This window comes from Methanocalculus natronophilus, assembly GCF_038751955.1.
Classification (GTDB): Archaea; Halobacteriota; Methanomicrobia; order Methanomicrobiales; family Methanocorpusculaceae; genus Methanocalculus; species Methanocalculus natronophilus.
In genome coordinates this window covers 1-226,582 of the sequence record NZ_JBCEXH010000002.1, presented here as the reverse complement: position 1 = coordinate 226,582, position 226,582 = coordinate 1, and the positions used below count along the sequence as shown (strand labels likewise).

At 52.9% G+C, this 226,582-nt stretch carries 232 protein-coding genes, 2 tRNA genes and 2 pseudogenes (1 of these 236 cut by a window edge); 117 read left to right on the top strand and 119 right to left on the bottom strand.

Features of this window, described 5'->3' with window-relative positions; genetic code table 11:
- The 5 genes from ABCO64_RS03310 to ABCO64_RS03290 all read left to right on the top strand — a co-directional run.
- Positions 1–136: the 3' portion of a deoxyhypusine synthase gene (locus ABCO64_RS03310; protein ID WP_253456553.1), read on the top strand. Its footprint begins 800 nt before the window's first position; only the last 136 of its 936 coding nucleotides appear in the window; its start codon lies off the left edge, out of view; its stop codon occupies positions 134–136.
- On the top strand, positions 133–768 hold the full coding sequence (gene pyrF / locus ABCO64_RS03305; protein WP_253456149.1) for an orotidine-5'-phosphate decarboxylase: 636 nt from the start codon (positions 133–135) through the stop codon (positions 766–768). Before ABCO64_RS03310 ends, pyrF begins: the two co-directional genes overlap by 4 nt.
- 152 nt (positions 769–920) lie before the next feature.
- Positions 921–1,172, top strand: coding sequence for a hypothetical protein (locus tag ABCO64_RS03300; protein ID WP_253456146.1), 252 nt, complete (start codon positions 921–923; stop codon positions 1,170–1,172).
- Between the two features lie 53 nt (positions 1,173–1,225).
- The gene (gene nrdD, locus ABCO64_RS03295) at positions 1,226–1,588 is read left to right on the top strand and encodes an anaerobic ribonucleoside-triphosphate reductase (protein WP_253456143.1); all 363 of its coding nucleotides are present in this window, start codon (positions 1,226–1,228) and stop codon (positions 1,586–1,588) included.
- 17 nt (positions 1,589–1,605) lie between these two features.
- Positions 1,606–2,460 carry an adenosylcobinamide amidohydrolase gene (locus ABCO64_RS03290; RefSeq protein WP_343089204.1) on the top strand — a complete coding sequence of 285 codons (855 nt, stop codon included), beginning with the start codon at positions 1,606–1,608 and terminating at the stop codon, positions 2,458–2,460.
- 7 nt (positions 2,461–2,467) lie between these two features.
- Here the strand turns inward: ABCO64_RS03290 and ABCO64_RS03285 are convergent, their stop codons facing one another.
- A complete protein-coding gene (locus tag ABCO64_RS03285; RefSeq protein ID WP_253456137.1) occupies positions 2,468–2,662 on the bottom strand; it encodes a DUF1858 domain-containing protein in 195 nt (64 codons plus the stop codon).
- A gap of 110 nt (positions 2,663–2,772) precedes the next feature.
- On the opposite strand from ABCO64_RS03285, the gene ABCO64_RS03280 reads away from it, so the two are divergent.
- Both ABCO64_RS03280 and ABCO64_RS03275 read left to right on the top strand, forming a co-directional pair.
- Positions 2,773–4,584, top strand: a complete 1,812-nt coding sequence (locus ABCO64_RS03280; protein ID WP_253456135.1) for a hypothetical protein — start codon at positions 2,773–2,775, stop codon at positions 4,582–4,584.
- Positions 4,581–5,156 carry an RPA family protein gene (locus tag ABCO64_RS03275; protein ID WP_253456132.1) on the top strand — a complete coding sequence of 192 codons (576 nt, stop codon included), beginning with the start codon at positions 4,581–4,583 and terminating at the stop codon, positions 5,154–5,156. Before ABCO64_RS03280 ends, ABCO64_RS03275 begins: the two co-directional genes overlap by 4 nt.
- On the opposite strand, the gene ribB is transcribed toward ABCO64_RS03275, so the two are convergent.
- From ribB to ABCO64_RS03230, 9 genes are read right to left on the bottom strand one after another with little or no spacing between them, the layout of a single operon-like run.
- On the bottom strand, positions 5,146–5,835 hold the full coding sequence (gene ribB, locus ABCO64_RS03270; RefSeq protein ID WP_253456129.1) for a 3,4-dihydroxy-2-butanone-4-phosphate synthase: 690 nt from the start codon (positions 5,833–5,835) through the stop codon (positions 5,146–5,148). The genes ABCO64_RS03275 and ribB overlap by 11 nt on opposite strands.
- A complete protein-coding gene (locus ABCO64_RS03265) occupies positions 5,832–6,497 on the bottom strand; it encodes a DUF120 domain-containing protein (protein ID WP_253456551.1) in 666 nt (221 codons plus the stop codon). Before ABCO64_RS03265 ends, ribB begins: the two co-directional genes overlap by 4 nt.
- 29 nt (positions 6,498–6,526) lie before the next feature.
- The gene (locus ABCO64_RS03260; protein ID WP_253456126.1) at positions 6,527–7,579 is read right to left on the bottom strand and encodes a GNAT family N-acetyltransferase; all 1,053 of its coding nucleotides are present in this window, start codon (positions 7,577–7,579) and stop codon (positions 6,527–6,529) included.
- 22 nt (positions 7,580–7,601) lie between these two features.
- The gene (locus tag ABCO64_RS03255) at positions 7,602–9,005 is read right to left on the bottom strand and encodes a PAS domain-containing protein (protein WP_253456121.1); all 1,404 of its coding nucleotides are present in this window, start codon (positions 9,003–9,005) and stop codon (positions 7,602–7,604) included.
- Positions 9,006–9,008: 3 nt separating this feature from the next.
- Entirely contained in the window at positions 9,009–10,253 is a 1,245-nt protein-coding gene (locus ABCO64_RS03250; protein ID WP_253456118.1) for a response regulator, read from the bottom strand.
- Positions 10,254–10,273: 20 nt separating this feature from the next.
- Positions 10,274–11,560: an ATP-binding response regulator gene (locus tag ABCO64_RS03245; protein WP_253456114.1), complete on the bottom strand. Its 1,287-nt coding sequence runs from the start codon at positions 11,558–11,560 to the stop codon at positions 10,274–10,276.
- Positions 11,550–13,754, bottom strand: coding sequence for a hybrid sensor histidine kinase/response regulator (locus ABCO64_RS03240; RefSeq protein ID WP_253456111.1), 2,205 nt, complete (start codon positions 13,752–13,754; stop codon positions 11,550–11,552). The genes ABCO64_RS03245 and ABCO64_RS03240 overlap by 11 nt, the downstream gene beginning before the upstream one ends.
- A 1-nt stretch (position 13,755) precedes the next feature.
- A complete protein-coding gene (locus ABCO64_RS03235; RefSeq protein ID WP_253456108.1) occupies positions 13,756–16,137 on the bottom strand; it encodes a methyl-accepting chemotaxis protein in 2,382 nt (793 codons plus the stop codon).
- The gene (locus tag ABCO64_RS03230) at positions 16,131–17,120 is read right to left on the bottom strand and encodes a chemotaxis protein CheW (protein ID WP_253456105.1); all 990 of its coding nucleotides are present in this window, start codon (positions 17,118–17,120) and stop codon (positions 16,131–16,133) included. Before ABCO64_RS03230 ends, ABCO64_RS03235 begins: the two co-directional genes overlap by 7 nt.
- Positions 17,121–17,326: 206 nt before the next feature.
- On the opposite strand from ABCO64_RS03230, the gene ABCO64_RS03225 reads away from it, so the two are divergent.
- From ABCO64_RS03225 to ABCO64_RS03210, 4 genes are read left to right on the top strand one after another with little or no spacing between them, the layout of a single operon-like run.
- Entirely contained in the window at positions 17,327–18,037 is a 711-nt protein-coding gene (locus ABCO64_RS03225) for a helix-turn-helix domain-containing protein (protein ID WP_253456101.1), read from the top strand.
- Complete coding sequence (locus ABCO64_RS03220) at positions 18,031–19,080, top strand: hydroxymethylglutaryl-CoA synthase (RefSeq protein WP_253456098.1); 1,050 nt, start codon at positions 18,031–18,033, stop codon at positions 19,078–19,080. Before ABCO64_RS03225 ends, ABCO64_RS03220 begins: the two co-directional genes overlap by 7 nt.
- Positions 19,077–20,240, top strand: coding sequence for an acetyl-CoA acetyltransferase (locus ABCO64_RS03215; RefSeq protein ID WP_253456095.1), 1,164 nt, complete (start codon positions 19,077–19,079; stop codon positions 20,238–20,240). Before ABCO64_RS03220 ends, ABCO64_RS03215 begins: the two co-directional genes overlap by 4 nt.
- 3 nt (positions 20,241–20,243) lie before the next feature.
- Positions 20,244–20,633 (top strand): Zn-ribbon domain-containing OB-fold protein, encoded by a 390-nt coding sequence (locus ABCO64_RS03210; protein ID WP_253456092.1) that lies wholly within the window; start codon positions 20,244–20,246, stop codon positions 20,631–20,633.
- On the opposite strand, the gene ABCO64_RS03205 is transcribed toward ABCO64_RS03210, so the two are convergent.
- Complete coding sequence (locus ABCO64_RS03205) at positions 20,630–21,541, bottom strand: class I SAM-dependent methyltransferase (RefSeq protein ID WP_253456089.1); 912 nt, start codon at positions 21,539–21,541, stop codon at positions 20,630–20,632. The two genes, ABCO64_RS03210 and ABCO64_RS03205, sit on opposite strands and share 4 nt — an antisense overlap.
- A 54-nt stretch (positions 21,542–21,595) precedes the next feature.
- On the opposite strand from ABCO64_RS03205, the gene cofH reads away from it, so the two are divergent.
- Genes cofH through hmgA form a run of 3 tightly spaced genes read left to right on the top strand, consistent with a single transcriptional unit; the run spans position 21,596 to position 24,265 of the window.
- Positions 21,596–22,687, top strand: coding sequence for a 5-amino-6-(D-ribitylamino)uracil--L-tyrosine 4-hydroxyphenyl transferase CofH (cofH, locus tag ABCO64_RS03200; RefSeq protein ID WP_253456086.1), 1,092 nt, complete (start codon positions 21,596–21,598; stop codon positions 22,685–22,687).
- A gap of 36 nt (positions 22,688–22,723) precedes the next feature.
- Positions 22,724–23,002 carry a hypothetical protein gene (locus tag ABCO64_RS03195; RefSeq protein ID WP_253456083.1) on the top strand — a complete coding sequence of 93 codons (279 nt, stop codon included), beginning with the start codon at positions 22,724–22,726 and terminating at the stop codon, positions 23,000–23,002.
- Between the two features lie 54 nt (positions 23,003–23,056).
- Positions 23,057–24,265, top strand: a complete 1,209-nt coding sequence (gene hmgA / locus ABCO64_RS03190; protein ID WP_253456080.1) for a hydroxymethylglutaryl-CoA reductase (NADPH) — start codon at positions 23,057–23,059, stop codon at positions 24,263–24,265.
- Positions 24,266–24,271: 6 nt separating this feature from the next.
- On the opposite strand, the gene ABCO64_RS03185 is transcribed toward hmgA, so the two are convergent.
- Together ABCO64_RS03185 and ABCO64_RS03180 are read right to left on the bottom strand one after the other, a co-directional pair.
- Entirely contained in the window at positions 24,272–24,844 is a 573-nt protein-coding gene (locus tag ABCO64_RS03185; RefSeq protein ID WP_253456077.1) for a hypothetical protein, read from the bottom strand.
- A 2-nt stretch (positions 24,845–24,846) separates the two neighbouring features.
- A complete protein-coding gene (locus ABCO64_RS03180; protein WP_253456074.1) occupies positions 24,847–26,010 on the bottom strand; it encodes an AAA family ATPase in 1,164 nt (387 codons plus the stop codon).
- Between the two features lie 203 nt (positions 26,011–26,213).
- Here ABCO64_RS03180 and ABCO64_RS03175 point away from each other — a divergent pair, with 203 nt between their 5' ends.
- From ABCO64_RS03175 to ABCO64_RS03160, 4 genes are all read left to right on the top strand, one after another.
- Positions 26,214–26,351: a zinc ribbon-containing protein gene (locus ABCO64_RS03175; RefSeq protein ID WP_253456072.1), complete on the top strand. Its 138-nt coding sequence runs from the start codon at positions 26,214–26,216 to the stop codon at positions 26,349–26,351.
- Between the two features lie 128 nt (positions 26,352–26,479).
- A complete protein-coding gene (locus ABCO64_RS03170) occupies positions 26,480–27,121 on the top strand; it encodes a cobalamin B12-binding domain-containing protein (RefSeq protein WP_253456069.1) in 642 nt (213 codons plus the stop codon).
- Positions 27,118–28,158 carry a uroporphyrinogen decarboxylase family protein gene (locus ABCO64_RS03165; protein ID WP_253456066.1) on the top strand — a complete coding sequence of 347 codons (1,041 nt, stop codon included), beginning with the start codon at positions 27,118–27,120 and terminating at the stop codon, positions 28,156–28,158. The genes ABCO64_RS03170 and ABCO64_RS03165 overlap by 4 nt, the downstream gene beginning before the upstream one ends.
- A complete protein-coding gene (locus ABCO64_RS03160) occupies positions 28,155–29,819 on the top strand; it encodes a sensor histidine kinase (RefSeq protein ID WP_253456063.1) in 1,665 nt (554 codons plus the stop codon). The genes ABCO64_RS03165 and ABCO64_RS03160 overlap by 4 nt, the downstream gene beginning before the upstream one ends.
- 1 nt (position 29,820) lies before the next feature.
- On the opposite strand, the gene ABCO64_RS03155 is transcribed toward ABCO64_RS03160, so the two are convergent.
- Positions 29,821–30,087, bottom strand: a complete 267-nt coding sequence (locus tag ABCO64_RS03155; protein ID WP_343089203.1) for a hypothetical protein — start codon at positions 30,085–30,087, stop codon at positions 29,821–29,823.
- 7 nt (positions 30,088–30,094) lie between these two features.
- Complete coding sequence (locus ABCO64_RS03150; RefSeq protein ID WP_253456057.1) at positions 30,095–30,493, bottom strand: ElaB/YgaM/YqjD family protein; 399 nt, start codon at positions 30,491–30,493, stop codon at positions 30,095–30,097.
- 163 nt (positions 30,494–30,656) lie between these two features.
- Here ABCO64_RS03150 and ABCO64_RS03145 point away from each other — a divergent pair, with 163 nt between their 5' ends.
- Positions 30,657–31,103: a hypothetical protein gene (locus ABCO64_RS03145; RefSeq protein ID WP_253456054.1), complete on the top strand. Its 447-nt coding sequence runs from the start codon at positions 30,657–30,659 to the stop codon at positions 31,101–31,103.
- A 53-nt stretch (positions 31,104–31,156) separates the two neighbouring features.
- On the opposite strand, the gene ABCO64_RS03140 is transcribed toward ABCO64_RS03145, so the two are convergent.
- On the bottom strand, positions 31,157–32,407 hold the full coding sequence (locus ABCO64_RS03140) for a coiled-coil domain-containing protein (RefSeq protein WP_253456051.1): 1,251 nt from the start codon (positions 32,405–32,407) through the stop codon (positions 31,157–31,159).
- 233 nt (positions 32,408–32,640) lie between these two features.
- Between ABCO64_RS03140 and ABCO64_RS03135 the strand changes: the two genes are divergently transcribed.
- Positions 32,641–33,258 carry a type IV pilin domain-containing protein gene (locus tag ABCO64_RS03135; RefSeq protein WP_253456048.1) on the top strand — a complete coding sequence of 206 codons (618 nt, stop codon included), beginning with the start codon at positions 32,641–32,643 and terminating at the stop codon, positions 33,256–33,258.
- 75 nt (positions 33,259–33,333) lie between these two features.
- Here ABCO64_RS03135 and ABCO64_RS03130 read toward each other — a convergent pair whose 3' ends face one another.
- Together ABCO64_RS03130 and thsA (ABCO64_RS03125) are read right to left on the bottom strand one after the other, a co-directional pair.
- Positions 33,334–33,891 carry a redoxin domain-containing protein gene (locus tag ABCO64_RS03130; RefSeq protein ID WP_253456045.1) on the bottom strand — a complete coding sequence of 186 codons (558 nt, stop codon included), beginning with the start codon at positions 33,889–33,891 and terminating at the stop codon, positions 33,334–33,336.
- 69 nt (positions 33,892–33,960) lie between these two features.
- Positions 33,961–35,619 carry a thermosome subunit alpha gene (gene thsA / locus ABCO64_RS03125; RefSeq protein WP_253456042.1) on the bottom strand — a complete coding sequence of 553 codons (1,659 nt, stop codon included), beginning with the start codon at positions 35,617–35,619 and terminating at the stop codon, positions 33,961–33,963.
- A gap of 282 nt (positions 35,620–35,901) precedes the next feature.
- On the opposite strand from thsA (ABCO64_RS03125), the gene ABCO64_RS03120 reads away from it, so the two are divergent.
- Positions 35,902–39,468, top strand: a complete 3,567-nt coding sequence (locus ABCO64_RS03120) for a PAS domain S-box protein (RefSeq protein WP_253456039.1) — start codon at positions 35,902–35,904, stop codon at positions 39,466–39,468.
- A gap of 46 nt (positions 39,469–39,514) precedes the next feature.
- Here the strand turns inward: ABCO64_RS03120 and ABCO64_RS03115 are convergent, their stop codons facing one another.
- Positions 39,515–40,720 carry a coenzyme F420-0:L-glutamate ligase gene (locus ABCO64_RS03115; RefSeq protein WP_253456036.1) on the bottom strand — a complete coding sequence of 402 codons (1,206 nt, stop codon included), beginning with the start codon at positions 40,718–40,720 and terminating at the stop codon, positions 39,515–39,517.
- A 314-nt stretch (positions 40,721–41,034) separates the two neighbouring features.
- Between ABCO64_RS03115 and ABCO64_RS03110 the strand changes: the two genes are divergently transcribed.
- The gene (locus tag ABCO64_RS03110; RefSeq protein ID WP_253456033.1) at positions 41,035–41,637 is read left to right on the top strand and encodes a flavodoxin family protein; all 603 of its coding nucleotides are present in this window, start codon (positions 41,035–41,037) and stop codon (positions 41,635–41,637) included.
- A gap of 685 nt (positions 41,638–42,322) precedes the next feature.
- Here ABCO64_RS03110 and ABCO64_RS03105 read toward each other — a convergent pair.
- The 3 genes from ABCO64_RS03105 to ABCO64_RS03095 all read right to left on the bottom strand — a co-directional run bounded on the left by ABCO64_RS03105 (position 42,323) and on the right by ABCO64_RS03095 (position 45,302).
- Entirely contained in the window at positions 42,323–43,048 is a 726-nt protein-coding gene (locus tag ABCO64_RS03105; protein ID WP_253456030.1) for an ABC transporter permease, read from the bottom strand.
- A complete protein-coding gene (locus ABCO64_RS03100) occupies positions 43,045–44,001 on the bottom strand; it encodes an ABC transporter ATP-binding protein (RefSeq protein ID WP_253456027.1) in 957 nt (318 codons plus the stop codon). Before ABCO64_RS03100 ends, ABCO64_RS03105 begins: the two co-directional genes overlap by 4 nt.
- An 80-nt stretch (positions 44,002–44,081) precedes the next feature.
- Positions 44,082–45,302 carry an ABC transporter substrate-binding protein gene (locus tag ABCO64_RS03095; protein WP_253456024.1) on the bottom strand — a complete coding sequence of 407 codons (1,221 nt, stop codon included), beginning with the start codon at positions 45,300–45,302 and terminating at the stop codon, positions 44,082–44,084.
- A 269-nt stretch (positions 45,303–45,571) separates the two neighbouring features.
- On the opposite strand from ABCO64_RS03095, the gene ABCO64_RS03090 reads away from it, so the two are divergent.
- The 5 genes from ABCO64_RS03090 to ABCO64_RS03070 all read left to right on the top strand — a co-directional run bounded on the left by ABCO64_RS03090 (position 45,572) and on the right by ABCO64_RS03070 (position 51,029).
- Entirely contained in the window at positions 45,572–46,651 is a 1,080-nt protein-coding gene (locus ABCO64_RS03090) for a FecCD family ABC transporter permease (protein ID WP_253456021.1), read from the top strand.
- A gap of 6 nt (positions 46,652–46,657) precedes the next feature.
- On the top strand, positions 46,658–47,515 hold the full coding sequence (locus ABCO64_RS03085) for an ABC transporter ATP-binding protein (RefSeq protein ID WP_253456017.1): 858 nt from the start codon (positions 46,658–46,660) through the stop codon (positions 47,513–47,515).
- A 23-nt stretch (positions 47,516–47,538) separates the two neighbouring features.
- Positions 47,539–48,384 carry a class I SAM-dependent methyltransferase gene (locus ABCO64_RS03080; RefSeq protein ID WP_253456014.1) on the top strand — a complete coding sequence of 282 codons (846 nt, stop codon included), beginning with the start codon at positions 47,539–47,541 and terminating at the stop codon, positions 48,382–48,384.
- Between the two features lie 61 nt (positions 48,385–48,445).
- Positions 48,446–49,681 (top strand): ABC transporter substrate-binding protein, encoded by a 1,236-nt coding sequence (locus tag ABCO64_RS03075; protein WP_253456012.1) that lies wholly within the window; start codon positions 48,446–48,448, stop codon positions 49,679–49,681.
- A 127-nt stretch (positions 49,682–49,808) separates the two neighbouring features.
- A complete protein-coding gene (locus tag ABCO64_RS03070) occupies positions 49,809–51,029 on the top strand; it encodes a cytochrome c biogenesis protein (RefSeq protein ID WP_253456009.1) in 1,221 nt (406 codons plus the stop codon).
- A gap of 24 nt (positions 51,030–51,053) precedes the next feature.
- On the opposite strand, the gene ABCO64_RS03065 is transcribed toward ABCO64_RS03070, so the two are convergent.
- On the bottom strand, positions 51,054–51,308 hold the full coding sequence (locus ABCO64_RS03065; RefSeq protein ID WP_253456006.1) for a pro-sigmaK processing inhibitor BofA family protein: 255 nt from the start codon (positions 51,306–51,308) through the stop codon (positions 51,054–51,056).
- 168 nt (positions 51,309–51,476) lie between these two features.
- On the opposite strand from ABCO64_RS03065, the gene ABCO64_RS03060 reads away from it, so the two are divergent.
- Positions 51,477–53,441, top strand: coding sequence for a thiamine pyrophosphate-dependent enzyme (locus ABCO64_RS03060; RefSeq protein WP_253456003.1), 1,965 nt, complete (start codon positions 51,477–51,479; stop codon positions 53,439–53,441).
- A gap of 41 nt (positions 53,442–53,482) precedes the next feature.
- Here ABCO64_RS03060 and ABCO64_RS03055 read toward each other — a convergent pair whose 3' ends face one another.
- The gene (locus tag ABCO64_RS03055; RefSeq protein WP_253456000.1) at positions 53,483–53,665 is read right to left on the bottom strand and encodes an ATP-binding protein; all 183 of its coding nucleotides are present in this window, start codon (positions 53,663–53,665) and stop codon (positions 53,483–53,485) included.
- Positions 53,666–53,952: 287 nt separating this feature from the next.
- Between ABCO64_RS03055 and ABCO64_RS03050 the strand changes: the two genes are divergently transcribed.
- Genes ABCO64_RS03050 through ABCO64_RS03040 form a run of 3 tightly spaced genes read left to right on the top strand, consistent with a single transcriptional unit; the run spans position 53,953 to position 57,257 of the window.
- A complete protein-coding gene (locus ABCO64_RS03050; RefSeq protein ID WP_253455996.1) occupies positions 53,953–54,903 on the top strand; it encodes a FecCD family ABC transporter permease in 951 nt (316 codons plus the stop codon).
- The gene (locus tag ABCO64_RS03045; RefSeq protein WP_253455993.1) at positions 54,900–56,126 is read left to right on the top strand and encodes an ABC transporter ATP-binding protein; all 1,227 of its coding nucleotides are present in this window, start codon (positions 54,900–54,902) and stop codon (positions 56,124–56,126) included. The genes ABCO64_RS03050 and ABCO64_RS03045 overlap by 4 nt, the downstream gene beginning before the upstream one ends.
- Before the next feature lie 54 nt (positions 56,127–56,180).
- Entirely contained in the window at positions 56,181–57,257 is a 1,077-nt protein-coding gene (locus ABCO64_RS03040; protein ID WP_253455990.1) for an ABC transporter substrate-binding protein, read from the top strand.
- A gap of 24 nt (positions 57,258–57,281) precedes the next feature.
- Here ABCO64_RS03040 and ABCO64_RS03035 read toward each other — a convergent pair whose 3' ends face one another.
- Positions 57,282–58,106: a cache domain-containing protein gene (locus tag ABCO64_RS03035; protein ID WP_253455987.1), complete on the bottom strand. Its 825-nt coding sequence runs from the start codon at positions 58,104–58,106 to the stop codon at positions 57,282–57,284.
- 117 nt (positions 58,107–58,223) lie between these two features.
- On the opposite strand from ABCO64_RS03035, the gene ABCO64_RS03030 reads away from it, so the two are divergent.
- On the top strand, positions 58,224–58,865 hold the full coding sequence (locus ABCO64_RS03030) for a hypothetical protein (protein WP_253455984.1): 642 nt from the start codon (positions 58,224–58,226) through the stop codon (positions 58,863–58,865).
- Between the two features lie 5 nt (positions 58,866–58,870).
- Here ABCO64_RS03030 and ABCO64_RS03025 read toward each other — a convergent pair whose 3' ends face one another.
- Both ABCO64_RS03025 and ABCO64_RS03020 read right to left on the bottom strand, forming a co-directional pair.
- Complete coding sequence (locus ABCO64_RS03025; protein WP_253455980.1) at positions 58,871–59,155, bottom strand: chorismate mutase; 285 nt, start codon at positions 59,153–59,155, stop codon at positions 58,871–58,873.
- Positions 59,156–59,197: 42 nt separating this feature from the next.
- The gene (locus ABCO64_RS03020; RefSeq protein WP_253455978.1) at positions 59,198–60,181 is read right to left on the bottom strand and encodes a glucokinase; all 984 of its coding nucleotides are present in this window, start codon (positions 60,179–60,181) and stop codon (positions 59,198–59,200) included.
- A gap of 141 nt (positions 60,182–60,322) precedes the next feature.
- Between ABCO64_RS03020 and ABCO64_RS03015 the strand changes: the two genes are divergently transcribed.
- From ABCO64_RS03015 to ABCO64_RS02975, 9 genes are read left to right on the top strand one after another with little or no spacing between them, the layout of a single operon-like run.
- On the top strand, positions 60,323–60,664 hold the full coding sequence (locus ABCO64_RS03015) for a hypothetical protein (RefSeq protein ID WP_253455975.1): 342 nt from the start codon (positions 60,323–60,325) through the stop codon (positions 60,662–60,664).
- The gene (locus tag ABCO64_RS03010; RefSeq protein ID WP_343089202.1) at positions 60,639–62,621 is read left to right on the top strand and encodes a V-type ATP synthase subunit I; all 1,983 of its coding nucleotides are present in this window, start codon (positions 60,639–60,641) and stop codon (positions 62,619–62,621) included. Before ABCO64_RS03015 ends, ABCO64_RS03010 begins: the two co-directional genes overlap by 26 nt.
- Positions 62,618–64,072 carry a V-type ATP synthase subunit K gene (locus tag ABCO64_RS03005; protein WP_253455970.1) on the top strand — a complete coding sequence of 485 codons (1,455 nt, stop codon included), beginning with the start codon at positions 62,618–62,620 and terminating at the stop codon, positions 64,070–64,072. Before ABCO64_RS03010 ends, ABCO64_RS03005 begins: the two co-directional genes overlap by 4 nt.
- Complete coding sequence (locus ABCO64_RS03000) at positions 64,069–64,683, top strand: V-type ATP synthase subunit E (protein WP_253455967.1); 615 nt, start codon at positions 64,069–64,071, stop codon at positions 64,681–64,683. The genes ABCO64_RS03005 and ABCO64_RS03000 overlap by 4 nt, the downstream gene beginning before the upstream one ends.
- Positions 64,673–65,854: a V-type ATPase subunit gene (locus ABCO64_RS02995; protein WP_253455964.1), complete on the top strand. Its 1,182-nt coding sequence runs from the start codon at positions 64,673–64,675 to the stop codon at positions 65,852–65,854. The genes ABCO64_RS03000 and ABCO64_RS02995 overlap by 11 nt, the downstream gene beginning before the upstream one ends.
- Positions 65,851–66,168 (top strand): V-type ATP synthase subunit F, encoded by a 318-nt coding sequence (locus tag ABCO64_RS02990; RefSeq protein WP_253455961.1) that lies wholly within the window; start codon positions 65,851–65,853, stop codon positions 66,166–66,168. The genes ABCO64_RS02995 and ABCO64_RS02990 overlap by 4 nt, the downstream gene beginning before the upstream one ends.
- 4 nt (positions 66,169–66,172) lie before the next feature.
- Positions 66,173–67,924 (top strand): V-type ATP synthase subunit A, encoded by a 1,752-nt coding sequence (locus ABCO64_RS02985; protein ID WP_292615841.1) that lies wholly within the window; start codon positions 66,173–66,175, stop codon positions 67,922–67,924.
- A gap of 8 nt (positions 67,925–67,932) precedes the next feature.
- Positions 67,933–69,309: a V-type ATP synthase subunit B gene (locus ABCO64_RS02980; protein ID WP_253456549.1), complete on the top strand. Its 1,377-nt coding sequence runs from the start codon at positions 67,933–67,935 to the stop codon at positions 69,307–69,309.
- Positions 69,306–69,950: a V-type ATP synthase subunit D gene (locus ABCO64_RS02975; protein WP_253455953.1), complete on the top strand. Its 645-nt coding sequence runs from the start codon at positions 69,306–69,308 to the stop codon at positions 69,948–69,950. The genes ABCO64_RS02980 and ABCO64_RS02975 overlap by 4 nt, the downstream gene beginning before the upstream one ends.
- A 168-nt stretch (positions 69,951–70,118) precedes the next feature.
- On the opposite strand, the gene ABCO64_RS02970 is transcribed toward ABCO64_RS02975, so the two are convergent.
- Together ABCO64_RS02970 and ABCO64_RS02965 are read right to left on the bottom strand one after the other, a co-directional pair.
- Positions 70,119–71,054: a DNA adenine methylase gene (locus ABCO64_RS02970; protein ID WP_253455950.1), complete on the bottom strand. Its 936-nt coding sequence runs from the start codon at positions 71,052–71,054 to the stop codon at positions 70,119–70,121.
- A gap of 116 nt (positions 71,055–71,170) precedes the next feature.
- Positions 71,171–71,704, bottom strand: a complete 534-nt coding sequence (locus ABCO64_RS02965) for a hypothetical protein (RefSeq protein WP_253455947.1) — start codon at positions 71,702–71,704, stop codon at positions 71,171–71,173.
- A 125-nt stretch (positions 71,705–71,829) separates the two neighbouring features.
- Between ABCO64_RS02965 and ABCO64_RS02960 the strand changes: the two genes are divergently transcribed.
- Entirely contained in the window at positions 71,830–72,513 is a 684-nt protein-coding gene (locus ABCO64_RS02960) for a zinc metalloprotease (RefSeq protein ID WP_343089201.1), read from the top strand.
- An 88-nt stretch (positions 72,514–72,601) separates the two neighbouring features.
- Here the strand turns inward: ABCO64_RS02960 and ABCO64_RS02955 are convergent, their stop codons facing one another.
- Positions 72,602–72,928 carry a HepT-like ribonuclease domain-containing protein gene (locus ABCO64_RS02955; protein WP_253455944.1) on the bottom strand — a complete coding sequence of 109 codons (327 nt, stop codon included), beginning with the start codon at positions 72,926–72,928 and terminating at the stop codon, positions 72,602–72,604.
- Complete coding sequence (locus tag ABCO64_RS02950) at positions 72,925–73,179, bottom strand: nucleotidyltransferase family protein (RefSeq protein ID WP_253455941.1); 255 nt, start codon at positions 73,177–73,179, stop codon at positions 72,925–72,927. The genes ABCO64_RS02955 and ABCO64_RS02950 overlap by 4 nt, the downstream gene beginning before the upstream one ends.
- A gap of 332 nt (positions 73,180–73,511) precedes the next feature.
- Here ABCO64_RS02950 and ABCO64_RS02945 point away from each other — a divergent pair, with 332 nt between their 5' ends.
- Complete coding sequence (locus ABCO64_RS02945; protein WP_253455938.1) at positions 73,512–73,697, top strand: hypothetical protein; 186 nt, start codon at positions 73,512–73,514, stop codon at positions 73,695–73,697.
- Between the two features lie 205 nt (positions 73,698–73,902).
- Complete coding sequence (locus ABCO64_RS10940) at positions 73,903–74,169, top strand: PIN domain-containing protein (RefSeq protein WP_367227094.1); 267 nt, start codon at positions 73,903–73,905, stop codon at positions 74,167–74,169.
- Here the strand turns inward: ABCO64_RS10940 and ABCO64_RS02940 are convergent.
- Both ABCO64_RS02940 and ABCO64_RS02935 read right to left on the bottom strand, forming a co-directional pair.
- Positions 74,100–74,690 carry a flavodoxin family protein gene (locus ABCO64_RS02940; protein ID WP_253455935.1) on the bottom strand — a complete coding sequence of 197 codons (591 nt, stop codon included), beginning with the start codon at positions 74,688–74,690 and terminating at the stop codon, positions 74,100–74,102. The genes ABCO64_RS10940 and ABCO64_RS02940 overlap by 70 nt on opposite strands.
- A gap of 31 nt (positions 74,691–74,721) precedes the next feature.
- On the bottom strand, positions 74,722–75,342 hold the full coding sequence (locus tag ABCO64_RS02935; RefSeq protein ID WP_253455933.1) for a flavodoxin family protein: 621 nt from the start codon (positions 75,340–75,342) through the stop codon (positions 74,722–74,724).
- 106 nt (positions 75,343–75,448) lie between these two features.
- Between ABCO64_RS02935 and ABCO64_RS02930 the strand changes: the two genes are divergently transcribed.
- The gene (locus tag ABCO64_RS02930) at positions 75,449–76,369 is read left to right on the top strand and encodes an AEC family transporter (RefSeq protein ID WP_292616549.1); all 921 of its coding nucleotides are present in this window, start codon (positions 75,449–75,451) and stop codon (positions 76,367–76,369) included.
- On the opposite strand, the gene comE is transcribed toward ABCO64_RS02930, so the two are convergent.
- The 13 genes from comE to ABCO64_RS02865 form a co-directional block, all read right to left on the bottom strand.
- Positions 76,362–77,489: a sulfopyruvate decarboxylase subunit beta gene (gene comE / locus ABCO64_RS02925; RefSeq protein ID WP_253455929.1), complete on the bottom strand. Its 1,128-nt coding sequence runs from the start codon at positions 77,487–77,489 to the stop codon at positions 76,362–76,364. The genes ABCO64_RS02930 and comE overlap by 8 nt on opposite strands.
- On the bottom strand, positions 77,482–78,723 hold the full coding sequence (locus ABCO64_RS02920; RefSeq protein WP_253455927.1) for a cysteate synthase: 1,242 nt from the start codon (positions 78,721–78,723) through the stop codon (positions 77,482–77,484). The genes comE and ABCO64_RS02920 overlap by 8 nt, the downstream gene beginning before the upstream one ends.
- Positions 78,720–79,955, bottom strand: coding sequence for a methanogenesis marker 16 metalloprotein (locus ABCO64_RS02915; protein WP_253455925.1), 1,236 nt, complete (start codon positions 79,953–79,955; stop codon positions 78,720–78,722). The genes ABCO64_RS02920 and ABCO64_RS02915 overlap by 4 nt, the downstream gene beginning before the upstream one ends.
- Positions 79,952–80,566 (bottom strand): (Fe-S)-binding protein, encoded by a 615-nt coding sequence (locus tag ABCO64_RS02910; RefSeq protein WP_253455923.1) that lies wholly within the window; start codon positions 80,564–80,566, stop codon positions 79,952–79,954. The genes ABCO64_RS02915 and ABCO64_RS02910 overlap by 4 nt, the downstream gene beginning before the upstream one ends.
- Positions 80,567–81,271, bottom strand: coding sequence for a GTP-binding protein (locus tag ABCO64_RS02905; RefSeq protein ID WP_253455922.1), 705 nt, complete (start codon positions 81,269–81,271; stop codon positions 80,567–80,569). It abuts the gene before it with no gap.
- Positions 81,268–82,035: an ATP-binding cassette domain-containing protein gene (locus tag ABCO64_RS02900; protein ID WP_253455920.1), complete on the bottom strand. Its 768-nt coding sequence runs from the start codon at positions 82,033–82,035 to the stop codon at positions 81,268–81,270. Before ABCO64_RS02900 ends, ABCO64_RS02905 begins: the two co-directional genes overlap by 4 nt.
- Positions 82,036–82,301: 266 nt before the next feature.
- The gene (gene ruvB, locus ABCO64_RS02895; RefSeq protein WP_253455918.1) at positions 82,302–83,303 is read right to left on the bottom strand and encodes a Holliday junction branch migration DNA helicase RuvB; all 1,002 of its coding nucleotides are present in this window, start codon (positions 83,301–83,303) and stop codon (positions 82,302–82,304) included.
- Positions 83,300–83,893: a Holliday junction branch migration protein RuvA gene (ruvA, locus tag ABCO64_RS02890; RefSeq protein WP_253455915.1), complete on the bottom strand. Its 594-nt coding sequence runs from the start codon at positions 83,891–83,893 to the stop codon at positions 83,300–83,302. The genes ruvB and ruvA overlap by 4 nt, the downstream gene beginning before the upstream one ends.
- 7 nt (positions 83,894–83,900) lie before the next feature.
- Entirely contained in the window at positions 83,901–84,374 is a 474-nt protein-coding gene (gene ruvC / locus ABCO64_RS02885) for a crossover junction endodeoxyribonuclease RuvC (protein ID WP_253455912.1), read from the bottom strand.
- 171 nt (positions 84,375–84,545) lie between these two features.
- Positions 84,546–85,571: a hypothetical protein gene (locus tag ABCO64_RS02880; RefSeq protein ID WP_253455909.1), complete on the bottom strand. Its 1,026-nt coding sequence runs from the start codon at positions 85,569–85,571 to the stop codon at positions 84,546–84,548.
- 1 nt (position 85,572) lies between these two features.
- A complete protein-coding gene (locus ABCO64_RS02875; protein ID WP_253455907.1) occupies positions 85,573–87,546 on the bottom strand; it encodes a hypothetical protein in 1,974 nt (657 codons plus the stop codon).
- Between the two features lie 370 nt (positions 87,547–87,916).
- Positions 87,917–88,129, bottom strand: a complete 213-nt coding sequence (locus tag ABCO64_RS02870; RefSeq protein WP_253455905.1) for a YwbE family protein — start codon at positions 88,127–88,129, stop codon at positions 87,917–87,919.
- A gap of 105 nt (positions 88,130–88,234) precedes the next feature.
- The gene (locus ABCO64_RS02865) at positions 88,235–88,540 is read right to left on the bottom strand and encodes a DUF1894 domain-containing protein (RefSeq protein ID WP_253455903.1); all 306 of its coding nucleotides are present in this window, start codon (positions 88,538–88,540) and stop codon (positions 88,235–88,237) included.
- A 116-nt stretch (positions 88,541–88,656) separates the two neighbouring features.
- Between ABCO64_RS02865 and ABCO64_RS02860 the strand changes: the two genes are divergently transcribed.
- On the top strand, positions 88,657–89,361 hold the full coding sequence (locus ABCO64_RS02860; protein ID WP_253455901.1) for a flavodoxin family protein: 705 nt from the start codon (positions 88,657–88,659) through the stop codon (positions 89,359–89,361).
- Positions 89,362–89,399: 38 nt separating this feature from the next.
- Here the strand turns inward: ABCO64_RS02860 and ABCO64_RS02855 are convergent, their stop codons facing one another.
- Genes ABCO64_RS02855 through ABCO64_RS02830 form a run of 6 tightly spaced genes read right to left on the bottom strand, consistent with a single transcriptional unit; the run spans position 89,400 to position 95,543 of the window.
- Complete coding sequence (locus ABCO64_RS02855; protein WP_253455899.1) at positions 89,400–91,028, bottom strand: Na/Pi cotransporter family protein; 1,629 nt, start codon at positions 91,026–91,028, stop codon at positions 89,400–89,402.
- A gap of 39 nt (positions 91,029–91,067) precedes the next feature.
- The gene (argB, locus tag ABCO64_RS02850; protein WP_253455895.1) at positions 91,068–91,937 is read right to left on the bottom strand and encodes an acetylglutamate kinase; all 870 of its coding nucleotides are present in this window, start codon (positions 91,935–91,937) and stop codon (positions 91,068–91,070) included.
- Positions 91,934–93,079, bottom strand: a complete 1,146-nt coding sequence (gene argJ / locus ABCO64_RS02845) for a bifunctional ornithine acetyltransferase/N-acetylglutamate synthase (RefSeq protein WP_253455892.1) — start codon at positions 93,077–93,079, stop codon at positions 91,934–91,936. The genes argB and argJ overlap by 4 nt, the downstream gene beginning before the upstream one ends.
- Positions 93,076–93,561: a CBS domain-containing protein gene (locus ABCO64_RS02840; protein ID WP_253455890.1), complete on the bottom strand. Its 486-nt coding sequence runs from the start codon at positions 93,559–93,561 to the stop codon at positions 93,076–93,078. The genes argJ and ABCO64_RS02840 overlap by 4 nt, the downstream gene beginning before the upstream one ends.
- A gap of 10 nt (positions 93,562–93,571) precedes the next feature.
- The gene (argC, locus tag ABCO64_RS02835; RefSeq protein ID WP_253455888.1) at positions 93,572–94,564 is read right to left on the bottom strand and encodes an N-acetyl-gamma-glutamyl-phosphate reductase; all 993 of its coding nucleotides are present in this window, start codon (positions 94,562–94,564) and stop codon (positions 93,572–93,574) included.
- Between the two features lie 55 nt (positions 94,565–94,619).
- On the bottom strand, positions 94,620–95,543 hold the full coding sequence (locus ABCO64_RS02830; protein ID WP_253455886.1) for an ADP-ribosylglycohydrolase family protein: 924 nt from the start codon (positions 95,541–95,543) through the stop codon (positions 94,620–94,622).
- Positions 95,544–95,634: 91 nt separating this feature from the next.
- Between ABCO64_RS02830 and ABCO64_RS02825 the strand changes: the two genes are divergently transcribed.
- Positions 95,635–97,194 carry a glutamine synthetase family protein gene (locus tag ABCO64_RS02825; protein ID WP_253455884.1) on the top strand — a complete coding sequence of 520 codons (1,560 nt, stop codon included), beginning with the start codon at positions 95,635–95,637 and terminating at the stop codon, positions 97,192–97,194.
- Positions 97,195–97,210: 16 nt separating this feature from the next.
- Here ABCO64_RS02825 and ABCO64_RS02820 read toward each other — a convergent pair whose 3' ends face one another.
- From ABCO64_RS02820 to ABCO64_RS02800, 5 genes are all read right to left on the bottom strand, one after another.
- Complete coding sequence (locus ABCO64_RS02820) at positions 97,211–97,792, bottom strand: SOS response-associated peptidase (protein ID WP_253455882.1); 582 nt, start codon at positions 97,790–97,792, stop codon at positions 97,211–97,213.
- 56 nt (positions 97,793–97,848) lie between these two features.
- The gene (locus tag ABCO64_RS02815) at positions 97,849–98,526 is read right to left on the bottom strand and encodes a peroxiredoxin (protein WP_253455880.1); all 678 of its coding nucleotides are present in this window, start codon (positions 98,524–98,526) and stop codon (positions 97,849–97,851) included.
- Positions 98,527–98,534: 8 nt separating this feature from the next.
- Entirely contained in the window at positions 98,535–98,888 is a 354-nt protein-coding gene (locus tag ABCO64_RS02810) for a carboxymuconolactone decarboxylase family protein (protein ID WP_253455878.1), read from the bottom strand.
- Between the two features lie 6 nt (positions 98,889–98,894).
- Complete coding sequence (locus tag ABCO64_RS02805; protein ID WP_253455875.1) at positions 98,895–99,020, bottom strand: desulfoferrodoxin FeS4 iron-binding domain-containing protein; 126 nt, start codon at positions 99,018–99,020, stop codon at positions 98,895–98,897.
- A 66-nt stretch (positions 99,021–99,086) separates the two neighbouring features.
- Positions 99,087–99,329: a zinc ribbon-containing protein gene (locus ABCO64_RS02800; RefSeq protein WP_253455872.1), complete on the bottom strand. Its 243-nt coding sequence runs from the start codon at positions 99,327–99,329 to the stop codon at positions 99,087–99,089.
- Positions 99,330–99,447: 118 nt separating this feature from the next.
- Here ABCO64_RS02800 and ABCO64_RS02795 point away from each other — a divergent pair, with 118 nt between their 5' ends.
- Entirely contained in the window at positions 99,448–100,071 is a 624-nt protein-coding gene (locus tag ABCO64_RS02795; protein ID WP_253455870.1) for a flavodoxin family protein, read from the top strand.
- Here the strand turns inward: ABCO64_RS02795 and radC are convergent.
- Positions 100,045–100,725, bottom strand: coding sequence for a RadC family protein (gene radC, locus ABCO64_RS02790; RefSeq protein ID WP_253455867.1), 681 nt, complete (start codon positions 100,723–100,725; stop codon positions 100,045–100,047). The genes ABCO64_RS02795 and radC overlap by 27 nt on opposite strands.
- Positions 100,726–100,815: 90 nt before the next feature.
- On the opposite strand from radC, the gene ABCO64_RS02785 reads away from it, so the two are divergent.
- The 7 genes and pseudogenes from ABCO64_RS02785 (at position 100,816) to ABCO64_RS02755 (ending at position 109,709) form a co-directional block, all read left to right on the top strand.
- On the top strand, positions 100,816–101,316 hold the full coding sequence (locus ABCO64_RS02785) for a rubrerythrin family protein (RefSeq protein ID WP_253455865.1): 501 nt from the start codon (positions 100,816–100,818) through the stop codon (positions 101,314–101,316).
- An 86-nt stretch (positions 101,317–101,402) separates the two neighbouring features.
- A complete protein-coding gene (locus ABCO64_RS02780; RefSeq protein WP_253455863.1) occupies positions 101,403–102,422 on the top strand; it encodes an AI-2E family transporter in 1,020 nt (339 codons plus the stop codon).
- 49 nt (positions 102,423–102,471) lie between these two features.
- Positions 102,472–103,647, top strand: a complete 1,176-nt coding sequence (locus ABCO64_RS02775) for an FAD-dependent oxidoreductase (RefSeq protein WP_253455861.1) — start codon at positions 102,472–102,474, stop codon at positions 103,645–103,647.
- A gap of 303 nt (positions 103,648–103,950) precedes the next feature.
- Positions 103,951–104,250 (top strand): hypothetical protein, encoded by a 300-nt coding sequence (locus tag ABCO64_RS02770; RefSeq protein WP_253455859.1) that lies wholly within the window; start codon positions 103,951–103,953, stop codon positions 104,248–104,250.
- A 48-nt stretch (positions 104,251–104,298) separates the two neighbouring features.
- Positions 104,299–104,646, top strand: a pseudogene (locus ABCO64_RS02765) (PAS domain-containing protein); the annotation flags it as partial.
- Entirely contained in the window at positions 104,632–105,642 is a 1,011-nt protein-coding gene (locus ABCO64_RS02760) for a PAS domain-containing protein (protein ID WP_256472457.1), read from the top strand. The pseudogene ABCO64_RS02765 and the gene ABCO64_RS02760, both read left to right, overlap by 15 nt.
- Before the next feature lie 257 nt (positions 105,643–105,899).
- Positions 105,900–109,709 (top strand): PAS domain S-box protein, encoded by a 3,810-nt coding sequence (locus ABCO64_RS02755; protein WP_343089200.1) that lies wholly within the window; start codon positions 105,900–105,902, stop codon positions 109,707–109,709.
- 29 nt (positions 109,710–109,738) lie between these two features.
- On the opposite strand, the gene ABCO64_RS02750 is transcribed toward ABCO64_RS02755, so the two are convergent.
- The 6 genes from ABCO64_RS02750 to ABCO64_RS02725 are packed head-to-tail and all read right to left on the bottom strand — an operon-like array spanning position 109,739 to position 113,483.
- On the bottom strand, positions 109,739–110,302 hold the full coding sequence (locus ABCO64_RS02750; RefSeq protein WP_253455854.1) for a DUF7504 family protein: 564 nt from the start codon (positions 110,300–110,302) through the stop codon (positions 109,739–109,741).
- A 47-nt stretch (positions 110,303–110,349) separates the two neighbouring features.
- A complete protein-coding gene (locus ABCO64_RS02745) occupies positions 110,350–110,799 on the bottom strand; it encodes a hypothetical protein (protein WP_253455852.1) in 450 nt (149 codons plus the stop codon).
- A gap of 43 nt (positions 110,800–110,842) precedes the next feature.
- On the bottom strand, positions 110,843–111,844 hold the full coding sequence (locus tag ABCO64_RS02740; RefSeq protein ID WP_253455850.1) for an ATP-binding protein: 1,002 nt from the start codon (positions 111,842–111,844) through the stop codon (positions 110,843–110,845).
- On the bottom strand, positions 111,841–112,236 hold the full coding sequence (locus ABCO64_RS02735) for an anti-sigma regulatory factor (RefSeq protein ID WP_253455848.1): 396 nt from the start codon (positions 112,234–112,236) through the stop codon (positions 111,841–111,843). Before ABCO64_RS02735 ends, ABCO64_RS02740 begins: the two co-directional genes overlap by 4 nt.
- Positions 112,237–112,238: 2 nt before the next feature.
- Positions 112,239–112,628 (bottom strand): STAS domain-containing protein, encoded by a 390-nt coding sequence (locus ABCO64_RS02730; RefSeq protein WP_253455846.1) that lies wholly within the window; start codon positions 112,626–112,628, stop codon positions 112,239–112,241.
- 15 nt (positions 112,629–112,643) lie between these two features.
- Positions 112,644–113,483 (bottom strand): STAS domain-containing protein, encoded by an 840-nt coding sequence (locus ABCO64_RS02725; RefSeq protein ID WP_253455844.1) that lies wholly within the window; start codon positions 113,481–113,483, stop codon positions 112,644–112,646.
- 126 nt (positions 113,484–113,609) lie between these two features.
- Between ABCO64_RS02725 and ABCO64_RS02720 the strand changes: the two genes are divergently transcribed.
- On the top strand, positions 113,610–115,043 hold the full coding sequence (locus ABCO64_RS02720) for an ATP-binding protein (RefSeq protein ID WP_343089199.1): 1,434 nt from the start codon (positions 113,610–113,612) through the stop codon (positions 115,041–115,043).
- 425 nt (positions 115,044–115,468) lie between these two features.
- On the opposite strand, the gene tfrB is transcribed toward ABCO64_RS02720, so the two are convergent.
- Both tfrB and tfrA read right to left on the bottom strand, forming a co-directional pair.
- The gene (gene tfrB / locus ABCO64_RS02715) at positions 115,469–116,929 is read right to left on the bottom strand and encodes a fumarate reductase (CoM/CoB) subunit TfrB (RefSeq protein ID WP_292616913.1); all 1,461 of its coding nucleotides are present in this window, start codon (positions 116,927–116,929) and stop codon (positions 115,469–115,471) included.
- Positions 116,926–118,554, bottom strand: coding sequence for a fumarate reductase (CoM/CoB) subunit TfrA (gene tfrA / locus ABCO64_RS02710; RefSeq protein WP_253455838.1), 1,629 nt, complete (start codon positions 118,552–118,554; stop codon positions 116,926–116,928). Before tfrA ends, tfrB begins: the two co-directional genes overlap by 4 nt.
- Positions 118,555–118,616: 62 nt before the next feature.
- On the opposite strand from tfrA, the gene ABCO64_RS02705 reads away from it, so the two are divergent.
- Together ABCO64_RS02705 and purM are read left to right on the top strand one after the other, a co-directional pair.
- Positions 118,617–120,020, top strand: a complete 1,404-nt coding sequence (locus ABCO64_RS02705) for an aspartate kinase (RefSeq protein WP_253455835.1) — start codon at positions 118,617–118,619, stop codon at positions 120,018–120,020.
- Positions 120,013–121,005, top strand: coding sequence for a phosphoribosylformylglycinamidine cyclo-ligase (gene purM / locus ABCO64_RS02700; RefSeq protein ID WP_253456541.1), 993 nt, complete (start codon positions 120,013–120,015; stop codon positions 121,003–121,005). The genes ABCO64_RS02705 and purM overlap by 8 nt, the downstream gene beginning before the upstream one ends.
- Positions 121,006–121,036: 31 nt before the next feature.
- Here the strand turns inward: purM and ABCO64_RS02695 are convergent, their stop codons facing one another.
- The 5 genes from ABCO64_RS02695 to ABCO64_RS02675 form a co-directional block, all read right to left on the bottom strand.
- Positions 121,037–122,620, bottom strand: coding sequence for a small ribosomal subunit Rsm22 family protein (locus ABCO64_RS02695; RefSeq protein WP_343089198.1), 1,584 nt, complete (start codon positions 122,618–122,620; stop codon positions 121,037–121,039).
- A 119-nt stretch (positions 122,621–122,739) separates the two neighbouring features.
- Entirely contained in the window at positions 122,740–123,954 is a 1,215-nt protein-coding gene (locus ABCO64_RS02690; RefSeq protein ID WP_253455829.1) for a GntP family permease, read from the bottom strand.
- Between the two features lie 7 nt (positions 123,955–123,961).
- Positions 123,962–124,486 carry a ZPR1 zinc finger domain-containing protein gene (locus ABCO64_RS02685; RefSeq protein WP_253455827.1) on the bottom strand — a complete coding sequence of 175 codons (525 nt, stop codon included), beginning with the start codon at positions 124,484–124,486 and terminating at the stop codon, positions 123,962–123,964.
- On the bottom strand, positions 124,487–124,864 hold the full coding sequence (locus ABCO64_RS02680; RefSeq protein ID WP_253455824.1) for a cell division protein SepF: 378 nt from the start codon (positions 124,862–124,864) through the stop codon (positions 124,487–124,489).
- A 37-nt stretch (positions 124,865–124,901) separates the two neighbouring features.
- Positions 124,902–125,399, bottom strand: coding sequence for an RNA-binding protein (locus ABCO64_RS02675; protein ID WP_253455821.1), 498 nt, complete (start codon positions 125,397–125,399; stop codon positions 124,902–124,904).
- 112 nt (positions 125,400–125,511) lie between these two features.
- On the opposite strand from ABCO64_RS02675, the gene ABCO64_RS02670 reads away from it, so the two are divergent.
- From ABCO64_RS02670 to purF, 3 genes are read left to right on the top strand one after another with little or no spacing between them, the layout of a single operon-like run.
- On the top strand, positions 125,512–125,739 hold the full coding sequence (locus ABCO64_RS02670; protein ID WP_253455818.1) for an LSM domain-containing protein: 228 nt from the start codon (positions 125,512–125,514) through the stop codon (positions 125,737–125,739).
- 15 nt (positions 125,740–125,754) lie between these two features.
- A complete protein-coding gene (locus ABCO64_RS02665; protein WP_253455816.1) occupies positions 125,755–125,937 on the top strand; it encodes a 50S ribosomal protein L37e in 183 nt (60 codons plus the stop codon).
- A 27-nt stretch (positions 125,938–125,964) separates the two neighbouring features.
- On the top strand, positions 125,965–127,377 hold the full coding sequence (gene purF / locus ABCO64_RS02660) for an amidophosphoribosyltransferase (RefSeq protein ID WP_343089197.1): 1,413 nt from the start codon (positions 125,965–125,967) through the stop codon (positions 127,375–127,377).
- A 51-nt stretch (positions 127,378–127,428) separates the two neighbouring features.
- Here purF and ABCO64_RS02655 read toward each other — a convergent pair.
- A tRNA-Met gene (locus ABCO64_RS02655) sits at positions 127,429–127,503 on the bottom strand.
- Positions 127,504–127,690: 187 nt separating this feature from the next.
- On the opposite strand from ABCO64_RS02655, the gene trxA reads away from it, so the two are divergent.
- The 4 genes from trxA to ABCO64_RS02635 all read left to right on the top strand — a co-directional run bounded on the left by trxA (position 127,691) and on the right by ABCO64_RS02635 (position 131,315).
- Complete coding sequence (trxA, locus tag ABCO64_RS02650; protein WP_253455810.1) at positions 127,691–128,095, top strand: thioredoxin; 405 nt, start codon at positions 127,691–127,693, stop codon at positions 128,093–128,095.
- A gap of 258 nt (positions 128,096–128,353) precedes the next feature.
- Positions 128,354–128,614: a DUF7557 family protein gene (locus ABCO64_RS02645; RefSeq protein ID WP_253455807.1), complete on the top strand. Its 261-nt coding sequence runs from the start codon at positions 128,354–128,356 to the stop codon at positions 128,612–128,614.
- Positions 128,614–128,880, top strand: coding sequence for a type II toxin-antitoxin system RelE family toxin (locus ABCO64_RS02640; RefSeq protein ID WP_253455804.1), 267 nt, complete (start codon positions 128,614–128,616; stop codon positions 128,878–128,880). Before ABCO64_RS02645 ends, ABCO64_RS02640 begins: the two co-directional genes overlap by 1 nt.
- A 308-nt stretch (positions 128,881–129,188) precedes the next feature.
- Positions 129,189–131,315 carry a DEAD/DEAH box helicase gene (locus tag ABCO64_RS02635; RefSeq protein ID WP_253455801.1) on the top strand — a complete coding sequence of 709 codons (2,127 nt, stop codon included), beginning with the start codon at positions 129,189–129,191 and terminating at the stop codon, positions 131,313–131,315.
- On the opposite strand, the gene ABCO64_RS02630 is transcribed toward ABCO64_RS02635, so the two are convergent.
- Positions 131,230–133,722, bottom strand: coding sequence for a PAS domain S-box protein (locus ABCO64_RS02630; protein ID WP_253455799.1), 2,493 nt, complete (start codon positions 133,720–133,722; stop codon positions 131,230–131,232). The genes ABCO64_RS02635 and ABCO64_RS02630 overlap by 86 nt on opposite strands.
- A gap of 231 nt (positions 133,723–133,953) precedes the next feature.
- Here ABCO64_RS02630 and ABCO64_RS02625 point away from each other — a divergent pair, with 231 nt between their 5' ends.
- Together ABCO64_RS02625 and ABCO64_RS02620 are read left to right on the top strand one after the other, a co-directional pair.
- Positions 133,954–135,099, top strand: coding sequence for a sensor histidine kinase (locus tag ABCO64_RS02625; RefSeq protein WP_253455796.1), 1,146 nt, complete (start codon positions 133,954–133,956; stop codon positions 135,097–135,099).
- Positions 135,081–135,506 (top strand): response regulator, encoded by a 426-nt coding sequence (locus tag ABCO64_RS02620; RefSeq protein ID WP_343089216.1) that lies wholly within the window; start codon positions 135,081–135,083, stop codon positions 135,504–135,506. Before ABCO64_RS02625 ends, ABCO64_RS02620 begins: the two co-directional genes overlap by 19 nt.
- Positions 135,507–135,542: 36 nt before the next feature.
- Here ABCO64_RS02620 and ABCO64_RS02615 read toward each other — a convergent pair whose 3' ends face one another.
- The 4 genes from ABCO64_RS02615 to ABCO64_RS02600 are packed head-to-tail and all read right to left on the bottom strand — an operon-like array spanning position 135,543 to position 140,515.
- A complete protein-coding gene (locus tag ABCO64_RS02615) occupies positions 135,543–136,442 on the bottom strand; it encodes a DNA-methyltransferase (protein WP_253455793.1) in 900 nt (299 codons plus the stop codon).
- Positions 136,439–136,900, bottom strand: coding sequence for an FKBP-type peptidyl-prolyl cis-trans isomerase (locus tag ABCO64_RS02610; RefSeq protein ID WP_253455790.1), 462 nt, complete (start codon positions 136,898–136,900; stop codon positions 136,439–136,441). Before ABCO64_RS02610 ends, ABCO64_RS02615 begins: the two co-directional genes overlap by 4 nt.
- A gap of 51 nt (positions 136,901–136,951) precedes the next feature.
- Positions 136,952–139,183 carry an efflux RND transporter permease subunit gene (locus ABCO64_RS02605; protein ID WP_253455788.1) on the bottom strand — a complete coding sequence of 744 codons (2,232 nt, stop codon included), beginning with the start codon at positions 139,181–139,183 and terminating at the stop codon, positions 136,952–136,954.
- Between the two features lie 30 nt (positions 139,184–139,213).
- Complete coding sequence (locus ABCO64_RS02600; RefSeq protein ID WP_253455786.1) at positions 139,214–140,515, bottom strand: COG1361 S-layer family protein; 1,302 nt, start codon at positions 140,513–140,515, stop codon at positions 139,214–139,216.
- Positions 140,516–140,664: 149 nt separating this feature from the next.
- On the opposite strand from ABCO64_RS02600, the gene ABCO64_RS02595 reads away from it, so the two are divergent.
- Both ABCO64_RS02595 and ABCO64_RS02590 read left to right on the top strand, forming a co-directional pair.
- Positions 140,665–142,440, top strand: a complete 1,776-nt coding sequence (locus tag ABCO64_RS02595) for a PAS domain S-box protein (RefSeq protein ID WP_253455783.1) — start codon at positions 140,665–140,667, stop codon at positions 142,438–142,440.
- A 120-nt stretch (positions 142,441–142,560) separates the two neighbouring features.
- Entirely contained in the window at positions 142,561–142,749 is a 189-nt protein-coding gene (locus ABCO64_RS02590; protein WP_253455781.1) for a hypothetical protein, read from the top strand.
- A gap of 377 nt (positions 142,750–143,126) precedes the next feature.
- Here ABCO64_RS02590 and ABCO64_RS02585 read toward each other — a convergent pair whose 3' ends face one another.
- Positions 143,127–143,285 carry a hypothetical protein gene (locus tag ABCO64_RS02585; RefSeq protein ID WP_253455779.1) on the bottom strand — a complete coding sequence of 53 codons (159 nt, stop codon included), beginning with the start codon at positions 143,283–143,285 and terminating at the stop codon, positions 143,127–143,129.
- Between the two features lie 153 nt (positions 143,286–143,438).
- On the opposite strand from ABCO64_RS02585, the gene ABCO64_RS02580 reads away from it, so the two are divergent.
- On the top strand, positions 143,439–143,930 hold the full coding sequence (locus ABCO64_RS02580; protein ID WP_253455777.1) for an META domain-containing protein: 492 nt from the start codon (positions 143,439–143,441) through the stop codon (positions 143,928–143,930).
- Positions 143,931–143,991: 61 nt separating this feature from the next.
- On the opposite strand, the gene ABCO64_RS02575 is transcribed toward ABCO64_RS02580, so the two are convergent.
- Positions 143,992–144,501 (bottom strand): metallophosphoesterase, encoded by a 510-nt coding sequence (locus tag ABCO64_RS02575; protein WP_253455774.1) that lies wholly within the window; start codon positions 144,499–144,501, stop codon positions 143,992–143,994.
- Positions 144,502–144,611: 110 nt separating this feature from the next.
- Entirely contained in the window at positions 144,612–145,031 is a 420-nt protein-coding gene (locus tag ABCO64_RS02570) for a Fic family protein (protein WP_253455771.1), read from the bottom strand.
- A gap of 225 nt (positions 145,032–145,256) precedes the next feature.
- On the opposite strand from ABCO64_RS02570, the gene ABCO64_RS02565 reads away from it, so the two are divergent.
- From ABCO64_RS02565 to ABCO64_RS02540, 6 genes are all read left to right on the top strand, one after another.
- A complete protein-coding gene (locus ABCO64_RS02565; RefSeq protein ID WP_343089196.1) occupies positions 145,257–146,939 on the top strand; it encodes an RNA-binding domain-containing protein in 1,683 nt (560 codons plus the stop codon).
- An 819-nt stretch (positions 146,940–147,758) separates the two neighbouring features.
- Entirely contained in the window at positions 147,759–148,100 is a 342-nt protein-coding gene (locus tag ABCO64_RS02560) for a transcriptional regulator (protein WP_253455769.1), read from the top strand.
- Complete coding sequence (locus ABCO64_RS02555) at positions 148,090–148,620, top strand: hypothetical protein (protein WP_253455766.1); 531 nt, start codon at positions 148,090–148,092, stop codon at positions 148,618–148,620. The genes ABCO64_RS02560 and ABCO64_RS02555 overlap by 11 nt, the downstream gene beginning before the upstream one ends.
- Position 148,621: 1 nt before the next feature.
- Positions 148,622–148,957, top strand: a complete 336-nt coding sequence (locus ABCO64_RS02550) for a type II toxin-antitoxin system PemK/MazF family toxin (protein ID WP_253455763.1) — start codon at positions 148,622–148,624, stop codon at positions 148,955–148,957.
- Between the two features lie 17 nt (positions 148,958–148,974).
- Positions 148,975–149,109 carry a hypothetical protein gene (locus ABCO64_RS02545; protein ID WP_256472442.1) on the top strand — a complete coding sequence of 45 codons (135 nt, stop codon included), beginning with the start codon at positions 148,975–148,977 and terminating at the stop codon, positions 149,107–149,109.
- 124 nt (positions 149,110–149,233) lie between these two features.
- A complete protein-coding gene (locus ABCO64_RS02540) occupies positions 149,234–149,518 on the top strand; it encodes a hypothetical protein (protein ID WP_253455759.1) in 285 nt (94 codons plus the stop codon).
- Positions 149,519–150,021: 503 nt separating this feature from the next.
- Here the strand turns inward: ABCO64_RS02540 and ABCO64_RS02535 are convergent.
- The 15 genes and pseudogenes from ABCO64_RS02535 to ABCO64_RS10935 all read right to left on the bottom strand — a co-directional run bounded on the left by ABCO64_RS02535 (position 150,022) and on the right by ABCO64_RS10935 (position 170,937).
- Positions 150,022–150,633 carry an MBL fold metallo-hydrolase gene (locus ABCO64_RS02535; protein ID WP_253455756.1) on the bottom strand — a complete coding sequence of 204 codons (612 nt, stop codon included), beginning with the start codon at positions 150,631–150,633 and terminating at the stop codon, positions 150,022–150,024.
- 129 nt (positions 150,634–150,762) lie between these two features.
- Entirely contained in the window at positions 150,763–151,461 is a 699-nt protein-coding gene (locus ABCO64_RS02530; RefSeq protein ID WP_253455754.1) for a CheR family methyltransferase, read from the bottom strand.
- A 26-nt stretch (positions 151,462–151,487) separates the two neighbouring features.
- Positions 151,488–152,108, bottom strand: coding sequence for an MBL fold metallo-hydrolase (locus ABCO64_RS02525; RefSeq protein ID WP_253455752.1), 621 nt, complete (start codon positions 152,106–152,108; stop codon positions 151,488–151,490).
- A gap of 102 nt (positions 152,109–152,210) precedes the next feature.
- Positions 152,211–152,828: a CheR family methyltransferase gene (locus ABCO64_RS02520; RefSeq protein ID WP_253455750.1), complete on the bottom strand. Its 618-nt coding sequence runs from the start codon at positions 152,826–152,828 to the stop codon at positions 152,211–152,213.
- Positions 152,829–152,913: 85 nt separating this feature from the next.
- Positions 152,914–153,396, bottom strand: a complete 483-nt coding sequence (locus tag ABCO64_RS02515) for a hypothetical protein (RefSeq protein ID WP_253455749.1) — start codon at positions 153,394–153,396, stop codon at positions 152,914–152,916.
- Positions 153,397–153,509: 113 nt separating this feature from the next.
- Positions 153,510–154,691 (bottom strand): sensor histidine kinase, encoded by a 1,182-nt coding sequence (locus ABCO64_RS02510; protein WP_253455746.1) that lies wholly within the window; start codon positions 154,689–154,691, stop codon positions 153,510–153,512.
- Positions 154,688–155,335, bottom strand: a complete 648-nt coding sequence (locus ABCO64_RS02505; protein ID WP_253455744.1) for a cobalamin B12-binding domain-containing protein — start codon at positions 155,333–155,335, stop codon at positions 154,688–154,690. Before ABCO64_RS02505 ends, ABCO64_RS02510 begins: the two co-directional genes overlap by 4 nt.
- 35 nt (positions 155,336–155,370) lie before the next feature.
- Positions 155,371–160,326 carry a PAS domain S-box protein gene (locus ABCO64_RS02500; RefSeq protein WP_343089195.1) on the bottom strand — a complete coding sequence of 1,652 codons (4,956 nt, stop codon included), beginning with the start codon at positions 160,324–160,326 and terminating at the stop codon, positions 155,371–155,373.
- 68 nt (positions 160,327–160,394) lie between these two features.
- On the bottom strand, positions 160,395–161,558 hold the full coding sequence (locus tag ABCO64_RS02495; RefSeq protein ID WP_253455740.1) for a sensor histidine kinase: 1,164 nt from the start codon (positions 161,556–161,558) through the stop codon (positions 160,395–160,397).
- Between the two features lie 146 nt (positions 161,559–161,704).
- Positions 161,705–162,208 (bottom strand): chemotaxis protein CheW, encoded by a 504-nt coding sequence (locus ABCO64_RS02490; protein WP_253455738.1) that lies wholly within the window; start codon positions 162,206–162,208, stop codon positions 161,705–161,707.
- Between the two features lie 11 nt (positions 162,209–162,219).
- A complete protein-coding gene (locus tag ABCO64_RS02485; protein WP_253455736.1) occupies positions 162,220–165,396 on the bottom strand; it encodes a Cache 3/Cache 2 fusion domain-containing protein in 3,177 nt (1,058 codons plus the stop codon).
- Between the two features lie 236 nt (positions 165,397–165,632).
- Positions 165,633–166,766 carry a sensor histidine kinase gene (locus ABCO64_RS02480; protein ID WP_343089194.1) on the bottom strand — a complete coding sequence of 378 codons (1,134 nt, stop codon included), beginning with the start codon at positions 166,764–166,766 and terminating at the stop codon, positions 165,633–165,635.
- 12 nt (positions 166,767–166,778) lie between these two features.
- Complete coding sequence (locus tag ABCO64_RS02475; protein WP_253455731.1) at positions 166,779–167,273, bottom strand: response regulator; 495 nt, start codon at positions 167,271–167,273, stop codon at positions 166,779–166,781.
- Positions 167,270–167,782 (bottom strand): chemotaxis protein CheW, encoded by a 513-nt coding sequence (locus ABCO64_RS02470; protein WP_253455728.1) that lies wholly within the window; start codon positions 167,780–167,782, stop codon positions 167,270–167,272. Before ABCO64_RS02470 ends, ABCO64_RS02475 begins: the two co-directional genes overlap by 4 nt.
- An 11-nt stretch (positions 167,783–167,793) precedes the next feature.
- A pseudogene (locus ABCO64_RS10935) lies at positions 167,794–170,937 on the bottom strand (Cache 3/Cache 2 fusion domain-containing protein).
- Between the two features lie 459 nt (positions 170,938–171,396).
- Between ABCO64_RS10935 and ABCO64_RS02455 the strand changes: the two are divergent.
- The 4 genes from ABCO64_RS02455 to ABCO64_RS02440 all read left to right on the top strand — a co-directional run bounded on the left by ABCO64_RS02455 (position 171,397) and on the right by ABCO64_RS02440 (position 175,012).
- Positions 171,397–171,774 carry a response regulator transcription factor gene (locus ABCO64_RS02455; protein WP_253455722.1) on the top strand — a complete coding sequence of 126 codons (378 nt, stop codon included), beginning with the start codon at positions 171,397–171,399 and terminating at the stop codon, positions 171,772–171,774.
- Positions 171,775–171,780: 6 nt separating this feature from the next.
- Positions 171,781–172,395, top strand: a complete 615-nt coding sequence (locus ABCO64_RS02450; RefSeq protein ID WP_253455720.1) for a chemotaxis protein CheC — start codon at positions 171,781–171,783, stop codon at positions 172,393–172,395.
- A gap of 28 nt (positions 172,396–172,423) precedes the next feature.
- Entirely contained in the window at positions 172,424–173,524 is a 1,101-nt protein-coding gene (locus ABCO64_RS02445) for a PAS domain-containing sensor histidine kinase (RefSeq protein ID WP_253455717.1), read from the top strand.
- Between the two features lie 66 nt (positions 173,525–173,590).
- Positions 173,591–175,012: an ATP-binding protein gene (locus ABCO64_RS02440; RefSeq protein ID WP_253455714.1), complete on the top strand. Its 1,422-nt coding sequence runs from the start codon at positions 173,591–173,593 to the stop codon at positions 175,010–175,012.
- Between the two features lie 101 nt (positions 175,013–175,113).
- Here ABCO64_RS02440 and ABCO64_RS02435 read toward each other — a convergent pair whose 3' ends face one another.
- Positions 175,114–175,731, bottom strand: coding sequence for a chemotaxis protein CheC (locus ABCO64_RS02435; protein ID WP_253455711.1), 618 nt, complete (start codon positions 175,729–175,731; stop codon positions 175,114–175,116).
- Between the two features lie 134 nt (positions 175,732–175,865).
- Positions 175,866–175,949 (bottom strand) — tRNA-Ser (locus tag ABCO64_RS02430).
- A 151-nt stretch (positions 175,950–176,100) separates the two neighbouring features.
- On the opposite strand from ABCO64_RS02430, the gene ABCO64_RS02425 reads away from it, so the two are divergent.
- Entirely contained in the window at positions 176,101–176,766 is a 666-nt protein-coding gene (locus tag ABCO64_RS02425) for an HAD family hydrolase (RefSeq protein ID WP_253455709.1), read from the top strand.
- A 102-nt stretch (positions 176,767–176,868) separates the two neighbouring features.
- Here ABCO64_RS02425 and thsA (ABCO64_RS02420) read toward each other — a convergent pair whose 3' ends face one another.
- From thsA (ABCO64_RS02420) to ABCO64_RS02400, 5 genes are all read right to left on the bottom strand, one after another.
- Positions 176,869–178,464 carry a thermosome subunit alpha gene (gene thsA, locus ABCO64_RS02420; RefSeq protein WP_253455705.1) on the bottom strand — a complete coding sequence of 532 codons (1,596 nt, stop codon included), beginning with the start codon at positions 178,462–178,464 and terminating at the stop codon, positions 176,869–176,871.
- Between the two features lie 69 nt (positions 178,465–178,533).
- On the bottom strand, positions 178,534–179,136 hold the full coding sequence (locus tag ABCO64_RS02415; RefSeq protein ID WP_253455701.1) for an orotate phosphoribosyltransferase-like protein: 603 nt from the start codon (positions 179,134–179,136) through the stop codon (positions 178,534–178,536).
- 22 nt (positions 179,137–179,158) lie between these two features.
- Positions 179,159–179,614: an NOB1 family endonuclease gene (locus ABCO64_RS02410; protein ID WP_253455698.1), complete on the bottom strand. Its 456-nt coding sequence runs from the start codon at positions 179,612–179,614 to the stop codon at positions 179,159–179,161.
- The gene (gene rtcA, locus ABCO64_RS02405; RefSeq protein WP_253455695.1) at positions 179,611–180,570 is read right to left on the bottom strand and encodes an RNA 3'-terminal phosphate cyclase; all 960 of its coding nucleotides are present in this window, start codon (positions 180,568–180,570) and stop codon (positions 179,611–179,613) included. Before rtcA ends, ABCO64_RS02410 begins: the two co-directional genes overlap by 4 nt.
- Positions 180,567–181,412 (bottom strand): ribose-phosphate diphosphokinase, encoded by an 846-nt coding sequence (locus tag ABCO64_RS02400; protein WP_253455692.1) that lies wholly within the window; start codon positions 181,410–181,412, stop codon positions 180,567–180,569. The genes rtcA and ABCO64_RS02400 overlap by 4 nt, the downstream gene beginning before the upstream one ends.
- 87 nt (positions 181,413–181,499) lie before the next feature.
- Here ABCO64_RS02400 and lonB point away from each other — a divergent pair, with 87 nt between their 5' ends.
- The 5 genes from lonB to ABCO64_RS02375 are packed head-to-tail and all read left to right on the top strand — an operon-like array spanning position 181,500 to position 187,135.
- A complete protein-coding gene (lonB, locus tag ABCO64_RS02395) occupies positions 181,500–183,434 on the top strand; it encodes an ATP-dependent protease LonB (RefSeq protein ID WP_371922845.1) in 1,935 nt (644 codons plus the stop codon).
- A gap of 1 nt (position 183,435) precedes the next feature.
- Positions 183,436–184,773, top strand: a complete 1,338-nt coding sequence (locus tag ABCO64_RS02390) for a TldD/PmbA family protein (RefSeq protein WP_253455689.1) — start codon at positions 183,436–183,438, stop codon at positions 184,771–184,773.
- Positions 184,766–186,058 carry a TldD/PmbA family protein gene (locus tag ABCO64_RS02385; RefSeq protein WP_253455686.1) on the top strand — a complete coding sequence of 431 codons (1,293 nt, stop codon included), beginning with the start codon at positions 184,766–184,768 and terminating at the stop codon, positions 186,056–186,058. The genes ABCO64_RS02390 and ABCO64_RS02385 overlap by 8 nt, the downstream gene beginning before the upstream one ends.
- Before the next feature lie 10 nt (positions 186,059–186,068).
- Positions 186,069–186,332: a pro-sigmaK processing inhibitor BofA family protein gene (locus ABCO64_RS02380; RefSeq protein ID WP_253455683.1), complete on the top strand. Its 264-nt coding sequence runs from the start codon at positions 186,069–186,071 to the stop codon at positions 186,330–186,332.
- Between the two features lie 2 nt (positions 186,333–186,334).
- On the top strand, positions 186,335–187,135 hold the full coding sequence (locus tag ABCO64_RS02375) for an epoxyqueuosine reductase (RefSeq protein ID WP_253455680.1): 801 nt from the start codon (positions 186,335–186,337) through the stop codon (positions 187,133–187,135).
- On the opposite strand, the gene ABCO64_RS02370 is transcribed toward ABCO64_RS02375, so the two are convergent.
- Both ABCO64_RS02370 and ABCO64_RS02365 read right to left on the bottom strand, forming a co-directional pair.
- Positions 187,132–188,109: a KaiC domain-containing protein gene (locus ABCO64_RS02370; protein WP_343089193.1), complete on the bottom strand. Its 978-nt coding sequence runs from the start codon at positions 188,107–188,109 to the stop codon at positions 187,132–187,134. The two genes, ABCO64_RS02375 and ABCO64_RS02370, sit on opposite strands and share 4 nt — an antisense overlap.
- Complete coding sequence (locus tag ABCO64_RS02365; protein ID WP_253455677.1) at positions 188,110–188,937, bottom strand: RAD55 family ATPase; 828 nt, start codon at positions 188,935–188,937, stop codon at positions 188,110–188,112.
- 805 nt (positions 188,938–189,742) lie between these two features.
- On the opposite strand from ABCO64_RS02365, the gene ABCO64_RS02360 reads away from it, so the two are divergent.
- The 13 genes from ABCO64_RS02360 (at position 189,743) to ABCO64_RS02300 (ending at position 202,229) form a co-directional block, all read left to right on the top strand.
- Positions 189,743–191,284, top strand: coding sequence for a type II/IV secretion system ATPase subunit (locus ABCO64_RS02360; protein WP_343089214.1), 1,542 nt, complete (start codon positions 189,743–189,745; stop codon positions 191,282–191,284).
- Between the two features lie 5 nt (positions 191,285–191,289).
- A complete protein-coding gene (locus ABCO64_RS02355) occupies positions 191,290–193,218 on the top strand; it encodes a type II secretion system F family protein (RefSeq protein ID WP_253455675.1) in 1,929 nt (642 codons plus the stop codon).
- A 97-nt stretch (positions 193,219–193,315) separates the two neighbouring features.
- Positions 193,316–193,441 (top strand): hypothetical protein, encoded by a 126-nt coding sequence (locus ABCO64_RS02350; RefSeq protein WP_292616651.1) that lies wholly within the window; start codon positions 193,316–193,318, stop codon positions 193,439–193,441.
- A complete protein-coding gene (locus tag ABCO64_RS02345) occupies positions 193,438–193,917 on the top strand; it encodes an alpha/beta hydrolase (protein WP_253455669.1) in 480 nt (159 codons plus the stop codon). The genes ABCO64_RS02350 and ABCO64_RS02345 overlap by 4 nt, the downstream gene beginning before the upstream one ends.
- Positions 193,918–193,963: 46 nt before the next feature.
- Complete coding sequence (locus ABCO64_RS02340; protein WP_253455666.1) at positions 193,964–194,293, top strand: ATPase; 330 nt, start codon at positions 193,964–193,966, stop codon at positions 194,291–194,293.
- Positions 194,280–196,256, top strand: coding sequence for a V-type ATP synthase subunit I (locus tag ABCO64_RS02335; protein ID WP_253455664.1), 1,977 nt, complete (start codon positions 194,280–194,282; stop codon positions 196,254–196,256). Before ABCO64_RS02340 ends, ABCO64_RS02335 begins: the two co-directional genes overlap by 14 nt.
- Position 196,257: 1 nt before the next feature.
- Positions 196,258–196,515, top strand: a complete 258-nt coding sequence (locus ABCO64_RS02330; protein WP_253455661.1) for an ATPase — start codon at positions 196,258–196,260, stop codon at positions 196,513–196,515.
- A 14-nt stretch (positions 196,516–196,529) separates the two neighbouring features.
- Entirely contained in the window at positions 196,530–197,108 is a 579-nt protein-coding gene (locus ABCO64_RS02325; RefSeq protein ID WP_253455658.1) for a V-type ATP synthase subunit E family protein, read from the top strand.
- A 12-nt stretch (positions 197,109–197,120) separates the two neighbouring features.
- Complete coding sequence (locus tag ABCO64_RS02320) at positions 197,121–198,179, top strand: V-type ATP synthase subunit C (protein ID WP_253455655.1); 1,059 nt, start codon at positions 197,121–197,123, stop codon at positions 198,177–198,179.
- Positions 198,179–198,481, top strand: coding sequence for a V-type ATP synthase subunit F (locus ABCO64_RS02315; protein WP_253456523.1), 303 nt, complete (start codon positions 198,179–198,181; stop codon positions 198,479–198,481). The genes ABCO64_RS02320 and ABCO64_RS02315 overlap by 1 nt, the downstream gene beginning before the upstream one ends.
- The gene (locus tag ABCO64_RS02310; RefSeq protein WP_253455653.1) at positions 198,472–200,220 is read left to right on the top strand and encodes an ATP synthase subunit A; all 1,749 of its coding nucleotides are present in this window, start codon (positions 198,472–198,474) and stop codon (positions 200,218–200,220) included. Before ABCO64_RS02315 ends, ABCO64_RS02310 begins: the two co-directional genes overlap by 10 nt.
- Positions 200,217–201,593, top strand: a complete 1,377-nt coding sequence (locus tag ABCO64_RS02305) for a V-type ATP synthase subunit B (protein ID WP_253455650.1) — start codon at positions 200,217–200,219, stop codon at positions 201,591–201,593. Before ABCO64_RS02310 ends, ABCO64_RS02305 begins: the two co-directional genes overlap by 4 nt.
- Before the next feature lie 6 nt (positions 201,594–201,599).
- A complete protein-coding gene (locus tag ABCO64_RS02300) occupies positions 201,600–202,229 on the top strand; it encodes a V-type ATP synthase subunit D (RefSeq protein ID WP_253455647.1) in 630 nt (209 codons plus the stop codon).
- Here ABCO64_RS02300 and ABCO64_RS02295 read toward each other — a convergent pair whose 3' ends face one another.
- Positions 202,230–202,946 (bottom strand): methyltransferase domain-containing protein, encoded by a 717-nt coding sequence (locus ABCO64_RS02295; RefSeq protein WP_253455644.1) that lies wholly within the window; start codon positions 202,944–202,946, stop codon positions 202,230–202,232.
- Between the two features lie 81 nt (positions 202,947–203,027).
- On the opposite strand from ABCO64_RS02295, the gene ABCO64_RS02290 reads away from it, so the two are divergent.
- The gene (locus ABCO64_RS02290; RefSeq protein ID WP_253455641.1) at positions 203,028–204,251 is read left to right on the top strand and encodes a phosphoglycerate kinase; all 1,224 of its coding nucleotides are present in this window, start codon (positions 203,028–203,030) and stop codon (positions 204,249–204,251) included.
- Positions 204,252–204,279: 28 nt separating this feature from the next.
- On the opposite strand, the gene ABCO64_RS02285 is transcribed toward ABCO64_RS02290, so the two are convergent.
- Both ABCO64_RS02285 and ABCO64_RS02280 read right to left on the bottom strand, forming a co-directional pair.
- Positions 204,280–204,822, bottom strand: a complete 543-nt coding sequence (locus tag ABCO64_RS02285; protein ID WP_253455638.1) for a DUF7504 family protein — start codon at positions 204,820–204,822, stop codon at positions 204,280–204,282.
- A gap of 6 nt (positions 204,823–204,828) precedes the next feature.
- Positions 204,829–205,833, bottom strand: a complete 1,005-nt coding sequence (locus tag ABCO64_RS02280; protein WP_253455635.1) for a PAS domain-containing protein — start codon at positions 205,831–205,833, stop codon at positions 204,829–204,831.
- Between the two features lie 207 nt (positions 205,834–206,040).
- Here ABCO64_RS02280 and ABCO64_RS02275 point away from each other — a divergent pair, with 207 nt between their 5' ends.
- From ABCO64_RS02275 to ABCO64_RS02255, 5 genes are all read left to right on the top strand, one after another.
- Entirely contained in the window at positions 206,041–206,319 is a 279-nt protein-coding gene (locus tag ABCO64_RS02275; protein WP_253455633.1) for a glutaredoxin family protein, read from the top strand.
- Entirely contained in the window at positions 206,316–206,813 is a 498-nt protein-coding gene (locus tag ABCO64_RS02270) for a ferredoxin-thioredoxin reductase catalytic domain-containing protein (RefSeq protein ID WP_253455630.1), read from the top strand. Before ABCO64_RS02275 ends, ABCO64_RS02270 begins: the two co-directional genes overlap by 4 nt.
- Before the next feature lie 10 nt (positions 206,814–206,823).
- Positions 206,824–207,309: a peptide-methionine (S)-S-oxide reductase MsrA gene (gene msrA, locus ABCO64_RS02265; protein WP_253455627.1), complete on the top strand. Its 486-nt coding sequence runs from the start codon at positions 206,824–206,826 to the stop codon at positions 207,307–207,309.
- Between the two features lie 263 nt (positions 207,310–207,572).
- Complete coding sequence (locus ABCO64_RS02260) at positions 207,573–207,854, top strand: hypothetical protein (protein WP_253455624.1); 282 nt, start codon at positions 207,573–207,575, stop codon at positions 207,852–207,854.
- A gap of 50 nt (positions 207,855–207,904) precedes the next feature.
- Complete coding sequence (locus tag ABCO64_RS02255; RefSeq protein ID WP_253455622.1) at positions 207,905–208,093, top strand: hypothetical protein; 189 nt, start codon at positions 207,905–207,907, stop codon at positions 208,091–208,093.
- Between the two features lie 101 nt (positions 208,094–208,194).
- Here ABCO64_RS02255 and ABCO64_RS02250 read toward each other — a convergent pair whose 3' ends face one another.
- On the bottom strand, positions 208,195–208,599 hold the full coding sequence (locus tag ABCO64_RS02250) for a molybdenum cofactor biosynthesis protein MoaE (protein ID WP_253455619.1): 405 nt from the start codon (positions 208,597–208,599) through the stop codon (positions 208,195–208,197).
- 5 nt (positions 208,600–208,604) lie between these two features.
- On the bottom strand, positions 208,605–208,883 hold the full coding sequence (locus ABCO64_RS02245; RefSeq protein ID WP_253455616.1) for a ubiquitin-like small modifier protein 1: 279 nt from the start codon (positions 208,881–208,883) through the stop codon (positions 208,605–208,607).
- Between the two features lie 188 nt (positions 208,884–209,071).
- Between ABCO64_RS02245 and larE the strand changes: the two genes are divergently transcribed.
- The 3 genes from larE (at position 209,072) to ABCO64_RS02230 (ending at position 211,709) form a co-directional block, all read left to right on the top strand.
- The gene (gene larE, locus ABCO64_RS02240) at positions 209,072–209,854 is read left to right on the top strand and encodes an ATP-dependent sacrificial sulfur transferase LarE (protein WP_253455614.1); all 783 of its coding nucleotides are present in this window, start codon (positions 209,072–209,074) and stop codon (positions 209,852–209,854) included.
- Between the two features lie 102 nt (positions 209,855–209,956).
- Entirely contained in the window at positions 209,957–210,790 is an 834-nt protein-coding gene (locus ABCO64_RS02235; RefSeq protein WP_253455611.1) for an ATP-binding protein, read from the top strand.
- An 82-nt stretch (positions 210,791–210,872) separates the two neighbouring features.
- On the top strand, positions 210,873–211,709 hold the full coding sequence (locus tag ABCO64_RS02230) for a hypothetical protein (protein ID WP_253455608.1): 837 nt from the start codon (positions 210,873–210,875) through the stop codon (positions 211,707–211,709).
- A gap of 204 nt (positions 211,710–211,913) precedes the next feature.
- On the opposite strand, the gene ABCO64_RS02225 is transcribed toward ABCO64_RS02230, so the two are convergent.
- On the bottom strand, positions 211,914–212,447 hold the full coding sequence (locus ABCO64_RS02225; RefSeq protein WP_253455605.1) for a PIN domain-containing protein: 534 nt from the start codon (positions 212,445–212,447) through the stop codon (positions 211,914–211,916).
- A 10-nt stretch (positions 212,448–212,457) separates the two neighbouring features.
- Positions 212,458–213,648, bottom strand: a complete 1,191-nt coding sequence (locus tag ABCO64_RS02220; RefSeq protein WP_253455582.1) for a helix-turn-helix domain-containing protein — start codon at positions 213,646–213,648, stop codon at positions 212,458–212,460.
- A 348-nt stretch (positions 213,649–213,996) separates the two neighbouring features.
- On the opposite strand from ABCO64_RS02220, the gene ABCO64_RS11040 reads away from it, so the two are divergent.
- Entirely contained in the window at positions 213,997–214,140 is a 144-nt protein-coding gene (locus tag ABCO64_RS11040; protein ID WP_367227093.1) for a DUF4177 domain-containing protein, read from the top strand.
- A gap of 125 nt (positions 214,141–214,265) precedes the next feature.
- Here the strand turns inward: ABCO64_RS11040 and ABCO64_RS02215 are convergent, their stop codons facing one another.
- Positions 214,266–214,601: a hypothetical protein gene (locus tag ABCO64_RS02215; RefSeq protein ID WP_253455580.1), complete on the bottom strand. Its 336-nt coding sequence runs from the start codon at positions 214,599–214,601 to the stop codon at positions 214,266–214,268.
- A 571-nt stretch (positions 214,602–215,172) separates the two neighbouring features.
- On the opposite strand from ABCO64_RS02215, the gene ABCO64_RS02210 reads away from it, so the two are divergent.
- Entirely contained in the window at positions 215,173–215,793 is a 621-nt protein-coding gene (locus ABCO64_RS02210; protein ID WP_253455577.1) for a DUF5591 domain-containing protein, read from the top strand.
- Positions 215,794–215,814: 21 nt separating this feature from the next.
- Here the strand turns inward: ABCO64_RS02210 and ABCO64_RS02205 are convergent, their stop codons facing one another.
- From ABCO64_RS02205 to ABCO64_RS02190, 4 genes are all read right to left on the bottom strand, one after another.
- Positions 215,815–216,675 carry a methanogenesis marker 8 protein gene (locus ABCO64_RS02205; protein WP_253455574.1) on the bottom strand — a complete coding sequence of 287 codons (861 nt, stop codon included), beginning with the start codon at positions 216,673–216,675 and terminating at the stop codon, positions 215,815–215,817.
- Positions 216,676–216,808: 133 nt separating this feature from the next.
- Positions 216,809–217,534: a HesA/MoeB/ThiF family protein gene (locus ABCO64_RS02200; RefSeq protein WP_253455571.1), complete on the bottom strand. Its 726-nt coding sequence runs from the start codon at positions 217,532–217,534 to the stop codon at positions 216,809–216,811.
- Positions 217,535–217,640: 106 nt separating this feature from the next.
- Complete coding sequence (locus tag ABCO64_RS02195; protein ID WP_253455568.1) at positions 217,641–218,585, bottom strand: TIGR00269 family protein; 945 nt, start codon at positions 218,583–218,585, stop codon at positions 217,641–217,643.
- 57 nt (positions 218,586–218,642) lie between these two features.
- Positions 218,643–218,831: a ubiquitin family protein gene (locus tag ABCO64_RS02190; RefSeq protein ID WP_253455566.1), complete on the bottom strand. Its 189-nt coding sequence runs from the start codon at positions 218,829–218,831 to the stop codon at positions 218,643–218,645.
- A gap of 151 nt (positions 218,832–218,982) precedes the next feature.
- Between ABCO64_RS02190 and ABCO64_RS02185 the strand changes: the two genes are divergently transcribed.
- Complete coding sequence (locus ABCO64_RS02185; RefSeq protein WP_253455563.1) at positions 218,983–219,516, top strand: DUF1890 domain-containing protein; 534 nt, start codon at positions 218,983–218,985, stop codon at positions 219,514–219,516.
- A 122-nt stretch (positions 219,517–219,638) separates the two neighbouring features.
- Entirely contained in the window at positions 219,639–219,926 is a 288-nt protein-coding gene (locus ABCO64_RS02180; protein WP_253455560.1) for a DUF1894 domain-containing protein, read from the top strand.
- A gap of 157 nt (positions 219,927–220,083) precedes the next feature.
- Here the strand turns inward: ABCO64_RS02180 and ABCO64_RS02175 are convergent, their stop codons facing one another.
- Entirely contained in the window at positions 220,084–220,596 is a 513-nt protein-coding gene (locus ABCO64_RS02175) for a HEAT repeat domain-containing protein (RefSeq protein WP_253455557.1), read from the bottom strand.
- A gap of 436 nt (positions 220,597–221,032) precedes the next feature.
- Here ABCO64_RS02175 and ABCO64_RS02170 point away from each other — a divergent pair, with 436 nt between their 5' ends.
- The 4 genes from ABCO64_RS02170 (at position 221,033) to ABCO64_RS02155 (ending at position 223,357) form a co-directional block, all read left to right on the top strand.
- A complete protein-coding gene (locus ABCO64_RS02170) occupies positions 221,033–221,167 on the top strand; it encodes a hypothetical protein (protein WP_343089192.1) in 135 nt (44 codons plus the stop codon).
- Positions 221,168–221,434: 267 nt separating this feature from the next.
- Positions 221,435–221,911, top strand: a complete 477-nt coding sequence (locus ABCO64_RS02165; RefSeq protein ID WP_253455554.1) for a PIN domain-containing protein — start codon at positions 221,435–221,437, stop codon at positions 221,909–221,911.
- Entirely contained in the window at positions 221,889–222,095 is a 207-nt protein-coding gene (locus ABCO64_RS02160) for a hypothetical protein (protein ID WP_253455551.1), read from the top strand. The genes ABCO64_RS02165 and ABCO64_RS02160 overlap by 23 nt, the downstream gene beginning before the upstream one ends.
- 80 nt (positions 222,096–222,175) lie before the next feature.
- Complete coding sequence (locus tag ABCO64_RS02155; RefSeq protein WP_343089191.1) at positions 222,176–223,357, top strand: deoxyguanosinetriphosphate triphosphohydrolase family protein; 1,182 nt, start codon at positions 222,176–222,178, stop codon at positions 223,355–223,357.
- 28 nt (positions 223,358–223,385) lie between these two features.
- On the opposite strand, the gene ABCO64_RS02150 is transcribed toward ABCO64_RS02155, so the two are convergent.
- Together ABCO64_RS02150 and ABCO64_RS02145 are read right to left on the bottom strand one after the other, a co-directional pair.
- Positions 223,386–224,711, bottom strand: a complete 1,326-nt coding sequence (locus ABCO64_RS02150; RefSeq protein ID WP_253455545.1) for an FAD-dependent oxidoreductase — start codon at positions 224,709–224,711, stop codon at positions 223,386–223,388.
- 11 nt (positions 224,712–224,722) lie between these two features.
- Complete coding sequence (locus ABCO64_RS02145) at positions 224,723–225,658, bottom strand: hypothetical protein (RefSeq protein ID WP_253455541.1); 936 nt, start codon at positions 225,656–225,658, stop codon at positions 224,723–224,725.
- A gap of 91 nt (positions 225,659–225,749) precedes the next feature.
- Here ABCO64_RS02145 and ABCO64_RS02140 point away from each other — a divergent pair, with 91 nt between their 5' ends.
- A complete protein-coding gene (locus ABCO64_RS02140) occupies positions 225,750–226,496 on the top strand; it encodes a DUF128 domain-containing protein (RefSeq protein ID WP_256472439.1) in 747 nt (248 codons plus the stop codon).
- Positions 226,497–226,582 lie beyond the last annotated feature (86 nt).

Genomic DNA, 226,582 nt, shown 5'->3' with positions numbered 1-226,582 from the left:
CTCCGGCGCAACCCTTGATGAGGCCCGCTCCTGGGGGAAGGTTGACGCAGATGCACGTGCGGTTACCGTGTATGGGGATGCGACCATCACGCTCCCGCTCATTGTTGCCGCAACCCTTGAGAGGCTGATGAAATGACTGATCTGATACTTGCCCTTGATGCCACCTCCCGTGACGAGGCACTGGCAATTGCTGAATCGACTGCACGACATCTTGATGCGGTTAAGATCGGCTACCCCCTTGTTCTGGCCGCCGGTCTCTCGATTGCCAGTGAAATCGCGGCACTCGGCGTCCCCGTCATCGCGGATTTCAAGGTGGCGGATATCCCAAATACCAACACCCTCATCTGTGACCAGGTATTTGCGGCAGGCTGCTCTGCTGTTATCTGCCATGCGTTTCCGGGGCGGGACTCGCTAGAGGCATCAGTTGCCTCAGCCCATGCACATGGCGGAGAATGTTTTGTCGTCTGTGAGATGAGCCATCCGGGAGGGGCAGCATGGTTCTCAGGCGGGGTGGCAGAGGCCTTCTGCAGTATGGCGGTTGCTGCGGGGGCTGATGGGATCATCGCACCGGCAACCCGCCCCGATCGCGTGGCAGCACTCCGGGAGCTCGTAGGAAGAAAGAAGATCTATTCTCCGGGTGTGGGTGCCCAGGGTGCATCCCCGGAAGATGTGCGGGATCTCGTGGACGGCGTGATTGTTGGCCGTGCCATCTATGGCGCAGCCGATCCGGGATCTGCTGCAGCAGCGTATGCACGCCGCTGCCGATGATGAGAGATTCGTGCTGACACCGGAATTGCCGGTGGGTGATGAGCCCTATGAGTCACTCTGAGGCAGAACCCGGATCATGGTGATATATCACCCCTCCGTCTCTTTTGTCCCGGGAAAATATTGATAGCCTCTCCGGGTGCAACATGGCATGTATGCGGCGGTGCCCACAATGCGGAAGCAGTGATCTCTTTCAGAGCGTCGGAGGCTATCTTGGTTCGGAGTGGCGGTGCAAGCGGTGCGGATACCAGGGAGCGTTTGTGGTCGAGTCAGAGGAGGAGATGCCGCACCCTGAAACGGACCGGGATCCCAATTCCGCTAAGTTGTCGGGTGTGCCGTTCTGGTTTCGGATTCTGGCGCTTCTGATTCTCATTCTCTTCATCTGGATGCTTCTTCCCAGGTGGTGATCTGAACTGCATGAACCTACACTCTTTTATTCCCTATCTGCCTATATCTCCGCATGCACCTGACTGACGAACAGAAGAAGGCGATGAAGCGTTTTTCCAGCCTCGATGATATACCCGCAGACGAGCGGAGGTATAAGTGCCATACCTGTCACCATATTGTTGATGAGGCACCCTGCCCGGCATGCGGCGAGATAACCCTCCAGCAGATGTGCCCTGTTGATCACTGCCACTGCCCCCATGATATTGTTGAGTCGCTTGCCTATTGTCCCCTCTGCGGAGCCCCCGCCTGCCCGGAATGTGCATCGCATGATGTCTCCCAGATCTCACGGATAACGGGATACCTCTCTGATGTCGCTGGCTGGAATGCTGCAAAACAGCAGGAACTTAAAGATCGCGCCCATTACGATATTGGATGAGATATTATATCCGAGATTTGACCCTGATCATCCGGGGGAACTTCCAGGCACTCAGTTCCGGAGTGGGTGGTGGTTATGGAGAGGTGACGACGCTCCTGAACCACACGGTTCCCTATGGATATGATGCTCCTGAACCGGAGCGTACGCTTCACCAGGTGGCCTCATCGCTTGGTTTTGGGGATTCGTATTTCGGGCTAATGACCGCTGTCCCGATGCAGCACCTGGTAGTCCTGCGCTATGATTTCCTGACCTTCTTTATCACCGCCGGAACCACCCACCCGACACCGGATGGTCCAGGCACAATTAATATCATCATTACCAGTTCTGAAGGATTCTCTCCCGCAGCCCTTGCCGGAGCTTTCATCACGGCAACCGAGGCGAAGGTGCAGGCGCTCCGGGACAGGGATCGCTCCTATACCGGAACAACAACAGATGCGATCATCGTTGCGTCATCAGGGGAGGTGAAACACCGGTATGCCGGGCCGGTCTCTGAAGCAGGAGCCAGGATCATGAGTGCTGTCCGGCACGGGGTGGCAGTGGCACTTGACCGCTATGAAGGGAGGGTCCCATCAGATACGCCTGCATTCATCATCTACAGCCGGTTTAATGGCGGAGCCTGGGTTGCGTGGTCGCCTGTGGACTGCCCGTATTACCCCTGCCATTTTGAAGGGCAGCGGTGTGATCTCTGTTACTGCCCCCTGTACCCGTGCGGTGATGAGACGCTTGGAGAATGGGTTGCAAGTTCATCGGGCGGCAGGGTCTGGGCCTGCACAAACTGCACACTCAATCATCAGGCAGCGGTTGTCCGGCACCTGAAGCGAAATCCCGAGGCTTCGCTCAATGAACTGAAGGCTGTCTCGAAAAAAAACTAAACCCGGATTACTCTACAGCAATACCGAGTGCGCCTGCGAGTTCTTCGAGTGGTATCCCATGAACCACTGCGGCCTCGCGGATTGTCTCATTATGTGCGATGGCGCATCCAAGGCACCCCATTCCAAAGCTCTGAAGGATATCGGCTGCTTCCGGCTTTTCCCGGATGACATCCATTATTGTTGAATCGACGGTAATCGACATACAGAAAATGGTTGATCTATCACCTATTTAGCATCTCTCTCCAGGGCACTTTCACCCCCCGCCCCCAGATCTTATATCCTCATGGTACAGATGAACTTCTGGAGATCATTATGGAATCCAATGAACTGAAAACAAGAATCTCCCAAAAACTGAAATCCCAGGGTGTTGAGCCCGATTCAGACCGTATTGAAGCAATGATCAACCGGCTTGTCAACGAGTTCGGAGTTCCCCCTACAGAAGCCGAACGGACGATTCTGCAGGATATCCTAAAAGAGCACGGCAAGCAGATGCCAAAGCCTGCCCCCCCCTCTTCCGGGGATTCGGCACCGATAGCCGATCTCGTGCCTGGTGAGTGGGTGGCGATTGAGGGAAAGGTTGTATCTGTTGCAGATCCGCCATCCCCTGCGGTTGCCCAGACCGGGGTGATCGCCGACTCTTCCGGTGCGGTCAGGTTTGTTATCTTTGCAAAAAATGCGCCTGCCCTCCTCAGGAAGGGCGCGTGGTATCGTCTTGAGTCCGCAGTTGTCGACGAGTTCCGCGGCCAGGTGAACCTGAAAGTCCATTCAGGTACAACTATCACTCCAATTGATGAGGATCGGACCCTCGAGCCCGTGATAACCAGGATAGCGGATCTCTCACCCGGTATCGCCTCAGTCCAGGCGAAGGTCGTCCAGAACTGGGATGTACGCCATGAACGGATGCAGCAGACCGGTCTTCTCGGAGACGAGAGCGGGGTGGTGAAGTTCATTGTCTGGAAAGGCGAGAGCGACACACTGCTTGAGCAGGATCAGGTCTATACCATCCGGTATGGTGCAGTTGATGAGTATAACGGCCGCCTCACCATAACGGTCGATCCCGCGTCATGCACACGCCAGGATGAAGCAGATATCGAGGTTGTGTCCAGGCAGGGAGCAGAGGAGGAGGTCTGTGATCGTTTTGAAGGAAAGATCATCTCCCTTGAGCCGTCTCTCTCTGATGCAATTACTGAATCCGGTGTTGTCGCGACACCTGAGGGTGCGTATGCGTTTACCGTATGGGCAAATGCAGGTATTCCTCCGCTTGAACAGGGTGGATGGTATGCGTTTGAAGGGGTAACGAAGGGTATCTTCCGTGGAGCGCAACGGATCTCACTTGGTGAGGGAGCAGTTGTTTCACCGGTTGAGGATCGACCCCTTCCGCCTCCTGGAATTACTCCTGTTGCAGAACTTGCACCCGGCATCGCCTCGATCCGGGTGAAGCTCGTCCAGGAATGGGAGAGCAGAAGTGACCGGATGCTCCAGACGGGACTTGTCGGTGACGAGAGCGGGATTGTGAAATTTGTTATCTGGAACGGTGAGGGTAGTGAGAAGCTGGCTGAGAATACTGTCTATACGTTCTTCTACTCGGTTATTGAGGAATACAATGGGCGTCTTTCGGTGAACCTGACACAGGCAACCGCACTTCCTGAAGAGGAGGCGGAGATGGAAGTCAGCCGTGGCGGGTCTGTCATCTCCGGAGCACTTGTCCATATCGCATCGGGATCAGGCATTGTGAAACGCTGTCCTGAGGAAGGTTGCAACCGCGTCCTCTCACGGCAGAACTTCTGCCCGATTCACGAGTTCAAACCCGACTTCCGGTATGATCTCAGGATCAGGGGGACACTTGATGATGGGCAATCGGCCCGCAATATACTGCTTCCACGGGAGGTTGTCGAGTCCCTCTTCTCGATGACCCTCGCAGAAGCGCAGGATATCGCCGAGAACCAGCCGCTTGGTGCGGATGAAGTGATCCGGCAGCTCGCTGATCGTGCGCTCGGGCGGTACCTCTCGGTTACCGGCCGCAGTTTTGAGGATCTCTATATTGCAAACGAGGCAGCATGGATCACCGTTGATCACGCAAAGCAGACTGATCTTCTCAACCGTGCCGGGGGTGAATCCGCATGAACAATCCCGGCCGGTACGCAGGCTATGTCCGTGAACCTGCAAAACGTGTCTTTGCAGCCGAACTCCGGGATGCCCGGTATTCGTTTCGTGAAGGAGAGGATGAGAAGAGCCCGACCTATATCCTCCTCCCCACCGGTGAGCGGGCGAACCGGATTTTTGTGATCGGATCTCTCACCCAGAAGGAGAAGAAGGGTGAACAGCACAGCATGTATCTCGCACGGATTGCTGATCCAACCGGTACCTTCTTTGTCTCGGCAGGGTCGTACCAGCCTGAAGCAATGCAGCAGGTTGCAAAAGTAGAACCTCCTGCCTTTGTTGCGGTTGTCGGAAAACCCAATGCCTACGAGACACCGGATGGAAAGGTGCTCATATCTGTCCGGGCTGAGACGGTAACGGTTGTGGACCGGGATGTCCGTGACATCTGGGTGCTTGACGCTGCTGAGGCAACGCTTGGGAGGATCGATTCGTTTGAGACTGCACCGGATGCTGAAATGGCCCGGAGGGAGTACAACCCAAACCTTGAATCCTATAAAAAAATGGTCTATGATGCCCTTGTGGCTATCAGATCGTAATCTCTTTTTTCCAGCTCTTCCAGGCCTCGATGATCTCATCCCCAGTGACAAAGGGGAAGTTATGTGCATCTCCATAGGCCTGTGCCTTCTCTTTTGAAAGTGCGTTGCCGGTCTCGTCATCGAGCATCTCGCAGACGGTAACAGCAGGGGTGACACCGGCCATCAGGGCAAGTGCAACCGAGAGTTCAGTCTGGCCCTGCCGCTGGTCAAGGAGACTGTCTGCTGCACGGAGAATGGCTGAATGCCCCGGTGTCCTGAACTCTGCTCCAAACGGGGCCATCCCTCCTCCATTGAGTGCGGCATGCACATGGGTTGCGATCTTGTTGATGGTGAGGGTCCTGTCATGGTCGGTGATACCGGTGAATGTATCCCGGTGGTTGACCCAGAGGGAGAAGGAAGAGTGATTTTTCCTGTCATAGGGGACATCTCCTTCCTTCTCACGCAGCTCGCCACACCGGGTGACGAGATCGGTTGCGAACGGAAGCCCGATCTTTTTTGCTGCATCCGGATGAACTGCAGTACATATCAGCCCGCCCCCGTCCTTTCGCATCCTCAGGATATCCTCCGGCTTCACTGCATCGGATCGGATGGCAAAGTCGGTTTCACGCTCGCGGTTGTCAAAGTCATAGATAAGGACAAATCTCCCTTCTCTCAGTGCGGTAATTGCTTTGTTAATCATAATCCGATCTCCACGTTGATAGTATCGTTATCCTCAAAGCCGAGCTCTTCCCTGAGGGGAACACCAGCGATAACCTCGATGATATCCTCCGGGTAATGGGTTCTCCCGGGGACAATCAGTGCACAGGGAACACCCTGGATCCGGCACGGCAGGCATCGTGCCTCGCCAAATGTCCTGTGATCATCAGAAAAGCCAGGTATGATTGTCCACTCAAGAGCCTCCAGCTTCTTTCGGATTGCAACGCTCTGCTGGTTCAGCCTGAGGTTCAGTGTGCCGGGAAACGGTTCAAACCCAAAGTGTGTCCGTATCTGGTCCCGGTAGTGGTCAAGAGACATGTAGTAGCGGCCTTCCCCAAGCCCGGAGATGATGGTCCCCTGGAGGATGTAATGGCTGCCTGTACGGGAAAAGATCCGGCAGTAATCCGCATGCTCTCTTCTCAGGAGCTCTTCCCCGGCTTTTGTGATCGTCACCGACTGGCCTGCAGGATCCGCGGTACGGGTGATGAGATGTGCCGATTCGAGCGCCTTTAAGCGGCGGGAAATGGTCTGGGGACTCGTACCGATGGTAGTACCAAGACTCTGCGTGGAGAGACGAACCGGACCCCGGCACCCACCAAGGAGGGCGACTGCCTTCAATACCTGAAGGTCACCCGCATCTGGCATCTGCATGGTTACCAATTATGGGAGGCTTATTATTTATGGCTGTCGTCCCGCCTGAGCAGTGCCGGTCTGGCGGGAGCCCGCCTCATCGGGAGAACACCGGCGCCTTCAAGGTTTCCTGTTGCCCAGAGGTACCGTTTCCGGACAGAAGCCGGGAGTTCCTTCTCCGGGATCGGTACAAACCCATACTCAGCATAGAATTTTTCGAGATGCGTGACCGCATACATCGTCAGCTCCTCATTATAGCAGGCCTCGACAAGTGCCGTCATCACCTGCCGGGAGAGGCCGCGGCCCCGGTGTTGTTCCGGGGTGAAGACCGCATCCACCTCGAAGCCGTCTGGATGGCGCCTGCACCGGGCAAGCGAGACGATCTCTTCCCCTTCAGATGCAGCAAAAATACGGTCTGTACGGGGATTGCCGGTCGTCTCATGGTAGTCGACCCAGACGGAATTGGCGTCCTGAAAATCTTCAGCCCGGAGTTCACGGATCGCAGTCTGCCCACTCCTCCTATACGGGAGAAAGACCGGAACGCCGCACTCAAGGATAGTCATGGGATCAATCCCAAAACTCCGCGAGGGGAGCATGACGAGGGTTGGCTTTGTCCCGGATAGTACTCCAAACACTGCCTCATGTGCGCTCTCTCTCCCTTCCCCGTATGAGTGTATCGTGTGTGGGATATGGAGCGGGATATCTGTTCCCATGTCTCCTTCGGTGACCAGGATCAGTTCAGTTGCATCGACGCGATCAAGAAACATGGTGATCTCTGCATGGGATGCCTGATCCTGCCCGACGAGGATGAGGATCTGATCGGTAAGCGTTCTCTTGTCATCCCGCACAGTATCTGGTACAAGCAGGAGATCGAGCGGAAGCCCTGGATCGCGCTCTGCAATGACGAGTGTTGCCCGTTGGAGCGTTTTGGACGCATCGGTTTTGGTCTCATCAAGCCGGGTGATCCGGATACCCGGGAGATCAGGGATGCTGTCTCCTGATACCAGTACCTCCCGTGCACCGGGAATATGCCTGATAAGGCTCCCGATATATGGATTGCCGGGGTCAGTTTTCAGGAGTATTCGTCGTGGATCCACTTTTCTCTCTCCCCCCTTTTTTTCAGGTAATGGTATAGCCTTCAGGCGGTACATGCAGCACAAACCGTGCTCCAAGGCCAGATATTCCCTCTTCATGGATAGTGATCCCTGTTATTGCCAGGATCTCCCGCGCCAGGAAGAGGCCATGTCCTGGACGTTCTATACCCTCGGAAAAGAGCTTCTCTTTCTCTTCACCAGGTATTCCAGGTCCGTTATCCTCGAAGATGATCTCGCATCCGTCATCCCGTACACGGTAGGTGACGAGGAGGGCTGCTGCCCCGGCAGCATGGGCATTTTCAATAAGATGTGAAACTGCAGTTGAAAAATGCGGATCAGCAAAGACAACGAGACGTTCGGTCCAGGAACAGACGTTCATCCCCCCCGTATCGAGGCGGTCTGCCGCACCGGTGATTCTATCCTGAACCGGCAGCCAGAGCGGCGGTTTTGATCCAATCTCCCGGAAGTCCCTTGAGATTGCGAGTTGCCGCCGGATGCTGTCTGCTGCTGTTTCGATCTTCTCAACGAAGGCAAGGACAGCGGGATCATCGAACTGCATGCTCCCGATGGTGAGATGGTGGTAGAGTTCATCAAGCCGTTCTGCAAGGCCGTGGCGGATGATACCACTCAGTGCATTCAGCTGCCGGTTTGAGTTCTCAAGAGCTGATCGTGTAATCACCTCGGCTGTGATGTCCCTGATAGATTCCACAGCCCCGATGATCTCTTTTCCGGAATCAAAGAGCGGTGTTGCGGCAATCTTCAGGTGAGCTCCCTTCCCCCCTCTCAGGCAGGGTGCAATGACCTCGGCCTCAATCACCGTGCCGGTTCTTGTAATGGAGTGGTAGCGTTCATCGAGTTCGTCAGTCTCCTGCAGGATAAAGTCGGTCAGGATCGGTACAGCCTCACCATACAGGGGCACGGCATATGAGTACTCGGCTCTCCCAATCATCTTCTTCTTTGGAATTCCTGTCAGTTCCTCGATTGCACGGTTCCAGGCGATGACAGTTCCATCCCGGTCAATTGCAAAGGTTGCGTCCGGCAAAAACTCGATGAGATCGTGGAGCTGCCTCTCAGATCGTCTGAGCCGGACTGCTAAAAGTGAGACGATTACCCCGATAATGACAAGAACTGTTCCCCGAACAATGATCGAGGCTGTCATCATGAGATCCTGGGGTATGATCAGCAGGGCAGAGCTACAGTAGACAGCGGCGATGAAGAGGGCACATGCCGGGCCACGGCGTGGATACCAGTATCCTGCGATGAGGATTGGGAAATAGAGGAGATGGGGGAGTACTGTGGTGATCCCATACCATAACCCCGTGATATTGATCCCAAGAGCCAGCAGTGTTGAGGCAAGGACGATGCTGATCCTGCGCTGCTGGACTGGATCTGCGAGGAGCGGGTGGCTGGGTGCTGGCATCCCTGACATGGATCACCTGGTGCTCCTCCGAATCACCTCATCAGGACACTGTATCTCAAACCGCGCTCCCTGGCGTGGATCACCGGTTTCGTTCAGCCCAATTCCGGTAATTGCGAGTGCCTCTCGGGCGAGGAAGAGTGAAAATCCACGTGCAGGACTCTGTTCATAGGAGAAGAGCGCCTCTTTTGAAGGTTTGGGAATCCCGATCCCATCATCCTCAATGATAATGGTCGCTCCACCTTTCATCTCAACAAACCTGACTGTCACCTCTTCTGCGTTCCTGCGGACAGCATCGGCAAAGACTGCCCTGATCGCATCCCTGCCCGAGGGATCGAGATAGATCCTGACATCACCTGGTACATCCACCTCTCTTTGGAGCGGGTAGTCGCCTGCTCCCGGAACGCACCCAGCCAGGTTTTCCCATACGGGTGCGCTCTCGCCGATCTTCTGGTACTCCTGGGTGAAACGGGTCGTCTGGATTGCCCGTTTAAGGCTCGTTCGTGAGGTATGCAGGATCTCACGGGCGTTTTTGGCATCGTCCCTGAGCACCCTTTCAGCATACTCAAGTGACTCATCTATCGACTCAAGCTGGTTGAGCAGTCCATGCCTGGTGATGCTGGTCACAAGCGAGAGTTTTTTATGAGCTTCTGAGAGCGCCCTCTCAACCCTCTCACGCTCATGAATCTCGGTTTTGAGATCGTCATTCTTCTGCTGGAGCTGTTCATTTAAGGCAAAGAGTTCGTCCCGGGCCTCCTGAAGGTCTGTATTCTTCCGGACGGCAAGCGCATAGGTTGAGAGGAGGATTTGGAGGATCGTCTCGCGATCAGCATCAATTTTGTATCTCCTCTCTGAGATTGTAATCGAGAGGTCGCCTGTCTCCTCTGGCGTGCCTGCAGTCTGAAAAAATTCCCGGATACGATCGAGGATAAAGTCCGGATCAAAAGGTTTGATAATGAAGTTATCTGCACCCGATGCAACACCGTGAACGACGTCCTCGGGATCATAGAGCTGGGTGACGAGGAAGACAGGGATATCAAATGTAGCTTTTATCTTCTCACAGAGTTCAAATCCGCTCATTCCCGGCATCACAATGTCGCTCAGTACCAGATCCGGCGTCTCCAGACTGATGCGGGCAAGTGCGGAATCTCCATCAGAAACGGTATCCACCCGGTACCCTTCACCCTCCAGAATCCTGCGGAGATATTCTGCCTGGGTGGTGCTGTCTTCAACGACAAGGATAAGCTTCGACGTCTTCATGAATCCCTCACTCTTCTGCCTTACAGAAACCTGAAATGCCCTTCAGGTACCTGTATCTCAAAAAGTGCTCCCTGACCTGGCATCCCGCACTCGTGAATGGAGAAGCCCGATGTGGCAAGTATTTCTGATGCCAGAAAGAGTCCGAGCCCGGTATTTTTCCCATACCCCTGCTCAAATACCTGTCCTTTCACCTGTTGTGGTATTCCTATTCCATCATCTGCTATGGATATGACGAGGTTTGTTCCATCCGGCCTGGCTGAGACCATAATTTTTGTGATTGTCTCCCCGTGCAGAACAGCATTGTCAAAAACCACTCCAAATACCCGTTCGAGGAGGGGATCTGATCTGATCTCAATCTCGGGGAGATCGATCTCAATGTCAACCCCTTTTCTGTCAAGCAGCATCCGGGCAGCATCAACAACAGATCGCAGTTCCTGCCATGAGGGATCAACCGATCCGATATTCTGGAAGTCACGGGTGAACTCAATGATTCGCCCGATTCGCCTCCCGGACTCACGAATTTTCCCCATTGCCTCATCAATTGTTACCGTACCGGATTCCGGTGTCGCCAGCTGGAGATATCCCTCGATAACAGAGAGCTGGTTTCTGATATCGTTTCTTGTAATATCTGTCATCAGGTGGAGTTTTCTGTGCGCATCACCGACTGCCTTCTCCATCCGCCTCCGCTCAAGCATCTCGCTCTGGAGTTCGTCATTTGTCTGGCGGAGCTCCTCGACATACTCCTGGAGCTGCTCATTGACGGCATAGAGTTCGTCCTGTGTCTCCTGGAGCTCGATATTTTTGTTGACGGCAGTTGCATAGGTTGAGAGGAGTATTGAGAGGATCGTCTCTTTTTCTGCGGCAATCGTATAGGAGTAGCCCCCGACATGTGCGATGAGCCGGTCTCCCTCCTGTATGACCCGCTTCTCCTCAAACCAGTCAAGCATATCACAGACGGTATCAATGAGCGAGAGCGGATCAAAGGGCTTGATGATGAAACCGTCTGCCCCGCTTGCCAGGCCGCGGAGGATATCCTCGGGATCATAGAGCTGTGTCACAAGAATGACAGGAATTGTGCTCTTCTCCCTGATCATCCTGCAGAGTTCATACCCGTCCAGTCCGGGCATGATGATATCGCTGATCACGAGATCGAAGTGCTGTTCTGTCATCTGCCTGAGAGCCGCTCTCCCTTCAGATGCAACAGAGACAGAAAAACCTTCGTTACTCAGGATTCTCCTGATATATTCTGCCTGTGTCGGGCTGTCCTCGACAACAAGAAGGTGGGGCGGCGTTTCATCAGGTGCCAACCTCTCCCACCTCCCGGATAACCCTGAGGAACGCATCCCTGTCAAATGAACTCTTGATAATATATGCAGCAGCACCGAGGTGGATGCCGTACTCCTGGTCGCCCGGGGCATCAAGCGAGGTCAAGAGCACCACCGGGAGGTGCCTGAGCATATCGTCTTTTTTAATTGCTTCTGTGAGTGCGAAGCCATTGATTCGTGGCATATCAACATCGGATATGACAATATCAATCTCCTTCTGTTTAAGCTTTTGGAGAGCTTCAGCACCATCAATTGCAGTTGTGACGGTATAGCCCTCCTCTTCAAGTAAGCCTCTGAGATACTGGCGGGTTGTGACTGAGTCTTCAACAACAAGAATACTGCCCGACATCGGAAGAGATCTGATCTCATCAGAGATGACCTGGTGGCGGGAGGAAGAGATCAGATCAAGCGGATCGATGACGAGGGCAACAGTTCCGTCATCAAGGATCCCGGCACCGGCGATCCGCCTGACATACCTGAGCTGGCTTCCAAGGGGCCGGACAACAATCTCCTGGACAGAGATGATCTCGTCGACAATAACCCCAAGCCTTCCTGCACCTGATGCCAGAATGACAACCGGAACAAGCCTCTTATCATCAGGTACATGAGCTGAACCCCCGCTTCCAAGCGCATGGTCAAGCGGGATAAGCCTGATCATCTCCTCGCCAGCCATAATCTCGTCTGCCCCTGCCTCTGTCCTGATGACGGATCTGACCTGCTGCATCGGGATCGCATAGGTCTGTCTTCCCGACCGGACGACAACACCCCGGAAGTTTGAGAGACGGACCGGAACAGACATCCGGACACAGGTCTTCTCTCCCGAAATCGAGGTGACGGAGACTGTCCCTCCAAGGCTGGTTGCTGCATCCTCAACAATCGCAAGTCCAAGACCCCGCCCTGAAAGCTTTGTTACACTTCCTGTGGTCGAGAGTCCGGATCTGAGGCTGAGTTGTACAAGTTCGTTCTCTGAGAGTTTCCGAGCCTCCTCCGGGGAAATAAACTCTTTTGAGACTGCCACATCCCGTATTGCATCCGGATTAATTCCGTTCCCGTCATCTGTCACGTCAATGCCAAGCCTGCTTCCGGCAAGCGGCACCACCCTGACATGGATCCTGCCCCGTGGATTCTTTCCCCGGCGTAGCCGGACCGCCGGAAGTTCAATCCCATGATCGATTGCGTTTCGGATCATATGCAGGAGTGGATCTTTTACGACCTCCAGAACCCTCCTGTCTATCTCAATCTCGCCTCCCTCAACGACAAACTCCACCTGTTTGCCTGAGGATCCGGAGACGTCACGGATGAACATCTGGAATGGGGCGAGAATATGGGAGAAGGGGATGAGGACGGCGTCATGAATGGTGTCGGTGAGTGCTTTTGTGCTTGAATCAAGGACTGTCCGATCACGGGCATTCGACTGCATCTGGTTTGCGAGTTCGAAGCGGAACGTCTCGACGAATTCCCTGTTTTTCTTTAAAAAATTCAGGATGCTGTCCAGTGCAAACAGGTCACGATCGGTCATATCCCGCTCGGATGCCAGAAGGTCCTCGAGCTGGCGCTGGTCAGTTGTGATCTGTACAAGTGCCCATTGCCATTTCGAAAACCGGATGGTCATCATATCCAGCTCCCGCATCCGGTGGGCAAGTGAGAGGCGTGCAGTCAGGAGTTCGTCTGATCCTCCGATGAGCCGCTCAAGGCTTTTTGTGGCGATCCTGATGGTGTCGCTCTCCCGAACCCGTGGAACGCCGTTTCGCTGCTGGTATGTATCATCCGGCTTTTTGGCGCTCTCGGCTCTCCCGCGCCCAATTGATCGAAGTTCACGGATGATACCTGATAGTGATGCCTTCTCCCCCGAGACGAGGGTTCTGATGATATCGACTGCCGTGTGAAAGATCTTATATGTCTCCTGATCCGGGATCACGGTTCTGTTCCTGACACCGGCAAGTGCGGTCTCGAGATGCTGGCAGATCGATTCGATCTCACGGAGCGAGATCGCCCTTGCCGCACCTTTCAGGCTGTGTGTCCTCCGGTAGATGGACTCAGAAATATCCGGATCAATATCCCCGCCTCCTGCTTCAAGGGCATGCAGGTCCCCTGATATCGCAGCAAGGAGCTCTTCTGCCTCATCCTGAAAGGTGGCGAGGAGAGGATCCTGTATATCTTCCTCTTTTCCCGGCATATCAGACGTGATACTGTTCGGTGATCTTCTTCAGGCGTATACCAAGCTCATGCAGCGCTTCTGCAGTCTTCTCTGCCTTCTGGGTGTTCTCCAGGTTCTTTCTGGCAGCTTCCTGGATCTTCTCCATCGCATGGGAGATCCGGTCCATCCCGGATGCCTGTTCAGAGATTGAGTCTGCAATCTCGTATGCTTCTTTTGATGAATCTGCAATTGCTGTTGCCAGGACCTCAATTGCCTCCTGTGCCTGTGCCGTGAGCCCGACAGTGGATTCGACCGACGCCGATCCCCGGTCTACTGATATGACTGTTCCTGAGACGTCCCGCTGGATGTCTGTCAGAATAGTCCTGATATGTGCGGTCGCCTGTTTCGACTGCTCGGCGAGGTCATGGATTTCATGGGCGACAACAGCAAACCCTTTCCCAAACTCTCCGGCTTTTGCAGCTTCAATCGAGGCATTGACGGCAAGGAGGTTTGACTGCTCGGAGATGTCGGTAACTGTTGCGATGATCTCACCGACTGCATTGCTCTGCTCAGAGAGCTTGACGACGTTTGTCCCGATAACATCCATCTGGCGCCGTATCTGGTTCATGGCATCCAGGATGTCCTGGATCGATCGCTGCCCGTCCTTGCTGACGAAACTTGCTTTCATCGCCTTCTCAGTGACTGCCCGTGTCTTCTGGTTCGCACGTTCTGTCTGGATACGCACCCCTTCGACAGAATCGGTTGTCTCATCGACGATCCTGACTGTCTGTGAACTTTCAGATGAGAGGTAGGAGGTGACGGCGATGATCTCGCTTGATGCGGATGAGAGAACCGAGATTCCTTCATACAGTTCCTCGGTGATCAGCTTCATCAGCCTTGAGAGTTCGATACCGATGGTGTTGAGTGCGTCACGGTATGCGATGAACTCGCCTGCAACAGGAATATCCGGATCAAAGCGGGCAGTGAAGTCTCCTGCAGCATAGTACCCGGCAAGGCGCATCGCCTCGTTCACCGGTTCGGTGATCCGCTCCAGTGTCTTATTGAATCCGGCAATAATTCTCCGGTAACTTCCCCTGAATGCCTTCTCATCGCCACGAATCTTCAGATCACCTGCCCATGCGGCATCAGTCATTTTCAGGGTCTCTTTGTGGAGGTGATCAAGCGACTCCATCATCATCTGGATTGCAGGCCGGATCTCGTCTCTCTCATCCTGGATGGTGAGCTCCTCGACATACTCTCCATTTGCGATACGCTTGATGTTGCCGACGATATTTGTCTGGAGATCCTCGGCAAATTCGTCCATGGTCTGTGCCATCACCCCGATCTCGTCTTTCCGCCTGATATTCAGCCTGACAGAGAGGTGGCCGTTTCTGAGTTCGCGGATCATCTGCACGACCTGCTGGAGCGGATCGGCAATTGATCTCCCAAAGAGGATGGACACGGTTGCACCGACCAGAATTGCAGCTAAGATGACGACGACGATCGTATCTCTGATGGTGTTGATTGGCCCGGTGAAGTCGGCAAGATGGGCTCTTGATATGATGTACCAGTCAAGAGGCTCAAAGTAGGTATAGACATCAACAAGGTCGATACCATCTTCCCGGTGATAGAGAACCCCCTGCCGCTCTTCTTTCACAACTGAGAAGATCTCATCATCGGCAATATTGCCCCCTTCGAGTGTCGGGTGGACGATATACTCGCCTGTACTGTCGACCACAAACATGAATCCATTATCGCCGATGACAGTCTGCCTGATACTGTTCTTGACAACATCCAGTGTCTGTGCCTCTTCAGTTCCAACAAAGAGGATCCCTATCACGTCTCCCGCCTGGTTTTTGATAGGCTCATATGCAGTCACATACTGGATGCCGAAGAGATCCCGGGATCCATAATAGGTTCTGCCTCCGACAACCGAGTATTCATAGACATCCTGCGTCAGCCGTGTTCCAACTGCCCGTTCTCCATCCTCGCTGATGACATTTGTCGCAATGCGTATGGCATGGTCGTCATAGACCTGGAAGATCGTTGCAGCACCCCCGACAAGCTCCTGCACCTGATCGACGATCTCAAAGTTGTCATTGACGACGTACCGCTCGCCATCAGGCCCGACCAGGGTCATCTGCCCCCCGATGATCTCGGGGCTTCCATGCTGGTAAAACTGCTGCCTGAGGACGTTTAAGTCGCTGTCCACTTTTGTTCGGGTCAGGGTATAGACATCGTTTGTCCACCCCTTCATGTCAGTCCCCTGGGTCTGGAGGAGTGTCTCGATCTGCTGGGTGATGACTCCTGTTGAACTTGAATAGGAGACGTAACCGACAAGTGATGTCGGTATGATTGCAAGGAGAAGGCATATGACGAGAATCTTTGTTCCTACCTTCATGTCTGAGAAGTTCTTTACCATGGTGTGCCTCCCGGAGGATACTCCTCCGGCTTACTATCCTGTTTCATGTCTGCTCTCTGCTCCTGCTCGTTTACCAGCATCGCCTCATCGGTGAGGAGGGCTTTTCCATTCAGGACGATGAGATCTCCTTTGATGCCAACGAGATACTTTTCAGGGATGCTGGTTGATCTTTTTGCTTCCCCTGGTTCTTTTTTGAGATCGGTTGTTCCAAGGATTCGATCAGCCAGCAGGCCGAAGGTCATCTTCTGGTCAGAGAGGATGATGACCCGGTTCAGATCAGTCAGCCCGACCTCGGGCAGCTGGAAGAATCTTCTCAGATCAACCAGTGAGACGATTCTTCCCCTCACAACAGATATCCCGACGATAAATTCCGGAATGCCGGGAACAGGTGTGATCTCCCCGGTCAGGATCACCTCCCGGACATACTGCATCTCAACTGCATACTCCTCATACCCAAGTGAAAACCTGAGGATTCCTGGATAGATGCCGGGATCCCTTGGTTCTTCGGGTGATGCGATCTCCTCTGCCCTCCGGAAAAGAACGGATACAGTCTCTTCATCTGCTGGTTGTGGATTCTCCCATGAAAGGGGGAGTGTAGAGGGATCATCAATGATGATCCGTCCATCTTCTGACAGGCTGTTTCCGTTCAGGAAAGGAGGCATCGTCCCGGTATCTTCAATGACACCCTCGATCTGCTCGACACGCAGGGCGAGTGCATCATCGCCTCCCGGGGTGATGATGAGGTAATCTGTTGTCTTGACCGGGGATGTCCTGCCCTGATCATCGGTGATCGAGGCTACAGGGATCGTCTCTCCGTGGAAAATAACTGTTCCTCTGCCCGTATCACCGTTTCCTGGCTCTTTTGTAACTGAAACCATTCTGATAGTGGATCTGATCAGGTGCAGGGGGATGGCATACTTCTTCCCATGGGCAGAGAAGCGGAGGAGTTCTGTCATAAGCAGATTATGTGAGGTATCGGGCATGTGATAAGATAACTGTTTTGGGTTTTGTCTCCTGCCACGGCTGTTTGCAACCATCGTTTGCCAGTAATAGAGGGCCGGGGGTTGTTTATAATATGAATTCAACAAATAAATGAAGGTTGACTGGCTGTTGTGGTGCTGTGCAGACTTCGTGAAATGTCGAAGGTTGTTTCGTTAGTTATATCAGTCACGGAACCATAGCAGTACAGGTGAAACCTGGACATCGTCAGCAGCTTGCCGAAAAGATTGCCGGAGAGATCACCCTCTCTGATATGCCCGGCAAGGCGCTGAAGAAGTGGCGGACGAGTTTTAAGATCTCACCGGGCACGTTAGCCGACCATTTGGGCTTTTCACCGTCTGTGATCAGCGACTACGAGAGCGGGAGGCGTAAGAGCCCTGGAACGGCAGTTGTCGGGAAGATTGTGGACAGCCTGTTTTCGATTGACGAAGCAAACGGAGGAGTGTTCATTGACAAGTATGCAAAGATGCTCTTCACCAATCTTGACGATGACGTCATTTATGATCTTCATGACTTTTCTGATGCTGTACCGGTCAGTGACCTGGCAGACCAGCTGAACTGCCATCTCATCTGCGGCAACGGGGATCACAGTGTTGTCGGGTATACGATTGTAAACAGTGTCAACGCTATCCTGACACTCTCTCCAAACGAGTTTAACCGGATTTATGGGTGGAGTACTGAGCGGGTACTGATCTTTACGGATGTCTCAAGCGGGAAGTCCCCGATGGTTGCGATCCGTGTCACGCCGTTCAAGCCACCCTGCGTCATCCTCCAGGGAATTAACCATGAGCTGGTTCATCCCCTGGTGAAAAAGCTCGCCGAACGTGATCGGATCAGCGTCTTCTCAACAGAAGAGCCTGTTCAGGACATAATAGAAACACTGAGGAAACAGGAATGGTAGGAATAATCACCTACGGGGCATACATTCCCCGGTTCCGGGTCAAAGTCGAGGAGATTGCCCGGGTCTGGGGTGCCAACCCGGCTGAGATCTCAGGCGGCCTTGGCGTTTTTGAGAAGTCAGTGCCGGATCTTGATGAGAATACCGCAACTATTGCAGTCGAGGCTGCGCGGTATGCACTGGCACGGAGGAAGATCAATCCCGATGATATCGGTGCTGTCTATGTCGGCTCCGAGTCGCATCCCTATGCGGTGAAGCCGACTGCAGTCACCGTCGGCGAGGCGATAGGGGCAACCCCGGTTATGACGGCGGCAGACTACGAGTTTGCCTGCAAGGCAGGTACCGCCGCCATCCAGACCTGCATGGGTCTTGTTGGGTCGAAGATGGTCACCTACGCCCTGGCTATCGGGGCAGATATTGCCCAGGGAGCGCCTGGAGACGCACTTGAGTATACTGCTGCTGCAGGGGGTGCAGCGTTTCTGATCGGAGACGATGATCCGATTGCCGAGATCACCGCCACGCACTCATTCTCAAGTGATACACCGGATTTCTGGCGGCGTGAGGGCCAGGATTATCCAAGGCATGGCGGGCGGTTCTCTGGTGATCCGGGATATTTCAAGCATGTCCTCGGCGCAAGCCGTCTCTTCTTTGAAAAAGAGGGGACAAAAGCCTCGGACTATGCATACGCGATATTCCACCAGCCGAATGCAAAGTTTCCAAGACGTGCCGCACAGGTGCTCGGCTTTACCAGTGAACAGATTAAGCCAGGCCTTGTGGTGCCTGAGATTGGCAATACTTACTCGGGATCCTCACCAGTCGGCCTTGCGGCAACGCTTGATATCGCAGAACCGGGTGACCGGATTTTTGTCTGCAGTTATGGCTCAGGATCGGGATCCGATGCATTTGAGATCAGGGTGACTGATGCTATCAGAACGGCAATGGATCGCTCGAAGGCACCGTCTGTCCAGGACCTGATGCAGAATCCCCGGTACCTGGATTATGCACTGTATGCCAGACACAAAAACAAGATCGTGGTGCAACAATGAGAGATGTGGCAGTAATCGGAGTTGGATGTACACAGTTTGGAGAGCGCTGGGACACGTCGTTTCGCCATCTCTTCGTCGAAGCAGGAACACTCGCACTTGAGGATGCAGGTGTTGCAGGCGAATCAATTGATGCATTGTATGTTGGTAATATGAGTGCTGGCAGGTTTGTCGAGCAGGAGCATATCGGCGCACTGATTGCAGATTATGCCGGTCTCACCCATGCAGGCAATATCCCGGCAACAAGGGTGGAGGCTGCCTGTGCGTCCGGCGGCCTCGCCTTCAGGCAGGCGGTTCTGGCTGTTGCATCCGGTATGGAGGATATCGTTGTTGCAGCAGGGGTTGAGAAGATGACTGATGCAGGCGACTCAACCGATGTCCTGGCAGCAGCTGCCGATCGGGAGTGGGAAGGGTTTGCAGGTGCAACCTTCCCCGGCCTCTACGCGATGATTGCAACAGATTACATGCACCGCTATAAGCTCACCCGGGAGCAGCTTGCGATGGTGTCTGTGAAGAACCATCACCATGGGTCCATGAATCCTATTGCGCAGTTCCAGAACGAGATAACAGTGGATACGGTTCTCCGGTCGACTTCCGTTGCAGATCCACTCCGTCTCTTTGACTGTTCTCCGGTATCAGATGGGAGTGCGGCGGTGGTTGTCGCCCCGCTTGAGCGTGCACGTGAGTTTACTGATACTCCGATCCGGGTGCTGGCAAGCTCGCAGGCAAGCGATACGATTGCGCTTCATGATCGCCGGGATATCTCAACCCTTGATGCAAGTGTTGCGGCAGGAAACAGGGCATTCGAACGTGCCGGAATTGCACGGAAGGATGTTGATCTCCTTGAGGTGCATGACTGTTTCACCATTGCCGAGATCTGTGCGATTGAGGATCTCGGGTTTGTGGAGAAGGGTTCTGCAGGCCGACTCTATGAGGAGGGACAGACCACCATCGGGGGCGATCTGCCTGTGAATACCTCCGGCGGTCTCAAAGCCTGCGGCCATCCGGTTGGTGCAACCGGTATCAAACAGGTCTGGGAAGCGGTTACCCAGCTCCGTGGGGATGCCGGGAAGCGGCAGGTTGACGGTGCGGAGATTGCGATGACACAGAATGTCGGCGGATCCGGTGCGACCGTGGTCTGCCATCTCTTTGGGAGGGTCTGAAGGATGACTGTAGCGCGATTCTGGAGGAAGATTCCCCAGCGGTATAACCTGATCGGGACTAAATGCGACACCTGCAGCCGGGTCTTCTTCCCGCCCCGTTCCCTCTGCCCGGACTGCCGCAGGGACGGCAGGATTCGTGATCACCACTGCTGCGGCAGGGGGAAGGTGCTCACCTTCTCCATTATCCGGAGTGCAAGCGATCAGTTCTCGAATATGACACCGTATGTGCTTGCCATCATCGAGCTGGAGGAGGGGTGCCACCTCACCTCACAGGTGATCTGTGATCCCGATGAGGTCTATGTCGGGATGCCGGTCAGATCGGTCTTCCGGGTGATTGCGGAAGACGGGCCATCCGGTATTATTCATTACGGGACGAAGTTCGTCCCGCTCTAACCTTTTCTGATATCATAGACCGCATGCCACCTGGTGGCCGAGTATGATCTGAGGAACCGCTCGGTTATGCGGCATCCTGGTATTGTTGCTTGAATTCTCTCCTGGTAGTCGCCTTCACATTCCTGGAGTGCGTAGAGGTGGATTGTGCCGCGGGGTTTTGATATCATATCGGCAACGGTCAGAAATTCTACCGCGGTGAAGGGGAGGTTCATCAGCACCCGGTCAAATGCTGCCGGGAAGAGTGTTCCGAGACGGGCTGCATCACCAAGCATCGGGAGAACGTTTCGAATCCCGTTGACTGAGAGGTTCTCCCTGAGGAGGTGTATTGCACCCGGGTTTTTGTCGCATGCAAGAATCCATCCTGCCCGGTCTGCAAGGGTGACTGGAAACGGCCCGACACCGCAGAACATATCGCAGATTATCTCTCCTGCAGAGAGTGCTGATCGTATCTGCTGCCGTTCAGTGGCAAGCCTGGCAGAGAAGTAGGCATTCCTGAGATCGATTCTGAACCTGCGGCCATGTTCGGAGATGGTCGTCTTTGTGGTTGGCGTGCCTGCAAGTGTCGTGAAGGTTTTTGTCCGGAACTCCCCTTCTACTGCTCCATCTGAAAAGAGGACGGTATGGGTTTTCGGACGGGAGGCGAGGATCGCGTCTGCACCGGCTGGATCCTGCTCATGCATGATGGCAATACCGCCAACCTGTTCGTGCCGTGGGAGCGGTGAATGCGCCTGCACCTCGTGGAAGAGCGCGCGCTCGGTTCCGGGAGGCGAGGTGGTGACCGGGATGAGGAGGTCGTCTCCATCGATGCTCGGGCGGAGCCTGCGATCAAGGGTTCCATCTGCACTACACTCCTGCCGTACAGCTTCTCCATCCTGTTTTCTGACCCTGACAGCCCACGCCACAATCATGCCTGTACTCTGGTGGTGCGGATACTTCTTATTGCTGTTCGTCTACACCTGTGTATGGGAAAAGATGCAGCCGTGATCCTCCGTGACGTAACTGAAGGTGGACGGATGACCGGGCAGGATGCGGTGACTCTCCTTTCTGCAACAGGACGGGATGTGCTCAGGATCGCAGAGGCGGCAGATGAGGTGCGTGAACGTGCTGTCGGGGATACCGTCACCTTTGTCAGGAACCAGAATCTCAATGTAACCAATATCTGTGTGAATGCATGCGGGTTCTGTGGGTTTTCGAAGAGGCCGGATGATCCCCTGGCATTTGAGCTTTCGCTTGCCATGGTTGAGCAGAAGGCTCATGAGGCAAAGGAGATGCACCAGATAACCGAGATCTGTTCGGTCTCCGGTCTCCATCCCGGGTATGATGCCAACAGGTATGCCGGGATCATCGAGGCGATCAGGCGTGGGGCTCCGGGTGTCCATATTCATGCCGGAAACCCGATGGAGGTTGCCTATGCCGCAGAGAAGAGCGGCATCAGTACAAAAGAGGTGCTTGTACGCCTGAGAGAAGCGGGTCTTGCCACGCTCTGCGGGACTGCTGCTGAGGTACTGGTCGACAGTGTGCGGGATCAGATCTGCCCTGGCAAGATTCCAACTGAAGAATGGGTGCGAATCGTCTCCGAATGCCATAGGATGGGTATTCCTACAACAGCAACGATCATGTATGGCCATATCGAATCTGACGCGGATCGGGCCTGCCATCTCAGCATCATCCGGGATATCCAGGATGATACCGGGGGATTTTCCGAGTTTGTGCCACTCTCGTTTATTCACCAGCAGACGCCACTATACCGGAGGGGGGTTGCGAGGGCTGGGGCAACCGGCAGGGAGGATATCCTGATGCATGCGGTCTCCCGGCTCTTCCTGGACAATATCAAAAATATCCAGGTTTCCTGGGTGAAGCTTGGCCAGAAGATGGCCCAGCTCCTTCTCCTCTCGGGTGCAAACGATCTCGGCGGAACAGTCTATGAGGAGTCGATCTCAAAGAGTGCGGGAGCAGTTGAAACCGACTTTCTTGATCCACGTGTGATGCAGCGGATAGCAGAGGATATCGGAAGGCCGCTTGCCGAGCGGAGCACACTCTATCACCTGCTCTGAGAAAGCTTTTCTCTCCTGGGGATCAGAGATACGATTATGGCATATGCAACATGCGCCTATTGCGGGAGGACAGTTGTCGCAGCTGGTGCAGATCCACAAGGCTCATCCATGGCAGGTTCCCAGAGAGGGAGAAAACTGCCTGTCTGTTATGACTGCAAGCGGAGCAAGAAGGATCGGTCGCTGAATATGTGGCTCCGCATGTTAAAGAGAAAAGATCGGATGCGCTGGGAGAGGATCTATAAGTACCATAGCCGGAAAACCGGAGGGGAGATTACGCTTGAGGTCAAGCGTGTTGCCAATGAACGGATGTCGTGACACGAGCTCTCTCTTTGCCAAAGATACATTGCCCCCCGGGGACAAGGTCTGATCATGGATAGTTACCGATCAGATCTCAGGGAAGGGAAGCTGAAGCTGTATGCACTTGAGAAGGTGCTGCCTCCTGCAGAAGCCGTGAAACTACGGCGGGAGTATATCGAGGAGGTGGCGGGAACAGATCTCTCGGTGCTTGGTGCATTTACTATTCCTATCGATTCGGTGGTCGTACGGAACTGCGAGAATATGATCGGCTGTCTCCAGGTGCCGGTCGGGGTTGCAGGCCCGGTTGCGGTGAAGGGAGAGTCTGCCCAGGGCTCGTTCTGGATTCCGCTTGCCACAACCGAAGGTGCGCTGGTTGCATCGGTGAACCGGGGCTGCTCTGCGGTTACAAAGGCAGGGGGTGCGGAGGTTCGGATCCTCCGTGACGGGATGACCAGGGCACCTGTCTTTGCGGCAGATTCGGTTGCGCATGCCCATGATATCGCCCGGTTTGCAGAGGATAACCTGCTTGTAATCCAGGAGATTGCGGAATCAACGACCTCGCATGGCGAGCTGATCGGCCTTGTCCCCTATATCGTCGGAACAAGTGTCTTCCTCAGGTTTGAGTTCGATACAAAAGATGCGATGGGGATGAACATGGTGACGATCGCCTCGCAGAAGGCGGCGGAGTTCATCGCAGAGAAGACAGGTGCCAGGCTTGTTGCCTTATCCGGGAACATGTGTGCAGACAAGAAGCCTGCTGCAATCAACCTGGTGGAGGGGCGGGGCAAGACGGTTACTGCTGGTGTGTTTCTTGCAGATGATCTCTGCCGCGATGTCTTCAAATGTGATTCTGCATCTCTTGCCGAGGTGAACTGCCGGAAGAACCTGGTTGGATCTGCCCGTGCCGGAGCGCTTGGGTTCAATGCCCATGCGGCAAATATCATCGCTGCTCTCTATATTGCCTGCGGCCAGGATCCGGCCCATGTGGTGGAAGGGTCATCCTGCATAACAACAGCTGATCCCGTCGATGGCGGGGTGTATGTGGCGGTGACGCTCCCGGCGGTGCAGGTTGGCACTGTCGGTGGCGGGACGGGGATTGCGACCCAGAATGCCTGCCTTTCGCTGCTTGGAGTCGCCGGTGGAGGGGATCCACCGGGGAGCCATGCAAAGGCGTTTGCCGAGATCGTGGCAGCCGGGGTGCTTGCCGGGGAACTCTCGCTGCTTGGAGCTCTTGCAGCACAGCATCTTGCCCGGGCGCATAAGGAGCTTGGGAGAGGGTGAGAAGGGCTACCTGGAGAGGAGGGACTCAAGTTCAAGGAGCCACGGACTCTCCTCTCTCCGGCATTGGTCGATGAATTCGGTTATGTGGCGTCTTCCATCGTCTCCTTTCAGATCTGGATTTTTTCCGGTAATCTGCTTTATCTGCTTTTCCAGTGAGCCGGGGATAAAAAATATCTGATGCCGATTCGCATCCTTGGTCAGAAATGAGCATGCCGATTGCTTCAGGAGAATATCTTTTCGAAACCTTGCCTTTGTTGCATCTTTGAGTCGTGTTCGTGTCTTCTGATCGTCATCAAGGCAGAGAAACAACCTGTACCTCGGATTCATGTCTTCATAGAGGATAACAAAGTTATCAATGCAGTTCTGCCAGCCATCCTCGTCTTTGATGAGAGCCTGTATGCCTCTCCCCCGTCTGCCGAGGAAATCACGGACTTTATTGGATTCCGGGGTTCGCTCTCGCGATTCTCTGAGCTCTTTATGATAAACCGTATCATATTGAATCCCGTTCTGTTCACAGAGGATGGAGAAGAAGATCAGGTCATGTACTCCTTCGCAGAGGATCACGGTCTTTCCCTGCATAATCAGATGCCCCGAAGATCAAGTTTCAGTTCTTCGGTTACTCTGCGCCCCTCGTCGACAGTATAATCATATTTTTCAATATTTTCGCCGTCGCTTGTCATCTTGGAGATAAGGAGAAGTTCTTTTTCAGCATCATCCTCAGGGTAATCCAGTGCTGTCCGGATGAGGTCATAACTGTGGGTTGTCATGAAGACCTGAACTTTGAGTCCGGGGGCATAGGTAAAGAGCGTTTCAACAAGAATAGCGAGATACTCAGGGTGGAGATGGTTCTCCGGCTCTTCGATTAAGAGGATTCCATCCTGTGATTTGCGCATATAATGGAGTATTGAGAGGAGCGAGATAAATCCGTCACCGTGGGCAGATATTGGTATTGTCTCAATTTCTTCCGCTCTTCTGTACAGGACATTATTCTGGGTAAGCCGCTCAAGGTTTCTGATGAGGTTGTGTTCTTTGATGAACTGCTCAAGGAGATGAATCTCTTCATCCTCCATTTTTTCAAGAGATAACTTCTCCCTGTGGGATATTTTGATTATCGGGGGTTGAGTCTCCGTTTCTGATGAATGATTTGTTTTGTATAATGTTGGCTGTGAAAAAATTCTGGAGAGTCTGAATGTAAATCTTCGATTCTGGTCCTTAGAAACTGTTGTTTGTCCTATAATGCGTTGAAATTGTTCGAGTATTGTTCTCCTGTCGCCAAGAGTGTATGGCAAAATCTGGTAACTCATATTTGATATGATGATAGTATAGTCAAGAGATTCAAAAATCATCTCTATATATGCTTCCCGGAGGTCATCATTCTCTTCGCTCTCGTTTACATATTCTTCAATTTGATTGCTATGAAATTCTATGATGAAATCTTTGATGCGATCATATACTTTTTGGTTTTCTCTCTTACACACGTCAAGTGACTGGTAGATTGTGACATCATTTAAATTTGAGAAAAGTATTGATTTTTCCTCTTTAACGTTTATGAGATTCTGTTTATTATCATTGAGGAAAAACCGCTCTGTCCTGTATTCTCCTGTTCCATTGAGAAATATTGCATCCAGCAGGGCAGACTTTCCTGTATTGTTCTTTCCGCAGATGATGTTCAGCTGCCTGGGATTGTAATCGAGGTTTCCGATAGCCCTGAAATTCTCGATATGGAGTCTCGTGATTCTGCCCATGAATTATCACTGTTTTGATCGTAACTATATATATTTAGGTGACAGGTCTGTCCAGCAGCTATTTACTTCATCTGCGTTTCTTTCACGTGACAGATATACCCGGGTCCTGCTATGATCTGCATCCCACGTTTGCGAAAGTGTCTGAAGGTTATGGCCCTTCCTATTAGAAACCTATATATTCGTATAGTTCCGAACAGGATTCTATGACAGTAAAGTGTGGTGACATTCCCGGTGCAGGACGATATGTCTGCAAGAAGTGCAGGAAAGCAATTGAACTGGCAGATGGTGAGGCGGTCTATCCGTGCCCGAAATGCAAATTCTGTGAGTACCGAGAGGGTTAATTCACCCTCTCTCTTCATTTCATCTTTTGTTTCCGGGTCGGGGGCAACGAGCTATCCGGCAGGGATTCGTCCGGAAGAGACTGTCTGACTCCAAACCTTTATCTTAACATAACGAAATTAGAAGGGCTATGAAGAACGGAGGCGACGGTTCTCCGGTAGAGGCGCTTGAATCAGCCCTTCTCAGGTCTGATCGCGCACGTGCCAGGGAGATCCTGAGGGGAAGCTGCAATCCCGATGATCCGTATTCTTGCATATCCACCCTGATTGAGCCTGCTCTCAGGTCTATTGGAGAACAATGGGCAGAGGGTGATGCCGCTCTTTCTCAGATCTACGTGAGCGGGAAGATATGCGAGGAGTACATCAGGAGCCTTCATGTTCAGGCATCCGGGATACGGCAGGGACAGCCAAGGATTGGTATTGCAGTAATTGAGGATTTCCACACCCTTGGAAAAGAGACGGTGCTTGCCGCACTGCGAAGCTCCGGGTACCACGTGGAGGACTATGGTGCCGGTCTGACTGCAACTGAAATTCTCGAACTGATCAGGCGGGATAACATCGAAGTGCTCTTTCTATCGGCACTGATGCTCCGGGCGGCTCTCGAGGTGCGGCACCTGGCAGATGCACTCCATGAGGAGGGAATACCGGTCAGGTTGATCGTCGGAGGAGCGCCTTTCCTCTTTGATGAGCAGCTCTGGCAGGAGGTTGGGGCAGATGCCTTTGCCCATGATGCGGCAGAAGCTGTGGATCTTGTGGGAGGAGGGGAAGAATGAGCAGCGAAGAGATGACATCACTTGAACGGACGCTTGCTGCCCTCTCCCACAAAGAGCCGGATCGGGTTCCGCTCTTCCTGAATCTTACGATGCACGGTGCTCGTGAGCTTGGCATATCGATCCGGGAATATTTTGGGAATGTTGACCATGTGGTTAGGGGCCAGGAGCTCCTGATGAAGAAGTACGGCAACGACTGCCTCACCGGTTTCTGTTATGGGGCGGCTGAAGTGGAGGCATTCGGGGGGAGTGTCAGGTTCTATGAGAACGGTCCTCCGAATGCCGGAGCTCCGATTATCCGGGATCCTGAAGCGATCTCTTCTCTTGAGGTGCCGGATCCGGCAGACTGCCCCCCGCTACAACGGGTGCTGAAGGCGACACGGGTCCTGGCAGACCGGTATGGTGACTCTGTTCCGGTTGCTGGTGTTGCAATCTCTCCATTCTCTCTTCCTGTGATGCAGCTTGGCTTCTCACGCTATCTTGATCTCCTCCTTGCGGATGATCCGCTCTTTTGGGATCTGATGGAGGTGAATGGTGAGTTCTGTACCACGTGGGCGAATCTCCAGGTAGAAGCCGGGGCAACCGCTGTTGTTTACTTTGATCCAATCACATCCCCGACGATCATCCCTCCCGGAGTTGCCAGGCGAACCGGTTGCATTATCGCCCGCGAGATCATTCCGACAATCAGGAGCGGGGTGGCATACCACCTTGCCTCAGGCCGCTGCCTTGCAATTGCAGACGAACTAAAAGCCTCCGGGGCGGTTGCCCTCGGTGTCTCGGCACTTGAGGACCTCAGTCTCCTGAAAAAGACGTTTGGCGGGGATATGGCACTCATCGGAAATCTGGATGGTATTTCAATGAGGAGATGGTCGCACCAGGAGGCAGAAGCCATGGTCAGCGAGGCAGTATCACAGGCGGCGCCTGGAGGTGGTTTTATCCTCTCAGATAATCATGGCGAGATCCCCTGGCAGGTCGGTGATTCTGTACTCAGGGCGATCGCAGATGCTGCCAGAACCTATGGGAGATACCCGATCGCATGAAGAAGAGAGACCTGGTTGGCATCCTTGCATGCAGCAATCTTGAGGAAGAGGTACAGCTTGCCCTTCGGAATTCAGGGTACGCGAATGTCAGGACCGTCTTCTTTGATCCCCATTGCAGTATGCCGCTTCCTGAGTGGAAGATGGCATTTAAAGAGGCATATGAGGCGCTGTCGGCAGTTGTTGATTCGGTCTGTCTCCTCAGCTGCGGCTGCTCATCCCCGGTTCCTGAGATCGGCTATTCTGCCCATCTCCGCTCTCCAGACGTCTTCCTGACACGGAGTGAGCTCCGCTCTCTCTCCGTACCGGGAGCCTACATGATCTCCTCCGGCTATGCAGGGAGGCATTGTTCATCAATTCCCTTCCAGATATCCCCGCAGCAGGAGGAGGCGACGCGTCCTGATACCGGGATCAGGCGGCTCATTCATCTCAGGACCCGTGATGATGGGAATGCTGATGCCGGTGCCAGCGAGCTCGCGGCCCACCTCTCTGTACCACTTGAAACATTGCCTGTTGACGCTGACCTTTTCCAGGCCCGCCTCAGGGAAACCCTTGGATCCCTTGAGACGGATGCACTCAGGAAAAAGGGGATAGAGCAGCTGAGGAACTGCGAAGAGCAGGTTGCAGATTATACAATGGCATTTGATCTCCTGAAGGAGATTGCGGCGGCAGCCACGGAAAAGGAGGTGGTCAGGCAAATTGACAGTCTCTTCAGGCTTCTCTTCTCACCAGATACCCTTGATCATATGGAGACTCCATTTGAAGAAGGGACTTCCGGGCTTATTTTACCGGTTGCGTATGGTCATGAGGTGCTTCTCTGGTACAGGCTCGATCACTTCGCACATCCCGAATTCCTTGACAGGTACAGGAATACTGCTGAAGTCCTCCTCCCGGTTCTTGGGCTTGCGATCAGGAATGCCCGTGTTTACCAGCGGCTTCTGGATGCGAATGTAGAGAAGGATAAAGAGATTGCTGCAAGAAAGGAGGCTCAGGAAGCTCTTTCTCTTGCGAATAAGAAGCTGAACATCCTGACTGCGATCACACGCCACGATATACTCAACGATGTCATGGTGGCAGCCGGATATCTCTACCTCGCCTCGGATATCCCGGTACCTGAAGAGGTAAAGAGTTATTTCCAAAAGATGGAAGAGCAGATAACTGCGATCCAGAGGAAGGTTGAGTTCACCCGTGACTACCAGGATATGGGTGCACAGCGCCCGAACTGGCAGGATATTGGTGCATATGTCGATTCAATAGCCCCGAATATCCTGAAGGGTTCGACTCTTTCTCTTCAGAACGAGCTTGAAGGACTGGAGATTTATGCTGATCCGATGCTTGGCAAGGTGGTTCATAATCTCTGCCAGAATGCTGTCTTCCATGCTGCGTCTGCAACCTATCTCCGGTTTTTTGCTGAGGTGGATGGCGATGACTGCGTGATCATTGTTTCTGATAATGGTCCCGGTGTTGTGGATGCAAAGAAGAAATCAATCTTCAAACCGGCATTTGGGAGAAGCCATGGCTTTGGTCTCTATCTTGTATCCGAGATTCTTTCAATAACCAAAATCACCATTACAGAAAATGGAACCGCCGGAGCGGGAGCTGCATTCCATATCAGGGTGCCTCCGGGTGCCTGGAGGAGGGTAGGGAGTTCTCCTGACAGCTGACTCACCCGGTGAGTATTCGGAGGATGCGCCTGAGCAGGTACGGGGTGAGAAGTGTCAGCAGCAGGGATACTCCTCCGCCACCTTTTTTTCTCTCCTCTTCTGCCCTCTCTTCTCTGATATGGCAGATTGTTTCTGCTATAAGAGCGCCGATCCCAACTCCGAAGAGGAATGTAGCGAAGAGAGCAGGAACCGGGTGCCTCCTGATGCAGGAGATCGGATCCAACGTTATGCCTGTCTTCTTCTCTCTCTTCCTGCCGTTCTCTCTCATATCCGGATTACCTGAGCTTTGCTGCGATCAGGCCGACGAGAAACCCGGTTCCAGCAGCAATTGCAATGGATGCGACCGGGTGATCGGAGACGAAACTCTCGACCGTCTGAACCCGCTCCTTCATGACTTTGGCCTCTTTTTCGGCGACGGTTTGTATGGTCTGCTCTGCATCCTGCACGACTTTTCTCGCAGTCTGCTCAAGCTCCGACCGGGTCGGGATTGCCTCTGGTGCAAGGCTCCTGAGTTTGTCTTCAAGATCAAGCACGAGGGCTTCAAGTTCCTCGCCATCAAGCTTTGACCGGGTGTTCTTCAGCTTCTTTGCAGCCTCTTCAAATGCCGCTGCCGCATCGGCTTTCAGCTCTTTGATATCAGGTACTCCTGCCTCAGTCTCTTTCTCAGTTGTCATGGTAGCATCCCTTCTCTTTCGTCTTAAACAGATGTCAGTTGCGTCCTGATGTATTTATAGTTCACTGCGTCTGGGGATTGTGATTTGTGGTCTTACCTGATCCGGGAAGACGTGTCGGGACAGTTCGTGCCCGCTCTCTTCATGAGCAGGCTTACTATCCTGCATGTGTCTTACTGGTCGTGTGGAGTATAGCAGTTCCAGCGCCCAAAGCCCCGGTTACCACGAAACCCAGTACTTCCGGCACCCCCTGATCATAGCCTTCATTGCCGGAGTTGCTGCTGTAACCTGGTATACAGCCCTCTTTGCCGGGCCGTCTGTCGGTCTGATCCAGGCTGTCCTTATTCTTGCATTCGGGGTGCTGCTCCCCCTCTTCTTCGTGGTGCTCCGCCTTGAAACAAGTGTGAGTGAAGCAGGTATCACCTACCGTATGCCGCCGATTGTCAGAAGAAAGCGTATAATGGGCTGGAACGACCTGAGATCAGCAGATCTCATAACGATCCGGCCGATCCGCGACTGCGGGGGATGGGGGATACGGTTCTGCCTGGGTGAGGGGATTGCCTATATTGTCAGCGGCAACCAGGCTGTCAGGTGTACCAAAGGAACGGGGTAGAAGGTTCTCCTCGGAACAGGACGGCCCCAGGAGATGATGGACGCAATCAGCTATTACCTCAGGTGACATGCAATACCTGCATAGTCACGAAGGAGTGCCTGGAGCTCCTCTCCACGCCGGGCTGACTCTTCCAGGCGCCGTTTCTTCTCTTCCAGTGCGGCTGCACCATCTGCGACTGCACGATCATGCTCTTTCTTCTGGTTCGCAAGATGGTCTTGTAACTCCCTCTCTCTCTGGTAGGTTGGATCGGCTTCGGCCACGGCTTTTGCCTGCTGAAGCCCGGCTTCTGCACTTGTGTATACTGAGGTTGCCTTCTCCAGTGCAGCAGCAAGGTTTCCGTCACCAAAGAGCTGCTGCTCTTCGCGGTTCTTTAACTGAAGCTCTCCTGACCGGATAAGGGATTGTATACTCTCAAGTGCCGGTTCAATCTCTTCTGCCAGATCCGGCCGGGGGATCGGGCTTTCAGCGAGATCATGAAGCGGCTTGAGAGGCTCTGTCGGGGCCTTGTGCCGTTTCAGCAGCTTCTCAGCGCGGCGACCGACAGCAGCCACAGGAGCCCTGACCTGTGCATATCCCTGAAGAGCAGATTCCACCTCTTTTTCGGCACGTGCGATCGTCTCTTTCAGATGATCTGTCGGGAGGGTTCCAAGCTCCTCCTCTGCAGACAGTATCTCTTCCAGAAGGGTTGCAGCCCGTGTTTCACTGGTGCGGATACGCTCTTCTGCCGCAGAGACTGAATCAGTCAGCCGGTTGAGGGTGTCATGGAGTTCCCTGATCGATCTGATCGTCTCCCTCTCTTTTTTTGCTTCATCAAGGGCCTTTGCCATATCGTTTACTGCATGGCCGATATCCTTGATGATCTGGCGAAGCCGGGGCATCTCCTCTTTGTAGACGAGGTGAAGGTACTTCCCCGGTCCTTTTGCGGTTGTGATCACGCTCTTCAGAAGCTCTGCAGAGGCTGTATAGAACGCCTCCGGATCACCTGAAGGCCGCTTTTCAAGGGCCTGGTTGAGCGATCGGATCGTCTGTGGCTTTGCAGTCTTCAGGACGGATTTTACCTTGGGATGAAGAAGAATTCCATCATCCATATGAACCGGATCTTTCTCCAGGTCTTCAATAAGAACCTCAAGCTGATCGAGCGCATTCCCGATATCGGCTTCTGGTGCAGTGAAGGCAAGAGAGAGTCCGGATTGGATTGCTTCCTCACGATCATCAAGCCAGGCTTTCAGATCCTCAAATGCTATAGCCTCGGGTTCTTTTGGTTCCTCTGGACCGCGGAAGAGGGCACGCAGTTTGGAGAACATGGTATAATGGATCAGGTGTTATGGGATGAAAGCGTTTCCCATTGCAGGGTACTCTTCAATTGGTACCTGCTCTCTTCCGACTCCCAGGCTGGTATCCAATTCAGGGGGCTGTACCTGGAATGAAGACGGTATGCACATGTGCAGACCAGCAGTACCCGGAGAATGCATACCCTTATTTGAGATTGAAGCAAGCAATACCTGACAGAACTGGTGTTTGCCGGGGGGATTGCTCAATGAACGGGAACAGAGAGAATGATGCGGTATCGCCTGTTGTCGGTACAATAGTGCTTGTTGCAGTTGCCATACTCGTTGCAGTCATTGTCTCTCACGTTGCGTTCTCGACCACCGGAGTGCTTGAATCGCCAAAAATTGCCGCGGTGACTGTTGAGTTCACGGATGATTCCTACCTGTATTTCCGGGGCGGGGGGGATCTCCGGAGCCTTTCGTCGGTTACACTGACGGGCGACGGGAGAGCCGGGGCTTATGTCTTTGCGGATGCAGATGATCCCGATCTCAAAGCCAGGTATCCTGAGAGGGAGACTGTAACTGTGACAGATCCGGACAATGTTATCCAGGAGATCGTCGATGCAGTCCGGGATGAATATGACAAAGGCAATCCCGTGGTGGTTGTGGATCTCCAGGAAAATGGTGAAAGCCTCTATGCAATTGCCTTTCCCCAGGATGGGGTGCTGCCGGGGCCGTTTGCTCCCGGCTATACAATCCCGATCTTTCCCGGGATCGATATGCTTGAAGACCCACGCCGCCAGAACCGGATCGTCGTCACCGGCACCTGGCCGGACGGAGTCAGTGTCGTTCTCTTCTCAAAGATGTATGTTGATCCCGAATCATAATCTCCGGTTTATGGAGCATGGAGATGAAGCAATCCAAATAGTGGATGCCCCCCTCTTTCCTGCTGAAATTGTGTGTCACAGGCTCTTCAGATGCTTCAGAATCTCCTGGATGTCCGGGACGCTGTGGATTGGATAGACCTTGCTGAAGGAGACGGTCTGGTCCTGCTCCACAATAACGTTTGCACGTTCGCAGAACCCGTTTGATTCGCGGAAGAGGCCATAGAGCCGGGCGGCAAAACCCTGCGGGAAAAAGTCGCAGAGGAGCGGGGTATGTGTGATGCCGAGGCTCTGTGCCCATGCCCGTTTGCACGGTACTGAATCGACACTGATACCGACTGCGACCGTATTCAGGTCCTCAAATGCTCTCCTGTTCTCTTCAAGTGAGAGCATCTGGGCAGCACACTTGTCTGTCCAGGCAAGCGGATGGAACGAGAGGAGCACCCGTTTCTGATGATGCTCAAGGAGACTCCATGTCGCGTCATGCTGATCTTTGAGCTGGAACGAACGGGCAGAAACGCCTGGACGAACCATTGGTGGCTGTGCGGCAAAGTCCATATGATTCTTCTCCTGCTCTTCCGGGTAATAAGCATAGCGCCAGGATGCCTGGTAGTTCCGGATACGCAGACGGTACAAGAGAGAAGGAGAAGAGATGATTGTTTGGGAAAAAAGAGAGATTTTTGTTTATCAGATGCGGTTTTGGGGCTACATCATCGGCATGCCGCCCATCTGTCCCATCTGTGCCAGCTGCGCCATCTCATCGTCGCCCGGCATCTGGTTTTTGGATGCGGCAATAATCTCGTCTACCCTGAGAATCATACCAGCCGCCTCGGCTGCTGAGGAGATCGCCTGGCTCTTGACACGAAGCGGCTCACACACGCCTGCCTCCTGCATATTCATGGGTGTTCCAGTCTCCAGATCAAGGCCGTGCATGCTGCCTCCCTGTTGATGGGCTGTCCGGAGATCCATGACCATATCAATTGGATCCAGACCTGCATTCTCAGCCAGTGTCCGGGGAATGGTGAGCAGCGCATCTGCAAATGCCTCAATGGCAAGCTGACTCCGTCCGCCGACTGTGAGCCCAAACTCACGGAGCTGGTGGGAGAGTTCAATTTCAGCCGCACCTCCGCCAGGAACGGCCGTCTTCTCAAGAAGAGCCGAACAGACGACACGCACGCCGTCATCAACAGCCCGGATCAGTTCATCAACGACATGATCTGATCCTCCGCTGACAAGAATTGAGACCGCACCGGGGTTTTTGCATTTTGAGACGATAACCATCGACTGACCGGCGATCTTCTGCTCCTGAACCAACCCGGCAAACCCGAGATCGTCTGCTGAGAGCGCTTCCGGGGATGAGACGATCGTTGCACCGGTTGCTTCCCTGAGACGCTCAATATCAGATTTTTTTACCCGGCGAAGGGCAAAGATGCCTGCTTTTGCGAGTTGCTTCTCTGAAAATTCATCAATTCCTTTCTGACAGAAGACCACGTCTGCTCCGGTTGCGATGATACGATCGACCTGTATTCTCTCCATCTCCTCTTCTTTCCTGAGGAATTCCTGCATCTGGCTGGGATCTGTGATCTCTATCCCGGCATCAGTCTCGGTCTGCCTCAACTCAAGAGCAGCATTCAGCAGGAGGATCTTTGCATCAGATACGGATTCGGGCATCGAGGGGTTCAGGCGCTCCTTATCAAGGAGATATCCATCAATAAGCGTGGAGTCTTCTGCAGATCCTCCGATCCGCTTCTCAATTTTGATATCCGCTGGATCACAGGTTCCATTTTGCTTCTCCTGTGTTCTGACCGCCTCGACAATGATTTCGGAGAGTTCATCCCTCACCGTTTCAGCACCCTTGCCGGTCATTGCCGTCTTTGCAATCGCCGTCAGAAGATGGGTGTCATCCGGGCGAACCTCAAACGAGATCCCCGGAAGGAGCTCTTCTGCCTTCTCCTGGGCCATCCGGTAGCCTTCAGCAATAACTGTCGGATGGACATCTTTCTCGATTAAGTCCTCGGCCATTTTGAGCAGTTCACCGCCCATGACAACAGCAGTCGTTGTGCCGTCACCCGCCTCGCTGTCCTGGACTTTTGCGATCTCAACCATCATCCTGGCTGCCGGGTGTTCGATCTCCATCTCCTGGAGGATCGTGATGCCGTCATTTGTTATGACGACGTCTCCTATTGAGTCGACCAGCATCTTATCCATCCCATGCGGACCAAGCGTTGTCCTGATGGCGGCTGCAACTGCTTTTGCTGCACTGATATTCCGGCCCAAAGCATCGTTTCCTTTGGTTTGTTCTGTTCCTTCACGATAGATACTGCCATCTGCCTGGAAACCAGGCTGCCCTTGTCCATACTGCATGATACTCACCAGTTCTGGTTTTGCGTGGTTTACGAGTCTACATAAATTTTATTGATAGAACCACAACAACCAGGGAAAAACCTTCACACCTGGCAAAACACGATAAAGCCCCGGATCACCTGGCTATTGCGGTTTTGTAAGCGCCCCTTGGATATGCATGCCTTTCATATCGTACCCTGGTTCTCTGATGGCGCATACCGGGTTCGGTTTTTGTTGATCAGCAGATGTTGCTTTTTCCACAAGCTAGATACTCCATGAGAGCAGAATTACTTTGTACCGACAATGACTGGCTCACCCCCCTCTCCCCTCATCTATATCGACGATGAGCAGGCCCTCCTCGATCTTGGAAAGATCTTTCTTGAGCGATCCGGGCATTTCTCGGTAGATACCGAGGTTGATCCGGAAAAAGGGCTGAAACGCATTCTCTCCGGGGAATACGATGCAGTCATATCAGACTTTCAGATGCCGGTGCTGGATGGCATCTCCCTTTTAAAAGAGATCCGGAGCAGGGGATCGAAGATCCCCTTCATCATCTTCACCGGGAAGGGCCGGGAGGATGTGGTGATCGAGGCCTTAAACAGTGGTGCGGATTTCTACCTGCAGAAAGGGGGAGATCCGGGATCCCAGTTTGCCGAACTCGCCAAGAAGGTGGAGCATGCCATTGCACGGCGGCGTGCAGAAGAGGAACTCCTGAGAAAGAACGAGGAGCTTGCAGCAGCAGAAGAAGAGCTGAGAGTACAGCTTGACGATCTGATCGCCACACAGAACGATCTCCGCCAGTCCCGTGATCTCTTCCGTACCTTCATCGATCATTCGTATGACGCTATCTTTATCCACGATCAAACCGGGCGTGTCCTTGACGTGAACGAGACGATGCTGACAATGTACCGGATCACCCGGGAGGAGGCGCTTCGGTTTACCATCGAAGATTACTCAGGCTCCTCTTATGATACCGATGAAATTCAGGTTTTATGGAACTCGGTGCTTGCGGGGGAAGATCAGCTCTTTCCCTGGGTTGCCAGGCGGCCTCTTGACGATACGCTCTTTGATGTCGAGGTTTTCCTGACCAGGGCCGAGATGAATGGAGAGTTCTATATCCTGGCTTTTATCAGGGATATGGGTGATCGGAAGACGGCGGAGAGGGAAGCAGCAGATACCCGGGAATGGCTTACCCGGATCATCGATACCCTGCCGGATCCGACGTTTGTCGTCGATGCAGGCGGGGTGGTGACTGCATGGAACCAGGCGATCGAGGAGATGACCGGTGTGTCTGCAGACGAGATGATCGGGAAAGGCGATTATGCCTATGCGATCCCCTTCTATGGGAAGAGGAGACCGGTTCTGATCGATATTGCCCGTGGAGAGGACGGGGATACAAGCACCTACTCGATCATCCGCCAGGAGAAGGGTGTCATTGAGGCTGAGACCGAGACGGCACTTCCACGCGGAGGAAGAACGGTCCTCTGGGCACGGGCAGTGCCTCTCCTTGATGGACACGGGAAATGTGCCGGTGCGATAGAGACGATCCGGGATATCACCGTTATTCATGAAGAACGGGCAAAACTCCGTGAAAACAGGGAGAAGTACCAGAACCTGGTCGAGAACCTGACCGAGATCGTCTACACACTGGATACTGAGGGACGGATCACCTATGTCTCACCGAATGTCAAAAACCGTACCGGCCTGAGAGGCACTGAGCTGATTGGGAGATCCATCTTTGATTTTGTTGCTTTGGATGACCGGGAGAGGCAGCATGAACAATTCCAGAGGGTGCTTGCCGGCGAGGAGATCGTGGCTGAATTCCCTGCTACCGGAATGGATGCCGGGACACGGTGGATGAGGACAACTGCACGGCCGGAAATTGAGGATGGGGCGGTAACCCGTGTTCATGGCATCCTTATTGATATCACAGATCTGAAACAGGTTGAAGAAGCTCTCCGCGAGAGCGAAGAGATGTACCGAAGCCTGATCGAGAATCTCTCCGAGATCGTCTACACACTGGATACTGATGGGCGGATCACCTATATCTCACCGAATGTCGAGGCGCTTGGAGGATATCCGCCTGAAGCGCTCCTTGGCAGACAATTTACTGATTTTGTCCACCCTGATGACGTCAGCGAGAGAATGCCTCAGTTTGGGAAGGTGCTCTCCGGTTCCGGGGAGACGACTGAGTACCGGCTCATCGGCGTGGACGGGCGGGTTGCCTGGATGAGGACAGCGGCGCAGCCACTGATCAGGGATGGGGAGGTGGTCGGGGTGGCCGGTCTCCTGGCAGATATTACAGATCGCAGGAATGCGGAGGACGAGATCCGGCTTCACCTTGGCCGGACCGAGGTGCTTCTCGGCCTCTACCAGAAGAGCGATGCAACCATCAGGGAGCTTACGGCGTATGCTCTTGATGGTGCACGGAGAATGACTGAATCGGAGTATTCATTTGTGGCGTTGCTGAGCCCTGATGCATCCCTGCTCTCTATCCATGCATGGTCAGAGGAGGTGCTTGCTGACTGCCGGATTGCAGCATCGCCTGTAGAATTTTCTGTTCATGAATCCGGACTTCTGGGTGAGGCGGTCAGGACAGGAAAGCCTGTCCTCGTCAATGACTATAGCAGTGGCCACCCCGCAAGCCACGGGTATCCCAAAGGGCATGTCCCGATTTCACGGTTTCTCTCAGTTCCGATCTCTGATGGAGCGCGTATACGGGCGCTGCTTGCGGTTGCAAATAAAGAGGGGGCATATACTGATGATGATCTCAATGCACTGATGACGCTTGGGAATATGCTCTCCGGGATTATTGAGCGGAAAAAGACTGAACATGCACTGCAGGAGAGCGAGGAGCGGTTCCGGCGGCTTTCAGAGAATGCCGGGGATATCATCTACAGAATTGATCTCCTGCCAGCACCCTGCTTTACGTATGTCAACCCCATGATCCAGGTGATCACCGGGTATGGTCCTGAGGAGTTTTATGCCGACCCCGGACTTCTCCAGGCAATCATCCACCCTGAGGACAATTTCTCACGCAATGAGCTTTTGAACAGACTCGGTGAGCTTATTGTCACCCGTCTTGTCAGGCGGGACGGCGAGGTGATCTGGGTTGAGCAGAAGAATGTGCCGGTATATGATGCAGACGGAAATCTCGTTGCGATTGAAGGGATTGCCCGCGATATTACCGCTGCAAAAAAGAATGAGGAGAAACTGGCGTGGAATGCAGCCGCCATTGCAGATGCCAACCGGAAGCTGAACCTGATGACCGGGATCACCCGGCACGATATCGCAAACCAGCTCACGGTCTTAAACGGGTACCTGACGCTTGCCGGGGATACTTTGAAGGATACTGAAACACTGTCCCTCTACCTGGCAAAGATGGAAGAGGCAACAGAGCGTATCCGCCGTCAGATCGAGTTTACCCGCGAGTACCAGGATCTCGGGGTGGCTGCACCGGACTGGCAGCGTCTCTCCGGGGTGATTGGCGAGCATGGAACTGCCAGAATCCCGGTGGTTGATGAGACTGATGCCATCTCAATCTTTGCAGATCCCCTGCTGCCAAAGGTCTTTGCAAACCTGATGGAGAATACCGAACGGTACGCAGCGGGGGCAACACGCGTCCGGGTCTGGTGCAGGAGGGATAATGGTGACCTGCTGGTTCTCTGGGAAGATGATGGCCCTGGTATTCCGGCTGAAGAGAAGGAGCAGATCTTTCTGCGTGGGTATGGGAAGAACACCGGGCTTGGGCTCTTCTTTATCCGCGAGATCCTTGGGATCACAGGCATCACCATCACCGAAGACGGTGTGCCGGGCGATGGTGCACGGTTTGTGATCCGGGTCCCGGAGGGCGGGTGGCGCCGGGGGTAGAGTTCCCCACACCTGTGGGGATGAACCGTAAAATCTCTTCACCCGGCTACTCTGCTTCACCCGGCACTGTCGGAGGGCGGTATACGCCTTTGATCAGGACAAGCGGGGTTCCCGCATCGGCGGAGCCCGTGATGAGATCCGAGAGGCTGGCCAGGATATCCTCCATACGCCGGGGAGTGGTTCCCTCAGATTCAATGCAGTTGATCCCGCGTTTCTTTGCACTCTCCTGATCGATCAGTTCGATGATCTCAAGGCTGGTCTTTCCCTCTTCATGGTACTTGTCGATCAGGTACTTCATCTTGACACCTTCACGCAGCACCTCCTTGATACCGGGTGTTGCGCCAAAGGCTGCTTTTGGATCGGCAAGTTCATAGATGCCGCTTGTCGGATCCTTGTAGGCGCCGTCGCCAAAGACCAGGATCTCGATCTCTTTGCCTGTCAGTTTCTGGATCTGTTCCTGGAGTAGGCAGACAAATGGTTCAGCCTCAAATGGTGCAAGCTTGAGGCGGCAGCTGGAGGACATGTTGCTCCCAAGCAGCCCCCATTCTGAAGTGGGCGGGCAGGTGCCGCTGCTGCAGATCTCCTGGAGGGTGCAGCAGTTGCTCACGATACCTTCGAGTGTCTTCCTCGTCTTCTCGCGGGGATGGATATTGGCAACGATCACGCCGTCAGGATTGAACCCGGCTATCTGCCGTGGATCATTGCAAAGGATGATTTTTGGCTCTGCCCCTTCGCGTTCGATGATCTCCTTGTATAATGTCAGGTAATTGACGCCGGTGAGCGGGTGCGTATAGTCGCCTCCGATCTCATCAAGCGTGAAGAGGCTCCCGTGCCGCTTTTCGAGCTCTTCTGCTATCTCCGGGGGGAGAACCTGGTTGCCGACCTCGTCGTCAGGGTAGGAGAACTGCACGATCACGGTACCGTTTGGCACTGCCTTTGCAATCGATTCAAGGATAAGGGAGAACCGGTTCCTGCTGGCGATCGGGAAGAGGACGCCGACTGTACTGTCCGGCCGAAGACCAAGTGTTTTTCTGATCTCAAGCGCTGTCTCTTCTGTTGTGATAAGATTGTTCTGTGCCCGTGCAAGGATTGATTCAGTGATGGAGAGGACATCACCATTGTCAAGCAGCCCATCCGCATCAAGCCTCGCAGCCTCATCGATGAGCATCCTGTGAAGGTCAGTTCCAGGAACGATAACTCCCATCTTTATTCCAAATGCACACGGTCCGATATAGTCTGGTAATTGTATCACAAGAACGCACCTTCTCCTGTCAGATCCCCCGTATCCGGGTGATCCGTTTCATAACCGTCTCTTCGAAAAGGCTAATAGCAGTTTCGAAATATTGATGGTTGTTGCCGACCGCATACTGCTTCCATCATGGGGTGGAAGCTGCCTTCTATCGGGCTTTTTTGGCAAGTCCAGGGCATCCCTCATCCATTGGACTCGAAAAGCCCGCTACCCGACTGCCTCTCATACCTGATCCTCTCCGCGCACCGGCAGCAGTGCTGCTCTCTTTTTTGTCTTTCCGATACCCTTATTGAGGAACAGTCCCGTATCTCTTCGGTATGAACGATACCGGCATTCTGGGTGTCTCCGGAAGCCCGCGAAGAGGCGGCAATTCTGATATTCTCCTTGCGACTATCCTGAAGGGTGCAGGCGAGGCGGGAGCCGTGACTGAGGCGGTTCATCTCAGGGATTACCGGTTCTCCTCATGCACCGGGTGTGAAGCATGCAGAACAGACGGTATCTGCACGGGGCTGTATGATGGCATGACCCTGCTCTACCCAAAGATCTCCTCATCACAGGCCCTTGTTCTGGTCTCCCCAACCCATACCTACAACATCACCGCGGAGATGAAGGCATTCATCGACCGGTGCTACTGCTACTATGATTTTGAGGATACCCGGCCACGGGCGTGGTCAAGCAGGCTTGCCGGACAGGGGAGGAAGGCCATCATCGCCTCGATATGCGAACAGGAGCATAAAGAGGATATGGGGGTTGCAATGGAGGCTCTCCGGCTTCCTGTTCAGGCGATGGGATATGAGATTGTTGCAGAGATGACTGTCTTCTCACTCTTTGACCGGGGTGCGGTGCGGAACTGCCCCGATGTACTTGAAGAGGCGAAGCTTGCGGGGAGGAAGCTTGGCAAATCCCTTGCCTCTCCCTGATGCCAGATAGCCTCTCTTGAATCTCATAGAGTCAGACTCAAGACACGCTCCTTATTTTTTTCAGACGGTTGCCCGCCTGAAGACCATGATGCTCAAGGGCTTTATGAGCAGGGAGCTTGGTTGATTGGGCTCTGGCAGCAGGTATCCTGGTGATCTATCTGATTGTGGGGTGGTGTCGGCGGAAGAGGTGAGCAGGTACGGCTGGGTGCTGAAATTATTGTGTCCTGGTGGCAAGGGCGCCTGGTCTGCTTGTGACGATCCCATGGAATGCTGGTCTCTGACAGGCGGCCGCAGGGGTCACACCGCGCAATAAGTTTTATATAATTGATGATTATATTTTGCTGTTGTGAAGCGTGATGTCTATGCGGGACGATTCTGATGCTGATATCTATATGGAGGGGTATATTCGTATTTTATTGTTTATTTTGCTTGTGATAATCTGTATGTTAGCTTTATTAGTTCATTTGTATGATGTGTTGTTTTGATGACCTTGTTGTCAATTCTCTTTTTTGTATACCATTATGAAAGTGAAAAGAATAACCATTACATTGTGAATAAAACAAGTATTTTTGCTGTCTCCGGAAGCCCGCGGAGAGGCGGCCTGGCACATCCCTTTCTTTATTTTGATTCCAGATAGCCTCTCTTGAATCTCATAGAGTCAGGCTCAAGACATGCCCCTAATTTTTCAGACGGTTGCCCGCCTGAAGACCATGATGCTCACCGAGAGGACGAGCACAGCCCCGATCAAAAGCCCTCCAATTGTGGTTGCAGGGAAGATCCCCTCCTGCAATGCCCGGATTGCATCAATTGCATAACTGACCGGGTTCAGGCGTGCAAGTACTTCAAGCCACCCCGGCATCTGCTCGTACGGCATCAGTGCGCTGCTTGTGAAGAAGAGCGGCATGGCAACCATGGAGTTGAATGCCGAGTACGAATCATGATCTTCCAGGCTGAGTGCAACCGTTGTCATGAAAGATGAGAGGAGGATACCGAAGATGAAGAGGACAAGATAGGTCTGTGCCAGGAGGAGCGGGTCAAGGAACTGTGCACCAAGCAGGATGGCCATCACCAGGATGATCGTCGTCTGGATCATACCCCTGATGGTGATGAAGAGGATCTTACCAAAGAGGATACTCTCTCGTGGTGCGGGCATCGCAAGGAACTTCTGGAGAAACCCGAGGATCTTGTCAAACATCAGGAGTGCTCCCCCCTGCAGCGAGGCACCAAGCATCGTCAGGACGAGGATTCCGGGGGTGATGAAGTCGAGGTAGTTGTCGGTGAAGCGGATTGGAAGCGCAAGGCCGACGAAGATGAGCCAGGCAGCCGGCAGGATGAGTGCTGAGATGACATTGATCTTTCCACGGCTCCACCTGCGGAAGTCCCGCTCCATGTAATAGAATGTCTCTCTCATCTTCGCCTCCGAAGCATCGTCCTGAACCGCTGGAAATCAAATGCAGTCGATTCGTCCTGTTCCCCGACGAGGGCGAGGAAGACATCATCAAGGGTCGGCTGCCGGATCGATACGGATCGAACCTGCATGCCATTCTCTGCAAGCAGGCGGGAGAGGACGATACCGGCTTCCTCACCGCTTTGTGCCTCGAACTTCAGCTCGTCGCCAGACTGGCCGAGGTACGTGATATCGTCGGGAACAGTCCCGGTAAATCTGCCATCTGCCCGGATTGCAACGATGTCCCGGCAGATCTCCGCCTTCAGGTGTGCCGGTGTATCGGATGCGACCACTGTTCCGCTATCGATGATCCCGACACGGTCGCAGGCATGGTCTGCCTCATCCATGTAGTGGGTGGTGACAAAGATAGTCATCCCCTTCTCTTTCAGGGTGATGATATGGTCCCAGATCCGCCGTCTCCCGGCGACATCAAGCCCGATTGTTGGCTCGTCCAGGAAGAGCACCTCGGGATCATGGACGAGTGCCTGGGCAAGCTCAAGCCGCCTGCGCATCCCGCCGGAGTATGTCCGGGTGAGATCGTCTGCCCGCTCTCCAAGTTCCAGTAAAGAGAGAGCCTCGTCTGTGGTCTCCCGGGGCCGGGGGATGCCATAGAGCTTCGCATAGAAGAGGACATTCTCCCGCCCGGTCAGCTTCGGATCGACTGCCATATCCTGGGGGACATAGCTGATCTGCTCACGCACCCGGTTTGGATCGGTGAGGATCGAATGGCCGCAGATCCATGCATCGCCTGCTGTCGGGGTGAGGAGTGTGGTGAGCATCTTGACGGTCGTCGTCTTGCCTGACCCGTTTGGCCCGAGGAGGCCGAAGATCTCCCGGTCAATTGAGAGGTTCATCTCATTGACTGCAACAAGGGTGCCGAACCGTTTTGTTACGTCTCTGATCTCTACTGCAGGCACGTGCTACGAACTCCTTTACTTCGTAATAATATATTGACACCGGTGTGACGTAAAGGGTTCTGTTCGGAAATAAAAAAAGGTTAGAAGTTCTCTTTGGCCATCCAGTCGAGCCACTGGACTGACCTGAGTTCCCGTGCTGTTGCCTCATCCACACGATAAACCTCCTGGTAGAACTCCAGTGTCCATTCCCCGACATTGATGTCAGAAAAGCGATCCGGATATGCTGCTTTTGCGATGACCATCGCCTCAATTGGATATTCCAGGCGCTTTGCCCAGTTGAAGGGCGTCCAGGGGAGGGCATAGACGCGCTCGTTCTTGACAGCAGTCAGTTCCTGCAGGTTCTGGTAATACGGAGCAGTATACAACTCGCTTGCCGGGTGGTATCCCTGTGCCGTCGGGAGCACGATCACGTCAGGATCAAGAGCCAGGATCTGTTCGGTTGAGACAACGACGAATGCGCCTGTACCTTCGTAGACATTCTTTGCATTTGCAATCTCCTCAATGAAATAGGACTCTATTGTATCCTTGCCCCACACCATACCGGCACCGCCACCCTGCCGTGCACGGGGGGAGAGACCAAGCTGGATCATCCGAACCTTTTCATCCTCGGGAATACCTTGTGTCCGTTTCCGTATCTCACTGATCTGGGCGTCAAGATAGTCTGCAAGTGCATCAGCATCATCCTGCTTTGAGAAGACTTCACCTATGATCCGGATCTCATCTCCTATCTGATCGATTGTTGGTTCATCCTGGTATGGCGGCCCCACCAGGATGACGAGTGGGTATCCAAGGGATTCTATTGTATGAATGGTCTTCTGGAGGTTCTCCTCGTCTCCAGCCCTGAATGCCCATGCACCCATCCTGAGGAATATCACATCCGGTTCAAGCGAGGCAAGGGTTTCGTAGTTCATCCCTGTACCCGCTCCAACGAGGACGGGAAGATCGGCAAGTTCTGGTATGAGATAACTGACAGGATTCATACCGTTTGTATATTCATATGACTCTCCGCCGACTGTGTCAAATGAATAGGTATAATCCCTGGTCCATTCGCCACCGACTCCGACGACCTTCTCATGCTCGCCGAACCGGTACATGATACCTTCGACAAACCCGTCGTCTATGCAGACAACCCGCTCAATAGTCGAGGGGATCTCAACAGTCCGGCCACGCATATCGGTGATTATGCGGGTATCTGCGGATTCATGGTCTTCTCCACCTGTTCCATGATCAGTGCATCCTGAGATCAGCACTGCACCAATAAGAAGGAAGGCGGCTATAAGGAGGTAATGAAAATTCTTCATATACTGTTCATCAGCTTTGTACTATTAATATGTTATTTTTTGTTATTTCATAACTAAGATTTGATTGAATATTATTTTAAAATGCGAAAGTTTACGGCTATTTTCTCTTATTAATAATCGCTATTTTTGAAAATATTTTATTTGAAATGATATTCTCTCTACATTTTTTTAATTAGTGCTTTTCAAGATGAAAAATTTTGGATCAAATGCTATGAATTTATATTATTATCATACCAAGATGAGTATACATCCGGGGGATTTGTTTTCTTATGGCAGAATCAAAGAACTTACGACAGTTTCTCATCAGCCTCGGGTATGATCCTGTTGATGGATTCAATGAAGGGAAGAAGATCGGCATCCTGCTTGCACTTGCTGCCCTGCTCTTTCTCAGCGCCTGTATCGCAGTCACGATGGGGGCATATGATATTGCGGTTTCTGCCGTTTACAGGACAATCCTGACCCATCTTACCTTTGGTGATGTCTCCGCCCTCCCACGACTGCATAACACAATCGTCTGGGATATTCGTGTACCAAGAATCATCCTTGCAATCTCGGTCGGGGGTGCTCTTGCAATTGCGGGAGCAGTCTTCCAGGGTGTCTTCAGAAACCCGCTTGTTGAGCCCTATATCCTCGGTGTCTCGTCAGGAGCAGCTTTTGGCGCAGCGCTTGGGATAGTATTTCCCCATATCTTCTTCTCGATCCAGATCTCAGCCTTCATCTTTGGTGCGCTCGCGGTTACTTTTGCGTATCTGCTTGCCCGGGTACGGGGTGAAACCCCGATTGTCACCCTCATCCTTGCCGGTGTCATTATCGGTTCGATCTTCTCGGCCCTTGTCTCGCTCCTGCAGTACATCTCAACCGATACGGCTCTACGAGAGATCGTCTTCTGGCTGATGGGCGGGTTCTACTATGCCACCTGGGGCGATGTCCGGCTGCTGACACCGTTTGTCCTCCTCTGCTTCATCATTCTCTGGGGGCTTGGGTGGAAACTGAATATCCTCTCTATGGGTGATGAGGAGGCACGGACGCTGGGGGTGAATCCTGAGCGGTACAAGTTCATTGTTGTCGCACTCGCAACAGCCGTCACCGCATTTGCCGTCTCGCTTGTTGGCATCATCGCCTGGGTCGGCCTGATGATGCCCCATGCGGCGAGGATGATGCTTGGGCCGGATAACCGGTACGTGATACCGGCTGCACTGATGATGGGTGCAACGTACCTGATCATCTGTGATACGCTTGCGAGAACACTGACAACAGCAGAGATTCCAGTCGGCATCATCGCCTCAATCCTTGGTGCTCCGTATCTCTGTTACCTGCTCCGGCACAAGGGCCGGGTCATCTTTGGGTGATAAACCATGTTAGATGTGCACAATATCCATTTCAGTTATGATGAGGTTCCGAATGTATTGTCAGGGGTCTCATTCTCTGTACAGGAAGGAGAACTATGTGGCCTTTTTGGGCCAAACGGGTCAGGCAAGACGACACTCTTCAAATGCTGTCTCCGTTTTCTGAAGGCAGGAGAGGGGCTGGTGCGAATGTGCGGCGAGGATGCATATACCTGCTCAATCGAGGAGATGGCCCGGATGGTTGCCTACGTGCCACAGGAACACAAGCCCCCGTTCCCCTATCTTGTCCGTGAAGTTGTCCTGATGGGCAGGACCCCACATCTTGGAGGTTTCTTCGGGGTGAAGCGGCGTGACAAGGAGATCGCAATGGATGCTCTTGCAGAACTTGAGATTGACGATCTGGCTGATCGTCCCTATAACCAGCTCTCCGGCGGTCAGCGGCAGATGGTGCTGATGGCCCGTGCCCTTGCACAGGCGACACCGGTACTCTTCCTTGATGAGCCGACAAGTGCGCTTGATTTCCAGAACCAGATGCGTATCTGGAAGATTATGGGGGATATCGCAGAGGATGGGAAGACAATCCTCGCCTGCAGCCATGACCCAAACCATGTCGCCTGGTTCTGTGATCAGGTGGTTGTGATGGGAGATGGGGATATTGTGGCTGATGGACCTCCCTCCGAGGTCATATCAGAGGAGGTGCTCTCCTTGATCTACCGTGACACCTGCTGTGTCCGGTCAGTCAACGGAGTGCAGATGGTAATGCCCCGGAGCGTTGCAGATCGGTGCTGCTGTGATGGTCACCACCACGGCCATGCAGATGGCCTGTTATCGTACCATGAATCTCAGAAAATAAAAACAGAATCCTAGATAGATTGTACAAGGAGTGTAGAATGGAGTATACCGAGTTAGACTGGAACCTGATCTGGCAGAAACTGTATAATAACAACCTGGAATGCCGTGGAACAAATGACTGCGCCTCGATCTGGGCCTCAAAAGAGAAGGCAAGATCATTTATGAAGCAGTCAAGGGAGAACCCGGAGCGGATAAGGCACGTGATCGAAGGTCTCCCGATCCACTCCGGTTCCCGTGTGCTTGATATTGGCGCCGGGCCCGGAACAATGGCAATCCCGATCGCAAAAAAAGCAGCCCATGTCACCGCTGTTGAGCCTTCTCCCGGAATGACCGGGGTTCTGAAGGAGTATGCCTTGGAAGAAGGGCTCACGAATATCCGGGTTGTTGAGAAACGCTGGGAGGATATTGAACTTTCAACGGATCTGGAACAGCAGTATGATGTCGTTGTTGCCTCGTACTCGCTTGGGATGCCGGATATCAGGGAAGCAATTTCTGCAATGTGCCAGGTCTCGTCTGACTGGGTCTACCTCTTCTGGTTTGCAGATACAACAAGCTGGGAGCAGGCGATGATCGACCTCTGGCCAAAACTCCATGGAAGAGAATACCAGCGTGGACCAAAAGCGGATGTCCTCTTTAATCTCCTCTATTCGATGGGCTTTTACCCAAATGTCGAGACTGCCGATATGGATCATGTCAGGAGATTCCCAAACCCTGAGGCTGCCCTTGAAGAATACAAAGGCCAGTATGGGATACAGACCCCGGAGCAGGAGGCGATCCTGCTTGACTACCTGAGAGGGGTACTTGTTCAAAATGGTGATGAATTCATCCATTCAGGGATGACGAAGCGGGTGAAGATCTGGTGGAGGGTGAATGGATGCCGGTGAGCTATCCTGTTGATCATGATGTATCGGGTATTGGGCAACGAACAAATTCCTGGTGTTATCCATGAAAACCAAAGTATTCCTATCTGTGGCGATCATCCTGATCGCCCTTCTGCTCTCTGCAGGGTGTGTCGGATCAACTGATACCGTTGATACTGAACCATCTGCTGAAGGGAGCTACCGCACAGTTGTTGATTCCCGTGGCGTTGCGGTGCAGGTTCCGGTACATATTGAGCGTGTTGTCACGGTCTCAGACGGCATGATCGAGGGGACAATGACCTATCTTGGTGTCGAGGAGACGATTGTCGGTGTTGGGTCTTCATGTATCCAGCGTATCTTCCACTACGAGTTTCCAACGATTCATGGCGAATCATACTGGTACCGTGACGGCATGAATCCGGTGACATACCTGAACCCCTGGATCATTGACATTCCGCGTGTTGCGGAGTCGGGGGCAGCACTGAATTACGAATCACTTGTAACCCTTGACCCCGATGTTGTGATCCTTCGTGTCGGCTCATGCACGGTGCGCCATATTAGTGACGAATCAGTTACAAAAACTATACACACCATCGAGTCTCTTGGCATCCCGCTTATTGTCATCTATGGCCCGCCTGCATATACAGATCCGGATCTGACCAAGATGACTGATGAGATCCTGATCATAGGTGAGGTCTTTGGAAAGAAGGACGAGGCCTCCACACTCGCTGCGTACCTTGAAGATCAGGTCAGTTTCATCTATGAGAGGACAAAAGATATCCCAATGGAGGAGCGGCCACGTGTTCTTGTTCTCGGCTTATCCCCCAGAGCACGGGATGCCGGGGGTGCAGGACAGGTCTTTGGCCTTGATACCATCGAGTCGTACTTCATCGAAGAGATTGCCCATGCGAAAAATGCATACCGGCAGGATGGATATTTCAAGACGGTCTCGGCTGAGCATATTCTGAGTATTGATCCGGATGTCATTGTTCTCTGCACGGCAAGTGGGTATCACCCGCCTTCGGAGTTGTATACTGCTCCGTATTATCAGAACCTGCAGGAGCTGACTGCAGTGAAGAACCAGCGTGTCGTCGCCTGGCCCTGGACTCCTTGCAACTGTGCAAAACGGATCGAGTATCCGATTGATGTGATGATTATCGCAAAAGCGGCATATCCTGATCTGTTTGCAGATATCGAACTCTCAGAATGGCTGCTTGACTTCTACAAGAATGTTTATGATGTGGATCATCAAACAGCAATCGGGCTTCGTTCGGCCCAGTGGATGGACTGGGCAGTTGATGATTGCCCAAGCTGCGGGTGAGAAAAAAGAAAACAGCATTGGAACCGGACGAGAGGGGTTGGGTGAAGGGAGATAGGTATCATTCCTTCCCCATCATATTCTGGCAACCTCTCCTCTGCCATCGTTGAAGGGGGATTTTTTCATTGCTATGAGGCTGGTCTTCTCGATTCTGTGTACTATCTTCATTCTTCTCTTCACTGGAACAGCTGTTGCATCTGCCTTTGTCTATCATGGAGAAGAGCCTGACCTTAATCCGGAAATTGGCGAAGAGAGGGTAGATGCATACTATTTTTATAGCCTGACCTGTGCAAACTGCAATCGTGTGAGGCCGCTTGTCGAAGAGCTTGCACGGGTCTACCCCCATATTGAAACTGAATACCTTGAGATCACCCATAGCAGGGAGAACCGGGAGCATTTCTTTTCAATTGCTGATAACTACCATATAGAGACGCCGCTTGTCCCTCTCTTTCTGATCGGAGATGCGGTGATGGTTGGTGAAGAGCAGATAAGCTCCCGTATCCCGATACTTCTCAAAGCAGCTGAGACCGAAGCGTTGCAGGATGGAGATATGGATAGAGTGGAGTTGCTGCTTTGGGCTCTCAGAACCTTTGATGATGCTGAGGGTAGTGACAGGGATGGCAAACTGCCAACTCCTGCCCCGGAGAAGATACCGCCGGGACCTGATCCTTCCCCCGGCAGGCAGGTGACACTGGCAGCAGTTCTCATCGGCGCAGCAGTCGACAGCATCAACCCCTGTGCGTTTGCAGTCCTCTTCGTCCTTCTTGCGTACCTCTCGACACTAGATGACAGGAGACGGATGCTCCAGGTTGGCCTGGTCTATATCGGGACGGTGTTTGTCGTTTACCTTCTGGCAGGACTTGCCCTGCTTGGTTTTGTACACTCCCTTGAGATAACCAGTCCTTTCTTCTCGCTTGCAGCAGTCATCGTGATACTTGCAGGTCTATTCCAGATTGGTGATGTGGTCAGGAAGAAGCATGCCTTCTCCTTCTCTATCCCGGATCGGTTCAGTGAGCGTATCGGGAACTATATCCGGCGGGCAACGATCCCGTCTGCCCTTCTCCTTGGTGCGTTTGTCAGTATCGTTGAACTGCCCTGCACCGGCGGGATATACCTTGCCATACTCGCTCTTCTTGCTGATCGGATGACCTTTATGGAAGGCCTGCCCTATCTCATCCTGTATAACCTCATCTTTGTACTGCCGCTTCTGCTTGTCCTTCTCATTGTATACCGGGGTCTGGCACCAGGACACCTGGATGAGTGGCGAGGAAGATATAATCGCTTGATCAGGTTCTGTATGGGTGTATTTCTGGTGGCAATCGGCCTGATGATGCTTACTGGCATTGTGTAGAGCCTGTCGGGGACGTCGCCGCCATCAGAGCGGCACGCCGAGGAAGTGCAGCAGGATGATGATGACTACTCCAAGAATCCCGCCGATTGCACTGATCAGGATCGTTACCAGGTTGATTGGGATACCCGGATCCCCAAATAAACCGGTGGCATTCAGGATGAAGAGAATGACTATACCGATGATCGCATTGTAGAGCAGGTACACTCCTTTCTTCAGGAGATAGTAGATGGCAACTGCAATCGCAAGAGCGATGAGGATGCCAAAGACCGATCCGAACATACTGAATTCTCGTCTGTTTCTCTATATAATACGTATGCCCGGCAAACGGGATTCGGTGTCTTCCTCCAACCCGTCTTCTGATCCACCATCCTGTATCTCCCATTGCACCAAGAGGAATATTTATCACTTTGCTGTTCCCTGTTCCACATTGGAACTGGTGAAATGTCGATGTCACACTGGAAATGCTCTGTCTGCGGCTATGTCTATGATGAAGAGGCTGGTGAGCCTTCGACCAGGACAGAGCCGAAAACTCGTTTTGATGAACTCCCCGAAGACTGGCGGTGTCCGGTCTGTGCGGCAGGTAAAACAGCATTCTCTCAGATCTCTGCAGATGCACCATCCGGACCTGCCCTCTCAATGATCTGGAGATGCACCGTCTGTAACTACCGCTACTCGGAAGATACCGGGGAGCCTGCCACGAATACGCCTCCGGGGACGAGATTTGCAGAACTTGCAGAAGACTGGCGGTGTCCCGTCTGCGGTGCTGCCCGCACCGTCTTTGTGATGGTCAGGAAGGATGCAATCACGCATGAGCAGTCCGAAAAGACCGTGTCTGATGTGATCATCGGGGAGATGGTATCTGCCGGAATCGATCTCGTCTTCGGCCTCCCCGGCACCTCGTCACTTGGGCTTGTGGATGCGATCCGGAAGAACGGGAAGGTCCGCTATATTGTTGTCCGGCACGAGGAGGCAGCAGCAATGGCAGCATCTGCCTACAACAAGCTCACCGGCAGAATCGCTGCCTGCCTCACCATTGCAGGGCCCGGTGCTACAAACCTTGCAACCGGTCTCTATGATGCAAAAGAGGACGGGGCATCTGTCCTCTCCCTAAACGGGCAGGTCGAGATGCAGTATACCGGCGAGTACGGGATGCAGGAGATCGATCAGGACGCCTTCTTCAGGCCGGTAACCGTGTATAACAACACCATATCTGACCGGAAGATGACACTCCTCCTCCTCTCACGGGCGATTCGGTATGCAACACTCCGCCATGGTGTTGCCCAGCTCTCAATTCCAAATGATATCCAGAAACAACCCCTTGATCCCTCTATCTCAAGGCGTGAGGCGATCATCCCCGAACCAGCCGTCATACCGGATGCGACAACACTCAAAGAGGCAGCTGACGCGATTGAGGCAGCAGAGAATCCGGTTGTCCTTGCAGGGTTTGGGGCATATGACGATGGAGCTGCTGTACTCCGGTTTGCAGAGGCAATCGATGCCCCGATCCTGACGACGTACCGGGCAAAGGGCATCCTCCCTGAAGATCACCCACGGGTGATCAGCGTGCTTGGATCTGTCGGCTCGCCACAGGCCCGCCTGCTGGCAGAACGATCTGATCTGATCATCTGCTTTGGTGTCGGGTTCTCGAAATTCACCAATGTCCCGCAAGACAGCCGGATCATCCAGGTAGATACAAACCCCCTCCGTCTCGGTATCGGGAGACAGACGATCCCGCTCTTTGGCACCTGTTCGGAGACGATTCCCCTCCTGGCAGAGATGGTTTCAAAGAAGACCCGCCCCGGCCTTGCAGACGAGCTTGCCGGTATGAAGAAGGCCTGGTCTGAGCAACTGGAGAACGAGGCCGACTCGACAGCAGTCCCAATCCGTCCTCCCTATCTCATGAAGGTCCTCTCGGAGACGCTTCCAGCAGATGCAGTCATCTGCCTGGATGTCGGCGAGAACCAGTGGTGGTTTGGGCGGAACTTCAGGATGAACCAGCAGCGGTTTACGATGTCGGGGTATCTTGGGACGATGGGCTTTGGGTTTCCGGCGGCACTTGCGGCAAAACTTGCCTACCCGGAGAAACAGGTCGTCTGCATCACCGGCGACGGCGGCTTCTCGCAGGCGATGGCAGATTTTGTCACCGCGGTGAAGTACGATCTCCCGATGGTTGTCATCATCATGAACAACCGGCAGCTTGGGATGATACAGGTCGAGCAGCTGATGGAGAACTACCCAAATTTCGGAACAGACCTCCATAACCCCGACTTTGCTGCCTATGCCGGGGCCTGCGGCGGTGCCGGGATCAGGGTGGAGCAGCCGGATGAACTGGCAGGAGCGGTTCAAAAGGCGCTATCAATGAATGTTCCGGTGATCGTGGATGTGATCTCTGATGCGAGGAGGATTGTGTGATCCAACCCCTTCTTTTTATTCAAGATATCGGAATACTGGCTTCAGATCCCGGTATGAAACCAGCTTCCCTGCTGTTCACTGCTGGTGCAGATCTCCTCCACAAGCATCATCTTCCCTGACTGGCGTGGACCGATGACTGAAACGGCAGGAAAACCGGTGGCAGGTATTCGGAGTTTCTCCTCTGCATCCCGTTTGATCATGGTAGTCCCGACTGTACTGGACATATTGTAAATTATATTTACAATTTGTCTATATATGTATCCCCGCTATAACTCTGAGATATTGATACGTATAACAAGAAAGGCAGAAAAAGGCCCTGGAGATTCGTTGAGCATTTCTCTTCCCGACTGACCATGAGTCTGGAATACCTCCCATCCAGCCTGGAACAGTGACAACCGGGAGGGGAAGATCTTTACCGCAATATAGGGGGAAACAGGATATCCTCCTGATGACTGATGCTGATTCCGGATGGTGAGTATTTATTTACGTTAAGAAAAACAGACTTGATCTAATGCGCTACCGGGGACCAGCTATCCTTCTCCTCCTCCTTGCCTCCCTCGCTGTAAGCATGCTCATCGCTATTGCAACCGGGCCAACGAGCGTTCACCTCGCATCTATCTTCCAGGATGCAACAGCACACCAGATCATCTTCGATATCCGGCTTCCGCGGGTGATTGCGGCGGTGCTGGTGGGTGCTGCGCTTGCAACGGCAGGCACCGCGATGCAGGCGCTCTTTAAGAATCCGATGGCAGATCCCTATATCATCGGAACATCTGCCGGGGGATCGCTTGGTGCAGTCATCTCTATTGTATTCCTCGCAGGAGTCGGCCTTCCGGTCCTTGCTTTTACCGGGGCTGTCGGCGCAACCTTCCTGGTCTATACCATTGCCCGCAGGGGCGGGAAGATCCCGGTTGAGACCCTGCTCCTGACAGGTGTTGCACTCTCGATGTTCCTCTCGGCAATGCTTTCGTTTCTCATGTATACTGCCGGAAAGAGCCTGCACCAGATCGTCTTCTGGCTGATGGGTGGGTTCTGGACGGTCTCATGGGACCAGGTATGGGTTGCGCTTCTTATCCCGGCAGGCTGTCTATTGATCTATCTCTTTGCACGCGACATCAACATCATCTCGCTTGGTGATGAGGACGCAGTCCACCTTGGGGTAAATGTTGAGCAGCTGAAGATTCTCCTTCTCTTTGCAAGTGCAGTCCTTGCCGGGATCGCTGTCTCCATCGCGGGCGCAATCGGGTTCATCGGCCTGATCACCCCCCACCTGATGCGCACTATCGTCGGCCCTGATCACCGGGTGCTCTTCCCTGCTGCAATCCTTGCAGGAGCACTGATCCTCCTCTGGGCAGATACCTTCACCCGGACATTTGGAAACGAGATGCCGGTTGGGATCATCACGGCATTCCTTGGCGCTCCATTCTTCATGTATCTCCTGCGAAGGAGGAGTGCGGTATGAAGGCTGTCGATGTCGTCGATCTCGATGTCCGGTACGGAGCGCACCAGATCCTGGAGGAGATTGCCTTCTCAGTGCAGTCTGGTGAGATGATCGGTATCTGCGGCCCGAATGGCTCCGGAAAGACCACCCTCCTGAAAGCCATGAGCAGGATTGTTGCCCCGGCAGGAGGAGACGTCTACTACAATGGTGATCAGCTGGACTCCCTCTCCTTCCGGATGCTGGCGCAGCGGGTGGCAGTCGTTCCCCAGGAGACGGCTATCAATTTTGACTATACCGTTGCTGAGATCGTGATGATGGGCCGCCACCCCTATATCGGCAGGTTCGCATCAGAAAGCAGGGAGGATCACGCAATCTGTGAGCGGGTGATGCGGCTTGCCAATGTCTCCCACCTTGCAGATATGCCCGTAAACCAGATCAGCGGCGGCGAGCGGCAGCGGGTGCTGATCGCACGGGCTCTCGCACAGGAGCCGGATATCCTGCTTCTTGATGAGGCAACCTCGCACCTTGATATCAGCCACCAGATCGAGATCTTAACAATCATCAGAAAGGAGATGGAGAAGACAGCGACGATCAGCGTCTTCCACGACATCAATCTTGCATCCTGCTACTGTGACCGGATAATTCTCTTAAAGGAGAGGCAGATTGCCGGTATCGGAAGACCGGCAGACGTGGTGACAGAGAACCTGATCCACTCGGTCTATGGAATCAGTGTCATTGTGGCAACACACCCGTCCACGAACAGGCCGTATATCCTGCCGATGTATGAGAAGGCGCAGCTTGAAACCGGGGGACGACGGGTGCATCTGGTCTGCGGCGGCGGCACAGGTTCGTTCATCCAGAGAGAACTCCACCAGGCAGGCTGCCTCCTCTCCACCGGCGTCCTGAATGTCCTTGACTCAGATTATACAACAGCACGTGATCTTGGTATTCCGATCATCTCCGAAGCACCGTTTGCATCAATATCTGGTGATGCCGCAGAAGCACTCATCTCTTTCCTTGAGGAGGCGGATATGATTCTGCTTGTTCCAATGCCCGTTGGGAGTGGAAATCTTGAGAATATACGACTTCTGGAACCCTATGCCAAAAAGACGGTTCTTGTCGGGTGCGTGGAATCATTTGAGGACCATACCGGGGGAGCGGCAACCAGCCTGCTCTTCCGGCTCGTTCTGGGCGGTATGGTGGTGGCAGACTCACTGGAAGATGCCATGACGATGAGAGTGTGAATTTTTTTTTCGATTATTATGGAATTTTATGACTCTTATAGGACCTGTGATTGCATGAGAAGTCAAAAAACGAAGAGTATCTGGAGAAGTATTGGTGTTCTGGCAGCCATCATGGTGCTCTGCACCGGGGTTGGAGCAGCCCTCGCGCCAGAAGAACCAGCAGGTCAGACCCTGCTCAATGAAGATGGAACCCTGACTATCACTGTTCCTGAAGACGCCGGTCATACAATACCAATTGACTCGTACCCGGATCGTATCGTATCCCTTGCCCCATCCAATACCGAGCTCCTCTTTGCCATCGGTGCAGGCGACCGGCTTGTTGCAGTGGCTGACCAGAGCGATTATCCAGCAGAGGCACATGCCATTCCAACAGTTGGAGGATACAGGACAGTCAGCCTTGAGAAGGTCGTTGCCGCAAAACCGGATCTGGTGGTGGCAACTTCCGGCAACTCCGGGGAACTGATTGAACGACTCCGGAGACTCGGCTTTGAGGTTGTGGTCATTGAGCCGGAAACAATGGATGGTATCCTGGATGATATCCTCCTGCTTGGCAGGCTCACGGGTAATACGGCTGAGGCAAAACTGCTTACAACGAACCTTGACAAACGAATCCAGGCAGTAACCGATACGGTGGCAGACCGATTGGAGACCCCCTCGGTTGCCCATATTGTCTGGCATGATCCGGTCTGGGTATCAGGTGACAAAACCTTCCAGCATGAGGTTATAACAAGGGCTGGTGGGACAAATGCCTTTGAATCATTTGAGGAATGGGAGATCATCGGGCTTGAAGAGTTTGTTATTGCTAACCCGGACTATATTCTCGTCAACTCCGGGACCGGGATGGATAAGGATGATTATGATATCATCTATGAGTATGTGATGAACGAGCCGAGATTCCAGCGAATGAATGCAGTGAAGCAGAAGAGGGTTATTATTGTTGATGCCGACACCATCAGCCGCGGGGGCCCGAGGATAGTGGATGCACTTGAAGAGGTGGCGGACGTTATCCATCCCGATCTCTTCACGTCAACTGATCGAAAGCGGGTGCCGGTGGAATCATCACCGGCAGGAATGGTTCTGCCGCTCCTGGCACTCATCATGGCTGCAGTTCTCGCATGGAAGAGAACCTGATTAGCTCCTCTCTTTTCCCCCTCGCTAATCTGCTATCCTGTTGACAGCCACCCGCCATTCTGTTCCATAGAGTGAGACAGTCGTCCAGATCGACTCTTTTGTCTCACCCCTGAAGGTATAGGAACCTTTTCCCTGCCGCTCTTCTGTGACACGGGTGACGAATGCAACGAGCTCCGGGTACGCGGTATAGATGGGATCATCAAGCGGAAGTCCGATCTGGTCGGGGTCGGTATCATAGATGACGCGGCCGTCAGTATCCACGACACAGATCGTGTATGGTGTCCCGGCAACAACCGGGAGAGCCGCCTCTCCTATCAGGAGATCCGGCCTGAAGACGACCGAGGTAAACCCGATGAACATCCCCGGAGGCTCATCTGCGATCCCCTCGCGGGTAAAGACGGGTGCGCTGATGAATGAAGCATCAATGCCTTCTGCCACCGGCAGTATTCTGCTCATGATCGGCCGGTGCGTTGCCAGGATATGCTGTGTTGCCAGCTGGTCCGAGACATCAGTTCCTTCCACATCGTGGTATGCAGGCGGTTCGGCAGCACGAATGATGCCATCCGGCCCAACCGTGGTGCTGTCGATGACTGATGGGTGGATTGTGCTTGTTTCAAGCAGTATCTCACGAGCGGGATCGGTATCAAGACCGGTTGCCCCCAGATCATATGCTGCGGCAGCCAGCCTGGTATCCAGCGTATGGAGGGAAGCAGTAATCTCAGACTGGAGCTCAAGCAGTACACGTGCCGCCTCATCGTCTGTATCAGGTGCAGGGGCGGCGATCAGGCCTATGGCAACCCCGGCGAGGAGAGCAGCGATACCAATAAAGAGAATCTGAAGCGATTGCATAGTGGATACCTATTCTCTATATGATAAAAAAACGTAACTGCAATCCGGTCATTGAGATCGGGAGCATCCTGGTATTGTTTTGCAAAATAATATTAGTTAGCACAAATTAATTTTATTATGATGGATCGCCCGCCCATACCCTGCAGAGCTGCCACACTGTGTGTCTGCGGGGCAATATCAGAACACACGGGGGGAGATTACCTCTCGTTTCCGGATCTCCACCGCGGATCGGCATACCCTGTTCTGCCATCCCCCCGGTTGCCGGTATCAGACCTCCCCTATCCGTTCCAAAACGATGATCCCCTCTCTCCCGGCGTGCTTGCAACGTATGCGTCTGCGATACGGGATGAAGAGATTGAACATGCATGTGTCTTTGATGAGCATGGAACCCTTCTTGAGAGACTCACCGGCGAACGGATGCGGATCCAGTTTGGTCACCGGGCTCTCTTCTGCCTCACCAATACCATCTTTCTCCACAACCATCCACGCGGCTCTTCATTCTCACTGGCGGATATAGAGACTGCCTGTGTCTTTGAGATGCGATCGATGATGGTTGTTGCAGGCAGGGGACTCGATATCCTGATGCCGCCGATTGAAGAAGCGTACTTCTCGCGGAAACTCCTCCGTGATATTGTCGGGTGCTATCGGATCAGGTCGTCTGCGCAATCCCTCTCGCAGCGTTTTGAGCCAAATGACGGCATATGGAATTACATTGCAATGGATCTTTCTCTTCGCTTCTGGAAGATGCGCCTTCTCTAGAGATCTCACGGCAGGTTCCCATCCCCCATGCAACCCCTCTGTTTATCTTCGCTCATCCTGACAAGGTGCGAAAAGATCTCGCGGATACCGGCAGGATCGATCCCAAGCTCCACTGCAGTTTCAACCGCCCGTCCAATCACCTGATCCCGCTGGTCTGGATCAACAGGCGGCCTGCCGGCCTTCACCTTCTCGTGTGCCATCTTCCCGGCAAGAGACTGCCTTTTTTTGATGAGTTCGACGATCTCAGCATCTATCTTCTCTATCTCATCACGGATCTCCTGAATGCCCATGCTCAGAACTCCTCTCTTCTATGATAAAAACTATCTCCCCGATCAGATCTGCCGCGGTGCAGTCCGGTTCCCAAGCCGTATCCTGGCACATTCTGCTGCGCCAAGAAGCCCGACTCTCTCATCAGTGACGACTGAGACCGGGATCTCCTGAAGCAGGCCTGTATAGGGTCCGGCATCCGCAAACTCATCCCTGAAGAACGTATTGTTCACCAGGAACGTATTGTTCATGGCAATTCCGCCGGTGATAAAGATCCCACCTGTCGCAAGGAGACTGAGTGCGTAATTCCTGCATGCACGGGCATAAAAACGGGAGAACAAGATCGTTGTCTTTGATTCGGATCCGATCTGCCGGACAATCTCCTCGGGCTCAAGGCAGTCTCCGGTGAGCCAGGCATGAAGATGTGACAGCCCCCGTCCGCTCACCACAAGGTCGCAATTTGGATAGCTGATTCCTTCCTTTTGGAGGAGATAGTGCAGGTACCTGATCTCCTCATCTCCTGAGAATGGAAAAGCGGCATGGCCTGCTTCAGAGGGAATCGCAACTGGCAACCCCTCGTTGCACCGCTTGATAGCACAATGACCAAGCCCGGTTCCAGCACCAATCACTGCCATTGTTCCTTCTTTGCGGAAGTATCCTTCCTGGATCACCTCTGTTGCAAGATGCTGGTTGCGCCAACAGGCATACCCCTGGGCTGCAAAATCGTTGATAAGGATGATTTTTCGATCCAGAAACCGTCTCTCCTGCTCACTCTCAGAAATTGTAAAGGGGATATTTGGGAGAATAACCGGTGCTCCTTTCCGGACCGGCCCTGGTACAGCAAGAACAACTGCTGCCGGGGGATGATCGCAGGCAGAACAAAAAGCATCTTCTGCCTTTTGGATGAGAGCGGTAAATGAGCCGGACTCACCTGTCCGGAGATGAACCAAATCCCTGCAAAAGAGTTCTCCATCCTCTAAAAGAGCAAATGATCCAAATCTGCTGGTTGTCCCCCCGATGTCAGCGGCGATGATATAGTCGTCCACCATGCCTGAACTCCACCTCCCTTGCCGGCACAGCCGCAGCCTGCCCTGAGGAACTCTCGTCTTCAGGATATAAAGGATATCCCCGGTGGAAGGCTGGCTCCGGTGGGAGTATATTTATCTTTGAAGCCTCCCATATCCAGAATCATGCCAATCCATGATATTGAGACTGTCCTGAAGGCCGAAGAGCAGGCTGTCTCAATGATCAGGGATGCAGAAGCAGACGCTGAAGAGCGGATTGCAGATGGAAAAGAGAAGGCATCAGCATATATTGCAGAAGAGAAGAAGAAGGCAGCCGAAGCAGCAGAAGAAATGGTTGCAACGGCTGTCCGTGATGCCCGATCCGCAGCAGCAGCAGTCTCTGAAGAGACCGGCTTCAGGGTCGAACGGATAGAACAGGCTGCCGTATCCGGAAGAAAAGCGGCAGTTGAACTGATTATACGGGCAATAACAGGTGTGGAGCATGATCTATCCGGCAGAGATGCATAAGGTGATGATCGGCATCCATCACCGGTATGCAGGTACCTTTCTCCAGGCGATCCATGAAGCCGGAATCATTGAACTGACACCGATCTCTGAGGGGGAACATCTCCTCCACCTGGTCACCCCGGTTGAACGGGAAGAGATCCGCCAGGCGATCGCCGCAGCACAATCGAGGACTGAACGGGCAGTCGAGGTCCTCACCGATCAAAACAATGGAGAACGGGGCAGAATAGCGGCATTCTTTCTGCCCGAAAAACGGGATCCTGTTAACGTCAGCGAGAAGACGCCGCAGGAATGCCTTGATGCCGCAGCACAATCCAATCCGCTCATTGAGGATGTCCTTCTGAAACGAACGCGGTTATCAGCTATCAACGAACAGCTGCTGCGCCTTGGAGAGGAGGAGCAGCACCTTCTGCTCTATGCAACCCTCTCTGATACCCTCCCGCCTCCAGAGGAGAAGCAGTTTCTCACGATCCGGGCAGGCCTGATACCTGGTGGCGAATGTGAGGATGTTGCGCTTCTCCTTTGGGAAGAAGGAATAGAGAACGCAGTTGCTGCATCGGTCTGCCGGTTTCAGGAGGAGGGGATGGTTGCACTCGTCGTCAGCCATAGAACTGCGGCAGACCGGGTTGATTCCCTCCTCCGGTCCCGTGCCTTCGCGGACTTCCAGTTTGGATGGAGGACCGGAAACGTTGCCGGGGCTCTCAGATCGGTTGGGCAGGAGCGGGAGGCTCTGAAGCGTGAGCGTGAGGAGATCAACGAGAGCCTCGATACGATTCGAAAACAAAAATACCAGCAGCTCTTCGGACTGGCAGAGGAACTCAGGCTCGCACGGGAGCAGATCGATGCCTCTGCCCGTGCGGGAAGAACCCGTGACCTCCGTCTCTATACCGGATGGATCAGGAGACGGGATATCCCGACCCTTGAGAAGATCGGCGAGGATTCTGCCGGGGGAACACTCATCTACCGGTCAATTCCCGGAACTGATGGTGATGCAGACGTTCCGGTCTCCTATGCCCACCCGTTCTGGCTCAGGCCGTTTGAGACGCTGACCTCCACCTTTGCCCGCCCGCGGTACCGGGAGGTTGACCCGACGATCTTTCTTGCTCCGGTTCTGGTTATCACCTTCGGCATCATGCTTGGTGATGCCGGGTATGGTCTCTGCCTCGCGATCCTGAGCCTTATGCTCCTGGCAGGGCCTGCCCGGGCACCCGGATCCACCCGTGATCTCGGCTGGGTGCTGCTTGCCTGTTCCCTCTCGGGGATCGTGTTTGGTATTCTGCAGGGAGGGTTCTTTGGCGATCTCTTCCCCGCCTACCTTGGCATGGCAGTTCCGTTTGCACGTGTTGATCCGCTCACAAACCCGCTTGCAATCCTGACAGCTGCCCTGATCTTTGGGATCGCACACCTGAATGTGGGCCTTGGGATTGCAGGGTATATGAACCTGAAAGACGGCAAAACTGGTGAGATGATTAAAAAACAGGGTTTATGGTTTGCAATCCAGCCCTGTGCGGCAATCCTTCTCTTTTCCTTCTTCGGATGGGCAGAATTTTCCCAGGCACTCATTCTGGCATCCGGGTTTGGTGCAGCAGCATGTGCGATCATGATCATCATAACAGAGGGTCCTCTTGGTTTCTTCAGCATCACCGGATTCCTTGGCGACTGGCTGAGCTATACACGAATTCTCGCCCTTGCCCTGGCAACTGCCGGGATAGCCATGACCGTCAACATCCTCGCAGGGATGATCTGGTCGATCCATCCTGTCCTCGTTGTTGTTGCCATCATCTTTGCCATTGCCGGCCATGCGGCCAATCTTGTTCTCCAGGCGCTTGGCGGATTCATCCATGCGCTCCGTCTCCAGTACGTGGAGTTCTTCGGCACTTTCTACCAGGGTGGCGGCAGGGCTTTCTCCCCGTTTGCAGCAGACCGTGTTGCCACCCGGCTTCTGGAGGATGATACATGAGTATTGAGATAACTGCCGGGTTTATCCTGGCTGTCACGGGGGCGGGCCTTGCCGTCGGCCTCTCAGCAATCGGATCCGGTATCGGTGTTGGTATTGCTGGTGCAACCGGAGCAGGCGTGATAGCAATCAAACCAGAGAAGTTCGGCCAGGCCCTGGTCTTCCAGGCAGTACCCCAGACACAGGGGATGTATGGGCTGCTTGTTGCTGTTCTGATCCTGCTTTCGACAGGAGTCATCGGTGGCGGGGGTGGCGAGGTATCAACGGCAATGGGCCTTGCCGCCCTTGGTGCGGGTCTTGCTGCCGGTATCGCCGGAATATCGGCCATAGGTCAGGGAATTGCCGCATCTGCGGGTATCGCCACCTCGTCTGAGCGGGAAGAGTCCATGGGCAGATCCCTTGTCTTCTCAGTTATCCCTGAGACACAGGCGATCTATGGTCTGCTGGTTGCGATCCTGATCATGGCCTTCACCGGGATGCTGACGGGTGAGGAGATTGCGACAACGGCAACCGGCCTTGCTGCTATCGGGTGCGCTCTTGCAATTGGTATTGCAGGTATCTCTGCAATCGGTCAGGGAATTGCTGCTGCTGCCGGATCTGCTGCATCTGCCGAACACGAAGCGTCATTTGGACGCTCTCTCGTCTTCTCTGTCATCCCTGAGACACAGGCGATCTACGGTCTGCTGGTTGCGATCCTGATCATGGCCTTCACCGGCATGATTGCAGGCGACCCCGTCTCAGATGCTGCGTTTGGCATCGCCGCAATCGGCTGCGGGTTTGCAATCGGGCTTGCAGGACTCTCTGCAATCGGCCAGGGTATTGCTGCTGCCGCAGGTGCTGCGGTATCGGCGGAGCGGACCGAATCGTTTGGCAGATCCCTTGTCTTCTCAGTTATCCCTGAGACGCAGGCGATCTATGGTCTTCTTGTGGCGATCCTGATCATGGCGTTTACCGGCATGATCACACGGGATCTCGTTCCAACACTGGCTGCCGGGTTTGCCGCGGTTGCAGCAGGTATTGCCGTTGGGTTTGCGGCCCTCTCGGCAATCGGCCAGGGTATTGCTGCATCTGCAGGTATCGCCACAACCTCTGAACGCGAGGAGACGTTTGGGAAAGGCCTGGTCTTCACTGTGATCCCTGAGACGCAGGCGATCTATGGCCTGCTGGTTGCGATCCTGGTCATGGCCTTCACCGGGATCATCACGCGTGACGTGACTGCCACAGCTGCTGCTGGTCTTGCTGCAATTGGTGCCGGATTCGCAGTCGGCCTCGCAGGCCTCTCGGCGATTGGCCAGGGTATGACGGCTGCTGCCGGTATCGGCGCAGTTGCACGGCGGCCCGCGTCCATGGGGCAGAGCCTCGTCTTTGCGGTGATGGCAGAGACATTTGCAATCTTTGGCCTGCTGGTTGCGATCCTGATCATGTTTGGTATCGGTCTCTTCGGAGGGGTATGATGGGCCTTGTTACCCTCCTCAGGCTGATTGAGGATGAGACACGGGAGGAGATTGAGCGAATAGAAGCAGAAACGAGCCGTACATTGAAGAAAATCGAAGAATCTGCCCGGTATAGTGCAGAACAGGAACGGGAGAGAATTGAGCATGAGGGGGAGCGGCGGGCTGGGGAAGAGCGGCGCCTGATCCTCCTCCAGGCAGAATATGAGTCTGGAAAACGGCTGCGTGAGGCGCGGTGGGAGGCGATCTCCGGGGTATTCAGTGAAGCCGAAGAGATGCTTGCAACACTTACAGAATCGCCGGAGTACCCTGATATTATCCGGCACCTGGTTCTCGAAGGCATCGGGGTGGTCGGGGATGGAGCAGTGCTTGTCTACTGCCGGAGCCAGGATGAAGACGCCGTCCGTCTCGCAGTATCGGGCCTGGATCAGGCTGAGGTTCGTGTGCTTGCAGCAGATGATCCCGCAATCATCTCCGGTGGGGTGGTTATTACATCTGCGGATTCAACAATCCGGTGCGACCAGACCTTTGCCACCAGGCTTGACCAGATGCGAAACACCCTGATCCATCGTGTTCACGCGACGCTCTTTGGGGGTGATGGTGATGGATATTGACCAGCTCTTCGCTGATCTTCTGGCTGCAGAGGGAACCGGCCTGCTGGTGATCGGGATCGGCATTGCGTTTCTGATCGCGGTTTTTATTGCCATATCGGCCGGCTGGTTCAGGATTATCCTGAGTATTGCCTCGTTTGCCTACCCATCAGCACGGGTGAGGGCAATGGGAAACCCGCTGGTGACGGCTGACGGTGCTGACACGGTCTCCGGCTCAACCGATCTCCTTGACCTCTTTGAGCGTGCCGCCCGGCTCGGCCATGATGTCGGGTACGGTGAGGGTGCAGATGCAGATGCTATCGAACGGCTGATCCGCACCCACCACTACCGGATGCTCTCTGATCTTGTCAGTTCTGTTCCAGATGCCATCAGGCCCCTTATCCAGGGATATATCCGGATCCTGGAATGCCGGGAGGTTGCTGCCATCCTGCGGGGGATTGCAGGCGGTCTGCCAGCAGATCTCATACGCGAACGGGCCGTGGCAATCGGGTCGCTGACAGATTCGGCAATCAGGAAGATCAGCCATGCAGAGACGATAGAGGAGAGTACTGTCAGGATCGAGCGGGCCGGGATACTCCCTGGCATACGGAACACCTGGCAGAAGGTTGGCGAGACAGGCGGGTTTACCGCCTTTGAATCAGCCATCATCGCGGAGTCCTTCCACTCGCTCATGATCGTGGCACGGGGTATTGAAGATGCTCATTACGAACCGGCGGTGGCAATGGCAGGCCGGCTGATTGATACAGAAAATCTCAGGATTCTTGCACGGGGCCTGATCAGGAACCTGGGTCCGGAGGAGACTGAGCCTTTCCTCGTTACCACGGGAGGCTTTGAGATCACAGGTCCGGTGCTTCAGGATCTTGCACGGAAGACGGATATTCTTGAATTTGGTGCAGCTCTCCGTGATACTGCATATGGGCCGTATATCGAACCACTCCTGGAGGAGGTTCGGAAGACCCGTGATACCGGTCCACTCGAGACGGCACTCTCCCAATGCACACTTGGGATCAGCAGGGCAATCAGCAGCCAGTATCACCTGGGGAGCGGTCCTATAATCAGGTACCTCCTTGCCCTTGAGCTTGAGATGGAGAACCTGATGGCTGCTGCTGCGGCTCTCCTCCTCGAGGTGCCGCAGGACGAGATCCCCGGATATATGGTGGTGGAACCGGAATGAGGATTGTTGCAATCGGAGATTTCCAGATGGCCCTGCTCTGCAGGCTTGGGGGTGTCTCTGAGTCTTTACACTGCGATGATGCCGAATCTGCGGAGGAGGAACTGAAAAAGCTCCTGCAGGATGATTCTGTCGGGGTCATCCTCATCCTTGATCGGTTTATGCAGCCGCTTCTCCCGCTCCTTGACGAACATGGGAGATCTGATGCGGTCTACCCGGTCATCATCGGGGTTCCTGGTTCTGCCGGACCCTCTGAAGGCGAAGACAGCATCACGCAGGCGATCCGGCGGGTCGCAGGAAAAGGTATGCCGGAGTGAGTGGATGGCAGGTACAATACAAAGGATATCCGGCCCGGTTGTTCATGCAGACGGGATGCGGGGTACACGGATGTTTGAAGTGGTTATGGTCGGAACCGATGCACTCATCGGGGAGATCATCGGATTGAACGAGGATCTGGCAACGATCCAGGTCTATGAGGATACAACCGGGATCACGCCGGGGGAGCCGGTGAAGCGGTCGAAGATGTCCCTCTCGGTCGAACTGGGACCGGGTCTGCTTGGGCGGATCTTTGATGGTATCCAGAGGCCGCTCACGGCTCTTGCTGATATATCCGGCGATTTCATTGTCCGGGGAGTCAGTTCTCCCGCTCTCTCCCGTGATCGCAGGTTCCATTTTACACCAGCCGTATCAGGCGGTGATAAGCTGGCAGGGGGTGCAGTCCTCGGGTCTGTTCCCGAGACCGATCATATCACGCACCGGATTATGCTTCCCCCCTCCATCTCCGGGGAGGTGGTCTGGATAGCCGACGAGGGTGAGTACCCGGTTGATGAGACGATCCTCACGCTCAGGGATGGATCCGGCAGGGATCTTGAGATCTCCATGCTCCAGCACTGGCCTGTCCGGGTGCCGCGGCCGGCAGCGAAGAAAATCCCTCCAAAACGCCCTCTTATTACCGGACAGCGGGTGATAGACTCGTTCTTCCCGATTGTCCAGGGGGGTACCGCATCGGTTCCGGGCCCGTTTGGTGCAGGCAAGACGGTTGTCCAGCACCAGCTTGCCAAGTGGTGTGATGCTGATATCATTGTCTATGTCGGGTGCGGTGAACGCGGCAACGAGATGGCAGATGTGCTGAGACAGTTCCCAAAGCTTGTGGATCCAAAGACAAAAGAGCCGCTGATGAACCGTACCGTCCTCATAGGCAACACCTCGAACATGCCGGTTGCGGCACGTGAAGCCTCGGTCTATACCGGTATCACGATCGCAGAATATTACCGTGATATGGGGTATACGGTAGCCCTGATGGCAGATTCGACCTCCCGGTGGGCAGAGGCGATGCGTGAGATCTCCGGCCGGCTCGAAGAGATGCCGGGTGAGCATGGCTACCCTGCGTATCTTGGTTCCCGTCTCGCGGACTTTTACGAACGGGCGGGCCTGGTGACGACGCTCTCCGGGGATGAAGGCTCGGTCTCGGTGATCGGTGCGGTCTCCCCGCCGGGCGGTGACTTCTCAGAACCGGTCACCCAGAACACGCTCCGTATTGTCAGGGTCTTCTGGGCACTGGATGCTGACCTCGCCCACGAACGCCATTTTCCTGCGGTAAACTGGCTTCTCTCCTATACGCTCTATGCCGATCTCGTCTCTCCCTGGTGGGAGAAACATGGAGGCAGCAACTGGAAAGAGATGCGATCTGATCTGCTTGCCCTCCTCCAGAAAGAGAGTGAACTGCAGGAGATCGTCCAGCTTGTCGGCCCGGATCTCCTCCCTGAACAGGACCGGTTCACCCTCCAGGTTGCTGCTATTCTGAGGGAGTCGTTCCTGATCCAGTCTGCATTTGATGAAGTGGATACCTTCTGCCCGCCTGAGAAGCAGTACCGGATGATGACGCTGATCCATCGGTATCTCAAAGCAGGGCGTGCAGCGGTTGGAACCGGGATGGATGCCGACGGGATCCGGGCAAATCCCGTGACTGCCCGGCTCTCCAGGATGGGCCCGATGCCGCACGAGGAGTTTGAATCATTCTATCCCGAGGTGCTTGACCAGATTGAGAGCGCCTTTTTGGATGGTGATCGTTGATGGCTCCATTGCGGGAGTTTCGGTCTGTTGTCCGGGTAGCGGGTCCAATCCTTGCGGTATCGGGGATCGATGATGCCGGGTACAACGAGGTGGTGCAGGTTCTCCTGCCGGATGGTACTACCAGGATGGGCCAGGTGCTTGAGGCGGGCAGGGGTATTGCAATTGTGATGGTCTTTGGCGGGACACGCGATCTCGACTGTGATTTCACTGCTGTCCGGTTCACCGGCAAACCTCTCACCATGCCGGTATCAAAAGAGATGCTTGGGCGGATCTTCTCTGGTTCGGCTGAGCCGATTGACGGTGGCGGCCGTGTTGTGCCTGAGAAGGAGATGGAGATCTCAGGCTATGCAATCAACCCGACGAAACGGGAGTTTCCGCAGGATTTCATTGAGACGGGGATTTCGGCAATTGATGGTATGAATACGCTTGTCCGGGGCCAGAAGCTCCCGGTCTTCTCAGGGTCAGGCCTGCCGCACAGCATGCTTGCCGCCCAGATTACCCGGCAGGCACGTGTCCGGGGCAGTGACGAGGCCTTCGCTGTTGTCTTCGCGGCGATGGGCATTACGCATGAGGAGGCGCAGTTCTTTACACAGGAGTTCTCAAAGACAGGGGCACGGGCACATGCATTGATCTTCCTGAACCGTGCCGATGATCCGGCGATCGAGAGGATCATCACCCCCCGTCTCGCCCTGACTGCGGCAGAATACCTTGCTTTTGACTGCGGGATGCACGTCCTGGTGGTGATGCAGGATATCACCGCATATTGCGAGGCATTACGGGAGGTCTCTGCAGCGAGGGAGGAGATCCCGGCCCGGAGGGGGTATCCGGGGTATATGTATACGGATCTCGCCTCGCTCTATGAACGGGCCGGGAGAGTGATAGGCAGGTCGGGTTCGATCACCCAGCTCCCGATCCTCACGATGCCGGATGATGATATCACCCATCCTGTTCCTGACCTGACCGGGTATATCACCGAAGGCCAGATTGTGCTGTCGCGTGAACTCCACCGGAAAGGGGTGTATCCGCCGATTGATGTGTTGCCGTGCCTCTCCCGCCTGATGCAGGGCGGTATCGGCGAGGGGAGGACACGGGAGGATCACGCCAATGTCTCAAGCCAGCTCTATCTTGCATATGCACGCGGGCGGCGGCTTGTCAGCCTTGTCGCGGTCATCGGGGATGAGGGGCTGACTGAGGTGGACCGGCTCTACCTTACCTTCCTTGAGCGGTTTGAACGGGAGTTTGTCGGGCAGGACCCAGAAGAGGGGCGATCTGTTGCTGATACTCTTGATCGTGCCTGGGATCTCCTCTCGATCTTCCCAAGGGAAGAGCTCAGGCGGATCAACCCGGCATTCATCGAGAAGCATTACCGGGGTGAGACCGGGTGAGCAGGCGTCTTCCGGCAGGTACCCGGCCGACGCTGCTTGAACTGCTGAAGGTGAGGAAGCGGCTTGTCACTGCCAGGAAAGGGCATGAACTGTTGCGGGAGAAGCTTGATGCGATGGTGATGGAGTTCTTCTCGCTTGTCCAGAAGAGAAAGGATCTCAGGCGATCGATGGAGGAGGCGTTTGCTGCTGCGTACCCTGCTCTCTTTGCTGCGGAGATTGCGGCGTCCCGGCGGGAGGTGGAGAGTTGTGCCGCACTGGAGAGGACGATCCCGGATATCCCGGCTCTTCCAAAGAACATCATGGGTACCGGCGTGCCAGCGTTTGATCTTCCTGACCCGTTCCGTTCTGATCCCTTGCCGGGGTATGGGCTGATGGCGGCTGGTGGGAGGCTTGACCGGGCATCTGATCTCGCTTCAGAAGCTATTGAAGCTGCGATCCGGTTATCAGAGGTGGAAGGAGCGATCCTCAGGCTCTCGACCAGGATTGCCTCGGTCCGGCGCAGGACCAATGCCCTTGAGTCGATCCTGATCCCCCAGCTGGAAGGGGTTATTGTGTATATCTCGGATTACCTTGAGGAGATGGAGCGGGAGGATCTCTTCCGGAGGAAACGGGCGAAGGGGCGGGAGGAGGCAGAAGCCTAGTGAATACGTATCTTCCCCTGCTCTACCTGGCACTTGGGATTGCCGGGGTGCTGACGGTTGCAATTGGGGGGATTATCTTGATTCTTATTGCTATTGGGATTATCTGAGCCTGCTCCTGAGTACAATTTCTGCCCTTCAGCCATTCGGGATGGAGCGATAATCTCTGGTTCACAGGTAATTTGTGATGATCAGCTCGTTGATTACACCCCTGCCCGCACCATTTGCATTGATCATCCGTGTTGCAGGTACCCGTTCGATGGTGAATCCGGAGTAGAGATCATCAAAGAAGCAATCATCGGGATCGGTGTTTTTGGGATCTGAATTTGAGAGCATGAGTTTTGCTCCGCTCCGGTCAAGCTCCCGGAAGAATTCAGCAAGCCGCTTTTGGTCACTGTCGTCAAACCCGTCTTTTGCATATGAGGTGAAGACGGCAGTCTTCTCGTTGAGGGGGCGGTAGGGTGGGTCGAAATAGACAAACGTCTTCTCATCCACAACATCCCGGCAGCTGGTGAAGTCTCCCCGCCTGATTGTTGTACCTTCAAGGAGTTTTGCGACATTTCGCAGGTTCCCGGCATTCAGGATATCGGGGTTTTTGTACTTTCCGAAGGGAACATTGAATCCGCCTTTTTGGTTTACCCGGAAGAGCCCGTTGAAACAGGTGCGGTTTAAAAAGATAATCCATGCAGCACGAGTGATCCAGTCCGGGTTGTATCCTTCAAACGATAGTTCAGAGAGCTGCCTGTTGAAGTTGTCCCGGATCTCGTAATAGAAGGCTTTCCTCTCCTCCTCATCTCGCGAATAATAGTCTGATCTCAGGTGATCAAGTTTCTCGATCAGGGCCTCTGCATCCTTCTGGATGACGGAATAGCAGAGGGTGAGTTCGCAGTTGACGTCAGAGAGATACGACTCTTGTATGGTATGATGCTCGTGGAGGGCAAAGAAGAGCGCCCCTCCCCCGATGAACGGCTCGACATATCTGGTGACCTCCCCACTGGCAATCCCTGGCGGGAGGCGGGAGATGAGTTCAGGCAGAAGCTGCGTTTTGCCGCCTGCCCATTTGAGGAACGGGTGCGCCTGTCCGGGGATTCGTTTTGGCCTTGGCATGGTGACTGTATCTCCTGTGTGACAGTATCTCCTGTGTGGCTGCTCTTATCTTCTGTGGTATCTATGTGTCCTGTAAACAAAAATATCCACCAGATTGAGATACGGTTCTAAACCGCTCAAACCTGATCATCAGGAGGATTAAGCCCCTGCTTCTCGAATCTTCTCAAAACAGCATCCTGCAGCTGTCTCTCACCGGCGGTCCGGGGAACCGGATCGGCCAGTGCATCATAGAGATCCAATCGACCATATGTCTCATTTAAAAATTTCGAGATGGGTTCACTGACAGCTTTTCCTTCTTCCCGGACGGTTGGATTAGGGTTTGCATACCCCACCAGGAGTATGGGCAATACAACATCACTATAGCCGGTCATCAGGGTGTCAAAAGCAAGGATGGTATTCTCAAATGTCCGCTTATCTGCCGGTATCTCTGCGATTGCATCGAAGCCGGCTCGTGCCTCCCTTTCAGCCTTTGCAATGAGCAGCGGGATCTCACCCGGGGCATACTCAGGCTCCACCTGCTCTTCCGCCTGCTGTGCCATGAAAGGGAGCCGTGTATCACCAAGGCAGCCTGCTGTTCCGATGAGTGCTCCTGTGATCAAAACGAGGGAGATTATGCAGATGAGTTTTCCGGGGGATGGGATTGTTCTCATGGTCTTCATTTTGAATCGTCAGGCTGTAGAGATATTTTGCAGAAGAGGAGAAAAGATGTACTGATCCCATGTTATAGATCCGGATCCATGGGTGTACCCGGGGAATTGGTTGAATTGTATGATGGATGATGGATGAGAGCCATGATCCTGATGAGAAACCCTATCACGTCACCAGTCAATATATTGTTATGCTGAATCGTATATCGGAACATGAGCGGAGGGATCTTGGAATCGCGTGGATAGCCCTTGCGATTGCCTTCACGATCGCGCTCATCGGCGGGTTCTCGTTCACAGGTGTCAATCCCGGGACAGCAGCCCTCCTCTTCATCCTCTCACTGATCACAGTCGGGGTCGGGTTTGTGCTCCATGAACTCGCCCACAAGTTCACAGCGGTGCGGTATGGGTACTGGGCGGAGTTTCGGAAAGACAACCAGATGCTGCTTGTTGCGGTTGCCATTGCGGCTCTTGTTGGTGTTGTCTTTGCCGCACCCGGTGCAACGATGATCTATGGCCCATCCCTCTCAAAACGTGAAAACGGAATTATATCTGCAGCAGGACCGATAACAAACCTGATCCTGCTCATCCCGTTTGCGCTTCTTGCCGCAGCCGCGATCTGGTTTGATCTCGGATCGTTTGTCCTCCTTGTTGGTGCTGTCGGTGTCAAGATCAATGCGATGCTTGCTGCATTCAATATGCTCCCATTCGGACCCCTTGACGGGAGGAAGGTGCTTGCCTGGAATAAAGGCATCTTTGTCGCCCTGATCGGAGCCTCGTTTGCTGCGCTGTTCCTTGGGCTGTATTACCTGTAGATGGTAGAGATGGTGCGGGGATTGAGGAATAGGGGATTATTCCTCTCTCTCTCTCTCTCTCTCTCTCTCTCTCTCTCTCGCTTTTATTTTATTGAATCTCTGTAAGCTGGCGTTTTAAATCCCCTATCTCATGAGTGATAACGTCCCATACTATAATCCAGTTGATTGAAAAATAGCTGTGAATGATCTTGTCCCGTATCCCACTCATCTCTTTCCAGGGAATGTGATCATGAGCGCTCTTCATCTCAGGAGAGATATTTTTTGACGCTTCGCCAATGATTTCCAATGCACGGGATATGATATGTTGAAGATCTTCGTCTGAATAGAGGTCATCAATGGTTTTATCTTTACATTTCTTCTGGATGTAATCAATCTCATGGAGAATATGGCTGATATAAAAGGCATCTGTCTTCAAATCCAGATCACCTCATCAATAACGACCGGTCGGATTCTGGAATCGAGTGCATGTTCTGCGATAAGCTCGACGTTTTTGCCGAAAATATCCTCAAGATAAAAAATACATTGCATAAATGTACGGAAACGCTCTTTCTCCTCTTCAAAAGAGACCAGAAGATCGATATCACTTATCTCACCGGCTTCATCCCGTGCATATGACCCAAACAATCCGATCCTTTTGATGCCAAATCGTCTTTGAAGTGTTGGCATCTCTTGTTTCAGCCTGTTTATAATCTCCCTTTGATGGAGGGATCTGGTCCCCCTCTTTTCGATTATATTCACTGACTTGCCCCCTGCCATGAAGAAATGCGTATTCCATGGTTATGAAATGATCGAGGAGTTGTTCTCGCTACCATACCGGTACGCCCGAATCTCTTCTCAGCTTGTATGTTGCTAATCTGAGTTTTGATAGCTCTCGTATCTCCTGATTCCTTTGATCATCACAGCTTAGGTTACCAACGAGATTGATCAATGGTACATCGGGATAAATATACTCTCCCGAAGCAATAGCAGGAATATAATGAACGAGATCCAGGATGTGTATGACGCAAGCGGTCACAAAAAAAAGTGTCATCATTCCAATAGAACTCTGGAAGCAGACGCTCCAGGTACAGAAACCCCGGATTTCACCCTGCAATCCTCAGGAATACTATGGAATTTATCGTGACATCATCAAAAACCCGGATGAGGTTGCCCGGTCACTTCGTAGAGAATGGAACCGCATATGAACTCATACCTGCTTGATACAAATATTCTAATCTATTATCTGGCTGGAGCTATTCCAGATGAAGAGAGATCGTTTATTGAAAGAGTCATTCTGGAATCTTTTATATTTCAATAATAACCCGAATTGAGCTTCCTGGGTGGAATTGGCATACCCCTGACGGTCTGGAAAAAGCAAAGAGGCTTCTTAACTGTGCATGGTGCCTCCCTTTGACTCGTGCAATTGCAGAGAGTGCCATCGGTATCCGAACAAATACCGATATCTCACTTCCTGACGCGGTTATTGCTGCTTCTGCGTTATCATTACATGCAATACTCATTACCCGTAATGAGAAGGATTTCAATGGCGTTCCGGATTTGGTTATTCTAATCCATTCTCCGGATAACGCTATCTGCCAGGATAATAATCAAACTCTCTCCAGTTCCCCCACAATCTTTCTCCCCCTCTCCTCTGCTTCCGTAAGCGCTGTCGGGTGAGCTTTGATCCCCTTATAGCCGTCCATGTTGCCGGCTGTGATATTGTCTCTATAGGCAAACCCGATGTCATTGAAGAATGCGGTAATCACCGGGTATGCCGCGTCAAAGACATGATCCCAGTCCTGGCCAGCTGTCGAGATGAAGACTCCCCTGTGCTGCCGGGTATGCTCCTCGTCAAAAAAGAGATCCTTCAGGATAAACTTCCGTGCCCAGAAGACCTGGCCACGGTCGATAAACGCTTTTAGTTCCGCTGTCACGCTCATCGAATAGATGGGAGAGGCAAGGGCAACGATCCCTGCTTCCAGGATCTCCTCAAATATCGGGGTCAGATCGTCTTCGACGATACATTCACCGGTCTTGTGGCATGCATTGCATCCTTTGCAGGACGAAAACTCAAGATCGCAGAGGACGATCTTTTCACAATCAGCACCCGCCTCCTCCGCCCCCGCAAGAAACGCATCAAGAAGCATCTCGGTATTGCCCCGGCGCCTCGGGCTTCCCGATATCCCAAGGGCTTTCATAGCCCGCCTCCCTTCATGCACTTCTCAAGCATCACTGGCTCTCTCCCTTCATCTCCCGCATCGTGGCGATCACCTCATCTGCAAGTGCACGAGCATCTTTCTGTGCAGTCGGGTGATCATTGACCGCACCCTTCTCATCGACATTATTCACCATCAGGTACCGGATATCCTTGTTCTTCACATCAATGACATTGAAGAGGCATTTCACGGAAGGAACTGCAGCATCAAAGACAAAATCCCAGTCCTGGCCCGCAGATGCAAGGAAGATCCCAATCCGCTTTCCCTTCCGTTCAGCCGGCACAACAGGCAGTTTCAGGACATATTTCCGGGAGCGGAAGACCTGTGCCCGGTCAATGAGGGCCTTTGCCTGTGCCGCAATACCCATGCAGAAGATGGGTGCGGAGAGGATGATGATGTCGGCTTCGAGAATCTTCTCCTCAACCCAGACGAGATCATCCTTCTGGACACAGGTATTTAGTTTTTCACAGGCATTGCAGCCTTTACAGGGGGCGATCGTGATCTCAGTGAGTGCATACTTCAAAACATCTGTATCCTGCTCCTGCTGCATCCGGTCAAGCACCCAGTCAAGAAGTGTCTCGGAGTTGCCGTGGCGGCGGGGTGAGCCTGCAAAGGCGAGAACCCTGATTGTCATACCAGTTGATGATCGCCTGTATTGATAAAGAAACTTTTGCATTCTTCTCTTCTCTTGAGCAAAAACCAATTGTCTGATCAGGTGCAATGGTTCTTTTGAGGTGTAGGTGGTGCTGGCGGAATTTCTCATGATAATTGACCCGGTTGCAGTTCTTATGATCCTCATTGCAACCGGCTACGCCGCATACCGTCTTGGTATCCTTGACCGGCACGCAACCCATAAAATATCGCTATTTCTCTTAAATGTCTCAATTCCTGCACTCATTATCGTCTCGATGCAGATACCGCCGTCTGCTGCCCTCCTCTCAAATACCCTCATCTTCTGCATTGGGGTCGTCGTCTTCTACCTCTTTGCAGTCATTGTGGCATATATCGGAAGCAGCCTCTTCACGATGGGAGAGATGCGCCGCGGGGTCTTCTCGTTTGGCATCCTCTTTGGCAATATCGGGTTCATGGGTTTTCCAATAGCTGCTGCCCTCTTTGGCCCGGAGAGCATCTTCTATGTGGCAATAGCCAACCTGATCTTCAATCTCCTCATCTTCTCTGCCGGGATCGTGATGATCACCGGCAGGTACGAGTTCAATCTGAAACTCCTGGTCAATCCTGGTATCACGGCCTCTCTCCTGGGCCTTGCGCTCTTCCTGCTTGAGATCCGGATACCATCTCCCGCAATCGATGCGATGCGGCTCCTTGGCGACCTGACGACACCGCTTGCCATGCTGATCGTCGGCTCCTTCCTTGCCACGTTTCCGGTACGGGAGATGATTGGTGATAGAACCGTCTTCACCGGGGCAGCACTCAGGCTTCTTCTGCTGCCTGCCGGCACATACCTCCTCCTCTCCCCGCTCATCGATGACCCGCTTGTTCTGGGAATCCTCGTCCTGCTTGCCGCAATGCCGGTTGGATCGATGACGGTGATCTTTGCAGATATCTATGGATCAGACGAGCGGTTTGCCTCCCAGCTCGTCTTTCTCTCGACAATCGTATCGCTTCTGACGATACCGGTAATCACCCTGCTGCTCATCTGAAGGGTGGCGTGGTGCTGGCAGCCTCCATGAACCGGTTCCGGATCTCTATAGGCGAAAGGGGGATATTTGGGACATCCGCATTGCCAGGCCGGATGATCACGTGGATGAACCATGGGCCGCCCCTCTTTGCCCTGAGTGCGGCATCAAGCTCCTCTGCTGTCTGCACCTGCACGCACTGTCTGATCCCGGCAGCTGCTGCTATCTGTGCCAGATCGGTTGTGGCATACCCCTGGGTGATCTGGTTGCCGGTGGAACCGAAGGTGCCGTTATCAAGGCAGATGATGGTCAGGTTCTTTGGTCCAAGCGAAGCAATGACTGGAAGGATTGCGGATCCAAGGAGTGAGCCGTCGCCGTCGATCACCACCACCTCCCGGTCTGTTGAGAGGGCAAGCCCAAGTGCAATCGGTGATGCCTGGGTGTATGAACCAAGCATATAGAAGTTCTCCGGCCGATCGGAGATGGCATACAGCTCTTTTGAGGGAACCCCGATATTGCTGACGCAGAGGGCTGATCCCAGGTGCGGAGCAACCGCGGCGATTGCATCGTAGCGGGTCATCAGCGGTGTCCTGAGAACAGATCCGGGGATTGGGGCAACTGTTCTGCTCCGGTCAGGGAAGTCGGGAGGGGGACACGCTCCACTGGTAAAACAGGCAGGCGAAATGAGGGTGACAGTGGGGGTCATCTCTGCAAAAGAGAGCGAGAGCATCTCCCTGAAGCGGGGGAGTTCGTCTGCGTCCATCACGGTTGCATAGGGGATGCCAGCTCCCCTGAGTATTTCAGGAAGGCGGGAATTGAATGGAACCTGTGCCGGAATTGCTTCCTGGTATACCCCCCGCCAGCTTGTGATGATCGGAAGGGGAAGGTGGAATGTTCCATGGAGTGAGAGGAGGGCGTTGAGCATGTTTCCAAGTCCTGAGCTCTGGATTACCATGGCTGGTTTGATACCTGCCAGGTACGCTCCTGCCGAGACTCCGACCCCGTCCTCCTCACGAAGCAGGGGGACATGCGGCGACATGCTGGTGATCATCGAACAGAGCAGACCGGCACGGTCACAGGGGAGGTGGGAGATGAGCCCGATCTCCTCTTCTTTCAGGATACGAACAACTGCTTCTTCAGACATCTTCTTCTCCTGCCAGGAAAGACGGCATTTCACCGGGCTGCACGGTCTCAACCGGCTGCACGGTATGTTTCAGAGGAACTGCCTTGTATCCCCCGCCGGTGATATTCAAAAGAATACAGGCATTCTCTGGAAGATCTCCCTGATCGACTGCGGCCAGCAGGGCTGCGCAGGCGACTGCTGCTGCCGGATCGGGGTCTATTCCCTCGGTAGCCTCAAAGAGATCTCCCGCCTGCCTGGCATCATGGTTTGTGATCCCATACATTGCTCCGCCGCAGTCCGAGAGCGCATCATACAGGCCGCCAGGCACGGCATAGGGTGGTTTTCTGTTTGTCAGGACATCGGCATTGACAGCCCTGATCGCATCTTCTGCATGCGGCATATCAAGTTCAGGAACTATCTCACGCCTCCGGGCATCCCAGGCGGATTTGAGCGGGATGAAAGGGAGATTCTGGGCCAGGTGCAGGCGGGGCAGCGTCCCGCCGAACCGGCCGTCCGCAACAAGCCGGAGCGCTGCCTCCCATGCGGCGATTGCGCCTGTCCCGCTCCCGACTGCCTGGATGTAGTGGTCGGGTATCCTGCCGATTGTGCAGGCTGCATCAAGGAAGACGGTCCCCATCCCGTCGCGGCGGGCAACATTTTTTGCACCGCCTTCGGGGGTATAGCCTGGGAGCGTGCAGATCCGGTCTGCAAGTGCGATAGCATCCGAGTAGTCGCCGTTCACGGCAACCAGGATGGTATTCCTCGCAGGCTTTGTTGTCCAGATACGTTCCAGCGCCCGTTTTGGGATGACGAGCAGGACAGGCTGGTTCATTGCATCGGCAACCTCGGCAAAAGCCCTCCCGGTGTTTCCGGCAGATGCGACAACGAGGGTGCCGCCTCCCGTCTCCCTGACCCGCTGCAGTGTCGGCCATGCCTCCAGTTCCTTGAACGAACAGGTGGGTACATGGGCGCCTCTCCCCGGAGCATAGCCTGAGAATCCGATCCAGAGTTCTGACAGCCCCGTCTCACGGGCAAACCCAACAGAACGGAAGGTGACTGGACCTGCACCCGTATTTGGGATCTCCCTCACCGGGAGCCAGCTCTGATACCTGAAGAGGCCGGGCTCATCACGAAGCACCAGTCTCTCTTCAGGATAGATTGCCCTGAGAAGGCCGGGATGTCCCCCAGGGCAGGTCAGTTCGCCCTGATCCGGAAAGGTGGATCTGCAGACCGGGCAGGAGAGCATATGGGTCATGGCCCCTCCGGCATTTGAAACGATCCATCCATGATCTGCCTCGCAAGCTGCCTGCAGAGCCGTTCGGCACGGGTCCGATCGGACTGGCGGAAGGTGACCGGGATCTCCTGCTCACCAACCAGAACAGATCCAAGCTCTATGGTGTATACCTTCCCCTCGCAGACCGAGGCGCAGGCGCCACAGGCAAGGCAGCGTGACCGGTCAATGGTATGGTCTTCCCTGACTGCGTCTGAGGGGCAGATCCGTCGTGCCTGGCAGGGTTCGCAGGCAAGACACCTCTCTTCCTGCACCCGGACTCCCCGGTCTGTCCCCTGCCAGATCCTGCCATAATGGGACGATCCGATGGGCTGTCTCCTGGTGATCCCGGCAATGGGGAGTGGGATATCCTCGTCAAGCACCAACAACCATCTGAGAGTTGCTTCATCTGTCACGGGAACCGCAGCTGCAACAGACGTGAGGCATTCCGGGCCGTCTGACGTGACGCATCCTCCCATCATGCCGGGCGCCATACCATCCATATCAGCTGCAACGGCAAGGTTTGACCGTTCTGTGGTGGATCGTGTCCCGGTGCCGATGATGATTCCGGTTCCACCATTCACAAGGACCGGTACACCGGGCTGGAGGTACCGGAGACCGGGATCATTCTCCACCGGGTTGATCTCGCCGCATCCTGAGACCGAGATCTCCCTGGCAGGCCCATGCAGCCCGGTTGCCGAGAAGATCGTCGGAAGAACGCCTTCATGTTCAAAAATAAAGCCTGTATAGTTTCTGAATGCGGACCGCGTGGTCTGGAGCCTGGCAAAACCACAGTCAGAGAGGGTGACCGTACTGGAATAGTCCTTCCCGTCTGCTTCAGCCAGAACCTCGATCGCCTTCCCGGAGACGAGATCGGAAAAGAGATGGCCTCCCCCATACCGCTCGTCACGGTGCGCTGTTCCATAGACGATACAGTCAACAAGCCCAAGCCGCTCATTGGGGCATGGGCCGGGATATGCAGGCACCCCGTTCAGGAAGATTTTCCCGGCTTTTCTGAATGCACCCGGCTCTGCAACCGGGATTGTCAGGACTGCATACGTCCCTGACATCACCCCGAATGTCCCGCAGGTGACGACATCAACATCGTCTGGTGTGAATCTTTCTCCATCCCGCACCCTTTTTTTGAATTCGGGAGCAGGGATGACAACAGCATCCCCGTCCCGTATCTTCTGGCTGATCACGGCTCTGGTCTTCACAGTCCGATCCCCTCTACCCTGACACGGAGTCCGTCGTCAGTCATGATAACCATATTCACAACACCGGTGTGTGAGATCCCCATCAGGCAGTATCCGGGTTGGAACCGCTGCTTCAGCCCGAATGTCGGTTCGCGGCCGATCACTTCGGCTATACCTTCAAATGCATGGACATGGTATGCCACAATATCGAGATACTCTTCTTCCCGCGCCTCAATCGGGCTTGTGACATGGCAGGAGATGATCCCGCTTACCGGATCTGCTGCTGTCACCCTGAGTGCATGGGTGATCGGGCATCCGGCGCCTGCCGGTCTCCCGATGACGAGATCTCCGGTTTTTATCTCCCATTTTTCAACGAGATCCGCCCTGAACGGGACGACATCCTTTCTGGTTGAGATTTCACCTGGGAAGGGATGGAGGATAAAGTCAAAACTGTGGCCGAGGAGATCTGCTGTATTCCGGTCTGTCTTTGAAATGTACCTTTTTTTCCTCTCCTCTTCGTAAAAGGGGCATTCTACAAGTTTCTTTGCACCCGCAGCAACAAGTGAGGAGAATGCAATGCAGGAATCTGCTCCGCAGAGGCCGCAGTCTTTACCAGGGGGTGTCCAGGTCATCTATTCCCCCCGGAAGAGTGTACCGGCGCCATCAAGCCTGCGGACAACGCCGAAATGGTTCTCCCAGCCGATCTCTTTTTTCCCGACACAGACGGTGCAGACACCAAGCGGAGGACTGCCCCTGAGTTTGACTGCTGCCTGGTCTCTGACTGGTGCAAGGTCGTTGATGATCTTCATCAGGTACCGCAGCCCTGTGCCGATCGGGGCGTTTGTCTCGATGATCTCAACACCTGGTGCCACATCCCGGATCGCCTCGCGGAATACTTCCTTTTCTGCCTGTGAGACGAGATCGATCCTGGTGACGACTGCGACATCAGCAAGCGCGATCATCGGGCTCATCTTGTAGGGGGAATGGGTTCCCGATATTGCGGAGAGAACCGCAATTCCGAGTGATTCGGTTGTGTAGGGGGTGCACCTGAGGCAGAGACCTGCCGATTCCACGATCAGGTAGTCTGCACCCTCCTTTTCTGCCCAGGCAAAGGCGTCAGAGAGGACCATGATCCCGGCATGGTCCGGGCAGAGGTCGCCTGATATCACTTTTTTTGCAGGTATCCCGAATTCGCCTGCAATCTCTGTATCCTCGGTTGCATATACGACATCTATCTTGAGGTAGGCAACGGAATTCTTTGGGAGATTGCTGATTATCTGCCTGATTATTGCGGTTTTTCCGGTCGATGGCGGCCCGGCGACAATGATCAGTTTCATGCCTGTGGTACCGCTTCGCCCAGGATCTCGCCTGCCCTGAGCCGTTCCCTGAGATCAGAGAGGTATGCGTCGATCTCAGTCACCTGCTTCAGAACCGCCGCCTCAGATCCATCCGGCTCAAGGATCGTCTTCACCGCACCGTTCCCCATCACTATCCTTTTGTCTGACATCAGTGAAACAAGCGGGTCATGGGTGACGAAGATGACGGAGGTATTTGTCTTTTTGAGGCAGGTTATGACACGGTCACGGAAGATTCCTGCGTTCTCCACTTCATCGAGGAGGATGATCGGGGCGCCTGAGATGATGACTGCATCCGCAACAAGGAGGGATCTCGTCTGGCCGCCGGAGAGAGAGGAGATCCGGCAATCGGGCCGGATCGGCTCCCCTGTAAACTCGTTTGCAAGACGGATTGCTTTCTCAACCAGGCCTGTGTCTGTAATTTTCCTGGCACGGAGATGCATCCCCAGGAACTCTTCCACCCTCAGATCGGCTAAGCATTTCGTGGTCTGGGTGATGAGGGCAATCGGTTTCTTTGCAGGATCCCTGACAGATGATTCCGGGGGAGGTGCGCCATCAAGGAGAATGGTTCTGCCGGTAGCGGTATCGCCCTGTGCAAAGACCTCGATGTCATTGATAAGAGCGCTTTTGCCTGATCCGGTTGGCCCGACGATTGAGAGGGTGTCGCCGGGTGCGATATGGATGGCATCAAACCCTTCAGGGTCGCCATGTCGATCATGGCCGGGGAGGATGGTGATCGTATGCATAATGTAGTTTTTCGCCCCCGGGATATGATAATGATTTTCCTAAATTTAATAAAAATTGGGCTTATAGGTTACAAAAATCAATATAATTGTCTAATAGTATACATTTTATGCGTGAAGGGATCATATGATCCCGCTCAACCGGTGATGCAGGGCTCCTTTCTGCAAAAAAAACGTCAGGATCTCCTACAGCCCAGAACAGGATCGAAAACGGCGCAGATGGAATCCGAATCAGGATGAGTCCGAAGTAGAATCAGTACTACTCACAATCAGGGTATCTGCTCCCCGTCAGCAAAGAGATGTGTGACTGCTGCCTCTGTCGTCTCGCGGCCCTTTGGCGTCCGTTTCAGAAACCCAATCCTGATCAGGTAGGGCTCATAGACCTCTTCGATTGTCCGGACCTCTTCTCCAATAGAGATGGCAATCGTCTTCACGCCGACAGGCCCGCCACTAAAGTCACGGGCCACGACAGAGATGATCCTGCGGTCGAGATCATCAAGGCCGAGGGGATCGATCCCAAGGATGCCAAGTGCGGCGTCAGCAGATTCCCTGGATATTGATCCGTCACCCCGGACGATGGCATAATCCCGGACACGCCTGAGGAGGCGGTTTGCGATTCTTGGTGTTCCCCGGCTCCGTTTTGCAATCTCAAGCGCCCCCTCCTCAGTGATTGGGATCTGCAGGATCGCAGCTGATCGCCTCACGATAGCCAGGAGATCGAAAACCTCATAGAGGTTCAGCCGGAAGATGAGCCCGAACCGGTCACGGAGCGGGGATCCGAGGAGGCCGACACGGGTCGTTGCTCCGACAAGGGTGAATTCCTCAAGCGGAAGCTGGATTGCCCGTGCACCCGGACCTTCGCCGATCATCACATCAATTGTGTAATCTTCCATTGCTGGATAGAGGATCTCCTCAACAACCGGGTTTAACCGGTGAATCTCGTCGATGAAGAGGAGATCGCCTGAGGAGAGTGCGGTCAGCTGGGCAGCGAGATCGCCTGGCTTATCCAGGACCGGGCCGGTCGTGCTCCGTATCGCAGATCCCATCTCACGGGCGATTATCTGGGCAAGCGTCGTCTTCCCAAGTCCCGGAGGGCCTGAGAAGAGGATGTGGTCAAGGGTCTCGCCCCGGATCTTTGCCGCCTCGACTGCGATACGAAGCGCCTCCTTCACCTGGTCCTGGCCGACGAACTCATCAAGCCTTGCGGGCCGGATGGCGGGGTCGTCGATCTCGTCATCGAATTGAACAGGGGTGATGATCCGATCAGTCATGAGCCTCGCTCCTTCATATGCCGGAGTGCGGCTTTAATGATCGCCTGCACGCTTCCTCCGGGCACGCTCTCAATCACCGCCTTCACGGCTTCCTCAGCCTCCCGCTCGGTGAAGCCAAGGGATACAAGGGCAGATTTCGCATCTGATGCAGGCAGATGCTCTTCTCTGTCGATCAGGGAGATTGTCTGTTTCTTCATTGTCTCCTGCAGTTCAAGGATCAGCCGTTTCGCACTCTTTGGCCCGATTCCCGAGATGCTGGTGAGGGCACGTTCATCATCATTGATGATCGCCATTGCAAACTGTTCAAGCGAGATCTGGGAAAGGATGCTAAGTGCTATCTGGGGACCGATCCCGGAGACATTGATTAGTATCTGGAAGAGTTCACGCTCGCTCTGCCGGTGGAAGCCATACAGGGTAAGGGCATCCTCCCTGACAACAAGCTGGGTGAAGACCTTCACCGGCCCGTCGGCAGCCTCCAGCTCCCTGAGAGTTGGCTGGCTCACCTGCAGAAGGTAGCCGATCCCCCCGACATCAAGGACAACAGACTTCTCCCCCACATCTGTGAGTCTTCCGGTTATATGTGCAAACATGGTTTTCCTACCTCAGGGTATTGATATGACAGAGCGCTATTGCAAGGCCGTCAGCTGCATCATCAGGCCGGGGAATCTCATCAAGCCTGAGGAGGCGGCGTACCATGTCCTGTACCTGCTCTTTCTTTGCCCGGCCCGATCCCGATACTGCCAGCTTGATCTGGTTTGGTGTGTATTCGACGATTCTGATCCCCCGCTCCTCTGCGGCGAGCAGGATCACTCCCCGCACCTCGGCAACCCTGATTGCCGATGTCACATTCTTTGTAAAGAAGAGTTCTTCAACAGCGATCTCATCAGGTGCATGTTCGGCAAAAAGTGCCTGTATCCGGGTATAAATCTCATGAAGGCGATGGCTTGTTGTCCGATCCCGGGCCGATGTCTCGATACAGCCGTAACAGAGGGGTCGCATCCCCCGCTCCTGCTTCTCGATCACCCCGTATCCCACACGGGCGATACCCGGATCTATCCCGATGACGATCATGGTCTACTGGATCATCGGTGCTCATGGTAAATACGGTTATCCTGCGGAGGGCGAATGTGAACGGCACCCGGAACGCTTTCGGTACGGGTGGGAGAGACGGCTGAAGGGGTTTTTCCCCTTCAATCTTAACCCTTCCTCAAAGAGGCTTGTTTGCCTGGGTGTGAAGCCGGGTCAGCCCTCATCCCGGTGAAGAAGTGATTCAGCTCCGATTATATGGGGGGGATATGCTGCGTTCCCGCTCAATAATGTCTTTATGAGATCTGAAAGACGAGGAGCATCTGTCAGGTAGAGTCTCATTTTACCCGGCATATCAAAGGGCTCTTCGATGGTAATGGCAGCGTGTTCTGAGAGGGATGAGATGATATCCGTTGACCTGATGGTTCCCTGATCAGGTTTCCATTCTGAGATCACAATACGGATGATTGCCTTTGGAATCAAAAAACCATTGCAATAGGGAAGAATTGCATCGTGTGGCAGGTATTTTCCATTCTCTCCGGAGACAACGCCTTTCTTCACAAGAGCATTGAGAACGGTTTTGACTCTCTTCACTGGTGCTCCTTCATCCTGCCGGATGAGCATGGGAAGGGATGAGAAGAGAGTGCTGCCCGGCTTCGTCTCAGCATTCTTCAGGATCGCTTCAATTCCTTCTGTACCAAACCCGTTACTGAACCTCTCGACGATATCCTGTGGCAGTCCTTCCCTGCCAATAGCAAGTTCCCATGAGAGATCACAGAGAGCCAGAAGGACTTTCATCTCGTTGACTGTGGCCGGAATCATCCATGATTTTTGCGGGGTGGCAGCAGTCCCGTTCGTAACCCCAAACCGGCTGATAATCCAGTCAGTTTTCAGGGACTCTCCGAAAGCCACAGTTCCATCATCGCCCTGGAGCATTGTTACTGCTTCAGATTCACCTGAGAAGAGTTTCGTTATGGTGATCTCCTGTTCTTCACCTGACAGGGTGATGGTGATGATCCGGACAGGTGCGGCGAGGACTCGAAGTGTACTGGCAAAAGAGCCTGGTATGTTGCCATCTTCATCGAGAATGCCGCCTTCTTTGAATGTCCGGAGGAGTGGCTCCTCTTCCAGGCTTCCTGTATGGGGATCAAGATACGTCAGCGGGGTTCGTTCACCCTCCCAGAATGATCCAAGTTTCCCAAGCAGCCCGGCTTCCAGCGTATAGGTGGGCTTTTCGTTCATGTCACCACACCCCCTGTTCAATCTGCTGCTGTGCATCACGTATCTTCCGCTTGATCTCCCGTGTTTCTTCGAGCATCTCTTCCCTGGATGGCATGCTGTCGAGCCGGGATCTGATCTCTCTTCTTCTGGTCTGGATCTCCACCCATTCACTGGTTAATTCTTCTGTGGTTACCTCTCTCCCAAACACATCTTCCTTGGCTTTATCAAGAGGTGTTTCAATGCCCATCTTCTCTTTGACGCCATCATAGATCGTTCCTTTGGGATCAGTACAGGCCTCCACTGTCTCCTTTCCCATCTTGAACATCGTCCTGATACCCTGCCTCGTATATTCCCTCCGGGCCCGATCGTATTCTTCCTGGATCTGCCGTCTCTCCTGCCAGGTGTTTCTGATCTCCTGTTCCCTGGTTTCCAGTTCGCTGATATGCTCTCTCAGCTGCTGGATCCGCCACTCCGGCATCGTCTCCTCTCCAGGCCCGGGGGGTTCAGCCTCCGGCTCCACGTCAGGCATCTCAGGCTCTGCCGGTGTTTCAGGTTCCGGCTGCGGATGCTCTGGAGTGGGTTCTGTCTCCGGGGTTTTTGGCGGTTCTCTCTCTGGTACCGGTTCTTCTGGCATCTCCGGTTTACCTGGTGTTTCAGGCTCAGGCATCTCAGGCGCCACCGGTGTTTCAGGGGTTGTACCTGGAGCTTCCTGCTTTGGTGCGGGTTTTGGTGCTGCTCCCCCCTGTTCTCCAGACTGTTCTTTGTATCTTCTGTACTCAGGATTATCCCGGTACGGATCGTCTGGTGTTCCCCTCCCAATGATCTCAGGGGGTCTGCCAGCCTGTTCGGGATATGGTGTGAGGCTCCCATCTGCCTCAGTCTTCCCAATGGAATGTGCATCGCGGAATGGATCATCTGGTGTACCAGTGCCGTATATGCCGGATTCGGGGCGTGCAGGCGAAGCTCCGGCAGCAGAAGGTCCTGCTCCTCCTGCTGCTCCAGCCCCAGGAGAGCCCATGCCGCTTGCGAATCCCGCAAGCGAAGAGGCACCGCCGGATATTGTCAGGGTTGAGAGAATCCCGGCAATTGTTGCAGATGCGGGAAAGATGCCTACAATGATGGCTGTTGTGGTATTGTTGTAGGGACATGAACAGCTGCTGCTCAGCGGCATCCCCCCGACAGCAGCGAGAACCGGGGTTGCGAGGACACCTGCTGCCATGAGAACCAGAATACCAATTGATATAGCAGCAGCTTCAGGCGGTTTTCCAGACCCTTCCTGCCTGTGATACCAGTAGAGAGCATACCCAAGAGCTGCGACTGCAATAATAAGTGATCCTATCCGGGGAATGAATGCAGCAAGCAGAAAGCCTGCAGCACAGCCGGTTATGACAAGGGTTGTTCGCTCTATCTCAAGGGGAGAAAAAGCAGGTTCCTTCAGGAAGGTTCGTTTCAGATCAGAATACCCGATTCCTGAGATGAGTATCAGTACGCTCTCCTCCCGTGCGGTAAGTGAGAGGAGGAGAAGGGCTGTAATGAGGATGGAAACAAGATAATTTTGCAGAACTGCTCCTATAAGTCCACCTATGCCAATCCCAGCAGCGATCAGGGCTGCTGATTCAGCTTCATAGAGAGATCGGGATCTGGTTATCCACCCTGGAATGTCCTGGATCTCTCTGATATAGCCGTTTACTCCATGCTGCCTGATCCTGAGAAAGACTGTTGTTCCAAGCATCGCAATGAGCAGCCAGAACAGGGTTCCGGTAACCAGTCCGTCAGTGACTGCAAGCATGTTGCCAAGGAGATCACCTCTTCCCCGAATACTCTGGTTTATAAAAAACAGAACAAAGGTATGCAGGATCCAGATTCCAAGAAAGATACCAATGAAAAGGGGAACTGTTTTTTTCAGATTGCGAATCATCCCTTCAACCATAATACCTGCAATATCTGCAAGTGTTTCTGGCCCGGGGGTATCCTGGGGTGTAACGTCTCTCTCCATCTGCACCACTCCGGTGGCTCTCAATGAAAATTTTGTGCGATACGCTTTCATACTGCGTTATCTCATATGAAGATATTGTAAGGGGCGTTGGAAGCGTTGTTTGGAAATGGATGCATGGCAACCTCTCCTGGCTATGTCTCTTTCACTCCCCAATTATCAAAAGAAAAGAAAACGAACCGGATATCGTCGCTCCAGTGAATGAATGGAACTAAAAAGGTTTGCTTCCTGACAGCATAGGGGGTATCTGGCGCAGGCGTGAACCGTAACACGCACAATCCCTGCACCACACCCCTTGCACAAGGCAGAAACAGTAGAAACGTGAGAGACAGCAGAAACCAGATCTCTCTCTCTCTCTCTCTCTCTCTCGTGTTTAGGGCCCAGGCTCGCAGGTCTCTTCTATTGACGCAACCCTGCCAACGGTGCCATCGGCAAGCCGGACCTTGATGCCGTGGGGATGAAAAGACGAGTTCGTCAGGATTGCGGTGACAACACCCTGTTTCGTCTTCCCGCTTTGCTGGTCTTTCTTCTGGATAACCTGTACGGTTGATCCGATTGCTATATCTGATCGATTCCGGCCTTTCATGTCTGTATACATTGGTTCTGTGGGGAAATAAGGACTCTCCCGATGAGAAATGAATCCCTCATCCCGTCCCGAAGAGAAACCCCGGCAAAAAAAGGAGTGGTTCTCTCAGTTCATCTTTTGAAGCCCTGATCTGATCGCCTCAAAATCCTCTTCAGTTGCATCGATCTCGTAGAGGACAGTGCCGTACTTTGGGCAGAGCTTTGTGAACGGCAGAATGATCTTCTTCTTCTTGATCTTCAGCCCGACAAGCATGGGTTGTGCGAGGAGCATCATCAGTCCGCGGAACTCAAAATCCGGACGCATCTCGTACTGCTCCGCGGTGTTCTTCCTGACATATTCGTTCACGTCTTCTGCTTTTGCATCCATCATCAGGACTTTACCACCAAAATTATTGACACAACGCTCTTTCATGGTATTTGTTCGGACTTCTTAGAATAAAAATGCTGGTGTCCGGCTCAGCAGATCAGTTCCGGCAACCAGTACAAAAACGTCAGCTAGAAATAGATCTGCTGATACATCTAACTCCTATGCCCGCACCTCTTGTTGGACGAAAGTTTGGCGTCAATATCATCGAGCCTCCTGCACCTGACCAGTGCAGGGGAATCAGGGTACTTGGCATATCCGGATCCAGCCGCCAGGATGGGAGCCTGAGCAAGTCTGAACGGCTGCTGAAACGGGCACTTGAACAATATGAATCGTTCTCATGCACAACCGAGCTCATCAGGCTCAAGGATCTCAAAATCTATCATTGTGAAGGGAACTATTCTGAAGATCCCTCGCAGTGCATCTACCCCTGCATGACCTCCCTGAAATACCAGGATGACCAGATGCAACGGGTCTATGATGCGGTGCTTGGGTGTGACATTCTCATCCTGGCTTCCCCCATCCGGTGGAACAACCATTCTGCACTTGTCCAGACGTTTGTTGAACGGATGAACTCGATTGAGAACCAGTATGCATGGTTTGGCAACCGGATGATTAGAAACAAGGTTGCAGGGCTGATCGTCATCGGCCATGTCGACGGCGTGCAGCATGTGGCAGGCAACCTCCTGAACTTCTTCTCCTGGCTTGGGTTTTCGATACCAGATGTCGCGATCACCTCGTGGGTTGGGGAGAATGATGAGGATACCACCCGTGACTGGGAGAAGATAGAGGAAAATCCCTACACCCGGGAAGATCTCGTACATATGGTTTACAGCTCTCTTCGGCTCTCGATATCCCTCAAAGAATGAAGAGCCAGACTTTTTCTTCCCTCCCTTCACCACCCGCCTCAGGTGGAGATGATGGTATCTTTATCAAGGGCAGAATACTCTTCAGTCAGTTTCCTGATATCCCTGATTTTTCCGTTTGCCGCCTCAAGGATCGAGAGGACCTCGAGATACCGGGAGTCGCCGCTTTCGTTCTTCTGGGCAACCCGTTCCAGGTAGAGGGCATACTCCAGGTTCAGCGCCCGCCGCAGTTCGTTGTCACGCGCCCGGAGCGAGGCGATCGTCTCCTTTGTCGCATGAGGGAAGTTCTTTGCGAGTTCCTGGAGATTTCCATCAAAAATCCTGTATATTCCACGAATCGCCTCAACCTGGCCTTTGGGGAAGATGTCTCCTTTCCGGTGGGCATTCCGTCCGACCTTGGCGAGGTCACGGGAGAGATCGCCGAGGCGCTCAAGCTCGTTTGATATACGGACTAGAAGGACGCTCCTCCGTGCTAGAACAGGATTCAGAGCCTCTTTTGAGAAGATGAAGGTCGCCCTCTCGATCTCTTCGTCAAGGTAGTCATTGAGGAGTTCGAGCTTGCCGGCCTTCTGGTATGCACGTGCAGGATTTGCTGCTGTGAATACATCGATTGCCGCCTCAAATGCCAAATCAGTGACTGCATAGAGGTGGTTAATCTCCTCCTCAATAAGCGGCAGAATCTCATCGGGCTTTTCTGGCAGCTTTTCTGGTATTGCAGCCGTGCGGAAGAGGATCTCCTCCTCTTCTCCTGGCACAACACGGATGACCAGGCGTGAGAAGGGGATGATTATCGTGATGAAGATGACTGAGGTGACAAGATTGAAGATAAGATGGGCATTAGCCACCTGCTGCGCCTCCCCGCCCCCAATCCATGCGATCAGGGCGGTGAATGGCACGAGGAATGGGAGTACCATCAGCACCCCGCCGATATTGAAGAGGGTATGGGCAGCTGCCGCTCTCCGGGCATACAGGTCAAGACCGCGGGATATAAAGAGTGCGGTTGTTGTCGATCCGATGTTTGCGCCAAGGAGGAAGGGGATTGCTTCAGGCATTGTGATCATCCCTTCCTGTGCCAGGATGACGACAAGGCCGGTTGTCACAGCACTTGACTGGAATGCGGTGGTGACCAGGAAACCCACAAGGATTGCGAGAGGAAGAAACGCGATTCCGCTCAGAAATGCAAGGAGCGCCGGGTCGTCAGTATAGGGCGTAATCCCATAGGATACCAGCCAGAAGCCGAAGAGAACCAGGCCAAAGTAAAAGATTGGCTTTCCAAGAAACGAATACCGTCCGGCAAGTATCCGGGTGAGGAAACCGACAAGAATGAAGAATGGCCCAAACACGGTGAGCTGATAGGCAACCAGCTGGGAGGTGATGGTGGTGCCGATATTTGATCCGATGATGATCCCAAGACTCTGGACAAAAGAGATTGTCCCGGTATTGACCAGGTTGATTGCAATCACAGTTGTCGCCGCACTCGACTGCATCAGTGCGGTTATCCCGGCTCCGAGCAGGAGTCCTTTGTACCGGTTTGTTGTCAGGCGGCTGAGGGCTGCGGCAAAGCGCTTTCTGGAGACTGCCAGAATCTCCTTACTGAAGTTCTCGATTCCAAAAAGGAAAAGAATGACGCCGGGAATGACTGTGAATGCGATCTCCCAGGGGATGGCCATGGCAGAAGAAGATGGTTGGTTTTGGTAAAAAAAGATATTCTATCTTCGGATCATCGTTCCGACGCCCTGATCTGTGAAGAGTTCGAGTATGAGGTTGTGGGGTGCATTTCCATTGATGATATGGCAGCGCTCAACCCCGTTTTTGGATGCATAGAGGCATGCCGCAATCTTTGGGATCATGCCGCCCTGTATTGTCCCGTCTGCGATCATGGCTTCCACCTCGGCCAGTGTCAGGCGGTGGTATACTGTGGTTCTTGCAGCATCCATCACCCCGTCGACATCGGTGAGCGAGACCAGTTTCCCTGCATCCAGGGCGACTGCGAGTTCGCCTGACATCGTATCAGCGTTGATATTGAGGTTTCTCCCTTCCTCGTCTATTGCAAGCGGAGAGATGACCGGAATGTAGCCTGAATCAAGCAATGTCCTGAGAAGGCCCGGGTTCACCCGGCGGATCTCGCCGACAAACCCGAGATCAACCTCGTGCTCCTGATCATCAATGACCACCTTCTGGATATCCATCTTCCGTGCGATAACCAGGTTGGCGTCGTTTCCGGAAATTCCTACGCCGCGTGCACCATTTTTCGCTATGAGCGAGACGATTGTGTTGCTGATCTTGCCTGCAAGCACCATCATCGCGATCTCGAGGGTATCCTGGTCTGTCACCCGGAGTCCGGCAACAAACTTCGGCTCTTTCCCCATCGCCTTCATCTTCTCGGTGATCTCAGGGCCGCCGCCGTGGACTATCACCACCCGCATTCCGATGTAATGCAGCAGGACTGCATCCTCTATGACGGTATTCATGATTCCAGGGTCGACCATGGCATGACCACCAAGCTTGATGACAATCGTCTTCCCATGGAACTGCCTGATGTAGGGGAGAGCCTCCATCAGAACGTCTTCACGTTTCATGTAGTGTACTTCCCGTTAATCTCAATGTATTTTTCTGTCAGATCGCAGCCCCAGGCTGTGGCATGACCGGATCCAGCGTCGAGATCGATTGAGAAGACTACCGTCCCGCCTCTCATTGCAGCCTTCGCTGCGACAAGATCTGCGGTAATCTCTCCTTTCTGGACAAGTGGTGTCCTCTCCTCTCCTGTTCCAATCCAGAGGGAGAGGTCAGGAATCTCAAAGTCAACTCCCGCATACCCGGCGGCGGCAACAACCCTCCCCCAGTTTGGATCCTGACCATAGACCGCGGTCTTGACAAGAGGGCTTGTGACAACGGTCTTTGCAATCTTTTCCGCGTCCTCTTCGTTTCGTGCACCCGAGACGATCACCTCGATTAATTTTGTCGCTCCCTCACCGTCACGGGCAATCTGCCGGGCAAGCTGCATGCAGGCGTTTGTCAGTGCATCGGTATATTCCTCTTTTGAAACTCTTCCCGCAGCACCTGTTGCTGTCACGAAGACGCAGTCGTTAGTTGAGACATCGCCATCGACGACGATCCTGTTGAAGCTCCGGCGGACAGCGGTGTTGAGGGCATCCTGCAGATCCCGGTGGCCGATTTCGGCATCGGTGTAGATGAAGCCGAGCATCGTTGCCATATCGGGTGCGATCATACCGCTTCCCTTTGCGATCCCACCAACCGAGAACCCTTCTCCCTGCACAAGGGCATGTTTCTCGACGAGATCAGTTGTCATGATCGCGGCTGCTGCGTCCCTCTCTGCCCCGGCAGAAGACGAGAGCCTGAGTTTTCCGGCCTGTTCCCGGATCAGATCGAGGTTCAGGTACCGCCCGATCACCCCGGTGCTGGCAACCCCGATATGCCTTGATTCACATCCAAGTGCATCTGCGCCGATCTCTGCCATCTGCATTGCATCAGAGAGTCCCCGTCTGCCAGTGTATGCATTTGCACACCCCGAGTTTGCAATGATCCCTTCAAGCCTCCCACTCCTCATCTGGTCAACCATCAGGTCGATGACGGGTGCACGGGCGCGGTTCTGTGTAAAGACAGCTGCAGAAGGTCCCGATGCCCGGATAAGCGCGAGTCCGTACTTCCCCTCTTTGATTCCTGCTGCCTCGACCCCGGCAACACCACAGATGCTCTTCACCCGGATTCCTCCTCTTTCTTCCTGCCGATCCCCTCGATGATATCTGCACGGGTGACAATACCAGCAAGCTGAGCGTCTCGTGTGACAGGAAGGCGGGCGATTCCTTCCCGCAGCATGATCCGTGCAGCCTCCTCAATGGTATCATCTGCATCAATGGTGATGATCGGGTAACTCATGTGAGATCGAACGGGCCGTGATCCGATGTCTGAGAGGGCGTCTTTTGTCTTCTCCCAGTTGAAAAATTCCCTGATAGGAATCTCTATCACTTCAAGGGGTGACGGGAGCCAGAGGTCCTCGCTTGGCCCCTCCACCCTGAGGAGTGCAAGGATGTCAGATTCTGTGATCATCCCGATCAAATTTGTTCCATCCAGAACCGGTAGCCCCCCGATCTTGTTTTCGCGGATGATTCGTGATGCATTGCGGATTGTATCCTGCGCCTGGATCGTCACCGGATCAGGTGTCATGACTGCTTCGACATTCATTGTTTGTACCTCATGGTGCGGCTGCGGGGAAGAGGAGGCCGGTGGTCTCTTCAAATCCGCAGATGATATTCATATTCTGGACTGCCTGGCTGGCGGCCCCTTTCATCAGGTTGTCGATTGCGGAGACGGCAACAATTCTTCTCCCCCCCTCTTCAACCTCAAAGGCGATATCGCAGAAGTTTGTTCCCCTGACATTCGCCAGTTTTGGTGCCTGGAGCCTGACGAATGGTTCATCCCGGTAGCGGTGCTGGTAGAGTCTCCGTATCTCGTCTGTTGTCACCGGCCGTTCCGGGATGATATGTGCTGTGGTCAGGATGCCCCTTGTCACCGGGACGAGATGAGGGGTGAAGTGGACCGTGGCACGGGACCCAAGGCGGCCAACCTCCATCTCCATCTCGGAGAGGTGCCGGTGGGCTGTCCACTTGTAGGGATTGATGTTATCACTGACATTTGGGTAATGGGTCGTCTCGGAGACGGTATCCCCGGCTCCTGAGACTCCTGTTTTTGAATCGAAGATGATTGTTTTTGCGATATCTGCAACCGGGGCAGCGGCAAGTGCCGCCCCTGTCGGGAAGCATCCCGGGTTTGCTATGAAGGAGGCGCTGCGAATCTCTTCACGATGGAGTTCCGGGAGGCCGTATGGCGCCTCGAAATAGGCGGTATGGGTGACCCCGTAGACGGTTTCGTATATCTCCCGTGGCAGGCGGTAATCTGCTGAGAGGTCGATTGTCCTGATCCCCCTGCTATGCAGTGACCCTGCATACTGCATGGCCACGGTGTGGGGGACTGCAAGAAAGACGAGATCCACATCGATTGAATCGATATCCGGGTTTGTATAATTGAGATCGACAAAACCCTTCAGGTGAGGCTGGTCGGTGGCAACCGGTCTTCCCTCACGCTTTCTGGATGTGGCAAGGGTCAGCTCTGCATGGGGATGAAGAGTTATCAGCCGCATCAGATCGCCGCCGGTGTATCCGGATGCTCCGATGATCGCAATATCCATACATGCTATCTTGCAGAGCCTGAATAAAGGGTTTTACCCCGGAGGGGGTACCGTATCACTCGGCTCCACCGGGAACGGACCTTCCTGAGCGCCTCAGAAGCCCGGTTGCAAGCTGTTCAATCTGATCGCGCGATTCGAGCTGGGTGAGCAGATCAGTTGGAAGTGCGATCTTGCCAAGCTTCGCACCGATGTATGCACCACAGATATATGCGATGGTATCAGCGTTTCCTCCTGCCTGGGATGAGATGACGAGCAGTTTGTCGGGATCCTGTACCCGTGCCGCAAAGAAGATGGCCAAAGGTATTGTCTGGTAGACGGCGCTGTCGCTTCCAAGACGTTCATATGCTCCCTGGATGCTGATCCCCTCCTCCCCGGCGAGACGGATGGCTTCCTTTACCCTGACGCCAAGGAGTTCATCCTCCCTCAATGCAGCTTCTGCTGCACGCATAAGCGGATCTCTGTCCCCCTCAAGGGTAGAACGGATGAGCGTGGCGATGGTAACCGTGCCGGCAAGGGCGCCGGGATGGGTGTGGGTGACACTGGATGCGATGATCGCGCGTTCGGTGCACTCGATAACATCTGTGTAGGCAAGTGCAAAGGGGACTGCAAGAGGTACACATCCTGAGGTTGTGGAATTGACTGCCGCATCTTTCCAGGGCCTGTCTTTTAAACGTTCGCAGAAGGCATGGATTGCACTGTCAGGAAATCTGAGCCTTCCGGTCCGGGATAGTTCACCGAGTTCCGCTGCATATGCATCTTCAGAAAATTCCCTGTCAGCGACAAGCCTTCCGGCCATGAGCATGATCTGGGTATCGTCGGTATACTGGCCAGGTGCAAGCGTGTCATTTGGATGGCCTTTGTATGCCTTTCGAAACCCCCGCATGGGTGCATGAAGGCGGGGAGGTGCAGTCTCATTCGGCATGCCGAGTGCATCTCCGAGCGCCGCCCCAAGGAGGCACCCTTTATATTGTTCGAGCATCTGTTGAGGGTTGGTGCTTGAGTTAATAACCCTTGCTGGTCGGCGGGGGGTGTCGGGAGAACGTAGCTTCCTACCTGGTGTTTAAAAAAACATGCTCTGGCATAAACCAAGGATTTTAACCGGTTTTATCGTACCCTACTGGTACATGGAGACTGTCGGAACTGACCTCAATCCAAACGAAATAGTCCGTTTTCTTAACAAACCACCAGCAGAATTCACCAGGGAGGATCTGATCCGCTTTGTGCGGGAGCGCGGCATTGAGATGCTGAATTTCCGATATGCCGGGGAGGACGGCCGTCTCAAAACACTCAATTTTGTGATCACGGGCCTGGATCACCTGGAGTCGATTTTAACGGATGGGGAACGTATCGACGGCTCACAGCTCTTCTCCTGTATCGAGGCTGGATCAAGCGATCTCTATGTGATCCCAAAATACCGGACCGCATTTATCAACCCATTTGCAGAGGTACAGACACTTGAGATCCTCTGCTCGTTTTATACAAGCGAGGGAAAACCACTGGAGAGTGATCCGTCCTATATCCTGAGAAAGGCGCACCAGCGCTTCAGGGAGGAGACCGGATCAGATTTTCATGCGCTGGCAGAGCTTGAATATTATGTGATCTCAGAGCCCGATCCGCTCTATCCGGTCAGTGACCAGCGGGGGTACCACGAGTCCCGGCCCTTTACGCAGTTTGAGGCGTTCAGGGTGGAGGCTCTCCGCCTTGTTGCCCGTGCCGGAGGAAAGGTGAAGTACGGTCATGCCGAAGTTGGCTGCTTCACCCAGAACGGAACCCTCTATGAACAGCATGAGATCGAGTTCCTCCCGGTACCGGTTGAAGAGGCGGTTGACCAGCTGATCATCGCAAAATGGATTGTCCGGATGCTCGGTGAGCAGTATGGGGTTCAGATCAGTTTTGCCCCAAAGATTACCATCGGAAAGGCTGGATCAGGACTTCATTTCCATATGATGGCGGTCAGGGACGGGGTGAACCTGATGGTCAGGGATGGTAAACTCTCTGATACGGCAAAAAAGATGATCGCTGGTCTTCTGGACTGCTCAGGCGCCCTGACGGCGTTTGGCAACACCATACCCACCTCCTACCTCCGGCTTGTTCCCCACCAGGAGGCACCAACGAACGTCTGCTGGGGTGACCGGAACCGGTCTGTTGTTGTCCGGGTTCCGCTTGGCTGGACCAGCAACGGGGAGATGATCCGCGATGCAAATCCGTCTGCACCTCCTGATCATACAAGAAAGATAGCAAAACAGACGATAGAGCTCCGTATACCTGACGGGTCAGCAGATGTGTACCTGACGGGTGCGGGGCTTGTTCTTGCCTGTCTCCACGGCCTGCAGATGCCGGATGCCCTTGACCGTGCACGGGATCTCTATATTGACGGAAGCGTCTATGATCCAAAGAATGCAGAAAAAATCAAATCACTCGAGAGACTGCCTGCTTCATGTGTCGAATCCGCAGACGCCCTCTCCCTGAAACGCTCCGTCTTTGAGAATGGCGGTGTCTTCCCGCCTGCAGTCATAGATTCGGTGATGGGGCAGCTTCTGGAGTTCCAGGATCGCGGTTTAAGTGAACGGATCTATGGGAAAGAGAAAGAGATCAAGGCTATAGTCGAAGAGTATACGCATATACGATAGTGCGTCACCGTACTCCTCACCACCAGGTGTGGTTGTGGAAAGCAGGCCGGATCAGGGCGGGGTCATCGGGTGCAGCAGGGTCGTTGATATCCAGGGAAACCGCGATCATGGTGATCAGATCAGGTGCTGGTTCCGGCTCTCTTCCCCGGAGCCATTCCTCCTCGCTCCAGGCATCAAGGATGAACGGCATACGTGGATGGATCCTGCTGACGGGATCAGTTGCCTGCCTGGTGACGATAGCAAACGCATCTCCTGCCGTATCCAGGACCCCGGCAAAACAGAAGAGTTCACGGCCCGGGAGAGAGAAGTAGTATGGCTGTCTCCTCGCCCCTTCGCTCTTCCATTCATAAAATCCGCTTGCAGGGATGAGGCACGGGTCGCTTCCGGAAATGCCCTTTTCTCTCACCCTCTCTATCCTCTGGTTGATCAGGCGCCTTCCATCATGGCGGATGATCCCAAATCCCGCTTCCCGGAGGCCGTGTTCTGTGATGACCGGAAGGTTCTGTCCTGGAGCAGCATTGTACCGGGGGCGCAGAAATGGGTGAGAAAAGCGTTCTGCAAAAATTGCTGTCCCGATAATGGTATAGCGTGAGCACACTGGTAGCAGAGCTCCTTCTAACTATCCGGGTATTTGGAATAAATCAAAAAAAAGGGTTAGATCTGCTTGAGGCAGAGATACCAGTCCTTGCATTCATACTCTTCGCCATCACGGATCTTCATCTCCCCGACAGTCTTTGGAGCAGGTACAACAACCTTGTCTCCGGGCTGCCAGTTGGCAGGAGTTGCGACACCGTGGGTATCGCTCGTCTGGAATGCTTTTAGGAGACGGATCAGTTCCGGGATGTAGCGGCCGTTTGAGAGCGGGTAATACAGGATCCCCCGGATCTTCATCTTCGGGTCAATATAGAAGACGGCACGAACAGCGGCAGTTGTACTCTGGCCAGGATGGACCATCCCGAATAAGGATGCGACCTTCATGTCCAGGTCTGCGATGATCGGGAATGGAATCTCAACGCCCATCTTCTCTTTGACATTCCGGACCCATGCGAGATGAGAGTGGATGCTGTCGATGGAGAGACCGACAAGCTGGGCATTGAGTTCCTGAAACTCGGGTTCTGCCGCAGAAAGCGCCATGAATTCGGTCGTGCAGACCGGTGTGAAGTCAGCGGGGTGCGAGAAGAGGACGACCCACTTCTTATCCTTAAAATCCGAGAGTTTCATCGGTCCGTGGGTTGTTACCGCCTCAAAATCAGGTGCCTCCTCGCCGATCTTCGGCATCACCTGCTCACATTCACAATCACATTCACAGAACATATCCATGTCTTCGCACATACAAGCCATCACTCCTTCATAATTTCTTCCATGGCACTCTTGCCATGGACATATGCGGGCATACCGGAGAGCATGAAGGTGACCCGGAGCCCCTCCTCGATCTGCTCTCTGGTCACGCCGAGTTTCTTTGCGCCTGCCATCTGGGCACGAACCGCATGCTCGTCGCGGAGAGCGGCTGCTATTGCAATTGCCAGCACCTTCTTTGTCTTCCGGTCAAGTGCGCCGTCTGCCCAGATATGCTGATCGAACTTCAAGACCATCTCAGCCATATCAGGCTCGGTCTTCATCAGTTCGCGGAAGAAGACCGGGACTTTGCCTATCTTCTCTTCGAGGCTCTTCAGGTCATCAGCCTGTCTGCCCATCAGCAATCACTCCTGCAGTTCCATGGGCTGGCCGCAGCAGATCAGCTCGCCGCCACCCACTTCCTTTACCATAACGACATTTCCGCAGATCTCACAGTCGAAGACCTGCCCCTCATCGGTTACATTCACCATAAATTATCACCCTCTGGTTGTTCCTCTCCCAAACGCTGTGCACTCCTGCAGAACAATCTGCAGGGTTTAAAGATTTGATTCGCCGCGTTTTGGAGGGTTGTTCACATCGTCAGCAGTCTTGACGTCCGGCCGGATGTGGGTCATTGGGAAACACTGGTATTCTGCACACTCACAGGTCGGGCATTTTCTGAGGTCCTCCTCGACCTTTGCGAGTGTCATCTCTGCACCGCAGTCAATACAGACGTACTTTCCAGGCTTTGCTGTTGTTCCAGCTTTCACTATTTCACTTCGTTCATCTGGATTAGACATCAGTCTATCACCAAAGTGAGAATGGGTCAGGCAAATATATAATCATTGTGAAGGTGACGAATCGGGGGGTTCTTCGGAAAAGCACAGGTTTATATTTTCGTATTCTCACACTGGTTCCATGGAATGTCGTCTTGTAGCACTGCTTGGCAGCCCGAAAAGAGGAGGCAATACTGAAATTTTGCTTGACGAAGCAATACGCGGGGCAGAAGATGCCGGATGTACTGTTGATCTTGTTCGTGTGCCGTCGCTCCAGGTAAAACCCTGCATGGAGATATTTGCATGCAAAACAAAGCCCGCCTGTGCAATAAAGGATGAGATGCAGGAGTATTATGATATGGTGCGTCTCGCAGACGGCCTGATTGTTGCAACCCCTGTCATGACGATGGGCGTTCCAGGCGCCCTCAAATCATTTCTTGATCGGTTCCAGGTCTTTTATATGGCAAAATATGAGCGAAACGATCCTCTCATCACGCCTGATCAGAGAAAGATCCGGCGGATGCTCCTCCTCTCGATTGCCGGGATGAATGTGAAGAATCTCTTTGCCGGACTCCTCCAGACGATGCACGCGTTTGGTGAGATCATCGACTGTCCGCTCCATGACTCCCTGTTGAGAGATGATATGGACACTATTCTGGATATCAAAACCAGGCCGGAACTCCTGGAAGAGGCCTATCTGAAGGGACGATCGCTTGGGGAAGCGGTCAAAGTGGCAAAATCAGAAGTATCCCTCTCCGTGAAGTGAACAGAAGCCGCGTTCCGAGACGATGATATGATCGATTAAGCGGATCCCGAGGATCTCGCCAGCCTCCGCGAGCTTCTTCGTCACCGCGATGTCGTCCGCACTCGGTGTCACGTTTCCTGACGGGTGGTTATGGATCAAAATGATTGACGCTGCCCGATCGGTGATCGGATCTGCAAAGACTTCGCGGGGGTGGATCTGGCTCTGGTTCAGAATACCTTTTGTCACTTCTCTTTTGCGGATAAGCTCGTGGGCACCGTTTAAGCTGAGGCAGATGACATGCTCCTGCTGCTCACACCTGATCTCCTCGGCAAAGGGGAGCGTATCTTCAGGGGAGGTGATCTTCGGCCGGTGTGATGTAGCCTGGTAGCGGCGGGCAAGTTCGAATGCCGCCAGGAGCTGGCAGGCTTTTGCTTCACCGACACCGGGTATGCTGACAAGATCACTGCACGAGATGGCAAGCCCTTTTTCATCAAGGCTGCTGCAGATGTCCCGCGAAAGGGCCGTGACATCCCGGCCACGCACACCTCTGCCGATGATCGCGGCGATGAGCTCGTTATTGGAGAGCGTTTCTGCACCACGTGCTTTTATCCGCTCCCGCGGCCTGTCGATCACAGGCGTCTCGCGTATCAGGCGTGCAACCGGCTGCATGTTCATAGTGAGATATCTGTATCTTTGTATCCGGGATTAAGGATGTCGTTCGGAATCTCCAAAACATTTTTTACCATCCGGGGCTATTGAAGAGGTATGGCAACAGAACAGGATATCATGGAAGCCTTTGCAGGCGAGTCGCAGGCAAACAGAAAATATGCGATATTTGCTGAGAAAGCAAAGGAAGAGGGGTATGCACAGGTCGCCCGGCTCTTCCGTGCCGCTTCGCTGGCTGAAGAGATTCATGCCCGCAGGCTCCTCAGGGTTGCAGGACTGATCCGTACAACCGAGGAGAACCTCAAAGGCGGAATCGAGGGTGAGACCCACGAGTTCATGGAGATGTACCCTGAATTTATCAGGCGTGCGCAGGAAGAAGGAAGAAAAGATGCAGAGATCACCTTCACCCATGCGATGAAGGCAGAAGAGGTGCATGCCGGCCTCTACAAAGAGGCGGTTGACGCTGTCTCAAAAGGAAGCGATCTTCCTGCAGGCGATGTCAGGCTCTGCCCGGTCTGTGGAAATGTTGCACTTGGCACGGTTCCGGAGAAATGTCCGATCTGCGGGGTTCCGGGGATAAGCTTCCTGCCGGTTGAATAGCGTACACACCAACCCCTCTCTTTTTCCACGTCCAGCGTGGCTGGAATACAAAGCCTTTTTATAAATTCCCGGTACTATGCATAACAATGGGGTTTCAGTGGGGATCTATTGATCGCGTCTCTCTCTTTGTTGTTGCCCTTATAGCGCTGATTACGTTTCTGGCGTTCTTCCCGCTTGTTAAGGTTGTTGTTTTTGCACTCTCGCTTGCCGTTGTCCTCATCCCCGCTCAGGAATATCTCTCCAGGCGGATCACGCCTGCACTGTCGGCTTTTTTCCTTACCAGTGGTGTCGTGCTGCTCGGCTTTTCTGCTGTTGTGTTCACATTTTCTGTATTATATGATAATATGGATTACCTGATTGGCATTATTTCAAGTATTCTTGAAGGTCTGCAGCCGAGCCTGATGGCCGAACTCCCCGTTGAGATAGACACCCTCGGTCTGGATGATATGATAAATAACCTCCTCCTCTCCATTCAGGATGCAATCTATGTGTATCTCTCGATGATCCCGGGAGCGGCAGTCCAGCTCCTCCTCTTTATCCTCTCGCTCTCCATCCTTATCTATTCAGGCCCGGGCATCAAAGCGGATGTCAACAGGATGATCCCGGCCGCCTCCCGCGACAATATCCTGGTTATCTGGCAGCGGGTGTATGATACGCTCTACTCGATCTATGTTGTTCACGTCTCTATTGCGATTCTTACCTTCATCCTTGCGATCCCCTTCTTCTGGATACTCGGGTTTGAGCATATCTTTTTCTACTCGGTTCTCTGCGGACTTTTTGCCCTTATTCCATTCCTTGGCCCGGTCTTTATCCTGGGATTCCTTGCAGTCTATGCACTCTCGATTGGTGATTTCCGTGCACTTCTCCTGATCATCTTTGTCGGCTATCCGGTCCTCTGTGTCTTCACCGACATCTACCTCCGCCCGGTTCTCATGGGGAAGAGGGTTGAGATCCACCCTGTTATCATCTTCATCGGGTTCTTTGGAGGTATGGCTGTGATGGGTATTGTCGGGTTCATCCTTGGCCCGCTCCTCCTCTCTCTCATGATAGGGGGGTATCAGATCGCGGTCCAGGAGATCGGCAGGGCATCAGGTGCGGATGACTGAGGTTCCCGGAAGCCAAAGCATAATGTAGTGGGAATTCAATCCAGAAGGTATGGAGACAATCACCGTCTACACAACCGAGCGGTGTCCGTACTGTGCGATGGTCAAGGCTTACCTCTCAAAGAAAGGGATCAGCTTCACCGCAATTGATGTCGGCAAAGAGGAGAATATTGAGGCGGCACGTGAGATGATCCGGATCTCCGGGCAGCGGGGCGTGCCAGTGACGGTCATCGACGGTGACGTGATCATCGGGTTTGATACAACCCGGTTCAATGAGATCTTCGGAGCCGAACAGGCAGCTGGATCATATGATCTTATCATCATCGGGGCAGGGCCTGCCGGGCTGACGGCAGCGGTCTATGCAGCCCGGAAGATGATGAGGACACTTGTTATCTCTGAGAATATCGGAGGTCAGTCTAATGAGAGCTGGGCGATAGAGAACTACATGGGATACCTGATGATCACCGGCAGCGACCTGATGACAAAGTTCGAGGAGCAGGTCAAATCCCAGAGTGTCAATCTTGAACTTGATCGGGTCATTGGGATCTCTCAGAGGGACGATGGCCTCTTTGATCTCTCGACCGAATCGGGTTTTCTGTATACCACCCATACGGTGATAATCGGATCAGGGAAACACCCCCGGATGCTCGGGGTTGAAGGGGAGAGCACGTTTCTTGGCAAGGGGCTCTCCATCTGTTCGACCTGTGACGGCCCGCTCTACCGCGACAAGTCCGTTGCCATCGTGGGTGGCGGAAACTCTGCTGTCCAGACCGCACTTGAGATGGCAACTATCGCACGCGAGGTGCACCTGGTTGTGAGGAGCACAATCAAGGCAGACGAGGTCTTCACATCCCAGCTGGACGAACTATCGAATGTGACGATTCATCAGGGGTATGAGGTTGCCCGGATCGGCGGGGATAAGTTTCTCCGCTCAATCACCATCAGAAACCGGGACTCCGGAGCCGAGGAGCGGATCATGGTGGAGGGGGTCTTTGTTGAGATAGGTTTAACTCCAAATACCGGGTTTCTGGATGGTCTTCTTGAGAAGAACGATTCAGGTGAGATCGTTGTCGATCCAAACTGCCATACCAGCGTTCCCGGTGTCTTTGCTGCAGGAGATGTTACCTCCATTAAGGGAAAACAGATCATTATTGCTGCGGGTGAAGGTGCAAAAGCCGCACTTGAGGCACACGAATACCTGATGAAGAAGGGCGTGCGGGCCTCCTGATGCAAGGGGTTTTGGGCGTCATATGGGATAGCCTGTTGTGGAGGCGTGTGATCTGTATGGGGGAGGATGAGAACGATCTGAATAAGGGGTGAAAACCGGGGGAGCCGGGCCTGCCTGGATACAAAGGAGGGGTATTATCCAAACAGGGGGATCTGATTCTCCCATACCGGGACCAGCTCCGCACGTGACTGTGCCTGATCGGATCCGGTATTTGTACGGATGATCCCTCCGATTGTGATAAAAAACTATTTCATTTCATAATTCATACTACCGGCAGATACAGGCATCTGCAGGTACGTTGTGATGAATGAGACACCTGACTGGGTATTCCCGACACTATTGCTCAGCTCGCTCTTTTGTATTGTGGCGAGTGTGATTGCTCTTTCTGCAGGTGTCACCATCATATTCCAGAATCTCTTCTATGTCCCGATCATCATCGCCTGTATCTACTTTCTCTGGCGTGGTTTTGGCTTTTCTGTTCTTCTTTCAGTCATCTATCTCTTCTTGTTTATTGTATTTATCCCTGATCAGGGTCTCGTCCGGGAGGCGGCAGTCCGGGTGCTCATCTTTATTGGAATTGCGCTCGTGGTTACGTTACTATAAGCGAAGAAAGAGAAGAGCGATGCTGAAAGAGCGGCGGCTGAGGAACAGTACAGAACTGTTGTCCGGGATCAGAGCGAATTTATCTGCCGGTTTCTCCCGGATGGAACACATGTTTTTGTCAATGAGGCGTACTGCCGGTATTTTGGCCTGAACAGAGACGAGGTTATCGGGAGCCGGTTTAAGCCAGAAATTCATCCTGAGGATATTGATAAGGTAACGAATCTTATCATGTCACTGACTCCGGAATGTCCAACAGGAGCAGTTGTGCAGCGAACTCTCAATCCGGATGGCACCATATTCTGGCAACGATGGAATACCCGGGCGATCTTTGATGAAGATGGGGTTCTTTGTGAATACCAGTCTGTCGGACGTGATGCCACCCTGCAGAAGGAGGCTGAGGCAAAGCTCAGGAGAACGAAAGAATATCTGCAGAAGCTCTTTGATCATGCCGGTGCTCCGATTGTTGTCTGGAATCCCGATCTTGTCATCACCCGGTTCAACCATGCCTTTTCTGTCCTGACAGGCATCCCTGAAGCAGAAGCGCTCTGTTCCCACGTATCCATCCTGTTTCCTGAATGTAGCCGGGAGTCTGCAATGGAGATCATCTCTGGTGCAATGAGAGGAGAGAGAATGGAGGGAGTTGAGCTTCAGGTTATTTCCCGGATGGGTGATCCCAGATCTGTTCTCTGGAACTCTGCCAGTATCATGGGTGATGATGGCAAAACAGTGGTTGCAACAGTTGCCCATGGACAGGACATCACCGGGAGGAAGATTGCAGAAGAGAGTTACAGGACGCTTTTTTCGGAGATGACGGATGGCTTTGCTCTCTTTTGTATAGTCTCTGATGACGGGGGCAGGGAGGTGGATTACCGGTATCTGGCTGTCAATCATGCATATGAGGAGATGATGGGGCTGAGATCAGATGAGGTTCTCGGAAATACCGTGTTGTCTCTTCATTCTGCAGCCGGAGAGAGCTGGATTGAAGCATATACAAAAGGTGCTGCTGGAAAAATGCCGGCACTGTTTGAAAAATACTCTTCAAATCTGGATAAATACTTCCTTGTCAGGGCATTCTCTCCTGGAAAGGATCAGGTTGCCTGCATTTTTACAGATATCACAGAGAAGAAGAAGGCTGAAGAGATCTGGAAGATGGCGTTTGATCAGATCGAGGAGAATATGTACAGGTTATCTATTCTGAATGACCAGGTGCGCAACCCCCTTGCGATCATAACCGGGATTGTTGATCTGCATGGTGATGAGCATGCCGAAACGATCCTCCGGGAAGTCCAGGAGATTAATCGGATCGTTACCCTCCTTGACCAGGGACTCCTTGACTCAGAAGCTATCAGGGCGTATATGAGGAAGCACAGACTGGTGAGTGACTGGGGCTGATGGTTCATATTGTCTCCCTTCCTGATCAAAAGGCTTAATACCAATCCTCAATATCTCTCTATCTGTTGTATGGCACAGGACGAGATGAGCCGGAATACACGGAATGAGAGGGGTATATCTCCTGCAGATGGACATACAGGTGCCACATCCTGCCACAAGGAGCCAGGTACACCTCCCGCCAGGCGTCTTATCCTGATGAAAGCAGGCGATCCACACGCCTTTGTTCCTGCTTGTGCCGGGGTGAGGTTATGACCGGAATGGATGATGCTCTGGGAGAAAACAACCGGGAGAAGCGAACTCTCCCGGAGCGTGAGCAGATGCTTTCTGATATCATCAGTTTCCTCCCCGATCCAACCTTTGCCATTGACGAGCATGGGGTTGTTCTTGCCTGGAACCATGCAATCGAGGAGCTGACCGGCGTTCCTGCTGATGAGATGGTCGGGCAGGGAGATTATGCGTATGCTCTTCCCTTCTATGGCGAGCGGCGGCCGATCTTAATTGATCTCGCCTTTACAGATGCAAACGAACTCAGATCCCGGTATACCATCCTGAAAGAGATGCCGGATATTATCGAGGCAGAAACTAGGTATGCCCGGCTGAACGGAGAGGAGCGTATCCTCTGGGTACGGGTTTCCCCTCTTTATAATAAAGAAGGTGAATACACCGGTGCCATAGAGACGATCCGGGATGTCACAGAACGCAGGCAGCGTGAAGAGGCGTTGGAAAGAAGCGAGCATCTCCAGACGCTCATCCTGGCTGCTGTACCGGATATCCTGATCCGCTGTGATGCAGAGGGAAGATACCTTGATATCCTGACACCAGATGACGAGCGGCTTGCTTATCCGAAGGCAGATCTGATCGGAAAGACGGTCACCGAGGTGACAACTGATGAGGTTGGCAGCAGGCTTGTTGAGGCGATTCTGACCTCCCTTGCGACGAAAGAACTGGTGACAATCGAATATATGCTCCCTGTCCCGGCGGGACGCCTGCATTTTGAGGCTCGTATCGCCCCGTATGCAGATGATGAGGTGATTGCGCTTATCAGGGATATAACCGATCGAAAAGAAGCGGAAGCACGCCTCCGTCTCCATCTGAGGCGTGCAGAAGCGCTCCTCAGTCTCCACAGGATGACAGATGTAACAGAACAGGACCTGATGGATGCCACGCTTGATGCCGCCCTTGCCACAACAGAGAGTTCGTATGGCTTCATCGGTATGTTGTCAGCCGATGGCTCGGATTTGATCATTCATGCATGGTCAGAAGAGGTGAAGGATGAGTGCGCTGTTGAAGACCAGCCAGTCCGGTTCCCGGTAGAATCAGCCGGTATCTGGGGCGAGCCTGTCAGGACACGACTCCCGGTACTCATCAATGACTACGCTGCCCCACACCCTGCAAAGCACGGGCTGCCTGAGGGGCATGTCCCGATCTCCCGGTATATGAGTGTCCCGATTCTTCTTGGAGAAGAGATCTTTGCGGTTCTTGCAGTTGCCAATAAAAGAGAGGATTATCTGGATGATGATCTCTCTGCACTGACGACCCTTGGGATCATGATGAGCGAGCTGATCCACCGGATGAGATCTGAAGATTCCCTCCGTGAGAGCAGGGAGAGGTACCGACTGCTTGTTGAGAACCAGCAGGATCTGATCGTGAAGACCGACACTGAAGGTCGCTTCCTCTATGTTAATCCCGCATACGCCAGGCTCTTTGGTAAGACTGAAGATGAGCTGCTTGGGTCTTCCTATGCCCCGTTCATTCATCCGGATGATCGCAAGCGAGTCAATGCTGCGCTTGCCCGGCTCTTTAAACCACCTTATGAGACGTCGTTCGAAGAACGGGCAGAAACCCGTTATGGCTGGCGTTGGATCGCATGGACGGCAAAAGCAATCCGTGACAGTGATGGAGTTGTCATTGCTCTTGTCGGTGCTGGCCGTGACATTACCGGGCAGAAGGAGGCAGAAGAGGCTCTCCTTCTGAAGCATGCTACCATTGAGTCCTCGATCAATGGTATTGCCATAGCCAGTCTCTCCGGTATTATCACCTATGTCAACCCAGCCTTCCTTACACTCTGGGGTTATGAGGATCCTGATGAAGTGATTGGCCAGCATGTCGTCATGTTCTGGAGATCAGAGGAAGAGGCAGCAGGGGTGGTAGATGATCTCAAAAGGCATGGGCACTTTACAGGGGAGATGGAGGGTATTCGGAAGGATGGGACTATGGTGTATATCCAGCTCTCTTCAAGTCTTGTCCGCGATGTCACCGGATCCCCTGTTGCGATGATGGGCTCGTTTATCGACATAACCGAGGAGAAGACTGCCCGCCTGGAACTTGAGATAAACCATTACCGTCTGGAAGGCGCAATGGAGATGGGGGAGCTTGCCTGGTGGGAGATGGACTGTGAATCGGGTGCGGTCTCTTTCAGCGAGCGGAAAGCTCTCATGCTTGGATATAAGCCAGAGGATTTTACACATTACACGGACTTTACCACGCTGCTCCACCCCGATGACTATGAATCTGCAATGCAGGCGATGCGGGATCATCTTGAGGGAAGAAAACCCCGTTATGATGTCGAGTACAGGATCAGGACAGCAGATGGAGACTATCTCTGGTTCAGGGATGTCGGCGGCATTCCGGAGCGTAATCCGGATGGCACTCCCCTGAAAGTGGTTGGCCTTGTTGCCAATATCACCCGCAGGAAACATGATGAAGCTCAGCTCAGGGAGAGCGAGGAGCTGTACCGCACCCTCTTTGAAGATGCACTGAATCCGATTCTGGTCGTCAGTGAGGACGGGTACTACACTGATGCAAACGAGGCGGCACTTGCGTTTCTTGAATGTAGCCGCGACGAACTGATTACAAAGAGCGTATGGGATACCACGCCGCCTGACCAGCTTGCAAGACAGAAACAGGAGCATAGTCCCTTTATTGCCACCCGGACGGTTGAGACGGAGTATCTTGTGCATGGGACCATCAAGACGCTGCTTTTAAATGTGGTGCCGCTTGAGGTTCAGGGAAAGACTGTTCTCTATGGTATCGGCCAGGATATCACTGATCGGAAAATGGCTGAGAAGGCACTCAGAGAGAGCGAAGAACGGTTCAAAACCCTCTTTATGGAATCTCCGGTCTCAATTATTATCCATGATCGTGACTCTGGTGAGATCATTGACGCGAATACAAAAGCCTGTTCCAGTTATGGCCTCTCTTCGGTTGAAGAGCTGAAAGCACATGATTTCTGGGTGGAATCACCGCACTCGTTCGAGGATGCGCTGAACTATATCCGGAAGGCTGCAACAGAGGGGCCGCAGGAGTTCGAATGGGTCAACCGCTCTGTGGGTGGAGACATCTTCTGGGAGTATGTCCGGCTGATGAAGGTGGTCATAGGGGGGGTGGAACGTATCCAAGCAGTTGCAATAGATATCACAAAACGCAAACAGGCCGAGGAGGAACTCAGGAAGAACGAGGAACTCCTCAGAACGGCAGGGGAGGTGGCCCTTTTTGGAGGATGGGAGGTGCTCCCTGATGAGAACCGGGTGATCTGGTCAGATGAGGTGGCACGGATCCATGACGAAGAGCCCGGATACTCCCCTTCAACTGAAGAAGCGATCAGCTACTATGCACCGGAGTGGAGGGAGCGTGTCAGGGAGGTCTTTTCTGCCTGTATTACAGATGGAACGCCCTTTGATGAAGAGATGGAGATCATCACCAAATCAGGGAGAAGAAAGTGGGTGAGGACTATTGGTGAAGCTGTAAGAGATGCATCCGGAGAGAATCGCTGGATCCGGGGAGCTATTCAGGATATCACCACGAAGAAGGAGGCTGAAGAGGCATGGAAGAAGGCCTATGCCCGGCTCGAAGACAATATGTACCGGTTCTCTCTGTTGAATGACGAGATCCGCAACCCCCTTGCCGTGATCATGGGGCTTGTGGATCTTGAGCAGGGGGAGTATACTGACCAGATCATCAAGGAGATACAAAAAATTGATCGGATCATCACCCTTCTTGACCAGGGGATGCTTGAATCAGATGCGACACGGGCATTTATGAAACGGTATGGCCAGATTGACGGATGAGGATTCTTCCGGCTGGCTCCTGGTACGCTTTATGCTGCTGCCTCTTCATCTCCAACATGTATGACCGTGTCAGAAAAAGTCTCAATCTGGGTTGACACTATCGGATCAATTGCGTTTTTAACAGAGAATAGTATTCCTTTTGCCGAATTCAGCCGTACCTTGTTGATGAGCATATGCAGAAAGCGGATGATATGATCTGGTTCATTATAGACGAACATGGTGTTGACGGAGTCGATCAGGAGGAAGAGATTATCCCTGCCTTTCATCGAACTCATCGCTTTTGTGAGTGCTATCCCGATATTTGTCAGTTGCCCGGGACTTGCTACGTAGATGGTCGTACCCTCGTCCTTCTTCTGCCCTGTCGCCATCCCGGTTATACAGTCAATAAAGAAGAGATTTTGGCTCTCAATTGATTGCTTCTCCAGGCTCTTCTTCATAATGGAGCTTGGTTCATTGATCGATATGATGATACCGCTGTATCCGGCAGATTGCAGTTCTCCTATCCGGTGAATGACATCCTTTCGCATCCCCGAGGATGTTGACAGAGCAATCACAATTTCAGCATCTGATAGTATCTCATGTATTGGCGGCATTTCAGAACCCGGTATCCTTTGGAAACACTACTCTCCTCAAAAGAGTGCTATTCGGTCAAAAACTCCCTATAATGGCCGAGCACCGTGTCTGATCCTTCGAGTGCAACCTTGTTCAGCTCGGTGATGTTGTCACTGATCATCCTGGCATTTGTTTTGATCACATCAATGATCGCCTGTACATCATCCGGACTGCAGTCCTCCATCACTGCCATCTCTTCGAGGAGGGAAAGGTTTCTGTAGATATTCAATACCGGATTTTTGGTCTTATTCACCGTTTCAAAGAGATACGCAAGCAGCTTCTTCTCCTCTTCCTGGAGTTTCCTGTTGCTCTCCTCGAGCTTTCTGTTGGCATCATCAAGCTCGGTATACAGTGCAATAAGCCCTTCATTTGTCTTTTCAAGTTCAATTGAAAGTTCCTGGACTTCCTTCGTCTTCTTATCCAGCTTCTCCTGGATGCTCTCAATAGCCGGGGTATCGCTCACATCATTCACCTTCACTGCCTGTTGATATATCTCTCTTTTTGACTTCTTGCTCTCATCTCTATTTAACAACGATCACGGTTCCATCATCATTCTCCCGCCAGTATTCGTCCATGATATAGTGTGCAATGACATCTGGCGTCTCCCTGCTCAGGGCATAATCAAGGCTGAACCTGGAACTGATCCCATCTGAATGAAGAACGGCCATGCTCTTCCCGCCTGTCCAGTCTCCTGACTGAATCTGAACCGGCTTATAATTCACTCCAAGGATGCCTGGCATGGACTGAAAACTGGTGTATGACTCCCCCTGGTAGAGACGGACCGACGTATCCCCGATACCGCAATAATATATCTTCCCAAGCGCTTCATCGATCCTGATAATCCCAGCCACAGCACCGCGGGTCTTTCTGAGAACGGTTCCAAGGCCAGAGAGGAGGTCATCTATCCTGGCATGCCTGGCATTGCTCCTCAGGTACCGTTCAGCACATGATGCAGCTTCGCGGGCGTGGATACCATGGCCAAGGCCGTCTATCACAGCAACCAGTGCCCCGTCCCTGAATCTCTCGACATAGTAACCATCGCCGCAGACGCTCTCAAACGGGTGGGGGCGGGTGAGGACACTGATCCTGAGGCTGGTTCCACCTGCCTCTCTCCTTGTTTCAGCATACTTTATCACCCGTATGCATGTCCCGGAGAGGCTTGAACTGATATCAAACTCATCAGCCAACCTCTTGATGGCGCCAAGCCCGACACCCATGCTCTTCTCTGCTGTTGTGAACCCGTCTTCAAAGGCGATCTCGGAATCGGGTATCCCCGGACCATTATCCAGAGAGATGATCTCGATATATCTCCCGTTCTCACCCTCTCCCACCCGGTAGCGTATCCGCCCCTGCACGGTATTATGCCTGATGTGGTTTGATGCCAGTTCAGAGACGATGAGGTCTATCTCTCCCAGTGTCTTTTTCGGAAAACCGCTCTCTGCTGCCAGCTGATGAATCTCACTGACCGCAACTGACTTGTGCGAATCCAGAAGAACGGCCCTGGTTTTATATTCCGGATTCATGGCAGATATTTGAAGATCTCAATTTTGGTTCCTTTTCCAGCCTCAGATTCAATTGTCATATCATCAACCAGGCGCTTTGCCCCGGAGAGGCCAAGCCCAAGGCTGCCGGGTGTTGTTGAAAACCCCTCTTTCATCGCCTCCTCTGGATCGTCAATTCCGGGGCCATTGTCCTGAAAGATTACTTTGATGCCGGGCGGCCGTACAATCTGCTCGATATACACAACACCATTGTCTGCATACCTGTAGATGTTACGTGCGAGTTCTGATGTGGCAGTTGCAAGCTTTGTCTGATCCACGATCCCAAACCCGATTTTGATGGCAATCTCCCGCACCATCCGTCTTGATGTGAGAATGTCGCTTTCATCCTCTATCTTCACCGATTGAGCCAGCATGATCAGTACCTTCTCACTATCCTGCCTGAGTTGAAGACTCCGGGCATGCTCTCCAGCATATCAAACCCGCTGTCGATATCGCATGCAGTGGTGATCCCGGAGAGATCAAGGCCAAGATCGACGAGCGTGATCGCAACTGCCGGCTGGATGCCGGTTATGATCACCTTCGCTCCAAGGAGCGTAGCCATAACACTGCAGTCCCGCAATGTCCGTGCCATGAATGAATCGACGATATCAAGAGCCGATATGTCAATAAGGACTCCCCGTGCACCGGTCCTTGCTATCTCGGTTAAAATATCCTCCTGAAGTGCAGTTATTATCAGATCATGGAGATCTGTCTGTATCGAGATAAGGAGGCAGTTCTTCAGTTTGAGGATTGGTATTCTGTCCATCAGTTGGATCTCCTTCTATTCAGACATCTGCTCTGCCCTGACGATCTCAAGACCTTTTTCGCTCAGTGCGTATTCAACCCCTTCCTGGAGGGTTGCCCTGGTGATAATCTCTCCCAGATCTATGCCGAGATGCACCATCGTCATCGCAACCTCAGGTTTTATCCCGGTGAAGATCATCTGTGAGCCGAGCATCTTCACAGCCCGGGAAGTCTTCAGGATATTTGCGGCAACCGCCGAGTCGATGGTGCCGACTCCGGTGGCATCCATAATGATATACCGTGACCCTGTATCCCTGATCGTATTCAGCAGCTCCTCCATCATGTAGAGGGTTCTTTCGGAATCGAGGGTGCCGATCAGCGGGAGAATGAGTATCTCATCCCAGATTTTTGTTATAGGCGTTGAGAGTTTCAATATCTCCCGGGTCTTCTCAACCAATGCCTGATCAGACCAGACCCTGCCGATGATCTTGCCAAGCCGTTCAGAGAATGCCCTGATCATACCCTCCTCTTCCTGGAGGAAGACTCTCTCATCAAAGACATCCCGCTTCTCTGTGTAGAATACTGTCAGTTTTCCGGCTAATCTGCCGTTGATGATGATATCGCCTGACATGCTCCACTCGGTGACGGGCGCATCTGACGTTCTGTATGTGTCTCCGGAAACATCCAGCACAGCAACAGCGATCTCAGGATACCTGAGTGCCTCTGGCAGTGGCATGATGATCTCTTCAAGCAGCGTCTCAAGGTTATCCCCATGGGCTTCAACGATATCCGAGATGCTGTACATGAATGTAAGTTCTTTAGTTCGTTCGTCCAGATCAGCTTTTAAATTCTCAACCTGCTCCTTCAATGACACCATAGACCATCACCCTTCTCTCAAATGAGATACGTTTCTCTCTGATATGCCGATTGGAACTGAAGCTATATAAACCTCTAGGCTCTCCCCATTCAGCTTTATCTCCTTCTTTGATTTCCCTCACCACAAATGCTAAATAGTACACTTTGTAGTATAATACTTATGAGTATATTCCTTGATCGGCACCGGGAGACCTCAATGCTACAGAGCCGTTACCTGGGGGGAAAAGCCGAACTGCTGATTATATATGGACGCCGGAGGGTTGGAAAGAGTGAACTGATCGATAGGTTCATCGCCAGAGAGAAAGGCATTCGCCTCCTTGCACGTGAGGAGTCAAGAACCCTCCAGCTCCGGCGCTTCTCATTAAAGCTTGGGGAATATTTTAATGATAATTTTCTGAAAAAAACCTCCTTTGCCGATTGGGATAGTTTCTTTGAGTACCTTCTGAAGCATTCAGATGAGCGTTTTGTCCTTTCCATCGATGAGTTCCCGTATCTTGTCAAGGAGGATCCCTCCCTCCCCTCTATTCTTCAGGATTACTGGGATACTCATCTGAAGGATAGCAGGATATTTCTGATACTCTCTGGCTCCAGCATTGCAATGATGGAAGAGTCAACGATGGTTCATGCCAGCCCTCTCTTTGGGAGAAGGACCGGTCAGATCCTCCTTCAGCCCCTCCGCTTCATCCATATCCTTGATTACCTGAAGTCTGTGCAGAAAGCAGTTGAGTTCTATTCGGTTTTTGGCGGAACTCCTGCGTATATTATGGGTGCCGATACGAATGCGGACATCTTTGCCAATATTGAAGACAAAATACTGCGTGAGGATGCATTCCTCTTTCGGGATGTTGATTTTGTTCTCAGATCAGAACTGGTCGAACCCCGCTATTATTTTTCCATCCTCTTCTCAATAGCACAGGGAAATCATACAATCGGATTGATATGCAATGATTGTGGCTTATCAAAGAGTATTGTCAATAAGTATCTCTCGATACTGATCGATCTCCACCTGGTATACCGCCGTATTCCGGTAACAGAGGGGACCAATAGCAGGCGTGGTCTTTATTTTCTCTCAGATAATCTCTTCGACTTCTGGTTCTCATTCGTTCATCCCAATATTGAAACCCTTGAGCGTGGTAACACCCGGCTGATTGTTGATCAGTTCGTCAGGCCACGTTTCTCAAGGTATGCAGGCAGGCATTTTGAGGCGATGGTGATGGATCTCTTTGATCTCTTTAATGAAAATCATCTCCTTCCTTTTGTCTATACCCGGATTGGCAGCTGGTGGTACAGGGGAGAAGAGATAGATATCGTCTCTATCAGTGATGATCCTCCATCAATCCTCTTCTGTGAATGCAAATGGCAGGATAATGTTGATGGAAAGAAGCTCTATGCAGAGCTTGTAAAAAAGGCAGGCAGGGTATCCTGGCAGAATGAGAAGCGGCGGGAGTATTATTGCATTGTTGCACGGACCTTCTCACGCAGGCCAGAAGCAGATGAACAGGTTATCTGCTATGATCTCATGGATCTTGAAGGCCTGGCCTCCCGGCTTCTGGAGAATTGACTGGCTTCTCCGGATCACCTGACGGCTCTCAAAAGTATGGCAATTCGCTGATTTGTATGGGTTTTACAAGGGGGCGAGTCATCATCAGGTTATCAGGTGTTTCCATCATCATTAGGATCTGTTCGCTGAGGCGTTTTTCCCCACCCCCCCGTCCCCGTCCACACATGCTCCGCAAGGGATGTTGAACCGGGTATCTGCAGATGCAGGCGCGGGAGGGGGCGGGAATGCTTCGGGGGCTGCCAGAAGCAGATAACACCCCGCTTCCTTCGGAATCGCCTTTCAGGTTGCTCTGATGAGCAAGGGTGTATCAGCTCTGTCATCCTGCTCCCTCGATTACCCCGCCCCCCCGATACCCGCGCCGCACCTGCTTCAAACTACCCACATAAAATAACGAGGAGGCAAAAGTATTGATGTAAGCCGGGCAATCAATCCCCGGATTTCTCCTGATCCTTCTTCCGGTATCCTTCCAGCAGAAGGGTTGCCAGGTTCTTCACCGGCTTATCGGTCTGCTCCTGGATATGGAACTCGCAGAAGGGGCAGATAGTGACGACGATATCTGCTCCGGTCTCTGCAATCGCCTCGCCACGGAGTTTTCCAAGGGCTGCTGCCTCTTCGGGCTGGCCGGATCGTACACCCCCGCCTGCCCCGCAGCACTGTGCCGGCATCGGGATATACTCTTCCACAACCTGTTCAAGGATGATCCGTGGGGGTTCGCGTAAACCCTGGCCGCGGAGCAGGTGGCAGGGGTCATGGTAGGTTGCTTTCACGGGGAGTTTTGCAGGAGCCTCAATTCCTGCTTTCACCAGCACCTCGGTGATATCCATCACGGTGAAGGGAGTGTCATAATCATTCTTCAGGGTGGAGCCGCACCCGGCACACATCGTCATGACGATCTCAATGCCCCTTGAGGCAAACGCCCCGATATTCTTCTGCTTCAGGTCAGGAAGTATCTTTGTCTGTCCTGTCCGGATGAGCGGGGATCCGCAGCAGACCTGCTCGTGGGGGATGATCACCCGGATGCCGTTTCGCTTCAGCACGTCCATTGCGTCAAGCGCAGGCTTCGGCACCCGCCCATTGAACATGCAGCCGGTGAAGAAACCGACCGTCATCTTCACCGCTCCGTCCGGCTCGATCACCTCAGGCACCTCTTCGAGGAAGGTGGTTTTTGTCTGTTCAACACTCCTGCCTGTCTCTTCGATGAGCTGTGCCACCTCCTGGTGGCGGGGAAGGGTGAGTCCTGCCTGGTTTGCCCGCTCCCGGAGCTTCTCGATTGCCTTGCCGGGGATCTCGATCTCTTTTGGACAGACCTCGACACACCGGTGGCAGGTGGTGCAGGCAAACAGCCCCCGTTCTATTGCCTCAGGTATCCTGTCTGTTGTGTCACGCGGATCAAGTGCACACCGCATCTCCTGCCGCATGGCAGTCGGCCCGGCAAAATCAACAACCTTCAGTGCAGGGCATACCGAGACACAACTGAGGCACTCGATACATTCACGGAGGGGCTTTATCGCCTCCACCTCCTCTTTTGAGAGGGGCCGGGGCTCACCTGATTCTGTTATCCGGGCCAGTTTCTCAAGAACAGGCGCAATCTCGGTTGCGAGATCCCGGATCACCGGCAGCTCAAGGGGCTCAACCAGCATCTGGTCGGATGCCTCTTCCATACAGGCAAGAACCGGGTTTTTGTTGACCCTGACGGCACATGATCCGCACTGGCCGGCACGGCAGCATGCACGGAAGAGGAGTGACGGGTCATGGGTGCGTTTCACTTCTTCAAGTGCATCAAGCACACGGGCACCCTCATTGACCGTGATGGTGTAGGTCTCACGGTGCGGTTTCCTCTCCTGTGCCGGATCTGATCTCTCTATTGTGAGGGTAATCTCTTTCATGCGATCCTCCCGGTGACTTCTATGCAGCGGCATGCTTGTGCGATCCGGGTATGGCCATAGGGAGAATCCACTGGATCCCATCGTGCCGCACAATCGACCCTGACATGTGCTCCGCGTGACTCCTGCCGGAGAAGCGCACCATCAAGGATCATGCCTGCAACAAGCAGCATATTCCGGATCGTCCAGGCATCCATGATCCCGGCGCCCGATGATGCCGAGGGGGTGATGCTGCTCATGGCAAGGACTGCTTCCCGTGTCTCCGTGAGCCGGGCAGCGTCCCTGTAGATGCCTGCACCATCCCACATGACTCTCTTCAGCCTGCCTGCAAGATCAGATGGTCGTGTATCTCCCTGCTCAAATGATGCAAGCTGCTCCTCAAGACGGGCCGCCTGTTCTGGATCGATCCGCCGTCTCCCGGTCTTCTCTTTTCCTGCCGCCTCACCTGCACGCCGCCCAAAGACCTGTGTCTCGGCAAGGGCGTTCCCGCCGAGGCGGTTTGCGCCATGGACGCCGCCTGCCACCTCTCCACAGGCAAAGAGTCCGGGGACAGTTGTTCTGCATTCAGGCGTGATCCTGAGGCCGCCCATCATGTGGTGGGCAGTTGGCGCAACCTCCATCGGCTCCGTGCGGATATCAACACCGAACTTCAGGAACTGCTCAAGCATCAGGGGCAGCCGCTCTTCTATCTGCTGGCTGGAGAGGTGGGTGACATCAAGCCAGACGCCGCCCCGGGGTGTTCCTCTCCCCTCAAGCACCTCGGTGGCAATTGATCGGGCAACAACATCCCTGGTTGAGAGCTCCATCCGCTCAGGATCGTACCGGGCCATGAACCGCTCTCCCTCACTGTTCTTCAGGATGCCCCCCTCTCCACGGACAGCCTCGGTGATCAGCCTGCCGCGTGCGTCGTAGGGGTGGACTGCACCTGTTGGATGAAACTGGACCATCTCCATGTCGATGAGTTCTGCTCCCGCCCGGTAGCCGAGTGCATACCCGTCGCCCGTGCCGGTCGTTGAGTTGGTGGTGATATCATAGATCTGGCCGCACCCGCCGGTTGCCAGCACCACCGCATCGGCTGCAATTGCCCCTATATCGCCATCACGGGTTGCGGTAAAGGCGCCGCAGACGCGGCCCTGGTCTGTTGCGAGTTCAAGGGCGGTGATCTCGTTTCTGAGCCGGATGTCAGATGCGCGGAGGCGTTCAAGGAGGGTCATCACGATCTCATGGCCTGTCCTGTCTCCGGCATAACAGGTTCGTGCGAATGCCTGTCCTCCAAATGGGCGCTGGGCAATGGTGCAGCTGTCTTCTGCATCGAATACCGCTCCAAACCTGAGGAGATCATCTATCCGGTTGGGCGCTTCATTGACAAGCACCTCTGCAAGCGCCCGATCATTGAGAAATGCACCTCCTTTGAGTGTATCGTTGAGATGGCTTGAAATTGTGTCTGTCTCACGGAGAACAGCGTTATATCCTCCTTCCGCCATCACGGTGCAGCCGCCTTTTCCGGCAACACTCTTTCCAACCAGGATCGTCTCCCCGTACCGTGCAGCCTCAAGCGCCGCCCTGATTCCTGCACCGCCGCTCCCGATAACGAGAACATGGCATTCCTCCGTTGTAATCGCACCCATCGTATTATATTCATCTGCCGTGCAATATCTTAAAATACATCGTGGGGTTTGGTGAGCCAGGAATGAGGCTTGTAATGAAATTTGGCGGCACATCTGTTGGTGATGAGCATGCTATCGGCCGCGTGGCCGGTATCCTGAAGAGCCACAGGAGCAGGGGAGATGAGCTTGCAGTTGTTGTATCGGCGATGACCGGTGTCACCGATCAGCTTATTGAAACCGCTGAGGAGATTGTACGATCATCAGAAAACCCCCCGATCGATGCGCTGATAGCTGCGCTCCGTTCCAGGCACCTGCATGTTCTTGATGTGGTTGCCCCGGATGCTCCGGAGGAGGTTATCGCCTCTATCGATGACAGGCTTCTGAAACTGAAGCATATACTCACTGCTATCTATACGCTGAGGGAACTGACCCCGCGGTCGAGAGATTTTATCATATCCTTTGGGGAGCGGCTTTCTGCCCCGGTTGTTTCTGCAGCCCTCAACCAGGCGGGTGTTGCCTCAATTGTGCTGGATGGTTGTGAAGCCGGTATAGTCACAAACTCCTGTCATGGTGGAGCAGTTGCGCTTCCCGAGAGCTATGACCGTATCAGGACAAGGGTGTTGCCCCTTCTCCCGGATACTGTTCCGGTGATCATGGGGTACATGGGGTGCAGTGAAGAGGGGTTTATCACCACGCTTGGCAGGAGCGGATCTGATTATACCGGTTCTCTCATCGGTGCCGGGATCGAAGCTGAGGAGATCTGGATCTGGACCGATGTCGATGGTGTGATGACAACCGATCCACGGATGATCCGGGATGCCCGCGTTCTCCCATCCATCTCGTTTCTTGAGATGATGGAACTCTCGTACTTTGGTACAAAAGTGCTCCATCCAAAAGCAATTGAACCGGCAATGATGAAAGATATCCCTGTCCGGGTGAAGAATACCTTCAACCCGTCAGCACCAGGCACAACTGTTGTCAGGACGGCACAGCGGGAGCAGCGGGTCGTCAAGGCGATCTCGATTATCAGGAAGGTTGCCCTCCTCACGATCGGTGGTGCACAGATGGCTGGAAGGCCCGGTGTTGCACGGGAGATCTTTTCTGCACTTGCGAGCAGGGAGGTGAACGTGATGCTCATCTCCCAGGGGTCATCTGAGGCAAACATCACCCTGGTCATAGATGAGGATCATCTCACCCCTGCACTGGAAGCCCTGTCCGGGATCCAGAAACGCGGCTATATCAGGGAGGTTACGTATGACAGGGATATTGTCGTTCTTGCCATTGTCGGCGCCGGGATGGCAGGAACCCCCGGAACAAGCGGCAGGATCTTCTCGGCACTTGGGAATGCCGGGGTGAACGTGATGATGATCACGCAAGGGTCCAGCGAAGTGAATATCTCGTTTGTTGTCAGGGAAGAGGACGGTGCCCGAGCTATACAGGTTCTGCATGATGAGTACAGGCTCTCTGAGAGGTGTGATGATGAGTAACACCACCTACCGTGATGCCGGTGTTGATATTGATCTTGAAGCAGAAGCGGTGCAGGCGCTTGTGAGCGCCCTGACGTTTACGCGTGAAGGCGTCTTTGGGAAGGTCGGTGGCACGGGTCATTTTGCCGGGCTCATCGACTGTGGTGCCTATGTTCTTGCCATGGCAACAGACGGTGTCGGTACAAAGATGCTTGTTGCCGATGCGCTCTGCAACTGGTCAACAGTCGGGGTCGACTGTATCGCGATGAATGTCAATGATCTCTATGTGATGAATCTTGAGCCTGTTGCGTTTGTCGATTATATCGCCACGGAATCGCTTGATCCTGAGAAGATGAGGGAGATCGGCCGTGGACTGAATGAGGGGGCACGCCAGGCGAATATCAATATCGTCGGCGGTGAGACCGCGACATTAAAAGGGCTTGTCAACGGCCTTGATCTTGCCGGAACCTGTCTTGGTATTCAGAAACGCAACCGGGTGATTGATGGCTCATCGGTTCGTCCGGGTGACCTGATCATCGGGTTTCCCTCAAGTGGTATCCATTCAAACGGGCTCTCACTTGCCCGAAAGATTGCAGCTGGCCATGGCGGGTATGATGCAGTCCTTCCAAGTGGCACAACCGTCGGCGAGGCTCTCCTTACACCAACCCGGATCTATGCTGAAGTCCTTGCAGTCTGTGATGCCTGCGATATCCACGGGATGTGCCATATCACCGGTGGCGGCCTCCTGAACTTCAACCGGATAGGCTCTTTTGGCTATGCCTTTGATGATCCATTGCCGGTTCCTGAGATCTTCACCTGGCTTGCAGAGAAGGGAAATGTCACAGAGGAAGAGATGTACCGGACATTCAACATGGGGATGGGGTATGCCGTCATTGTCCCGGAAACGAGTGTGGAGACAGTCCTCTCCATGGTGCCCGGCGCCCGTGTTGTCGGGCGGGTGATTGAGGAGCGTGGTGTCTGGCTTCACGGCAGGGAGCTCCGGTAAGGGTATAGCCCGGCACCTGCCCTTCAGACACTCATTTCTTTTTGCTTTTCTTTGTCTTGGATGGTCCCTGCTGCTTAGCTCTCCGTCTGAATCCCTGTTTCGTCTCTTTTCGTGCTTCCCGCGGGGGCTCTGGCTCTTCTTTGGTTATTTTTCCTGCAACCAGCTCCACACCTGATTCTTTTGTCAGGAGGAGGTGGTATGCATCGTACTTTTTGTGGTGCCTGACCAGTACGCGGTCAAACCTGAGAACAGATCCATACGCGGCTCGCCGGAGATGGCTGTTTTTATCTGCGATATGGTATGCGGGGAGTGCTGCATAGGCTTCCCGTTTCCCGGTTCCATCACAGATCCGGTAGAGGTATGTCCCTGAATCTCCGATGTTTTCTGATATCTTCTGTGCAATCACATTGATCTTTTTCCCAACGTGGAGATGCAGGCGGGAGATGCGATCAGCTTTTGCGGTTCTGGGGACGGTATAGTCAATCCGTTTTCTGCCGTCTTTATTGTGGATGGCAAATGCCGCCTTGATATCAGTATTGTAAAACCGATACGGCTCATCTGTTGCGGCAACCGCCGTCATCAGGCGGGTGGGTTTCACCTCAGGCAGCTGGATAAAGCTCCAGCATCTCTGCACACTGCAGGGGACGCCGCGTATGTCCAGGCAGGGGGCAAAGATTGAGAGTCCACGATCATGCAGTCGCCGTGAGAGGTTCCGCAGCTCAGTTGCATTGACGAGATCGGCAGGCTCGGAGATGAGGAGGGCTCCGGTCTCCCTGAGCGTTCCTGCAAGCCGCATCACCACAGCCTCCCGGACCGTCTTCTCTGGTATCTCGTTGAGGATATTTGCACAGACGATCAGGTCATAGGGTCCTTCTGGAAGTGGTGCATCGGGATCGGTGATATCGAGTGGGATGGGTGGCAGGGTGGCACAGTTGTTGCTACCCTCGCAGATTGCAGGGACGAGTGCCTGGTATGCCTCTCTCCAGGCATCTGAGTGTTCGATTGCATGGACTGCCGCATGGCATCCGGGTGTCTCTGCCAGAATCGATCTGAGGGCAAGCGTCACCGTCCCGGGCCCGGATCCGACATCAAGTACCGCCATTCTCTTCGGGAGGAGTCCGTCCTGCATCAGCTCTGAGAGGAGGTGGCGCATCTGGATGTAGTAGACCGGAAAATGGTAGGCAAGGTAGGCAAAGATGCTGTACTCGTCTGTGTACCGGATCTGCCGTTTATCCCCCTCCTTCCAGTAGTTCTCCTTCTGGGCGATGACTGCGTCCTGGATCTTTTTGAGTGTCTCCGAATCATCCCATGGTTTCCGGGTTGTGGCGGTGATGTAGCTCTCTATCTGGTCCTGGATCGCAGCGTCGACCATCCGGCCGGGAGGCAGTTCATCCGGCCTGCATGGCTCCTCCTCCTCCTGCCTCCACCGGACGATGAAGCCTCCATCTTTCTTTCCTATCTCGCACCTGTATTCAGAGAGGAGGGGGAGGATCACACTGAGCATCTGCTGGTGGCCCCGGGGGTCGTGTAACTCTTTTAAAAATGCTGAGAGATCAAAAGATGGCCTCTCCCGTGTCCAGCGGGCAAACAGCTCCTTCAAGGCTTCGTCTCTCACATAACTTCCCCAGTATCTATCGGAGAGAGAAGGTGATGAAACCATCCTCTTAATCCGGGATCGCAAAAAAGTGGCGGTGCAGGCATATGAGCAGATTACTCCTGATACACCTCTCCTCTTCAGATCAAAAGGAGCGCCACCCCGAAGACAAGGCATCCGGCAGCAGCCAGTGGCAGGGTGAAGGTGAGCACCGTCTCCCTGATACTCCCGCCTGATGTTCTGTTCACGAGCCAGAAGAAGGGATCACTGACATAGCTGATCACCATCGTCCCCCCTGCGATCATCAGGAGAAGCGGAGCTGCGGGGATGAGGTCTGGAATGGCCGTCTCAGCAATGATGTCGGCTGCAATAACGGCAGTGACAACGCGGGACCCTTGTGCGGTCTGGATGAGTGCTGCCAGGATGAAGGGGATACAGACAACCGGAACAGCTGAAAGGAGGATCCCTGAGACATCGGCTGGAAACGTGCTTGCTGCGATGACCGCTCCAAAAGCACCGGCTCCGCAGAGGTCAAAGATGATGACGCCGGCATGCTTTGTTCCTTCAGTCACTGTTTTTCTCCGGGCCGTTGCAGGTATTCCAAGGACTGCAACCAGTGCCCCGGCAAGAAGCGCCACCGGGAGCGTTCCGAGGAGTCCGATTCCCGGAATGAGAAACCCGGCAGTGATGATCAGAACCGGGATGGCTATCGGGGCCCATGCAGCCCAACGGGAACTCATCAAAACCTCTGTATCTTCCGTATCCATCCTGGTAGCCGGGCTGAGAAGAGCGATGATTCCTGCAAGGAGGAGGAGGGAGAGGGGTATGGTGATGAGGTTCAGGGCAGGTTCTGCCCCAAAGGTCTGCATGAGTGCTGCCATAACGGGTGCTGGAGCAATCAGGACAAAGGAGAGAACGGATCCTGCGGCAACCAGGGAGAAGAGGCGGCCGACTGCTGCGGAATTGTCTGTATAGCTTTTGAAGAGGGGTGCAAGGACAAGGAACGGCGTGATCGCGCACATGAAGGGAACAGCAAGCAGCCACCCGGAGAGCCCGGCATGCAACGCAGGTCTCCGTGAGAGAGCGTTAATATCGGCGAGAATTCGTGGAATGCTGTTTCCAGCTGATAGAGATGCTGCAATGACGGATCCGCCAAAGACAGCGACACCGAGGATTGCGAAGATCCTGCCTGCTCCCGCGCCTGCAGCATCAACAATGATATCGGAAGGCAGCCCGGCGAGCCATCCGAAGAGAAGAGCTGAGCCAAAAAGAGCCGGAAACGGGGGTATCCTGAAATAAGCTGTGGCAAGTGTGATTGCAAGCAGGCAGATGAGAAAAGCGGAGAGTGTCTCCACCGTTCACTCACTCCGGTTCCGGTTCAAACGGGGCCTGGGTTGCAGTATCGCTGATGATTGCGCTGTTTCCACTTGGATCTTCGATGATCAGGGTAAATGGTATTTCTCCTTTCCGTGCACTGGCAAGTGTTTCAAGACCTTCGATGGCCTTTTGTCGCTCTTCGGCTTCTGCTGACAAAAGGACAGTTTTAATCGCATCCTCTACCCGTGCAAGCACACCTTCGACATTGGAGATGAATCCACTGCATGCCGGACCGGGATCGACAGTTACGCCAAGCTCGGGGATCTCGATCCTGCCAGAGGTGGACCGGATAACACGGGTGTAGAGGTCATCAGCACGCTGCACCTGAAACTCAAAACGTATCGGTCCATGATCTGCGAGGATAATCGTGTCGGTCAGTCGGAAGCCACAGGACTCGCAGAGACCGCACATAATGAGAATATCCGAAAAGAATGGGATATTCTCTGTCTGGTAGATATAGTCAATCTCGTTTTGGCAGAGTGGGCATGGGCCGGAGAGGGCCTGTTTCACCTACGTGCCCCCACCGATCTTCTCCCGTGAGATCTTCACTGATGTCGGGGTGACAACGACATACCGCTGGTCGCCGATCCCGATGATGTCGCCGTTCACATCGCGTGCGACATCCTTTAGGTCTTTCATCACCCGCTCAAAGGTGATTTTGTCGAGCTTGAGTTTCTGAATGTCAATGATTACAATGTTGTTGTTGTACACCTCGTCCTTGATCCGGGGTGTATCCTTGAGATCACTGATTGTTGCAATCCTGACATACATCAGGGCAGGCTCCTCGCCTGTTGCTGCTGTCTCATACGCAGCCAGATCGAGGTCCATATACTCCTCCTCCTTGGGGGTGGCACCCTTTCCGCCAATGATGGATTCAAGAAATCCCATGTAGATTCCTTTCTATTGGTAGTTATTAATTGTATCCTTATATCTCGAGATTCCAGATTGGATCGCCGACATAGTGAATGTTCTTTGCAACCTTTCCTTTCTCCATGGAACGGATTTCATCGGCGTCGAAGAGTGCAATCACCACTGCTAACGGCTTCCCGTGCTTCTCATCGACAACAAGGGCAGGCTGGTTCTTCTGAATGTCACCTGTCACAGCGACAACACCCGGGCGCATCACATCTGCACCATTGACCATAAAGGATACCGCTCCGGAATCAACTGTTATCCGGCGGGCAGTGAAGGGTCGGATATGCGCTCCCCTGAGTGTCGGAAATGCCCAGTCCTTCCCTGATATGAGGAGCGGTTTCTTATCGATGAGATAGATTGCAATATCTGCGTCAGTTTCAGCACGCTCTATTGAGGCGGTTGGGAAGAGCGCTGCGTCTTTGCCAAGTGCCTTCTCAAGCATCTTTGTAATGTCTGCTGCCTGTCCTTTCCGGATCGCATGCCGTCTTCGGATGGTGATCTCAGCCATGGTTATGCACATATCCCTTTCTGAATACTTAATGGCGTGGATCCGGGGCTATCTTTAAGTGAGTCGCAGGCGCATGTATAGTACTCTCTCAGGGTTATGCAAAGGGATTTTTATGACCAGGCGACCGCTTGATATTTTGGAACAGGTCTTAAACCGGCAACCGGTCTTAATCTCGCTGAAAGGCGGGCGTGAGATCCGGGGGATTCTTCAGGGATACGATGTTCATATGAACCTTGTTCTTGACGGTGCAGAAGAAGAGACAGAGAATGGTGTTGAGAAACTCGGTACACTGATCGTCCGTGGGGACAATGTGATCTATATATCCCCTTCAGTCGAATAAGATAGGTGATTTTTCATGTCGAAAGGTACTCCATCAATGGGTCTGCGCAATAAGCGCTCTCATATCGTATGCAGGCGGTGTGGCAGAAGGTCATACCATGCCCGCCATAAAGTCTGTTCAGCATGTGGATTCGGACGGAGCGCCCGTCTGCGCTCCAATGCCTGGACAAGTAAGAAACCACTCAGGCCAACACATTAAACCGACCAACACTATAAGAGCTGGATCATGTGCGGCATCGTGGGCATCGTTGATAGCGGCGGAGTGTCGCTACCTATCTATTATGCCCTCTATGCCCTCCAGCACCGTGGTCAGGAGAGTGCCGGCATCACGACGTATGATGCCGGTAAAATTCATAAACATAAGGCACAGGGGCTGCTCTCCGAGGTCTTTGACCAGGAGATTCTGAAAAAACTCACCGGCAGAACGGGGATCGGCCATATCCGGTATCCGACAACCGGCGAAAACCGTCCGGAAAATACCCAGCCACTGAACTTCACCTTAAAAGGGCATTACTTTTCTATCGTTCACAACGGAAACCTCGTGAATAATGATGTCCTTGTCGCTGATTATGAAGAGCATGGCCATATTTTTGCAACGACCACCGACTCTGAGGTGATAGCCGCCATCATCGCGCGTGAGCTGACTCTCTCCGGCTCAATGGAGGATGCGGTTGTCCTCTGCATGCGGATACTGCAGGGTTCATATTCGGTTATTGCGATGCTGGATGATACCATCTATGCCTTCCGTGATCCCCTCGGTATCAAGCCGCTTACTCTTGGAAGAACCGAACACGGCTACATGGTTGCCTCAGAGAGTGTTGCAATGGATACGCTCGGGGCAACATTCATGCGGGATGTGAAGCCGGGTGAGCTGATCAAAATTGATGAGCATGGCATCTCCTGCCGCCAGATTATGAAGGCAAACCATACCGCACTCTGCCTCTTTGAGTATATCTATTTCGCGCGTTCCGACTCGGTCATCGACGGGGTGCTGGTCTATGATGTCAGGAGGCGGATCGGTGAGCAGCTCCAGAGGGAGGCTCCGGTTGATGCGGAGATGATATCGCCTGTTCCGGACTCAGGCATGTCGATTGCAGTCGGGTACTCGGAGGCTTCAGGCATACCCTTCAAGGAAGGGCTGATCAAGAACCGCTACATCGGGCGAACCTTCATCATGCCGACCCAGACACTGCGGGAGAATGCTGTGCGGATGAAACTCAACCCGATCAGGGGTCATATCCAGGATAAGTCCGTTGTCCTTATCGATGATTCAATTGTCCGGGGCACCACATCCCGCAGGATAATTGACCTGATGCGTGAGTTTGGTGCACGTGAGGTGCACTTCAGGGTCGGCTCACCTCCTATCCGGGCACCCTGCTATCTGGGTGTCGATCTCCCGACACGGCAGGAGCTGATCGCCCATAACCGTGAACACGATGATATCTGTTCGGCTATAGCTGCGGACTCACTCCATTACGTCTCGCTTGAAGCCCTGATTGCGGCAACCGGCCACAGGCCTGAGGATCTCTGCTACGGGTGCCTCTCGGGATGCTATCCGGTCTCTATCCCCGGGGAGCACGCTGCCTGCCGGCATATCGATTTTGTGCATGGTTCGTACCAGACAGAGCTTCAGTTCTGACTTTTTTAAAAAAAACCCCTTTGGAAGAGAAAGAATATGCAGAAACAGTGATAGCGAGGGATGGATTTGAACCATCGATCTACGGGTTATGAGCCCGTCGGGATCTCCTGACTACCCCACCTCGCTTCGGAGTAATAATATTCCAGTTCCAGCTTTATATAGCTTACCGAAAGGCGGGGAGCTTCCGGCAAATTTTCCGGTGTTTTTGCTGATCAGGGAAAAAACCATGAATATCCTCTGTTCTCTCATTCCCCTCTGGGATGGGGAAACAACTGATGCGAACCCTTATCTGAGGCGGTTGAGATGTATGAGTATGGATGATGAACTGGAGTATCTCAGGCAGAAACGCGCCCGGGAAAGACTGGCAGAACTTGAGAAAAAACCGCCTGTTCAGGGTGTTGTGCCGCTCTCAGAGATTACCTTCAATGACTTTATCCAGCAGAACCGGTTTGTGGTTGTGGATTTCTGGGCGGAATGGTGCGGGCCCTGCCAGAGGGTAGCGCCTGTTATCGAGGCGCTCTCCCATGAGATGGACGGGCTTGTCTCCTATGCCAAATGCAATACAGATGAAGCCCCGCGTATCGCCCGGCAGTTTGGCATCTCCGCAATCCCGACAATCATCCTCTTTGCCAATGGCAGGATGATTGACCGGGTCACGGGAGCGGTTCCAAAAGAGACGCTCCGATCTGTTGTCAACCGGGCATTCGGGCTTCAATAACCGGGTGCCGGTACCACCTGATACTTTTTCGACACTCCCGATACCCGCACCGCACCAGTTTCAGTCACTCCTGATGATCCGGCTGGTGCAATCGGGGATGAGAGAGATGAGGGCTCTCTATCGGGTTCAATCACTCGTTCCTGAGAATTCAGGAAAAAACCCTTGCGATCAAATTTTTGGCGAAGAGTTATAGTAAAAAATATCTCTCTATTGTACACAGCCAAAATCTATAATTGGCTATAGTGTATCTGTACTCGTATGCCAATGACATCTGTTCAGATCCGAACTGAGACAAAAGCGAAGCTCAATGATCTGAAGATCCATCCAAGGGAGACATACGATGAACTCATCAATCGTCTTGCCGACGCTGCGTACGATGATGAGCCCCTCTCCCAGGAGGAGATACAAGCCCTATGCGAGAGTGAGGAGGAGATTCAGGCAGGCCGTTATCGTAATCTCAGGGATATTATGCGTGATCTCGGAGATGATCAGGTAATCTGGCAACTGGGTGAGAAATAGTGTATACCGTACTCTTCACACCCACTGCTGAGAAAGCATATGGTGCATTGCCACGGGTTATGCGAATACGTCTGGCTATAGCCCTTGAAAAGTACGCTGCCGATCCATATGCCCGCCATGATGTGAGAAAGCTGAGGGGGTATCCTCCTGAAAAGCCACGGTATCGGTTGAGAGTGGGTGATTACCGGATACTCTTTCAGATAATTGCTGATAAGCTCATCATATGTGTGGTTGCAGTGGGGAAGAAGAAGAATCTCAGGTATTGAGTACCAGAAAGCGTCCCTCTGCCCCTCTCCCCGCACCGCACCAGCTTCGGTCACTCCTGATGATCCGGCTGGTGCAATCGGGGATGAGAGAGATGAGGGCTCTCTATCGGGTTCAATCGCGTGTTCCTGAGAATCCAGGGAAAAACCCTCGCGATCAGAATTTTGGCGAAGAGTCGGTTTTTTTGGAGAAGTGCCAGAAAATGCATGTGCAAACCCATCATGTTTTTCTTGTATATCTGGTGCCTGTATTGGCATCATGAGCGTTTTTCCGGCAGGTATCTAACCCACAGCAGACATACACCTTCATTGTGACAGATACGCTCTCCCGTCTCCATCCCGCCCTGCGCGAGGTGCTGGTCTCAACCCTCCGGTGGGACGAGTTCCGTTCTGTTCAGGAAGAAGCGCTCCTGGCGTATGGCAGAGAAATGGATCTCCTCATCCTCGCGCCGACGGCGGGTGGCAAGACTGAATCTGCATTTCTGCCCGCTCTTCATGATCTCCTGACGGCCCGGACGCCTGGAATCGGGATACTCTATCTCTCTCCTGCAAAAGCCTTAATCAATGATCAATATCTCAGGATCACCCATATAACCGCACCACTGGGCCTTGAGGTCTCTGCATGGCATGGGGATGTACAGCGATCGGATCGGATCTGGCATGAGGATGAACCGCCGCATATTCTTCTCACCACCCCGGAGTCGCTTGAACTGCTGTTAATGGATCCAAAACGGCGGCGGGCATTTCTGCAGCTCCGGTCAGTGATTGTTGATGAGGTGCATACCTTCGCTGGATCAGCACGCGGTGTGCAGCTCCGTTGTCTCATCGAACGGCTTGATCATCTTTGCACCAGGCGGATCCAGCGAATCGCCCTCTCTGCAACTGTTGGAAACCCTGAAGCGCTCCTTGCATGGTTCTCAGGACACGATCGCACCGGTGCCTGTATCCGGGCTGAATCGCCTCCGTCAGCGAGGCGGTTCTCGTTTCTCATAGAGGCGTCTGAAGATGAACGGATCAGGCTGCTTGCGGGGGTTGTGGCTAACAAGAAGACGCTCCTCTTCACCGGGAGCAGGAGTGAGGCAGAGCGGGTTCATGCAGCCCTCTCGCAGTATGTGGCATCCGCCCTGGTTCACCACTCGGCAGTCTCGCCGGATGCCAGGAGGGCTGCTGAGGAGGAGATGGCAGGGAGTGGGCCTGCCTGCATTGTCTGCACCAGCACGCTTGAACTTGGAATTGATATCGGCGCACTTGATCTCGTTGTCCAGTATGGGCCTCCCGACTCGGTTGCCTCATTTCTCCAGCGGCTCGGGAGGTCCGGCCGGAGAAAGCGGCCGCCTGAGATGGTTTTTCTGCTCGCAAACGGGGAAGAGGCGCTGCTTGCGGCTGCCGCTGTCCGGGCGGCACGGGAGAAGCTGGTTGAGCCGGAAGCTCCTCCAGCTATTCCCTGCCACGTCTTTCTCCAGCAGCTCTTTGTACAGCTTGCGATCTCCCGCCGCGGCCTGGGGAGGCGGCCCCTCATCTCAGGCCTTCTTGCCCTGCCGCCGTTTAATGGGATCAGCAAAGAAGATGCAGACCGGATACTGGATCATCTCTTCAGCGAGGGATACCTGGCAATGGATGGGGATCTCGTGACACTCGGTTCTTCTGCAGAACGTGAACTGTTCCGGTACCACGGGCTTCCTCTCTGTTCTGTCATCCCGGATATCCGTGGGTATCGGGCAACCACACCTGAGGGCGAGTTCGTGGGCACGCTTGATCCTCTCTTTGCCGGGTCTGCTGCCCATGGTTTTACGCTTGCCGGGCGGAGCTGGCGGGTTCTTGCACGAGATGATGAACGCAGGAGCCTTCTTGTGGTTCCCATGCAGAGGGAGGCGTCCCGGCCGTTCTGGACAGGTGGAGGCAGGCATGGGATATCTCATCTTCTTGCAGGTGCTGCGGGCAGGATCGCCCGGCAGAGGGAACCAGATCTCCCGTTGGCAGAGGAGGTGCAGGACGCGATCCGGGATGCGGTCTCAACCTGGCCTGCCGGGTGCGAGTGCGATGAGATCGTGATTCTGGCTGAACCGATGGCTGAGGGATCATGGGTTTCAGCCTGGACGTTTCTTGGTGATCACCTGAATGCAACCCTTGCCTGCCTGCTCCGGTATCTGCTCCCATCAAACTGGGCAGTTGAATCCTCGTTCTCTTCAGTTACCGTGGCAGTTCCCGGCTTTGTCGAACCAGCAGCCGGGGAGGAGGCGGTCTCTGTTGCGCTTCTGCAGATCCGGGATCTCTCAATAGACGAGCTGGCGGCGATGCTGCCAGAGCTCCCTCCTGACACCTGGCGGCTTGGGAGCTATCTTCCCCGGGCTATCAGGCAGAGGATGGCGGCAGTGGATTCGTATCATCTTCCGTCAGTGATCGCAGCCCTACAGGACCGGTATCACCCCTGTTTCTGAACCATATCTGCCAGCGGGTACCGCCCCCGGGACGCGGGGAGCAGGAGTACGAGCCCTTGATCTGCCGGACAAATGTCCTGATCAGCTCGACACCAAGGGTGGATCCGGTCTGTAGATCGATTGTTTCAGGCATGCCTATTCCGTCATCCTCGAAGGTGAGGATGATCGAACCCTCCTCGTCCTTTTCCAGTGAGATCCCGATTCTTCCCTCTCCTCTGCCCTTGAATGCGTGTTTCATGGCATTTGAGAGGAGCTCGTTTACAATAAGCCCGCAATAGGTGGCAGTGTCGATATCGAGCGTGAGATCGTCAAGCCGGTGGGTCATGGTGATCTTCCCAGATGATGAATAGGAGTGGGCGATTTCAAGAGAGAGTTTCCTCACATACTCTGCCGCGTTGATTCGTGCAAGGTTTCCGGATTGGTAGAGGTGTTCATGGACAAGTGCCATTGAGGCGATCCGGTTCTCGCTGTCCTGGAATGCACCCATAAAGCGTTCATCTCCTATTGTGAGTGCCTGGAGATGCAGGAGGGATGAGACAACCTGCATATTGTTCTTGACACGATGGTGGATCTCCCGCAGCAGGGTCTCCTTCTCATACAGGTTCTCCTGGATCTTCTGCATCATCTCTTTCTCCCTGGTGATGTCACGGGCAGCAGCAAAGACTCCCTGTACTGTTTCTGACTGGTCACAATAGATGCTTGCATTATAGAGCACATCCCGTGTCTCGCCAGATATGTTCTTGATCGTCAGGGCATAATCCCTGACAAATCCTGATCTGAAGGCTTCCCTGTACCCTTCCTGTGCCTTCTTTGGATCGGTGAAATACGTGGCAAAATCGCTTCCGATCAGGTCTTCACGGGAGATGCCGGTCACCGTCTCGGTTGCCTTATTCACATCCGTGATCAGGCCATCCGGACTTATGGTGACGAGGGGGTCAAGGCTTGCTTCGATGAGCCCGCGGGTGTAGAAAAATGTTCTCTGCAGCCTGTCATCAGCCACCTTCTGTTCGGTGATGTCCTGGCAGGCTCCCTGCACTCCGATAATTTCTCCTGATTCATCCCGGATCGCCTCGCCGGTGGTTCGTACCCATTTTCTGGTTTCTCTGCCAGTGATGATCTCCATCTCCTCATCATAGGGAATGCCGTCTTTGGCGCAGGCTGAAAAGACATCCCGGATTCTCTCCTGCCACTTTGGGGCATAGTAACTGATCCCCTCATCAATTGTGGGGGAGTATCCGGGTTCTTCATCATGGATATGTGCCACTTCATCTGACCATGTGATCCTCGAATCGGCTAAACTGACACTATAGCCGCCAAACTGTACGGTCTTACCTGCAATCCTGAGTATTGCCTCATTTTTCCGGAGCCTCTCCTCCATCTCCTTCTCACGGGTAATGTCCCTGAGGATACCCGAGATGGCAATGATTGTGCCATTCTGATCCAGGATAGGAGATATTGTAGCTGACATCCGGAGCTTTCTGCCAGATCGGTGCTGCCGGTTCACCTCCCGCACCTGCGGGGTTTTTGTTGCAATCATCTCATTGAAGTAATCTATAAAGATCGGCTGATCCTCCAAAGGGATCACAAGTGAATACTGCCTGCCGATGATCTCCCTGGCTTTCCATCCAAGGATCTCCTCTGCTCCCCTGTTCCAGGTGATCACCCTGGCATTGAGATCAAGGCTCGTAATCGCGTCACCCGATGATTCCACAATGGAAGCGAGCCTTTTTTGGATCTTCTCGGCTTTTTTTTGCCCGGTGATATCAAGGCCAATGCCATAGAGCGTTGTCTTCCCGCCGGCTCTGACAGGAACAACATTCAGGAGGAGTGTCTTCACCTCACCATCCACCAGAAACGGTGTTTCGCGTGTCCGTTGACTGGTAAAAGGGTTTTGGGCCTCTCTCTCCTGCCCAAGGCATTCTGGGGGGACAAAATCCCAGACCGACTTCCCGATCACCTCATCCCGGGAACGGTTCAGAAAATCAAGTGCGGCCTTGTTTGCCTCAAGATAGGTTCCATCTTCATCTGCGATCAGGACGGGGTTCAATGCATCATCAAAGAGGGTCTGGTATATTTGTTTGCTCTCGGTGAGTTTCCAGGAGAAGGTGCCGCTGATGATCCCAACACCTGCCATCACAAGAAACCGCAGGAAGGCTTCGGCAAGTGCAATTGTATCAGGGAAGATGATGATGTGCAGCAGCAGGTATACGGCTGCAAGTCCGCACCCAATGAGGATTCCGGATCGCTGAAACCGGTAGCCGGCTAGAATAATCGGGATGTAGAAGAGGTGTGGATAGACCTGGGTTACTCCTTCCTGGAGAAGGATGATTTCAATCACGATCGCTATGAGTGCAGTTCCGGTGATGGCAGGGAGCCAGGGATCAGGCTTCCGGATCGCTCTCTTCATGGCTAATGCGCTCTCTCTTTCAATTGCATCCTCTCCTCTCTTGTGACATTCCCGTCGTCTGGCCTGATACAATACGTGAGGCGGGGTTCACAACAGGCCCGGATGATTAAACCAGTTGCAGCACCTCTTCCTCCTGCATTGCGGGACTATGTATCAGGTATGCATATCGGGTATGCACATAGATTAATGATAGTTAGGATCAAGGTATAGATGTTTAGTTTTGAGAATGCTATGCCAAAAGAAGATAATCATGACGAATACCTGAAGACGATACTTGCTCTCTTCAGTGAGGAGCCACGTGGTTTGAGCATTAGCGATATCTCCCGGGAGATCGGACTGAACCGGAACTCTGTCTCAAAATATGTCAATATGCTCTCGATCTCCGGCAGGGTCGAGATGAAGATGGTTGGCCCGTCCAAGGTATATTTCCTCTCTGAACGTGTGCCTGTCTCGGCACTCATCGATTTTTCAACAGATGCAATCGTTCTCCTGGATGAGAAACTCAAGGTAGTCACCGCAAATGATCACTATCTTTTGCTTGCCGGAGTGGCAAAGGAAGATCTGACAGGTACCCGGATCCAGGATTTTGATTATCCAATACTCTCAACAGACGCGTTTCTCTCCAGAATACCCCGGTATGGTGAGGGTGAACAGGTGCTGGAAGCAGTTGTCCCTGATACCGGAGCTGGAGAGCGGCACTTCCGGGTGAAGATCCTTCCTGCTGCTTTCGAAGGGGGTGATGCCGGGTATGCGGTAATTATCGAGGAGACAACCGAAAGGCGGCAGTCAGAAGAGAGGATCGCGTCTGCCCTCCGTGAGAAGGAGGCTCTCCTCCGTGAACTCCACCTGCGGGTGAAGAACAACCTCCAGATGATTGCAAGCTTAATCAATCTCCAGAAGATGGAGAGCGGATCGGATGAGGTGGCAGCGGCACTCCGGGAGACAGAGAACCGGGTTCTCTCCCTCTCGCTTGCCCATGAACTCCTCTATGCAGAAGCGATGATCGCAGAGGTGGATATGAAAGCATATCTTGAGCTTCTCATCGGGGAGCTCAGGCGATCATATGATCTGATGGATTCCGGTATCGCCTGCGAACTCCCAGCTCATGAATGCCTGCTTGATGCTGACTCGGCAATAGCTGTCGGCCTTATTGTCAATGAACTGGTGGCGCTGGCAGCAGGTACTGATGGAACGTGCAATCTGCATGTATCAGGGAGCATCTCTCCAGACGATGGTACCTGCTGCCTGAAAGTCATCGCGGATGAAGCAGTGGAAAGAACCGATGGCCTGGGAATGGCGCTTGTCCGGACGCTTGTCAACCGGGAACTGAACGGGACTCTGAGCATCCTGCCTGACGGCTGGGAGGTGAGATTCTGAACCAGGATGGGTCTTCTCCACTCCGCTTCTATATTGTTGAGGATAACGCGGTTATCGCCCTTGATCTCTCGTGGAGGATCGAACACCTCGGCCATACCGTTGTGGGTGTGGCTGAATCTGCCGATGAGGCGATCCCGGGCATTCTCGACACCCTCCCCGACTGCGTCCTGATAGATATCATGCTCAGGGGTGACAGTGATGGCATCCATGTGGCTGAAGAGATTACCCGGCGCTCACCCAGGCCGTTTGCCTTCCTGACGGCATACTCTGAAGCGGGTATCGTTGAGAGAGCCGGGAAAACCAACCCGATAGCATATCTTGTCAAGCCTGTCAAGGATTATGATCTCCTCAGGGTGATCAAGCTGGTGAGGGAGGCAACTGGCGAGGGGCCGGGCTCTGATCAATAATCATCTGTAAACTGTTTCTTCATCCGGCTTCACTCTTCACTCCTCTTCAACAAGCCGTGCCTGCCGCTCTCCTTCAGCATTCCCTGTCCTCTCGTGTTCTGCCCTGTCCAGGCCTGCCCTGCCCCGCTCCGTCTCCTCACGGATACGGTCGCTTGCGATCTCAAGGTATGATGGATCGATCTCAAAGCCGATATAGTCGATTCCAAGCCTGATGCAGGCGACTGCGGTGGATCCGATCCCCATGAAGGGGTCAAGGACAAGAGAGCAGCGTTCAAGTCCATGGTCCCTGATACAGAGGGTGGGCAGCCCCACCGGGAAGACTGCCGGGTGCGGCCGCTTCTCATTGATCGTCTCGTAGGGGATGAACCAGGTGTTGCCCCGGTCCCGCCGATCCTCCCTGGCCTGTTTCCATCTGCCGATATTGCTCTTGTCCTGGTACGGCACCCCGATTGCCAGCTTGTCAAGCGGCACATCGCCGGTTTTGGTGAAATGAAAGATGAACTCATGGCAGTCGTGGTGGAACCGCCTGCTGTTGACAGGCTTATAGTGGCCAACAGCAATATCGCAGGTGTTGCTGCCGTATGTTCCCATGTCTGACTGAGGAATTGCAATCGACTTGATCCAGTGGATCATGTTCTGGAGGATGTAGCCCCTCTTCCGGAACTCCATTGCGACATCGACTGGTATCCAGGGATCTTTCGGGGTGCCGCCGATATTTAAGAAGAACGATCCCCGTTCGGAGAGTACACGGTGCGAGGCTCCCGCAACATCCCCCATCCAGGCGAGATAGTCAGGCCTGCTGAGGGTGTCGTCATAGCTGGTATAGGATTTCCCGATATTGTATGGGGGTGAGGTGACAATGACATCAACTGAGCAGGCTTCCAGGCTGCTCATCCCTTCAAGGCAGTCCAGCTGGTGGATGGCATTTGGCATCATGCGTCTGTTGTCTCCCGTGATGCGGGGCCCGGCATGATCTGCTCAAGCACCAGCGTATAGTGGATCGTCTCCCCGGCGTGGGGGTGGTTTGCATCGATCGTCACCTTCTTTTCATCAAGTGCGAGGATCGTGACATAACGCTCTTTTCCATCCGGGAGTTTCATTTTGACAAGGCTGCCTTCCACGGGATCCCCTTTCAGGTTCAGCTTCTTCCGCTTGAGCCTGAAGACGAGCCGCTTGTTGTACTTTCCGTATGCCTGGTCCGGGGGGAGGATGATCTCTCTCTTCTCACCCTCGCTCATCTCACGCAGCGCCTCGTCAAAGGCCGGGTTTATGGTACCTGCACCAAGCACCGCTTCAACAGGCGCCTCAGGTTCACTTGCCTCGATTACTGTTCCGTCAGCAAGGCGGGCAGTGAAATGGACAGAGACTGTGTCACCGGCGTGTGGGGTTCTCATCAAGTATACCGGTTGTGCGGGAGATCTGAAAAAGAGGAGGGTTGTGGGGGATTATGCGGTCGTCTTCTCTTCTGTCTTCTCCTCGATGCCGTTTCCGATCAGGGAGAGTACTGCTGGCATCACGATGATCGCGCCCATCAGGGCAAATCCAACAGCAATGACTGTCAGAACACCGAAGTTGCTGATGATCCCAAAGCTTGAGGTGATCAATGCTGAGAACCCAAAGACCGTTGTCAGTCCGGAGATGGTTATTGCGGTTCCGATCTTCTGGACACTTGACCTGATTGCTTCAAGTTTTGGAACTCCTTTCTCCCGCTCTTCATAGTACCGCTCGGAGATCAGGATCGTATACTCCGATGCAATCCCGATTGTCATCGATCCAAGCGTTGCCGTCATGACTGTGTAGTCGATACCGGTGCTGTACATGATCAGGCTGTTCCACCCCACAATCAGGACGATGGGGATGATCGGGGTTGCTGCCTTCCTCCCTTTTCTGTAAACCATGAAGAGGAACCCAAATATCAGCACGAAACCAAGAACCGTCATAGTGGTCTTGGTCTCCCGGATCTCTTCGACAAGTGTGGTGAAGAACTCCCATCCTCCGGTCAGGGTTGTGGTGATACCAGGTGGCGGCTGGTGCCATTCGAGCTCGGTATACATCTGGTTGATGAAGGACATCCCGACATCGACTTCCATATCAACAGTCGAGATCTCGATCAGTGCCATCGAATGGCCGCTTAAGTACCGGTCACGGCTTGCAGCAGGGATGGTGTCCAGAACGTTGGCAAGTTCTGCATCCGTCTCAGGGAAGACACCTCCATTATACTGGAGGACGAGATCAGCAATGCTCCGGGTGCTTGTGATCCTGTCATTATTCTCTTCCTGGTACTGCTGGAAACTATGCATCCACATGATTGAGTCAAGACCGGAGACCCGGTCGCCCCTGACAAAGATCGGGATATTGTCTGATGGCCCCATCGCACGGGTCACTTTCTCCATCTGAACGCGTGCGGGCATGTCCGGGGGAACGAAGGTATTCTCGTCGGTATTGACGATGATCCGGTCGTCAACTGAGAAGCCGCCTGCCGCAAGGAGGATACAGGCAGCCAGGATCAGCAGCGGATACCTGGATATGACGCCAACGGTTTTTCCAAGGCCATTGTTATAGCTTTCTCCAAATCCAGGCCCACTCTTTTTTACCTTTGGTTTGGGCTCATACTTCATCAGGGTGGCAAAGGTGGGAACGATGATCAGGGCTGCGATATAGCAGCAGATGACGCCGACCACGCAGACGGCACCAAAACTCCGGATCATCGGCAGCGGAGATGTCCACATCGCAATGAAGCCCATTGAGGTTGCGAGCATCGCATAGAGGATCGAAGGACCTGACCTGGTCATCGTCTCCTTCACAGCTTCAGGGAGTGTTTTATCCCTGACCTCCTCATCAAGCCGGGAATGGAACTGGATTGCATAATCGATTCCAAGCCCTATCAGAACCGGAAACGCTGCCACCGTCACCATGCTGATCTTCATCCCGGTGATGCCCATGAACCCGAATGTCATGATGAGGCCGGTTGCGACAATCCCGACAGAGAGGAGGCGGTACCTGACGGCACTAAAGAGGATGCCGATTGCAGCCACCATCAGGAGCATTGCAATCAGGATCAGGCTGCTCATGGAGACGCCCATCTCATCCATCATCTGTTTGGCAAATGCGGGATTCCCGGTCTGGACAACAGATACACCGGGTGGGGGATCTGAGACACTGATCCGTGATTCGATGGCATCAACGACAGAAAACTGGGTGTCGAGGCTGACTCCCGGCTCAAGGTTCACCTGGATGATGGTCATCGAAGTGGTTGGAACAAGCCGCTCCAGCAGATCCGCTGGAATATGCTCCTTTGCTGCCTCCACTTCTGCAATCGATTCAGGTAACTCTCCACCGTTTGCGGCCCTGAACTGGTCGGTGATACCGATGACACCGGTGACATACCGCTCCTCTGCAATATCATCCTGCAGTCGGCCGGTATACTCGAGGATAACCGGGTTCAGTACATCCTCGGTCTCAACAAGCAGCATGATGCTGTCTGTTGAGAAGGTGCTCATGTATTTATCGAGGAGGATGTACCGGGGGGTGTCCGGATCCATATAGGTCTCAAATCCGGTCTCCATCTCGGTCAGTGTCATCCCGTAGAGGCCGGTGATGAGGAGCAGGACCACGACTGCTGCCACAAGTGCAGGGGAGCTGTTTATGACCTCTGACAGTTTTTCATAGATGCGCATACTGGGGGTTCACTCCTCGCAGATCCGGATTTACTGCTGCTGCTGCTTGCGGTAGTACCAGTATCCAAGTCCGGCTGCAACAATCAGGATTGCGCCGATTGCTACTACTGGAAGTGCAGCTTCACGCGGGACAACCTCCACCTCGACCTTCATCGTCTTTGAGATCTGGGTGTTGTCAAGTGCGTCTCTGTACCGGATCTCGGAGTCGAGCCCGTAAATCTTCTCAGTAGCGGTTGAATCGACATTCAGGATATATCGAGCGGTTTTTGTCTCTCCCGGAGCCATGTCGCCAAGATATGCGGTATCATCATTTGAGGTGAAGGGATCAACTGCCGATATCCTGGCGGTTGCCCGATACACAGGTGCATCACCGATATTTTTGTATTCCACATCAATGACTGTGTTCTGGCCAGGGCTTACGGCTACCGGAGGGGAAACGGCAGTAAATTCGATCTTACCGCCGGTTGTGACACCGATTGTCCTCGGGTCTGAATGCTTCACCTGGCCGTTTCTGTCTTTATATTCAACCAGTACATTCAATGGGTACTGGCCCGGCTCAGCATTTTTGGAGGTTGAGACTTTGAAGGTGCTGGTCACGACTGCGCCTGAGGGGAAATCGCCGATATAGGAGCTTGCATCTGTTGGGATAAGCGGGCTTGCACCGCTCCGCTCGATCCTGAGGGTTGCTGATCGTGCATCCTCTTTTCCGGTATTATGGACTGTAAGGGTGACATATCCTTCTGTGCCGACATTGACTGCTTCAGTTTCGATATCTGTGACTGCAAGCCTCACATCGGGTTTGATGACGATCCTGAGGTCTTTCTCGATAACTTTTGTGTTATAGAAGTACCTGATAAAGTCGTCTCCATGCTGATCGGCACTTGAAAGATAGGTGTATTCAATACTGACTGGTATGGTATAGGTTCCTGCTTTTGCGTCTTCATCAAGCTGGATCGTAAATGACGCAGTGGCGCTGCTCCCCCCTGTGATATCGCCGATCATCTGGGGATCAGTTTTTATTGAGAGTGGTGCATCACCGGATTTGAGCTTCACGACCGCCATTTTTGCGGTATCGGGCCGATCGTCACGAGCTACAATGTCGCTTCTGACTATCTTGATGGTGGTCAGTCCCGTGTTCTCAACACGAAGATTGACTGTTGCCTCCTCGCCGGGTGTGAACTCGTTTGTCCCGGTGATGGCAACCCGGAGGTCGGGTGATCCGTACAGGAATTTCTCGCCGGCAACTGCCGGTGTAATGATAAGGGCTGCTGCGAGTGTTATCAGGAGGAAGACCCGGATGCAGCTCTCTGGCAGGGTTGACTGTCTCGTCATGTACATCTCCTTTTGGTATGAGTATAGTGGTGGATTTTTATTATATTTAAGTTTAATTGCTATGTGTTACTTATGTGGGTGGTGTTGGAAGTATCGGTTGTTACCTTATGTAGATATATTTAAATATTTAAAAATAGCAACTATTCACAATGGAGAACCAGCAGGATGAAGAGCGTGCGATCCACGATCTGCTGAAGAGACACCCAAACGGGCTGAGTGTCACAGAGGTTGCAGAGGCGCTTGGGAGGAACAAGCACTCCACCGGACGGTATCTTGCAAGCATGTATGCAGCAGGGCAGGTGGAGATGCGCACCTTTGGGAAGGCGAAGATCTATTCACTCGCATATCGTGTCCCCCTCCCCTCGCTTATCCAGACGATGAGTGAGAGGATCATTATTCTTGATACGGATCTCAGGGTGCTCTTCATCAACCAGGCATCTACTGATTTTCTTGGTGTCTCCGGTGACAGGGTGACAGGACAGGACATCCGGTACCTGCCGGTTTCAGATCCCGCAATCCATGATCTCTGCCTGCTTCTTGCAGATCAAGTGAGTGATACCGAGCAGGTGATCGAGCATGCAGTTGAGAACGTGTCCGGGGAGATCACGTATCTTCACACCAGGATCATCCCGTCGTTTGATGACGGGCACCGTGATGTCTATGTCATTGTCATGGTCGATATCACTGACTCTGTAACTGCGCTCGAGGCGCTCAGGGAGAGTGAACAGCAGTACCGCGAACTTGTCGAGATGGCGCATGCGATCATCCTGAAGCTTGATGTGGAGGGCCGTATCCTCTTCTTTAATGAGTTTGCAGAGAGCTTTTTCGGTTATTCGAAGGAAGAGGTGCTTGGCAAAAGCGTTATCGGGACGATAGTTCCGCCAAATGAGATGACGGGCCGTGATCTGCGGGATCTGATACAGAAGATATGCACCGATACCGATCGGTACAGGCTGAACGAGAATGCCAATATCACCAAAGACGGCCGCCTTGTCTGGTTCCGGTGGTCGAACCGGGCTATCCTGAATGAGGATGGTGAGGTAGTTGGTGTTCTCTCGGTTGGCAATGATATTACCGACAGAAAAGAGATGGAGCTTGAGCTTCTCTCCCGGAAAGAACAGCTTGAACGGAGGGTCAGGGAGATCGAATGTATCCACCGCTTTGTCAGTACACTTGATTCAAAGAGCACAATCGGTGAGATCCTCTCAGAGCTGGTCAGGGTCATCGGGAAGTGCTGGTCCGAACAGGGTACGGCTGCCATCAGGATCACGTACGGGGAGATGGTCTGTGAGAGTGGCCTGCCTGATGGCCTTCCTTTTATCTTCTCCATGCCGATTACGGTGCATGGAACGCCTGCCGGCCAGCTTGAGGCTGGTTTTGGGGGGAGAGAGGAGGATCCTGAGTACTATGAGAGCAAGGAGAGCCTGCTTGCCAAATTTGCAGCGAGGATAGGCTGGTCACTGGAATGGATGGAGGCCGAGCAGGTTGCACGGAGGGAACGCGATCTGCTCCATACGCTTCTCTCGACCGTGGATGCGGCGATCTTTGTCCTGGATCCAAAAGGGACCATTCTCCGGATCAACCGGAGAACCGAGGAACTGACAGGTTTTCTTGCAGAGGAGGTGGTCGGGAGGCATATCTCAGAGCTTCTCCAGAAGCAGGAGGAGATCAATGAGGTGCAGGCCCATATTGATACGCTCCTTGAGGCGAAGAGAAGCACCACGATCCGGGCAGTCTGGCCTGGAAAAGATGGGCGGGGAAGAACGATTGAGTGGTCAAACTCGGTCATCTGCGATGAGTCTGGATCTGTTACCCATATCGTCAGCACCGGGCTGGACGTGACCCGCCAGGTTGAGTATGAGGATGAGCTGAGGCGGTGCAGATCGATGCTTGATCGCCTTCTTGACGGAGAAAAGTCTGCCTGATGGTCATGTCATCCATACCCCCTGCCAGGATGCCTGTATGCGAGGGCATGCGACTGCTCCCCCCGGTTCAGGCCGGTGGTGAAGAAAACCTCTTATGCTTGAGAAGATAATATGGTGGTTATGGGATCCATAACGACCATACCAGTATCTGCCGAGACAAAAGAGATGCTCCGGAGCGCTGGCAAAGAAGGTGAGAGTTATGATGCCATCATCCAGAAGCTGCTTCGTGAAGTGAACTGGAAGAACCTGAATGAACGCTGGAATACGATTTTAGAAACTGAAGAGTTCATTCCTCTGGATGCACTGTGATGTACCCGGTATTGGTTTCACGAACCTTTGAAAAACAATTTTGGGTTCTTCTCCATATTTCTAAAGGTCATTGCTATCCAAAGGTCATCATAATACATGAATAGTCTCAATTCGCTATTGTCTGACCAATGTAGATAATAAAATTTCATAATATATTTTGACATTCATACAATTTACTTCATCTTCTGTCTTTAAGCTTATTGGTGGTAGAAGAGTCAGAGACAGGCATGGAGTGACGCCAGGATAGGGGCTCTGGTACTCGCGTGTCAGAAGCCCCCAACCGCCCCTACCCCCGTCCGCACATGCTTCGCAAGGGAGGTTGTACTGGCTGAACGCAGATGCTGGCGCGGGAGGGGCGGGAATGCTCCATCTGGCTTTCAGAGGAGATATGCCCCGATTCTACGAATCGTCCTGACGGATTGCTCTTTTGAGCAAGGGCGTATCACCTCTGCAAGCCTGTCTCTTTCGCTGACCCCGCCCCCCGATACCCGCGCCGCAACTGCTTCACTCAACTCCCAATTATCCGGTTGCTGCATCAGGATCTCTTACCCGGGATCTTTTTCCACGTTCCGAAGAACTCAGGAAAAACACGAGTGATCAGAATTTTGGAGAAGAGTCAAATTTCACTCGCTCAGTGAAAAGCCTCTGCTATGCATTTATGTGCCACGATGCATCAGACAATTGTACAGATGCATCAAACAACTGACAACCTGGCCGAATCGAAACGCTCCTGTATCCGGATGAACCGGCGTCTGCCTGCAACCCCGTTCCTCGTGGCAGCCCTGTGCCTGGTGGCAGCCCTGTTCCTGACAGCGGGGTGCCTTCTTGATTCCTCAGGACTCTCTGGCACCTCATGGGTGCTGGCAGCATATGAGGATCGTGATGGTCAGCTGACCAGGGCTGCAGTGCAGGCGACCATATCCTTCTCAGATGACGGGACTCTGAGCGGACATGCCGGATGCAACAGCTATTCTGCAGAGTACCGGGAAGGCAGAGGTGCGATAGTGATGAGCTCTCCAGTGGCAACCGGTCTCTCCTGCGATGACGAGCGCGTGATGGAGCAGGAGATGCGGTATCTCTACCTTCTCACGCGGGTGCAGTCGTTTGAGATTGAAGGTGATATCCTCACCATGTACGGGCCCGGGGATCGTGAGATCCTGGCCTTTGGACGGGTCACCTGATAGGAGGAGCCGGAAGTGGGGTTGGAGCGGCTGCACATCCCTGGGTTTCTGCGTGGGTTGTTTAACACCGGTGTGGGAGTGGGAGTATCCCGGCCTCGTCTCTTTCTGTATCCAGGATGGCAACTGTTGGATTGCCATACCGCTCCCCGCACGCCTCGCCGGGATTGATCAAAAGCGTATCATCTGATCTCTTGATCGAAGGGCGGTGGGTATGGCCGGAGATGATGACGTCATAGACATCCGCCTCGGCGAGCTGGATCACCGACATTGGATCATCCCCATGCACCATCCCGATCCTGAGCCCGCTGATGGAGAGGTCAGCAGCATGACTCTCTACCTGCATAGTGCCGCATTGCCTGGCAGCATCCCTGAGCTGTTGCTCCTGCCGGTCACAGTTGCCAAAGACCCCGATCATCTCGCAGTGGAGTGCTTCAAAGAGCCAGAGTGACCGGGGTGAAGTGAGATCACCTGCGTGGAGGACGAGTCTGGTATCCAGTTGGGCAAAGACCCGGATCGCCTCCCTGATGGCAGGGTGGTTATCATGGGTGTCTGAGAGGATGCCGATTATCATCTGCACGTGTATTGCAGCTGAAGCATAATACCAGTATCCCTTTTCTGACAGGGTTGCTCATGCGAGGAGAATACCTTGATGGCTCTGCCAGGCTCTTGCCAGGCTATCTACTACCCGGCTCCCTTCTTCAGGGAAACCCGGCCTTTCTCTGTAAGGCGATACTTTTGTAATCTGCTTCCTGGCTTCTCTGGAAGGGTATATGCAATCAACTCTTTTCTGATCAATACGCGTATGATATGGTTCAGCTGGCCAGAGATTTCTGCCTGGCCCAGGGCTCTGGAAAGTTCAGATTTACCCATTGGTCCTTTATCAAGGTGATGTAAAATGCGCATTGACAGCGACTCTGGCTGTGACTCTGGCTGTGACTCTGGCTGTGACTCTGGTTCTTTGGTGTGTTCAACATCTGTTCTCGGGAAAGTAATGGTAAACCAGTTTTCAGATGCCTCAATCTTTGGCTCATCTATACCAACAGAGGGGGAGCAGCAATGATGATCGCAAATGAGGGATTCTTTATGATCCGTGACCTTCACAACAAAGGGCCTCTTCTCTGTTTCGTATGGGTTTTAATAGGGGTTGAGTCAATCATTTGATACTTAATTGTGTTCAGGCATGAGCGTTTTCAATTATTGGGGGACTAATCCCCTATGTGTGGGTGTTCGATGGAGGACTTTGCCGTGATGGACACAGAGGATCGATAACGGAGATACTTTGCATGGTAGTGAATATACGTAGGCAGCAATCCAGAGGAATTATGAATGGATGACAAAGAATTGGCATCTTTAATTGCAATGGGGGAATCCTTGGAGTTGGAATTCAAGTCGGATTCACGACGTAATTTTTCAGATAAGGAGATTTACGATGAGATTGTTGCCATGGCGAACACAAATGGAGGAATCCTCCTCATAGGTGTTGAAGATGAGGGAGTCATTTCTGGCTGCCGTCCACGCAATGGTATAGTAACTGATGTCAATAGGCTGAAATCTGCAATATTCAATAATACTGTCCCCAATATCAATACGAGAGTCTCTATTGTTTCTGATCCCAAAGGAGATGTTCTCGTGATCCAGGTGGATCAATATCCGGAGATCTGTTCAACCGCATCTGGAAAAACGCTGAGACGAGTGATTGGTTCGGATGGAAAACCTGCAACAGTTCCCTATTATGCACGGGATCAGGTTTCCAGACGGGTTGATCTTGGACATCTGGATTTCTCATCACTTCCCGTAGATGGTGCAACTATTGATGATCTCGATCCCCTTGAGTTTGAACGGGTTCGTCAGGCCATTACCAATCTCAGGGGTGACAGAACACTCCTTGAACTCCCAAACGAAGAGCTTGCAAAAGCCCTTCGCCTTGTTGAAACCCTTAATGGAACGCTTGTACCAAATGTTGCCGGAATCCTTCTTCTTGGACACCTTTCCTCTATCCAGCGGTTTTTGCCAACACATACAGTGCACTTTCAGGTTCTTGACATTCAGGGGGATGTCAGGGTGAATGATGCATTTTATGAACCGATTGTAAAAATTATCGAGGAGATCGAGTCCCGGTTCAAGGCACGGAACGAAGAGAGGGAAAAGATTGTCGGACTCCTTCGCTATCCGATACCCGATTATTCACCAGTTGGATTCCGTGAAGCGGTTAATAATGCTCTCCTACATCGGGATTACAGCCGGATGGAGAGTGTATATATCCAGTGGCACCACGATCATATCCTGATAACAAATCCCGGCGGTTTTCCTGAGGGGATAACCTTGGAGAATATCCTTGTTCATGAACCAAAACCCAGGAATGTCCGGCTTGCAGAGGCATTCAAGAGAATCGGGATAATTGAGCAGACCGGACGTGGGGTTGACAAGATTTACATGGGGCAGGTTCGGTATGGAAGACCGCCTCCTGATTATTCCAGAAGCGACAACTCTGCTGTTAGGATAGCAATTCCCGGAGGTGAGTCATCCCTTGAATTTGCTGCGTTCATCTTCGAACAGGAGAGGAATGGAAAGGTCTTTACTCTCGATGATCTGATGGTCATGAATGCATTATACTATGATCGTCGAATTGATGCAGCTACTGCCGGAAAGATCATTCAGAAAGGGCTTAATGAAGGCCAAAGATTACTTGAGCACTTGCATGAACGTGGTCTCGTAGAAGGTCGGGGTGAGAGAAGGGGTCGGGTATATCATCTGCCAGCATGGCTCTATAAACGCTTTCATATGGAAGCGGAATATGTCCGGGCAAAGGGTTTCGAGCCTCTTCAGCATGAACATATGGTTATTGATTATGTGAAAAAGGCTGGCAGCATCAGGAGGGCAGATGTGGCTGATCTTTGTAAAATCAATCCGAATCAGGCAAAGCATCTTTTAAAAAGGATAAAGGAGAAATATCCTCAGTTTCAACAGATGGGAACTAAACGAGGCACATATTATATCTGGGTTGATTAATCGTTTCAGTTAGGTCTCTGATATTTATGGACATGTTATGGACATGTTATGGACATGTTATGGACATGCCCATAACTATCGCGTTCTCTTTTTTGTGCGCACACATAAACCCGCACATATTCTCCGTGATGGAAAAATCGGTTCTTCTCCATATTTCTAAAGGTCATTGCTATCCAAAGGTCATCATAATACATGAATAGTCTCAATTCGCTATTGTCTGACCAATGCAGATAATAAAATTTCTTAATATATTTTGGCATTCATACAATTTACTTCATCTTCTGTCTTTAAGCTTATTGGTGGTAGAAGAGTCAGATACAGGCATGGAGTGACGCCAGGGTAGGGGCTCTAGTACTCGCTTGTCAGAAGCCCCCAACCGCCCCTACCCCCGTCCGCACATGCTTCGCAAGGGAGGTTGTACTGGCTGAACGCAGATGCTGGCGCGGGAGGGGCGGGGATGCTCCGGGGGCTGCCAGAGGAGATAATACCCCGATTCTACGAATCGTCCTGACGGATTGCTCTTTCGAGCAAGGGCTTATCACCTCTGTCCGCCTGATCCCTTCGCCTGACCCCGCCCCCCGATACCCGCGCCGCACCTGCTTCACTCAACTCCCAAATGTTCCCGGTTGCTGCATCGGAATCTCTACCCGGGATCTTTTCCCACGTTCCAAGGAATTCAGGAAAAACACGAGTCCCAGCCTGTGATCAGAATTTTGGAGAAGAGTCAAAATACATGAGCGAAAACACCTCTCACCCAAATCCTTTATCACGTTTCACTCCAATATCTACTCAAAGTTTAAAGTCGCAGGAATGCCGCCTATGCCAGATGATCTGATAGCAATTGTGGAAGAATCCGAGGTGATGAACGGCACCCTCATCTCACGGGTGCGCCTTGAGATACTCTGGGCGCTCTCCGAGCTGGGTGAGGACGGGGCCACCGCACGGCAGCTGAAGGGCGGGTTGAACCTGAGCGATGGCGTGCTCTATGCAAACCTCAGGAAACTTGTTGAGATGGGATACCTCCATTGCGAGAAGGTGATGCTTGAGGGGAAGGAGCTTGAACTCTATTCAATCACCCCGGAAGGGCTTCTTGAGTGGGAACGTATCCGGGGCTGGCTCTGCAAGCTCCTGGGCTGTGTTGGTGATAGCTGTGAACGATAGAAACAAAGTCATTGCCTGTTTCCGGGAAGCCGGTTTCCGGATGAAGACAGGGAGGTTCGAGCACCGGCTCATCGCCCAGAAGCTTGTCTTCCTGCTGAAGCTGAAGGATATCGAACTTGCATATCCATATCGCCTCTATGTTCGGGGCCCGTATTCGTCGGCCTTTGCGCAGGAGTACTACCAGCATGCCGATGAGTTCTTCCGGTGCGAGACAGGGAGCAACCTTTCGCCTGCCGAGGCTGACTGTGTTGGTGAGCTCATCCGCCTCTTTAATAAAAGCCCATCCCTGCTTGAGATCGGAGCGACCTATGGGTATCTGGTCTATGAGATGCACGAGCCGCCCGAGCAGGCATACAGAACTGTCCGGAGGATGAAATCCTTCTACTCAAACGAGCAGATCGTCAAAGGGGTCAACCGGGCAAAACAGTTCCTCTTTGACCAGGCAGCCGAAGAGGCGGCGGCACTTGACGCTGAGCTACAGGAGTGGCAGCGGGCAGGAATCAGATCGATGAGGCATTAGGATGCGGCGGAACAGGGGCGATATCTGGTTCGTCGATCTTTCGGATGCACGGGGTCACGAGCAGAGTGGGCTCCGTCCTGCCGTTGTGCTCGCCGTCGCCTTCGGGAATATGGCCATCGTGGTTCCACTGACAACCACTCCGGCGGCTTTTTCATTCCCGCACACTCATGGCATAGAGAAAAGTTCACAGAATGGACTTACTTCCACAAGTGCGGCGCTGGTCTTCCAGATTGTTACTCTCTCTGAAGATCGCTTCGTCCGGAAGATCGGGCGATGCTCGGTTGAGGATATGGAAGCGATAAGCGTTCTTTTAAAGGGTCTGTTGTCGCTGGAATAGAGATATTCATAATCCCGATGAATATAGGGGTGCCACCCGGGTACCGGCATCAGATCGCGATGTTTCGAATCGAGAACCTGAATGCCGCTCTTCTCATCAAACGAGAGAATGAAGGTGTCCGGTTCCTTGTCTGCCTTCTCCTGAACCTTTAGCAGTTGGATTCCGTGAAGCGGTTAATAATGCTCTCCTACATCGGGATTACAGCCGGATGAGTCAGATGTCAAATACTCGTTCAGCAATGCGCTCGAGAACACCTCATTGTCACGCCTTGCACGCATGCAGAGCCAACGGTACTGGATCGAGCGTGCGTTTCAGGATGCAAACAAACTCGCCGGGATGAATAACTATCAGGTGAGGAACTGGAATGCGTGGCATCATCACATGGCACTGGTTCTTCTGGCGATGTTCTGGATCACGCAGGAACTGATGCAGGCTCTTTCGGTGAGAAAGAAGCTCACTCTGCACGATATCGTGAGGATCATCAAGTATCTTATTCCGCCGAAAGTTCAGGATGTAATGAGTGTTGCCAGAACAATCGTCATGAACGAAAAAAAGGATTAATTCGCGTAAATGTAAAATGAAGAGTAAAAAACGGGGGTAACGTGAGAAAGGCGTGGAAGCCAGGATTGTGTGTGTTACCGTATATTGTTAGCTCCTGGCTCCGATCTATTGTAGATTTTAAAGCGGGTAGTCTTTTCGAGAAAGCGGCATTGAGGGGGTATGACCATTCTGTGAAGATGGGAACGCTCATTCAACCAATCAAATCGCCTGTCTCTGATTCATAGGGTGATTTCAAGGGGTGGGGATAGGGGTATGCCGGGTTAATGTGGCATTCTAGAGATACTATGATATGATGAATTACCTCTTACATGCTCTATGGAGGATTGCGAACGATCCGGGATCATATTCCTGCCCCATCCAGATTCTGACACCTTCGATTGAGATATCGGTGGCGAGACTCTCTAACGATATGGTGCTACTGATCTCGCATCATCACTGAGCTGCTGCCAGTAGAGAGTATAAAAAAGAACCGAATTGTCATATTTCTCACTCCCTCTCCCCTCTCATAGATGAATGGAGACAACCCTGCTCTTCTTCATGTTCATGATTGAGTTCCGTATTGCAACATTGCAGTTCTCAAGCATCGGCCTGCCATGCCCAAAATAAATCTCCCTCACATCTTTTGTAGCAATATAGAGCATGGCCTCGAGAAATGCCTCATCATAGGTACTACCGGGGACACGGATGATCACGGGTGTATCTCCTGCAAAGAGCACTCCGTCCTCCTCGCAGTAGAGGCAGATCGAATCATGTGTGTGGCCGGGTGTGTGGATCACTTCAAATTCCCGATCTCCGATACGAATGATCTCATCCCCCTTGAGGATGATGTCGATGTATTTCAGGGAATTGGAGAAGGCATAGATGCGGGGTGAAAAAAGCTCCCTGATCTCCGGAGTAAGCATTGCATGATCATAGTGGGAGTGTGTCAGGATCACCTGGTCAAGCTTCCGCTTCCCGACACCAGTACGTGCATTCTGTATCTTTTCGAAGATCAACGGATCCCGCCCGACATCTATCAGGGTATTCTGATCCGAGAGGGCATTCCAGGTGCCGGTGACAAGATAGACATTCGAGGTGTAAACCTCGCTGTCTTCAGTCAGGTTGATGATCTTCATGGAAACACCTATCTCCTCACTCAGGGTTGCGGAGCCTCATTATCTGCTCTCTTCATAGTCTGGTCTCCTCATCATGGCGGCAATTTTCATGGCGGCAATTTATTTGCATCAATGCAATCGACTCCATAATCAGGAACGGGAACTGGCAGGCAGTTTTCTGAAGACCTGGGCATTCGGGGTAACCTGCTCGAAGAGATCTGCAAGTTCAGTTGGCATCTTCTGCGTCTGTTCGGTGAGGAAGAACCCGCCGTCAATCAGGCTCTCATAAAACATCCTGATAATCTTGATTCTCTGTTCCTCTGTAAAATGGAGGAGCACATTCTTGCAGGTGATCAGCGAGAAATTTTTGCCGGGCGGGATTAAGGTGAGGAGATCATGCCGTTGAAAGGCAACCCGGTTCCTGACATCCTCAGCTATGATGTAATGTCCGTTTTTATCAGGATCCGGGGTAAAATTTCTGGCAAAGTACTCTTCCGGTATCCGTTTTAACTCGACATACGGATAGCTGCCTTTTCCAATTATATCGCCAAAGAGGTTGGAGTGATCGATATCGCTTGCAAGTATCCTGACATTGCGGAATATCATCTGTCCCATATGCTCCTTCAGGAGAAGTGCGATTGTGTAGGGTTCCTGGCCCATTGCACACCCGGCACTCCAGACATTAATGTGCGTCCTCCCCCGGATAGAGGGGAGCATGTGATCAATGATCATCCGGAGTGTCTGGAGATCCCGAAAGAAGTAGGTGAATGCCATATATCCATCATCTGTTTTGTTTGGAAGGATGATAAAACCGGGGTTTGCACCATGCAGTACCTGGTGATTTGTCATGGGTGCCTGCAGCTCTCCCACTCATCCTATTCCTTGGGGCTGCTCCCGGAATGACTCCTGCTTTGCCTGATATTCATGATTGATTTCGCAATTATGGCATTGCAGTTTCCAAGCATCGGCCTGCCATGTCCATAATAGATCGCCCTCACATCTTTTGAGGCAATATACTGCAGGGCCTCAAGAAATCTCTCATCATAGGTGCACCCCGGCCCTCCAATAACCGGAATGGTGTCGCCGACAAAGAGGACTCCCTCCTCCTCGCAGAAGAGGCATATTGAATCCTCTGTGTGTCCGGGCGTGTGAATGACTTCAAAGAGGCGATCACCAATCCGCAACGTCTCTTTGCCCCTGAGCCTGATATCAACAGGTGTCCTGGAATCAGCGTGGGCATAGACCGTTGGTGCAAAGATCTCCCTGATCTCATGGGTCAGGGATGCATGATCATAGTGGGAGTGTGTGAGTATCACCTGGTCGAGCTTCCGCTTCCCGACACCGGCACACCTGCTGGCAAGCATCCCGATAATTTTCTGGTCACGCCCGGTGTCAATCAGCGTATTCTGATCATCAAGCGTCTTCCAGTCGCCGGTGACAAGATAGACATTCGAGGTGTAGAGCTCGCTCTCTTCGGTCAGGTTGATGATCTTCATGGCACCGTCCTGCTATTCATCAGGGTAGACCTGCTTCATATCCTGGTCTCTTCATGATTGTAGCGCTCTCGTGAATCAATTGCAATCGACTCCATCTCAGGATCAGTACCTGGCAGGCAGTTTTCTATAGACCTGGGCATGCGGAACCACCTGCTCGAAGAGATCTGCAACCTCTGCGGGCATCTTCTGCGTCTGTTCGGTGAGGAAGAACCCGCCGTCAACGAGGCTTTCATAAAACATCCTGATAACATTGATCCTCTCTTCGTCGGTGAAATGGAGGAGGACATTCTTGCAGCTGATCAGTGAGAAATTCCTGCCGGGAGGGTGTAGGGTGAGGAGATCATGCCGCTTGAAGCTGACTTTGTTCCTGACTTCCTCAGTGATGATGAAGTGATCTTTTGTATCTGGATCCGGGGTAAAATTCCTGGTGAAGTGTTCGTTTGGTATCCTCTCAAGTTCTTCAAAGGGATACCTGCCTTGTATGAGTATTGCTCCATAATTATTTGTGCGATCGATATCGCTTGCAAGTATCCGAATCCTTGAAAAGTCCATTGCCCCCATATTCTCCTTCAGAAGAAGTGCGATTGTGTAGGGCTCCGGCCCCATTGCACACCCGGCACTCCAGATATCAATGGTTCTCTTCCCATTGAGAGACGGAAGCATATGATCGATCATCACCTCCAGTGTCTGGAGATCCCGGTAGAAGTACGTGAATGCCATTTGTTGTTAGTATATAGTTATAACGACAGGAAAATTAATGTTTATACTTTGGGGAAAAACCACTCCCCCTGGCCCTGCACCCAAATCAGTTTCCTCCCTCCTGATTATTCTGATCTCCTCCGGCTTTCAGCTCATCGTCGATCTCAACGAAGAGCGGGATATGAATGATCAGCCAGTCGATGAACGGGTATAATTCCTCATACACCTGATCATCATACCGTCCCTTGAGGATCAGAGCCAGGGTATCCAGATTCGCCGGCCAGTAGGGAACAGTAAACCCATGGCCCCGATATGTCCTGACTGCCCAGAGAGCAGTTTCGACAAGGACATCCGGCTCATAGTGCTGAAAGAGCGATGCGAGAAAACGACAGAGGTTTCGTGAATTGTTCTCCATCATCTCTATGTTGTCGGAGCCGATCAGCCTCAAAAGATCAGGCCGCTCTCTCATCTGTGCATTCAGTGCTGCTGCTACCGCAGCATGGTCATCACCAAACTGTCTGGCTGCCTGCTTCCCAGGCTGTTTCAGTTCTTTTGCTGATTCAGTCAGCCTCTCTCTCTTCATCATCATAATCACCGTATCTGATTCGATTTTGCTATATCCTGACTCCCTCTGCCACGATTCAACCTTGCGGGCTCAACTACCCTTGCAACAGATCAGCAAAGAGCAGATCTTCTTCACTATCACGTATCCTGGCTGTTATCCTGGCTGTTTGTGAGGACAGAATATGGCAGGGTAAACCCGATGGTTGATCCAATGTCTGGTTCACTCTCAACATACATTGCTCCGCCATGTGCTTCAACAATCTTTCGTGAGATGACCAGGCCAAGCCCGATACTTCGTTCACCACCCCGTTTTGATCTCCTGCTGCCTGAGAACGGGCTGAAGAGTTCTCTCTGCATCTCCGGGGATATGCCAGCTCCACTATCCTCTACCTGGAACCGTATCTCCTCTTTTCCATGCAGGCCCCGGATGATCACTCTTTCTCCTGAAGGTGAGTGTTCAATGGCATTACTGCCAAGATTGGTCAGAACCTGCTCAATCTTTCCACCATCGATTCTCAGGCTTTCTATAGCCGGATCCAGTACGATATCCATGGTGACATCTCCTTTTTTTGCTGCCGGATGAAGATTCTGCTGTACATGTTCGAGCATATCGGGGATGTCAACCTCACGGATGTTCAATCTGAGCTGGCCGGATTCTATGATGCTGACATCAAGGAAGTCGTTGATCACCTGGCTCATCTGTGCTGCGGCTCTCCTGATGCCCCTGAGCATCTGTGCTTCATCAGAGTGATCGTCATCGGGGACAGAATCGAGGAGGAGATCGATTGAGAGCAGTATGATCGTGACCGGATTGCGGAGGTCATGGGCTGCCATCCCCAGGAACTGGTTCTTCATCTCATTCAGCCCGGCCAGCTCAGCGTTCTTCTGATTCAGCTCGCGCGTGATTGTTGTCAGCTCCTGGTTCAGCCCGAGGATCTCCCGGTTCAATACTTCAGGACCTGTTGAATCTTTCTGCCCGAAGATGAGGTGACAACGTCGGGTATGGTAGAGGTGAATCTGAAATGATAACGGCCTTCCATCTGCGGTTCTGATATTCATCAGGTGCGGGGGTGATTCGTTCCTCCATTTATCGAGCACACTCCTGGTATCAGTATTCCCAGCAGATCCAAAGAGAAGGAGTGTTTGGAGGTGCCTGCCTGAGAGTGGTATGCCGGTGACAGCCTCTGCATACCGGTTTGCATACATGATCGTCTCTTCATGATCGAGAATGAGCACCATGCATTCCGCATCTTCAGTGAGATACCGCAGTGCATGTCCGGTGATTTCGGGATCTCCAGGGATGTGATGGTCATCTCTCATGGTACCTGCTCCATGACGCTCTCCAATGCCTCTATCGAGGGGATGTAGATGACTGTCGGGTACTCTGCCAGTGCACTGGTTCCTCCCCATCGAAATGCCTGGCCTCCAACAAGTATCGGGAGATCGGGATGCTCCTTTTTGATGCGGTCAAGTGTCTCCATGAGAATATGGAGGTTGAAATAGATGGAGAGTGAGAGAGCGACGATATCAGGCTTCTTCTCATCGATCATGCTGAGCAGATCCTGAACCGGGGTGCTGGCACCGAGGAAATACCCCCGCCATCCGTTGAGCTCAAAGAGATCTGCAACCATCCGGGCACCGAGCTGGTGATATTCATCTGCCACACAGGCGACGATAACCGAGTGGCTGCGATAACCTCCTTCAAAGATCTTCGGCTCAACAAGGGCCATCAGTCGTTCTGTTATGGCTGTTGCCAGGTGCTCGACTGATACAGATACCTGGTTCTGTTCCCAGAGCTCGCCTGTCCGGTACAGTGAACGCTGGAAAAGGTTCAGGTAGAGATCCGGAACCTGGATCCCCTTATTGATAAGTTCCTGGACAATCTTGGTGCAACGGGTTCTGTCGCCTTCGATCAGTGCATTGAGATAGCTCCGGTAGATCTCCTCAGTGACAAGAGACTCCATTCAATCCTTCCCCCATCTGCTGGTCAATTCTTTGTTTATCGCTCCTGCTCCTCCATCTGCCATGAACCTTTCGGAACAATAATCTCAAATCGTGCTCCTTCTCCATACACTCCTGTTTCACGAATGGCAATGCCGGTGATTTCGAGGATCTCTTTTGAGAGGAAGAGTCCAAACCCGGTGTTCTTCCCAACTCCCTTCTCAAAGATCTTCTCTTTCTCTCCATCCGGGATGCCCACGCCATTGTCCTCCCAGGTGATGACGAGACTGCCATCCCGCTCTTCACAGGAGATAGTAATCTGGTCTCCACCATCTGCGTGCCTGATGGTGTTATCATGGAGGTTGGAGAAGACCTTCTCCACCATCGGATCGGCATAGAGGTGGATTGACGTGCAGGTATGGTGAAGAGAGAGCTTTGTCTCGTCTATCATCCGGATGAGCCCGGAGAGCTCCATCCAGCTGGGATTTTGTACCCCGATTTGTTCGTAATCCTGCATAAACGCAATCTGCCGATCTATGGCCTCAGTAGCGTTTTGGATCTCATCCAGCCGGATGGGGGGTGCGGATGATGCTTCGGCTTCGCCTGCGATCTCCAGCAGTCCACGAATTACCAACACCTTGTTTGCTATGTCATGACGGGTGATGGAAGAGAGAATCCGGAGTTTCTTATGTGCTGCCAGGAGCGCCTCTTCAGCAGCCTTCGTCTCAGTCACGTCACGTACGAGAGCTAACACCTGGTTGTCAAGGTATGGCACGATACGTGCTTCAAAGTGGCATATTCCAGCCGGAACAGAGAGAGCATATTCAATCGTCACCATATCCTGGTGCTGAAGTGTCTCTGCGATTGCTTCTGCCATCCTTCTTCCGTCAGGGCCGGGTATAAGATCAACGATTGTTTTACCGGGAAGTTCAGTTTTTGGAGCCACCAGGAGATCTTCATCTGATGCCATGGCGTCAATGAATCTCCCTTCAGAATCCAGTATAAAGAGTATATCCGGTATCGCATCAATAATATGGCTCTTGAGTGCTTCGCTCTTCCTGAGAACATCTTCAGCAGCCTTTCGCCCGGTGATGTCGGTTGCAATACTCAGCAGGGCGGGCTTTCCCTCCCATTCCACCTCTTTGACAAAGACTTCAAGTGAAACAACTGATCCATCCTTTCTTCTGTGTGCAACCTCAAATGATGCCTCGCCATCCTGAGCAATCTGCTGCATCCGTTCTCCTATGAGTTCTGCACTTGATGGAAAATCGATATCTGCGAGTTTTTTTGAGAGGAACTCGTCTTTTGAATAGCCATGAATGTCAAAGGTTTTCTGATTTGCAAAATGGAAGTTCCCATCATAATCATGGATGGTGATTGAGCCGGGGGCGATATCCAGCATGCTGGCAATTGCCCGGTTCTTCTCTTCTACCAACTTCCTCTCAGTGATATCACGGATAATACCAACCGCGTGCCAGCCATCAGGAAGACCAAGCGCCGAGAGTGAAAGCTCAATTACTATCTCCCTCCCATCTTTGCAGACAGCCTCTAACTCAAGAGTCCTGCCGATTGCTGTACCCTCGCCGGTCTTTTGGAAAGATGCAAAGCCTCTTGTATATGCATCAAGGTAGCGTTCCGGTGCCAGCAGGGTATGCAGATCCGTCCCCATTACTTCATCCTTTGTATAACCAAAGATATCCTCTGCTGTCTGGTTCCAGAATGATATCTTCCCCTCTGGATCCATCATCAGGATTGCGTCTTTGGCAGTCTCGGTGATCGCCCGTAACCTGGCTTCTTCTGAAAGCAAAGCATCTTCAGCAGCCTTTCGTCCGCTGATGTCTGCCACCATCGCAAACGAACCCTGGTATTCCCCGTCAGCACCGATGATGGGGGTGATCGCAACTGATGTCCAGAGAATCTGCCCGTCTTTTCGGATTAATTTCCGCTCAAAATGGTCAACCTCACCTCTCCGCTGTCTCTCCCTCCTCAATTCAGAGTCGGCACGCTCTTCTGGTGGGATCAAAGCGGCAATATCCATACCGCTCATCTCTGCGGGTGTATACCCGAGCATATCCGCAAGCTGCCGGTTCACATAGGTGATCTGAAAGCCTGCATCCATCTGCCATATCCCTTCCGCTGATGTATCAACGATCCGGCGGTACTGCTCCTCGGATGCGGCAAGACGGCTCATCAGGTCATCTTTCTCACTGAGTTCCCGTGCCAGCCTGAGATTTGCATAGCTGAGTGATGAGATGATCTGAGTGAAACCGGCATAGAAGCGCATCACCGTATCCACAGTCTCCTCTGTCCACCGGGGAACACGATCCAGTGCAGCCAGGTATTGCTCCTCGTCAAACCCATACCGCTCTGCCTGACGCCTGAAGACCTCACGATCCGGCTCCTCGCCCTCAAATAAGAACTGGCCGAGATAGAGGTTGCCAACGTGCTCCTCACCGATACTGATGGGGGTTGCGATATCCCACATGTTGTTTTTGCACCGGTAACGTTTGAACTCGCCTTGGGCAACACCACTGGCGAGCTCGGTGTCGCTCTCGAGACAGTGCCGGGCGGTTTCCGGATGCTCACGATGGAACCGGGTACAGATATCCTGCCAACCGGTGGCAACCAGCACCCTGCCAGTGCGGTCGAGTATCGCCACACCAATACCGGTAAGCTTGTGGAAATAATCCATCAGGTCCTGGATAGAGGAGACATTGAGGATATCTGAGAGTTCAAGTTCACCAAACGATCCCTCTGGTTCAAGGATTGCCTGGAGCTTCCTTCTGACAGCACCCTCACTCTCAAGCAGTGCCTCTTCTGCTGCCTTCCGATCACTGATATCATAAAACGAACCAACAGACTGGCTGGTTCCGGGAATCAACCCGACTGTTGCAAGGGTGGCATGCGGGGTGCCGGACCGGTCGATGAATGTGAACTCATACTGACCAGGAGGCTCTCCCTCCCCGCTCTCCCCTGCTCTCCGCTGCTGGTGGTATGCGATCATCCGCTTGCGATCGGACTGGCTCACAAACTCAGTCCAGCTTCTGCCGATCAGCTCCTCGCGAGTATAGCCGGATAGTGCCTCAAAAGCACTGTTTGCAAGTGATATCGTGGTGTCTTTCTCAACAATAACCGTCGCAGCACGTGTACATTCAAAGATCGCCTGGTAGCGGCCTTCAGAGAGTGCAAGCTGCTGTTGTGTGGCAATGAGCTCGTCAAGCTGCTGGCGGATCTCCTCTTCAGATGCCGCAAGCTGTTCATGAGCTGTCCGCATCTCCTCTTCAGATGCTGCAAGCTCCTCATTCTTCTGGTGCAGTTCTTCAGTCTTCTGGAGAAGTGCCAATTCGGCTAATTTCTGTTCGGTGATATCCTGGGCAATCTCTACGATGCCGGTAAGCCTGCCTTCCGCGTCAAAGACCGGTTCAGCCCTTTCATCCCAGTATCTCCCATCAGGCGTCTGTATGACCGTCTGCTCACTTCTCAGGGTCTGGAACGCCTTTGTTGTGGGACATTTCGGACAGGGACCCTGGTTATCTCCCCACAACTCATAACACCGCAGACCCCGTATTCCGTCCTGGTCGCGGTTCACAGATGCAGCAGCGGTTTTATTGGCCCACAGGATCTCAAGATCATGGTTCACGAAGGCAATATTGATGCCAATTCCGTTCAGAATTGCATCTTTCTGCGCCTCACTCGCAGTAAGGGCCTCTTCTGTTCGTTTCCGGTCAGTAATATCCTGTCCCTGTGCGATGGTGGCAATAATCGTCTTCCCGTCAGTTCCGCGGATATTTGCCGAGTTCCAGAGGACGGTTCTGACAGCACCTGACCGGTTCAGGATTGGGATCTCAACAACATCCCACATCTCGCCTGCCATAGCCCGCCGGATCAGATCCATTGATGCGTCCCGTGATTCTTCAGGAAAGAGGAGCTCAAGTCTGCTGCCGATTGCATCATCCGGTTGGATGCCTGTCATCTTACTAAAGGCGTCATTGAATCTTGTGATCCTGCATTGCTGATCCCAGACGATGATCGGGGCATTGGCATGGGTGATGAGGTTTTCGAGGTATTCATTTGTCTCATCAAGTGCCTGGTGTGCCACTGTCAGTTCATCCAGCTGGTGCCGCAGCTCCTCCTCTGATGCTGTCAGCTGTTCATATGCGGCGTGGAGTTCTTCGGTTTGTCTGATGAGTTTATCTTCTGCCTCTTTCCGTTCGGTCACATCAATATGGGTTCCGATGGTTTTATCTGTCAGGTTCCCCCTCTCGTCCCGCAGCCTCCAGCCGCGTGACCAGATCCAGATCATGCGTCCATCAGCATGCGCCATCCGGAAATCGTTCTCGTACATCCCGGAACTGTTGCTTTCAAGAAAGTCGCGGAACGTGTCTGCTGCCCTCAACTGATCATCGGGATGGATCAGGTTTATCCAGGTCTCCTGCAGGTTGGGGTTTCCAGAGAGATCAAAATCTGCGGCATCACGGCCGAGCATGGAGAAGTATTCAGGGCTGCACCAGAGAAAGTCGGAACCAAGGGTGTATTCCCAGGCACCGGTATTTGAGACTGCAATGAGAGCCTTGTATCTCTCGCCTGCTTCGCTCACACCTCTCTCAAACCTCCGGCTACTGACTGCGTACCGGATCTTGTTGGTCAATTCGGCAAACTGGGACTTCGGATCCCCTCCCTTCTGAAGATAGAAGTCCGCACCCTCATTCAGCGCCTGGATGACGACCTCCTCCCTCCCTTTCCCGGTAAAGATGATGAATGGCGTGGTATCGCCAGTTGTTCTGAGGTGTTTCAGAAATGCAATCCCATCCATCCCCGGCATCTGGTAGTCAGAGACGACTGCATCAAAAGACCGGCTCGCAAGGAGATCAAGTGCCACCGCTGCACTCTCTGCAGTGGTGACGGAGAATTCGCCGGTTCTCTCCAGAAACAGACGAAATATCTCAAGAAGAGCGGGTTCGTCATCCACATAGAGGATTGAGACCAGTGGATCGGAAGGGTTGCTGCCGGTCATTATGGGTAAGATGGACATACAAACAGATAATTGCTTTTATTTTATTGATTCAACTTGGAAAAAATGTTTCATCTGGAAATATGGGGCTCTTCCGGCAGCCGGACGGTAAAGGTGCTCCCTTCCCCTGGCCTGCTGCGAATGGTGATCTCGCCGCCATGAAGGTCGGTATACCGGTGTGCAATGGGGAGGCCAAGCCCGAGACGGTTATACTGTCTGCTGAGATTATCGATATCAACGAGATGAAACGGCTCAAAGATCCTCTCCTGTGAGGTCGAATCGATCCCGATTCCATTATCTGTCACACTGATGGCGTGGCCTTGTTCATCACGTGAATATTTGAGGGTGACCTCACGCGGGGGATTGTTAAACCGGATGGCATTTGTTATGAGGTTTGTAAATACCTGGTAGAGGAGTGACTCATCGCCGGATATTGTCACATCAGCGGGTATATGATTGCGTATCTCAGCATCTGTTCGCCCGCCGGATGCCCGGATGATCTCCTCGAGAAAGGTATGCAGGTATATTGGTTCGAACCTGGGAGTGATCTTCCCTGAATCGAGAACCGAGAGTTCAAGGACGCGATCGATGATCATTCGTTCCTTATTGATATTTCTCTGGCAGTGGATGAGCATCTCCAGAACATCCGGAGAGAGATTAAAGCTCTCTGGCTTTGCAGTGAGAAGGCTGAGGTATCCGAGAGCAGGCTGGAGCGGAGTCCTGAGTTCATGCGATGCAACCATCAGGAAATCTGTCTTCCGGGTGATCTCATCATTGAGTGCTTTCTGGGTTTCAAGCAGCTCATTGTACTGCTCCATCATCTCCTTCTCGGTATTGACAAGGCGGGTGTTCATCTCTTCAAGTCTTTTGTTTGCAGAGAAGAGCTCATCATTCATCTTCATCAGGTACTCTTCAATATCACGGGACTTTTCTGCGAGGAGCGAGACGATGATGGCAACGACAATAAAGATGAGAACCCGGATCAATCCATCTGAAAGATAGGCAGCCCCGGCATATGTGATGAGCATGAAGAGATAGGATCCGGCAAGGAGAACCGAGAAGACGAGACCCCTCCTGCGGTACAGGATGCATGCCAGGATGATTGGGATATAAAAGAGGTTCTGGAAGATGTAATAGATGCCTGAGGAGAGGGCGAGATAACTGATTACAAGGGACAAAACCGTTGTTATGCCCACGGTGAGGAGTGGGAGAAGGTCTTTGACTGGTCTGTTCATGGCAGGTACTGCTTGTCGCTGGCAATCATTGGCCGGGGGCTTTAATCTTTGGAAGAGAAAGAAAATGGCAGGGGGATCTGCCAGGTTCATATCCCGGACAGATAAACCCCCTGGTCGTATCCGCTCTTCCTTTACTCCTGAATCCTTTACTCCCGAAGCATCTCTCCAAGGAGGCTTTTGATATCGATCCAGATGATCAGATCTGTTGTATCCTTGTCTTTTACCCGTATCTTCTTCTTGATGATCCCAAGTATTGATGAATCCTCATCAGTGTCTGCTGATCCTGTTTTATCAACCTGGTTCATCTCGAATGTCGAGACCGAGAGGACATCATCGACCATGATCCCGACCTTCTTCTTTGTGATATTCTCATCAAGGACGATGATCCGGGACTCTTCCTCTGCCCGGTCGGCGCTCCTGATATTCAGGCGGGTTTTGAGATCGATGATGGTTGTGATCTCGCCCCGCAAGTCAATGATTCCCTTGATATAGGAGGGAGAGTTTGGGAGAGCAGAGATCCTGGTATACTCCACCACCTCCCGAACCTCGAAGAGGTCGATTGCAAACTTCTCATCCCCGAGGATGAACTCAACAACCTGGATCGATCCGGCTATTGAGCCCGCGTCTTCCCGTTGTGCCTCACTTACCATAGTGTATCCACCTACTCTGCCAGCCTGAACTTCTGGTTCGCCTGGAGTGTCTTGTTCGCAACTGAACTGACGTTCTGGATCATATTGGCGACCTCGTCAATGCCTGCGGAAGCCTCTTCGGTTGCAGCTGCTGCATCACCTGCTTCTTTAGCATTCTCCTCGATCAGTCCGGTGACTTCATGAACGCTTGCTGTGATCTCCTCAACGGTTGCCGCCTGCTCTTCTGCTGCACTGGCGACTTCCTCAATGGCACGTGAGATCTTCTCGACCGAGTCGACGATATCGTTGAATGCTGAAATCGTCTTCTCCATCTGTTCAGATCCGGCTTCAACAGCAGTATTTGCGGTTCCCATCGCCTCGACTGCTTTCTTCGCCTGTGCCTGGAGTTCTCCGATCATGTTGGCGATATTCTCAGCCGATGATCCCGACTCCTGTGCAAGTGATTTGACTTCAGCTGCAACAACTGCAAATCCGCGTCCAGCATCTCCTGCCCGTGCTGCCTCGATTGCGGCATTGAGTGCGAGCAGGTTGGTCTGGTTGGAGATGTCAGAAATCAGGCCGACAATTTTTCCGATCTGCTCCATCTGCTCGTTGATGCCCTTGATGATCTGGTCGACATCTTCTGCGGACTGGCTGATCTCGCCGATTCCCTTCTCAGCGGCAGAGGCAAGCTTTGCTCCTTCCTTTGACTGGTCGTTTGCATTCCGTGCGAGTGCGGCAACCGACTCGGCATTCGAGGTGACCTCCTCAACTGCTGCAGAGAGGTCTTCCATTGCCCTGAGCACCTGCTGGCCGCCGTTGTTTGCCTTCTCGGAGTTCTCGCTGACTTTACCGGTGTTGCGTGCAATCTGCTGGGCGCCGGATGAGACCTCTTCGACGCTTGCGTTTGCCTCTTCAGATATGGCTGCCAGTTCGCCCATCATCCGGTTGACTTCACCGATCGACTCAGACACCTGGGCACTGACGTTATTGAGTGCGTTCTTCAGCCGCTCCATGTCACCTTTTGCCGGGACGTCTTCAGAGAAGCTTGTGCTGAAGTCGGTATTGGCAAAGGAATCTGCAATCCTGATGACCTCGTTCACCGGCTGGACGACCGCGTCAAGGGTGTTGTTCAACCCGTCAATGACTTTCCTGTAGTCTCCCTGGTGCTTGGATGCATCTGCACGGGTGGCGAGCTTTCCTTCAACAGCTGCCCCGGCGAGGAGGTTTGCATCATCGATAAGCATGTTGATTGCATCAATGCACCGGTTCACACTATCCTTCAGTTCATTATACTCGCCTTTGAACTCACGGCTGATCTTCTCGGGGATATCGCCTTTGCTGATCTTGTTCATCGCTCCGCCCATTCCTTTGATGGGCTTGACAACGGCATCAAGAACATTATTTAATCCCTCAATAACCAGCCTGAAGTCGCCTTCATGCTCCTCTGCATCTGCACGGGTGTCAAGCTGACCTTCAATTGCTGCATCTGCAAGCATGTTTGAATCCTTGACAAGGAGCGTTATGGCAGCCAGGCACTTGTTAAGATTGTTCTTGATCTCGGCGAAGTCTCCCTTGTAATCATCGGTGATCTTCTCTGGAATCTGGCCATCACTGATCCGGTCGATATATTCTGCCGCAACATTGAGTGGCCCGATGACGGCGTCAAGCGTATCATTGACACCGGTGATGATCTTCCTGAAGTCTCCCTGGTGCCTTGATGCATCTGCACGTGTATCCAGCCTTCCTTCAATTGCCGATCCGGAAAGCAAATTTGCGTCCTCAATGAGGAGGTTTATCGCATTGATACATTTATTGAAGTTATTCTTGATTTCGTTGAAGTCGCCTTTGTAGTCATCGGTGATCGGATCAGGTATCTGCCCCTCACTGATTCGGTCGATATATTCTGCCGCAACATTGAGTGGCCCGATGACGGCGTCAAGGATGTCGTTGACCCCATGGATCATATTCGCATAATCGCCCTTGAAATTTGCGGCGTCGCCCCTGACATCCAGCTTGCCTTCGCTTGCGGAATCACTGATCATATTCATCTCTGAGCCGAACTGCTGGATCGTCGCAACAACGCCGCCGAATGCCTCTGCCACCTGGCCGATCTCATCGCCGCCTGTGTCTGTCTGAATCTCCCCTGAGAGATCCCCGTCCTGGACACGCCTGCCGAGATTGACGAGATCCTCCATCCTCCGTGCGATACCTCTCCCGAAGAGAACAGCAATTGCACCCCCGATGATAACCGCACCGATGACGATGATTAAAATCGCATTCCTGATATCATTTATCGGTCCCGTGAAGTCTGCCCAGTCCGCACCGGCAGCGATGTACCAGTCGAGAGGCTCATAGTAGGTGTAGGCGACGATCCTATCTTCACCCTCCCAGAAGTACCGGGTAAGCCCTTCCTGCTCTCTCAGGATATCCTGGATGAAATCCAGGTGGGCAACACTCTCTCCTTCCATTTCCGGGTGGAGAATTAAGTTTCCATCAGAATCGAGGATATAGATGTATCCTGTCTCTCCAACGACGGTATCTCTAAATTGATCCATTAGAACACCAAGTGTCGCGTCTTCCCGGACACCGGTGAAAAGGACGCCGATCACATTCCCGCCAGGTCCGCGGATCGGCTCATAGGCGGTGATATAGTCGACACCAACCACATTGGCAGTACCATAAAATGTCTCTCCGCGTACAACCACCACATCATAGACCTCCTGTGCAAGTGGTGTTCCAACAACGCGCCTTCCGTCTGCACCATAGACCGAGGTTGCAATCCGGATCGCCTGGTTGTCCCTCACCTGGAAGATGGTGGCTGCTGCTCCGTCAAACTGGCGGGAGAGGCCATCGACCATCTCGTGGTTGTCATTAACAACATACTCCTCACCCGCGGCATCAACAAGCACCAGCTGCCCGTCACGGATCTCAGGTGTTCCTCTTGCCTGGAAATCGTACCTGAGGACGTTCATGCTCGACATTAAGAGATCCATGGTGAGCGTATAGGTTGCATCCGTCTGCTGCAGGTTCTCTGTTACACGAAGTGTAAATTCTGTCTCAATCTGTTCTTCAATCGCCCCGCTTGCCGAATTATATGCCATAACCCCGAGGAGCACCGTCGGGATGATAACAAGTGCAAGACAGATGATCAGAATCTTCGTCCCGATCTTCATATTGCCAAACCTGGCTGATAAGCCCTGTGCCATATAAACTCTCCTCCTGTGAACGCTTGCGGATATCTCCGTGAATTACTGATGATTTGTGAGGATTGCAACTGCTTCCTGCGGTGCGGGTACAGTACACTCCTTCCTTTTCTAAGAGGTTATACTCTCTAATTAATTGTTTCGGAAAAGGGATGAATGGCGCTTTTTTATTAAATAGAGCCTTATATATTAAAATATATTTTATTATAAAATTGTTTAAATGAATGCGTTTTATTTGATTATTCTGTCGTATTGTATTCTGGATTCTTGTAGTCTGTCTCCTCGTATGACGTCTCAATCCGAAACCGTGTCTTTGGGATCTTTATATGAAACCGTGCCCCTTTGCCGGATTCACTATCCTCAGTGATAGAAATCCCGGTGATGCCCAGTATGTTTCGAGAGAGGTAAAGACCATATCCGGTGTTTCTTCCAACACCCCGTGAGAAAATCGCTTCTTTGTGTTCATCAGGTATCCCGCACCCATCGTCTTCCAGGATGATCTCAAGGGCTGATTCATCGATCATACACCGGATGATAATTTCCGATGCCCCTTCTGCGTGGGTATTGGAGTTTTCGATCAGTTTCTCAAAGACTCTCGGCAGCAAGGGATCTGCATAGATTTTGATATCATCGCAGGCAACATCGCATATGAAGGTTACAGGGAGGGTGGTTTCCACTATTTCTTTGATGATCCCTGTAACTGACTGCCATGTCGGTTTATTCTTCCCGAGTTTCTCATACTCCCTGGTAAAATCAATATGACGCTGCATTGACCGGGTGAGAAGATCCGCCTCCCTGAGATATCTCTGCTGGGTTGGATCCATCCGGCTTTCAGAGAGGAGATCAAGGTAGCCCCGAAGCGGCATCAGTTTATTCAGCAGATCGTGCCGGGTAATGGAAGAGAGGAGGTGGAGCTGTTGGTTTGAGAGGAGAAGAGCCTCTTCGGCTCTGGTTTTCAGGAGGGCAAGGTGGGTGACAACACCCGCAATCACGATGAATAATACCACCCGGATAAGGGCGCCCTGGAGAATGACCGGCTCAAGGGTAAATGAAGCGACAAGAATAAAGTACAGAAAGGCGAGCAGGGTGGAGAAGATGAACCCCCTGGTCAGGTAGGAAATGCAGGCGATAATGATTGGAATGTAGAAGAGATTCTGGAAGATGATATAATAGCCTATTGAGATGGAGTATATTGCGACACTAAATCCAAACGCTGTTGAGAGTATGATTGCAATCAGCGGAGCGTACGTTTTCAGACAGCTCTTCTGTTGGAGACTGTCTGGTACCTGTCCCTCCCCGCCTGAGGGATTGGTTTGATTTATATAAAACCAAGCCCGCAGCAGTCTCTCCCTGATACACCCGGCAATAGTCATCTCATCTGTCTCTCAATCTGGTCTCTTTTGTCCCTTCTCTTTCCCTGATATACGGCTTGATGCCGAATCCCGGATTGTTTTTGCAAGAATCGCAAACTGCGTCTTTGGATTTCCTCCTTTCAGGATAAAGGCGTCAGCCCCGCTCCTCATAGCCTCTGTGAATAACTGGTGCCTGTCATGGCCGGTAAAGATGATGAAGGGTGTGTCCCACCCTTCTGACCTGATATGCCTGAGAAGGGCAATCCCATCCATCCCCGGCATCTCATAATCTGATACAATCACATCGACATCCCGGTTTGAGAGAAGATTCAAACCGGTATATGCGTTCTCTGCGAGAGATACCGACAACCCGCCGCTTTGCTCAAGCAGGATCTTTCCGATCTCCAGTATTCCTGGTTCGTCGTCGATGAAGAGGATGGAAAGGTCATGGCCATTCACAACAGCTCTCTCTTTAATCTCTTTTGGACTCTCGCATTCAAGCGAGAAGTCTCTCTTCACTGATCTCATGGTAATGTCTTCAGCATCTCCCCGAGGAGCTGTTTGATATCGACCCAGATGATCAGATCGGTTGCATCCCTCTCCTTTGCCTGCCCTTTCTTCTTGATGATCCCAAGAATGCATGAATCTTCATCGGTATCATCTGCCGCACCAGTCTCATCCACCTGGCTCATCTCGAATGTCGAGACAGAGAGGACATCATCGACCATGATCCCGACCTTCTTCTTTGTGATATTCTCATCAAGGACGATGATCCGGGACTCTTCCTCTGCCCGGTCGGAGCTCCTGATATTCAGTCGTTCCTTCAGATCGATGATGGTGGTGATCTCGCCCCGTAAGTCAATGATCCCCTTGATATAGGAGGGAGAGTTTGGGAGAGCAGAGATCCTGGTATACTCTACCACCTCCCGAACCTCGAAGAGGTCGATTGCAAACTTCTCATCCCCGAGGATGAACTCAACAACCTGGATCGATCCGGCTATTGAGCCCGCGTCTTCCCGTTGTGCCTCACTTACCATAGTGCATCCACCTACTCTGCCAGCCTGAACTTCTGGTTCGCCTGGAGTGTCTTGTTCGCAACTGAACTGACGTTCTGGATCATATTGGCGACCTCGTCAATGCCTGCAGAAGCCTCTTCGGTTGCAGCTGCTGCATCACCTGCTTCTTTAGCATTCTCCTCGATCAGTCCTGTGACTTCATGAACGCTTGCTGTGATCTCCTCAACGGTTGCCGCCTGCTCTTCTGCGGCACTGGCAACCTCCTCAATGGCACGTGAGATCTTCTCGACACCATCGACGATATCGTTGAATGCGGAAATCGTCTTCTCCATCTGTTCAGATCCGGCTTCAACAGCAGTGTTTGCGGTTCCCATCGCCTCGGCTGCCTTCTTCGCCTGTGCCTGGAGTTCTCCGATCATGTTGGCGATATTCTCAGCCGATGATCCCGACTCCTGTGCAAGTGATTTGACTTCAGCTGCAACAACTGCAAATCCGCGTCCCGCATCTCCAGCCCGTGCTGCCTCGATTGCGGCATTGAGTGCGAGCAGGTTTGTCTGGTTGGAGATGTCTGCGATAAGCCCGACAATTTTTCCGATCTGCTCCATCTGCTCGTTGATGCCCTTGATGATCTGGTCAACATCTCCTGTGGACTGGCTGATCTCGCCGATTCCCTGCTCAGCGGCAGCGGCAAGCCTTGCCCCTTCCTTTGACTGGTCGTTTGCATTCCGTGCGAGTGCGGCAACCGACTCGGCATTCGAGGTAACCTCCTCAACTGCTGCAGAGAGGTCTTCCATTGCCCTGAGCACCTGCTGGCCGCCGTTGTTTGCCTTCTCGGAGTTCTCGCTGACTTTACCGGTGTTGCGTGCGACCTGCTGGGCACTTGAGGAGACCTCTTCGATACTGGCGTTTGCTTCCTCAGAGATGGCGGCGAGTTCGCCCATCATCCGGCTGACTTCTGCGACTGCGCTCGATATTTGAGTACTGACGTTATTCAGAGATTTCTTCAGCTGCTCCATATCGCCCTTGGCAGCAATCTCATCTGAGAATCGGACACTGAAGTCGGCATTGGCAAAAGCATCGGCTATTCTGATCGTCTCATTCACCGGGGATATGACGGCGTCAAGGGTTTGATTGACACCATCGACTATTGCTCTGAAGTCTCCCTGGTGTTTCGAAGCATCTGCACGGGTGCTGAGTTTTCCTTCAACCGCTGCTTTTGATAGTATGTTAGCATCTGCAACGAGGAGATTCACCGCATCGATGCATGTATTGAGGTTGTTCTTTATCTCGTTGAAGTCTCCATTGTAGTTGTCTGTTATCTTCTCAGGAATGTCTCCGCTGCTGATGCGGTCGACATATTCTGCTGCAACATTGAGCGGCCCGATGACGGCGTCAAGGGTTTGATTGACGCCATCAACGATTGCTCTGAAGTCTCCCTGGTGCTTAGATGCATCTGCCCGTGTATCAAGTTGTCCTTCAACCGCTGCTTTTGATAGTATGTTAGCATCTGCAACGAGGAGATTCACTGCATCGATGCATGTATTGAGGTTGTTCTTTATCTCGTTGAAGTCTCCGTTGTAGTTGTCTGTTATCTTCTCAGGAATGTCTCCGCTGCTGATGCGGTCAACATATTCTGCTGCAACATTGAGCGGCCCGATGACGGCATCAAGCGTGTTGTTGACACCATCCACAACCTTCCTGAAGTCTCCCCTGTGTTTTGCTGCATCTGCACGTGTGCTGAGTTTTCCTTCCATCGCTGCCTCTGATAGCACTAATGAATCTTCAACGAGTAAATTCACCGCATCGATACAGGCATTCAGGTTCTCCTTCACTTCATAGAAGTCTCCGGAATAGTGTTCGGTGATCTTTTCCGGCACATCTCCCTTGCTGATGCGGTCGACATATTCTGCTGCAACATTGAGCGGCCCGATGATTGCATCAAGTGTTTCATTGACACCACCGATGATTGCTCCATAGTCGCCCTTGAATTTTGTTGCATCGCCCCGGGTGTCAAGCCGCCCCTCGGTGGCGGCGGCACTGATCATGTTCATCTCTGAGCCGAACTGCTGGATCGTCGCAACGACGCCGCCGAATGCGCCTGCCACCTGGCCAATCTCATCACCGCTCGTATCTGTCTGGACTGTTCCGGAGAAATCCCCGTCCTGGACACGCCTGCCGAGATTGACAAGATCATCCATCCTGCGTGCGATACCTCTCCCGAAGAGAACAGCAATTGCACCGCCTATGATAATCGCACCGATGACGATGATCAGAATTGCATTCCTGATATCATTTATCGGTCCTGTGAAGTCCACCCAGTCCGCACCGGCGACGATATAGTAATCAAGGGGAGCATAATAGGTGAATGCGGCGATCTTATCTTCGCCTTCCCAGAAGTAATGCATGATGCCTTCCTGCTGCGCGATGATATCGCGTGCAAACTCATGCTGGCCGACATTGTCCCCTTCAATGTGTGGATGGACTATCAGGTCCCCGGTACTGTCCATGATATACATATACCCGTTTATGCCGATGACCTAATCCCGGATACTCTCATGCACTACACCGAGTGTCTCGCGTTGAGGGATGCCCACAAAGAGGATGCCGATCACATTCCCGCCAGGTCCGCGGATCGGCTCATAGGCGGTGATATAGTCGACACCAACCACATTGGCTTCTCCATAGAATGTCTCTCCGCGTACAACCACCACATCATAGACATCCTGTGCAACCGGTGTCCCGACAACGCGCCTTCCGTCTGCACCATAGACCGAGGTTGCAATCCGTATCGCCTGGTTGTCCCTCACCTGGAAGATGGTGGCTGCTGCTCCGTCAAACTGGCGGGAGATGCCATCAACGATCTGGTGATTATCATTAACAACATACACCCCGCCCGCAGCATCAACAAGCACCAGTTGCCCGTCACGGATCTCCGGTGTTCCATGGCTCTGGAAGTTGTACCTGAGGACATTCAGGCCGGATTGAACCAGCTGCATCGTTACTGTATAGGTATTCCCGATATTATCCAGGTTTTCCTGGGCAAGTATCTCAAGCTGTTCTTCTATCTGCTCTTCAATTGCTCCACTTGCAGAATTGTATGCGACGACGCCAAGAAGGGTTGTCGGGATGATAATCAGTGCAAGGGAGATGATCAGGATCTTCGTCCCGATCTTCATGTTCCCAAATCGTGCTGCAATAGTCTGCGACATCTGTTCTCTCCATAGCCAACCATGCCGGAGAATGGAGAAGATGATTGGCAGGCACTGGAAGGAATCGGGGTATCCCGCTCCTGCCTGATCAGATGGATCTGATCATACTTCTGTATCCGGCAGTTAGGCATTTCATATTTAATTAACCTATATGATATCTATATTTGATATGCATAAGGATCAGTGGACTATATGAGTATATGATAAAAAGCGTTACGATTTGATTTTGATCAATACAGGTGCCGGTAATCCGAGTACAATGGTACCTGATGAAGATGATAACGTAGAGCCTGCCAATTCCCAGCTAAATTCTTTGTTTCTCTCTCCTCCGTCTCTGCCTCCCGGGCATAAAGGAGCGACCCGGGATGTGTTGGGAGAAGATACACTAATCTGGATGAAACTATACATACCAATGAGCAGATGCCTATGACAACCGTTCTGATCATTGATGATTCATCCTTTCAGCGTACGTTAATCAAAAAGACACTTCTCTCCGAAGGATACAGTTGTATTGAGGCAGGCAATGGCAGGCTTGGACTTGAGATGGCAGAAACGGATCAGCCGGATATCATCCTCCTTGATCTTCTGATGCCCGATATGGATGGGTTCTCGTTTCTGAAGAGTGTGCAGGAACAAAAGCTCGATGTTCCGGTCATTGTACTGACTTCCGATATCCAGGACACCACCCGGTCGCTCTGCCTCGAGCTCGGTGCGCGATCGTTTCTGAATAAACCACTCAGGCGCGAGGAGATCATACCTGCCATCCAGGCAATCCTCGAGTCCCCTGGCGAGACTGGACGGTGAAAAGGTATGGAGATTCATGCTGATGACCTTGATGCCATACGGGAACTCGTGAACATCGGGGTCGGAAAAGCTGCCGGCATCCTGTCTGAGCTGACGGGATCAACAATTGAGCTCCGGATACCAGAGGTCAGCATCTATTCTGAGGAAGAATTCAGGGATGTCTCGAGATCTCTTGGAGAAGGCCGGTATTCAGCTATATCTCTTGGCTTTGAGGGAGGATTCTCGGGGATGACCTACTCGATCTTCCCCGGCGAGAGTGCACATATCCTCATTCACGCAGTGACCGGAGACGCGTTGGATCATGACAGTGCCGACACCGATGTCAATTCGATCAGTACAGAAACCTTAAAGGAAGTCGGCAATATCCTCATCAACGGCGTCATGGGATCCATAACAAACGTACTTGGCAGTAACCTCGTCTATACCCTGCCCGCCTATGCTGAAGCAGATATCCCCTCATTGATACAGAACGTCCAGAAAGAACACCGGGAAGCGATTCTCCTTGCTGAAACACGCATGTTCATACGATCACTCGATATTGAGGGGAAGATCCTGATCATTATGGGAACACTCTCATTTGAGACCCTCATCAGCCGGGTCAGGGAGATGCAGAGAGGCTAGTTGCGCCCGGGATTATGGTGGGTAATCAATGGGTACAGACGCAATTGGAAGGGATATTCTCAGGTTCTCAGATGCACTGCCTGTTGGCATCTGCGTCATCGGGTGGGATCGGCGTATCATCCTCTGGAACAGAACCCTTGCTGACTGGAGCGGAAAGAAAAGCGAAGAGACGATCGGCTTGCTTCTTGATGAAATCTATCCAAATCTCAAAAGACCGTCATACCAGACCCGGATCGACCAGGTTCTGAACGGAGGCCCGCCCGCAGTCTTCTCATCCCAGCTTCATCCCTCACTGTTTGACTGCAGGCATCCGGATGGCACACCCCGTGTCCAGCAGACTTCAATCATCAGGTATCCTGGTGGTGATCCCGATACTGTGTCAGCACTCATCATCATCGAGGATGTCACAGAGCTTGACCAGGAGATCCGTTCAGCCAGGAATATGAGGGATCAGGCACTTCGGCTCGCCGGAGAGCGGAAAGCTGCTGAGGAATCCCTTGAACAACTCAATGCAAAACTACATCTCCTCTCCAGCGTCACCCGGCATGACATCCTGAACAAGGTTATGGTCATCGACGGATTCCTCGGCTTTGCCGAAGAGATGGCAACCGATCCCACACTGGCCGAATACCTGGAGCATGTGCGGGCAGCAGCGATGATCATCCAGAATATCCTGCTCTTCAACCGTGAATATGAGAAGATAGGCCAGAGCGATCCTGCCTGGCTCTCGATTGAGGCCCAGGTACAGGAGATCGAGCCCGGTGATATCCCGGTCTCCTGCGACTGCCCCGGCATCTCAGTCCATGCCGATCCAATGCTCCGGAAAGTCTTCTCCAATCTCTATGACAACACCCTGCGCCACGCAGACGGGGCAACCCATGTCCGGGTCGCCTGCCAGAGAACCGGATCAGGACTTGTGATCACCTGGGAAGATGACGGGCCGGGTATCCCAGACGATGACAAGGCAGATGTCTTCAACCGTGGATTTGGCAGGAATACCGGCCTTGGCCTCTTCCTGATCCGCGAAATCCTCAGCATCACCGGAATTGCCATCAGCGAGACGGGCACTCCCGGCGAGGGTGTGCGGTTTGAACTGCTTGTCCCCGAAGGCGGATTCCGGTACGATTAATCCGGAATCTCTGTTTTTTCCAATCTTTCAGGCGATGAATCAGAGAAACCTATATCGTTTCTGAGAATGAGTAATCGTCTGGAGCATTGCCTGATGCAGCTTGCTGATCCAATCACAACACTCAATCTCATCGCCTGCATACTCATCCTGGCAATCAGTATCTGGTGGAGCTATCGCACAGAGAGTATGATCCCCCTCTCTATCGGTCTTGCATTTGGGTTCTTCGGGATATCGCATCTGGCAAACCTTCTCAGCGTGATAGACTCCTATCGGGTGGAGTTTGTCTTTATCCGTGGCTTTGCATACATTCTCGTCACCATTGGCCTCATTGCACTCGCCCTGGACATCATCAGGAGGCAGAAAGCTGAACAGGACCTGCGTTTCAGCCAGGAGCAGTTCTCTGATCTCTCGGAAAACGCTCCAATAGGCATTCTGACAACAGACAAAGGAGGCGTGATAACCTTTGCCAACCACCGGGCACTCACAATGCTTGGTCTGCAGGGAACAGAAGGCATAATTTCATCATGTAACCTGCTCACATACCAGCCCCTCGCCCAGACGGGATTCTCAGCTCTCCTTGAAAAAACGCTGCATAACGGTGCCGTGCCCGCCACAATTGAGATCGAGTTTCCCTCGCCAGAGGGAAAACCCCTTCAGTACCGGGCACATATCTCGCCGATACTAAAGCATACCGGGGCTTCTCAGGATGTGGCCTTTGGAGGGGGCAGCACCGAGAGTCCTCCTCATGGTGGTGGCCAGCCAGACATTATCGGTGGCCGGGTCATCCTGGATGATGTGACTGACCGGAGACGGGCGGAGAAGGCGTTCCATCTCGCAAACAAAAAACTCCAGCTCCTCTCGTCTATCACCCGCCATGATGTCAGAAATAAGATTATGGTCATCCAGGGCTATCTTGAGCTCCTCTCCGATCACAAGGAAGATAAGACCCTTTCTGACTATCTCACACAAATCGAGGCGGCAGCAGCCTCTATTGAGCATCAGCTGGAATTTACCCGGTTTTATGAGTCGCTCGGGGTGAATGAGCCCGACTGGGTATCTCTTGAAGATTGCCTCTCCGAACTTGATACATCGGGTGTCCCGATTCACCATGACTGTTCTGGCGTGTTAATCTATGCCGATCCGATGCTCTCAAAAGTCTTCCAGAACCTCTATGATAACACACTCCGGCATGCAGAGGGTGCAGTCCGCGTGCAGGTCACCTGCAAACACCGTCCCTCTTCACTTGCTATCATCTGGGAAGATGACGGCGTGGGCATCCCCGCTGATCAGAAGGAACTTATTTTTGAGTATGGCTATGGGAAACACACGGGCTTTGGCCTCTTCTTTATCCGCGAGATCCTCAGCATCACCGGAATCACAATCAGCGAGACCGGCACTCCCGGCGAGGGTGTGCGGTTTGAACTGCTTGTCCCGGAAGGCGGATTCCAGAATAGATACGGGCAGGAATGCCTGGTTGACAGCATATAAACGGTTCATACCATACATTGTTGATTTCCGGACTGTTCCAGAGACAAAGGGGTGCAAAAGAGAAGGAAAATATCCGCCCTCCCGCTCTCTATCCAGTCTCTTCAGGCGGAATCTTCCAGCATCTGATCCATAATACTGAGAATCTCTCTGAGAGTATCAATTGCTGGCAGCATCATCAGGTTTCCACTGATCGAATACTGGTCACAGGAAAGGGATGTCTGGAAGATGATCACCTCGTTCACCTCAACTGCCAGATCCGTCAGTATCTCCTCGATCACGGCATGGCCCATATCGATGACGAGGTTTGGGGGGGAGGGCATCATAATGACACTGAGGAGCTCTGCTGTTGCATTGAGAAATGCGGACGCCATGATATTTCCGATCTCCTGGAGTGCGCTTTCGTCCATCTCGCCAATCTCGCGGTTCTCGTCATCCATGCCCATCATCACGTTGATCATCCGGATAGCAGAAGAGAGGGGAAGCAGGAAGAGGATATAGCCCGCGTGATCGATCTCACCCTGCATCTCAAAGAGGATGATCGCAAAGGGATCATCAGTGACATATTCGTGGACTTCAGCAAGATCAACGATCTCAACAGCTGGCACAGTCAGTTCGATCTGGTGCATCAGGAGGGCAGAGAGTGCATTGGCAGCATGTGATGAGCCGATATTGCCAAGCTCATTTAATGCATCTATCTGCATCGGTGTCAGGATTGCCATGGTTGTTCGTATACAAAGACTGTTCTTTGGTCATAAAAAGGCTGCGGAATTGCCTGCTCCACGCATCAGGAAGATGCCGTTTCACAAGGTGCTGACAGAAAAAACGGCAAAAAAGAAACACAATGGGAAAAGAACGCCGAGGGGGAGATTTGAACTCCCGAGGTGAAACCACCAGTGGCTTTCGAGGCCACCGCCTTCCCGGACTAGACTACCTCGGCCTGGATCGGGATATAGAATTTTATTTTGAGCGGTATTAAGGCTTCTGAAGGGCCGGGTCATGCGTCCCCTTCCCGGACGTGATCTCAGTCACTTCATCATCACAACCCCGATCAGTCACGACTAAGAACTCACAAAGACAAAAACACCTGCATGCAGCACCCGCCGCTTTGCCTGATCATCTTCGACTTCGATGGCGTCATCGCCGAGTCCATCGCAATGAAGGCAGAGGCATTCAGGGAGACGTTCTCGTTTGTCCCCAGGCATCAGGACGAGATCGTGCAGTACCACCTTGATAACGGCGGGATGAATCGGTATGCCAAGTTCCGCTTTATCTACAGGGAGATCCTCTGCCAGGAACTCACCAGGGATCAGGAGCAGCGCCTGGGTGATCGGTATGCAGGCCTTGTCCGCGAAAAGATGTATACCATCCCGCTTGTGCCGGGTGCAGACAAACTCCTCAGCACCTGCAGCACCCGGCTTCCTCTCTATATCGTCTCTGCAACCCCTGAAGACGAGATGCTGATGATAGCAGAGAAACAAGGGCTCAAAGACTATTTTGTCAGGATCTATGGCTCTCCCCGTTCAAAAGCAGACTGCATCCGGGAGATACTTGCAACATCCCGGATAGATCCCACATCTGCTCTCTTCATCGGCGACGCCCCACAGGACCTCGAAGCAGCAGAAAAAACCGGTGTCAGGTTCATTGCACGGGTGGCAGCAGGTGATCCCGACCGCTTCACCGGACACCCACACGTTGAGAGAGTCGTTTCTGATATGCACGAGCTGCTGGACTACCTCTTTGGCAGATCCGGGTGAAGTCCGGGTCATCATTCTTTTGCTTATTCAACTGTTGGTATGCGCAGAAATCCGGATCTGATCTGCGTACAACGGGTAAAAAAAGAGTTTTCTTTGGGGGATTTACATCCCGGGTCCGTGTGACTGGGTCACCATCATATCGTCGACCCGGATCAGGAGGGATGCGATCTCAGACGCACTCTGGATAGCCTGGCGCTTGACACGCATCGGCTCATAGACACCCTCTTTCTCCATATCGACAATTTTGCCGGTGAAGACATTCAGACCGGCATACTTCTGCCCATCGACATGAGCCTTCTTCAGTTCAACCAGCTTGTCGATCGGGTTGAAGCCTGAGTTCTCTGCAAGCGTAATCGGAATAATTTCAAACGCACTTGCAAACGCCTCGATAGCGATCTGCTCGCGTCCGCCGACGGTTGTGGCATAGTCGCGGATACGGACGAGCATCTCTGTCTCAACAGATCCGCCGCCAATGGTGTATTTCCCATCTTCCATTGCGTCCTGGATGACACGCTTTGCATCATTGATGGCACGGTCAAGCTCGTCCACCAGGTACTGGGTTGATCCCCGGATAAAGATCGTGACAGCCTTTGCATTCTCGCATCCCGAGATCTTTGTCAGGTCCTCGCCATAGAGCTTCTCCACCTGGTCGGCGGTTCCAAGCGTCTCAAGGCTCAGATCCTCTGGCTTGTTGACGATCTCACCACACAGTGCCTTGGCAGCATACTTCATCTCCTTCTCGGGGACATCCTCAACTGCGTAGATGCCTGCTTTTGCAAGGTAGTACTGCACCGGATCTGCAATACCCTTCTGGCAGAGAAGGACATTTGCGCCTGAATCAATGATCTGGTCTGCAAGCTTCTTCAGCTGCTCCCGCTCGGCATCGCCAAACGCTGCAACCTGCTCTGAACTTGAGATCTTGATCTTTGCCTTTGTCTGGGTCTTGGTGATCTCAAGAGGCGAACCGATCATTGCGACTTTAGCGCCCTTGACGATCCGTGGCATCTGTTCGTCGACACGGGACTTTCCGATGATAACTCCCTGGACAAGCTCGATATCATCCATCGAATCGCCCTTCTGGGTCTTGACGAGGATGTCATCCTCATCGATTGTGATCTTCTCATCGGTCCTGGTGGCAACTGTTGCCACCGCATCAACCACGATGTCAGAGGCCTTCTCCCTGACAGCCTCAATCGTCTTGCCGACCATTGCGGTTGTTGCGATCTTCTTTAAGCTCTCCTTATCATCAGGGGAGACTGTGATTGCGAGCTCAGAGAGGATCTCAAGCGCTTTCCTCATCCCAAGCGAGTAGCCCTTGGAGATATTGGTTGGGTGGATACCCAGTTTGAGGAGACGCTCGGCCTGCTCCATGAACGATCCGACCATGATGGCTGCGGTTGTGGTGCCATCCCCGCACTCGTCATCCTGTGCGGTAGCCACCTCGACAACCATCTTTGCACCAGGGTGCTGGACAGAGAGCTCGGAGAGGATCGTCGCACCATCATTTGTGAGGGTGATATCATCTCCTGCGACAAGCATCTTGTCCATACCCCGTGGACCAAGGGTTGTTCTGACCGCTTCAGAGACCGCTTTTGCTGCAAGAATATTCGATCGCTGCGCTTCGTATCCGCGGGTCTGCTCTACGTTATCCCGTAAAATAATGACCGGCTGGCCGGTTAACTGGTTTTGTTGTGCCACTCTGTAATCCTCCTGTTAGTAAAAATGGAATTGAACGTCTATATAATGTTATCCTTTACAGGCTGCCACTCAGTCAATTCTGGAGACTCTGAAGAGTGAGTAGACAGAAACTCCATCCACCTCGGTGATACCGCGCTTGTCAAAGAGGACCCAGACCGCAACAGGGATGCCGCCATGCCTCCTGAGATAGGCAACCACTTCATGCAGCGTCTTTCCTGAGGTGATGACATCATCAACGATGATACAGCGTTTATCCTTCACCTGTGCAAAATTACCGGAGATGGATCCAATAGGTTTCTCGGTGACTGCATGCTTTGCAGGATGGTAGACAGCCAGGCGGCATCCCTCCCGTGCACTGATCAGGGTGGCAAGTGGGACGCCTGATATGGCGATACCAACAATCACGTCTGCATCAAGTGGCTCTGTCCGGCTGGCTGGTGGACTATAGTGATCGATCATCATTGATGCTGCCGACTCAAGAAGCGTGGAATCGCAGCTGATCGCAGTCCAGTCGATATGCACATCACGCGGCGCTGCAGCACCCTTTGACTGGGTCAGAAGCCAGGTGACGGTCTCTGTTGAGAGTGAGAGCTCATCGGCGATCTGGCCCGGACTGTGCCCCTCTTCGAGGAGGGATCGCGCCCGCTCTTTCAGATCCGCGAGGTTTGACATAGCAGTACGATGGATACAATATCTATTTATGCCTTCGGGAGAGGGGAGAGCCGCAGACCGGGCAGTCCGGCTCGCCATCAGCCACACGCCCGCATCCGGTACAGACCATCTTCCACGCACGCCTCTTCGCCCGCCGCTGCAGAAGCGGCCTGACCCGGATCCCAAGGGCCGCAGCCACATTCTGGATCGCAAAATCATCTGTTGCAACCTCGCCCTCAACCTCAAGTGCAAGTGCAAGGACGCTGGCATCGGTTTCCGAGAGGACAGCGAGATCCCCGGTTTCGGCAGCCGCCTCCCACACCCTGCTCATGGAGACTGAATCCGGCTCAATGAGGGCGAGCCCATCCTCCTTCAGGGTGTCAAATCGGCATTTTGACTGCAGATCCCTGAGTTCGGCAAGCACCTGCGGTGTGGTGCAGAGCTCTCCATCCAGAGGATACGTGCCAAAGAAGAACGACGCATCACAGACGATCCTCACAGGGACACCTCCACACAATCCCCCTCGTGGCTGGAGAGAAGCGTATATCCGAACCGGGCAAGCAGCCGGATCATCGTCTCTGCATGAGGTGTAAGCTGCCCGGTCCAAATAGATCCTCCATAGATCGCAAGGTACAGCAACAGCTGATCCGCGAGATGGCAGTCGATACCACAGGATCCGCCAGCACGCCAGGTGCGGCCAGCCTGCCTTCCGACCTCCTCTGCGGCCAGCCCGCGTCTCCCAAGAGCTGATCCCCCGTGCCCATCTGAAAAGACCGTGCAGGAGGACCCGACACCCGGTTGCTCCTGCCTGACGATTCGGATGGGCAGATCTCCTGCGATCGCTGCTGCTGCGTCTGCCTGCCGGGTTGCGACATGATCCGGCAGCCCGGATGTTGCGGAGACGATCCCGTTTGTTTTCCCGGCACCCCTCCCAAGTGGTGCAATCTCAGAGGGCTGAACAGCGAGATGAACGATGCCCCCGCCGGTCGGGTAATACCCTCTTGACTCTATGGAGAGGGATACCTTTGCACCGTGCCGTCTCAGGTATTCGAGGAAGACCTCCTCAAAATAATCTATCGTCGGCGCATTCGGAACCTCTGTGCCTCCGCAAACGGTAATCTCCCCGCCACAGGCAAGCGCTCCCGGCAGCCAGGCAGAGAGGACAAGGGGAATGCTCCCGGCAGTTCCAATATCGATCTGCTCCATTGTCCAGGCTGGCTTGTTCGGGAGAAAGACGATCTCGCTGGATCCGACGTACCCGCCATGCACGTCAGCAGACGAGATCGCCGCTGCAGCCCGGATAGCTGCCAGGTGCTGCGCAGCCAGGCCGGGTGTCTTCCGGTTGGCACGGATATTCACGATTTTGAGAGGCGTAGTGGTTACAGATGCAAGAGCAACAGCACTTCTGACAATCTGGCCGCCCCCCTCGAGCATCCCCCCATCGATTACTATCATCGCTTCAGTGCCTGTGCAATCGTATCGGCTGCTGAGAAGACGGAAGACGCCCGTTCAATGGTGTCGCTTGAGGCAATAGCCGATATCCCGGCCTGGCTCAGGCGTGCATACCCGCCTCCTGAGAAGACCCCGTGGACACATGCCGTCCTGATATCGCGGGCTCCCTGTCTGCGAAGGAGCAGTGCCGCAGTGGCAATCGTTCCACCGGTTGAGATGATGTCATCAACAATCACCACGTTCCTCCCGGCAACTTCCATCGTCTTTGGCTTGATCCTGACCTCTTCCCCGGACATCCTGGTCTTATCGAGATGATCAAAATCCCAGGCATGTGCTTCTGCAACACGTTCTGCAAACTCACGTGCTCCGGCATCCGGAGCCAGAATCAGGGGATTGTCTATTGCCTGGCCTGCCAGGTACCTGCCAACAGCCGGAGCTATCGAGAGGTTCTCGGCAGGAGCCCCGAAGTACTGCAGGACAGATGTTTCATGGATATTGACCGTCAGAATCCGCGATACCCCTCTCCCTATTGCACCCGCAACTGCCCGGATGCTGATCGGCTCGCCCGGCTGGAACCGTTTGTCCTGGCGTGCATACCCCATGTACGGGATGACGAGCCTGATGTCGGATCCCTCATGGGCATCAAGCAGGAGGAGCAGTTCGAGAAAGGAATCCGCATCCTGGATCGAGGAGATGATCACGGTATCCGGATCGGGATCATCTGCCCGGATATAGAGCTCTCCGTCAGGAAACCGTTCCCTCTTCACATCCCCCAGGGGGACATTGAGAATCCCTGCAATTCGCGCAGCAAGAATCTGCGTCTTTTCCGTGCATATGACCTTCATTGCCTGCTATCTCCCTGTACTGAAACTACTTAAACTATTGGCCTCTGATATATAAGCATTGAACGTTGAAACGAGGTATTGCTCATAATGGGGACAGAAACACTGACAGAGATGCCAGGAGACGATACACCGGAAGAAGACGAGACCTTCAGGGATATTGATCTCGCAACAACAGCAGATATAGAGGTGCCGTCAGGTCTCATCGACCAGGTAATCGGCCAGGAGCATGCCGTTGAAGTGATACGGAAAGCTGCCACCCAGCGGCGGCACGTCATGATGATCGGCACACCCGGAACCGGCAAATCGATGCTGGCAAAAGCAATGGCCGAACTCCTCCCAAAAGAAGAGATGCAGGACCTGCTGGTCTATCCAAACTCTGATGACAATAACAACCCGCTGATCAGGACCGTTCCTGCGGGACGGGGAAAGGAGATCGTGGCAGCACACAAGATGGAAGCACGGAAACGATCGCAGATGCGGAATATGCTGATGCTGATGCTCGTTTTTGGTATCATCGGGTATGCCCTCATCTCTGGCATGCTCCTGATGGGTATCATCGCTGTTGCCTTCATCTTCCTGGCATTCAGGACAATGATGCCCCGTGACGATGTCATGGTGCCCAAACTCCTGGTATCAACCTCGCAAGATGCAAAAGCCCCGTTCATCGATGGAACCGGCTCGCACGCAGGTGCACTGCTTGGCGATGTCAGGCATGACCCCTTCCAGTCAGGGGGCCTGGAAACCCCGTCCCATGACCGGGTCGAGGCAGGTGCAATCCACAGATCGCATAAAGGCGTCCTCTTCATCGACGAGATCAATACCCTCACACCCCACTCCCAGCAGAACCTCCTCACGGCCCTCCAGGAAGGTGAGTTCCCCATCACCGGCCAGAGCGAACGGTCAAGCGGCGCAATGGTCAGGACAGAACCTGTCCCCTGCAGGTTCGTGATGATAGCAGCAGGCAACCTTGATGCGATGCAGGGCATGCACCCAGCGCTCCGTTCCCGTATCCGGGGATATGGTTACGAGGTCTTCATGAAGGAGACGATCGATGACACGCCTGCAAACCGCGAGAAGTTCATCCGCTTCATCGCCCAGGAAGTGAAAAATGACGGGAGAATCCCTCCGTTTGACAGGAGTGCCATCATCGAGGTGATTCGTGAGGCACGCAGGAGATCGAACCGGAAGGGCCACCTGACCCTGAAACTCCGTGATCTCGGCGGGCTTGTCAGGGTTGCAGGCGATATCGCCCGTGGCGAAGGAGCAGAAATCACCAGCGTCCGGCATGTCCTGGCAGCAAAAGAGACTGCACGCTCGGTCGAAGATCAGATCTCAGACGAGTACATCAGGCGGAGCAGGGATTATGATCTCACCATCGTCTCTGGAACAGCCATAGGGAAGGTAAACGGCCTTGCAGTGATGGGAAGCGACTCGGGGTCGGTACTTCCAATCGTCGCTGAAGTCACTCCCGCCCAGGGGGCGTCGGGCACCGTCATCGCGACCGGTCTTTTAAAAGAGATCGCACAGGAGTCGATCAAGAACGTCTCTGCACTCCTGAAGAAGTTCACCGGGAAGGATATCAGAAACATCGATATCCATGTCCAGTTCATCGGCACCTACCAGGGTGTCGAGGGCGACTCTGCTTCGGTCTCGGTCGCAACAGCGGTTATATCGGCGATCGAGGGAATCCCTGTCAGGCAGGACGTCGCGATGACCGGCTCGCTTTCCGTAAGGGGAGACGTGCTCCCGGTTGGCGGTGTCACCTACAAGATCGAGGCAGCCGCAAAAGCAGGCATCAAGTACGTCTTCATCCCGAAATCAAATGAAGCAGATGTCCTGATCGAAGATCGGTACCGGAAGATGGTCACGATCATCCCGGTCACCCATATCGAGGAGATCCTCGAACAGGCCCTTGTACCAGCCAACCGTGACGGCTTCCTGGCCAAGCTGAAGAAACTCGCCGAGCATGCGGTAGCGCCGACACAGCAGGGCCAGAGCGAACCCGAACCGGGAGTTGTCTAGCATGGATGCAGGCCTGCGGTACTGGGACGTCCGACACGTCGCCGGAGAACATACCGGCATAGATATTGATAACGGGGAAATCGAGTCGTCAGGCGTCTCTTTCTTCTCCCGTGCGATCATCAGGGCGCTTGGCCCCCGTGGATGGGGTATTGTATCGGTAGCACCTTTTGATCCGGATGACAAAGGATCGCTCTCCCGCTACCTTGCCAGGGCAGAGAAAGCAGCAGCAGTGACCTCTGAAGATGTCAGGCTTGCAGAACCCGGGCCCCGGACCCTTCTTCCCGTTCCCCGGGTTATAGAGAACCCCTCTGACGTGCCGCTTGAAGAGAAGGCAGCGCTTCTTAAGGCTATTACAGACGCCGCCTCGCTGGCGGGTGTCTCAAACACCCGGGGCAACTATATCGAACGGCTCGAAGAGGTTCGGTTCCTTGACTCTACAGGGTACGAAGCGTCCTATACAACCTGCCGGTCAGGCTTCAGCGTCATGGCAGTGGCAAAAGAGAACGGTGAGATGCAGATGGGATATGTCCGTGATCACGCCATCGACGGTCTCAATCTCAGGAACAGAACTGAAGATGGGATCAGGGCTGGCAGGCGGGCGCTTGACCTGCTGCAGGCACAAGCAGTACACGGCGGCAGGATGAAAGCGGTGCTGAACCCGGAACTTGGAGGCGTCTTTGCCCATGAGGCAGTCGGCCATGCAAGCGAGGGTGATCTCGTCAAGGAAGGAGCATCTGTTCTGAAAGGGCAGATCGGGGAGCTGATCGGGAGTCCGGCAACTACCATCATCGACGACCCCACAATGCATGGATTCGGGTTTGAACCAGTCGATGCCGAAGGTGTTGCCGGATCAAAAACGGCAATCATCGAGAATGGCGTTCTGAAGCGGTACCTTCACTCCCGCGAGACACTGGCAGCAGTCGGATCCGGTGATGCAGGCCATGCAAGGGCAATGCCAGGTGATCTCCCGATTGTCAGGATGAGCAACACCTATATTGCTCCCGGAGACTGGACGTACGAGGAGATCATCGAGGAGTGCAGGGACGGTATCCTGCTTGCAGGTTCCCGTGGGGGACAGGTGGACCCCGGCAGGGGCGTATTCCAGTTCAATGCGGAATACGGGTATCTCATTGAAGGTGGTGAACTGAAAGGGATGGTTCGTGACGTCTCGCTTTCAGGAGAGATCCTCTCCACGCTCCATGCCATATCTCTCTGTGGCAATGATCTCAACATGTTCCCGGGATATTGTGGAAAAGGCGGCCAGACCGTTCCGGTCTCGGATGGTTCACCACATATCCTTCTCTCAGAAGCAATTGTTGGAGGGAGTGCCGGTGTCTGAGGAGATTGTGGATGATATCATCAGGGCAGGACGTGCGCATGCAGACGAAGTTGAAGTCGCACTTCTGGAAAGCGAGAGCGTCTCCATTGAACTGAAACAGTCCCATCCGGCACATGCCGGAGAATCTCACGGAACCGGACTGATTATCAGGGTGATCCATGAAGGAAAAATTGGATCATCCAGCACCAGTACTCTTACAAACTGGCGAAACTGTCTTGATTCTGCCATAGCAAGCGCTCATCTTGCAGAACCAATCCCCTGGCGAGGACTCCCCGGCCCTGTGCCGATTGAGGGTCCATCCCTCTCCTTTGACAGCTCTGTGAGACCTGATCCCGACGTTGCTCTCACGTACTGCAAGGAACTCCTCGCAGGTGCAACCGAATTCCCCGAAGCTGCTGTTGTCGGGGGAGGTGCAGGTCTCTCACGAGGATCGGTTCTTCTTGCAAACTCTGCAGGCATCAGGTATGTTGAGGAGCACACCTCAGTATCTGCCTCGCTTGAGGCGATCGCAGATCACTCAACCGGTTTTGAGTATGACCGCTCAGTCTCAGCAGACATTGACGCCTGTGCAATCGGGAGGAGAGCTGCCGAACTCGCTGCAACCTCGCGAAACGGCCTGCCGATTGAGACGGGAACCTATGATCTCCTCCTCTCTCCCCATGCATTTGCCAGTCTCTGTGCTCCACTTCTCAAACAGGCGGTCAATGGCCGGAGTGTACTGATGGGCCGATCATTTCTGGCAGACAAACTCGGCACGCAGATCGCCCCGGAACACCTCATGGTCGTTGATGATCCATTCTATCCGGGGGGTCTGGGCAGTACCCGCTTTGATGCGGAAGGTGTGCCGACACGGAAGAACACCATCATCGATTCTGGCTATCTCAACACCTTTACCTATGATCTCAAGACCGGGTACCGCTGTGGCCATGAGAGCACCGGAAACGCATCCCGTGGGGGTCTTGGAGGCGGTGTCTCAATTGGCATGCACAACCTGGTCTTTACCGGTGAGACGATGAAAGAACCCGGTGAAGGCCGGTGTGTACTGGTGAATGAAGTCATTGGAGCACATACCGCCAACCCGCTCACCGGGGACTTCTCAGTTGAGATCCAGAACGCATTCTTTATGGAAGACGGCCATATCCAGGAGCCGATTCGAAAAGCGATGCTTGCAGGCAATATATTCGGAATGCTGGAGGGAATAGTCGGAATGGGTGCTGAGCCCAGGCGTGTCGGAGATACAATCGTCTCTTCTGTCCGGGTACATGCCATGCACCTGGTCGGGTGATACATAAAAAATGCTGGATACGCTTCTTCTTCTGCTGCTTGTCGTCGTGCTTGCGCTCACAGCCTACTATTTCATCAAAAAAGGGATGACGCTTCTTGCCAATGCAGCCCTTGGGCTCATTATCCTGTTTCTCGTCAATACCTTTGAGATCCTCTCGATCTTTGGGGCTCCGGATATCCCGATAACCTGGGCAACAGTGTTGATCTGTGCATTTGGTGGTATTCCGGGAGCCGTCATTCTTATTTTGCTTGCAATCGCAGGGATAATCATCTGACCATGACGCTCTCAAAAGATGCACTCCGGTCGTGGTGTGACAACCACGAGATCCCGCTCCTCGGGATAGCAGATGCAGGCCGCTGGCATGATCCGGCAATCATTCCAGACATTCCATTGCCATTTCGTCCTGATTCGATCTTTTCCGGCACACAATCCGTTATCGTCATCGGCCTGCCGGTTCATCTGCCGTCACTTGAATCCTCACCATCTGTCCAGTATAGCGAGCTGTACCGGACCATCAACACCCTTCTTGACCAGTATACCTACCGGATCGCAGAACGGCTGAACCAGGAAGGCCACCCCTCAATTGCAATACCGCGGGACGGGTATGGGGGCATCCAGGCACTTCTGAAGAACCCGGTTACATTCTTCTCCCACCGGCATGCAGCCCACCGGGCAGGCCTTGGGACATTTGGGCTGAATAATATGCTTCTCACACCAGCATACGGGCCGCGTGCCAGGTTTGGGTCAGTGCTGACAACCCTTGCAATCGAGCCCGATCCCCTTCCCGGGGATCAGCTCTGCACCCGCTGCATGGAATGTGTGGAGCAGTGTCCGGTACGTGCCGTCAATAGTGCCGGTTATCCGGAAGGAAAGACCAATTCCATCGCATGTGCCAAATACAGTGCCGCACTCGCGAAAAAACAGATCTCACCCTGCGGTATCTGCATCAAGGTCTGCCCGATAGGCAGGGACCGGGCCTTCTATGACCGGGAGGATGTCAGCATCTATAGAAAAGATGCTCCCGATACGCCTTTGAAACGATCCTGGGAGCATGTACGGTCATACGGTTCCCTTTAGAAGACACTTGCCTCGGAATAGACCACAACATCGTCGGGCTGGATCTCATAGGGCTTGATCTCACGTGAATGGCTGGATCTCCGCATCTTCACCACTTCTGCGGCAAGATGGGTGCCGGAGAGATCGCTTGCCCGGACATACCGCAGGAGGATGACACAGTCGACGAGGTACTCAACGAGACCGTACTTGCTTGCATATGGTATCTGCGTATCAGTCTCGCTTGTCAGAAGAAGGGTGCAGTTCGCATCACGCATCCTCTCGACGAACTTGAACATCTCCATTCTCCGGCTTGCCTCATCAGGGAGCAGTCCCTCGAAGAGGGATATCGGATCAATAACGATCCGTGATGCCTTTGTCTCGCGGATGAGGGATGGTATCTCATTTTTGATGCTGTTGATAGCGAGCGTGAAATCTGTTGGATCAAGCTTGATCAGGTAAAATGTCCTGTCAAGATACGCATCGAGATCAAAACCCCGCCTGATGATACTCTCCCTGAGCATATCCGCCCGTTCGTCAAGGCTGATGAAGATGCAGGTCTCTCCCTGTTCCAGGCCCTCAAAAATAAAATTGATGGCAAACGTGGTTTTGCCTGTACCATATGTGCCGATGATGGCAGATACCGAGTGCTTGATCAGGCCTCCGCCAAGCATCTCGTCCAGCCCCTCGATCCCGAGCCTGACGCGGTCAACCCGCTTCTGGACATCAGCCCTCACTGACGCCGTCCGATCAGGTTTCTCCCCCTGTTGTGCAGGCTGAAAGCCCCCGGCATCTTCTGAAACCTCCGTATCCTCAAACTCAAAGACCTCATCAAAATCAGGGATCTCGTCACCATTCTCTGCTGGCTCTTCTGAGTCTTGATATGCCTGCCGTGAAACAAAACCATGCTCTGCCTGCCGGGGCTGCCGTGCCGGGGGGATTGCCCGCTCACTCTCTCTTCTCTCATCCTGATCCGGTGCAGGAACGTCGCCATCCACCTAAATCACCATCCTGATATTCTCCACATCGAATCCGCCGGACGCGCTGATCCGAACTGCAAACTTCACAAGATCACGCTCTTCAAGGTATGGCATCACCCCTCGGAACTTCGTGAAGTACATGATCCGCTGCCTCCGCTGTCCGGTTCCCTCCTCCCACTTGAAGAGCAGGACAGCATCTGCACAATCACATATCTCAATTTCCCTCGATGAGTCAAGGATGCCTCGTGTCAGGTGGAGGAATATGGTCGTATTCCAGGTCTTGACGACCCGTTGGAGCCCCCGGAGAAATGCAACAAGCCCTTTCCACCGGTCAGGTTCGGTATGAAGCCCTGCAATATCGGTGAGCGAATCGATGATGACGAAACTGTGGTGTTTCCCCTCCTCAAGCGCCCCGATGAGGTCGGCTAGTATATTGTCATGCTCGGTCTTCTTTCGCTGCATCCGGGCAACAACCCCTCCCTCCCCGTCATACCAGTTTGAAGGGACGACACTCCGCTCAAAGTATCCTGCAGAGAGATCCCTGAACGTGACCGAATCCGCGATCCCGGCAGTCAGGTCGCTTTTGAATGACCGGTTAATCTCTCCGATAATATCCTCTTTTGTCCGGGTGATACTGATAAACCGGGTCTCTTCAGGAAGGTCTCCTCCTCTGTGCTCTCTCTTCTCAGCGGAGAGGGATAAGAGCGAAGTGTACGCAAACTCTGCACCCCCTGCACCGATGTCTGAAAGAAGGAGGATGAGTGAGCCTGGCACAACTCCTCCGTTTAAGACCGGGTCGAGTGAAACGATCCCGGTGGGCATCCTGCTGCTGGTCTCTCTCTGCATATGTAACTCTCCGTATGAGGGAATAGCGGGTATATACTTTCCTGATCGGGATAAGATATATCTCTTCTGCGGGAGAGGATACCTGTATTGTGCGAAAGCCAGATAGTGCGGATGGGGGAATTGCAGGGTGGATGAAGAAGAGAAGAAGGATGAGAGGCGGGATCTCTTTGCTCCCGATAGTGACCATTTCGGCTCAGAGAAAAAACCAGCCCGGAAAAAAGGTTTTTTCTCAAGATTTTTGAGTAAAAATGATTATAACAACTCCAGACCCGTTACGAACCCCTGGGATGATGCACCATCGCAGGATACCGTGACGGAGAGCGAAGAGGGCGTTTCAGCTGCTGATCAAGAGTCCTCAGATACCTTGGAGGATGAGAGCGATTCCAGGGGAGCCCGGGATATCGATCCACCCGGGATGAGAGAAGAGGCAGAGACGCCCCGGGATCCCCTTTCCGAAACCAGGGATGCAGATCACGCCATCTTGGATGATGCTGAACCAGATGAAGCCGAACCAGATGAAGCCGAACCAGAACCTCCAGCCTCTCCGCACCCATATCCTGGATCCGAACCTGGGGATGTGCACGTGGAGGAAGATGAATCCCGGGTGGATGTCCATGCGTATCCCGCTGCTCCGGTTGCATCCGGTGAGACGAGAGCAACCGAATCAGAACAGCCACTGGCAGAATCAACCCCTCCTGAGTCTCTTCTTCCGTTCTCCCGCGAGGATCCTGTCCCGGCAGCGGCAGAGGAAGAATCCGTCCCGGAACGCCGCTCTCTTCTCAGGGCATTTCGGAAAAAAGAGACGATGCTTCAGGTTCCGGAGTATGACTACGAGACAACCGGTCCTCTTGTCAGGGCTGAACTCACCGAAGATGAGGAAGAGGTTGACGGGTACTGGGTTGAGAAAGGCCTCTCCCTCGTCTCAATCACCTATAACCGCATTACCCGGCTGAACGAGTACCATCTATTTGAGCCGGTTCTCTCACCATTTGAATACGAACTCCTGGAACGGCTCTATGAAGATCTCCGTGACATCCTGATCCTGACAGACGAGGAGATCCGTGAACAACCGCGAACCCTTCTCTTCAGAAAGATCGAAGCTCTCCTCTCGCAGTACGGGTTGAACCTCCCGACAGAGACCGTCTACAAGCTGCGGTACTACCTGAAACGGAACTTCCTTGGCTGGTCCCGTATCGACCCCCTCATGAAGGACCTTGACATCGAGGATATCTCCTGTGACGGCCATGACATCCCGCTCTTCCTCTACCACAGAAGACACAGGAACATCAGGACAAGCATCCGGTTCCCCGAACAGCAGCTGAACTCGCTTGCCATATCGCTTGCCCAGCGTTCAGGCAAGCACATCTCGATCGGAAACCCTATCCTTGACTCGACACTCCCGGATGGCTCCCGCCTTCAGCTGACGCTTGGAACAGAGGTGACAAGCAGGGGGTCATCGTTTACCATCCGGAAGTTCAGGCCCGAGCCGTTCACCCCGATTGAACTGATGGAGAAAGGGACATTCACCGTTGATCAGCTCGTCTACTTCTGGCTGGCTATCGAGAACAACAAGAGCCTCCTCTACATCGGGGGAACAGCATCCGGGAAGACATCATCCCTGAATGCGATGTCACTCTTCATCCCGCCGCTTGCCAAGGTCGTCTCCATTGAGGATACCCGTGAGATCATGCTCTATCGCGAGAACTGGATTGCCAGTGTCACCCGTGAATCGCTCACCGCAGAGGGGAGCAGGAGCATCAACATGTTCGACCTTCTGAAAGCAGCAATGCGGCAGAGGCCTGAATTCATCATCGTGGGAGAGGTCCGTGGACCTGAGGCGCAGACCCTCTTCCAGGCGATGAATACCGGTCATACTACGTACTCAACGATGCATGCCGGCGGAGTCGATGCCACCATCCACCGGCTTGAGAGTGAACCGCTGAATGTTCCCCGTAATATGCTGCAGGCATTGAATATCATATCCGTCCAGGGCCTCATCTTCAGGGGAAGCGAGCGTGTGCGGCGCTGCCAGGAGATCGTTGAGATCACCGGCATTGAGCCAAACTCCGGCAACATCCTGGTGAATAATGTCTTTGAGTATGATCCCGTCTCAGACGAGATGCGGTATTCCGGCAGATCGCATGTCTACTCGGCAATAGCAGCGAACCGTGGATGGAGCCGGGAAGAGCTTGCCCGTGAAGTCGGGAAGAGGCGGCAGGTGATCCAGGCGCTTCATGAACAAAATATCAGGGATTTCAGATCGGTATCTGAGATCTTCTCGATATTTGCCATAACTCCTGATGTAATCTTTGACAATATTGATGATCTCAGCGTGGTTCTGACATGATTCCAATGTACGAGCGTATTCGACGGTTCTCCCGAAGGGATCCGGTGCGCTTCCAGCAGATACGGAACAACATCATATCTGCACGAATGGGAATCACGGTAGAGCGGCTTTTTTATTATGGCATTCTCGGAGGCCTTGGTCTTGGTGCGGCTTTTGGGTTCTTCTTCTTCTTCCTGGCAGGGATCTTTGAGCCGATCGTTGTGCCGCAGGCAGCATACGAATTCACCAGGCAGAACAAACTCTTCATCCCGCTTATCAGGGATCTCCCGCTTGAGGATGTCTTCTTCCGGTCACTCGTCTCAATAATTGTCTTTGTGCTTGGCTCATACCTCGGTTACCGGGCAACCCTTGCCTTTCCATCATTTATCAAAACCAACCGTGCGGCCAGGATTAACCTGACACTCCATAATGCCGTCGCCTATATGTACGCCATGCGGCGCGGCGGGGCAGAGCTGATTGAGATATTCCGCTCACTCTCAGAGAACGCTCACGTCTATGGGGAGGTTTCACTGGAGTTTCGCCAGGTTGTCAGGGACTGTGATCTCTTTGCTCACGATATCATCTCAGCTCTCCGCGAACTCCAGCTGACCACCCCGTCTGCCAAGCTCAAGGATTTCATCCAGGATCTCCTCTCTGTCATTGAGAGCGGGGGTGATATGTCCTCTTTCTTCAAGGCAAGGGTCAGCATGTACCAGGATGAGGCCCGGTTCGAACAGAAGCAGTACCTCAACACGCTCTCGCTTGTTGCGGAAGGGTATGTTACCCTCTTTGTGGCAGGTCCGCTCTTTCTGATCATCGTCATGGTTGTCATGGGGCTGATGGGTCCTGGCGCTCTTACGCAACTAAACATCGTCATCTACGCTTTGATTCCCATTGGAACCGCCATTTTCATCGTCTTTATTGATATGATCTCATCCCAGCCCGAAGGCGTGAGACGCTATACCTTCATCCAGGAACTCCGTGAGTACCCCGATGTTGTGGTACGGGAACATCAGAAAGAGAGAGAGACGGGATTTATTACAGCCCTCAGACAGTATGACCGCTGGACAGCTATCCGTGAATTCATCTCAGACCCTCTCCACTACTTCGTGGTGCTTCCCTACCGGGTCTTCTTTGTCAGTATTCCAGCAGGCCTTGCCTACCTGGTCTTCTGGTACTTCCAGATCCCCGAATATGGTGATTTCGAGTTCTTCATCTCCGTCTTTGACGATTATGTCATCGCAACATTTCTGATCATATTCATCCCCTATGCCATCGCCCATTTCATCTGGAGCAGCCGGATCAGTGAGATCGAGATCTCTCTTCCCGATTTCCTCCAACGGCTTGCCGGTATCAACGAGGTTGGCCTCACGATCGCCAAAGCACTCTCCATCCTGGTCCGGACAAACCTCGGCCTTCTCAGCTATGAGATCAAAAAGATCAAGCGTGATCTCGACTGGGGTGCAAATGTCGAGGACGCACTCGTCAGGTTTGAAGAGAGGCTCTCCACTCCGGCAATCTCACGGACAGTAACCCTGATTACCCGGGCAAGTGCGATGAGCGGCGATATCGGCCAGGTGCTCAATATCGCTGCAAGTGACGCCGAGATGAGCGAGACCCTGAAACGGGAGCGGAAAGGAGAGATGTTCCTCTACACCGCTGTTGTCTATCTGGCGTTCTTCGTCTTCATTTTTGTTGTTATGGTCATCGGCACCCAGTTCCTCCCGGTCGTGGAGATGCTTGATCCGGTTGATGCACCCCATGGTTCAGCCTTCTCAGCTGTCGGTGGGATTACTGCTCTCACCTATGGCCGTATTTTCTACCATGCCGTGATAATCCAGGCGATCTGCTCAGGCCTCATCGCTGGCATTATGGGAGAAGGATCCCTCACCGCGGGAGTAAAACATTCCTGTATCATGGTGCTTGCGGCATTTTTGATCTTTGCACTGATCTGATCCCCCATCTGCCGGGCGTGCGATAACCTTATGATGACTGGATAAAGAGTCTATATCTGGTGAAAAAACAATGTGCAGCGTTGGCAATCCAACAGATATGGACTTTGAAGAAGGTATAAAAGGGAAGAATTATCTCTGCAAAACCTGCAACGAGCAGTTCAAAAGTGTCGGGAAGAGGCCGATGTGCCCATCCTGTCAGTCTGAAGATGTTGAAGAAGTATGATTATATCCCCCGGTAACCGGATTGTTCTTATCCGGGGTAGAGACTCTTTTTTGCTTCTTGCACGTGCAGGCAGGAGCTTTCCGCTGCTGATAGAGACCGTTGATGAGGAATTTGTCCAGGGATTGGGCGCAGATGACATCATTGCAGTTTCTGCACCCGAAGGCGGATCAGTAGCCCCTGCCCGGTGCCTTCTGGACCTCGTCCGTCTCTGGGAACAGCCCCTTCTCGTGCTCCCACGCGATCACCCGGCCACCCGCCGACTCAGGTATCTCACATCCGCCGGACCCCGCATACTGCTCTCCTGCGAGATTGTGCGGGGCACACACCCGGAGCAGCATCTTCTCTGTTCATCAGCCGAACTTGCCGGAGCGGAAATATACGGAGAAAATGGCTCTATTTGTATCAATAACCTTCCAGAGGCAGCATCCTGGGAATATCTCCCAGAAACTGCCTCAGATACAGAACAACAAATATAAGAGATACCGTCCACCAATTATTCTGTTGCCGTGAGAGGAGGGTTGGATGAAAACTGAGGTTCTGAAGAGCATCAAAAAGACCGAAGAGGAGTATCGTCAGCTGGTTGACAAGGCACACAAGGAGCGGGAGCAGATTATTGCAAATGCCCGCCTTGAGGCTGACAACCAGATTGCCAAGGCAACTGCTGTTGCCGAAGAGTATAAAAAGAAGCGTCTGGCGGATGCACGGAGTGAAGCAGCGAAGGAACATGCCCGGATCCTTGATGAAGGCAAGAAACAGGCAGCCAATATCAGGGATAAGGGAAGAAAAAGGCTGAAAGAGGCCGTTTCGCTGTTTGTTGAGCGTTTTAAGGAGCAGGTACATGTTACAGCCTAAGACAATGACGCGTCTGCTCATCGTAGGCTCGAAAGAGCAGATGTCGTCAGCTGTGACTGAACTTTACCGTCACCACGTATTTCATATCACCGATTATACAGACCAGGGTGCAGAAGGGTATGAAGGGTTCCGCATCGGCCAGCCCATGGCAGGTGCAACAGAACTCTCAACAAACCTGATCTCGATCCGTTCGATCGAAAATACCTTTGACATCTCCCCTGATGCGTATATCGGCATTCCAAAACGTCACTCGGCCTCGATCAGAGAGATTATTGAGCGTGACCTTTCCAGAATCGAATCTGAGGTCAGCGATCTCACGGCAAAACGATCCGGGGCCGAGGCACAGATCAGGATCTATGAACAACGGATTGCTGAACTGACACCATTCCTTTCTATTCCTCTTGAACTTGGATTGTACCGCGGGTATGAGTCAATATCAGTCATAGCTGGTAAAACTTCCCGTGATATTGAGATCCCGGTTCCCTGCGAGAAATTCTTTGCTGCAGGCAAGGGGGGCGGTGTCCTGGTACTCTTCTTTAGAAACCAGGATAAAACCGAAGTAGATGCAGTGCTGTCAGAAACGCCGTTCCAGCAGATATCGATTCCCGAGGAAGAAGGTTCTGTGCGGCAGCGTCTGGATTATTACCAGTCCGAAATCTCCAGACTCAATGCTACAATCGCTGATTGCGATGCGTTGCTTGAGGAGATCAAGGAGAAGAACGGGACTTTTCTGGCTGCATGTGATGAAGCGCTGAGTGCCGAAGTCGAACAGGCGGAAGTACCGCTCCGGTTTGCGACAACTGATCTTGTCTTTGTCGCAGACGGCTGGGTTCCGTCTGAAGAGATTGAAGGTCTCAAATCAGGGCTGTCACAGGCGACCGGAGGCCGGATCCTGGTTATGGAAGTTGATGAAAAAGAAGAAGAAGAAGAACACGCACCCCCCGTGGAGTATGAGAATCCGAAATTCGCCAAACCAACAGAGGCGATTGTCGATATCTACTCCCGGCCGAGGTATGATGAACTTGATCCGACACTGATGATCTCGATCATCTTCCCGTTATTCTTCGGTATTATACTCGGAGATATCGCCTATGGTGGTATTCTTCTTGTGCTTGCACTTGCACTCCGGAGAATGCTGGTTGGTGATACTGTTCAGCGTCTTCTTGCTGTCCTGCGAAATGCAAGCATTTCGGCGATCTTCTTTGGTATCGTCTATGCTGAAGCATTTGGGGCACACCCGGGTGCAATTGACATCCATCTCTGGGAACCGATCATAAGCAGGCACCTGCTGATCGGATCGCATGCGTACTATCAGGCTGATATTACGGTTCTGCTGGTCTTTGCGGTCTGGTTTGGTATTCTGCAGATGACGCTTGGGCGAGCCATGAGTGTGGTAAATCATTACCGTCACCAGCATATGTCCCATGTTGCCGGGCAGATTGGATGGATCGCACTGATGTGGGGTGTACTCTTTATCATCTGGTCAATTGCAGCGCTTCCGCTGATGCCTGACTTAACAGGTCTTCCGGCAATTGCCATGGGCTTAAACATCGCCGGGATAGCCGGTGCGGTCCTGGTCGTGCTTGGACTCATCGGTATTGCACGGGAATCGCCTCTCGAACTGATCGAAATACCTTCGATCATCAGCCATTCGCTCTCCTACACGCGTCTGGCAGCTGTCGGTCTTTCATCTGTTGCGATTGCGATGGTCGTCAATTTCATCGCTATTGAGATGTTGATCGAACCGCAGCTCGGTGAGCTGACGGTACTTGGAATTGTCTTTGTAATCTTTGGGATCCTTGTCCTTCTCCTTGGCCACCTTCTCAATACGGCACTTGGTCTCCTTGGAGGAGGATTGCAGTCCCTGAGGTTGCAGTATGTTGAGTTCTTCACCAAATTCTACAAAGGCGGTGGAGAGATATATCGTCCATTTGGAAAGAAAAGAGAATTAACGGAGGATTAAAATGGTAGATTTAGGAACTGCAGTATTAACACTTGAAATGGTTGAAGCATCGCAGGAAGGAATGAAGGCACTCGCAGCAGCACTCGCTGTCGGTATCACCGGTCTTGCATCGGGATGGGCAGAGTCATCCATCGGCTCGGCAGCTGTTGGCGCAACAGCAGAGAACAAGGACGTCTTCGGTATGGCGCTCCTGCTGACTGTTATCCCGGAAACGATTGTCATCTTCGGCCTTGTCGTCTCACTGCTGATTCTCTTCTAAAAGCGGAGTCTACAATGGGACTTGAAGTTGTCGTCGAAGAGATCGGTGAGATGGGGCGGAGAGAAGCCACTGCCATCCGGAATGAGGCCAATGCAGAGGCCGATCGCATCCTTGCGGCAGCAGCAGAGCGTGCATCGTTGATCAAACAGGAAGTAGAGACGGAGCTTGAGCAGCAGGCCGGGCATATCATGACCCAGGAGTCTTCAGCTGCCAAACTCCTGGTCAAGCGCGAGCTCCTCAATGCGCAGAAAGAGATGCTCAATGAGGTTTTCAGTGAGACAAAAACAGCCATCTCAGAACTTCCGGCCACCTTCCACGAGAAGGCGGTCCGTGAACTTCTGAAGAAGGTGGCAAAAGAGATCAAGGATGGCGTCGTCTTCTGCAGCAGCCGTGATCAGAAAGCAGTGGAATCTGCCCTCTCAGATCTGAAGACTCTGAGCGGATACTCATTTGGCGGGACCGTCGATATCGATGGCGGAGTCGTCGTCAGGAGCGCAGACGGACAATTGACTATAGATCTCAGTTATCAGACCTTCCTGGAAGATGTCTGGGAGTCCGGGTTAAAAGACGCCTCGGATATTCTCTTTGGGTAGGGGGTTATACTGATGTCTGTGGTGAAAGGTGGTCCGGCTCCGTATGTCTATGTCTGCACCCGAATGCGTGTGCGCAAGTCAAAGCTGTTGCCGAGGGAAGAATATCTCCGGATGCTGAATATGAGCCTTCCCCAGATCACCCGTCTCATCGAGGAGATGGAATATAAAAAAGAGATTGATGAACTTGCCGCGTCATTCAGCGGCATCGATCTTGTTGAGGAAGCTCTCTCCTGGAATCTTGCAAAAGAGTTCCAGAAGATCCTGGAGATCACCCCCGGCATCTTAAAACAGTTTACCCAGTCGTATCTCCGTGGGTGGGATATCCAGAATGCCCTCACCATCATCCGTGGCAAAAACCAGGGAATGAGCGCAGGAAAGATCAAAGAAGTGCTTGTACCTGCAGGAACGCTTGATGTCCAGTTTCTGGACAAGATGATCGCCGAGGATTCTCTTGATCGTGCCATCGAGATGCTGAAAGGCCAGCCCCTCTACCCAGTCGTGGAACGGGAATACCCAAAAGCACTGGAACAGGGATCGTTTGGGCGTCTCGAGAACGAGCTGTATCGCCAGTTCTATGCCGATCTCATTGAAGAAGCGAGTGGAGGGCTGAAGGGAGGGAAAGATTTCCTCAAATCGATACAGCTTGATATCGATATCCGGAATATCAAGACACTCTTCCGCCTGAGACCGCATCCGGTTCCAGCTGAAGAGACTCCTGAGGTCTGGATTCCCGGCGCATCATTTACAGTTGATGAACTCAAACAACTCTCCCAGGAGGACGATATCAACGAGGTGGTTGATACCCTGAGAAAGAAGGTCTCGAGTTCTGCACTTGTTCTTGCACTTGAGGGGCTTCGGGAAGAGAAAGCGATCCACGAGGTGGAGAACTCCCTCACCCGGGCAAAACTGGATTACCTGGATCGGCTTTCAAAGAGAAACCCCTTCTCGATCTATCCGATCCTGGTGTACTTAGAGAAGAAGAAGTACGAAGTGATCAATCTCAGGGCGCTCGCCCGTGGAAAGCAGGCAAACCTTCCGGCTGACCGGATCGAAAACTATCTGGTGATATGATGGAGATCGCAGTAATCGGAAGAGAAGAGTTCATCCTGGGTTTCAGGCTTGCGGGTCTCCAGAAGACCTATGCAGCCGATACTCCTGAGAAGCTCACGGAGGCGATCACGAGGACATTGGATGATCCGAATGTCGGAATTCTCGTCCTCCAGAGCGCCGATATGGAACAGGTTCCAAGAAGGCTCCAGGTAGCACTTGAGAACTCGGTAAAACCGACCGTCATCTCCATCGGTGGCGAAACGGGTGGTCTCTCCCTGAGAGAGCGGATTAAGCGATCAGTGGGTGTTGATCTGTGGAAGTAAAGAAGAAATCAGGAATTCTCAAAAGGATCGCGGGGCCGGTGGTCACCGCGGTGAACCTTGAGGCACACATGTATGATGTCGTCAAGGTTGGTGATGAGGAGCTGATGGGTGAGGTGATCAAGATCGATGGTGAGCATATCATCATCCAGGTCTATGAGGATACCTCAGGCATCAAACCGGGTGAGCCTGTCACAAACACGGGTCTCTCGCTCGCAGTCGAGCTCGGGCCCGGGCTCCTCACCAGTATCTACGATGGTATTCAGCGGCCTCTCGAAGTGCTTGTCGAAAAGATGGGCAACTTCATCGAACGTGGTGTCACAGCACCGGGTCTTGACCGTGAGAAGAAGTGGGAGTTCAAGCCGCTTGTCAAAGCTGGCGAACACGTTGAGCCCGGCCAGATCATCGGTGAGGTACAGGAAACGAACAAGATGCATCGGATCATGATCCCGCCCAATGTAAAAGGCGGTGTCGTGAAAGAGATTAAATCAGGATCATTTACAGTCGATGAGACCGTGATTGCTCTTGAGGATGGATCCACGTACCCGATGATGCAGAAATGGCCGGTTCGTGTACCCCGTCCGGTAGGGGAGAAGAAGAACCCAAAGATCCCGCTGAATACCGGTCAGCGTATTCTGGATGGTCTCTTCCCGATCGCAAAAGGCGGTACAGCCGCGATTCCAGGGCCTTTTGGCTCAGGGAAGACGGTTACCCAGCAGCAGCTGGCAAAATGGTCTGATGCAGAGATAGTCGTCTATATCGGCTGTGGAGAGCGTGGCAACGAGATGACGGAGGTTCTGACTGAGTTCCCGCATCTTGATGATCCAAAGACCGGAAAACCGCTCATGGAGCGGACGGTTCTGATCGCAAACACATCCAATATGCCTGTTGCAGCCCGTGAAGCTTCGGTCTATACCGGAATCACCATCGCGGAGTACTTCCGTGACATGGGCTATGACGTCTCCCTGATGGCAGACTCGACCTCCCGCTGGGCAGAAGCAATGCGTGAGATCTCTAGCCGTCTCGAAGAGATGCCAGGTGAGGAAGGGTATCCGGCATACCTTGCAGCACGTCTCTCAGAGTTCTATGAGCGTGCCGGTCTTGTTGAGACCCTTGCAGGCGACTCTGGTTCAGTCTCGGTCATCGGTGCGGTATCGCCGCCTGGTGGTGACTTCTCTGAACCTGTGACGCAGAATACCCTCCGTATCGTGAAGGTCTTCTGGGCACTGGATGCAAAACTCTCGCAGCGTCGCCATTTCCCGGCTATCAACTGGTTAAACTCCTATTCACTCTACCTGGATCAGCTCCAGGACTACTACAACGAGCATGTCTCTCCCGAATGGAACAAGCTCCGTTCATGGGCGATGGAAGTTCTCCAGAAAGAGTCCGAACTACAGGAGATTGTCCAGCTTGTCGGATCTGACGCACTCCCCGAGTCCGAGCAGATCACCATAGAAATTGCACGGATGCTTCGTGAGATCTTCCTCCAGCAGAATGCATACGATGATGTTGATACCTACTGTGACATGACCAAGCAGTTCGACATCATGAAGGCAATTAAGATCTATGGCGACCATGCATATGCTGCTCAGAGTGCAGGTGTTGCTCCGGCACAGGTTATTGGTATCAAGGCAAAGGGAGATCTGCCGCAGATCAAGTTCACCCGTGACTACAAGCCAATGCTTGAGGAGATTCTCAAAGGCATGGAATCCGAGTTCAATACACTGAGGGCAGGAGCATGAAAGAGTATAAGACAGTTACAAAGATCGCCGGCCCGCTTGTCTTTGTTGAGAAGACCGAACCGGTCGGGTACCAGGAACTGGTCAACATCGTGCTTTCTGATGGATCCATCAAGCGTGGCCAGGTCCTTGATACAAGCGATGATCTCGTGGTTGTCCAGGTCTTTGAGACGACTGCCGGTATCGGGAAGGATTCCGGTATCAGGTTCCTCGGTGAAGCGATCAAGATGCCTGTGGGCGTTGAGATGCTCGGCCGTATCCTCTCCGGAGGCGGTAAACCAATCGACGGCGGTCCTGATATCGTGCCTGAGAAACGGCTGGATATCACCGGTGCTGCGATCAACCCGTATGCACGTGGCAACCCAAAGGATTTCATCCAGACCGGTATCTCCACAATCGATGGGACAAATACCCTTGTTCGTGGTCAGAAACTCCCGATCTTCTCGGGTTCAGGTCTTCCCCACAATGATATTGCACTGCAGATTGCCCGACAGGCAAAAGTACCCGGTTCAACCGAGTCGTTTGCGGTCGTCTTTGCTGCGATGGGTATCACAAAAGAGGAAGCAAACCACTTCATGGAGGACTTCGAGCGGACCGGTGCCCTTGAGCGTGCGGTCGTCTTCCTGAACCTTGCAGACGATCCGGCAGTTGAGCGTATCATTACCCCGCGTCTTGCACTGACGACTGCAGAGTACCTCGCCTATGAGCTTGGGTACCATGTGCTGGTCGTCCTGACAGACATGACCAACTACTGTGAGGCACTCCGTCAGATCGGTGCTGCCCGTGAAGAGGTTCCTGGCAGGCGTGGCTATCCCGGGTACATGTATACCGATCTGGCCAATATCTATGAGCGAGCCGGTATCATCACGGGAGTCCAGGGCTCTGTGACCCAGATCCCGATCCTGACGATGCCTGGTGACGATATCACCCACCCAATCCCTGACCTGACCGGCTACATCACCGAAGGGCAGATTGTGGTGTCACGTGAGCTTCACCGGAAAGGTATTTATCCTCCGATCAATGTTCTTCCGTCGCTGTCGCGTCTGATGAATCTCGGTATCGGCGAGGGCCTGACGCGTGAGGATCACAAGAAAGTCTCCGACCAGCTCTATGCAGGATATGCAGAAGGAAACGATCTCCGTGGACTTGTTGCTATCGTCGGAAAGGATGCTTTATCCGAGCGTGATCAGCTCTTCCTTGAGATGGCAGATTACTTCGAGGATCAGTTTGTCCGCCAGGATATCAGCGAAGACCGCTCCATCGCAGGTACGCTTGATGTTGGCTGGAAGCTCCTTGCAACCCTCCCCGAAGAGCAGCTCGTCAGAATTGACCGTGACCTGATTAAGAAATTCCATCCAAAGTACCGGAAGGAGTAACCGCTTATGGCGCTCCGCGATGTAAAGCCTACACGATCTGAACTGATTGCCCTGAAGCGGCGGATTCAGCTTTCAGAGCGCGGCTACAAGCTCCTGAAGATGAAGCGTGACGGGCTTATCCTTGAGTTCTTCAAGATCCTTGAACAGGCCAAGGATACCCGTGACGAACTGGGGCGGAAATATGAGCGGGCACAGGAGATGATCGCCATTGCAGATACAGTGGAAGGCGCAATCGGTGTCAAAGCCGCCGCCTTCTCTGTCGGGGATATCCCCACAATTGAACTGAAGAGCAAGAACATCATGGGTGTTGTCGTGCCGGAAATCCAGTCTTCCAGTGTCCGGAAGAGTCCGACTGAGCGTGGATATGGTATTATCGGCACATCGTCAGTTATCGACGAAGCAGCAGACTCGTTTGAGGATCTCCTCGAATCCATCATTCATAGTGCTGAGATCGAGACGACCATGAAACGGCTGCTGGATGAGATCGAGAGCACCAAACGGCGTGTGAATGCTCTGGAGTTCAAGGTCATCCCTGAACTCACCGAGGCTCGTGATTTTATCAAGATGCGTCTTGATGAGATGGAGCGTGAAGAACTCTTCCGCTTAAAGAAGATCAAGGCAAGAACTGAAGCCTGATCATTCTCTCTTTTTTGCAAGAACAAAGAAGGTATAACCGTACCAGGATCCATACTCCCTGAAGATGGCTATCTCCTGCTCCATCATATCGAGGAATGCAAGTACATCAGGGTTTTGCTCCCGTTCTCTCCATAATTCTATACGTGATGGCATGGGCCGGTAATACGCCTCCCAGGCTCTAACTGGTAGCCGTATTGTCTGCAGTACGGTATATCCGGCATCTTCTGCATCCCTGATCCGGTCTGCTTCTGTACCTGTTCCCGGACAATCCTCCTCAAAGAAACGTCGAACGTCTTCTGGGGGATCAGGCTCATGCCAGCATAATTCAGATACAACAACCGATCCCCCGTCTTTGAGCAGAGGCTTCCATGCATCCAGACCGGCTTGAAATCCTATATTGTAGATCGCACCCTCACTCCAGATGAGATCGACGGCCTTCTCCTTGAGTGGGAGAGCATCCATCGATGCTCCGATTGCCTGGAGATGCGGGTGATCCGGCAGGGACTGAAGATAGGGGATATGCAGATCGACTGCGATGATCCGTGCATCACGAGATTCTTCTGCGAGTATGCGGGTCTGCCTGCCTGTGCCGCATCCGATATCGAGGATGAGCGCTTCCCTTCCTGGAGAGAGTGAGGTTAGAATCTCTTTTGTTACGGTATCGTCACCCGGCCCCTGCATCGGCAGGTCCTCAAAGAATTGAAAAATAACATCCATTTAAGACACGTTTGGTGTAGGGAGAAATTAATATTGTCTTACTCCTCAATTGTATAGCAGGAGTACTGGAAGGGCTGGTTTATGGTTTTTGGCACACTCGAGGATATTCAGATAGAGGGAAAGATCGTACTTTTGCGGGTGGATTTTAATTCTCCCATTGATCCCTCATCAGGGACAATTCTTGATAATAAACGGTTTCAGGAGCACCTTCCAACGATAATGGCACTTGAAGATGCAAAAGTCGTTATCCTCACCCACCAGAGCAGGCCCGGTAAGAAGGATTTTACGACACTCAGGTCCCATGCTGATCTCCTTGAGCGGATGATAAACCGGCCGGTCACCTATGTCGACGATATCTTCGGCCGTTATGCCAGGGAAAGCATCTCTTCAATGCGAAACGGCGATATTGTGATGCTGGAAAACCTCAGGTTCAATGCTGAGGAGAACCTGACAATGAAGCCGGATTGGGCGATGAAGACACATTGTGTACAGAACCTTGCTGCAATGGGAGATCTCTATGTCAATGATGCATTCGGCACGGCACACCGGTCGCAACCGACGATGGTTGGCCTCCCGATGGTATTGAGATCCGTTGCCGGGCTCCTGATGGAGAAGGAGGTCTCGATGCTCTCCCGTGTCTTTACGGATGCGCCCCGGCCGATTACCTTCATCCTGGGGGGAACCAAGGTCGATGACTCGATCGCTGTTGCATCCAATGTCCTTGAACACGGCATCGCTGATCGTATCCTTGCCATTGGTGTTGTCGGCAATGTCTTCCTTGCAGGCAGTGGTGTGGATATCGGTAATCCGTCACAGCAGGCAATTCTCGGCCTCGGGTATGGATCAGAGATCGAAAGAGCAGGAGAGATCCTCAAAACCTATGGCGACCGGGTGGTTCTGCCTGCAACAGTTGCGGTGCGGGAAGCGGGTGAACGCATGGAATATCCGGTTTCAGAGATCCCTTCCGATACCCCGATCCTCGATCTCGGATCGGATTCAATCCGGTCAATGGTAGCTGAGATCAGGCGATCGGAGACGATCGTCTTCAACGGCCCTGCAGGAGTGTTTGAGGATCCGGACTTTGCAATCGGCACCTATGAACTGATCAGGGCTGCGTCGACTGCCGGTTTCTCGGTTGTCGGAGGTGGCCATACCGCAGCAGTGATCGAGCAGATGGGCCTGGCGTCATCCTATTCACATCTCTCAACAGGGGGAGGGGCCTGCATCGAGTTTTTGACAGGGAAAAAGCTCCCGGCGGTGGCTGCACTGGAGGCATCCTGGGAACACTTTTTCCGGGGTGCGTAGGACTTTGGTCAGGGTCTGATCCCTGACATTATTTTTGATCATCTATCACTTCATCGACAATGGAGCTGATCTGGGTGAAGAGGAGAGGGTCAAGCCCCTTATCGGCACTCAGGTACACGGCTTTCAGGTCAAGGAGCCGGATCTTATTTGATATGAAGTGGATGAATTTTGAGATGTTGGCTGAAGAGAGGTAGATGAGAAGCGTACTGATCGAATCAAAGATGAGTGCGGTATCTTCCCCGGATCTCTTCTTTAATGCCTCTGATATGGCGATGCCCAGTTCGGTCAGGTTACCGGGGTTTGAGGTGAAGGTAGTGTTTGTACTGTTGACCGGCACACTTCCAAGCGAATACTTCGTGATGGCATCAATGAAATGAAGTCTCTCGATAGCGATACCCTGTTTTGTATAGAGGTTTGTCAGGATTGAGGAGGGAATGTTTGTTGTTACAATGATGCAGGCAGTGCCCTGTGCGGTGAGCTGTGACACGATCTCCATGTTTGTCATCTTCATCCTGGCGGCTTCAGAGATGTAGAGGTATATCGATGACTCGTTGGCGTCCATAAATCCCATGCCGGATTACTCCTCATCCATCAGGAACTTCCTGTAGGTTTCTGGAATGTCATTCATATTATGGATGATTCCCTGCTGGAGTTCCTGGATATTCTCGACGATCTGGTAGGCGTGCCGCGCCTGGATCCTGATACCTGAGGTAAATTCCTCATCATCAATCTCTCCCCTGATATGGAGTTCACTCAGTTCCTCAAGGGTGTGCGCAATGATCTGAACCGGGTTTTTCAGCCTGAGAGCTGCCTCGGTGATATAGGCGACCAGAGCCCGTTCAGCCGTTCGAATCTCGGTGAGATTCCGTCCGATGACAGCAATTCCGGTGGTGATCCCCCGCTCATCAAGGATCGGGGAGAGTGAGAGTGATAATTCGAGTTCTCTTCCGTCCTTTGTGATCCTCCGTGTCTCGATATCCTGAACAGGTTCGCCCCGCTGCACCTTTTGAAGTGTCTTTTTCCACTGATCGCGGAGGGGTTCTGGTATTATGGTGATGATGCTTTCCCCGACCATCTCTTCTGCGGTATAGCCGAAGGTCTCTTCTGCGCCTTTGTTCCATGAGATGACCCGTCCATCAGGAGTCTCGCCGATGATCGGGTCATGGGTTGTCTCGATGATTGCCCCGAGGATAGCACGGAGTTCGTGATTCTTCTTTATTGTGTCAATATTCGTCAGGATATGCACTGCACCGGTCATCTCCCCGTCACGTGTGAGAACCGGATCAATTGCCACCTGGTACCAGTGATCCCCGAGTTTGACGGTGTAGGTCTCCCGCTGCTTTGTCTGTTTTGCCTTCACAAACGGGCATCCGCGGATATGTGTCAGGGTCTGGTGTACAACCCGGTGGCAGTGTACTCCGATGATCCCGTCCAGGGGCCTTTGGAGGAGATCAGCCGAAGCCGTGTTTGCATAGCGTATGATTCCGTCCATATCAAGGAAGAAGATCGGATCCTCGATTGCATGGAAGGTCCGCTTCAACATCTCAAACTCAGTACCATTCCCCTCTCGCTCTTCGTTCATGGCAACCCCCTTCTCTGAATTGTACTCGGATCAAACCATTATAAAGCCTTTGGATTGGTTTTGCATCCGCAAAAAAATGGGTGTTGCTCATGAGTATAAACCGGTCTTATCGGAGTCATCCGGATCGGGTTCTCTCTATGCGGGCTCCAATGCTGCTGAGTATCCCTTCCGATACTCTTAAGTTTTCTGGAAACTGTCTGGATATCTATGGAATATACTGTTGTTGATGGAGAGGATCGGGGAGATCTGGTGCTCTATGCCCTCTCCACATGCCGGTGGTGCAATCTGACAAAAGAACTTCTCCAGAGCCTGAATGTGAAATTCAGGTATATTTATGCGGATCTTCTTCAGCCTGACGAGCTCGATCAGATCCTAATTGAGGTGGAGCGGTTCAACCCGGCGGGATCGTTTCCAACACTGGTGATCAATGGAAAAGATGTCATCATCGGATACAAGGAAAAAGAGATCCGGAAGGTGCTTGGATGAAGATTGACGAACCCTCAATTGAGGAGATTGACGCGCTTGAAGAGGTGCTGGAGAACGAGGCATCAAGCCACGGGTACAGCCTGAGCCCTGATCGGGAGGCTGTCCGGGCGCTTGTGAAGGGGGTCATCGTGAATACAAGGCGGTATGGCTATCCATCCTGTCCGTGCCGCCTATCAACCGGAAAAAAGGAGGACGATCTCGATATCATCTGCCCCTGTGATTACCGTGATGCGGATGTGATTGCATATGGTGCCTGCTATTGCTCGCTCTATGTCTCAGAAGCGGTAAAGAGCGGCCGGGAGGAGATTCAGCCTATTCCGGAGCGTCGGCCGCCACGAACAGCGCGGGCTAAGAAAGCAGCCGCTGTGGCTGGCGGGTTCTCTCTGCCGGTTCTCCGGTGCAAGGTCTGTGGATATCTCTGTGCAAGGGAGAACCCTCCTGAGAAATGTCCTATCTGTGGTGTTTCTAAGGAGCGGTTCGAACGGTTTGCCTGAACCTGACATTATGACGGAATATGAGAAAGCAACCTTTGCTGCAGGCTGCTTCTGGGGTGTTGAGGCTGCGTTTGCAGAGATTGCCGGTGTTGTATCGACACGGGTCGGCTATAGTGGCGGGAGTGTTGCCAATCCGACGTACGAGGAGGTCTGCACCGGGACAACCGGTCATGCAGAAGCAGTTGAAGTAGTCTTTGATCCCTCTCGTGTTCCATATGATCATCTGCTGATCAGGTTCTGGTCTCTCCACGATCCGACAACAAAAGACCGGCAGGGCCCGGATATCGGGAGCCAGTACCGATCAGCCATCTTCACCCATTCTGATAGGCAATACCAGCAGGCGATCGCTTCACGTGACCGGATGGATGCATCGGGCCGGTTTCGCAGGCCGATCGTCACAGAGATTCTGCCTGCCAGAATCTTCTGGCCAGCCGAGGAGTACCACCAGCAGTACTTCAGAAAGCAGGGCCATTCCTGCGGGTTCAGGCTTTGGTAGGCTCAGGCTGGTATTCTGGAATTCTTCTCTTTTATTAACTTCCAGGCTCAGCCGAAGCCAAGGCAAAGGATTGCCATTGCCGGGCTGACCTGGTACCGTGAGCTGATCTCAATATAACCACTCCGGCTCACCCATACCGAAGCGAGCGACCATTCACCAGAAGGTCCGAGTGCCCAGTTGATCAAAAGGCCAGCTGGTGCCGACTGCTATACCGGCTGCAAGCCTTTGTGTGCCTTGGAGGGAGGAACCCCTGGCAGAGGTCTATGAGGAGGGTGCCGCCTGCTGCGCCTGAGATGGTAATCAGGCTATTGAAGGCGAACATATCAATTGCAAGCGTGCCAATCGGGTCTATACAGGAAGAGGGAGAAGACGAAAGGAATGAGCCAGGTGAGTGTCCCGTAGAGGAGGAGGCGGAGATGGGTGTGCATGATATCGGGGTATTATATTTTGATAGTTATATGTTTTCCATAATACTTATTAATCCAGAGCATCCTTCTGACAATCAGACATGGCAAACCGATCTGACTGGCTTCAGTGGAGACTAACTCCAGAAAAAAGGTTTATTTAAGGTCTACGTTCATCATGGATGTGTTTTATGGGTTTTCTTGACCGTATCAGATCCGCACTCTCGCCAAAACCTGATACCTCGCCCGGCAGGTATCGCACCTGTGAGTACTGTGGGAAAGGATCTCTTGGCCCCTATACCGACCGTGAGTGGGATGCACTTGGCAGGATGTGCGAAGAGTGCGAGTATGCAGAGATGGCAGACGGGACGCTCTGGTGATGATTCCGTGTGTCTGCGTCTGCTTCAGTGATCTGCTATGAAGGGCATTATGAATACATTTTTTATTCAGTTGCATATATTATGTATTCATAATACCAACCTCATTCACCTTTGCCCGGAACCCAGCGTTCTCCCTCTTTTGTATACTCCTTCTTCCAGATCGGAACCCGCTCCTTCAGCCGCTCTATGATGTATTCGCATCCTTCAAAGGCTTCCCGCCGGTGGCCTGCCCCGACCAGGATCAGGACGATGTTGTCGCCGACATTCAGATCTCCGATCCGGTGGATGATATCAACGGACTTGATCGGAAACTTCGCAAACGCCTCATCACGGATCACCTCAAGCTCCTCGACAGCAACCTCCTGGTGTGCCTCAAGCTCGATCCGCTCAATCCCGTCATCCCTGACAACCCCGATGAAGGAGACCATTGCGCCCATCTCAGGGTTTTTTCTCTCCTCAATCAGCCTGTTGATAGCAAAGTCTTCGTGCGTGACTGTCACAACCATAGTATTCAGCCTCCGGCAACCGGTGGATAGAGTGCCAGCTCGTCCCCATCCGAGAGGGTGGTTTTCTCCAGTTCTTCCCTGTCAATGCGTTTTTTATTCAGCATCAGGATGATGTACCGTCGCACGGTTCCGTTCTCATCAAAGAGGGCAGCGCGAGCAGCATGGTTCTCTGCTGCCATCTCCAGAAGGAGTGCTGCAAGTGTTGCGCCTTCCTCCATCTCCCTGATCTGTTCTGATCCAAATATCTCCCGAAACCGGGCAAATGACTGCACTCTGATCTTCATTGCTTTCTCTCTTTGTTTCTCTCAACCAACGATACGATTCAGCCAGAATAACCGGGGAATACTGGGCCGATAGCGAAGATATTTATCGTCTGATACCTTAACAATTTTCCAGGTGTACCGGTCTGGACCGAGGGAATCCTCTCTTCCTGATTACCGGGGAGGGCTCTGGCAGGGTGGCCGGGTTGAGGATGAATGATCAAATACAGAAACTACAGGCAGTGCTGAGAGCAAAAGCTCCCCTCATCATCTCATTCTCAGGCGGTGTGGATAGCTCGGTTCTTGCTGCGATTGCTGCCCGGACGATCCCGGGGATGGCCAGGTTCGCCCTCCTTGACTCACCTCTCCTCTCCCGGCATGCATATGCTGATGCTCTTCTGATTGCAGAAGAGATCGGTATTGATCTGGAGATAGTGCCGTTTCCAATCCTTGAAGACAAACAGTTCTGCGAGAACCCATTTGATCGCTGCGCACTCTGCAAACAGGCCTCATCACGCATCCTCAAAGAGCTTGCTGAGGGTGCGGTCGTTGCGGATGGTGCAAATCTCTCGGATCGTGGTGAATACAGGCCGGGCCTTGCTGTCGCCGATGCAGAAGGGATTATCCATCCCTTCATTGAAGCCGGAATCGATAAGAACGGTGTCCGGGAGCTGGCACGAAATTGTGGCTATTCATTCTGGAACAAACCCTCAGATGCCTGTCTTGCCACCCGGATCCCCTATTGGAATCGGGTTCTGCCTGAGACATTGCTTGGGGCTGAAGCTGGTGAGGCGGTTCTCAGGAAGTTCGGCGTTTCGCAGTGCCGCCTCCGTGCTCATGGGGATAGTGCCAGAATTGAGGTACATCCTGATGAATTTCCAATTGTCCTTGCCAGAAGGCAGGAGATCGTGAAGATTGTCAGAGAACTTGGATTCTGCTATGTCACCCTCGATCTCGAAGGGTTTCGGAGCGGGAGTATGGATGGGGGTAAATAGTTGTACTATACGTTATGGTGTCTGAACGTGTCTTATGGATGGTCTGCGGGATCTCTTCTGTGAACCACTGCCACAATAATTCAAATATCAGAGGTAAAACCCATGAAACGACAGATTATCAGTATTAATGACGAGCTCTGCACCGGCTGCGGTGAATGCATCCCCGACTGCCCGGAAGGTGCAATCCAGATCATTGAGGGAAAAGCAAGGCTGATCAGTGATATCTTCTGCGACGGACTTGGCGCCTGTATCGGTACCTGTCCGGAGGGTGCCATATCCATCATCGAACGCGAGGCAGAGCCCTATGACGAATGGGAGGTGATGCGTGGTATCGTCCGGAAAGGCGATGCGGTGATCCGTGCCCATCTTGAACATCTTGACTCACATGGCCAGCTGGATCTCTATGAACAGGCGGTTGCCTACCTCCAGGAACATGATATACCTGTACCCTACCAGGAACGTGGGCCGCAGGGTGATGCCTGCACCCACCCTGACTGCCCCGGCAGCAGCGGGGGACCCATCAGCAGGGCAGGGGATACTGCCGGGGATGCCGGGATGGGCAGCGGCGCTTCAGAGCTGCGGCAGTGGCCTGTCCAGCTCCGCCTTCTCAATCCGGCTGCCCCCTGTTTTGATGATGCGGATCTCCTCATCTCTGCGGACTGCGTCCCGTTTGCATACGGAAACTTCCATGCGGACTTTCTGAAAGATCGTGTCCTTCTGATCTTCTGCCCGAAACTTGATTCGGATATTGAAGGGTATATTCAGACCATGACTGAGATCCTCACCTATCACAGGCTCCGTTCGATTCTGGTGGTTCATATGGAGGTTCCCTGCTGCAGCGGCCTGCGGTATGTTGTTGAACGGGCACTTGAGGAGGCAGGAGTGGATATGCCGATTGAAGAGAAGACGATCACAATAGAGGGGGGGTTGCGGTAAGTACCGCTCTTTGGACAGCTGTCTGGCAAAAGTGTTTCCGAACGCTCCAGATGGCTGACCATTCCCTGACTGGTCTATACCCATGCAGCAGCTGACAACCATTGCCCGTCCCCTTGATCCCTCGTACCCGACGAACAATGCGATCACCATCCTGACGCTCCTTGTTTTTGCCGGAGGGCTTGGCCTCTCCCTATACCTGGGTGCTGACTTCGCAGGCGGGATCCTGTCGGGAACGTCGTGGGCTCTTGCAGTATTTCTTGCATGGGCAATTGCAAGGGAGCTTGATCCGGACTCTGAGTATGCTGCGTTTCTGCCTCCCCTGATCTGCATCTGCCTTTTCGCCTTCATCCCGCAGCCAGGACTTCTTGTCGCTCTCTTCCTGCTGCTGCTTCTCAGGATAATAAACCGGACAACCGGCCAGCCAGCCGGGGTGCTTGACTCAGCAGCCCTTCTCCTGCTGGGCGGCTGGCTCTTCCAGGGGGGGTTCTGGGTGGCTGGACCAGCAGCTGTGCTGGCTTTTCTCATTGACTGGAGGTCAAAAGATCCAAATCCCCGCCAATGCTGGTTTGCTGCCATTGGATTTTCTGGAATGATCGGTCTTCTTCTCTATGGAGATCTTCCTCATATGATTTTACCCGGCTCATCTCCCCTATCCTGGCTTCTTCTCCTTGCACCCCTTCTCTTCCTCTCCGTTATAACGAGGCCCGGACAGGTTCGATCTCCTGGTGACAAAACCGGAGATCCCCTTGATAAAGGACGGGTTCAGGCGGCCGGACTGCTCTGTCTTTCTCTACTCATTCTGGCATTTACAACAGGAGGCAGCGGGATCATGGCTATGCTGCTTGTGCCATGGGCATGCCTGGTCGGTCTTGGGGTGTATGGGATGTATATCCGGCTGAAGGGGACTACATTGTTCTGAAATATCGGGTTTAATCTCTGAACTGGTTTTTTCCGGGTATTAGCTCCAACGCTTTCCGGGTTCTGCTCCAATGAATAGAGCTGGTGTATCAGGAGGCTGGAACATATTGTTCTGATCAGGGGAGCAGAGCATCAGGTAAATGAATGATTGGTGTGCCAACCGTCATAGAACGGCAAAATACGCCCCCTCTCATTGACGAATCCACTACCTGAGTCTTCTTCTCCACACCTGTATTCTCATTTCGCACTCTGCCCTTGGGAGCCAGCGCTTTCCCTTTAACATTCTCTTTAGAGCATTGGCTCCTTCAGGAGGAACGAGCAGTCTTCTGTTCACCAGATGATCGAGAAGCCAGAGCGTTCCATGGCAGGTGATTTGGTGAGCTTCAGCAAACGTTCTTAGGGCTCCATCACCTGATATCAGGATTCCGCCATACTTGACCGAAAAGAGATAGGCAGAGAGGTCTTTGGGAGAGAGTTCAGGGTGTCTCTCCATGATTTCCATAATCCTGATTAATTCATCTGGTTCAAGCTCATTGATACTGATTCCAAGTTCTTGTAACTGAGTGCGGGTATATGATCGGTTGATCTCCTCATCGGCGATGATATCCGAAGTGATGAACATACACGGACAGGAGAGAAGGCAGCTCTCTATCTCCCCTACAATGAGATCCAGCATGACCGATGCATCGAGAATACAGGTGATCTCTTTCTTGTCACCTTTATCTGGTGCTTCATTCATGCTGATCTCTCTACCCACACGTCTCCTCCATCCCATGGTTCACCTGAGTGGAAGAGACCGGATCTGCGTCATTCTCCACCAACTCATCGTTATCAGCCAGCTCCAGGTAGCGTGATTCTGTGATCATCTTTTCGCTCAGGGCATGAAGGAGGAGGAGCTTCATTCGTGTGGGAAACTCTGGCGGCTTCTCTCCTGGTTCTTTCTTTCGCCATCCACGGGCATTCAGTTCTATACAATGGCGTGCTGTTGCATCTTTATTGATGATACCGCAATCCTTTGCCCGGTATACCCATGCTGCCATACTCAACCCGTACTTCAGTTTCAGGAGCCGGAGCTCACGGAACTCAAGTCGTGTTCGTTTTGAGCCCAGTTCATTGACAACAGAATCACATGGCACAAGAAACGCAGCAGCAAAGCGTTTTGCTGCGAATTCAGAGACTTTTTCAGGAATTTCCTCGGATCGTACCCCCGCTTCTGCAACGCTCCACACTCCACTGTCCTGAATAGTATTTTTTCCAGGAGTGAGCCAGGAATCCATCCCGATGGCCGTTATAAACTCAGGCTCTATCTTCAACAGGAGATGACCAAGTTCATGAGCGAGACTGAACCGCTGCCTGCCCCAGGTCATATTTTTATTCACAACAATGATCGGGTGTTCGTTATACCAGAGGGTCAGGGCATCAAACTTCTCAGATGCAGCAACTACAAAAACCCTGATCCCATGCTGCTCAAGGAGATCGATCACATTCATGATGGGTTCAAGGCCAAGTGACCAGTCTTTTCTGATCTTTAGAGCCAGATCCTCAATATCATCCGGTGACCTGATCCTGCAGTCATCCTGACCCGGTAGATCGAGGTATTGCTCTTCTCCAAGAATCCGCTCGATTGTCAGGTACCGCTCAAGCCAGTCCTGGGTGCGGGCGAGGATCATTGCTTCTTCTCTCTTCGGGAGGGCTTTCCTCCGCCGGTATCTGGGTAATTGCAGTGTACCTGATACTGGCCTTAAAAAGTACTCTACCCTCACACCAAGTACCTTTCCAAGCGCAAGCAACATCCCCGATCCCGGAATCGCCAGACCGTTTTCGTACTTGGAGATCATCATTTTTGATATGTTAACCTGGTCGGCCAGAACCTGCTGTGATAAACCCGCCATCTTCCGGGCGGCTTTGATCCGCTCCCCGATTATATTCTTTGAAACCACCTCAATCACCGTCTCTGGTGTGTGTTTGGTTTACAAATTTTTAATAATTGTGGTTATTGTAAACCAGCCTGCTCCGGCGATACTATACCTATACATCTCTATTTGCCACCTATGATCCCTGATCCTCTGGGACCTCCAAACAAAATAGCATCATACCTATACCGGGAGACAGTTTGATGATTGCCAGCAGAGGTGGGAAACAAGCTCTCCTGTCTCATATGTTTAGAGAAGAGATTCAGAGGCAGGAAAAAAACCAATATTTATGAGCATTCCTGTAGAAGGATAGTATGAGCAGGGAATCCTGTTTCACGATAGAAACAGAGCAACAGAACCAGGAGTGACCGGATAATGCAAAAGTATGAGTATCTATGTGTGGCAATTGTTGGGATGGGGGAACGAACAACAAAAATTTTAAATGAATATGGTCAGCAGGGATGGGAACTTGTTGATGTCGTATGGATCTATCATTATTTCAAAAGACCGCTCAATTGATGGCCTTCAGGCTGAAGCAGAAGATGATAGTCCGAATAGTTGATGTGTTATAATCTGCCAGCCTCCAGGGCTACACCTGTTGCAGGCGTGGCAGGGGGTGACGCAGAAGAGATCAATTACCAGTTTTATCTGTTTTCTCCCTCTCTCCACTTCCATTTGCGATAGTATATGACGACAAACAAGAGCACAACTCCAAGCATGGTGCCTGCCAGAAGAACAGGGTGGTAAAAAGCGCTAAAAACACTTTTAGATCCGCTATAGGCCACTGTATCGCCCTGAATGTGCGTATCTGAAGCAATTTGTGTGGCTTGTTCTGTTTCTGTCACCGAAAGCAGGGTATGTGACAATCCGATCTCATTCTCTTCAACCAGATGACCGGTAGCATACACTATTCCATTGCTGAAAACGATACAGCATAGCAGAATAATGACGATCATCCACTCTCTACCTGTACTATTCATAACGCTTCCCCCTCTCCCCGTTTTGTAAAGTGTGAATCTATGCGAGATAGGACATATGCATACGCCATTCCCAGTGTGACTCCAAATATGAACACGCCCTCTGAAATCCCATGAATTGCGCCTTCATAATGACGTATGAGGATAATGGCAAGAAAAAGCAATACGAAAAAGCACGAGGTTATGAGCAAACCAACTTTTGTTTTCTGTTTCATGGAACACAACTCCAAAGAAAAAAATTCATTTTATGGGCAACACCACATCGCCTGCTTTGTTTTCTTCACTCGTTTATTGAAGCCCCAGGAAGCAAACGCTGAAATAATGGGTGTTCCTCTCTCACACAGCGGATCCCGATACTGTATGATTGATTGGAACGTGTAATAAACATTCTCGTCAAATGATCGAACTTTGTGTTATTGAATACCTTAAAAGTGATAAAATTTCTCCATCTCTTCAGAGGAACAGCCAGAAGCCGCCTATCGTGACACCCCGTCTCTTCACCTCTCCCCCTGATCTGCTATAGACTCATCCACACCCTTCATCCCCCGTCACCACCAACATCTATCAGACAACCATGGGCGGCACAATAAACCCAAACGAAAAGCCCCTCCTCACCGACCCCCCCTTCTACCTGCGAGAATTTGAGGAGTCCCACCGGTACATCATCAATGAGTATGCTGTCGAGCCAAAGGATATCGGTATATTCATTCCCTGTGCCATGCGGAAGCCCTACAGCACAAGCCCAAGCCACCAGCTCATCAAAATGATCATCTCACAGGTCTTCTCTGAAGATCAGTATCATATCGTTGTCTTTGGAACCTGCGGGATTGTGCCGTCAGAGCTTGAGGAGATGTACCCCTATGCCCATTACAAGTACATGCTCGGCAAATGCAATGACCAGCAGGTCCTTGATGACTTTCTCAGGATCGAGACCGACCGGGTCGCAGGGTACCTGGAGAAGACCCGCCATCTCTACCGGTACCGGATCGCCTACTGCCTTGGGATCTTCCGGGAGGCATTCATCAGGGGGGCAGAGCAGGCGGGTGTCAAAATTGATCTCATCCTCCCGACAACAGATGTCATCAACCTGATCGTTGAGCAGGGGGATTGTGCCTTCCAGGAAGGTTCACTCTCAATGGACGAATATCTTGGGGAGCTCTGTGAAGAGCTGGTTCTGTTCAGAAACAAACACTAAAAAAAAGAGTAAACCAGCCCTCTACACCAGCGGTTCCGGCATATTTCCCCCGGTTGCCGGGAGCTTTGCTTGTTTGATCAGGACCTGTTCACCAGACTGCCGGATCTTTTCGATGATCAGTTCTTTTCCTTTCTCTGTCATTGCAAAGACCGGGACCGATATCCCGGCCTGCAAAAGCGCTCTCTCACCGGCAAGCTGCCGGACTGGCCCTGACGCACAGGCTGTCACAAGATCAGATGCGTCCACGAGCGCTTCTGCCTCCTCCCAGGTGAGCCCGGTTGTATGGACACCAATGATCAGCACATTCGGATACAGCCCCCGTATGGCTTCTGCGTCCTGCGGCAGTGCCACCGTGACTGCGATTCCGGTAAACCCTTCTGCAAACGCACGGGCAGCGCCTCCAACCTGATCAATTGTTGCAGTCTCAGGATAGATGACGATACCTCCGCCAGCCTCTATCCGATCAATCACCGACTGGTATGGTGTGGTGGAGACAAGCCCCGACATCCGCCCACCAATTCCCTGTACCATTGATGGCCGTGTCGCAATGACCGTTCCTGCACCATCACAGGCAAGAACTGCCGCATCCAGCATGCCGGCTTTCATCCCGAAACTGATCATCTCGGAAGCACCGAACCCGACAAATTCCCGGTCATCCTCGACCTGCCGGTCCGGGGTGCACATCCCGAATGCCTGTATCCGGTGGGCAATGTTTGTGGCAATATGCTCTTCTGTCATCTCCGGGATCGGATATGCAAACCGCTTCGCAAGCGGGCAGTCGCGGATCAGTGGCTTGCTGACCGTGATGACTTCACCATCCCTGATCACAATACGTGCCCTGCCAATCGCCTCGATAATATGTTCATCTCTTCTCTCTTTCATAGCTCCTTTCTCCTCTTGTTATCCTCTTGTTATCCTGGTAATCAGTCACTCTCTATTATACAATCTCTATGCCGGCTGACCCATCCCTGCTCCAGGGTGTCATCTGCATGACAACACCCCCACCTCTTCTGTCTCACCTGCGTCCGCAGTCCGAACAGGATGGGTTCTGTTCAACTGCTATCTCATCCACTTTCGCCCGTTCGCCATCCCAGAGGAGCAGCCGGTTTGTGAGGAGCTCACCTCTGCCGAGGAGATACCTGAGAACCTCGTTTGCCTGCACCACACCGATGAACCCGGCAGTTGTTCCAAGCACCGGGAACGTCTCCTGTGGCGGGGGATGGGGGAAGATGCACCTGAGGCAGGCTGTCGTTCCCGGCACTATCGTTGTTGCCTGGCCTGAGAATCCGTTTATGCCTCCATGGAAGAACGGGATCTCCTTTTGGAGCGCCGCTCTGTTCAAGAGATATCGTGTTCCGAAGTTATCCATCGCATCAACAATACCATCAGCATCACCGACTAACTCCGGCAGGTTGTTATCATCAATTGTGACAGACTCGGTCTCGATTGTTATCTCAGGATTGATTGCCTCAAGTTTCCGGCGGGCAGAATCAACCTTTCTCCTCCCGAGATCGGCAGTTCCATGAAGTACCTGGCGGTTCAGGTTCGAGAGATCAACGGTATCATAATCTGCAAGAATCAGTCTGCCCACACCGGCAGCCGCAAGGTAGAGCCCGATGGGTGATCCAAGACCTCCAGCTCCCGCTATGAAGATGGTTGCCTGCTTCAGTCTCTCCTGGCCGTCTTCGCCAATCATCATGATCTGGCGGATGTATCGTTCCTGTTCGTCTTCAGACAGCACGTATTATCCCCTGTAGTACTCCAATCGCTCTCTTCTCTTATCTCTCTTTTCTTCATATCTCAACCAGATGTCTTTGCCCATAAAAAAAGCATCCTGTTCCTTCAAATTACGTATCCAGCCCGCTCAGCACCCGGCAGACAGAACAGATATCCCCGCTACAGACCTCACCGCAGCGCCGGCACCAGGTCACACTACCACTCCCCGGTAACGCATCTGTGGCACAGTCTCCCCCAAATAGTTCCCGTACTCCGTCACGTGCTGCGATAAGGTTCATCTTTGTTCCGGGATGGTGCAGCTCCAGCTCGGCAATCATCTCCCGGACCTCACCCCGGAGTGCGGTATGGGCATACGGGCATTCAGGCAGATCCGGAAACGCTCCCCTGACCATCAGGTAGATGACAATCTCTTTCTCCGAGAGGGGGGAGAGCGGTTTTATCCTCGGAATGAAGCAGTCCGGGTATCCGGAAGCGGTATCCATCACGAGCCGGGGAAGATCCCCTCTCAGGACATTCATCAGGACTGACTGGCTCTCGTCATCAAGGTTATGGCCGGTTGCTATCTTTGTTGCCCCCGCCCTGCGTGCTCCTTCAAGCAGTGCACGCCTCCGGAGCACGCCGCAGACAGTGCAGGCTTCGTTTTCCCGGCCGGCAAGCATTGCATCAAGATCATGTCCATACAGTTCGGAGAACGATATTTCGATCTGGTCGATCCCAAGCTGCCGGGTCAGGTTCGTTGCAGCAGCTCTCGTCTCCTCGCGGTATCCGTCAATACCCTCATCAATGGTGATGGCGGTGAGGGAGACGTCTCCTGGTGGATCCAGAATCTCAGTCAGGATCAACAGAAGAGCGGTGCTGTCTTTGCCGCCGGAGAGACCAACAGCAATCCGGTCTCCGGGAGTTATCATGGTCATGATCGCTGACTTCACCCGCTCTTCACAATCCATTCTGAAGTGGTCTGCACAGAGCAGGCGGTCAGGGGAGGTGAGCCTGGCAACAGCTGGTTTTGTGCATATGGAGCATCCCTCATCCTGCTCACCAGGCTGTTGTACCATCTGCTCTTCCATTTTCTACCATCCAGAAAACTAATTCAATGACCAGCAGGTATGTACTCATCCTCCATGTGAGACAGCAACGATCCTGATGAGATCATCTCCTTCTGCCATGACATCTTCCGGCACAACTGTTCCATTCCTGATAACGATCACGGTTGTCGGGTTGCATCCATACATTCGGAGCAGTTCAGTGATTTGAACCGGGTCTGGTGGGAGGGTATGGCTACTCCTGTCTGGAAGAATCACCTGCATAGCGTATACTAATCTGGATCATACAGCGTCATAAACTTCCTGATTCAGGGGAACACCTCTCCCGGCCTCTTCCCACCTGCCCCCTGGCAATGACCGGGATCAGTATTGTTTATCCCCAAGAAGCACCAAGGCATGTACCTGACCTATGTCATCAGGTATCGCAGGCAGACCATCAGCTATCATGCTCAGTCAGGGGAAGGTCTCCGGATTGCAGATCCAGGACGAGGAACCAAAAGACGCACTCATCGTTCTTGGCTGTCCGGAAGTCCCGGTACAGCAGGCACTGGCCCTCTATCTTGCTGACCGGCTCAATGACGACGGCTGGAACCTGACCATTGCCGGGAATCCTGCAGTATTGCACCTTCTCAAGGTCTCGGATCCCAAGAAGGTGTACATCCGGGAGCTTGTTGAGCTTGAACGATGTATTGAAGAAGTATCTGCAGAACAAAGAATACCGGATCTGGTTTTTTCCTTCGTCCACAGTGATGCGGGCGTATCCTATACACAGACGATCCGCTTTCTCTTTCAGGGACGCATGGTTGTGCTTGTCTTTGGCAGGAATGCCGAAGAACTCACCACAGATCTGGAAATACCATGTGATCTCGTGATGGACCCGGCAGTCCATAACCCAAACAAAATCAGGAGAAGACTGGACCAGCTGATGGGGTGGGTGACATGATATTGAGGATAGATTTTCTAAAGAAATGTCGTCTATTTCAAAATCAGCAATCATTTGTAGTGTTTGGAAGCAGGCTGCCTGAACCCGCCAATTGCTCTCTCACAATTTTCTGGTGATGCAGGATGGGATGCGTACAGAACCTTGGATATGAGGTAATACTTGAATATACCTCATTCAAAGAATGCAGGGCATATATCGAGAAGCACTTCAGCGAGATTTACTTCGTTGATCCAGGATTTCTCCTCTTTGAAAAGCGGATGATCGGAGTCCCCCCGATTGCACTTGCTATTGAGGGTGAAGATACTGTTATACTCCCCTATACAAAGCCATGTTTTGGCACCTATCTTCTTCGGGTGCGGGATGAGGAAGGGGTTGCATATGTCAGGGAGAATGCAAGACGGAAACCGTAAGTTATTATATTGCTCTCTCGAGAGAACAGGTCAGAACCCCCTGTTCTGATCGCGTTTTCTCCTCCATCTCTGACTCTTCTCCTGTTCTGACTCTCCTGCTGCTGCAAACCGCCCCGCATTGAGGCCTGTAGCGCTAATAGCACTTCCATTGCTGCTCTTATCCTTCTGTCCGCTCCGAGAGCACCCGGAGCGCCTCCCATGCGGCATCCTGGACAATATCTTTTTCATCCTCAAGCAGGGGACGGATCAGTTCAGCAACAGCAGGATCGCCGATCTTCCCAAGCGCCTCTGCAGCCGCTGCCCGGACCTCTGCCCGCTCATCTCCAAGCAGGCGTGAGAGTGTGGGAATAGCGCGAGGGTCATGGATCTCCCCGAGCGCAGAAGCCACCCCCCGCCGGATCCAGCGGTCTGCACCATCAAGACAGCTGATCAGGGGCTCGACCGCATCCGGATCCCCAATGGCACCAAGTGACCTGATCACGACAAAGACCACATCGCCCTCCGGATCAGAGAGGGATCGGATAAGCGCAGATACCGCAAGTGGATGGTGAATCTTTCCAAGTTCGGTTGCCGCCTTCACCCGGTACGGGATGCTGACATGGGTGAGTTGTTCAACCAGAATATTCACACTCTTGCCATCCCTGAGCACCTTCCTCTGGAGCACCTCCATTTCGTCTTCTTCCCTGATGTCCAGACGTCATCGCCTCCTTTCGGTGGTACTCACCCTGATCAGAGGTAAAAGTATCTGCTCATGTCTTCTTCCCGCTCCATTAGTTTCACTTGAATTGCACCCTCTTTCCGGGTTGCACTTTACGGGTTCTTCTCCATATTTCTGAAGGTCATTACTATCCAAAGGTCATAATAATACATGAATAGTCTCAATTCGCTATTGTCTGACCAATGTAATTAGTAAAATTCATAATATATTCTGACATTCATAAATTTACTTCATCTTCTGTCCTTAAGCTTATTGGTAGTAGAAGAGTCAGAGATAGGCATGGGGTTACGTTGGATAAGGGCTCTGATATTTGCGTGTCAGAAGCCCCCACCGCCCGCGTTCCCGTCCGCAAATGCTTCGCAAGAGAGGTTGTACTGGCTGAACGCAGATGCTGGCGCGGGAGGGGCGGGAATACTCCGGGGGCAGCCAGAGGAGATATGCCCCGATTCTACGAATCGTCCTGACGGATTGCTCTTTCGAGCAAGGGCTTATCACCTCTGTCCGCCTGATCCTCATCGATTGACCCCGCCCCCCGATACCCGCGCCGCAACTGCTTCACTCAACTCCCAATTATCCGGTTGCTGCATCAGGATCTCTACTCAGGATCTTTTCCCACGTTCCGAAGAATTCAGGAAAACCTGGCAATCAGAATTTTGGAGAAGAGTCATAAATTTTCTTCCTGCTTGATTGTAGTCTCTGGATCCCAGGTAAACAACATACTTTCCCGCATCGACTTGATAGAATGGCTATATTCGAATAAACACTGGTTTTAAGTGGATGTGGGTTAATAGTGGCACTGGATGAGTTCATGAAGGTATATTTTGATGTGTGCTGTTTATGCCGACCTTTTGATGATCAGGAGTCACACCGGATCAGAATAGAGACCGAAGCGATAATTGCAATAATCAGCCAGTGTATGGTTAATTGGGTTTTCGTTAGCAGTGAGGTTGTAGAATATGAGATCGCCCAAATGATAGATGCAGAAAGAAAAAAATCGGTTGAAAATATTCTTCAATATTCTAGCGAGAGAATACCGATTAATACAGATATTATTGCTCGTGCCCGATTTATTCATAATTTGGGTATTGATACATTCGATGCTTTGCATATTGCATCTGCTGAAAGTTGCAATGCCATATTTCTTACAACCGATGACATGCTCGTCAGAGGTATTAAGAAGCACAAAGATATACTCTCTACTATTGTAAACAATCCAGTACAATGGCTCATGGAGGTGGAATCAAATGGAAACAAAAACACTCAATGAAGTCAGGATCAAGGGTTTTGAAGTGCTGATAAAACACCTTGGCCCTGTAGATACTATCCGCTTTATCCAGAGTTATTCCCATGGCAGCGGAGACTATACACGAGATCGCAAACAGTGGCTTGAAAAAGATTTTGATTCTGTTGTAGCGGGTATTATGGAACTCCGAAAGCAACGTGAGGGGTGATTCGCCCCCCCCTCTCCTGAAAACGAAACACCTCATACAATACCCCACCATTTTATCCCCTTCCGGCATCCTGATTATCCGTGAGGACAACACTCTTCACACCCATGATCCCACCAGGCGATCTCCTTGAACGGACACGTGACTATCTTTTGAAACGGGAAGCCCTCTTTGCAGAAAATGCCACACGTTCAGGCGATGCAATCCGGAGATATGATCGGAAAAAGGAAGATATCCGGTCGCCGTACTCCCGTGACGCAGATCGTATTCTCCATTCGCGGGCATACGCACGCTACATCGACAAGACACAGGTATTCTCTCTTGTCGAAAATGATCATATCACCCATCGCGTCCTCCATGTTCAGCTCGTCTCAAAGATATCCCGCACAGTCGGGAGATCCCTTTGCCTGAACGAGGATCTCCTTGAAGCGATTGCGCTTGGCCATGATATCGGCCATATTCCCTTTGGCCATTTTGGAGAGAAGTGCCTCTCCCGGATCTGTCAAAACGAGAGAATCGGATCATTTCGGCACAATGTCCAGGGTGTCCGTTTCCTGGATGAGATTGAAAATCTTGACCTCACCCTCCAGGTGCTTGACGGAATCCTCTGCCATGACGGAGAATCAAATGCAACAGAGCTGACTCCTGATCCAATACCGGAAAAAGACGGGTTTGCAGCCTTTCATGAGCGCCTGAAGAGAGCTGCCGCCGGAGAAGCGGTGATCCCTGCCACACCGGAAGGGTGTGTCGTCCGGTTTGCCGATACCATCGCCTATATCGCCCGCGATCTCAGGGATGCAGCTGAAGTTGGCCTGATAGCCGGTTTTTCTGATCTTCCCGCAGACATACGGTCTGTCCTCGGTGATGATGAGCGGGAGATTATCAACCACCTCACCCTTGACCTGATGACATCAAGCAGAACAGACGGCATATGCAGGATAGGTTTCTCAGATGAGGTGGGTGTTGCCTTAAACCGCCTGAAAAGGTTTAATTACGAAGAGATTTATGAGAACCAAAAGACGCGCTCCCAGGACCAGATCATAGAGAGGATGTTTGACCTGGTCTTCAATGTCCTGAAAGAGGATTTGGAAAAAGATCGCAGGCAATCTAAGATATTTTTGGATTTCCTCGATACTCCCTGGCTCTCGCAGGAGTACAAGAACACAATTTCTCCTGCGGGTGCTGTACGGGACTTTATTGCAGGCATGACGGATCGGTACTTTAACCGGCTCTACTCGTCACTTGTACTGCCAAAAAATTGTTGAATCCTATCATTAGGATATTTTTAGGCTTTCAGGGTTTTTCTCTCTTCTTTTTCAGGAGATAATCGCTATACCTGATCGCCGTATACATCCCGTCTGCGGTTGGATGCACTTCAAAGATCTCCCTCAGATCACAAACGCTCTCCCCCTTCTTTGCCAGGTATCCAAGATACATACCCATAACACCGGCAGCCGGGGAAGCTTCGGCAAACCCAAGGACTCTGCCGCTCTCCTCGTTGATTGTCAAAGACGCAATACCGGTTCTCCTCTCCGGTACAGACCAGAATGTACCTGGTCCGGCAGGGCCGGGGAGCGTGAGGGATACACCTTCGTCATCATCAGCATCCATCCAGGTATATTCATACCCAAGACTCATCGAACGCGGCAGGCAGGTGAGATCAGCTGCACTATCCCTGCCAAGAGCGGCATCTGCTGCAGCTACACCCTGGAGACGGGCAACCGGGGTGAGGCATGGCTCTCCAATCACGTCACCGCAGGCATAGATGCCGGGTACACTCGTCTCAAACCTGCTGTTCACCAGGATCTCATTATGTTCGCCTTTCCTGACACCGGTAACCATGCCGCTGTCTGGCAGGAGTCCGGCTGCGATCAGGATGCAGTCGAGGTCAAGGGTTGTGCCATCCAGCCGTACCCCGGTAACCCTCTCCTCTCCAAGGCATGCAGAAACGTTCGCATCTTCATGGATGATAACAGAAGCCAGATCTTTTGCTGCCTCTTTTGCAAGGCGTGGGGGGATCTGGTGAAGAAACCTGCTCCGGCTGAAGAGATGGGTTTCCGCTCCCATTTTGGAGAAGATATAGGCAAACTCTGCTGCCATCACACCTCCGCCGATGATCCCGATCCGCTCCGGCAGCCCTGGGATCTCTTTCAGGGTATGTGGTGTGAAGACGCCCGGACGTGTAATCCCTTCAATGTCTGGAATATTTGGTCGCGATCCTGTCGCGACAATAACCTTTTCTGCATCTGCTGCCCTGCCATCGATATATGGTTTCCCTTCCCTGATCTCACCGGCTGCGCCATAGATGACCTCAACACCGGCACTCCGTGTCTCATCATCGAGAATGGAGGCAATAGTCTGCTGTATCGCTGATATTTCCCTGATAAGTCCGGGAAAATCAATCTCCAGCCTGCCACGGGTAATGCCAGCCCTCTCTGCCAATCCTGCCGCATCCAGGATCCTGGCGATATCATTCAACCCGCAGACCTGCATGCACCCGTCATGGAGACACTGGCCGCCAAGGCTCCGCTTCTCAACCAGCGTAACCTCCACACCAGCTTCAGCAGCCCTGATTGCTGCCAGCCGTCCGGCTGGCCCTCCACCAAGCACAAGCAGCATACACTCACCGCTTACAGGAGCTCTACTCCCTCATCCATCGGTTCAGAGAGTATCTCGCCGGTGTATGCGTTCACCTCGACAATCTGCCTGCCGCGGATCTGCCAGATGGGGACATACATGAGCCAGAATACCCTTTCGATCTGTTCCCGGGAGGGTTTGAAGGTCTTCTCTTCAGAAAAGATCGCATCTCCGCTCTCAGTTTTAATCCTTACCCGCTTTGAGAGCGTGGCAATCAATGCAGAGATGATCTTTTCTTCGGCTTCATTCGCGGTGATGGATGGCCTTACAAGCTCGGAATCTGTTGGGATCTCGCTCTCCTTTGCCTCATCCGGGTTGACATCCTGTGGAAGTCCGTTAATGGCGCTGATCACGCCGGCACCTTCAGCATCAAAACTGATCTGCTTTCCTTTATATGCAGCATCTCCCGAACAGCTATACCGGTATGCCCAGTGCGGTATCAGCCTGAGGCTGGTTTTCCCCTTCTCCCCGGAGATCCGTATCGCCTCCTGCATGCTCACACGGACAGGAAGGGAGGTTATCTGCCCCGGTGTCTGGGTTGGTTTCTGGATTTCACGCTGATTGCCCCTGGTCGTCTCCCACTGGATTAACAGTGGCTTTTCGGTGATACGGGCTATTGCCGCCTCACCAGCCAGCTGCCTGAGGTCATCAAATGTCCAGAGTGCGGAGTCAGCAGGCCTGATCTGCTCATTCATGGTAACGATCAGTTTTCTGCATGGTATCTTCTCCCCGTTTTCCTCAAGGTTATATTGCTTCTTATCAAATGTCCGCGCACATGCCTGGTCATCTGAGACAAGAATCAGAATACAATCATCACCAAAAAAAGCAGAGAGATCGAAGGGATCCCCTTCTTCTTCGATATCATACCCTGCAATTTCAAGGATCCGGCGGATCTCAATCAGGGCACGACTCTTCACTGAATCATCCATACCCATACAGGTGCCCTTGAACAGAACAATATTTCGATTCAGCCTGAAGAGCAGGCGAAGGGTTTTATTGAAACCCCTCGAGGTATAGGTAATGGATCTGCCTCTCAAATTTATCCATAATCATATTGTCGAATACTCTATGCAGGTAACCTACAATCCTGTCGAAAACGAGGGAAATGTTGTCTATAATCTCTTTATCATCCCGGAACATGAGCGGGAATATGCCATCTCAACCCTGAAGAACGTGGTTTCTGCCGGAATCATGGTCGGCGACATGGTCAGGTTCATTGAAGCTGGCGAGACTCTGGATGGTGTTGGTATCCCGGAAGGAAAACTTGGGATCTGCACCCTCTGCAGCATCACCCTTGACGGCATCCTGCTCAGGAGGGGCATTGCCACAAACGCAATCGGGGGAGGTCTCATTGAGGTGGAGGCAAATATTCCCAACAGGTTTACACATATCATCCTCTATGAAGCCACCACCTTCGACCCGCTCCAGGTGATGGCATCCCAGGATCTGACCTCGGTGAACCGGGTGATGCGGGAGGGAAACGGCCATATACTTGGGAATATCAGGGAGTGCCATATGGAGGCTGAACCCCTCCTTGCCGAAATCCTCGATGAATGCGCAAGCAGCCACTTCTCAGGTATACTTGAGGTTGGTATGCCAAATGCCTCACTCCTTGGCGTATCTGTCAGCCCGCAGTATATGGGTGTGGTCGCAGTCGGGGGAACAAATCCCTTTGCTGCCATGAAGGAAGATGGCCATCCTGTCACGACCCTGGCAATAAAAGGGCTTATGGATTGCAGGCTGATGGATTCAATAAAAAGCTTCTAAACTTATTTTCATGGTTTTTCTCTCTCTACACTGAGGCCATCAAAACAACACCCCTCCTGATTTGATGGGATGAAATTCAGGGTCGT

Bases quoted from the DNA above. Each gene is read 5' to 3' on its own strand.
- ABCO64_RS02860 (WP_253455901.1), top strand. From the start codon at position 88,657: ATGCCCGCACCTCTTGTTGGACGAAAGTTTGGCGTCAATATCATCGAG.
- ABCO64_RS02855 (WP_253455899.1), bottom strand. From the start codon at position 91,028: ATGGCCATCCCCTGGGAGATCGCATTCACAGTCATTCCCGGCGTCATT.
- ABCO64_RS02950 (WP_253455941.1), bottom strand. From the start codon at position 73,179: ATGCCAACACTTCAAAGACGATTTGGCATCAAAAGGATCGGATTGTTT.
- ABCO64_RS03075 (WP_253456012.1), top strand. From the start codon at position 48,446: ATGAAAACCAAAGTATTCCTATCTGTGGCGATCATCCTGATCGCCCTT.
- ABCO64_RS02170 (WP_343089192.1), top strand. From the start codon at position 221,033: ATGCTGGCGCGGGAGGGGCGGGAATACTCCGGGGGCAGCCAGAGGAGA.
- ABCO64_RS02380 (WP_253455683.1), top strand. From the start codon at position 186,069: ATGCTGGATACGCTTCTTCTTCTGCTGCTTGTCGTCGTGCTTGCGCTC.
- purM (WP_253456541.1), top strand. From the start codon at position 120,013: ATGAGTAACACCACCTACCGTGATGCCGGTGTTGATATTGATCTTGAA.
- ABCO64_RS02440 (WP_253455714.1), top strand. From the start codon at position 173,591: ATGAGTAATCGTCTGGAGCATTGCCTGATGCAGCTTGCTGATCCAATC.
- ABCO64_RS02300 (WP_253455647.1), top strand. From the start codon at position 201,600: ATGGCGCTCCGCGATGTAAAGCCTACACGATCTGAACTGATTGCCCTG.
- ABCO64_RS02495 (WP_253455740.1), bottom strand. From the start codon at position 161,558: ATGAACAGACCAGTCAAAGACCTTCTCCCACTCCTCACCGTGGGCATA.
- ABCO64_RS02245 (WP_253455616.1), bottom strand. From the start codon at position 208,883: ATGAAGATCAGAGTGCAGTCATTTGCCCGGTTTCGGGAGATATTTGGA.
- ABCO64_RS02815 (WP_253455880.1), bottom strand. From the start codon at position 98,526: ATGTGCGAAGACATGGATATGTTCTGTGAATGTGATTGTGAATGTGAG.
- ABCO64_RS03055 (WP_253456000.1), bottom strand. From the start codon at position 53,665: ATGTCCAGTACAGTCGGGACTACCATGATCAAACGGGATGCAGAGGAG.
- hmgA (WP_253456080.1), top strand. From the start codon at position 23,057: ATGGATAGTTACCGATCAGATCTCAGGGAAGGGAAGCTGAAGCTGTAT.
- ABCO64_RS03170 (WP_253456069.1), top strand. From the start codon at position 26,480: ATGAAGAACGGAGGCGACGGTTCTCCGGTAGAGGCGCTTGAATCAGCC.
- ABCO64_RS03070 (WP_253456009.1), top strand. From the start codon at position 49,809: ATGAGGCTGGTCTTCTCGATTCTGTGTACTATCTTCATTCTTCTCTTC.
- ABCO64_RS02645 (WP_253455807.1), top strand. From the start codon at position 128,354: ATGCCAATGACATCTGTTCAGATCCGAACTGAGACAAAAGCGAAGCTC.
- ABCO64_RS02780 (WP_253455863.1), top strand. From the start codon at position 101,403: ATGGGGTTTCAGTGGGGATCTATTGATCGCGTCTCTCTCTTTGTTGTT.
- ABCO64_RS02805 (WP_253455875.1), bottom strand. From the start codon at position 99,020: ATGGTGAATGTAACCGATGAGGGGCAGGTCTTCGACTGTGAGATCTGC.
- ABCO64_RS02560 (WP_253455769.1), top strand. From the start codon at position 147,759: ATGCCAGATGATCTGATAGCAATTGTGGAAGAATCCGAGGTGATGAAC.
- ABCO64_RS02540 (WP_253455759.1), top strand. From the start codon at position 149,234: ATGCAGAGCCAACGGTACTGGATCGAGCGTGCGTTTCAGGATGCAAAC.
- ABCO64_RS03105 (WP_253456030.1), bottom strand. From the start codon at position 43,048: ATGAGAGAGACATTCTATTACATGGAGCGGGACTTCCGCAGGTGGAGC.
- ABCO64_RS03045 (WP_253455993.1), top strand. From the start codon at position 54,900: ATGAAGGCTGTCGATGTCGTCGATCTCGATGTCCGGTACGGAGCGCAC.
- ABCO64_RS02675 (WP_253455821.1), bottom strand. From the start codon at position 125,399: ATGGCTGAGATCACCATCCGAAGACGGCATGCGATCCGGAAAGGACAG.
- ABCO64_RS03015 (WP_253455975.1), top strand. From the start codon at position 60,323: ATGCCAATCCATGATATTGAGACTGTCCTGAAGGCCGAAGAGCAGGCT.
- ABCO64_RS03230 (WP_253456105.1), bottom strand. From the start codon at position 17,120: ATGCCCGATACCTCACATAATCTGCTTATGACAGAACTCCTCCGCTTC.
- ABCO64_RS02340 (WP_253455666.1), top strand. From the start codon at position 193,964: ATGAAAACTGAGGTTCTGAAGAGCATCAAAAAGACCGAAGAGGAGTAT.
- ABCO64_RS03025 (WP_253455980.1), bottom strand. From the start codon at position 59,155: ATGGGCATTCAGGAGATCCGTGATGAGATAGAGAAGATAGATGCTGAG.
- ABCO64_RS02960 (WP_343089201.1), top strand. From the start codon at position 71,830: ATGATGGATGAGAGCCATGATCCTGATGAGAAACCCTATCACGTCACC.
- ABCO64_RS03265 (WP_253456551.1), bottom strand. From the start codon at position 6,497: ATGCCAGATGCGGGTGACCTTCAGGTATTGAAGGCAGTCGCCCTCCTT.
- ABCO64_RS02510 (WP_253455746.1), bottom strand. From the start codon at position 154,691: ATGAGAGATGACCATCACATCCCTGGAGATCCCGAAATCACCGGACAT.
- ABCO64_RS03235 (WP_253456108.1), bottom strand. From the start codon at position 16,137: ATGGTAAAGAACTTCTCAGACATGAAGGTAGGAACAAAGATTCTCGTC.
- ribB (WP_253456129.1), bottom strand. From the start codon at position 5,835: ATGATTAACAAAGCAATTACCGCACTGAGAGAAGGGAGATTTGTCCTT.
- ABCO64_RS03215 (WP_253456095.1), top strand. From the start codon at position 19,077: ATGAGAGATGTGGCAGTAATCGGAGTTGGATGTACACAGTTTGGAGAG.
- ABCO64_RS02525 (WP_253455752.1), bottom strand. From the start codon at position 152,108: ATGAAGATCATCAACCTGACCGAAGAGAGCGAGCTCTACACCTCGAAT.
- ABCO64_RS02875 (WP_253455907.1), bottom strand. From the start codon at position 87,546: ATGGAGAGAGACGTTACACCCCAGGATACCCCCGGGCCAGAAACACTT.
- ABCO64_RS02145 (WP_253455541.1), bottom strand. From the start codon at position 225,658: ATGGATGATTCAGTGAAGAGTCGTGCCCTGATTGAGATCCGCCGGATC.
- cofH (WP_253456086.1), top strand. From the start codon at position 21,596: ATGGGAAAAGATGCAGCCGTGATCCTCCGTGACGTAACTGAAGGTGGA.
- ABCO64_RS03000 (WP_253455967.1), top strand. From the start codon at position 64,069: ATGATGGGCCTTGTTACCCTCCTCAGGCTGATTGAGGATGAGACACGG.
- ABCO64_RS02625 (WP_253455796.1), top strand. From the start codon at position 133,954: ATGCCAAAAGAAGATAATCATGACGAATACCTGAAGACGATACTTGCT.
- ABCO64_RS02180 (WP_253455560.1), top strand. From the start codon at position 219,639: ATGGGATGCGTACAGAACCTTGGATATGAGGTAATACTTGAATATACC.
- ABCO64_RS03005 (WP_253455970.1), top strand. From the start codon at position 62,618: ATGAGTATTGAGATAACTGCCGGGTTTATCCTGGCTGTCACGGGGGCG.
- ABCO64_RS02965 (WP_253455947.1), bottom strand. From the start codon at position 71,704: ATGAGAACAATCCCATCCCCCGGAAAACTCATCTGCATAATCTCCCTC.
- ABCO64_RS02435 (WP_253455711.1), bottom strand. From the start codon at position 175,731: ATGGCAATCCTGACACCGATGCAGATAGATGCATTAAATGAGCTTGGC.
- ABCO64_RS02545 (WP_256472442.1), top strand. From the start codon at position 148,975: ATGAATATAGGGGTGCCACCCGGGTACCGGCATCAGATCGCGATGTTT.
- ABCO64_RS02910 (WP_253455923.1), bottom strand. From the start codon at position 80,566: ATGACCTGGACACCCCCTGGTAAAGACTGCGGCCTCTGCGGAGCAGAT.
- ABCO64_RS03080 (WP_253456014.1), top strand. From the start codon at position 47,539: ATGGAGTATACCGAGTTAGACTGGAACCTGATCTGGCAGAAACTGTAT.
- ABCO64_RS03240 (WP_253456111.1), bottom strand. From the start codon at position 13,754: ATGCCGGGAAAAGAGGAAGATATACAGGATCCTCTCCTCGCCACCTTT.
- ABCO64_RS02390 (WP_253455689.1), top strand. From the start codon at position 183,436: ATGGATGCAGGCCTGCGGTACTGGGACGTCCGACACGTCGCCGGAGAA.
- ABCO64_RS02615 (WP_253455793.1), bottom strand. From the start codon at position 136,442: ATGATGCCAAATGCCATCCACCAGCTGGACTGCCTTGAAGGGATGAGC.
- ABCO64_RS03175 (WP_253456072.1), top strand. From the start codon at position 26,214: ATGACAGTAAAGTGTGGTGACATTCCCGGTGCAGGACGATATGTCTGC.
- ABCO64_RS02305 (WP_253455650.1), top strand. From the start codon at position 200,217: ATGAAAGAGTATAAGACAGTTACAAAGATCGCCGGCCCGCTTGTCTTT.
- argB (WP_253455895.1), bottom strand. From the start codon at position 91,937: ATGAAACGTGAAGACGTTCTGATGGAGGCTCTCCCCTACATCAGGCAG.
- ABCO64_RS02485 (WP_253455736.1), bottom strand. From the start codon at position 165,396: ATGGCACAGGGCTTATCAGCCAGGTTTGGCAATATGAAGATCGGGACG.
- ABCO64_RS02665 (WP_253455816.1), top strand. From the start codon at position 125,755: ATGTCGAAAGGTACTCCATCAATGGGTCTGCGCAATAAGCGCTCTCAT.
- ABCO64_RS02140 (WP_256472439.1), top strand. From the start codon at position 225,750: ATGGATCTGCCTCTCAAATTTATCCATAATCATATTGTCGAATACTCT.
- ABCO64_RS02840 (WP_253455890.1), bottom strand. From the start codon at position 93,561: ATGAATGTCGAAGCAGTCATGACACCTGATCCGGTGACGATCCAGGCG.
- ABCO64_RS02195 (WP_253455568.1), bottom strand. From the start codon at position 218,585: ATGGTACAACAGCCTGGTGAGCAGGATGAGGGATGCTCCATATGCACA.
- lonB (WP_371922845.1), top strand. From the start codon at position 181,500: ATGGGGACAGAAACACTGACAGAGATGCCAGGAGACGATACACCGGAA.
- ABCO64_RS02725 (WP_253455844.1), bottom strand. From the start codon at position 113,483: ATGGTGTCATTGAAGGAGCAGGTTGAGAATTTAAAAGCTGATCTGGAC.
- ABCO64_RS02680 (WP_253455824.1), bottom strand. From the start codon at position 124,864: ATGGGATTTCTTGAATCCATCATTGGCGGAAAGGGTGCCACCCCCAAG.
- ruvC (WP_253455912.1), bottom strand. From the start codon at position 84,374: ATGATCGTCATCGGGATAGATCCGGGTATCGCCCGTGTGGGATACGGG.
- ABCO64_RS02290 (WP_253455641.1), top strand. From the start codon at position 203,028: ATGGTTTTTGGCACACTCGAGGATATTCAGATAGAGGGAAAGATCGTA.
- ABCO64_RS02320 (WP_253455655.1), top strand. From the start codon at position 197,121: ATGTCTGTGGTGAAAGGTGGTCCGGCTCCGTATGTCTATGTCTGCACC.
- ABCO64_RS03145 (WP_253456054.1), top strand. From the start codon at position 30,657: ATGTGTCTTACTGGTCGTGTGGAGTATAGCAGTTCCAGCGCCCAAAGC.
- ABCO64_RS02280 (WP_253455635.1), bottom strand. From the start codon at position 205,833: ATGAACGAAGAGCGAGAGGGGAATGGTACTGAGTTTGAGATGTTGAAG.
- ABCO64_RS02475 (WP_253455731.1), bottom strand. From the start codon at position 167,273: ATGAGATCAGTGAAGAGAGACTTCTCGCTTGAATGCGAGAGTCCAAAA.
- ABCO64_RS03180 (WP_253456074.1), bottom strand. From the start codon at position 26,010: ATGGGCAGAATCACGAGACTCCATATCGAGAATTTCAGGGCTATCGGA.
- tfrA (WP_253455838.1), bottom strand. From the start codon at position 118,554: ATGGGTGCGATTACAACGGAGGAATGCCATGTTCTCGTTATCGGGAGC.
- ABCO64_RS03155 (WP_343089203.1), bottom strand. From the start codon at position 30,087: ATGAGAGAGAACGGCAGGAAGAGAGAGAAGAAGACAGGCATAACGTTG.
- ABCO64_RS02580 (WP_253455777.1), top strand. From the start codon at position 143,439: ATGCATCAAACAACTGACAACCTGGCCGAATCGAAACGCTCCTGTATC.
- ABCO64_RS02565 (WP_343089196.1), top strand. From the start codon at position 145,257: ATGGATGACAAAGAATTGGCATCTTTAATTGCAATGGGGGAATCCTTG.
- ABCO64_RS02185 (WP_253455563.1), top strand. From the start codon at position 218,983: ATGTCATCAGGTATCGCAGGCAGACCATCAGCTATCATGCTCAGTCAG.
- ABCO64_RS02600 (WP_253455786.1), bottom strand. From the start codon at position 140,515: ATGACGAGACAGTCAACCCTGCCAGAGAGCTGCATCCGGGTCTTCCTC.
- ABCO64_RS02250 (WP_253455619.1), bottom strand. From the start codon at position 208,599: ATGGTTGTGACAGTCACGCACGAAGACTTTGCTATCAACAGGCTGATT.
- ABCO64_RS02365 (WP_253455677.1), bottom strand. From the start codon at position 188,937: ATGCAGAGAGAGACCAGCAGCAGGATGCCCACCGGGATCGTTTCACTC.
- ABCO64_RS02530 (WP_253455754.1), bottom strand. From the start codon at position 151,461: ATGACAAATCACCAGGTACTGCATGGTGCAAACCCCGGTTTTATCATC.
- ABCO64_RS02610 (WP_253455790.1), bottom strand. From the start codon at position 136,900: ATGAGAACCCCACACGCCGGTGACACAGTCTCTGTCCATTTCACTGCC.
- ABCO64_RS02585 (WP_253455779.1), bottom strand. From the start codon at position 143,285: ATGCAGCAACCGGATAATTGGGAGTTGAGTGAAGCAGTTGCGGCGCGG.
- ABCO64_RS02705 (WP_253455835.1), top strand. From the start codon at position 118,617: ATGAGGCTTGTAATGAAATTTGGCGGCACATCTGTTGGTGATGAGCAT.
- rtcA (WP_253455695.1), bottom strand. From the start codon at position 180,570: ATGATAGTAATCGATGGGGGGATGCTCGAGGGGGGCGGCCAGATTGTC.
- ABCO64_RS02225 (WP_253455605.1), bottom strand. From the start codon at position 212,447: ATGAATGAAGCACCAGATAAAGGTGACAAGAAAGAGATCACCTGTATT.
- ABCO64_RS03090 (WP_253456021.1), top strand. From the start codon at position 45,572: ATGGCAGAATCAAAGAACTTACGACAGTTTCTCATCAGCCTCGGGTAT.
- ABCO64_RS03110 (WP_253456033.1), top strand. From the start codon at position 41,035: ATGAACGATACCGGCATTCTGGGTGTCTCCGGAAGCCCGCGAAGAGGC.
- ABCO64_RS02995 (WP_253455964.1), top strand. From the start codon at position 64,673: ATGGATATTGACCAGCTCTTCGCTGATCTTCTGGCTGCAGAGGGAACC.
- ABCO64_RS02480 (WP_343089194.1), bottom strand. From the start codon at position 166,766: ATGACTATTGCCGGGTGTATCAGGGAGAGACTGCTGCGGGCTTGGTTT.
- ABCO64_RS02425 (WP_253455709.1), top strand. From the start codon at position 176,101: ATGCAGCACCCGCCGCTTTGCCTGATCATCTTCGACTTCGATGGCGTC.
- ABCO64_RS02315 (WP_253456523.1), top strand. From the start codon at position 198,179: ATGGAGATCGCAGTAATCGGAAGAGAAGAGTTCATCCTGGGTTTCAGG.
- ABCO64_RS03085 (WP_253456017.1), top strand. From the start codon at position 46,658: ATGTTAGATGTGCACAATATCCATTTCAGTTATGATGAGGTTCCGAAT.
- ABCO64_RS02445 (WP_253455717.1), top strand. From the start codon at position 172,424: ATGGGTACAGACGCAATTGGAAGGGATATTCTCAGGTTCTCAGATGCA.
- ABCO64_RS02270 (WP_253455630.1), top strand. From the start codon at position 206,316: ATGAAGATTGACGAACCCTCAATTGAGGAGATTGACGCGCTTGAAGAG.
- larE (WP_253455614.1), top strand. From the start codon at position 209,072: ATGAATGATCAAATACAGAAACTACAGGCAGTGCTGAGAGCAAAAGCT.
- ABCO64_RS03065 (WP_253456006.1), bottom strand. From the start codon at position 51,308: ATGTTCGGATCGGTCTTTGGCATCCTCATCGCTCTTGCGATTGCAGTT.
- ABCO64_RS02210 (WP_253455577.1), top strand. From the start codon at position 215,173: ATGGGCGGCACAATAAACCCAAACGAAAAGCCCCTCCTCACCGACCCC.
- msrA (WP_253455627.1), top strand. From the start codon at position 206,824: ATGACGGAATATGAGAAAGCAACCTTTGCTGCAGGCTGCTTCTGGGGT.
- ABCO64_RS03010 (WP_343089202.1), top strand. From the start codon at position 60,639: ATGATCTATCCGGCAGAGATGCATAAGGTGATGATCGGCATCCATCAC.
- thsA (WP_253456042.1), bottom strand. From the start codon at position 35,619: ATGCAGTATGGACAAGGGCAGCCTGGTTTCCAGGCAGATGGCAGTATC.
- ABCO64_RS02905 (WP_253455922.1), bottom strand. From the start codon at position 81,271: ATGAAACTGATCATTGTCGCCGGGCCGCCATCGACCGGAAAAACCGCA.
- ABCO64_RS02595 (WP_253455783.1), top strand. From the start codon at position 140,665: ATGGAGAACCAGCAGGATGAAGAGCGTGCGATCCACGATCTGCTGAAG.
- ABCO64_RS03035 (WP_253455987.1), bottom strand. From the start codon at position 58,106: ATGCAATCGCTTCAGATTCTCTTTATTGGTATCGCTGCTCTCCTCGCC.
- ABCO64_RS02470 (WP_253455728.1), bottom strand. From the start codon at position 167,782: ATGGTAAGTGAGGCACAACGGGAAGACGCGGGCTCAATAGCCGGATCG.
- ABCO64_RS02880 (WP_253455909.1), bottom strand. From the start codon at position 85,571: ATGAACGAAAAGCCCACCTATACGCTGGAAGCCGGGCTGCTTGGGAAA.
- ABCO64_RS03300 (WP_253456146.1), top strand. From the start codon at position 921: ATGCGGCGGTGCCCACAATGCGGAAGCAGTGATCTCTTTCAGAGCGTC.
- ABCO64_RS03280 (WP_253456135.1), top strand. From the start codon at position 2,773: ATGGAATCCAATGAACTGAAAACAAGAATCTCCCAAAAACTGAAATCC.
- ABCO64_RS02490 (WP_253455738.1), bottom strand. From the start codon at position 162,208: ATGGTAAGTGAGGCACAACGGGAAGACGCGGGCTCAATAGCCGGATCG.
- ABCO64_RS02750 (WP_253455854.1), bottom strand. From the start codon at position 110,302: ATGCCGCCAATACATGAGATACTATCAGATGCTGAAATTGTGATTGCT.
- ABCO64_RS02735 (WP_253455848.1), bottom strand. From the start codon at position 112,236: ATGCTGGCTCAATCGGTGAAGATAGAGGATGAAAGCGACATTCTCACA.
- argC (WP_253455888.1), bottom strand. From the start codon at position 94,564: ATGGATATTGCGATCATCGGAGCATCCGGATACACCGGCGGCGATCTG.
- comE (WP_253455929.1), bottom strand. From the start codon at position 77,489: ATGTCTGAAGAAGCAGTTGTTCGTATCCTGAAAGAAGAGGAGATCGGG.
- ABCO64_RS02940 (WP_253455935.1), bottom strand. From the start codon at position 74,690: ATGAAAGCCCTTGGGATATCGGGAAGCCCGAGGCGCCGGGGCAATACC.
- ABCO64_RS02755 (WP_343089200.1), top strand. From the start codon at position 105,900: ATGGATGATGCTCTGGGAGAAAACAACCGGGAGAAGCGAACTCTCCCG.
- ABCO64_RS02730 (WP_253455846.1), bottom strand. From the start codon at position 112,628: ATGGACAGAATACCAATCCTCAAACTGAAGAACTGCCTCCTTATCTCG.
- ABCO64_RS02375 (WP_253455680.1), top strand. From the start codon at position 186,335: ATGACGCTCTCAAAAGATGCACTCCGGTCGTGGTGTGACAACCACGAG.
- ABCO64_RS02865 (WP_253455903.1), bottom strand. From the start codon at position 88,540: ATGAAAGAGCGTTGTGTCAATAATTTTGGTGGTAAAGTCCTGATGATG.
- ABCO64_RS02235 (WP_253455611.1), top strand. From the start codon at position 209,957: ATGAAACGACAGATTATCAGTATTAATGACGAGCTCTGCACCGGCTGC.
- ABCO64_RS02800 (WP_253455872.1), bottom strand. From the start codon at position 99,329: ATGTCTAATCCAGATGAACGAAGTGAAATAGTGAAAGCTGGAACAACA.
- ABCO64_RS03205 (WP_253456089.1), bottom strand. From the start codon at position 21,541: ATGATTGTGGCGTGGGCTGTCAGGGTCAGAAAACAGGATGGAGAAGCT.
- ruvA (WP_253455915.1), bottom strand. From the start codon at position 83,893: ATGTTTGCACATATAACCGGAAGACTCACAGATGTGGGGGAGAAGTCT.
- ABCO64_RS03185 (WP_253456077.1), bottom strand. From the start codon at position 24,844: ATGCAGGGAAAGACCGTGATCCTCTGCGAAGGAGTACATGACCTGATC.
- ABCO64_RS02590 (WP_253455781.1), top strand. From the start codon at position 142,561: ATGGGATCCATAACGACCATACCAGTATCTGCCGAGACAAAAGAGATG.
- tfrB (WP_292616913.1), bottom strand. From the start codon at position 116,929: ATGAAAGAGATTACCCTCACAATAGAGAGATCAGATCCGGCACAGGAG.
- ABCO64_RS02355 (WP_253455675.1), top strand. From the start codon at position 191,290: ATGTACGAGCGTATTCGACGGTTCTCCCGAAGGGATCCGGTGCGCTTC.
- ABCO64_RS02275 (WP_253455633.1), top strand. From the start codon at position 206,041: ATGGAATATACTGTTGTTGATGGAGAGGATCGGGGAGATCTGGTGCTC.
- ABCO64_RS02260 (WP_253455624.1), top strand. From the start codon at position 207,573: ATGAGGAGGGTGCCGCCTGCTGCGCCTGAGATGGTAATCAGGCTATTG.
- ABCO64_RS02775 (WP_253455861.1), top strand. From the start codon at position 102,472: ATGGAGACAATCACCGTCTACACAACCGAGCGGTGTCCGTACTGTGCG.
- ABCO64_RS02935 (WP_253455933.1), bottom strand. From the start codon at position 75,342: ATGACAATCAGGGTTCTCGCCTTTGCAGGCTCACCCCGCCGCCACGGC.
- ABCO64_RS02455 (WP_253455722.1), top strand. From the start codon at position 171,397: ATGACAACCGTTCTGATCATTGATGATTCATCCTTTCAGCGTACGTTA.
- ABCO64_RS03040 (WP_253455990.1), top strand. From the start codon at position 56,181: ATGAGAAGTCAAAAAACGAAGAGTATCTGGAGAAGTATTGGTGTTCTG.
- ABCO64_RS02870 (WP_253455905.1), bottom strand. From the start codon at position 88,129: ATGAAAGGCCGGAATCGATCAGATATAGCAATCGGATCAACCGTACAG.
- ABCO64_RS03275 (WP_253456132.1), top strand. From the start codon at position 4,581: ATGAACAATCCCGGCCGGTACGCAGGCTATGTCCGTGAACCTGCAAAA.
- ABCO64_RS03255 (WP_253456121.1), bottom strand. From the start codon at position 9,005: ATGTCAGGGATGCCAGCACCCAGCCACCCGCTCCTCGCAGATCCAGTC.
- ABCO64_RS02230 (WP_253455608.1), top strand. From the start codon at position 210,873: ATGCAGCAGCTGACAACCATTGCCCGTCCCCTTGATCCCTCGTACCCG.
- ABCO64_RS02670 (WP_253455818.1), top strand. From the start codon at position 125,512: ATGACCAGGCGACCGCTTGATATTTTGGAACAGGTCTTAAACCGGCAA.
- ruvB (WP_253455918.1), bottom strand. From the start codon at position 83,303: ATGACTGATCGGATCATCACCCCTGTTCAATTCGATGACGAGATCGAC.
- ABCO64_RS02350 (WP_292616651.1), top strand. From the start codon at position 193,316: ATGGACTTTGAAGAAGGTATAAAAGGGAAGAATTATCTCTGCAAAACC.
- ABCO64_RS02900 (WP_253455920.1), bottom strand. From the start codon at position 82,035: ATGCATACGATCACCATCCTCCCCGGCCATGATCGACATGGCGACCCT.
- ABCO64_RS02515 (WP_253455749.1), bottom strand. From the start codon at position 153,396: ATGATGATGAAGAGAGAGAGGCTGACTGAATCAGCAAAAGAACTGAAA.
- ABCO64_RS02630 (WP_253455799.1), bottom strand. From the start codon at position 133,722: ATGAAGAGAGCGATCCGGAAGCCTGATCCCTGGCTCCCTGCCATCACC.
- ABCO64_RS03160 (WP_253456063.1), top strand. From the start codon at position 28,155: ATGAAGAAGAGAGACCTGGTTGGCATCCTTGCATGCAGCAATCTTGAG.
- ABCO64_RS02830 (WP_253455886.1), bottom strand. From the start codon at position 95,543: ATGCTCGAACAATATAAAGGGTGCCTCCTTGGGGCGGCGCTCGGAGAT.
- ABCO64_RS02360 (WP_343089214.1), top strand. From the start codon at position 189,743: ATGCTTCAGGTTCCGGAGTATGACTACGAGACAACCGGTCCTCTTGTC.
- ABCO64_RS02605 (WP_253455788.1), bottom strand. From the start codon at position 139,183: ATGCGCATCTATGAAAAACTGTCAGAGGTCATAAACAGCTCCCCTGCA.
- trxA (WP_253455810.1), top strand. From the start codon at position 127,691: ATGGATGATGAACTGGAGTATCTCAGGCAGAAACGCGCCCGGGAAAGA.
- ABCO64_RS02575 (WP_253455774.1), bottom strand. From the start codon at position 144,501: ATGATAATCGGCATCCTCTCAGACACCCATGATAACCACCCTGCCATC.
- ABCO64_RS02550 (WP_253455763.1), top strand. From the start codon at position 148,622: ATGCGGCGGAACAGGGGCGATATCTGGTTCGTCGATCTTTCGGATGCA.
- ABCO64_RS02160 (WP_253455551.1), top strand. From the start codon at position 221,889: ATGGAAACAAAAACACTCAATGAAGTCAGGATCAAGGGTTTTGAAGTG.
- ABCO64_RS11040 (WP_367227093.1), top strand. From the start codon at position 213,997: ATGCAAAAGTATGAGTATCTATGTGTGGCAATTGTTGGGATGGGGGAA.
- ABCO64_RS02535 (WP_253455756.1), bottom strand. From the start codon at position 150,633: ATGAAGATCATCAACCTGACTGAAGACAGCGAGGTTTACACCTCGAAT.
- ABCO64_RS03060 (WP_253456003.1), top strand. From the start codon at position 51,477: ATGTCACACTGGAAATGCTCTGTCTGCGGCTATGTCTATGATGAAGAG.
- ABCO64_RS02985 (WP_292615841.1), top strand. From the start codon at position 66,173: ATGGCAGGTACAATACAAAGGATATCCGGCCCGGTTGTTCATGCAGAC.
- ABCO64_RS02295 (WP_253455644.1), bottom strand. From the start codon at position 202,946: ATGGATGTTATTTTTCAATTCTTTGAGGACCTGCCGATGCAGGGGCCG.
- ABCO64_RS02400 (WP_253455692.1), bottom strand. From the start codon at position 181,412: ATGAAGGTCATATGCACGGAAAAGACGCAGATTCTTGCTGCGCGAATT.
- ABCO64_RS02795 (WP_253455870.1), top strand. From the start codon at position 99,448: ATGGAATGTCGTCTTGTAGCACTGCTTGGCAGCCCGAAAAGAGGAGGC.
- ABCO64_RS02415 (WP_253455701.1), bottom strand. From the start codon at position 179,136: ATGTCAAACCTCGCGGATCTGAAAGAGCGGGCGCGATCCCTCCTCGAA.
- ABCO64_RS03210 (WP_253456092.1), top strand. From the start codon at position 20,244: ATGACTGTAGCGCGATTCTGGAGGAAGATTCCCCAGCGGTATAACCTG.
- ABCO64_RS02450 (WP_253455720.1), top strand. From the start codon at position 171,781: ATGGAGATTCATGCTGATGACCTTGATGCCATACGGGAACTCGTGAAC.
- pyrF (WP_253456149.1), top strand. From the start codon at position 133: ATGACTGATCTGATACTTGCCCTTGATGCCACCTCCCGTGACGAGGCA.
- ABCO64_RS02150 (WP_253455545.1), bottom strand. From the start codon at position 224,711: ATGCTGCTTGTGCTTGGTGGAGGGCCAGCCGGACGGCTGGCAGCAATC.
- ABCO64_RS03095 (WP_253456024.1), bottom strand. From the start codon at position 45,302: ATGAAGAATTTTCATTACCTCCTTATAGCCGCCTTCCTTCTTATTGGT.
- ABCO64_RS02785 (WP_253455865.1), top strand. From the start codon at position 100,816: ATGGCAACAGAACAGGATATCATGGAAGCCTTTGCAGGCGAGTCGCAG.
- ABCO64_RS02770 (WP_253455859.1), top strand. From the start codon at position 103,951: ATGAATGAGACACCTGACTGGGTATTCCCGACACTATTGCTCAGCTCG.
- ABCO64_RS02810 (WP_253455878.1), bottom strand. From the start codon at position 98,888: ATGGGCAGACAGGCTGATGACCTGAAGAGCCTCGAAGAGAAGATAGGC.
- ABCO64_RS03165 (WP_253456066.1), top strand. From the start codon at position 27,118: ATGAGCAGCGAAGAGATGACATCACTTGAACGGACGCTTGCTGCCCTC.
- ABCO64_RS03220 (WP_253456098.1), top strand. From the start codon at position 18,031: ATGGTAGGAATAATCACCTACGGGGCATACATTCCCCGGTTCCGGGTC.
- ABCO64_RS03030 (WP_253455984.1), top strand. From the start codon at position 58,224: ATGATGGATCGCCCGCCCATACCCTGCAGAGCTGCCACACTGTGTGTC.
- ABCO64_RS02205 (WP_253455574.1), bottom strand. From the start codon at position 216,675: ATGAAAGAGAGAAGAGATGAACATATTATCGAGGCGATTGGCAGGGCA.
- ABCO64_RS02500 (WP_343089195.1), bottom strand. From the start codon at position 160,326: ATGACCGGCAGCAACCCTTCCGATCCACTGGTCTCAATCCTCTATGTG.
- ABCO64_RS03135 (WP_253456048.1), top strand. From the start codon at position 32,641: ATGAACGGGAACAGAGAGAATGATGCGGTATCGCCTGTTGTCGGTACA.
- ABCO64_RS03250 (WP_253456118.1), bottom strand. From the start codon at position 10,253: ATGAAGACGTCGAAGCTTATCCTTGTCGTTGAAGACAGCACCACCCAG.
- ABCO64_RS03050 (WP_253455996.1), top strand. From the start codon at position 53,953: ATGCGCTACCGGGGACCAGCTATCCTTCTCCTCCTCCTTGCCTCCCTC.
- ABCO64_RS02345 (WP_253455669.1), top strand. From the start codon at position 193,438: ATGATTATATCCCCCGGTAACCGGATTGTTCTTATCCGGGGTAGAGAC.
- ABCO64_RS03195 (WP_253456083.1), top strand. From the start codon at position 22,724: ATGGCATATGCAACATGCGCCTATTGCGGGAGGACAGTTGTCGCAGCT.
- ABCO64_RS02740 (WP_253455850.1), bottom strand. From the start codon at position 111,844: ATGAATCCGGAATATAAAACCAGGGCCGTTCTTCTGGATTCGCACAAG.
- ABCO64_RS02920 (WP_253455927.1), bottom strand. From the start codon at position 78,723: ATGACCCATATGCTCTCCTGCCCGGTCTGCAGATCCACCTTTCCGGAT.
- purF (WP_343089197.1), top strand. From the start codon at position 125,965: ATGTGCGGCATCGTGGGCATCGTTGATAGCGGCGGAGTGTCGCTACCT.
- ABCO64_RS02330 (WP_253455661.1), top strand. From the start codon at position 196,258: ATGGTAGATTTAGGAACTGCAGTATTAACACTTGAAATGGTTGAAGCA.
- ABCO64_RS02520 (WP_253455750.1), bottom strand. From the start codon at position 152,828: ATGGCATTCACGTACTTCTACCGGGATCTCCAGACACTGGAGGTGATG.
- ABCO64_RS02970 (WP_253455950.1), bottom strand. From the start codon at position 71,054: ATGCCAAGGCCAAAACGAATCCCCGGACAGGCGCACCCGTTCCTCAAA.
- ABCO64_RS02325 (WP_253455658.1), top strand. From the start codon at position 196,530: ATGGGACTTGAAGTTGTCGTCGAAGAGATCGGTGAGATGGGGCGGAGA.
- ABCO64_RS02945 (WP_253455938.1), top strand. From the start codon at position 73,512: ATGACGCAAGCGGTCACAAAAAAAAGTGTCATCATTCCAATAGAACTC.
- ABCO64_RS03150 (WP_253456057.1), bottom strand. From the start codon at position 30,493: ATGACAACTGAGAAAGAGACTGAGGCAGGAGTACCTGATATCAAAGAG.
- ABCO64_RS03120 (WP_253456039.1), top strand. From the start codon at position 35,902: ATGACTGGCTCACCCCCCTCTCCCCTCATCTATATCGACGATGAGCAG.
- ABCO64_RS02335 (WP_253455664.1), top strand. From the start codon at position 194,280: ATGTTACAGCCTAAGACAATGACGCGTCTGCTCATCGTAGGCTCGAAA.
- ABCO64_RS03285 (WP_253456137.1), bottom strand. From the start codon at position 2,662: ATGTCGATTACCGTCGATTCAACAATAATGGATGTCATCCGGGAAAAG.
- nrdD (WP_253456143.1), top strand. From the start codon at position 1,226: ATGCACCTGACTGACGAACAGAAGAAGGCGATGAAGCGTTTTTCCAGC.
- ABCO64_RS02825 (WP_253455884.1), top strand. From the start codon at position 95,635: ATGCTCTGGCATAAACCAAGGATTTTAACCGGTTTTATCGTACCCTAC.
- ABCO64_RS02720 (WP_343089199.1), top strand. From the start codon at position 113,610: ATGCTAAATAGTACACTTTGTAGTATAATACTTATGAGTATATTCCTT.
- ABCO64_RS02175 (WP_253455557.1), bottom strand. From the start codon at position 220,596: ATGGAGGTGCTCCAGAGGAAGGTGCTCAGGGATGGCAAGAGTGTGAAT.
- ABCO64_RS02505 (WP_253455744.1), bottom strand. From the start codon at position 155,335: ATGGAGTCTCTTGTCACTGAGGAGATCTACCGGAGCTATCTCAATGCA.
- ABCO64_RS02255 (WP_253455622.1), top strand. From the start codon at position 207,905: ATGGGTTTTCTTGACCGTATCAGATCCGCACTCTCGCCAAAACCTGAT.
- ABCO64_RS03140 (WP_253456051.1), bottom strand. From the start codon at position 32,407: ATGTTCTCCAAACTGCGTGCCCTCTTCCGCGGTCCAGAGGAACCAAAA.
- radC (WP_253455867.1), bottom strand. From the start codon at position 100,725: ATGAACATGCAGCCGGTTGCACGCCTGATACGCGAGACGCCTGTGATC.
- ABCO64_RS02990 (WP_253455961.1), top strand. From the start codon at position 65,851: ATGAGGATTGTTGCAATCGGAGATTTCCAGATGGCCCTGCTCTGCAGG.
- ABCO64_RS03020 (WP_253455978.1), bottom strand. From the start codon at position 60,181: ATGGTGGACGACTATATCATCGCCGCTGACATCGGGGGGACAACCAGC.
- ABCO64_RS02215 (WP_253455580.1), bottom strand. From the start codon at position 214,601: ATGAATAGTACAGGTAGAGAGTGGATGATCGTCATTATTCTGCTATGC.
- ABCO64_RS02285 (WP_253455638.1), bottom strand. From the start codon at position 204,822: ATGGGATTTATGGACGCCAACGAGTCATCGATATACCTCTACATCTCT.